This is a genomic window from Massilia sp. H6, assembly GCF_024802625.1.
Lineage (GTDB): Bacteria > Pseudomonadota > Gammaproteobacteria > Burkholderiales > Burkholderiaceae_D > Telluria.
Map to the genome: position 1 here is coordinate 1198225 of NZ_CP103371.1, position 230686 is coordinate 1428910.

Sequence of the window (230686 nt, forward strand, 5' to 3'; positions counted from 1 at the left end):
GGCGGCAAGGTCCAATCAGGTAAACAGAAAAAAGATTCTTTACATCAACCTATTGTAGAGGTTTCGCCGCGATTTGGCGAAGCCTGCAGGGGTGGTTGGGCGCAGAACAATGCGGCGAGGGCAGGCGGCGCCGGGGTGACGACGTCGCCTGCTGCACCGCTGCGCACGTCGAAGCTGCGCCGGTACTGCGCCGGCGACTGCCCGGCGAGCCGCTTGAACAGGGTACTGAAGCTTGCCACGTCGCCGTAGCCGACGCGTTCGGTGATCTGTGCCACGCTCAGCGCCCTCGATTCGAGCAGCCGTTTCGCGGTGTTGATGCGTTCGCCCTGCAGATACGCCAGCGGCGTCTGCCCCGTTTGCGCCTTGAAGCGGCGCAGCAGGGTGCGGGCGCTGACGTGAAAGGCGGCGGCCAGGGCAGCGAGATCGTACGGTTCGGCCAGGCGCTCGCCGAGCCAGCGCTGCACATTTTCAGAGAAGCAGCCAGACGGCTTTGCGATCAGGCCGGTGTCGACGTAGGGCGCCTGGCTCACGCGCCGATGCAGCATCGCCATGCGCTCCACGGCCCGCGCTTGCCTGGGCGTAGCCGCCTCGTGGATCAGCTGCATGGCCAGGTCGAAGGTGGCGGTAAACGCCCCGGTGGTGGTCACGCCCCCGTCTTCGACCACCATCGCAGCGGCATCGACCCGCGCCAGCGGAAAGCGGCGCGCGAGGTCGGCGGCGAACATCCACGAAGTAGTGGCGCGGCGCCCGTCCAACAGGCCCGCTTCGGCCACCAGAAAGGCGCCCACGCACATCGATGCAACTGGCGCGCCATGCGCAAAGGCGCGCCTGATCGCCCTGACTTCTCCCGCCAGGTGTTCTTGCGGATGGGTACAGCCATGGCGATCGCCGATGTCCATTCCCGGTATGACGAGCAGGTTGTGCGAGACCCGAAACTTGCGAGTGCCGATCGCCAGGCCGCCGGCGGCGCGCACGGTACCTCCTGCAAGGCTGGTGACGCGGACCTCGAACAAGGGCTCGGCCGCCGCGCCGGCCATGGCTGCGGCGACGCGGTTGGCCAGCAGCAGCGTGTCGCACAGGCCGAACACTTCCATGCCCATACAGCCAGCGTAGGCCAGCACATCGATTTTTCTGGTTGTCATTTGGCCATATTGCCATGATTTTTAGCGATATGGCCAATGTCATCGACGTTGAAAGCAGGGGAAAATCGCTGTTATCGACGCCACCAGCCCCATTTTGAAAGGAAGTCATCCATGCGCATCACCCAGTTGCGAAACGCCACCATCATTGTGCACGTCGGTCGGTACAACATTCTGGTCGACCCAATGTTGGCACGCAAGGATGCGCTGCCACCGCTGCGCCTGTTCGTGCGCCGGCGCCTGCGCAACCCGACCGTGGAACTGCCCGCCAATGCGGCTTCGGCCCTGGACACCGTGACCCACTGCCTGATCACGCATTGCCAGAAAGGGCATTTCGATCATCTCGATCGTGCTGCGAAGCATTGGCTGCGCGAGCGACAGATTCCCGTGATCTGCACGCCGCACGACCTTGCGCACCTGAGCGCGCGCGGTCTGCATGTGCTGCCGCTGGCGGCAGACCACGCACAGCCGCAAGCTTTCCTGGGCGGCCAGATCCGCACCGTGCGCTGCACCCATGGCCTTGGCCTGGTCGGTACCGTGATGGAACACGGGGTTGGCTATTTTATCGAGATGCCGGGCGAACCGAGCCTGTACCTGTCGGGCGACACGGTATTGACCGACGAGGTGCGCCAGTTCGTCCGGCGCCACCAGCCGCAGGTGTGCGTGGTGCCGGCCGGTGGCGCGCATTTCGACCTTGGCGGCGACATCATCATGGGAACGGACGAGGTCATTGAATTGACGCGCATCGCCAGCGGGCGCGTACTGGCCAACCACCTGGAAGCCCTGAGTCACTGCCCGGTGCAGCGCGCCCAGTTGCGCAGCGCCGCGCAGCGAGCCGGCGTGGCGGGGCGCTTGTCGATTCCGCAAGACGGCGAGACGATCGCTTTCGAGCCCTGGAAGGCGGTTGCCTAGATGCAGCATGAATGGCCCAGGCCTGCCCGACTTTAACGAACGAAGGTTTGCGCAAGCGCAAACGGCTGACAAACTCGGGTTGGACTGTTGGAGACCGCGGCGCTGTCGTAGTGATATACCGCGTTGCGGGGCCACACTACGAGGACCATCATGAAAGCCGAATACATCGTCTTGCGCACCAACCAGGGAAATACACGCGATGTCTTTACCGGTGCCGCCACGGGCCGGGACGGGGGCTATCCGCTGGCGCCCGACCCGGCGTCGGCCCAGGATTTCTTGCGTAACATCGGCAATCTGGCGGCATCGCCGAACGACCTGTTCGGTTCCGGAGGCCGCTCTGGCCGGCTGATCGGTGCGCCGGCAGGGTCGGCCATCGGCGCCGAATCGGCGTTTCTGCCCACGCCGGCGCTGACACCTTTCATGGCGGCCCCCGTCCCGGCGGTAAAGATCGAAGTCAAGACGCTTGAACGCAACGCCCTTCCTTATGTATCGAGCGCGGCCGATGTACTGGCAGTGGCCGAATCGGTGCCGATCTCCCTGCTCAAGGAAGTGCACGACATGAGCGGCGCCGTGGCCGTGCCGCTGGCCCTGGGGCATGCGTCGTGGGGCGTGCAAGCGGTGCGCGCCGATACTTCGCCGTATGACGGAAGAGGTATCGTGGTGGCGGTACTGGACACGGGAATCGACCGCACCCACCCGGCATTTGCCGGAATCGAGCTGATCGAAGAAGATTTCACCGACGAAGGCAATGGCGACGTACTCGGCCACGGCACCCACTGCGCCGGCACCATCTTTGGCCGTGCAGGCCCGTTCGGGCGCATCGGCATCGCGCCGGGCGTCCAGCGTGCGCTGATCGGCAAGATCATCGGCAGCAAGGGCGGTGGCACGAGCGCCAGACTGGCCAAGGCGATGGAGTGGGCAGCGGAAAACGGCGCGAACGTGATCTCGATGTCGGTTGGGATCGATTTCACGGCGCTGGCCAAGCGCATGGAGGATCGCCTTCCCGAACGGGTGGCGATGTCGCGCGCGCTCGAGGCCTACCGCGCCACGGTCAGGCTGTTCGAGACCGTCACCCTGTCGATCAAGGCCAAGAGCGTGTTCGGCTCGCCCTCGATCTTCATCGCCGCAGCGGGCAACGACACCGACCGCACGGCCGGACCGGAATACGAGTTGTCGGTCACGCCACCGGCCAATTCCGAAGGCTTCATGTCGGTTGGCGCGGTCGGCCATGCAGAGGGCAACACGAGCAGGATGGCGGTGGCGCGCTTTTCGAACACCGGGCCGAACATCTGCGCGCCGGGCGTGGACATCGTGTCGGCACGCCCGGGGGGCGACCTGGTAGCCATGAGCGGCACCAGCATGGCGGCGCCACATGTGGCCGGGGTCGCCGCCTTGTGGGCGGAAAAGCTGAAGCGGCAAGGGCAGTTGAACGCAATGCTGCTGAGCGCAAACCTGTTCGCGTCGGCCAGTACCGCAGTGTTCGTGCCGGGTTTCGACCTCTATGATACGGGCGCCGGCATGGTGCAGGCGCCGCAGGTGTGACCGCCCGCTTACACCACCGAGCCCAGCTTAAAGATCGGCAAATACATCGCAATCACCAGGCCGCCGATCAGCACGCCCAGGATCACCATGATCAGCGGCTCCATCAGCGATGACAGGCCGGCCACAGCTTCGTCGACTTCTTCTTCGAAGAAGTCGGCCACCTTGCCCAGCATGGCGTCGAGCGAGCCGGATTCTTCGCCGATCTGGACCATCTGGATGACCATGTTGGGGAACACGTTCACGTTCTGCATCGACAGCGTCAGGCTGGTGCCGGTGCTGACCTCGTTCTGGATCTTGCGGGTCGCTTCCAGGTAGACCGCGTTGCCCGAGGCGCCGCCGACCGAGTCGAGCGCTTCGACCAGGGGCACGCCGGCGGCGAACATGGTCGACAGGGTGCGGGTCCAGCGCGCGATGGTGGCCTTGCGAATCACGGCGCCGAAGATCGGCAGGCGCAGCAGGATGCGGTCCATCGCCTGCTGCATCTTGAGCGAGCGTTGCCAGGCCTGGAAGAAGAAATACAGGCCGCCGAAGATCGAGCCGAAGATCAGGTACCACCAGGTGACGAAGAATTCCGAGATCGCCATCACGATCAGGGTTGGCGCCGGCAGGTCGGCGCCGAAGCTCTTGAACACGTCCTTGAAGGCCGGCACCACCCAGATCATGATCACGGCCGTGACCAGGAAGGCGATCGCGAGGATCGAGATCGGGTACATCAGGGCCGACTTGATCTTGGCCTTGATCGCCAGCGTCTTCTCCTTGTAGATCGCCAGGCGGGTGAGCAGGTCTTCCAGGATGCCGGCCTGTTCGCCGGCGCCCACCAGGTTGCAAAACAGCGGGTCGAAGTACAGCGGGTACTTGCGGAACGCGTTGTTCAGGCTGGTGCCGGTCTCGACGTCGTTGCGCAGGTCCATGATCAGCTTGGACATCGACGGATTGCCATGGCCCTTGCCGACGATGTCGAAAGCCTGCAGCAGCGGTACGCCGGCCTTCATCATGGTGGCCAGCTGGCGCGTGAACAGGGTCAGGTCCTTGTCGGTGATCTTCTTGCCGCTGCGGTAGGCCTTTTTCTTGATCTTGGTGACCAGGATGCCCTGGCGACGCAGCGTGACGTTGACGATGGCCTCGCCCCCGGCGCGCAGTTCGCCGCGCACGGTCTTGCCGGTCTTGTCCTTGCCTTCCCAGGCGTAGACCGATTCCTTGACCTGCGCGCCGGCGCGGCTCCGGGATGGTAGGGAGGTTGCCATAAGAATCCTATTCGTTGGTACAGCCGAGCACTTCTTCGAGGCTGGTCAGCCCCTGTTTCACTTTCATCAGGCCCGAGCGGCGCAGCGAATTGACGCCTTCCTTCTCGGCCTGGGCGGCGATTTCCATCGCATTGCCGTGGGTCAGGATCAAGGATTCGATCGCGGGCGTGATCGGCATCAGCTGGTAGATGCCGACCCGGCCCTTGTAGCCCGAGCCGAGGCAGCGGTCGCAGCCCACCGGGCCATAGGGCTTCCAGCCACCGTCGAGGTCGCTGTCGCGGTAGCCGGCCGCCACCAGCGCCTCGCGGCTGGTGTCGAGTGGCTGCTTGCAGGTGCACAGGCGGCGCGCCAGGCGCTGCGCGGTAATCAGGATCACCGACGAGGCAATGTTGAACGGCGCCACGCCCATGTTCATCAGGCGGGTCAGGGTCGACGGCGCGTCGTTGGTGTGCAGCGTCGAAAACACCATGTGGCCGGTCTGGGCAGCCTTGATCGCGATGTCGGCGGTCTCGAGGTCGCGGATCTCGCCGACCATGATGATGTCCGGATCCTGGCGCAAAAACGATTTCAAGGCCACCGGGAAGGTCAGGCCGGCGCGGTCGTTGACGTTCACCTGGTTCACGCCAGGCAGGTTGATCTCGGCCGGGTCTTCCGCGGTCGAGATGTTGATGCCGGGCTTGTTGAGCACGTTCAGGCAGGTGTACAGCGACACGGTCTTGCCCGAGCCGGTCGGGCCGGTGACCAGCACCATGCCGTAGGGGCGCGAGATCGCTTCGAGCAGCATCGCCTTCTGGTCGGCGTCGTAGCCGAGCGCGTCGATGCCCATCTGCGCCTGGGTGGCGTCGAGGATACGCATCACGGTCTTTTCGCCGAACAGCGTCGGCAGGGTCGAGACGCGGAAATCGATGGTGCGGGTCGGGCCCATGATCAGGCGCATGCGGCCGTCCTGGGGCACGCGCTTTTCGGAGATGTCGAGCTTGGCCAGCACCTTGATGCGCGAGACCAGCTTTTCGCGGATCGACAGCGGCGGCGCAGCATGGTCGCGCAGCACGCCGTCCACGCGCAGCCGGATGCGATAGTATTTTTCGTAGGGTTCGAAGTGGATGTCCGAGGCGCCCATCTGCACCGCATCCATCAGAATCTTGTTCAGGAAGCGCACGATCGGCGCGTCCTCGACATCGCTCGGCGCGTCCAGCGGGGCGGCAGCCTGGGTGTCTTCCTCGGCAAATTCAATGGCCGCTTCTTCGCCGGCAAGGTCGTTCAGGCTTTGCTCGGCGCTCTTGGCCAGTCCGGCCAGGAGCTTGAGCAGGATGTCGTGGGCCACGATCACCGGCTCCACCGCCGCTTCGCTCTGGAATTTAATCTGGTCCAGGGCCTGGGTGTTGGTGGGGTCGGACAGCGCCACCGACATCTTGTTGCCGCGCTTGGCCAGGGCAATCACGCGCTGGGCCTGCATCAGCTTGGTGTCGATGGCGGCCAGCGGAAAGGCTTCCGGTGCGAAGCTCGACAGGTCCAGTAGCGGATAGCCGAAGGTCTCGGCGCAGAAGCTCGCCAGGCTGGCCGGGTCGATGATGCCGCTGTCGAGCAGGATGTCGATGAACGCGGTCTTGTCGCTTGCCGCTTTTTTCTGCAGCGCGTCGGCCTGACCCGCGCTCAACCGGCTGGCCTGGACCAGCGCGCGCGCCAGTGCCGGCAGCTGGGCCGACATCTGCGCCGACAATGGCGCGGACAATTGCGTGCCAGTGGTCGAGTTGGGAAAGACTGCTGCCATGGGAGCCGTGGAAAGGGGACGTGAAAAAGCGGAAACGATACCGAAAGGATTGCCTGATGATGCCTACGAGCATCAAATTTGTAAAGGATTTGCTCTGGTGTCGATGCGTGCGTACCACGACAATGGCTCGGCAGGCAAGTGCTTTGTGGTGAGGCCGACAAGGCTTGTGGTGGGGCCGACAAGCATTATGGTGCGAACGACAAGCACCGGCGTTGACGGGGGTGGTGTGTGCGCTGCGCCTGCCAAAATCAACAAGGCCGTGATGGCCGCTGGTAACGGCAATCACGGCCCTTGCCGGTCACCAGCATCGACTGGCAACCGCGACAGACTTTGCGGCTAGCGCAATGCCAGCCGGTTCGGCGCGCCGTTCGAGACTGGCGTTGCCGTCTCGATCTTGAACACCGACAGCGCCACCGTCAGCTGGGTGGTCTGTTCGGTGAGCGATTCGGCGGCCGCCGAGGCTTCTTCGACCAGGGCCGAATTTTGCTGGGTCATTTCGTCGATGCTGCCGATGGCCCGGCCGATCTCGTCGATGCCGGCGCTCTGGCGGGCGCCGGCGGCGCTGATCTCGGCCATGATGGTCTGCACCTTGCGCACCGAGTCCACGATCTGGCCCATGGTCACGCCGGCTTCGTCCACCAGCACGCTGCCGGCCGATACCTTGGCCACCGAGTCGCCAATCAAGCCCTTGATTTCCTTGGCTGCCGCTGCCGAACGCTGCGCCAGGTTGCGCACCTCGCCCGCGACCACCGCGAAGCCGCGGCCCTGTTCGCCGGCGCGCGCCGCTTCGACTGCCGCATTGAGCGCCAGGATATTGGTCTGGAAGGCGATACCGTCAATAACCGAGATGATCTCGACGATCTTGTTGGCCGAGCTGTTGATGTCGCCCATGGTCGTGACCACGCCGCCGACCACTTCGCCGCCGCGGGTGGCGATATTGGTCGCGGTTTCCACCAGCGCATTGGCCTGGCTGGCTGCGCTGGCGTTTTCACGCACGGCGCCGGTCAGTTCTTCCATCGAACGGGTGGTGCGGTCCAGGCTTGCCGCCTGCGATTCGGTACGCTGCGCCAGGTCGGCGTTGCCGCTGGCGATTTCGGCGCTGGCCAGCGCGATGGTGTCGGCCGATGCCTTGATCTCGGCGACCAGGGTCGCCAGGCGGCCGCGCATGTCCTTCAGCGCCACCAGCAGGCTGCTCTTGTCGCCGGCTTCGATACGGATCTCGGTCGACAGGTCGCCCGCGGCCACGGCGCGCGCGATCTCGCGCGCATAGGCCGGTTCGCCGCCGAGCTGGCGCCAGATAGTGCGCACCACAACCCACGACACCAGCGCCAGCGTGGCGATCACCACCAGCGCGGTGAGCAGCATCGCGAGCATGACCTGGTTGACGCTGTTCTTGCTGTCCTCGATGCCGGTGGCGAACTGGCGCTGGGCCGCTTCATTGACCTTGGTCAGGTCGCCGTTGAGGGTCGACAGCGCCGACTGCATCTTGCCGACCACGGCCTGCGGGTCGCCTTCTTCCATTTCGAGCATGATGCGCGCGGCCGACAGGGCCGGCGCATAGTAGGCGTCGAATTCCTTGCCCAGGCGGGTACCGGTGTCGAGCTGGCCCGGAATCGCCTTGAATTTGTCCAGCTTGGCGCGCAGCTTGGTAGCCTGCTCGCCGACCTGGGTGATCTTTTCCTTGTCGCCCTCGGCGACTGCGTCGCGCAAGCTGTCGGTAATGCCCGCGACGTCGAGGATGAGTGCCTTGGAAGCATCGAGCACCGGATAATCGACGCTGGCGGTCGTGGTAATCGACTGGCGCGCGTTGTTGGCGATCATCGTGCTCGCGCCTGCTCCCAGGCCAAAAATAATTGCGGAAATAACGGGCAATGCCCAGATCCTGCGCTTGATGCTCATGCTTGTCTCCAGAATGCGAAAACCGCCGCGGGCGTATTACCGGCGGCGGGTAATGCTAAACGCGCGTCCGCTTATTGTGCTGTGTACACGACTTTGACACTGGCATCGACCGCGCTCTTCTCGATGTAGCCGATGGCCTTCGGGTTGGCGGCGACGGCAGCCTTGACGGCGGCGTTGTCGGCGACTTCCTTCGGCATCGTGGCCTTGCCGGTGAACACCAGCTTCGACCACAGGGCCTTGGCCTGGGCCGCGTCCTTGTCCGCGACCTTCTTGTAGAACTCGGCGCGGATCGGGGCCGAGTCGGCCTGGTCGACCGGCGTCATCGACGACGATTTACCCAGGAAGAACTGGGCGACCTGCTCCTTGCTCAGCGAGGATTCGGCGGCCTTCGGGCTGACCACGACCACGACTTCGGCCAGCGCCGGAGCGGTGGCGAGCACGGTAGCGCAGGCGAACAGGCTTGCAATGATCTTGTTCATGTGTCGTCTCTCCTTAGAAAACGAAATCGAGGGCGACGGCGCCGACGGTGACGGTGTCGTTGAAACCAGGCTGGGCATTGATGAACAGGCCGGCACCATTCTTTGGCTTGATGCGGTCGATCTGTGCCTTCAGTGCCACCGAGCTGGCGAAGTCCCAGCGCACGCCAACCGTGTCGGTGGTACGCTCGCCCTGGCCCACGCCGGTGTTGGGCAGGCGGCGCACGCCGGCGCCAAGCGCCTGCATGGTCGGGGTGCAGGCGGCCGGGAAGCCGGCCGGGCAGGCTGCCGGTACGGTGTTGACGATGGCGCGGTCGATCTTCAGTTCGCTATGGGTGTAGTACGGCAGGAACTTGCCGATACGGTAGCCGGCCATCACATACCACGAGCTGGTGTCGTTGATATAGGTCTTGCTCTTGCGCTTGGCGAACTCGGTCTGGACCACGATGTTGTTCCAGTCCATCGACATGCCCAGCGAACTGAACTGTCCGCGCTTGTCCTTGGCTTCGATTTCGGCAGCCAGCGGGGCCAGCTGCGGGAAACGATAGCCGGCGCCGGCGGCGCGCAGGCCGCTTACCAGGCTGTTGAGCGAGGTCGAATCTTCGATGGTGATGTCGGTAATGGCATGACCGGCGCGCACGATGAACGGGCCATGCTCGGCGCTGACATTCAGGGCGTAGACGTTATCGCCTTCGGCATGGAGGTTGCCCGAGATTGGCGACTTCACGCTGCCATAGGCCAGCTGCGAAGTAACGGTGGTGTCGCCGAATCCGTGCTGCCAGGTGACGTCAAGACCGTCGACGCTGCTGAACGGCACCTGCGAATAGACTTCCGCCGGTGGGCGCAGCATGGTGTTGGCGTAGCCGACGTTGCGGTAATCCGAGATCATGAAGACCGGCAGGCCGACGCGGCCGACGCGAATGCTGACTTCGTCGGAAATACGGAACTTGGCAAACGCCCAGCTCAGTTCGGCGCCGTAGCCGGGTTCTGCATCCTTGCGCACCAGGCCCTGGGCGGTCAGCGAGATCCAGCTATTGACCGGCATGTCGGCTTGCAGGCCGAGGTTCGAGTCGATGCCGGTACGGAAATTCTGCGACGAACCGCTGGCCTGGTTCGGACGGGCGAATTCGGCACCCTTGACGTCAGCATACGTCAGCGCGGCAGTACCGAAGCCACTGACCTTGATGGCAGGAAAGCCGGCGCTTTCTTGCGCGAAGCTCATGGAAGTTGCCAGCGGAAGCGCCAGCAGGGTAGCAATCAAACGTTTTTTCATAATGACTCTTATCGCGCTCAGGGTGCGTTCGTTTCACGGGAAGGAAGGGTGCCGGCAACAGCGCAGGGCTGTCATCAGCGCCGGTACAGGAATCATTCTATCCACTGAGCAATCTTGCCGGGAGGAATTTGATGAAAATGAGGGAATTTGTAGGATAAATACTACATTGCTCTAAAAAATAGAACGTGTCAGGGTCGGCAAGGCTTGCCTGGCCAGCGCCGAAGCCGGCCAGCGTACTCGCCTAGCTGCCGCGGTAGGTAGAGTACGACCAGGGCGTCATGACCAGCGGAACATGGTAGTTCTGGGTGGCGTCGGCCAGGCCGAAGGCAATCACGATCCGGTCCAGGAAGCGCGGCGCGGGCAGGGCAATGCCGCAGGCGGCGAAATAGTCGCCTGCATGAAAGACCAGTTCGTATTGTCCGGCGCGCAAGGCTTCGCCCTCGAGCAGCGCGGCGCCGCAGCGCCCGTCGGTATTGGTCAGGTCGGACTTGACCAGGGTACGGCTGCCGCCATCGACGGCGAACAGCTCGACCTTGACGCCGGCGCCGGGCCGCCCATGGGCGGTGTCGAGGACGTGGGTGGACAGTTTGCCCATGCGGCTTCCCTTTCTGATGGATGAGTTGAACCAGGTAGGCAATCATATACTCTTGTGCGTGCTGCAATATATGATGGCCGATATACCCGCCTCTTGAGCGACCATGGACACCTATTCACACTATCCGCGCGATTTGGCCGGCTACGGCCGCAACCCGCCCCACCCGCAATGGCCGGGCCAGGCCCGGATTGCCCTGCAATTCGTGCTCAACTACGAAGAGGGCGGCGAAAACAGCGTGCTGCATGGCGACGCAGGGTCGGAAACCTTTTTGTCCGAGATCATCGGCGCGGCGAGCTACCCGATGCGCCACATGAGCATGGAGTCGCTCTACGAATACGGGTCGCGCGCCGGCTTGTGGCGGGTGCTGCGCCTGTTCGAGCAGCGCGGCCTGCCGCTGACGGTGTTCGCGGTCGCGATGGCGCTCAAGCGCAATCCCGAGGCGGTGGCGGCTTTTCGCGAACTGGGACACGAGATTGCCTGCCACGGGCTGCGCTGGATTTCTTACCAGCAGATCGATGCGGCCACCGAACGCGCCCACATGGCGCAGGCGGTGGAGATCTTTCGCGAGCTGCTGGGCGCAGCGCCGCTGGGCTGGTACACCGGGCGCGATTCGCCCAATACGCGCAGGCTGGTGGTCGAGCACGGCGGCTTTGCCTACGATGCCGACCACTACGGCGACGACCTGCCGTTCTGGCAACAGGTGGCGGTGGGCGGCCCCGGCGGCGAGCAGTCGTCCCAGCCGCACCTGGTGGTGCCGTACACGCTCGACACCAACGACATGCGCTTTGCCGCCATGCAGGGTTTTAATTCCGGCACCCAGTTTTTCGACTATCTGAAAGACGCTTTCGACGTGCTCTACGCCGAGGGCGACCCGAACGGCCTGGACCAGCCCAAGATGCTGTCGGTCGGCCTGCATTGCCGCCTGGTAGGGCGGCCGGGGCGGGCGGCGGCGCTGGCGCGCTTTCTTGATTACGTGCAGGGCCACCCGCATGTCTGGATCACGCGCCGCATCGATATCGCGCAACACTGGAAAACAGTGCATCCTTGCCCACTATAAGGCTGCCGGGCGATGCATAAGATATGCTTATATATTGATAAGCTTTATATGCAAAATCTTATAGATTGAGTGGCCGGGGGTGGTAGCCTTCCGCCCTCGGCGTATAGCCGCAGACAACCAGACGAGACCCACGATGCCAGACCCGATCCGATTCTATTACCGTGGCGCCGTACAGGAAGTGCGCGATGCGGCGCCGACCCGGACCATCTTGCAGCACCTGCGCGAAGACCTGCACTGCACCGGCACCAAAGAAGGCTGCGCGGAAGGCGACTGCGGTGCCTGCACCGTCGTGACCGGCTCGCTCGAAGACGGCGAGCTGGTACTCAAGGCAGTCAATTCCTGCATCCAGTTCTTGCCCACGCTCGACGGCCAGGCACTGTTCACGGTAGAAGACCTGCAACATCCCGACGGCAGCCTGCACCCGGTGCAGCAGGCGCTGGTGGAATGCCACGGATCGCAGTGCGGTTTTTGCACGCCCGGTTTCGCCATGTCGCTGTGGGGCATGTACCTCAAGCAGGAAAGCCACGGGCTTTCCGGCCGCCCGCCGTCGCGTTGCCAGATCGATGAGGCCCTGTCGGGCAACCTGTGTCGCTGCACCGGCTACTGCCCGATCATCGACGCGGCCCGCCGCATGGTCGAGCTGCCACCTCGCGCGTTCGACCGCGCCGCGCTGGCCGAACGCCTGCAAGGGCTGCAGCGCGCGCACGGATGGCACTACGAAGCGCAGGGAGCGCGCTTTCACACGCCGCGCACGCTCGATGAACTGGTCGGACTGCGCGCGGCGCATCCGGCGGCGCTGCTGCTGGCCGGCTCGACCGATGTCGGCCTGTGGGTCACCAAGCAGATGCGCGAGCTCGGCGACATCATCTACCTGGGCCAGGTCGACGCACTCAAGACGATCGCGCAAGCAGATGGCATGCTCAGCATCGGCGCGGGTGTGACCCTGAACGACGCCTATGCGGCCGTGTGCCGCCACTACCCGGCCGAGCTGGGCGAGATGTGGCAGCGCTTTGCCTCGCTGCCGATCCGCAATGCCGGCACCCTGGGCGGCAATGTCGCCAACGGCTCGCCGATCGGCGACTCGATGCCGTGGCTCATTGCGCTGGGCAGCACGCTGGTGCTGCGCGGCGCCGACGGCGAACGCGAGCTGGCGCTGGAAGAGTTTTATCTTGGCTACCAGCAGAAAGACTTGCGCGCCGGCGAATTCGTGCAGGCCGTGCGCATTCCGCTGCCACGCGCCGGGGTGCGCATGCGCACCTATAAACTGGCCAAGCGCTTCGACCAGGATATCTCGGCCGTGTGCGCCGCCTTTGCCATCACGCTCGATGGCGCGCAGGTAACCAGCGCGCGCATCGCCTTTGGCGGCATGGCCGCCACCCCCAAGCGCGCCGCTGGCGCCGAAGCGGCGCTGGTAGGGCAGCCATGGAACGAAACGGCGCTGCGCGCCGCCATGGCAGCCATGGCGCAAGACTACGCGCCGCTGAGCGACATGCGCGCATCGAGCAGCTACCGCATGCAGGCCGCGGCCAACTTGCTGCGCCGCTTCTGGCTGGAGACGCGGCTCGACGATCCGCTCCCGGCCACCGCCGTCAACGCATTTGCCGCCGGCACCGCAGGAGGTCGAGCATGAACGACGCAGGCACCCGCCCCACGCTGGCCGAGGCCGGCACGGCGCCATGGAGCGAAGTTGGCCGCGCGCGGCCACATGAGTCGAGTGTGCTGCACGTGCTCGGCCAGGCCACCTATACCGACGACATTCCCGAAATCGCCGGCACGCTGCACGCCGCGCTCGGCCTGTCCGAGCGCGCCCACGCGCGCATCACGGCGATCGACGTCGAACCCGTGCGCGCCAGCCGCGGCGTGGTGGCGGTGCTGCTGGCGCGCGACATTCCAGGCCTGAACGACTGCGGCCCGATCATCCACGACGACCCGATCCTGGCCGATGGCAAGGTAGAGTACGTCGGGCAGCCGGTATTCATCGTGGTGGCCGACACCCACGACAACGCCCGTCGGGCGGCCCGGCTCGCGACGCTCGCGTACGAAGATCTGCCCGCCATCCTGACCCCGCAGCAGGCGCGCGCGGCCCAGTCTTATGTGCTGCCGCCGATGCGCCTGGCGCGCGGCGACGCCCAGGGCGCCTTTGCGCGGGCGCCGCATGTCGCCAAGGGCGAGCTGTACGTGGGCGGGCAGGAACAGTTCTACCTGGAAGGCCAGATCGCCTATGCGATTGCAGGCGAGGACCGCGGCATGCACGTGTATTGCTCGACCCAGCACCCGAGCGAGATGCAGCACGTGGTCGCGCACGCGCTCGGCCTGCATTCGCACCACGTGGTGGTGGAATGCCGCCGCATGGGGGGCGGCTTCGGCGGCAAGGAATCGCAGTCGGCGCTGTGGGCGTGCGCCGCCGCGATCGCCGCGGCGCGCCTGCGCCGCCCGGTCAAGCTGCGCGCCGACCGCGACGACGACATGCTCGTTACCGGCAAGCGCCACTGCTTCCATTACCAATACGAGGCCGGCTACGACGATGACGGGCGCATAGTCGCGGCCAGGGTCGACATGGTCACCCGCGCCGGCTATTCGGCCGACCTGTCGGGACCAGTCGCCACGCGCGCCGTCTGCCACTTCGACAATACCTATTATTTGTCCGATGTCGAGATCCGCGCCGCCTGCGGCAAGACCAATACCCAGTCCAACACCGCCTTCCGCGGTTTTGGTGGGCCGCAGGGCGCGATCGCCATCGAATACGTGATCGACGAGATCGCGCGCAAGCTCGGACGCGACCCGCTCGACATCCGGCGCCTGAATTTCTACGGCGGCCCAGGGCGAAACGTCACGCCTTACGGCCAGACCATCGTCGACAACGTGATCCACGAGCTGGTGGCCGAGCTGGAACAAACCAGCGACTACCGTGCCCGCCGCGCCGCCATCGCCGAGTACAACCGCACCAGTCCGGTGCTCAAGAAAGGCCTGGCGCTCACGCCCGTGAAATTCGGTATTGCCTTCAATGTCACCCACCTGAACCAGGCCGGCGCGCTGGTGCACGTGTATGTCGACGGCTCGATTCTGGTCAACCATGGCGGCACCGAAATGGGGCAGGGCATCAATACCAAGGTGATGCAGGTGGTCGCGCACGAGCTGGGGGTGGATCTCGAGCGGGTACGCGCCACCGCCACCAACACCAGCAAGGTGGCCAATACCTCGGCCACCGCCGCTTCGACCGGCGCTGACCTGAACGGCAAGGCGGCGCAGGATGCCGCCCGCAAGATCCGCGAGCGCCTGGCGGCCTTCGTCGCCGCGCAGTTCGGCGGTGACGCCTGCGACGTGCGCTTTGCCGACGACACCGTGTTCGTGGCCGGGCAGGCACTGCGCTTCGGCGACGTCGTGGCCAAGGCCTACCTGGCGCGGGTGCAGCTGTGGTCAAGCGGCTTCTATGCCACGCCTGGCCTGCACTGGGACCCCAAGACCATGAACGGCCATCCGTTCTCTTACTACGCCTACGGCGCGGCGGTGTCGGAAGTGGTGCTCGACACCCTCACCGGCGAATGGAAGCTGCTGCGCGCCGATGCCCTCTACGACGCCGGCAATTCGCTCAATCCAGCGATCGACATCGGCCAGGTCGAAGGCGCCTTCATCCAGGGCATGGGCTGGCTCACCACCGAAGAGCTGTGGTGGAACCCGAGCGGCAAGTTGATGACCCACGCGCCATCGACCTACAAGATTCCCGGCATTTCGGACTGCCCGGAGGATTTCCGCGTGCGCCTGTTCAAGAACCGCAATGTCGAGGACAGCATCCACCGCTCCAAGGCCGTCGGCGAGCCGCCGCTGCTGTTGCCGTTCTCGGTGTTCTTCGCGATCCGTGACGCCATCTCGGCCGTGGGCGAGCATGCGCTCAATCCGCCCCTGAACGCGCCGGCAACCTGCGAGGAAATCCTCAGGGCGCTGGCGGCGCTCGACGCTGCGCGGGGCGCATGATGATCGAGGGATTGAACGCCGCGCTCCGGGAGCCGGCCGTGCTGGTGACGGTCGCCCGCGTCGAGGGCTCGGTGCCACGCGAGCCGGGCGCGCGCATGCTGGTGCAAGCCGGGCGCTTTGATGGCACAGTCGGCGGCGGCCACCTGGAACACCGCGCGCTGGAGATCGCGCGCGGCATGCTCGCAAGCAGGTCCGGCGCGCATATCGCGCGCTTTGCCCTGGGTCCGAGCCTGGGGCAGTGCTGCGGGGGCGTTGCCTACCTGGCGTTCGAAGTGGCCGATCCGGCGCAGCTGGCGCTGCTCGAGGCGCGCCGCGACCAGGACACCTGGCGCATCGTGGCGATCGACGATGCGGCCGCGCCACCGATGCCGGCAGGCCCGGCGGGTCTGTTCGACGCGCTCGGGCGCCAGCTTGCCGGCGGCGCCGTTCCCGCCTTCGACCGCACGCTCGGCACCCACGTGATGGAGCAGGGCGGGCGCCGCTGGCTGGTCGACGCGGTGCTCGCCCCGCGTGCCCACCTGATGCTGTTCGGCGCCGGCCATGTCGGCGCCGCCATCGTGCGCGCATTGGCCGAGCTGCCCTGCCGCGTCACCTGGGTCGACGAGCGCGACGACCTGTTTCCGGCGGCCTTGCCCGCCAACGTGTCGGTCGAAGCGACCGACACGCCTGAAGCGCTGGTCGAGAGCGCGCCGCAGGGCACCAGCTTTTTGGTCATGACGCACAGCCACGCGCTTGACCTGCGCCTGTCGCACGCGATATTGTCGCGCCCCGGCAGCCACTGGTTCGGCCTGATCGGATCGCTGACCAAGCGGCGCCAGTTCGAGCACCGCCTGCGCGAACGCGGCCTCGACGCCGCGCGCCTCGACGCCATGGTCTGCCCGATCGGCCTGCCCGGCATCGAGGGCAAGGCCCCGGCCGTGATCGCGGCCTCGGTGGCGGCCCAGCTGCTCAGCGTTTGGGAAGCAGCTGCCCGTCCCTCTGACGTTTCAACGGAATTGACCTGATGTCCATTGCCATCCCCGACGTGCAAGCCTACCGCGCGAGCCTGCTGCATTTCCACGCCGACCCGGCCTTTCATGCCGACGCCCACGCCTTTCACGAAGATGGCCTGCTGGTCATCGAGAACGGCCGCGTCCGGGCCGCGGGCGACTATGCGAAGCTTGCCTGCACCTTGCCCGACGGCGTCACCCCGGTCGACTACCGCGGCTGCCTGATCTCGCCCGGCTTCATCGACACCCACCTGCATTTTCCGCAGACCGACATGATCGCCTCTCCCAGCCCGGGCCTGCTGCCCTGGCTGGAGACCTATACCTTTCCGACCGAGCGCCGCTTCGACGATCCCGAGCATGCGCGCGCGACCGCCGAGTTTTTCCTGGACGAGCTGCTGCGCTGCGGCACCACCACGGCGGTGGTGTATTGCACCGTGCACCGCGAGTCGGTCGATACCTTCTTCGAGGCTAGCCAGGCGCGCAATCTGCGCATGGTCGCCGGCAAGGTGCTGATGGACCGCCACTGCCCGGACTTCTTGCGCGATATCGAGGGCAGCGTCGGCGACAGCGCCGACCTGATCGAAAAATGGCACCAGCGCGGCCGCGCGCTATATGCGATCACGCCGCGCTTTGCCCCGACCTCGACCGACGCCCAGCTGCGCGCCACTGGCGAACTGGCGGCGGCCTATCCCGACACCTTCATCCAGACCCATGTCTCGGAAAACCAGGACGAATGCGCCTGGGTGGGCGAGCTGCATCCGCAGGCGCGCAGCTATCTCGACGTGTATGAGCGCTTCGGCCTGATGCGCCCGCGGGCGCTGTTCGGCCACTGCATCTGGCTCGACGACGAAGACTTCGCGCGCATGACGGCAACCGGTGCCGCGGCGGCCGTCTGCCCGACCTCGAACCTGTTTCTGGGCAGCGGCCTGTTCGACTTCGACCGCGCCGACCGCGCCCGCACCCAGCTCGCGCTCGGCACCGACGTTGGCGCCGGCACCTCGTTCTCGATGCTGCAAACCATGAACGAAGCCTACAAGGTGGCGCGCATGAAGGGCAGTTACCTGAAGGCGGAGCGCATGTTCTACCTGGCCACCCTGGGCGCGGCGCGCGCCATGGACCTGGAAGGCACGATCGGCAGCTTCGCGCCGGGCACCGAGGCCGACTTCATCGTGCTCGACCCGCAATCGACGCCTTTGCTGGCGCGCAGGACCTGCCGGCTGCAGTCGCTCGAAGAACTGCTGTTCGCGCTGGCGCTGCTGGGAGACGACCGGGCGGTAAAGGCGACGTACTCGATGGGCGCGCTGGTGCACACCCGCCAGGGGTAGATCGAGCGCGTGGGCGCTGCTACTGCACCTGGCGCTGCCGGCTGGCTGTATTGCCAACCCCAACCCAACCGGTTAGAGTTGCGCGGGCAGCGCGTGCCCCGGGCCGCGCTTTACAGCGAAGTCACCGCACCAGAGAGCCAACAACATGCACATCAAACTGACCGCCAGCGCCTTGCTCGCCCTGGCTTTCGCCGCGCCGCAGGCACTGGCCAAGGGCCCGGCATCGACCGCCAACGAGGCGGCCACCGCGCGTCACTACGCCAGCCTGATCGCCGGCGAGCCCAAGACCGCCGAGCTGACCCTGTTCTTTACCCAGATGCCCAAGGGCGGCGACCTGCACCACCATTATTCGGGGTCGGTGTATGCCGAGCAGTATGTCGATTTCCTCGACAAGCAGGGCTATTGCCTCAACAAGCTCACTTACCGGATCGAGACCAACAAGGCGGTCATCGACGCCGAGCGCGCCAAGCCGGCAGCCGAGCGCAACTGCCTGTCCACGGCCGAAGTGTATGCCGACGACTATACCTACCGCGAGCTGCTGCAGCGCTGGTCGAACAAGGACTTCGCCAACCACGGCGCGCTGCAGCCACCACCGGATCGCCTGTTCTTCCAGACCTTCGGCTATTTCGGCCCGGTGTCGAACGCGAACTTCCGTGAAGGCCTGCAGGAGCTCAAGCAACGCGCGATCGGCGAGAACGTCGGCTATATCGAGACGATGTTCAAGATGTCGCCCTTCGTCGTCAATCCGGATTTCGACAAGCTGGCCTGGCACAACGCCAGCGACGACAAGGCGCTTGATGCGCAGATGGGCGCCTGGCTGGCGGTGCTCGAGCAGGACGCCGGCTTTCGCCAGTCCACCACCGATTTCGTCAACAAGATCCACGAAGCGGCCGCCGGCATCGACGACGAGCGCTTTACCATGCGCTTCCAGACCTACGTGCTGCGCCTGCTGAATCCCTCGCAGGTGTTCTCGTCGATGGTGTCGGGCTTCAAGGCCGCGAAGATGAGCGACAAGATCGTCGGCGTCAACATCGTGGGCCAGGAAAGCACGATGGTCTCGATGCGCGACTATGCGCTGCACATGAAGATGTTCCGCTTTCTCAAGGCGCGCTATCCGGACGTGAAGATCGCGATGCATGCGGGCGAACTGGCGCTGGGCGACGTGCCGCCCGAAGGCCTGTCGTTCCACATCGACCAGGCCCTGGTGATCGCCGGCGCCGACCGCATCGGCCACGGCATCGACCTGGCGCACGAGTCGAACGCGGCGGCGATCATGGCAAAGATGCGCAAGGACGACATTCCGGTCGAGGTCAACCTGACCTCGAACGCTTTCATCAGCGGCATCGAAGGGGCGAACCACCCGATCACGCTGTACCGCAAATACGGCGTGCCCTACGTGATCTCGACCGACGACGCCGGCGTGACCCGCCACACGCTGAGCAACGAATACGTCTTGTTCGCCAGCCGCTACAAGCCGGACTACGCGGAAATGAAAAAGACCTCGTACAACAGCATCCGTTACGCCTTCCTGCCAGTGGCAGAAAAACAACGCCTGACCCGGCAGCTGGACAGCCGTTTCGCCCGGTTCGAGGCAAACATCGCCAGCCTGGCCAAGCTCCAGGCGGGCGCGAAATAAGCGATGCAGCGGGCGCTCCGGATTCTTTCGGGTCGCCCGCCGGTTACCCTAAATAAGTAACTTTTTGACCACATGTTGTTTGTAAAGCATGTTTTGTGGCCGTCTTGCTACAAAAACCTTTTTCTCCTGCCCGCATTGGTGAAATTTAGAGCAAAAAAATTTCGCTAGAGAATGTCGCCCGTATAATTCCGGCTGGATTTTTGCCCGGGCCAGCTCCCAAGTCTTAGCGTATCAACAAGGGTTTACGTGTATTTATACGCTGAGCGTATAAATAGCAAAGCCAAAACGAATTGGTCGGAATGTCAACGGTAATGCATATTGGACATTGATTTCCATCATTTTGGACGTCCTTGTTGCCACCGCCGCCATGTCACCTTGTTGAAATACTGGCAGCGTAGAATTGCCGCCGCTGGCGGCAGCTTCGCCAGCGCACCGTGCAGAAAATAGAGATCGCAGCACTGTAAGAGAGGGGCAGCCGTCGGCTGCCCGTTATAACTATTACGTTCCTTTTGGGGTTATCAATGATCACTCAACAACAGATCCGGCTCACCAAACTCGCGCTGGCTTTGTCAGTTGCCTTGGCTGCCGCGCCAGTCTTCGCACAGAACACCACCTCGGCCATCGGTGGCCGTATTTCGGTCGCGGACGGCAAGCCTGCAGTCGGCGCCCAGGTGCAGATTGTTCACGCTGAGTCCGGTTCTGTCAGCAATGTCGTCACCGACGCCGAAGGCCGTTACGTTGCACGCGGCCTGCGCGTGGGCGGTCCGTACACGATCGTCATCACCAAGGATGGCGTCAGCGAGCGCCGCGAGAACGTGTTCGTCGAGCTGGCCGAAACTGCCGCCGTCGATGCGACCCTGGGCCAGAAGATGCAGACCGTGACCGTCACCGGTTCGGCAGCGCGCTCGGAGATCTTCTCGAACAACGCCATGGGTTCGGTCACCTCGATCTCGCGCGCCGACCTGGAAACCCAGGCATCGATCAACCGCAACCTGCAAGACTTCGCGCGGATCGATCCGCGCGTCTCGCAGACCGACAAGGAACGCGGCGAAATGTCGGTGGCCGGCCAGAACTCGCGCTACAACTCGATGACCATCGACGGCGTGGCCATCAACGACACCTTCGGCCTCGAAGCCAACGGCAGCCCGACTGCCCGCCAGCCGATCTCGATGGAAGCGATCGCCTCGGTGCAGGTCAACGTGGCCAACTACGACGTCACCCAGCGCGGCTACACCGGCGCCAACGTCAACGCCGTCACCAAGTCGGGTACCAACGTGTACCACGGCGGCGCTTACTACATCGCCCGCAACGACAAGCTGGTCGGCGACCGCTACAACACCGTCACCGACGTCTACAGCGACGCGCCGCGCTTCAAGGACAACACCAAGGGCCTGTGGGCCAGCGGCCCGCTGATCCAGGACAAGCTGTTCTTCTTCGCCCTGGCCGAGAACTCGGAAAGCAGCCGTAGCTCGCCAGACTTCGGCGCCATCGGCTCGAAAGCCGGCACCACCGTCGGCATCAGCCCGGTCCAGATCGCACGTCTGAAAGACATTGCCCAGAGCCGCTACAACTTCGACCTCGGCAGCTCGGAAGTGCCAAGCGGTACCGCCCTGAAGTCGGAAGAGCGCACCATCAAGCTCGACTGGAACATCAACGACGACCACCGCGCCAACTTCCGCTACTCGAAGACCACCCAGAACGAGCCGATCTTCCCAGGCTTCTCGGCCAGCGGCGTGTCGCTGAGCTCGCAGTTCTACAAGCAGGACAAGAGCATCGAGACGATGGTGGCCCAGGTCTTCTCGGACTGGACCCAGAACCTCTCGACCGAGTTCAAGGCTTCGACGCGCGACTATGATTCGGTGCCGATCAACAATGCCCGCCTGCCGGCCATGTCGTTCTCGTTCACCGGCCCGCTGCCGGCCGACGCGCCGGCCGGCACCCGTACCGGCAGCCGCTTCCTGAACACCGGTACCGAGAGCAGCCGCCACAACAACGTGCTGGGTACCAAGACCATCGACCTGTATGGCGGCGCCAACTATCTGTGGGGCGACCACGAATTCAAGGTTGGCGCCGACTACACGTCGAACAAGGTCTACAACGCCTTCCTGCAGAACGTGTTTGGCAACTACACCTTCCAGTGCGATAACAACTTCGCCTACACCTTCGGCTCGATCAACTGCGCCACTGCATCGGCATCGCAGATTGAGGCCGCCCTGTACGAGAACTTCTCGCGCGGCCGTCCATCGTCGTACACCGTGCAGATGCCGGTGGCCGGCGGTTCGCTGAGCAATGCGGTTGCCCAGTTCACGATGAAGAACACCGGCATCTTCTTGCAAGATAACTGGACCGTTAACGAGAACCTGACCATCAGCGCCGGCGTGCGCGTGGACCTGACCAGCGTCGACAACACCCCGCTGCGCAATGCCGCCGTGGCCCAGCCTACCATCGCTGGCAATGCCGCCACCTTCACCCGCCAGTCGGGCGGCTACGGTGTCGACAATACCCGCACCTTCGACGGCAACAAGCTGTGGCAGCCGCGTGCCGGCTTCAACTACAAGTTCGACTCGGCGCGACCGATGCAACTGCGTGGTGGCGCTGGCCTGTTCCAGGGCGCGGCGGCAACCGTGTGGATGTCGAACCCGTTCTCGAACCCAGGCGTGGCCACCCGTACCATTACCTGCTCGGGCTCGGGCGCGACCCGCTGCCCGAACACCGACGGCACCTTCACGCCTGACGTGAACGCACAGCGCACCGTCAGCGGCGCGACCCCATCCGCCAACGTCGACATCCTGTCGCCGGACCTGAAGCAGCCAGCGATCTGGAAGGCCAACCTGGCCTTCGAGCACGAACTGCCATGGTATGGCCTGGTGTTCGGCGCCGAGTTGCTGGCGACCCAGAACAAGGACGCGATCTTCTACCAGAACCTGAACCTTGGCGCGCCAACCCGCAAAGGGACCGATGGCCGCGACCTGTACTACAACGCCAACGGCCTGTCGTCGGCCTGCTACACCTTCACCAATAACTCGGCGGGTACGGCAACCGGCTGCCAGAACACTGCCAAGGCGCTGTCGAACCTGAGCTATAACAATGTGCTGCTGGCCAAGGCGACCGGTAAGGGCGACGCCCAGATCGTGACCATGTCGATCACCAGCCCGACCCGCAAGGGCTTCGGCTGGTCGGTCGCTTACTCGCACACCGAAGCGAGCGAAGTCTCGGCACTGACTTCGTCGACCTCGAACTCGAACTGGGCCGGCCGCTCGGTCTTCAACCCGAACGAAGAAGTTGCCTCGAACTCGTCGTATTTGGTGAAAGACCGCGTCAACGCCCGCCTGTCGTGGGAAAAGAAGTTCTTTGCTAACTACCGCACCCGTCTCGGCGTCTTCTACGAAGGCCGTTCGGGCAAGCCGTACAGCTGGACCATTAACAACGACCTGAACGGCGATGGCCTGGCTGGCAACGACCTGATGTACATCCCGTCGGGCGTCGGCTCGGGCGAAGTCGTGTTCTTTGGCGATACCGCGACGAACAATGCCAACGAGCGTAAGTTCTTCGACATCGTCGAGTCGAACAAGGCCCTGCGTAGCGCCAAAGGTGGCGTGGTCGACCGCAACAGCGCGTTCTCGCCATGGACCAACAGCTTCGACATGAAGATCACCCAGGAAATCCCTGGCTTCATGAGCAAGCACAAGGCCAGCTTCTCGCTCGACATTTTGAACTTCGGCAACCTGCTGAACAAGAAATGGGGCCGTATCGAAGAAGTGGGCTTCCAGTCCGCCGGTGGCCAGGCGCGCAGCTTTGTCGACTATGTCGGCCTGAATGCACAGGGCAAGTACGTGTACGCAGTGCGTAACACCGTGGAAGACCTGAACCTGCGCCAGGCCAAGGGCGAGTCGCAGTGGGCCGTCCAGGCAACCGTCAAGTACGAATTCTAAGTTTCTGAATTCCCTGCTTTGATGTGAACAACGGCCAGTGGCGACACTGGCCGTTTTTTCTTGCCGAAAGCGCCTGTGTGCCTGCCTGCCAGCTTGGCGACTAGCCACTTGCCCATGCAATAATGCCGAGGTCCCCAGCCGGCCTCCCATCCTTGATCGAGAATAGTCCATGACCGTTTCCCTTCGTGCTCCGGCACGCCTGTCGCGCGCCGTGCTGGCGCTTGCCGTGTCGCTGACCCTGGCTGGCTGCGCCACCAGCACCGGCCGCGAGCCGGTGACCATCAACCTGGTCGCCATCAATGATTTCCACGGCAACCTCGAGCCGAGCCGCTACACCCCGACCGGGCAGGACGGCGCCAAATCCGACCCGATCCGCGCTGGCGGCATCGAGGCGCTGGCGGCGGCGCTGCAAGCCTGGCGCCAGCAGGACCGTGACCTGCTGTTGGTTGCCGCCGGCGACCTGGTGGGCGCCAGCCCGGCCATGTCGTCGCTATGGGCTGACGAGCCCACCATTGAAGCGATGAACATGCTGGGCCTGCGCGCGAGCGCGGTCGGCAACCACGAATTCGACGCCGGCCGCCAGGAACTTCTGCGCCAGCAAAATGGCGGTTGCGTGTCGGTGCGCCCGGCCAAGGCTTGCCAGATGGGCCCGACTTTCGGCGGCGCCAAATTTACCTATCTGGCCGCGAACGTGATCGACAGCGCCACCGGCCAGCCTTTCATTCCGGCGTTTAGCATCGAGAGCGTCAAGGGCGTGAAGGTCGGCCTGGTGGGAGCGGTCTTGCAGGACACCCGCTCGGTCGTGATGGCCTCGGGCATTGCGGGATTGCGCTTTGGCGACGAAGCCGATGCGATCAACCGCGCGGTCCCGGCCATGCGCGCGCAGGGCGCCGACGTCATCGTGGCGCTGGTGCATGAAGGCGGCACCACCAAGGACAGTCCTTTGAGCCCGGGCTGCAGCAACCTGGCAGGCCCGCTGGTGGACATCGTGAAAAGGCTCGACCCGGCGATCCGGCTGGTGATCTCGGGCCACTCGCACCAGGGCTACCTGTGCCAGGTCGATGGCCGCACCGTGACCCAGGCCGGTTCGTACGGCCACCTGGCGACCCGCATCGCCATGAAGGTGGACGCGGCCACCGATACCGTCACCGACCTGCAGGTGCACAACGTGGTGCTTCAGCCGGGCGACTATCCGGCCGATCCGGCAATGGTGGCCTTCATGGCCTCGGTCAAGGAACGCAGCCGCGCCGCCTTGACCCGCCCGGTGGCGCGCCTGGCCACGGCGCCGCTGCTGCGCAAGAAGAATGCGTCGGGCGAATCGGTACTGGGCGGCGTGGTCGCCGACGCGGTGCTGGCGGCCACCCGCAACCAGGGCGCCCAGATCGGCTTCATGAACGATGGCGGCATCCGCAAGGACCTCGAAGCCGGCGCCGACAATGTGGCTGCCTTCGGCCAGGCCCAGGCCGTGCTGCCGTTTGGTAATACGCTGGTGCTGATGGACTTGAGCGGCGCCCAGCTGCGCCGCCTGCTCGAGCAGCAATGGATGCGCCCGGGCGCGGCCGATCCATCGATCCTGCAAGTGTCGGCCAATGTCCGCTACCAGTGGGACGAACAGCGACCACCCGGCAGCCGCGTGGTGCCGGACAGCATCCGCATCGACGGCGCGCCGCTGGTCGACAGCCGTACCTACCGCGTCGTGGCCAACAACTTCCTGGCCGAGGGCGGCGATAACTTCCCCGAGTTTGCCAAGGGCACGAACCGTCTCGAGACCGGCATGCTCGACCTCGACGCATTCGTTGACTTCTTGCGCGCCAGCGAAGGGCAGGGCGCATCGATGGCGCCGGCCGCGCCGCGCATCGTCAAGATCAAGTAAACCGCATTGTTCAACCAGGAATGATCATGAAAAAACTTGCAGTCGTACTCGCGCTGACGGGCGCATTCGCATCGTTCGACGCCATGGCCTGGGGCCGCGACGGCCACAAGGCGATTGGCGCCATTGCCGACAAGCTGCTCAAGGGCACCAATGCGCAGAAGGAAATCAACCTGCTGCTCAAGCCGGGCGAGTCGCTCGAGCTGGTCGCGAACTGGGCCGATTGCGTCAGGGGCACGTTCTGCGGCGAGCAGACCCAGGAAATGCTGGACTATGTCAGCGCCAACCCGCAGCACGACAAATACCACTACACCAATGTGCCCTTCCAGCACGACCACTACGATGACCATGGCGTGGGCCGCACCGGGGTTGACATCGTGCAAACGCTGCGCCAGTGCATCGCGGTCTTGCAGGGCAAACTCGACCCGGAACTGAACCCGCACAAGTTCACGCGGCGCCAGGCGCTGATCCTGATCGCCCACTTCGCCGGCGACATCCACCAGCCGCTGCACGTGGGCGCAGCCTATGTCGGCAAGGACAGCAAGTTCGTGGTGCCCCCGACCCAGGCCGATGTCAACGACACCACGATCTACGACTCGCGTGGCAGCAACAACCTGTTACTCGACGATGCGCGCCTGGGCGCGCTGGCCACTGCCGCCGCCATCCCGCCGGGCGAACCGGTGCCGATGCGCGAAGGGGGCGCCAAGTCGCTGACCAAGCCTTTCCACTCGTACTGGGACAGCACCACGGTCGACTACGCCTTCCGCCGGCTTCAGACCAGCACGCCGGACGCCTTCGCCACCAAGGTCATCGGCGGCAACATGACCATCCCGCAGATCGAAGGCGATCCGATCGCCGCGCCTTTCGCCTGGGCCAACCATTCGCTGTTCGTGGCCAAGCAGGCCTTCGCAGGTGTCGTGCCGGGCAAGATGGTTGCGCAAACGAACAGGAAGGGCGAAACGTATTACGCCTTCACGCTCGATGTACCGGCCAATTATCCGGTGCCAAGTTCCGAAATCGCCAAGCAGCAATTGATCAAGGGCGGGTACAACCTGGCCGCGCTGTTGCAGGCGATCTGGCCAGAGAAGGGGTGATTGGTTACGGTGCCGGTGCCGGCGGGCGGCCGCGGGCACCGTGCGGTGGCGTCGCCGGGCATTCGGGTGGTATAGCACCAGCGGCAAGAGCGTGATCGCAGCGCAGACCGGGCCGATGCAATGGGCATGGGGCCGGTCTAGTTCTTTGTACCCATGCCTGGCGGCGCTTCTTTATTATTGAGCTTTGTCGTTTTTCCGAAGAGGATGAACGACTGGTTATTGTTGAAGACGGCCTTGGAGCTGAGCATAGCAGCTCGCCAGCGCCGAAGAATTTCAGACTGTGACGACCGACCGGAACCGACCCAAAGCGGACGGTCGAAGTTAACTTGTTTCCCTTCTGCGAAGACACGTGCCCAAAAAACTAGCCGCGCTCACCAGAGCGAAAAGGAGCAATAAAACTGCTGCATACTTGCCGAGTGATTCAGTTGTTGCGTAGTAAAGCTGCAGAGGAAAACTGACTACCACCAAAGCAAAACATCCTGAAATGATTGCCGCAACGAGGCCCGCACGGCCGAATACGACGCCAAGCACAAAGGCAGTGCTGCTTACAAACGCGCATATCGCGCCTACCGCCACGAGATCATTTGAGGCATCAGGGCTAAACGCCTGACCAAACATGACTGCAAGAGCGATGAACAGAAATCCTGAGATCGATGCGACAAGTTTTAAAGCCACCTAACGGTCCTTTCGTCTCATTGTCCGCTTTTGGCCGAAGGCGGCCGTTGAGCTCAGCATAGCAGCTCGCCAGGGCCGAAAAATCGCAGACTGTCATGAAGGCAGCAACCGACCCCAAAGCAGACGTGGCGAAACGGCTGAGAACGACATTGCGCCTTCGCGTTATTTACAAATAGAATCGAAACTCGACTGCTCATTGACCATTACCGTCCGCCATGCGCCCTTATCTGCCCTTGCTTGCTTACGTTCTGACGACCTCTGCCTCGGCGGTGGTGATCCGCCATGACGTGCCCGACGCGAAGTACCGGAACGCGCCATCCGAGGCGCGTGCCCTGATCAACCTGGCCCACGAGGGCCACGGGGTCCTGATCGCACCGCAATGGGTGTTGACGGCCGCGCACGCGACCCAATGGCACCCGGTGACCGAAGTCATGGTGGGCGAGCGCTGCGTGAAAGTGGCGCAACTGATCGTCCATCCCGGCTACAGGAAACTGCCGGATGAACTCATCAAGGGCGACGCTGCGCCGGCGATGGCGCATCTCACGCAGTCGGACGACGTCGCGCTGATCAAGCTGGCTGAGCCGGTCAGGGACGTGCAGCCTCTCGCCCTCTACGACCGGCAGGACGAAGTCGGCAAATCCGTGAGAATCTTCGGCATGGGGGCGACCGGCAATGGCAAGGATGGCCAGCAAGGACCGAACCGCACACAGTTGCGCCAGGCCTACAACCGCATCGACGGTGCCGACCCACGCTACCTCGCCTACACCTTCGACAGCGATGCGAGCGCCCATGCGCTGGAAGGTATGGCCGGCAACGGCGACAGCGGTGGCCCAGTCCTGATCGAGGACGCCGGCCAGTGGAAGGTGGCGGGCCTGACCTCATATACCTACGGAACCGGTTCCTTCAGCGCCTACAAGCCCGGCATCTACGGCATCAGCAGCCGCGCCGTGCGCGTGTCGCACTATCTACCTTGGATCCGCCAGACAATAGCGGCCGAGATGCGCTGAGCCGCACCATGAGTCACTTTGCGGGCGCGGCGGGCTGGCCGCTACAGGGTAGGTATTGTTGACTGAACCCGCACTTCCCGAAGTGTTCGACTCCGATAACTTGTTCTTCAGTTTTATTGGTCGACGCGCTAACAGTATGATTCTGAAATCCAATAGTGCCGTTTATAGGCTTGCGCCCCTGCCATTCCATGAGTGGCTGCCTCTGGCCGAACTCGGCCTTTGAGCTCAGCATAGCAGATTGCCAGGGGCGAAAAATCACAGACTGTCACGAAGGACCGCAACCGACCCGAAGCGGACGAAACAGAGATGCTATGGAACCTTCTTCAAAGCGAAATAGCCGAGCTTTTCACCTGCGCCGATACTAACCGCGTCATAGGTTCCGTGGATAGCTGCCTTTTCCGACTTGCCAGACATAAACAAGTACCCGTCACATACTGTCGTTCGACCAGTGTGAGTACGCCATTGTCTATCTGATACGCTAATGGCTCAGCCATTGGGAAGAACTTCTCATCGTGAGCAGTTTTCGACTCAACAACTACGCGCTTCCACGTCCCGCCCATGCAAGACCCATTAGAAGCTTCTCCTAGGAATCGAATCGTCGCTTCAACCTTGACTGTATGCTTCAAATCCACCACGCGCAGTCGCCAGCGAGACCCTACCTCCTGTGCTTGACCTATAACCGTCAGGCTGGACATAAGAATAACAGCGACAAATTTGCAAGAAAAAGAACTTGGCATTAGTACCCACAGGAAAAGTTACCCAGAAAGGGAATGGCCGCTTTTGGCCGAAACCGGCCGGTCGCGACCAGGCCCGCTTCGACCCTGAACGTTCATTCGAGGCAGAATCTTTCAGGCGCCCCTGCCAAAGCGCAAAATATCGTCGCAATGCAAAAGCCGATTTTAAGACGACGATCTTTTGCACCAACCGACAATGCGGCAAGGAGCAAGAGTAGCAACTGAAATACAGGTAAATTTAGATTCAATTAATGCTTTCAACTGCGGAAGCGAAGATTGAGGGCGATGTCCGCTGCTGGCCCGGTAGCGTTCGTTAGGCGATCAGTCTGCCGAAGTTGTCGTTTGTCGGGAAAATTTAGACAGCGCGCTGAGGCCGGACTCGGCGTCCGCGCCCGATCCGAAGCGGACATGTGATCAGAGGGAGTTCTCGACTTCACAACCCTGTCTTCTTGGCGCGATAGGCCAGCGCAGTATACGTCAATGCTATCCCAGCCATTCCAGCAGCAAGACTAAACTGGCGGTCTAAGCAAAAGCTCAGTCCACTCACGCCAAATCCAAGCGCCGCGACTGCAAACCCCTTCCATTTCTTCATCACGTATTCCCTACTTGCTACGCCCGTTTCTGGGCGCTCTGTCGTTCAACGTATGGTGGCGGTCGGCCCCTAGCCGACGTCCCATCAGGAGAAGCGTCACTATCGGCGCGAGAACGCGTCAGGCACGAGACGCAGCCACCGTCCTTCTGGTCATGAGAAATGCGGCCACGAAACCAACCCCGGCTGCTCCCCATATGAGGGCGGCGACGACTTCAAACACATTGATCAACTGCGGATGGAGAGCCGCTACGGGAACGAGTACAAGTGCACGCAACAGACAGACAGCCGCGATTCCGGCTAGCATTGTCCGGAGCAAAGGCAGGCGCTTCACCATGCCAAGGGCTGAGCAGGCATACAGGGCACAGATACCCATTAACATTGCAATGCAAGCTGTGGAAACGGGGGCCAACCACGTACCGTCTTGCGCGGACGCCACGATCCGTGGCGGCGCGCCGAAGAACGCATACCAGGACGGCCCTCCGATCATGGTTGCGACATGGATTGCGACGCCGAGCAGGGAAATAGCGAGAGCAAGCAAGGTCAAGCGCGTATGGTTATTTTGCATCGCGTACAAGCTACCAAAAGATTGAGCCGAAAGATGCGCGGAATGTCACGACGACACCAGAATCTTGCTATCGGACTTTCTGAGGGGCCGCTTTTGGTCGCCGGGTAATAGCCGATGGTCGAATCGTTCAATGCTCGAGCCTGCCTTAATTGGCGCAGACGCGTTCAAGCGTTGACACTGTTCAAGCGCAACAGACCGTGCGCGGCGCGTCAACTCCCTGGTCTTGGATAGAATCGGCTCTCCACCGCTTCCACTGAGCCCGCCATGACTACCCGCCTCAAGGCCGCCTGTTGCGCCGCCTGCCTCGTCCTCGGTAGCGCCGCCCGCGCCCAGTCCGACCCGGAACAGAAGCTGCCGCTCTGGGAAATCGGTGTGGGCGGCGTTGCGCTTTCCACTCCCTCTTATCCGGGCGCCGGCCAGCACGAGACGCGGGTGCTGGTATTTCCCAACATTGTCTACCGCGGCCGGGTGCTGCGGGCCGACCGCTCCGGCATCGCGGCGCGGCTGTTTCGCAGCGACCGGGTCGAGCTCGACGTCGGCTTCGCCGGTGCGCTGCCATCCGATTCCGACGATGTCGACGAGCGCCAGGGCATGCCCGACCTGGGGCCGCTGGCGGAATTCGGACCACGCCTGAAGGTAAAGCTGGCCGATTTCGGCGACCACCGCAGCCTACGCGCCGAATTGCCGCTGCGGGCGGTGATCGAGGCGCGTGGCGGCCTGCATCACAGGGGCACGACCTTCGAGCCGCGCCTGACCTACGAAATCGCCGGACCGCAGGGCCTGTGGTCGCTGGAGGCAATGGGATCGGTGGTGCTGGGCGACCGCAAGATCAACCGCCATTTCTACGAGGTCGCGCCGCAGTTCGCCACCAGTGCACGGCCGGCGTATGCGGCCGATGCGGGCCTGGTCCTGAGCCGGCTCGGGCTGTTCGGCACGCGCCGCGTGAACCAGGACCTGCGGGTGTTCGGCTACCTGCGCTACGAGAGCTACCGGGGCACTGCGAACCGCGCCAGTCCACTGCACGTGAAAGATAGTGGCGTGTCGGGCGGGGTGGGGGTGCTGTGGACCTTCAAGCGCTCGGCGGCGCGGGCCAGGGGAGGGGAGTCGCTGTAAGCGTTGCGCAGTAAATAAGGCGCTGTAAACGATCAAGGGGACAATGCCAGTGGCACTGTCCCCTTTTTTACGCCGTGCGCGGCGCCTAGCGCGACTTCACGAACGGCCGCCCCAGCGCCTTTGGCGCCACCGACTTGGCCATCAGGCCGGCCAGCACGATCACCGTTACCACGTAAGGAATCATCTGGATCAGCGAGCCCGGGATGCGGCCGACCACTGGCAGGTCGACGCCTTCGATCTGGATCTGCAGCGCGCCGAAGAAGCCGAACATCAAACAGCCCAGTACCGTGTGCACCGGACGCCAGTTGCCGAACACCAGGGCGGTCAGGGCTAGGTAGCCGGCGCCGGCCGACATGTCGCGCAAGAAGAAGCCGCTCTGGACGATCGACAGGTAGGCGCCCGAGAACGAGCACAGCACGCCGGCGATCAGCATCGCCGCATAGCGGGTCTGCTGCACCGACACGCCGGCCGCATCGGCCGCATGCGGGTTCTCGCCGACCGCGCGCAGGCGCAGGCCGAAGCGGCTATGGAACAGCACCCAATGCACCACCGGCAGCAGCAAGAAGGCGAAGTAGACCAGCGCCGAGTGGCCGCCGATCACGCTGCCGTACAGCCAGCCGATCACCGGAATGTCGGCAAGCAAAGCGGTACCCGGCAGCACGATGTCGGTCAGGCGCGCTTCGCCCAGGTCCGGCGTGCGGCCGCCCTGCTGGAAGAAGTACTGCGCCACCACGAAGGTCAGGCCGCTCATGGCGATGTTGATCGCGATGCCGGCGACCAGCTGGTTGCCCTTCTGGGTGATCGACACGAAGCCCTGCACCAGCGCCAGCGCGACCGATACCAGGATGCCGGCGGCCATGCCGAGCCACGGGTCCTGGTAGGTATAGGCGACGGCGGCCGAGACGAAGGCCGAGGCCAGGATCTTGCCCTCCAGGCCGATGTCGACCACGCCGCTGCGCTCGGCGAACAGGCCGGCCATGGCCGCGAAGATCAGTACCGGCGCATTGCGGATCGTCGAGACGACGATACTGGCGAATTGGAAGTCTTCCATGGCTTATCCCTTGCGTGCGCCGCTGCGGGCCGCATTGCGTACATTGATCATCTTGAGCACCACCGGCGCGTACAGGTTTTCCATCGCCCCGCAGAACAGGATGATCAGGCCCTGGATGAAAATGAAGGTCTCTTGCGGGATGTTCGGCTTTTCCAGCGACAGGTCGAAACCGCCCTGGATCAGGGCGCCGAACAGCACCGCCGACAGGAAGATGCCGACCGGATGCTGGCGTCCCATCAGGGCGATCGCGATGCCCACGAAGCCGGCGCCGGCCGGAAAGTTCAGGCTCAGGTAGTGGGTCGAGCCCATGATCGAATTGACCGCGGCCAGGCCGGCCAGGGCGCCCGAGATCAGCATCGCGACGATGATGGTGCGGCTGATGCGTACGCCCGCATAGTGGGCCGCGTGGGCGTTCAGGCCGGTGGCCTGCAGCTTGTAGCCCCACGACGAGCGCGAGATCATCACGCCGTAGATGGCCAGCGCGATGATCGCCAGCACAAAGGAGATATTGAGCGGGGTGTCGCCCAGCGCCGGGAACCAGTCGAACAGGCGCGGCATCGCGGCCGCTTCTGAAAAGACGCGGCTGGCCGGGTTCTGGTCGCCCTCGGGAATGAGGTATTTCACGATGATGAAGTTCATCAGGCTGGCGGCGATGAAGTTGAACATGATCGTCGTGACCACCACGTGGCTGCCGCGTTTGGCCTGCAGGTAGCCGGGCAGGAAGGCCCAGCCGGCGCCGAACAGCGCCGCGCACAGCATGCCGACCGGGATCAAGAGCCAGGGCGACAGCGTGGCGTCGAAGGACAGCATGGCAATGGTCAGGCCCAGGCCGCCGAGGTACATCTGGCCTTCGGCGCCGATGTTGAACAGGCCGGCCTTCATCGCCACCGAGACCGCCAGTCCGGTAAAGATGAAGGTGGAGGCGTAGAACAGCGTATAGCTCAGGCCTTCCGGATTGATGACGGCGCTGTTGATCAGGATATGCAGCGATTCGACCGGGCTTTCGCCCAGCAGGTGGATGACGAGCGCCGCGACCAGCAGCGCCGACAGCAAGTTCAGGACCGGCAGGACGAAGCCCGAGGCCCAGCGTGGGAGTTCAGTGGTTTTCATGTGCTTGGTCACCCGCTCAGGATTTATGCATCCCGCCCATCAGCAGGCCGATGCGGGTGGTATCGAATTCGTCGATGTTCAGTTCACCGGTAATGCGCCCGCCCGAGACGACCACGATGCGGTCGGCCAGGGCGCGCACTTCTTCCAGCTCGGTCGAGACCAGCAAGATCGCCACGCCTTCGTCGCGCAGGCGCAGCAACTGGGTGTGGATGCTCTCGATGGTGCCGATGTCGACCCCGCGGGTCGGCTGGCCGACCAGCATCAGCTTCGGGTTAGCCGAGACTTCGCGCGCGATCACGACTTTCTGCTGGTTGCCGCCCGAGAGCAGGCCGATGCGCATCTCAGGGTCTTTGGGGCGCACGTCGAAGGCTTCCAGCAGACCGGCGCAGCGCTTGGCGATGGCGTCGAAGTCGAACAGGCCGATCTTGTTCCTGACCCGGTCCTGGTAGCCGAATACGGTGTTTTGCATCACCGAGAAGTCCTTGATGACGCCGTCGCGCAGGCGGTCTTCTGGCACATGGCCGATGCCCAGCTTGCGGAACTCGGCCGGCAGGCCATCGGCATTCGAGCGGCGCGCGTAGGGCAGTTCCTTGCCGAGAAAATGCACCTTGCCGCTGGTGGGCAGGCGCATGCCCGACAGGATTTCCATCAGTTCGCTCTGGCCGTTGCCCGACACGCCCGCAATGGCGACGATTTCGCCGGCACGCACCGTGAGGTCGATATCGGCCAGCAGCTTGACCTGTTGCTTGTCTTGCAGGCCGAGCTTGGCTACCTGCAGCACCGGCGCTCCGGGGTTGAACGGCTTGCGCGCCAGGTTGCCCTCGATCGGGCGTCCGACCATCATGTTGGCCAGCTGCTCTTTCGAGGTCTCGCCGGTAGCGACGGCGCCGACCACGCGGCCGGCCCGCATCACCGTCACCTGGTCGGTGATGTCCATGATCTCGCCCAGCTTGTGGGTGATCAGGATGATGGTCTTGCCCTGCTCCTTGAACAGCCTCAGGATCTCGAACAGCGAGGCAGTTTCCTGCGCGGTGAGCACGGCGGTCGGCTCGTCCAGAATCAGGATCTCGGCACTGCGGTAGATCTGCTTGAGGATCTCGACGCGCTGCTGCGCGCCCACCGACAGCTCGTCGATGGTGGCGAGCGGGTCGACGTCGAGGCGGTATCGGGCGCAGATCTCGCGCAGCGCGAGCTCGGTTTCCTGGCGCCTGGCGGCCAGCTTGAAGCCCCCCTCGGTGCCGAGCATGACGTTGTCGAGCACGGTCATGTTCTCGACCAGCATGAAGTGCTGGTGAACCATGCCGATGCCCAGCGCGATCGCTTCGTGCGAGGAGCGGATCTGGCGTTCCTGGCCGTCGATCAGGAGCTGGCCGCTGTCGGCGTGGTAATAGCCGTACAGGATGCTCATGAGGGTGGACTTGCCGGCGCCATTCTCGCCGATCACGCCATGGATCGAGCCCTTGGCAATCGGGAAGCTGACCTCAGCGTTCGCCTGCACGGCCCCGAAGGCCTTGCTGATGTTGCGAAATTCTACGGCTGGCTGCATTGCGGTCACTGGTAAATAGTCGGTTGTGGATGCGGGGGCTGCATTCAAAAGCGCGCCGGACCGGGTTGGCCGGCGCGGCGCGCTTTGCATGACGGTGGGTCGATCAGACCGGGCAGCTGCTCGCGGCGCGGTAGTCGATGACCTTGATCTTGCCGTTGATGATGTCGGTGCGCACGGCTTTCACGCGCTTTTCGATCTCAGGCGTGACGACCGCACGGTTATCCTTGTCCAGCACCCAGTCGACGCCGCCTTCTTTCAGGCCCTTGTGGGTGATGCCCGCTTTCCAGCTGCCGTTTTTCTGGGCCATGAACGAGTCGTAGACGGCGACGTCCACGCGCTTGACCATCGAGGTCAGCATGGTGCCCGGGTACATGTAGTTCTGGTTCGAATCGACCCCGATCGCCAGCTTGCCCTTGGCCTTGGCCATCTGCAGCGCGCCCATGCCACTGCCGCCGGCCACGGCGAACACCACGTCCACGCCGCGGTCGAACTGCGCGCGTGCCAGTTCACCACCCTTGGCCGGGTCGTTCCAGGCGGCAGCCGTGGTGCCGACCATGTTCTGGACGATCTCGGCTTTCGGGACCTGGGCCTTGGCGCCTTGCGCATAGCCGCAGGCGAAGGCGCGGATCAGCGGAATGTCCATGCCGCCGACAAAGCCAAGCTTCTTCGACTTGGAAGCCATGGCGGCGGCGACGCCGACCAGGTAAGAGCCTTCTTCTTCCTTGAACATGACCGAGTTGATGTTATTGCCTGGCGCGACGCTGTCGATCAGCACGAAGCGCACGTTCGGGAATTCCTTGGCGACCTTGGCAACCGCTTGGGTGTGCGAGAAGCCGATGGCGGCGATCAGGTCGAGCTTCTTGCGGGCAAGGCTGCGCATGACCTGTTCAGCCTGGGTATCGCTGCTGGCTTGTGCCTCGAACACCTTGATGCCGGTTTCTTTCGAAAAACGCTGCAGGCCTTCGAAGGCCGACTGGTTGAACGATTTGTCGAACTTGCCGCCTGCATCGTAGACCATGCCGAGCTTGGGGGCGGCAGGCGCTGCGCTTGCAATGCCTGCGCTGCCGGCGACGCAAAGCGCCGCGATGGTCATGGTGAGTTGCTTGAGTTTCATGAATGAGGCTCCTGGAATTTCGATATTGTACCCGGCACAGCCGTCAGCCTGGAACCGGCTATACGGCGGCATCGTCGACGGCCAACCTGGCCTCGCATGCCGAATGCACACGAGGTCGTTGCACAGCGCATTGTGTCAGCCATGGAAAGCTAGAGGGGTTACGATTTGTATCGCGGCATTGCTTCCCTCGGCATCGCCTGAAACATGTAGCTTGGTTGCAACATCTCTGTCACAACTTTGCGCGCATCAGCTGCGCCAGGCAGGCAGATGGAGGCGTTGCGGCGCTGCGCACGGGCAAACGCCGGTGCTGTGCAAGCGAACCTGTCAAATATGCATCAATCGGCATATTGATGACAAATACGATTTTACTTGGCAATTTATTCCAAGGAAATATAACTGCCTACAATTTTCAGCAATTATTTTGCAAAAGCGGCGATCTGGACGGTAGCCGGGACGCTGGCGTCAGGCTCGACCTTGGGGCCGACTTCGGGGCCGACCTCGGCCAGCACCGCTGGTGCGCTCGACTGCGGCGCCTGGGGCAGGCCGGCCACTTGCGCGAAGCGGCGTGTCAGGAAGCCGGCAATCAGCGCCTGGGTGGCGTCGAGATAGGGGATGTTCATGTGGTCCGAGGCCGGCACGGTGTCGTCGCCGGCCAGGCTGGCGAGCTTGCCCACCAGCTGGTCGGTGTGCGAGTGCGGTACCACGTCGTCGAGCGCCGCGCGCAGGACATAGGTCGGCGCCTTGAGCGAGGGGGCGTGCTTGATCGACTCGAAACGGTGACGCAGCATGTATTCGATCGGCATGACGCGAAAGCGCCGCTTGGCGATGGCCAGGATCGAGTCGTAGGGCGTGATCAGCACGACCGAATTGACCGGACGCTCCTTGGCCACCTGCACCGCGACCCCCGAGCCCAGGCTGCGGCCGACCACGGCGATGCGCGCGGCGTCGACCTGGCCGAGGGCGGCCAGCCAGTCAAACAGGGTGCAGCCGTCGTCGATCATGAGCAGCTCATCGGGGGTGCCGTGCGACTGCCCGTAGCCACGGTAATTCATGGCCAGCACGGTCATGCCGGGGAACAGCTTGCCGGCGTCGCGCGCCACCCACGAGACTTCTTCGGAGCGGCCGCCGAAATACATGACGGCCGGACGCGGACCCTGTACCAGTGGAGTGAGCAGCCAGCCGCACAGGCGCGTGCCATCCCGGGCGCGTAACACGACCGGGCGGGTGCGGTGCCCGCTGCTGCGCGGGCTGTCGACTTCGGGAATGATGCAGGGATTGAACACCAGGCGGCGCTGGTTGGCCGCGATCGCGGCCGTCATTGTCAGCCACAGGAAGCTGGCAACACCGGTAATCCCCGCCGCCATTTTCTTTGAAGTGTCCATGGTTCCAGTCTACTCCCACCGCCGGGTTTTGTTCTGTGCGGCATTTCGCTAAGTGAGCAGTAACCCATTTAGCGAGTGGGAAAGATGTGGAACAGTGGCCTTATTACAACAGCAAGTTCTTGAACAGGGATAGGGGACCAGGCCGCCCCGGATTATTTCGGTGCATGCAGGGCCGATGGGCCGGCGACCACGTATTGCTCGACGTCGCCCCGGGTATGGTCGATGCGCGTCTTGTCGTCGTCGGTGTGCACGCCCGCTTCGGCATGTTCGCCATTGGCCGCGTGGGCGCCGTTGCCGACCACGCTGTTGGCCAGCGCGCCGGCCGCGGCGATGGCCGACAGCACCAGCGCGCCGGTGGTGTGCTGGCGGTTGCTGCGCTTGAGGATCAGGTTGGCAACGCTGGCCAGCATGGCGGCGCCGGTCAGCACTGCATGGACCTGGCTTTCATGTTTGGCCTGGCCCTCGGGCTGGTCGGCCACGTATTGCGCGACCCCGACGGTGCTCGCGGCTAACCCGCCGACCACCCCACCTGCGATGCTGTAGAACGACGCCTTGGCATAGTCTTCGTCGCCAGTGGCATTGTGCAGCGCATCGAGGATGAAGCCGAACGGAATCAGGACGGCCGGTGCGGCCATGAGCATCGTGTGCAGTGGCTTGCCGGCGATGGTGGTGTTGTGCATGGCGTACTCCTGACGTTGGTTGAACTGTCTGAACAGTGTGACATAGGCGCCGGGTGCGAAACGCACGCTTGGGGTGGCGCGAGCACCTGCGCAAGCGGGCATTGCCACCATCTACGGCCGGCGGGGGATGGTTGATCTAGCATTACTACATAGTGAGCTTGAGAAAGTGTAAGGTGCGATGGCTGGCGGGCAAATTCAACTTGACCTCCAAATAACGAAGATGTAGGTTTACTACAGATGTCTGCGTGCTCATGTCGATGCCAAGCCCATTGGTTTGGGCCTGCAGGGCGGGCCAGCCATCGACGATCTGCCCCAGGCAGTACGACCACATAAAAACATATACGGAGATAAAACATGAACAACGAGCTGACAACGCGCATGCGGGTGCTGGTCGCAAGCATGGCCCTGTTCGGTGCCGGTACGGCCGCCGCCGCGCCTGACACGGCGGTGAGCAACAAGCAGAACTTCACCACGGACGTGGTCTACCAGATCGTGACCGACCGCTTTGTCGATGGCGCCATGGGGAACAACCCAACGGGCGCGATGTTCAGCTCGACCTGTGCGTCGGGTACCAAACTGTATTGCGGCGGCGACTGGGCCGGCATCACGCAAAAAATCAACGATAATTATTTCACCGACATGGGGATCACGGCCTTGTGGATCTCGCCGCCGGTCGAGAATATCGACGCCGTGATCACCTATTCGGGCGGCCCCAAGCCGATCACGTCGTCGCACGGCTACTGGGGGCGCGACTTCAAGCGCACCAACCCCTACTTTGGCCACTTTACCGACTTCACCACCATGATCAACGCCGCCCACGCCAAGGGCATCAAGGTGATCATCGATTTCGTTCCCAACCATTCTTCGCCGGCCGACGTCAACAACCCGGGCTTCGCCGAGAACGGTCGCCTGTACAACGACGGCGTGCTGCTGTCCGGCTATACCGGTGACGCCAGCAACAACCCCAGGTATTTCCACCATTACGGCTACATCGACGGCAGCCTGGGCGAGTGGGACATCCTGGAAACCACCCAGTACAAGATGATGTATGACCTGGCCGACCTCGATCAGACCAGCTCGGCGGTCGATACTTACCTGAAGGAATCGATCAAGAAGTGGCTCGACCTGGGCGTCGACGGCATCCGGGTCGACGCGATCAAGCACATGTCGCTCGGCTCCCAGAAGAACCTGTTTGCATATATCTATGGGTACAAGCCGGTCTACATTTTTGGCGAGTGGATGATGAGCAGCCCCGCTCCAGACCCCGCAAGCACCGAGTATGCCGACAAGAGCGGCGGCAATCTGCTGAACTTCCGCTACGCCCGTATCCTGCGCGAAGTGCTCAGGAGCGGCACCGCGAGCTGGACCGATTTCGACAGCGTCATCAACGCCACCGCCACCGACTACAAGCGCCTGATCGACCAGGCGGTCTTCATGGACAACCATGACGTCGACCGCTTCCAGACCGCCACCAACACCCAGCGCAACCTGGAGCAGGCACTGGCCCTGACCCTGACCGTGCCGGGCGTGCCCGTGCTCTACTACGGCACCGAGCAATACATGCAGGGCGACTACGATTCGAACAAGGCGCGCGACCTGATGACGTCGTTCAGCAAGACCACCAAGGCCTATCTGGTCACCAAGGATCTCTCGACCCTGCGCAAGAGCAACCCGGCGCTGGCCTACGGCAGCATGCAGCAGCGCTGGGTCAACAACGACGTGTACATCTTCGAGCGCAAGTTCGGCAGTAACGTGGTGCTGGTCGCGGTCAACCGCCACCAGAGCAACCCGGTCAGCATCTCGGGCCTGCTGACGTCGCTCCCGAACGGCAGCTACACCGATGTGCTGGGTGCCAAGCTCAGCGGCAATACGATCAGCGCCAGCGCCGGCGCCGTCCCGACCTTCAACCTGGCCGCTGGCGCGGTCGCGGTGTGGCAGTACAAGGCGCCCACCAATGCCGCGAGCATCGGCCACGTCGGTCCGATGATGGGCAAGCCGGGCAACACCATCACGATCAGCGGCCGCGGCTTCGGCGCCACCAAGGGCACGGTCTATTTTGGCACCACCGCGGTAACCGGCACCAATATCGTGTCCTGGGAAGACAGCAGCATCCAGGTCAAGGTGCCGTCGGTCGCGGCCGGCAAGCGCGCCATCAAGATCGCCACTTCGACCGCGGCCCAGAGCAACGCCTATCCGGATTACACGGTGCTGACCGGTAACCAGGTGCTGGTGCGCTTCGTCGTCAAGAATGCCACCACCACCTTTGGCCAGAATCTCTACCTGTCGGGCAACGTCGACGAACTCGGCAACTGGGACCCGAACAAGGCGATCGGACCGCTGAACAACAAGGTGGTGTACCAGTATCCGAACTGGTATGTCGATGTCAGCGTCCCGGCGGGGTACAACCTGCAGTACAAGTTCCTGAAGAAGAACGGCGCCAACGTGGAATGGAATCCGAAGGCGAACGAGCAGTTGCTGACCCCAGCCAGCAGCACGACCACCAGGGAAACCGACTGGTAAGCGGCCCGCGGGTCAATCAGTAGCCGGCGGGCGCCCCTGTGCGCCCGCTTTCCTGTTTCAAGCGTCTTCTTTTATCCTTCCATGATTCTTAGAACCCTGATTTTCCTCTCTTCCCTGATCGCCTTCTTGCCGGGCCTGGTGCCGGGCGCCCGCGCCGCCACCGGTATCGACCGGGTCGAACCGCCCAACTGGTGGGTCGGCATGAAGAGCGACAAGCTGCAACTGATGGTGCACGGCGAAGATATTGCCGGCTTCACCCCGCAGCTGGCGTCCGGCCGCCCTGGCGTGCGCCTGGCTGGCGTGCAGCGTGTCGCCAGCAAGAACTATGTTTTCCTGGACCTGCGCATCGCGCCGAGCACGCGCCCCGGTGCCATCGAGATCGTGTTCCGGCGCGGCGCCGAGGTCCGGCGCCTGCCTTACCAACTGCAGGCGCGCGCGCCCGGCTCGGCACAGCGCCCGAGCTTCGGCAACGCCGACGCGATCATGCTCCTGATGCCGGACCGCTTCGCCAACGGCGATCCGGGCAACGACAACGTGCCGGGATTCCCGGACCCGGCCAACCGCGCCGACATCGATGCCGGCCGCCACGGCGGCGACATCGCCGGCATCGTGGACAAGCTCGACTACATCGCCGCGATGGGCTATACCGCGATCTGGCCGACCCCGCTCACCGAAAGCCGCCAGGATCAATACTCGTACCACGGCTACGCCGCCACCGATACCTACCGCATCGATCCGCGCTACGGCAGCAACGAGGACTACCGGCGCATGGTGGCGCTGGCGCGCAGCAAGGGCGTCGGCGTGCTGATGGACGTGGTGCTGAACCATATCGGCTCGAACCACTGGTGGATGAAAGACCTGCCGACGCCCGACTGGCTCGGCTACGGCAACCGCTTCGTGCCGACCGCGCACGCGCGCACCACGGCCAGCGATCCCTATGCCGCGCAGGCCGACCGCAAGAACTACGTCCAGGGCTGGTTCGGCAGCGACATGCCGGACCTGAACCAGAAGAATCCCTTGCTGGCGAACTACCTGATCCAGCACACCCTGTGGTGGGTCGAGTATGCGGGGCTGTACGGCATCCGGGTCGACACCTTCGGCTACTCGGACCATGCCTTCCTGGCTGCGTGGAGCCGCCGCGTGCGCGAGGAATTCCCGACCCTGAACATCGTCGGCGAAGAATGGAGCATGAACCCGCTGGTGGTGTCGTACTGGCTCGACGGCAAGCGCAACCCGAACGGCTACCGCAGCGCGATGCCGTCGATGATGGACTACCCGCTCAACGACACACTGCGCCGGGCGCTGGTGGCCGAGGACTCGCTGCATTCGGGACTGAGCCACCTGTACGAGCGCCTCAACGACGACGTGGCCTACCCGGACGCCAGCAAGCTGGTGGTCTTCGAGGGCAACCACGATATTCCGCGCCTGTACAGCATACTGGGCGAGGATCTCGATCTCTACAAGATGGCGATCGCCTACCTTCTCACCACGCGCGGCGTGCCCCAGCTGTACTACGGCACCGAGCTGCTCATGACCAGTCCATTGGTGCGCGCCGATGGGCCCACGCGCCAGGATTTCCCGGGCGGCTGGCGCGGTGACCGCGTCGATGCGGTGAGCGGCGCCGGGCTCGATGCGAAGCAGAAGCAGGCGCAGGCCTATGTCAGGAAGCTGCTCAACTGGCGCAAGACGCAAGCCCTGGTCCACAGCGGCAAGCTGATGCACTTCGCGCCCGAAGACGGAACCTATGTCTACTTCCGCTATGACGGCACCGGGCAGGGCGCAAAACGCCTGATGGTGGCGATCAACAAGAACCGCAAGCCGGTGTCGCTCGATACCGCGCGCTTTGCCGAAATCCTGCCGCGCGGCGCCAGCGGAACCGATGTTGTCAGCGGCGAGACCTACGCCTTGGGGCGCACCCTCGCCATGCCGGCGCGTTCGGTACTGGTGCTGGAAGTGGATCGCTAGCCTGGCCGGCTGGAGTAAGATGCCTGTTGCGCTTTGGCCGCCACGATCTGGGAGACTCCATGCACTACCTGCTTACCTATGACCTTGCCCCCGACTACCTCGAGCGCCGCGGCCAATTCCGCGACGCGCACCTGGAGCTGGCCTGGGCGGCGCAGCAGCGCGGAGAACTCGTGATCGCCGGCGCCCTGGTCGAGCCAAGCGACCAGGCCGTGCTGGTGTTTAGCTGCGCCACGCCGGAACCGGTGCAACTGTTCGCGGCGCGCGATCCGTATGTCACCCATGGGCTGGTACGCGCCTTTCACGTGCGCCAATGGAATACGGTCGTTGGCGACGCCGCTTTCAATCCGGTGCGTCCCGGCCAGGTCTAATCCAGCGGCAGGCTGGCCCGGCACATGGGGTAAGATTCCCCCGCTTTTCAACTGAGCCGGAGTTTTCATGCAATCTGCAGTCAACCTGTGGCCGCTGCTCGGCGTGGCGGTCATCGTCGCCGGCTTCCTGCTGCGCGCCAATCCGGTGCTGGTAGTGGTCGCGGCCTGCGGCGTCACTGGCGCCGCCGCCTTCATGCCTGTCGACGCCATCCTGGCTTCGCTCGGCACGGCTTTCGTCAAGACCCGCAACCTGCCGCTGATCCTGCTGCTTCCATTGGCGGCGATCGGCCTGCTGGAACGCTTCGGCCTGCGCGAGCGCGCCCAAAGTGCCATCGCGCGGGTGGCCTCGGCTACCGCCGGACGCCTGCTGATCGTTTACCTGTTTGCCCGCGAGACCTCGGCCGCGGCCGGGCTGACCAGCCTGGGCGGCCACGCCTCGATGGTGCGCCCGCTGGTGGCACCCATGGCCGAAGCGGCCGCCGAAACCCAGTACGGTGCGCTGCCCGACCACGTGCGTCATCGTATCCGCGCGATGGCGGCGGCCACCGACAACGTCGGGCTGTTCTTTGGCGAAGACATTTTCGTGGCCTTTGGTGCCATCGTGCTGATGCAGACCATCCTGCAGGCCGAGGGCATTGCGGTCGACCCGCTGCACATGGCGCTGTGGGGAATCCCGACCGCGATCACCGCCTTCGTCATCCACGCATGGAACCTGCGCCGGCTCGACCTGAGTATCCGGCGCGAGATGACCATGTTGGCGGTGCCGGCATGATCACGATCGACTTCTTCTACGTGCTGGTCGGCCTGCTGTTCCTGGCCGTGGCGGCCATGAACCTGATCGACCGCAGCAACCCGCGGCGCGTTACCAGCGCGCTGTTCTGGGCGCTGTACGCGCTGCTCTACCTGGCGGGCGAGCGCCTGCCGCCGGCCGTGGTCGGCGCGCTGATGATCTTGATGGCGCTGATCGCCGGCTTCAGGGGCGTTGCCGGCGGCAAGCCGTCGACACTGCCAGAAGCGCAGCGCCGCGCGAGCAGCGCGCGCCTGGGTAACCGCTTGTTCATCCCGGCGCTGCTGCTGCCGCTGGTGACCATGGCGGGCGCCACCCTGTTCGATGGCCTGCGGGTGGGCGGCGTGCCGCTGCTGGGACCCGAACACCTGACCCTGGTGAGCCTGGGCTGCGCCGCGCTGGCGGCCCTGGCTGCTGCCTGCTGGCTGACGCGTTCCACGCCGCTGCAGGGCGTGCGCGAGGCGCGCCGCCTGGTCGACGCGATGGGCTGGGCCGTGGTGCTGCCGCACATGCTGGCGGTGCTCGGCCTGCTGTTTGCCGAAGCCGGGGTGGGCAAGGCGGTGGCGCAGGTGACTACCTCGTATATCAACATGGATTCGCGCTTTGTTGCGGTCGCGGTGTTCTGCATCGGCATGGCCTTGTTCACTATCGTGATGGGTAACGGCTTTGCGGCTTTTCCGGTGATGGCGGGCGGGGTCGGCATTCCGGTGCTGGTCGGGGTGTATGGCGCCAACCCGGCCGTGATGGCGGCGATCGGCATGTTCAGCGCCTATTGCGGCACCCTGATGACGCCGATGGCGGCGAACTTCAATATCGTGCCGGCGGCGCTGCTCGACCTGCCCGACAAGAACGCCGTGATCCGCGCCCAGCTGCCGACCGCGCTGCCGCTGCTGGTAGCGAATATCTTTTTGCTTTACTTCTTGATGAACCAATGAAAACCGTCTTGCTTACTGGATTCGAACCCTTCAACGGGGCCACCATCAACCCGGCCTGGGAGGCGGTACGGGCGCTCGAGGGCTGGAGCGGGGAGGGCTTCCGGGTCGAGGTGCGCCAGTTGCCCTGCGTATTCGTCGAGGCCAACCGCGCCCTGGCGGCGATGGTGAACGCGCTAGCGCCACAGATTGTCATTGCGCTCGGCCAGGCTGGCGGGCGCGGGGAGATCTCGGTCGAGCGCATCGCGATCAATGTGGACGATGCCTCGATTCTCGACAACGCCGGCCGGCAGCCGGTGGACCGGCCGATCCACGCGGGCGCGCCGGCGGCCTATTTTTCCACGCTGCCGATCAAGTCGATGGTCGCGGCGATGCGCGCGGCCGGCTTGAGGGCGGGGGTGTCGCAGACGGCGGGCACCTTCGTGTGCAACCACGTGTTCTACGGCTTGATGCACCATGTGGCGACACACCCGGTGAAGGCGGGCTTCATCCACGTGCCTTTCCTGCCCGAGCAGGCCGCCGGGCGGGCCGACAATCCGGCGTCGATGGCGCTCGCCGACATCGTTGCCGGCATTCGGATTGCGGTCGAGATCGCGGTGACGGTCGAGCGCGACGGCGTGCACGTTGGTGGCGCTACCCACTGAGGTTCGCCAAATTACGGACGAAAAAAATCCGGAGCCGCAGCCCCGGATTCTTGATGCGCTCGCAGACGTCGCGATTACTTCTTTTCTTGCAGACGCTCGCCGGCATCTTCCAGCACGGCGCCAGTCTTGTCGCCCAGTTTGTCCGACGCGGCGCGCACTTCAGCAGCGGCTTCGCGCGTTTCCTGGCGCACTTCGGCGCCAGCTGCCTGGAGGTTGTCGCCAGCGCGTTCAGCGGCAGCGTCGACGTTGGCAGCAGCGCGGTCGGCGGCAGCTTCGGTTTCGCGGGCGGCTTCGCGGGTTTCTGCAGCAACTTCTGCGCCAGCGTGGTCAATGGCGGCGCCGGCTTCCTGGGCAGGGCCCATGTTTGGATTGTCGTCGGCTTTCTTGCAGCCGGTCGCCATCACGGCAACGGCCAGCATCAGGGCGGAAATGGTAGCGGTCGTTTTTTTCATGGTGTGCTCCTTGGATGAGGGGTTGTTTAAGTATTCACGTTTTGACAAGATTCTGCACTAAAACGTCAGCGCCGACCGTGCGCAAAGTAACGCAGAACAAAGAAAGTTGAAATTTTTAACTTAATTTCAACGAAACTTTCCCCAAGGCCGACTTTTCCGGTCGAATAGTCTACCGTCCAGATATCTGTCGCACCTTGCGCCATGCACAAGGCGCTGTCCCCGTTGGCTATGGATGAGCACTGAACTGCTGAGCTGAACTGCTGAGCTATTTTGCGGTCCAACCCCGGTCGATCCCGATAGGGAGTGGTGGATGAAAGCGCCCAAGTTCGCCAAGCTGTTTGCCCAGCTTCCCATGCTCAACCAGGCCCAGCGGCTGCAGATGCTCGATTCCCTGCATCCCGCAGCCGGCCTCGACCGGGTGATCGCCCTGATCGGGCAGATCCGTTCGAAAGGGCGGCGCTGTCCGCAGTGCGGCTGCCAGCACTACCACCGGCACGGCCAGGCCAACGACCTGCAACGTTTTCGCTGCTGCCAATGCCGACGCACCTTTAACGACCTGAGTGGCACGCCGCTGGCGCGGCTCAGGCTGCGCGGCAAGTGGCTCGACTACCTCGGCGCCGTGCTCGATTCAAGGCCGGTGCGCGACGCCGCCAAGCGGGTTGGCGTCCATCGCAACACGGCGTTTCGTTGGCGCCATCGCTTCCTGGACCGGGTCAAGCATGACCGGCCAGCGCAGCTCGGCGGCATCGTCGAGGCCGACGAAATGTTTTTGCTCGAATCGCAAAAAGGCTCGCGCACACTCGGTCGCCCGCCGCGCAAGCGAGGCGGCCGGGCCAGCTTGCCCGGCATCTCGCGCCACCTCGACTGCATCCTGGTCGCGCGCGACCGCAGTGGACAGACCATCGACGCGGTTACCGGACGCGGCGCCCTGAAAGTGACCCAACTGGTGCAACACCTGTTGCCGAAGCTGGCCCCGCAAGCGCTTCTGGTCACCGACTCGCACGCCGCCTACCGTGCGTTCGCCCGCCAGCGCGGCATTGCCCACCAGGCGGTCAACCTGCGCTCCGGCGAGCGGGTTCGGTTCAGTAAGTGGGGCGCGATCCATGTCCAGAACGTCAACGCTTACCACCGGCGCTTGCGCCAATGGCTGGCGCGGTTCCACGGGGTTGCCTCGCGTTGGCTGCCCAATTACCTGGGCTGGCATTGGGCACTCGATGGCGGGCGGGTCACTTCCGTCGAGCACTTGCTGCGTATCGCATTCGGAGTCATCCATAGCCAACGGTGACAGCGCCATGCACAAAGAATGCTAGGATTGTTGCATGGACCGACGAAGCGACTATAAAACTGCACTGCTGATCGATGCCGCCATCCACGAGGCCGCCAGCGAAGGGCGCCCGCGCGCCGCCAGCGAACTGGCCGGCATCGGGGTTCCGCTGGAAATCACGATGCGGGTCCTGACTCGGCCCGCCGAGCGGCGCCACCAGCTCGCCTCGCTCGATACCGTCGCCGTCGAAATCAAGCGAAAATAAGCTTCGCGCCTGGAGCGTCAGGCTCCGGCCGGCTGCGCGCCCGCTTCCGGAAACAGGATGTTCAAGAACGCCCGTACCACTGGCGCGTCGTCCTGGGCCAGGTAAGTAATGTACAGGTTGGCCGAGGGCGCATCGGTCCGGATCGGCAGGAAGCGCACGCCCGGCCAACCGATGCGGCTGGTGGTTTGCGGCAGCAACGCCACTCCCAGGCCCGCGCCGACCATGGCCAGCAGCGTCTGCGGCTCGGTCGCCTCCTGGAAGATGGTCGGCTCGAAGCCGGCATTGACGCAGCACTGGATCAGGTAGCGCGGTTCGGCCGACTGGTCCAGGTGCAGGGTCAGCATGGGTTCATGGGCGATGTCGATCAGCTCGATCGCATCCTGCTGCGCCAGCCGGTGGCGATCGCTGATCGCCACGCAGACGTCTTCGCGCGAGCACAGGTCCTGGCGCAGGTTGGCCTGCTTGAGCACATCGGGCTCGATGCGCGGCTCGCGCCAGAAGCCGACGTCGATCTGGCGCGCGCGCAGCGCTTCCCACTGGTCGTTCGGCCCCAGCTCGTGGATGGTCCAGGTCACGCGCGGGTACTGGCTCTGGAACTGCTCGAGCAGGCCGGGTATCGGCCCCCACATTGCCGAGCCGACGATGCCCACCCGTAGACGCCCGACTTCGCCGCGGTCGATCTGGCGGATGGTGTCGATCGTCATGCGCATCTTGGCCAGCAGCTCGGCCGCTTCGCCCATCAGTGCCTTGCCCGCCACCGTCAGTTCGAAGCTGCGCGTGGTGCGGGTAAACAGGCGCACCCCCAGTTCGCTTTCGAGTTTCATGATCTGCTGGCTCAGGGGCGGCTGCGAGATGTGCAGGCGTTCGGCCGCGCGCGAGAAGCTTTTCTCTTCGGCCACGGCAAGGAAGTAGCGCAGCTGTTTCAGGTCGATCGACATGGGGCTGCGCCCTTTACGCCGGAACCGATACCGATGGCAGGGCGCCCAGCGCCACCGCCATGCGCGCGCCGACCAGCGCGTTATGCTTGACCAGGGCGATATTGGTTGCCAGGCTGCGCCCCTGCGTCAGCTCCTTGATGCGCGCCAGCAAAAAGGGCGTGACCGCCTTGCCCTTGACGCCTTGCACATCCGCTTCTGCCAGCGCCTGCCCGATGATCGTGTCGATTTCTTCCGCCGGCATGGCCGCATCGCGCGGTACCGGGTTGCTCACCACCACGCCGCCGGCCAGGCCGAGCTGCCACTTGGTGCGGATGAAGCTCGCCTGTTCTTCTGGCGTATCGAGCTGGAAGTCGGCCTGGAAGCCACTGTCGCGGGTAAAAAAGGCCGGAAAGCCCGGCTGGCCGACGCTCACCACCGGCACCCCATGGGTCTCGAGGCATTCGAGCGTCAGGCCGATGTCGAGGATCGATTTGACGCCGGCGCAGACCACGGCCACGCTGGTGTGGGCGAGCTCCTGAAGGTCGGCCGAGATGTCGAAGCTGGTCTCGGCGCCGCGGTGCACGCCGCCGATGCCGCCGGTGACGAACACTTCGATGCCGGCCAGCTGCGCGCAGATCATGGTCGCGGCCACGGTGGTGGCGCCGAGGCGCTGCTGCGCCAGCACATAGGCCAGGTCGCGGCGGCTGACTTTCATGGCATCGGGCGAAGAGCCGAGCAATTCCAGTTGCTCAGGCGAGAGGCCGACGCAGATCTTGCCGCCCATGATGGCAATCGTGGCCGGTACCGCGCCGGCGTCGCGAATGATCTGCTCGACCTCGCGCGCGGTGTGCACGTTCTGCGGGTAGGGCATGCCATGCGAAATGATGGTCGACTCCAACGCGACGACCGCTTTGCCGGCGGTGCGCGCGGCGGCCACTTCGGGCGAGAACAGGAGGAAAGAGTGCATGCTTAGTCCAATACGGGTTCGGTGGGTTCGTCGGTGACGCCGTCCAGGTGGCCCATTGCCAGCGCCGGACAGACAGTCTGCCTGCATTCGATGGTCATGGCCGACAGCCGCAGCCCGCGGCGGCAGGCCAGTGCCAGGTCGCCGCCTTCACTGGCGCCGCCTTCACTGCCGCCGCCATGGAGCGACCAGCACAGCGCGGCGGCAAAGGCGTCGCCGGCTCCGGTGACGTCGACCACGTCGACGCTCGGCGCTGCCAGGTGCATCACGCCGCTGGGCGAGGTGTAGCACGCACCGCGCATGCCGCGCGTGACGACCACGTCCTGCGCTCCCTGGCGCTGGAGTTCGGCGCAGGCGGCATCGAGGTCGGCATCGGTGCCCAGCGCACGGCCAACGCGCGCGGCCAGTTCGCCCTCGTTCAGGATCAGCAGCCGCAGCCCAAGCAAGCTGGCGGGCAGGCGCGCCATCTTCGGTTCGGATACCGCCACCAGTACCAGCGCCACGCTGCTGCGCGCCGCCTCGTCGAGCAGGGCGGCGATGCTCTCGGTCGGCAGGTTCAGGTCGGCCACTACCAGCGCGGCGCCGGCGCGCTGCTGCTGGCGCGTTGCCAAAAAGGCTGGCGTGAGCCGGTCGTTGAGCGCCATGTCGGCCAGGGCCACCATCAATTCGCCGTGCTGGTCGAGCACCGCGGTATAGGTGCCGCTGCTGGCGCCATCGAGGCGCAGCGCGCCGCGGGTGTCGATCCCGGCGTCCTCGGCATGGGCCAGCAGGGCGCGGCCCGAGGCATCGTTGCCGACCGCCGTGATCAAGGCGGTCGGGGCCCCCAGGCGCGCCAGGTTCTCGGCGATGTTGCGGGCGACGCCGCCGAAAGATTCATCCTGGGTGGCCGGATTCGAGCTGCCGGGCACCAGCGGCCCCACGCTGCGCAGCTTGCGGTCGAGATTCGCCGCGCCGATACACAGGATCGGACGCTGGTCTGGCAGCACGTAGGCGCGCCCGAGGATGCGGCGTTCGCGCACCAGCGTGGCGATATAGTTGGCAACTGCCGAGCGCGACAGCCCCAGTGCGCTGGCCAGATCCTGCTGCGAGATAAAGGGATTGGCGCGGATCAGCTCGTACAACTGTTCTTTTTTGGGCAAGTCGGTCACGGTCGCGCTTGGGTAGGGGTTAAACAACTGTTTGAGCATGCTAGACAAGTGTCATGGTGCTGTCAAATACCTTGAACTTACTGATAATATATTTTTAAAACGAATAAATCGACAAGAAAAATGGTATTTGCCATACATATTGGCCATCGTGCATAGTTATAATATTCCGGCTGATATGTGCCGCGTGCTGCTGCTCTGTAGCACCTTCCGGCGCCTGCCCCTTCATCCCGTCTCCCGCATTCCGCTTTACGACAAGGAACAACCATGTTCAGCAATACCCCATTCGAAGCAGCAGAAGTCATCCAGGCCCGCAAACCCGGCTTTCAACCGCGCGTGGCGATGATCCTGGGCTCCGGCCTGGGCGTGCTCGCCGAGCAGATGACCGATGCCGTCTCGATCAGCTATGCCGACCTGCCGGGCTTCCCGATCAGCACCGTGCATGGCCACGCGGGCGAGCTGGTACTCGGTGAGCTGGCTGGCGTGCCGGTGGTGTGCATGAAGGGCCGTGGTCACTTTTATGAAGGCTATGGCGCCAGCGTGATGACCTCCGCCGTGCGCACCTTTAAGCTGATCGGCTGCGAAATGCTGTTCGTGACCAATGCCGCCGGCTCGCTTCGTCCCGAAGTCGATGCCGGCAGCGTCGTGGTGCTCAACGACCATATCAACCTGCTGCCGGGCAGCCCGATGTCGGGTCCGAACGACGACCGCTTCGGCCCGCGCTTTTTCAGCATGGCCAATGCCTACGATGCCGAGCTGCGCTCGATGATCAAGGAAACCGCGGCAAGCAAGGGAATCACCCTCAACGAAGGCGTCTACCTGGCCTGTCCGGGCCCGAACTTCGAGACCGCCGCCGAAATCCGCGCCTTCAAGACCCTTGGCGCCGACGTGGTCGGCATGTCGGTGGTGCCGGAAGTGATCGCCGCGCGGCACTGTGGCCTGAAAGTGGCCGGCGTCTCGGCAGTGACCAACCTGGCCGAAGGCTTGACCCCATTCCCGCTGTCGCACGAGCAGACCCTGAAATATGCCGCCATCGCGGCCAAGGACCTGGTTACCCTGATCCACGCGTTCATCGAGCGCCTGGGCGCGACCCCGCGTAGTTCCGCCAACTAATTTACAGCGAGCGAACCCATGTCACGTGCTTTCATTCTCCTGCTCGACTCGTTCGGCCTCGGCGCCTTGCCCGATGCCGACCAATACGGCGACACCGGCGCCAATACCTTCGGCCACATCGCCGCATGGGCCGCGCAAGAGGGCAAGCCGATGTCGCTGCCCAATCTGGAACGCCTCGGCCTGGCTGCTGCCGCGCACAAGGCCAGCGGCGAATGGGCCGCGGGTTTTGACCAGCGCGACGGGTTCACCGGTGCCTGGGGCGCCGCGCGCGAGCAGTCGACCGGCAAGGATACCCAGAGCGGCCACTGGGAAATCGCCGGTGTGCCAGTGCTGTTCGACTGGGGGTATTTTCCGAAGACGGTGCCGAGCTTCCCGCAGGAGCTGACGGATCGGCTCCAGGAGCTCACCGGCGTTCCTGGCTGGCTGGGCAACTGCCACGCCTCGGGCACCACCATCATCGACGAACTGGGCGACGAGCACGTCGCCAGCGGCAAGCCGATCCTGTACACCTCGGCCGACTCGGTGCTGCAGATCGCCGCCCACGAGGAACACTTTGGTCTGGAGCGCCTGTATGCGGTGTGCGAAGCAGCCTATGAGCTGGTCAAGCCCTACAACATCGGCCGCGTGATCGCGCGTCCTTTCGAAGGGGCCAACGGCAAGTACAAGCGCACTTCGAATCGCCACGACTACGCCGTGCCGCCGACCGCGCCGACCCTGCTCGACCACGTCAAGGATGCCGGCGGCGAGGTCATCGCGCTGGGCAAGATCAGCGACATCTTCGCCGCGCAAGGCGTGACCAAACTGGTGAAAGGCGTCGACAACATGGCGCTGTTCGATCGCCTGCTCGAAGAGCTCGAGACCGCACCGGAACAATCGCTCACCTTTGTCAATTTCGTCGACTTCGACATGCACTTCGGCCACCGGCGCGACGTCGCCGGCTATGCCAACGCGCTGCACGAACTCGATGCGCGCATGCCCGAATTCATGGCCAAGCTCAAGGACGGCGACCTGTGCGTGATCACCGCCGACCATGGCTGCGACCCGACCGCGCCGGGTTCGGACCACACCCGCGAGCATATCCCGATGATCTTCTTCGGCCCGAACGTCCCCGCGCAGGAATTGCCGATCGCATCGACCTTCTCGGATATCGGCGCAACCCTCGCCAAGCACCTTGGCGTCAAACCCCTTTCGAACGGAACTGCACAGCTATGACCCAGCCATTGGACTTCAAACGTAATATCGCCGCCCCGCTCGACCTTGGTTGGGTCAATAGCATCAAGGTCAACCGCAATGCGGCCGACCGCCGCGCCGCCAGCATGGCCAACCGCCGCACGGTGAAGAAAGAATACCAGGCCGCGTGGCTGATCCGCGCGGTCGAGTGCATGGACTTGACGACCCTGGGCGGCGACGACACCCCGGGCCGCGTCGAGCGCCTGTGCATGAAGGCGATGCGCCCGCTGCGCACCGACCTGATGCAAGCGCTCGGCATCGAGAGCTTGACCACCGGCGCGGTCTGCGTGTACCACGAGATGATCACGCCTGCGGTAAAAGTGCTGCAAGGGCGCTTGCCGATCGCCGCGGTATCGACCGCCTTTCCGGCCGGCCTGTCGAGCCTCGAGACCAAGCTGCGCGAGATCGAGCTGTCGGTGGCCGCTGGCGCGACCGAGATCGACATCGTGATCACCCGCCAGCACGTGCTGATGGGTAACTGGCAGGCGCTGTACAACGAGATGCTGGCCTACCGCCAGGCCTGCGGCGATGCGCACGTCAAGGCGATCCTCGCCACCGGCGACATCGTCACGCTGGAAAACGTGGCCAAGGCTTCCTGGGTCTGCATGATGGCCGGCGCCGATTTCATCAAGACCTCGACCGGCAAGGAAGGCGTCAACGCGACCATCCCGGTGTCCCTGGTGATGACCCGTGCGATCCGCGACTACTACGAGCAGACCGGCTTCCAGGTGGGTTACAAGCCGGCGGGCGGCGTCTCCACCGCCAAGAGCGCGCTGCAATACCTGACCGTGATGAAAGAAGAACTCGGCAACGACTGGCTGCAGCCGCACCTGTTCCGGATCGGCGCATCGAGCCTGATGACCGACATCGAGCGCCAGCTCGAGCACTACGTCACCGGCAACTATTCGGCCGCCCATCGCCACGCGCAACCTTAAATACCAACGGATTCGTCATGCCAACTATTAAAGAGATTCTTCAGACCATGGATTACGGCCCCGCACCAGAAAGCACCAAGGAAGCAACGGCGTGGCTGGACCAGCATGGACGCCGTTTCGGGCTGTTCATCGACGGCGCCTGGACCGATGCCGCAGCTGCCGGCGCCACCACCTTCGCCACCAGCAATCCTGCCGACGGCAGCGAGCTGGCGCAAGTTACGCAAGCCAGCAGCGACGACGTCGAGCGCGCCGTGCAGGCCGCACGCCGCGCGCAGCCGGGCTGGGTGGCGTTGCAGGGCCATGGCCGCGCGCGCATCATGTATTCGCTGGCGCGCCTGCTGCAAAAGCACGCGCGCCTGTTCGCGGTGCTCGAAACCCTGGATAACGGCAAGACCATCCGCGAAACGCGCGATGCCGACTTGCCGCTGGCAAGCAGGCACTTCTACCATCACGCCGGCTGGGCTGCGCTGCAGTCGGAAGAATTCCCGGAGTACCGCGCCGTCGGCGTGGTCGGCCAGATCGTGCCGTGGAATTTCCCGCTCCTGATGCTGGCATGGAAAATCGCACCGGCGCTGGCCGCCGGCAACACCGTCGTGTTCAAGCCGGCCGAGTACACGCCGCTTACCGCGCTGCTGTTCGCCGAGATCTGCCAGCAGGCCGGCGTGCCTAGCGGCGTGGTCAATATCGTCACCGGCGACGGCGCCGTGGGCGAAGCGATCGTGAATCATCCTGGCATCGACAAGCTGGCCTTCACCGGTTCGACCGAAGTCGGCCGCATCATCAGGAAGGCCACCGCCGGCACCGGCAAGAAGCTGTCGCTGGAACTGGGCGGCAAGTCGCCGTTCATCGTCTTCGACGACGCCGACCTGGATGCCGCGGTCGAAGGCCTGGTCGATTCGATCTGGTTCAACCAGGGGCAAGTGTGCTGCGCCGGTTCGCGCCTGCTGGTGCAGGAATCGGTCTATGACCGCTTCATCGCCAAGGTCAAGCTGCGCATGCAGAACCTGCGCGTGGGTTCGCCGCTGGACAAATCGAACGACATCGGCGCCCTGGTCGACCCGGTGCAGCAGCAGCGTATCCACGAGCTGGTGGAATCAAGCCGTGCCGAAGGCTGCGAAGTGTGGCAGCCGGCCTGCGACCTGCCGGAAACCGGCTCGTGGTACTTGCCGACCCTGATCACGGGCGCGTCGACGTCGGCCGCCGTGGCCCAGGCCGAGATCTTCGGCCCGGTGCTGGTGGCGATGAGCTTCCGCACCCCGCATGAGGCGGTACAGCTGGCCAACAACACCGTGTACGGCCTAGCCGCCTGCGTATGGTCGGAATCGATCTCGCTGGCGCTCGACGTCGCGCCGCAGATCAAGGCCGGCGTGGTGTGGATCAACACCGCCAACCAGTTCGACGCTGCCTGCGGCTTCGGCGGCTACAAGGAATCGGGCTTTGGCCGCGAAGGCGGCAAGGAAGGCATGTACGAGTATCTGACGCCGGTGTCGGAAGATGCGCGTCCTGCCGCACCAAAAGCTACCGCGGCCGGCCTGGTCCAGGGCCGCGTCAGCTCGGAACAGGGCCACGGCTTCGCCGTCGACCGCACCGCCAAGCTCTACATCGGCGGCAAGCAGACCCGCCCCGACGGCGCCTACAGCCGCGCGATCGCCGGCGCCGACGGCGCCTTCCTGGCCGACATTGGCGAAGGCAACCGCAAGGACATCCGCAATGCCGTGGAAGCGGCGCACAAGGCAGCCGGCTGGTCGAAAGCGACCGCGCACAACCGCGCCCAGGTGCTGTACTACATGGCCGAGAACCTGGCGATCCGCGCCGACGAATTCGCCGCCCGCATCGCCGCGCAAACCGGCGCGCGCGACGCCGCCCGCGAAGTGCAGGCCTCGATCGAGCGCCTGTTCTATTGGGCCGCATGGTGCGACAAGTACGACGGCGCCGCCCACCAGCCGCCGATGCATGGCATTACCGTGGCGCTGAACGAGCCGGTTGGCGTGATCGGCATCATCTGCCCGAGCGAAAACCCGCTGCTGGGCTTCATCTCGCTGGTGGCGCCGGCGATCGCGCTGGGCAACCGTGTGGTGGCGGTGCCATCGGAAGCGCATCCGCTGTCGGCGCTCGACCTGTACCAGGTGCTCGATACCTCGGACCTGCCGGGCGGCGTGCTCAATATCGTGACCGGCTCGGCCAGCGAACTGGCGCGCACGCTGGCCTCGCACGGCGACGTCGACGCCGTATGGCGCCACGATGCCTCGCTCGAAGGCTGCGCCGAAGTCGAACGCCTGTCGGCCGATTCGCTCAAGCGCACCTGGGTGGGTGGCGCCAAGGGACGCGACTGGTTCGATGCCAAGCAGGCCTGCGGACGCGCGGTGCTGCAGCATGCCAGCCAGGTAAAAAATGTCTGGATCCCTTACGGCGTGTGATGGGATTGTTGGCGTCCACGCCAGGTTTTTTTAAAGGATTACATGTTTCTCCCCCAAGAAATCATCCGCAAAAAGCGCGATGGCGGCGCCCTGAGCGCCGAGGAAATCCAGTTCTTTGTGCGCGGCATTCCGGACAATACGGTTACCGAAGGCCAGATCGCGGCCCTGGCGATGGCGGTGTACTTCAATGACATGAGCATGGACGAACGGGTCGCCTTTACGCTGGCGATGCGCGACTCCGGCCAGGTGCTGGAATGGACATCGCTCGACCTGCCGGGCCCGGTGGTCGACAAGCACTCGACCGGCGGCGTCGGCGACGTGGTCTCGCTCATGCTCGGCCCGATGGTCGCCGCCTGCGGCGGCTTCGTGCCGATGATTTCGGGGCGCGGCCTGGGCCATACCGGCGGCACGCTCGACAAGTTCGATTCGATCCCGGGCTACAGCACCGTGCCCGATCCGGAACTGTTTCGCACCATCGTCAAGGAAGTCGGCGTGGCCATCATCGGCCAGACCGCGCAGCTGGCCCCGGCCGACAAGCGCTTTTACAGTATCCGCGACACCACCGCGACCGTGGAATCGGTGGCGATGATCACCGGCTCGATCCTGTCCAAGAAGCTCTCCGCCGGCCTGGACGCGCTGGTGATGGACGTGAAGGTCGGCAGCGGCGCCTTCATGCCCACTTATGAAAAATCGGTCGAACTGGCCGAGAGCATCGTCGCCGTGGGCAATGGCGCGGGCACCCGCACCTCGGCCATCCTGACCGGCATGGACGAGTCGCTCTGCCACGCCGCCGGCAATGCCGTCGAAGTGCGGGTGGCGATCGACTACCTGACCGGCAAATCGCGCCCTGCGCGCCTGCATGAAGTAACGATGGCGCTGTGCGCCGAAATGCTGGTCATCGCGCGCATCGCCACGAACGAACAGGATGCCCGCGCCAGGCTGCAAGCCGCGCTCGATTCGGGCGAAGCTGCCGAGCGCTTCGCGCGCATGGTCGCTGCCCTGGGCGGCCCGGCCGACCTGATGGAGCGGCCCGACGCCTACCTGGAAACCGCACCGGTGATCGTGCCGGCGCCAGCACTGCAGGCCGGTTACGCGGCATCGGTCGATACCCGGGGCCTGGGCCTGGCGGTGGTGGCCTTGGGCGGCGGCCGGGTGCGTCCGCAGGACACGATCGATTTCGCGGTCGGCCTGACCGGACTGGTGGAACTGGGCGAGCAGATCGTCATCGGCCAGCCGCTGGCAATGGTGCATGCACGCACCCAGGCAGCGGCCGAGCAGGCGGTGCGCCAGGTGCAGGCCGCCTATCAGATCGGTGCGGCCAAGCCGGCCGCGCAGCCGATGATCCACCGTAGCATTCGCCCATGAGCATCGTGATGAACTACGAAAAACTGATCGACGAAGCCAGGGCCGCGCGCGAGCTGGCCTACACGCCGTACTCGAAATTCCAGGTCGGCGCCGCACTGGAAACGAAAGACGGCCGCATCTTCCGCGGCTGTAACGTCGAAAACGCGTCTTATGGCCTGTGCAACTGCGCGGAGCGTACCGCCTTCTTCAGCGCGATTGCGCATGGCTACAAACCGGGCGACTTCACCGCGCTGGCCGTCATTGGCCAGACCGAGGGGCCGATCGCCCCCTGCGGCGCCTGCCGCCAGGTGATCCTGGAGCTGGGCGGCAACGCGCTGCCGGTGATCCTGACCAACCTGAAGGGCGATGTGTTCACGACCACGGCAGCAGAGCAACTGCCGAATGCCTTTGGCGACTGGGACCTGAACAAGTAATTGTGCAGGCCGCAATCCGGTCCGAAGCGCTGTACGCAGAAATGCGACAGCGCTTTTGTTTTGGGTTATCGCACGGCATGTGACCTGATCCTGCGCAAGAGCAAGACCCCGATCCCGACGTGTAATCAATTCATCGCGTCCATCTGCGCGAGGTCAAACCCGGGAGAAGGCGATGTCAGAACATGTTCATGGCGCCAATCTACTGCCATCTTCGCGCCGCTTGTCTCCGAGCCCCTGTAGCCAGGACACGCGCCCGCTCAGGCTGACCACGCTGCTGGGCGACGGCTTGCTGGCCGAATGCGTGCACCGCGAGGGCGCAATCGGCGAAGCCTATCGCCTGACGGTCGATGTCCTGGCCAGCGACGCGCTACCGGCCAAGGCCCTGGTCGGCCAGCCGGCCCTGCTGCAACTGCCCACTGCCGACAGCTTCAGCGCGCTGCGCTCCTTCCACGGCTACATCACGGCAGCCGAGCCTGGCGGCGCCAGGGGCGGCGTCGTGCGCTATGTCCTGACGATCGCGCCATGGAGCACATTCTTATCGCTGGGCAGGGACAGCCGCAGCTACCGCGATATGACGGTGTTCGACATCCTCGACGTCGTGTTCGGCAGCCATGCCGGCCGGGGCAAGCTGGCGTGCGCCTGGCGCTTCGAGGTTGCCGACCAGGGCGTCTATCCCAAGCGCAGCTTGTCCACGCAACACCAGGAAAGCGACCTGGCCTTTGCCGAGCGCCTGATGCTGGAAGAAGGCCTGTTTTATTTCTTCGAGCACAGCGGCGAGCCGGGCAGCGCCGCGTTCGGCAGCCATACGATGGTGATCGCCGAGGCGCTGTACCTGTTAGCTATGGATGAGTATTGAACTGTTGAGCTGAACTGCTGCACTTGCTGCGCATCGCATTCGGAGTCATCCACAGTCAACGGTGACAGCGCCATCGCCGACCACCACGGCGCTTGCGCCACGCATGATTTGTTCTCGGCGGCTACATCTGCTGGAACAAATGCCCGTGGTTGCGGCTCACTTCGAGCGCGCCGGCGAAGCCCCTCAGCTTGAGCATCTGCCGGCCGCGCAGGTCGCGCGTGACTTCGGCAATGGCGTCGACCCGCACCAGGGTAGAGCGGTGGATGCGCCAGAACTCGTCCGGATCGAGCTGGTCTGCCAGCTCCTTGAGTGTCTTGCGGATCAGGAGCTGGGCGGTGGCGGTCTGCACGCAGGTGTATTTGTCTTCGGCCTGGAAGAACAGGATCTCGCGGGTACTGACCATGCGCAGGCTGCCGCCGACCTGGGCCTGGATCCAGCGCAGGTAGTTCGGCTTTGCCGCAGCGCCCCCCTGCTTGAGCAGCGTGCCCAGTTCGAGCAGCTGGGCGCCGATGTCTTGCGGGGACCCGTCCAGGCGCTTGCGCACCCGCTCGCAGGTGGTCTGTAGCCGTGCCAGGGTCACCGGTTTTAACAGGTAATCGATGGCGCCCTGTTCAAAGGCGTCCAGCGCGTACTGGTCGTAGGCGGTCACGAACACGATGTGGCAGCGGTCGTAGAGCTGGCGCGCAGCGTCGATGCCGCCCATGCCGGGCATGCGGATATCCAGGAAAGCGATGTCGGGCTGGTGCTGCGCGGCCAGCGCCAGCGCCTCCATGCCGTTGGCGGCTTCGCCGATAATCTGCAGCTCGGGCCAGGCCTCGAGCAGGCGCGCGCGCAGTTGCGCGCGCATCGGCGCTTCGTCGTCGGCAATCAGGGCCGTGATCGTCATCAGTCGAACTCCGTCATCCGGTAGGGCAGGCGGATCGACGCGCAGGCGCCGCCGCCAGCGGGCATCTCGATCACCAGCTCGGCATCCTTTCCGTACAGCAGGGCCAGGCGTTCACGGATATTGGCCAGGCCAACGCCTTCGTCGGCATGCAGGTCGAAGCCGATGCCGTCGTCGCACACGTCGACGTGCAGCGTAGCACCCACCACATGCGCCCGGACCGTGATGGTGCCGCCCGCTACCTTTGGCTCCAGCCCATGCTTGATGGCGTTCTCGATGAGCGTTTGCAGCATCATCGGCGGGAACGGCGAACTGCCCAGAAAGTCTGGTACTTCAACGTGGACGCTCAAGCGCTCTTTCATGCGCGCCTGCATGATCGCCAGGTAGGCTTTCGACAGCTCCACCTGCTTGCCAAGCGTGCCGCCGCCACCGGCCCGCATCTGCGGCAGCGACGAGCGCAGGTATTCGATCAGGTGCGCATGCACGCGCGCCGCTGCGGCCGGATCGGTCTCGATCAGCTGGCCGATCAGCGCCAGGGTGTTGAACAGGAAGTGCGGCTCGACCTGGGCCTGCAAGGTCGCCATCTGCGCTTCCATCAGGCGCCGCTCGAGCGTGGCGATATTGGCCTTGTCGGAGGCATCCTTGGCCTCGAGCTCGGCGCGGCGCTTGCCACCGGCCAGCACCTTGACGCCGAACGAGATCAGGATGAACGAGATCGCCGGTTCGGTCAGCTGGAAGAACAGGCCGAACACAAAGACCACGAACCAGGTGACGTAGAGCTGGCGCCACTCGACCAGGGCCAGCCAGTCGAAGAAGGCCCACGCCAGGGCGCTGGTTTCGCTGACGGCTTCGCGCACGAAGTCGAGTGCGCGGTTGACCGGGGCGCCAGCCATGGCCTATTCCACGATCTGCGCAGGGCGGCGGCCGAACAGCGCCGTGGCCACGAGCTTGAGCAGCAGCAGGCCGACGAACAGCGTCAAGACCAGCGGGATCAGGCTCAACAAAATGGCCAGCAGGATCGCTACCGCCAGCAGCGCCGGCCACGACAGGGCGGCCAGGGTGCGGGCGCCGGAGCGCACGGCGCGGTGGCTCTTGCGGCCGAGGTGTTCCATGTCGGCGACGAAGGATTGAAAGCGCGATTGGTGAATAGTGGAGGTTTTCATGGGACACGTCCTTTGCCTGAGTTGATGGTGCTACTGTAGGGCGGGCAGATCGGACGCGCCACGGTCATCCGATGAAGTGCCGGAAATCCGGCATTGGCGGTCGAAAGCAAGGATAAGCGGAAACGGCCGTGGGCTCAATTGCCGGAACGGGCATCCCAGTAGCTTCTGAGCAGGCCGTAGTTGACCGTGTCGGCCATCTCGCCGTGCACGAACCAGCGCTCCGGCATATAGCCTTCTTTGCGAAAGCCCATGCGCTCGAGCACCGCGCTCGAGGCCGCGTTGCGCGGGTCGATGTCGGCTTCGATACGGTTCAGGCGCAGCTCGTGGAAGGCATAGTCGAGCGCCGCGCCCAGGGCTTCGCAGGCATAGCCCTTGCCCCAGCAGCGACTGGCAAGCGCGTAGCCGACCTCGCAGCGGCGGTTTTGCGGGAATACATGGTGCAGGTTCACGGTGCCGATCAGCTCGCCCGTCTCGGCCAGCTCGACACCGAAGCGCACTTCGTCTCCGTCGCGGTAGGCACCGAGCGCGTGCGCGATCGCCTCGTGCGCGTCCGCCAGCGAGATCCACGGCTCGGCGCTCCAGTAGCGCACCACGGCCGGATCGGAAAACACGGCAAACAGATCGGGCGCGTCGTCCATGGTCAGCGGACGCAGGGTGAGCCGGTCGGTGGTCAGGATGGGCGTGGGGTAGCTCTGCATGGTGCGAATGATAACATTGCGCAAGCGACAATGCTCAGGTGGCCGCAGTGGCCGCCGTCACCGCCCGTACCACCAGGTCGCCAATGAGCTGTTGTGCATCCTCGAAATCGGCGCCGGTCAGTTCCGGCCGGCCCAGTACCAGCGCCATCTGCGCGGAAAAATCGGCATACGATTGCGTCATCGCCCACAGCGCGAACAGCAGGTGGGTGGCATTCACGCGCGCGATGCGCCCGTCGGCCATCCAGCGTTCGAACACCTCGATGTCGCGGCGCAGCAGCGGCACCACCCGCGCGCGGATCTGGTCGCCGTAGAACTTGGCGCCGCCGATGACTTCCATCGCATACACGCGCGAAGCCCAGGGCTGCTCGCGCGAAAAGCGCAGCTTGGCAGCGACATAGGCGCGCAGCACGTCGGCCGGCGCCCCATCGGCATCGGCCAGGTGCGCCATGCGCTCGAGCCAGTCGTCGAGCACGTCGTCGAGCACGCGCTGGTACAGGCTTTGCTTGGTCGGAAAATAATACATCAGGGCTTGTTTCGACATCGCGGCGCGGTCGGCCACGGCGGCGATGGTGCTGCCTTCGAAGCCGCATTCGGCGAACAGGCGGGTCGCTTCGAGCAGGATCGCCGCTTCGATCCTGTCGCGCCGTTTGAGCTTGTCGCTTACGCTATCGATCGGTGGCAAGTCCATGGATTCCTCAGCCTTGCGTGCGCAGGAAGGCCAGCAGTTGCGGGTTGGCCGCATAGGCGGCATTAAAACGAAACCAGATCCGCTCTGGAACGCGCTGGGTGAAGAATTCGCCGGGCGCCAGCAGGATGCCCGACTTCAATGCGGCGTCGGCGACGGTGCGGCCAGTGCGGCCCTCGGCACCTGGCGCCGCAGGCCAGCCGGCGCTGACGAACATGCCGCCGCGCGGGCGCGCCAGCGGGTGCAAGCCGACGCTGCCCAGCGCTTCGAGTGAGCGTTCGCGCGCATCGCCCAGCTGCACGCTCAAGCGCTCGACCATGCGCCGGTAGCCGCGCGCGCTGATGGCGTCGAACACCGCACGCTCGTTGATCTCGGAGGTGGTCAGCCCGGTCAGCATCTTCACGCGCAGCAGTTCCGGCACCAGCGAGCGCGACGCGCACAGCGAACCGACCCGCAGCACCGGCGACAGGGTCTTGGAAAAGCTGCCGACCCGGATCACCCGGCGCAGCCCGTCCATGGCGGCCAGCGAGGCGTCGCCTGGAGCCGCCAGTTCGCGGTAGATGTCGTCTTCTACCAGCCAGAAGTCGAATTGCTCGGCCAGGGCCAGCAGGCGGTGTGCCTGTGCTTGCGAGAGCGACGTGCCGAGCGGATTGTGCAGCACCGTGTTGACCAGCATGAGCTTGGGGCCGAGCGCCGCTGCCTGGCGCGCCAGCTCTTCCATGTCGAGTCCCGCTTCGCCGCGCGCGATGCCGACCGGGATGCAGCCGTGATGGCGCACCAGCGACAGCAGGTTGCCATAGCCCGGGTCTTCCACCAGCACCACGTCGCCCGGGCGGGTCAGGGTGCGCAAAACCAGGTCGAAGGCGTGGGTGGCGCCGTGGGTAAGCAGCACCTGGTCGGGCTCGACGTCGAACAGTTCGCCCGACAGGTGCGAGGCCAGGTATTGGCGCAGCGAAGGAAAGCCGAGCGGATGGCCATAGCCGCGCAGGCGGCCGGCCGGGATCTTCAGCGCGTGGCGAACCGCGTCGAGCAGGGTGTTCTCGCCATACCATTCGGGCGGCAGCCAGCCGGCCCCGACCGGCAGGGCGTCGCCCAGGCCCGAGTACAAATCGGGGGCCAGCGCGTCGCTCTCCGATTGCAGGCCGGGCGGGGCGGCGGCGGGCGTACAGGGCGCCTGGGACGGATTGCGGTTGACGAAAAAGCCCGATCCGCGGCGCGAACAAAGCAGCCCGCGCTGGTGCAGCCGCTCATAGGCGTCGACCACGGTGTAAGTGCTGACGTGATTGATCTTTGCGAATTGTCTAACCGAAGGCATTTTCGTGCCGGCACCAAGCTGACGCTCGTTTACCATCGTCGAGATCGCCCCGACGATCTGGTCGACCAGGCTGGCGCGTCTGCTGCGGTCGATCGCCAGCAGCGGCCAGCTGCCGGACCCATCGCAAGGCATTTGCTCTGTCAAGACAGCTGCTTCCATCGTCGCCGCTCCGCTCCTCGGGTGTGTCAACTGTACAGGTTATGCTACCAATACGATTGGTCGGTTGTGCCCTTGGTGTATCTGTGCCGGTGTTGCCTTGCTGACTATTATTGATCAATATTTTGCCAACTGGTAAAAATTTTCGCCACCATGGCGGGGAGAGTCGCATGAACGAATCCATGCCCAAGTCGATGTCATCGTTTTGGATGCCCTTCACCAATAACCGCGACTTCAAGGCCAATCCGCGCCTCTTGGTGTCGAGCGAGGGGATGTATTACCAGGACGTCGATGGCAATCGCATCCTCGACGGTACCGCCGGCCTGTGGTGCGTGCCCTGCGGCCATGCCCAGCCGCGCATCACGCAGGCGGTCAGCCAGATGGTCGGCCAGCTAGACTTTGCGCCCACCTTCCAGATGGGGCACCCGGCCGCCTTCGACCTGGCCGAGCAGCTCATGGAGTACACCGGCCACAAGTTCGGCCACGTGTTCTATACCAACTCGGGCTCGGAAGCGGTGGACACCGCGCTCAAGATGGCGCTGGCCTACCACCGGGCGCGCGGCGAGGGCGGACGCACGCGCCTGATCGGCCGCGAGCGTGGCTACCATGGCGTCGGTTTCGGCGGCCTGTCGGTAGGCGGCATCGGCAACAACCGCAAGAGCTTCGGCCCGCTGCTGCCGGGCGTGGACCACCTGCCGCATACCCACAACCTGGCAAAAAACGCGTTCACGCGCGGCGAGCCCGAATTTGGCGCCGAGCTGGCCGACGAGCTGGAACGGCTGGTGACGCTGCACGACGCCTCCACCATCGCCGCCGTGATCATCGAGCCGGTGGCCGGTTCCACCGGCGTGCTGGTGCCGCCGAAAGGTTATCTCAAGCGCCTGCGCGAGATCTGCGACAAGCATGGCATCCTGTTGATCTTCGACGAAGTCATCACCGGCTTTGGCCGCCTGGCGACGCCGTTCGCCAGCGACTATTTTGGCGTCGAGCCGGACATGATGACCGCCGCCAAGGGCCTGACCAATGGCGTGGTGCCGATGGGCGCGGTGTTTACCAAGCGCTTCATCCACGATGCCTTCATGGACGCGCCGGCCGGCATCGAACTGTTTCACGGATATACCTATTCGGGCCACCCGCTGGCCTGCGCGGCAGCGATCGCCACGCTCGAAGTCTTGCGCGAACAGGGCATCGTCGAGAACGCCGCCAGCGTGCAGCCCTATTTCGAAGACGCGCTGCATGCGCTGCGCGGCCTGCCGCACGTGATCGATATCCGCTCGATCGGCCTGGTGGCCGGGATCGAACTCGAACCCATCGCCGGCAAGCCGGGCGCGCGTGCCTTCAGCGCCTTCAAGCAGGCCTTCGCTGACGGCATCCTGATCCGCGTAACGGGCGACATCATCGCACTGTCACCGCCGCTGGTCCTCACCAAGCAGCATATCGACGAACTGTTCGGCAAGCTGGCCAACGTACTCAAGAACCTGGACTGACCCCATGACGATCATTTCGCATTTCATCAACGGCCAGCAGGCCCATCGCGAAGGCACGCGCCAGCTCGATGTCTTCAATCCGGCACGGGGCGAGCCCTGCGCGCGGGTGGCGCTGGCCGAGCCGCGCGACGTCGACGCGGCGGTGGCGGCGGCGCGCGCCGCCTTTCCGGCCTGGGCCGCCACCCCGCCGCTGGCGCGCGCCCGCGTCCTGTTCAGGTACCTGGAGCTGTGCCAGCAGCACACCGATGAATTCGCGGCGCTGATCACGCGCGAGCATGGCAAGACCTTCGCCGACGCGCAAGGAGAAGTCGCGCGCGGCATCGAGATCGTCGAGTTCGCGGTCGGCATTCCGCACCTGCTCAAGGGCGAATTTTCCGACCAGATCGCGCGCGGCATCGATGCCTGGTCGATGCGCCAGCCCCTGGGCGTGGTGGCTGGCATCACCCCGTTTAATTTCCCGGTGATGGTGCCGATGTGGATGTTCCCGGTCGCGATTGCGTGCGGCAATACGTTTGTCCTGAAGCCGTCCGAGCGCGACCCGTCGCCGTCGCTGCTGCATGCGCGCCTGCTCCAGCAAGCCGGCCTGCCAGATGGCGTGTTCAACGTGATCCAGGGCGACAAGGTGGCAGTCGACGCGCTGCTGGAACACCGCGACATCCAGGCCATCAGCTTCGTGGGCTCGACGCCGATCGCCGAATACATCTATTCGCGCGGCAGTGCCAACGGCAAGCGGGTGCAGGCGCTGGGCGGCGCCAAGAACCACATGGTGGTGATGCCCGACGCCGACATGGACATGGCGGTCGACGCCCTGATCGGCGCGGCCTACGGTTCGGCCGGCGAGCGCTGCATGGCGATCTCGGTGGCGGTAGCCATCGGCGACGCGGCCGACCGCCTGGTCAGCGGCCTGGCCGAACGCACCGCCCGGCTCAAGATCGGCGACGGCATGAGCGAAGGCGCGGAAATGGGCCCGGTGGTCAGCGCCGCCGCCAAGGAACGCATCGAGCGCCTGATCGGGCAGGGCGTCGAGCAAGGCGCCACCCTGGTGGTCGATGGCCGTGGCTGCAGCGTCAGCGGCTGTGAACAAGGCTTCTTCGTGGGCGGCACCTTGTTCGACCATGTCACGCCCGACATGACGATCTACCAGGAAGAGATCTTCGGCCCGGTGCTGTGCGTGGTGCGCCTGCCCGACGTCGGCAGCGCGGTAAAACTCATCAACGCCAACGAATACGGCAATGGCGTGGCGATCTTCACGCGCGACGGCGGCGTGGCGCGCGAGTTCGTGCGCCAGATCGAAGTCGGCATGGTCGGCGTCAACGTGCCGCTGCCGGTGCCGATGGCCTTCAACAGCTTTGGCGGCTGGAAGCGCAGCCTGTTCGGCGACCACCATGCCTACGGCCCCGAAGGCGTGCGTTTCTATACGCGCCACAAGGCGGTGATGGAGCGCTGGCCAGTGCCCAGCACCAGCGCAGCGAGCAGTGGCCCCGAGTTCTCCTTTCCCCAGATGAAGTAAGCCGGCCGATTCTACACATCGCATAAGGATGCTCATGATCGAATCACTCCAGCACCTGCCCCCAGCCAGCGGGTCGAACGGCGAGCTCGCGGCGCAGTTCACCGACCTGGCGCCTCCCTTCAGCGCTCGCCAGGCGGCGCTCGAGGCGGCGCGTTGCCTGTACTGCTACGACGCTCCCTGCATGAATGCCTGTCCGACCGGCATCGACGTGGCCAGCTTCATCAAGAACATCCATGACCAGAACCTCACGGGTGCGGCGGTCGGCATCCTGAAGGCGAATATTTTCGGTGGCAGCTGTGCCCGTGTCTGTCCCACCGAGATCCTGTGCGAGGACGCCTGCGTGCGCAACAACCCCGCCGAGCGCGAGCCGGTGCGCATCGGCCTGCTGCAGCGCTATGCCATTGACCATGCCGGCTTCGCCGCTCACCCGTTCGAGCGTGCGGCGTCCACCGGCAAGCTCATTGCCGTGGTCGGCGCCGGCCCGGCCGGCCTGTCCTGCGCGCACCGGCTGGCCATGCTCGGTAACGACGTAGTGGTTTTTGAGGCGCGCGCCAAGGCGGGTGGCCTGAACGAATATGGCATCGCCAGGTACAAGTTGCCGGGCGAGTTTGCGCGCAACGAGGTCGAGTTTTTGCTGTCGATTGGCGGCATCCACATCGAATACGGCCGCAAGCTGGGCGAAAACCTGAGCCTGGCCGAGCTGCACACGCGCTTTGACGCGGTGTTCCTGGGCATCGGGCTGGCGGCCAGCCGCTCGCTTGGCCTGACGGGCGAGAACGCGCCGGGCCTGATGGCAGCGGTGGACTACATTGCCGCGCTGCGCCAGGCCAGCGACCTGTCGGTGCTGCCGGTGCCGCGCCGCGCGCTCGTGATTGGCGCGGGCAATACCGCCATCGACATGGCGGTGCAGATCAAGCGCCTTGGCGCCGAAGACGTGACCCTGGTCTACCGCCGCGGGCTCGAATCGATGAGCGCCACCGGCCACGAGATCGAAATCGCCAAGGCCAATTACGTGCGTATCCGTACCTGGGCGGCGCCGCTGGAGGTGCTGCTCGATGACGCCGGCCGCGTGACCGGCATGCGTTTCGAACAGACCCGCATGGAACAAGGGCGGCTGGTGGCGACCTCGGGCTCCCTCGAGATTGCCGCCGATGCCGTGTTCAAGGCCATCGGCCAAAGCATGGACGATGGCGGCCTGAACGAGCCGCTTGCGCGTGAACTGTCGAAAGAAGGCGAGCGTATCTGGATCGATGCGCGCTTTCGCACCGCGCTGCCCGGCATCTACGCCGGCGGCGACTGCGTCGCACCGGGCCAGGACCTGACGGTGCAGGCGGTCCAGCATGGCAAACTGGCCGCGCTGAGCATCCACCAGGACATCCAGTCGACAACGGAGGCAGCATGGCCGACCTGAGCATCGATTTCTGCGGCATCAAGAGCCCGAACCCGTTCTGGCTAGCCTCGGCGCCGCCGACCGACAAGGCGTATAACGTGGTGCGCGCCTTCGAGGCCGGGTGGGGCGGCGTGGTATGGAAGACGCTGGGCGAAGACCCGCCGGCGGTCAATGTTTCGTCGCGCTATTCGGCCCATTATGGCAAGAACCGCGAAGTGATCGGCTTCAATAACATCGAGCTGATCACCGACCGCAGCCTGGAGATCAACCTGCGCGAGATCACCCAGGTGAAAAAGGCCTGGCCGGATCGTGCCATGATCGTGTCCCTGATGCTGCCTTGCGAAGAAGCGCTGTGGGCGGCGATCCTGCCGCTGGTGGAAGCGACCGGCGCCGACGGCATCGAACTCAATTTCGGCTGCCCGCACGGCATGCCCGAGCGCGGCATGGGGGCGGCGGTGGGACAGGTGCCGGAATATGTGCAGATGGTGACGGGCTGGTGCAAGAAGCATTCGCGCCTGCCGGTCATCGTCAAGCTCACCCCGAACATCACCGACGTGCGCGCCCCGGCGCGGGCGGCGTTGGCCGGCGGGGCGGACGCCGTCTCGCTGATCAACACCATCAACTCGATCACCCACCTCGACCTGGAGCGCATGGTGGCCTTTCCGGTGGTGGGCAATGCCAGCACCCACGGCGGCTATTGCGGCTCGGCAGTCAAGCCGATCGCACTGAACATGGTGGCCGAGATCGCGCGCGATCCGCTGACCCGCGGCCTGCCGATTTCCGGCATCGGCGGCATCGGCAGCTGGCGCGACGCGGCCGAATTCATCGCGCTGGGCGCCGGCTCGGTACAGGTGTGTACCGCCGCGATGCTGCATGGTTTCCGGATCGTCGAAGAGATGAAGGACGGCCTGTCGCGCTGGATGGATACGCAGGGCTATGCCAGCATCGCCGCGTTCTCGGGCCGGGCGGTACCGAACACGACCGACTGGAAATACCTGGACATGAACTACCACGTGATCGCGCAGATCGACCAGGACAAGTGCATCAAGTGCGGCAAGTGCTATGTGGCCTGCGAGGACACCTCGCACCAGGCCGTGGGCCGTTCGCTGGACCAATTGGGTAACCGGCGCTACGAGGTGATCACGCACGAATGCGTAGGCTGCAACCTGTGCGAGATCACCTGCCCGGTAGAGGCCTGCATCACCATGGTGCCGCAGCCCAGCGCAAAGCCGTACATGAACTGGACGCAAGATCCGAGGAATCCGCGTGTGGAGCCGCCGGTTGTAGCTTGATTGGCCGCGCGCCCGGCGCTACGCGCCGGTTCGATGGCGCACCGCTTGTTTGCATCTTTCTTCAGCGATGAAAAGGGTTCGATATGCAGGGCAACGCAAGTTCAGATCTCTGGAACGCCGACCTGGCCCCGACCACGGCGGCCCAGCGCACCTGGCGCTGGTACCACTTCGCGGCGCTGTGGATCGGCATGGTGATGTGCATTCCGGCCTATACGCTATCGAGCAGCCTGATCGAATCGGGCATGTCCGGCTGGCAGGCGGTCTACACGGTTTTTCTGGCCAACACCATCGTGCTGGTGCCGATGCTGCTGATCGGTCACGCCGGTACCAAATACGGCATTCCCTACGCGGTGCTGGCCCGCACGTCGTTCGGCACCAGTGGCGCCAAGCTGCCTGCGCTGATGCGCGCCATCGTCGCCTGCGGCTGGTACGGCATCCAGACCTGGTTCGGCGGCAGCATGATCTATACCCTGCTGGGTGTGATGAACGGTGCGCCGATCGGCGGCGAGGCCATCGCCGGCCTTGGCATCAACCTGGCGCAGCTGCTGTGCTTTTTGGGCTTCTGGGCAATCCAGCTGTATTTCATCGTGCACGGCATCGATTCGATCCGCAAGCTCGAGACCTATACCGCGCCCTTGAAGATCGCGATCTGCTTCGTGCTGCTGTGGTGGGTCTACGAGCGTGCCGGCGGCTTTGGGCCCTTGCTCGAACGCCCATCAGCCTTCGTGCCGGGCGGCGCGAAAGAAGGGCAGTTCTGGCAGGTGTTCTGGCCTTCGCTCACGGCCATGATCGGCTTCTGGGCCACGCTGGCGCTGAATATTCCCGATTTCACCCGCTTTGCCAAGACCCAGCGCGACCAGATCATCGGCCAGAGCGTGGGATTGCCCTTGCCGATGGGATTGCTGGCCGCGCTGGCGGTCATCGTCACCTCGGCCACCGTGGTCTTGTACGGCAAGGCGCTATGGGACCCGGTCGACCTGGCCAGCCGCATGGAAGGCATCGCGGTGCTGGTGGCCCTGATCGTGCTGCTGATCGACACGATCAGCGTCAACCTGGCGGCCAACCTGGTGGGCCCGGCCTATGACTTTTCGGCGCTGGCGCCGCGCGCGGTCAGCTACCGGATGGGCGGCTATATCACCGCCGGCCTGGCCCTGGTGATGATGCCCTGGAAGATACTGGAGACGACCCAGAACTACATCTTCACCTGGCTGGTCGGATATTCGGCGCTGCTTGGGCCGATCGCCGGCATCCTGATCGTCGACTATTACCTGGTGCGCAAGACCGAGCTCGATGTGGCCCAGATGTATGTCGACGACGGCATCTATTCGTACGGGAATGGCTGGAACATGGCCGCCATCGTGGCCTTCGTGCTGGGCGTGCTGCCCAATATCCCCGGTTTCCTGAACGCGGCCTTCCCGGCATCGTTCCCGGATGTGGGCGTGGCATTCCAAACCATCTACACCTACGCATGGTTCGTCGGCGTGGCCATTGCGGCGCTCGTCTACGGCGCCATGATGCGGGGTCACCGACTGCCTGTCCTGGCCGCGCGGCCTTCCTGAACCAAGGAGCGATATTTCATGATGACCCTGATCCGAGGCGGTACCGTGGTGAACGCCGACCGCGCATTTCGCGCCGACGTGCTGTGCGAGGGCGCCAAGGTGGTGGCGGTCGGCGAGAACCTCGAGGCCCCAAGCGGCGCCTCGACCATCGACGCCGGCGGCCAGTACGTGATGCCGGGCGGGATCGACACCCATACCCACATGCAACTGCCCTTCATGGGCACTGTCAGCGCCGACGATTTCTTTACCGGCACCGCCGCCGGCCTGGCGGGCGGCACCACCACGATCATGGACTTCGTGATTCCGAATCCACAGCAATCCCTGCTCGACGCCTTCCATACCTGGCGCGGCTGGGCCGAGAAATCGGCTGCCGACTACACCTTTCATGTCGCCGTGACCTGGTGGGACGCGTCGGTGCACGAAGAAATGGGAGTGCTGGTGCGCGAGCACGGCGTCAACAGCTTCAAGCACTTCATGGCCTATAAAAACGCCATCATGGCCGACGACGAAACCCTGGTGAAGAGCTTCCGGCGCGCGCTCGAACTGGGTGCGATGCCAACCGTGCATGCCGAAAACGGCGAGCTGGTCTACCAGTTGCAGCAGGAGTTGCTGGCCAAGGGCATCCGCGGCGCCGAAGCCCATCCGCTCTCGCGCCCGCCCGAGGTCGAAGCCGAAGCGGCCAACCGGGCGATCGCGATTGCCAACGTGCTGGGCACGCCGGTGTATATCGTGCATGTGTCGTGCGCCGAATCGCTCGACGCCATCGCGCGCGCGCGCGCCAGGGGCCAGCGCGTGTACGGCGAAGCGCTGGCTGGCCACCTGGTCATCGACGACAGCGTCTACCGCCACCCCGATCCCGAATTCGCGCGTGCCCACGTCATGAGCCCACCATTCCGGAGCAAGCATCACCAGCAAGCATTGTGGCAGGGCCTGCGCGGCGGCAACCTGCATACTACCGCGACCGATCACTGCACCTTCTGCGCCGAGCAGAAGGCAGCTGGCAAGGACGACTTCACGCGCATCCCGAACGGCTGCGGCGGCGTGGAAGAGCGCATGGCCGTGATCTGGGATGCGGGCGTCAACCGCGGCCTGCTCACGCCATCGGAATTCGTGCGCGTCACCTCCACCAACGCCGCCCAGATCTTCAATATCTACCCGCGCAAGGGTGTCATCGCGCCGGGGGCGGACGCCGACATCGTGGTATGGGACCCGAACGGCACCCGCACCATCTCGGCCAAGACCCAGTTCTCGAAAGGCGGCTTCAATGTGTTCGAGGGCCGCACGGTGCGCGGCATCCCGACCCATACCTTGGCCGCCGGCAAACTGGTGTTCGAGCGTGGCGAACTGCGCGCCGAACCCGGCGCCGGCCGCTACCTCGAACGCCCGGCGTTTGCCGCCACCGTCGCCTGAACCAGGAGAAGAGCACCATGAACCAACTGAACAAGGGCATGCTCGCCATCGACGGCGCGCGCCTGTGGGCGTCGCTGATGGACCTGGCCGCGATCGGCGCCACCGCCAAGGGCGGCGTCAAGCGCCTGGCCTTGACCGATCTGGATCGCCAGGGACGCGACCTGGTCGTCCAGTGGGCGCGGGACGCCGGCCTGGCGATCACGGTCGACCAGATCGGCAACGTCTTCATGCGGCGCGCAGGGCGCAACCCGGCCTTGCCCCCGATCGTTACCGGCAGCCACGTCGACACCCAGCCGACTGGCGGCAAGTTCGACGGCAACTATGGCGTGCTGGCCGGGCTCGAAGTGGTGCGTACCCTGAACGACATGAACATCCAGACCGAAGCCCCGATCGAGGTCGCGTTCTGGACCAACGAGGAAGGGTCGCGCTTCGTGCCCGTGATGATGGGCTCGGGCGTGTTCTGCGGCGCCTTCAGCCTGGACAGCGCCTATGCCGCGCTGGACTCCGAAGGCAAGAGCGTGCGCGACGAACTCGAACGCATCGGCTACCTGGGCGACGAAGTGCCGGGCCGGCACCCGATCGGCGCCTATTTCGAGACCCATATCGAGCAGGGCCCGGTGCTCGAGGACGCCGACAAGGTGATCGGGGTGGTGCCGGCGGTAATGGGCCTGTCCTGGTATGACTGCGTGGTGTGTGGCATGGAAGCGCATGCCGGACCGACCCCGATGGCGCTGCGCCGCGATGCGCTGCAGGTGGCGACCGTGATCATGCAGGAAGTCGTGCAGATCGCGAACCGCTATCCGCCCTACGGCCGGGGGACGGTCGGCATGGTGGAGGTGTTCCCGAACAGCCGCAACGTGATCCCGGGGCGGGTCAAGTTCAGCATCGACCTGCGCAACGTGAGCGAGGCGCTGCTCACTACCATGCACGAAGAGATGCTCGCCTTTGTGGCGAAAACGCGCCAGGACAGCGCCCTGGCGATCGACCTCGAACGCGTGTCGTACTACCCGCCTTGCCCGTTCCACCCGGACTGCGTGGGCGCGGTGCGCGCCGCCACCGAAAAGCTGGGCTATTCGACGATGGACGTGGTCTCCGGCGCCGGCCACGACGCCATCTACGCGGCCCGGGTCGCGCCGTCGGGCATGATCTTCGTGCCCTGCAAGGATGGCATCAGCCACAACGAGATCGAAGACGCGCAACCGGCCCACCTGGAAGCCGGCTGCAACGTGCTGCTGCATGCCATGCTGGAGCGCGCCGGCATCGTGGCCTGAGGCGCCGGGTGGCGGCCACGGCCGAGCGTGGCGACACCGAACTTGTTTGGCTGGCATCATTTGGCGCAAACATGGGAGGATGGCAAGGTGTGGATGGAGCGCAGCTGGAATACGATACTGCAGGAATTTTCAGATCTGGGCAGCCCGGAAGAGATCACCCGCGTGTGCCTGCGCCTGCTGGTGGCGGTGGCGCTGGGCGGCATACTGGGCTATGAACGCGAGACCGTGGGCGCGTCGGCCGGCCTGCGTACCCACATGCTGGTCTCGCTCGGCGCGGCGCTGTTCGTGCTGATCCCGCTGCAGGCCGGCATGCAGCTGGGCGACATGTCGCGGGTCTTGCAGGGCGTGACCGCTGGCATCGGCTTCATTGGCGCCGGCGCAATCATGAAGCACTCCAGCAAGAACGACATCCGGGGCGTGACCACGGCCGCCAGCGTCTGGCTGACCGCGGCGGTTGGCATTGCCGCCGGCATGGGGCGCGAGGCGACCGCGGTGCTCAGTGCGCTGTTCGCGCTGGTCATCCTGTCGCTGCTGCGCCACGGGACCAAGCAAAGCTGATCCGCACGCGGCGACCGGCGCCGCCTGCACGGCCACACCACGACGCGAATGTCCTCGTTAAGGCCGCGTCCAGGCATGGTCGGGGCAGGGCGCGCCGAGCGCATGTGCCATTAGTCATGGTGACAGTTCGCGCAAGAAGGCGAGCAGCACTTGCCCCGCGATCTCGGCGTCGTCCGCGGTCATGGTCTCGAGCGGATTGTGGCTGATGCCGCCGTTGCCGCAGCGCGTGAACAGCATCGCCACGTCGGTGATCTGCGCCATCTGCATGGCGTCGTGGCCGGCGCCCGAACACAGGTCGTAGCGCGGCAGGCCGCTCGCTTCGATGGCCTGGCCCAGCCGCTCCATCAGGCGCGGCGCGCAGGGCGCGGCATCGGCTTGCACCAGCTTCCAGAGTTTTTCGTCGATGCCGCGGCGCGCGCAGATCGCGCTAATGCCGGCCAGGATCTCGTCTACCGCGGCCAGCCGGTCTTCGTCGCTGGCCGCGCGAATGTCGAGCGAGAGCCGGCACTGGCCGGGGATTACGTTGACCGAGCCGGATGGCACCTCGAGCTGGCCGACCGTGCCCACCAGCGAGCCGCGTCCGGCGCAGCGCGCCTCGACCAGCAGCACGATCTCGGCGGCGGCGGCGGCGGCATCGCGCCGCATGCCCATCGGGGTGGTGCCGGCGTGGCTGGCCACGCCCCCCAGTTCGACCAGGTAGCGCGAACTGCCAGCGATCGCGGTGACCACGCCGACCGGCAGTCCGCGCTCGAGCAGCACCGGTCCCTGTTCGATATGCACTTCGACAAAGCCGAGCAGTGCCGCCGGGTCGCGTGCAATGCCGGCGATCGCCGCCGGATCGTGGCCTGCCGCGACGAGGGCTTCGCGCATGCTCACGCCTTCGCTGTCGTGCTGCTCGAGCAGGATGGGACTAAAGCGCCCGGTAACGGCGCTGCTGCCCAGGAAGGTGCTGCGAAAGCGCACGCCTTCTTCTTCGGCAAAGCCGATCACCTCGAGGTGGAAGGGCAGGCGTTCGCCGCGCTGCGCCAGGTGGCGGGCCAGGGCAATCGGCAGCAGGATGCCGAGCCGGCCATCGTATTTGCCGCCGTTGCGCACGGTGTCGTAGTGCGAGCCGGTGAGCAGGGTTTTTGCCTCGGGCTGCGCCGCCGCGTAGCGTCCTACCACGTTGCCGACGGCGTCGATGTGGGCATCCATGCCCGCCTCGCGCATCCACTGGAGCAGCTGCGCAGCGGTGCGCTGGTGCGCCGGCGTCAGGTAGGCGCAGGTAAGGACGTCCGGACTGTCGCTGATGGCGCCAAGCTGCTCGGCCCAGGCCATGACCTGCGGTCCGAACAGGTGCTGCACGCCGAGCAGTTCGTTGAGGCGGATCTCGGCGATGCGATGCACCTGGCGCAGGCATTCGGCCAGTTCGTCGGCAGGCTGGTTTCTCAGGCGGCGCGCGAAGGTCTCGATGATGGCGGCGCGCGTCAGGCCCTTGCCGGTCGGACCCTTGACGGCGAGGATGAAGGGAAAGCCGAACTTGTCCTTGTAGGTGGCATTGAGTTGCTGCAGCAGGGCGTACTCGTCGATGCTGCAGCGGTCCAGGCCCGAGGCGGCCTGTTCGCCGGTGGATTCGGCGGTGAGTTCGCCGGCGACCGCCGCCTTGCCGGCCAGTTCCGGATGGGCACGCAGCAGGGCCAGCTGCTGCTCTCGCGGCGCCAGCGTCACCACTGCCTGCAGCGCCTGCTTGAGCGCGGCCAGGCTGGCGAACGGGCGCAGCACGCACGCGCACTCGGCGATCCAGGGCGAATGTTCGTAGATGCCGCGCAAGGACGCGACGAAGGCGCCGCGGTCGCAGCTATTGAGCTCGTGCAAGGTGGTCATGGTCGGCCTTATTCAATCCCGGGATGATAAATCCTGCAACCCCATCAGCTTATACGCTGGCTCGCATAGCCAGTATTGCGCTTACTTCGCTACCAGCGCGCGCGCGGCGGCGCTCACCTGGTCGCGCAGCCATTTGTGCTCGGTCGACTGGTGCACGCGCTGGTGCCAGAGCTGGTAGAAGCGCATCGGCGGAAACTTGATCGGCACCGTGAAACTCTTCAGCGGCAGGATACGCTCGTAGAAGCGGATGAACTGGCGACCGGTGGTCAGCACCAGGTCACTCTGGGTCAGCATGTAGGGAATCACGCCGAAATAGGGCGATTCGACGGCAACCTTGCGCTGCATGCCGTGGCGCTCCAGCCAGGCGTCGATCACGCCGTGGTAGCCCGGCAGCATCTGCGAGGGCGCCACGTGCGGCAGGCCGAGATAATCCTCGATGGTCATGGCGTCGGCGGCGGTGCGGCGCGCATACGGGCTGTCGGCGCGCATGGTGCAGATGATCGGGTCTTCGAACAGCTTCGAGATGTGCAGGTGCGCAGGCGGCTCGTCCCAGTTGGCGATCACCAGGTCCATCTCGCCATCGGAAAGCATGCGCAGGTAATCCACGCCGGGCCCCAGGCTATGGAACACCAGCTTGCTGCCGGGCGCACCCTGGCGCAGCGCTGCCACCACATTGGGCAGGAACTGGGTGTCGAGGTAGTCTGGCGCGGCGATGTGGAAGGTGCGCCTGGCCTGTTCCGGCACGAAGGGCGACTTGCGCATGAACAGGTTCTCGGTTTCGTCGAGGATGCGCTTGGCCGGCTCGAGCAGGCTCTCGCCATGCTGGGTCGGCACCATGCCGCGCGCGCCACGCACCAGCAGCGGATCGCCGGTCAGCTCGCGCAGCTTGCGCAGCGAGGCCGAGATCGAAGGCTGCGGCTGGTTCAGCTTGAGGGCCACGCGCGACACGTTCTTTTCGACCAGCAGCAGGTACAGGATGCGGATCAGGTGCAGGTCGAGGTGCTGGGGCAGGCTGGACATCGATGCGCTTTCAACGGATTATATCTACACGGCTATATCAAACTGGTTATGTCGAATATACGCCAGTTTTCATGTTGCAGAAATGGAAATCCCGTATTGTCGAGGGATACCGCCAACCAGGAAGCCCCATGGACGTTTTCGGATATCTCGGGCCGTATGTGCTCGAATGGTTCAACCTGCTGCTGCGCTGGCTGCACATCATCACCGGCATCGCCTGGATCGGTGCGTCGTTTTATTTCGTCTGGCTCGACAACACCATCCGCCCGCCCGCGCCCGGCTCCGAGCTGGCCCGGAAAGGGGTGGCCGGCGAGCTGTGGGCGGTGCATGGCGGCGGTTTCTACAATCCGCAGAAATACCTGGTGGCGCCAAGCGCACTGCCGCAGGAACTGCACTGGTTCAAGTGGGAAGCGTATTCCACCTGGATCTCCGGCTTCGCGCTGCTGGTCATCGTCTACTACCTCAATGCGCAGGCCATGATGGTCGACCGCAGCGTCGCGGACCTGGGTAGCGGGCAGGCGGTCGGCATCGGCCTGGCCAGCCTGGTGCTGGGCTGGCTCGTCTACGACCTGCTGTGCCGCTCACCGCTGGGCAAGCACGACCTGGCCTTCGGCCTGACCATCTTCGCCTTTTTGGTGGCCAGCAGCTACGTGCTGGGCACGCTCCTGAGCGGCCGCGCCGCCTACCTGCACGTGGGCGCGATGATCGGCACCATGATGGTGGCAAATGTGGCGATGCTGATCATCCCCGGCCAGCGCAAGATGGTCAAGGCCTTGACCTCGGGCCAACAGCCCGACCCGATCCACGGCATCAAGGCCAAGCAGCGCAGCGTGCATAACAACTACTTCACGCTGCCGGTGCTGTTCATCATGATCAGCAACCACTATGCGATGACCTACGGCCATGAGCATGCGTGGGCGGTGCTGGGCGTGATCATGGCGGCCGGTGTGCTGATCCGCCACTTCTTCAACCTGCGCCACCGGGGCCGCATCGAATGGAAGTATCCGGCGGCGGGCGTGGCGCTGTTGCTGGGACTGGCGGTGGCGATCGCGCCCAGGGCCCCGCTGCAGGCGGGCGCGCCGGCGCCAGCGGACGCGGCCGCGCGCTTCGCCGAAGTGCGCACCATCATCGACCAGCGCTGCGTGTCTTGTCACGCGCAGCAGCCGACCCAGCCGGGCTTTGCCACGGCACCGGCGGGCGTCATGCTGGACACGCCAGAACTGGTGAGCCGCAACGCGCTGCGCATTTACCAGCAGACGGTGCAGGTCAAGGCGATGCCGCTGGCGAACCTGACCAACATGACCGAGGCCGAGCGGGCGCAGATCGGCGCCTGGTTCGAGGCCGGCGCCACGACGGGACAACCATGAGCGGGGAACAAGCCATGAACACGCAACATCAGGAACGGCTGCTGGCCTGGATCGACCAGCACTTCGACGAAGAAGTGGCCTTTTTGCAGCAGGTTGTACGCATTCCGACCGATACCCCGCCGGGCAATAACGCACCGCATGCGCAGGCGGTGGCCGGCATGCTGCACGCCTATGGCTGGACCGCCGAGCAGCATGCCGTGCCCGAAGCGCAGGTGCGCGCCTACGGCATGGAGAGCATCACCAACCTGATCGTGCGCCGCCGCTACGCCGACGGCGGCCCGACGCTGGCGCTGAACGCGCATGGCGACGTGGTGCCGCCGGGCGAAGGCTGGAGTCATCCGCCGTATGGCGCCGAGATCGTCGACGGCGCCATCTACGGCCGCGCCACCGCCGTATCGAAGGGCGATTTCGCCACCTATGTATTTGCCGTGCGCGCGCTGGAAGCGCTTGGCGTCGCGCTCCAGGGCGCGCTCGAACTGCACTTCACCTACGACGAGGAATTCGGCGGCCTGCTCGGTCCCTGCTGGCTGCTCGAAAACGGCTTGAGCAGGCCCGATTACGTCATCGCCGCGGGCTTCAGCTATCACATCGTCACCGCCCATAACGCCTGCCTGCAGCTGGAGCTGACGGTGCACGGCAAGGCCGGCCACGGCGCCATGCCCGAGACCGCGGTCGATGCGCTGCAGGCGGCCACCCGCATCCTGAACGCGATCTATGGCCAGCTGCCGGAGCTCAAGAAGATCAAGTCGCAAGTTCCAGGCATCGATTCGCCCACGATGCTGGTTGGCCGCATCGATGGCGGCACCAATACCAACGTGGTGCCGGGCAGGGTGGTCATGAAGATGGACCGCCGCATGATTCCCGAAGAAGACCCGGTCGCGGTCGAGGCGCAGGTGCGGGCGCTGGTCGAGGACGCCGTGGCCGGCATGCCCGGCATCCGGCTCGAGATCCGGCGCCTGCTGCTGTCGCATGCGCTGCGCCCGCTGCCGGGGTCGGACCAGCTGGTGGCCAGCATCCAGCGTCACGGTCGCGCCATCATGGGCGAAGATATTCCGGCGCAGGGCACGCCCCTGTATGCGGATGCGCGCCTGTACGGCGAGCGCGGCATCCCGGCGGTGCTGTATGGGGCCGGTCCGCGCACGGTGCCAGAATCGAATGCGAAAAAGGCCGACGAGCACCTGCAGCTGGAAGACTTGCGGCGCGCCACCAAGGTGGTGGCGCTCACGCTGCTGGACTTCCTGGCGGGGCAATAGCCGTCAGCGAGGCACGATGGCGAACTGCGGCCCGCTGCCATAGTCGGGCTTGACGCTGCGCGCCATGAACTGGCGCCAGGCCTTTAACCCATCCTCGCCCAGCACGTCGGCCGCATAGGCCAGGGCCGGCTGCATATTCGACGGAAAGCCGCTGTCGCCCGACGAATAGCCGGTCATCTCGCCCGTGCGCAGCTTGAGCGCTTGCGCCATGTCGGACCCCGCACAGGGCAGTTCGCGCAGTTCGGGCGCAATGCTGGCACGATAGGCTTCGCCGATGGCCGGATAGAAAGGCGCCGCCGCGCTGGCGCGCACGTTCATGCTGTACATGGCCCCGCTGATCCAGCACATGCCCTTGCCGGTCATGCGCGAGACCGGAAACCTTGCCTTCCACACCAGCAGCTCGCGCGCCTTGGCGAAACCGAGTTCGGCCAGATGACCAACTGCCGCCGTGAAGAAGTCGTCCTGCCACGGTGCCATGCCGCGCCCCTCGGTGTAGACCAGCGCATAGCCGTTGACGATGATACCCAGCGCATTGGCCTGCGGGTTGTGCGTGTACGTTGCGTTGTACCAGTCCAGGTTGGCGTCGAGGAGTTGCAGGAAGTCGCGCTTGAGACGATGCTCGTCGGGCGTGATGTAGGCGGCCTGGCCGAGCGTGCGCAGGGCCCAGGCCTGGCCCCGCACCTGCTCCGGCCGCAGCAGCCCCTTGCGGTTGTCGCGGTAGCCGGGATTGGACGAGAACACATCGTACATCGCCCAGAACTGGAGCTCTTCAAGGTGGTAGTAGTCGCCAGTGACCAGGTAGGGCAGGTAGGAGAACGCGGGCTGGTGGGGGATATCGTGCTGGTAGGGAGTCTTGCAGGCGCCGGGCGCTGCGCAGCCGGGGAACAGTTCCTGCTTGCCGGTGGCGGGATTGCGGGTATCGCCCGGGTTGCCGACGATGGTCATGTACGGAAAGTCGAGCAGGCTGACGGGCAAGCCGGTGCGCACGTCGCGATAATGCATCGACCAGCTGCCTGCCAGCGTGGCGGTCCCGATGGTCATCTCGCCGGCACGGCGGTCCATGCCCAGCAGATAGATGGCGGCCCACGCGGGCAGCAGGCCGATATCGGGCCGGCCTCCGGTGGTCGGCATGGCCGCCATTGCCAGCCCGATGCCCATCGGTTCCACTTGCGCGCCGGTCCAGCGCGCGTGCATGCCCGCGAGGGTGCGCTCGTCGATCTGGATGGACTGGTCGTAGTTGGGCAGGGCCAGCGAGGCGATCAGCTGGCGGGTGTCATGCCGTACGTGGACATCGGGCGCATCGCCCGTCCAGAACAGCTTGCGCCAGCGCGCATGGTGGTAATGCGTCAGGTCTTTCCTGGCGTAGACCTGCTTGCCGTCCACGCTTACCCGGACGTCATACGTGAAGTTCTGCGGTGCGGGCGCAAACGCCCAGGTGTTCTCGATCGTCAGGTCGATACGCGCCTTGGCCAGTGCCGGATACCAGCGCACGGCGAAGCGTGCCGCCAGGTGGGGATGGGGCTGGCCGCCCGGGCCCGCGAGCGGCGCCGCCACCTGCCATTCGCGCGCCACCGGGCCGTCGAGCCACAGCGTAGGAGCAGAGGTGGCCAGCAGGCGGCCCAGGGCCGCGGTATAGGTCGTGCCGTCCAGGGTCAGCTCCACCCTGGCGTCGGTGCCGCCGCGCAGGAGCGCTTCGAGGCTGGCGTCGTGTCCCTGGCCCGTCTTTGCCAGGTCGGGACGCGTCGCCTTGACCAGCCCCAGCGCGAGCGGCTTGCCCGGTTCGGGCGCGGGAACGAGCGCCGACAGGACCGCGTGGCGTACCGAGCCGTCGAGATGGCGCGCCTTGATGTCGGTCTGCAGGGGCACAGTGCTGCCGTCGGCCAGCACCGCCTGCAGCAGCTCGCCGCGCTTGAGCGCCGCGGGGGCGAATACCTGCCCAACAGTCAAGGGCAGGCGCTGGCCCTTGCGAGCGCCGTCGCCGGCTTCGAGCGTGAGGCTTGCCAGCGCGCCCGGAATGCGCGTTGCCGGCACGGCCGGTGTCACGCCAGGCGTCGCGCTGCCCGTGGTTTTTCCGTAGCGAATTTCGGCCACCATGCCGCCATCGAGGCCGCCGCCCTGCGGCAGCCCGACATAGGCCGGATCGGTGGCGGTGGTGGCAGCGGTGGCTGGGGGCGACTGGGCCGCAGCGCTGGCAAGCGTCGCCGCCAGTAGCAGGCCCAGGGCGTAAGAGAGAAATGGCGTGGTCGGCATGGGATCCTGTAGTCGTTGAACGCAGGCGCATGCGCCCGCCCATCGAAAAAGGCGCCCGGAGGCGCCTTGCACGTGCATTTACTGCTTGAGCGAACGCTCGAACAGCTGATAGATACGGCGGTACTGGTCGTACCAAGCTTCCGGCTGCACGTAAGAGTGGGCCTCGAGCGGGTAGCTGGCCAGTTCCCAGTTGTCTTTTTTCAGTTCGATCAGGCGCTGGGCCATGCGCACCGAATCCTGGTAGAACACGTTGTCGTCGACCATGCCGTGCGCGATCAAGAGGTGGCCCTGCAGCTTGTCGGCATATTCGATCGGCGACGAGATCTTGTAGGCCTGCGGGTCGATGTCCGGCGTGTTCAGGATGTTGGCGGTGTACTCGTGGTTATAGGTCACCCAGTCGGTCACCGGACGCAATGCGGCGCCGGCCTTGAAGGTGTCGGGTGCGCGCATCATGCCCATGAAGGCCATAAAGCCGCCGTAGCTGCCGCCGTAGATGCCGACGTTCTTCGCGTCGCCCTGGTGCTTGGTCACCATGTAGTTGACGCCGTCGAGATAGTCGACCAGTTCCGGGTGGCCCATCTGGCGGTAGATCGCGGTGCGCCATTTGCTGCCGTAGCCCTTGGAGGCGCGGTAATCCATGTCGAGCACCAGATAGCCCTTCTGGACCAGCAGGTTGTGGAACATCTGCTCGCGGAAGTAGTTCGGGTAGCGCTTACTGACGTTCTGCAGGTAGCCGGCGCCATGCACGAACATCACGACCGGGTATTTCTTGTTCGGGTCCAGCTGCGCCGGGCGGTACAGCTTGGCCCAGACCGGGTCGCCGCCGTCGCTCGACGGCACCGTCACGTATTCGGGCTCGATCCACTGGCGCGCCTTGAATTCGGCACTGCGGGTGTCGGTCAGCCTGGTCGCCGCGCCACCGCCCACCGCCACCGTGGCGATCTGCACCGGCGTGTAGCTGCTTGAATAATGCACCAGCAGCTTGCGCTCGTCCGGCGACAGGCGGAAGCGTTCCACGCCGTCGAGGCTGGTCACTTCGCGGATCGCGCCATTGCTGGCCTCGACCGCGCATACTTCGTAGTCGCCCGGGGTGGCGCGGTTGCACATGACATAGGCCAGGCGGCCGTCGCGCGACCAGCGCACGTCCGAGGCTTCCCACTTGCCCGAGGTGAGGGCGCGCGCAGTTGTGCCATTCGCGCCATTCGCATCCTGGGTGTACAGGTGCGAATAGCCGCTCTGTTCCGACAGGTACCACAGCGTGCGGTTATCGGGCAGCCAGCCAAATTCGTTGTTGTCGTAATTGACCCAGGCCTGTTCGCTCAAGCGGTGCATGGGTTTGAGCTGCGCGCCTGCCAGGTCGACGGTGGCGATCCAGCGATCCTTGTTGTCGACCGAGCGCAGCATGACGGCGACCCGGGCGCCGTCGGCGCTCCAGGCGATGGCGCCGTTGCCGTCGATTAGCCGCACCGGGCGGTTGCCCTTGAGCGGATCTTTCTTGGCTGCGGCGCGCAGCGCGGCCAGCGGGTCGGTGCCAATTCCGGGCAGCACGTCGAACGAAAGCTCGCGCACGGTATTGGTGCGCAGGTCGACCAGCTTCAAGGCATGCGCCGCCGGCATGTTGCGGCCGACGCGGGTGCGCTGGTCGTCGAATTCTTCGTAGCCCGACTCGGTCACGTAGCGCGGCATCTTGCCGACACGGCCATTGTCGTTGTTCTTTGGCGCGGTGGCCACGATCAGCCAGCGGCCGTCGGGCGAGAGCATGCTGTTTTCGATCGTGACCTTGTCGCCTAGATACACCGGCGCCGGGGGCAGCGACGGATCGAGGCGGCGCTGCTCGTTCATGCGCTCGCGCAGCGCGTCGCGCTGGTCTTTCTGGCGCTGGAGGGTGGCGATCAGGCGCAGCTGCTGGTCGCGCAGGGCGTCTTCTTCGGGCACCGCCGGATCCCTGGCCGCGCGCGGCAGCGCCACCGGGCCCACCACCTTGCTGGCGCGCTCGAAGGCGTACCAGTCGGTGCCGATGCGGTAATAAACGCTGCGCTCGTCGTGCGAATACTGGGGCACTTCAAGCTTGCTGGCGCCGCGCGTGATCTGCACCAGTGCGCCGTTGGTCAGGTCGCGCTCGAACAGGTCGCCGTTACGCAGCATCAGCGCGCGGCTGCCGGCGCGGTTGTAGAGCACGTCGGCGCCGTCGAGCTTGGGCAGGTCGGCGTCGCGCACGCGTACCGGCTTGCCGCCCTGCGCCACCTGCCAGGTGTCGCGCACGGGCGAGCCGGCGCGCTTTTGCTTGTAAAGCACCGCCTTGCTATCCCAGCTCCACCAGGCCGATTCCACCGGGGTGCCGATCCAGTCGGGATGGGCCATGGCCTGGTCGAGGGTAATCGGCGTGGACGCAGCCGCCGGCAGCGACAGCAAGGCCGCAAAGAGTGTAAGTGCAGGTGTACGCATCGTGGATTCGGGACCGAGTGAAAAGAAAGAGCTTTCTTGCTAGAAAATGCGAGATGCATTTTAGCGTAGTCACCATCGATGCGGGGAGGACGGGGCAAGCGGAACAGGTGCGAGCGGCGGGCACGCCGCTCAAACCAGCTGCTCAGGCGCGCTGCCGGGCAGTCAGCCGCGGACCGACGGGGCCCAGCCGCCGTGGGCGGCATACAGGTCGATCGAGAAGCTGCGTACGGCCGAGAGGGCGCTGGCGAGGTAACGGCGGATGCTGCGTTTGGCTGCTGCCATGGTGTTCTCCGGTTGGACGACTTGGGGTGAATACTGCGATGTTGCATTGCAGTATAAGCAGCAATCGTCCATAAACAAACTTTTGGTTCGTGATTCCGGCGATACGAGTTGTGAATACCTTGGGCGGCGTCTTGCATCCAGATATAAAGGTGTCGAATATCAGACCATACTTTCGGTGAATGAGCGGGGCTGTCCTGCACCCCCGAACCGCAGGGTGCAAGTAGAAAAGGGGGGCAAGCAAACGGCCCCGCCAGCCCCCCCAGGTGTCAACGCGGGTCGTCGTGACAGGGCTTGCCCGCGCTGGCGCGGGAACGCGCCGCCACCTGGTCGGTGCCGTACAGCGGCAGCTCCTGGTAGGCGCGTTCGGTAGCCGCCACCGCGAACACATAGCCCTGCGTTTCGAGCTTGTGCCTTACTTCGACCTGGGCCACATACACGGGCGCCAGCACGCGCTGCGCCTTGCGCTTGCCGAGATCGAGGTAACCGAACTGCATAGCGCGCACTCGCACTGCATCGGCCGCCAGCCGTTCCCTGGCGTTGCCCAGCACGCTGGCGAGATTGCGCGCGATTTGCCGCGCGCCGGCGTCAGGCGGGACAATGATGGCGCTGTCGAGCTTTTCGGTGACGCCAGGGCGGATGCGTAGCGACAGCGCATCGAGCGAATTGTCGCCGGCCAGCGTGAGCGCCACCGAGGCCGCGCCCAGCACCGGGATGCCGCCGATGGCGTGGCGCCAGGCCCCGGTGGCGCGCAGCAGCACCGGTTCGGAGCTGCGCTCGAGGTCGGCCCCTTGCGCCTTCGACAGCCACAGGCGCTCGAAGGCGAGGGTGCCGGCGTCGCCGGTCCACTCGCCCAGCTTGAGCCGCTGCGCCGCCTCGACCACCAGGCGCTGGAGCAGCGCGCGCTCTTCGACGCGGGCAAACGGGATTTCGAGCGGCGCGTTGCCCGCGCTGAACTGCAGCGCCCCCGAAGCGTGGTAGACCACGGCGCGGGCGCCGCCCGTTAGCTGGACCAGCGTGCGGTCGGCGCGCGGGGCGAAGCTGGCGTGGTCGCGCGAGCAGCCGTCGGCTTCGCGCAGCAGCGAGATCAGGCGCGTAGCGCGTGCCCGTACCGCATCCTGGGTAAAGGATGGCAGGGCCAGCACGTCGGCGCGGGCGGGCAGTTGGCCGGGGCAGGCGGCTGCCAGGCTGTCGATCAGGACTTGTTCGTTCATGATTAACCCTCCGTCCAGTACCACAGGATGCAGGCCTGCTGGGCCGGCGCCAGGTCGGGGTCCACGTTGCCATGTCCCCACAGATGGTCGCGGTTCAGGTAGGAGCGCTCCCAGCGAATGTTGCCGTTGTTCCAGGTGGCGGCATCGCCGACGCAGACCGTGATCGGGTGGTTGTCGACCCACCAGTCGGACACGCCGTTATGCCAGGCCGCGTGCACGGTGTCGCCGTCGGTGAGATTGTCGGCCACGTCCTCGCCGCATTCGTCGGTGGTGATCCCGTCCCACATGGTTTCCCACGCGCCGCAGTAGATATGCATGCGCGCGAAGATGTTCCACAGGCCTGTCACGCGATTGCGGTTGACGGTCTCGCACGAATAGGCCATCACCCATTCGCTGTTCCAGTCTTCGCCCAGCTGCCAGCGATTGGAATAGGTGCGCCAGTCGCTGCGCGCGACGTCGTACAGCATGCGCGCGCGCCCGTCTTCTTCGTGGCCACCATGGGTTTCGAGCCAGAACAGGTCGACGTCGTCGACCCAGTTGCGGTCGTCGCCGCCCTGGTCGTTGTCGCGGATGTCGGTTTCCCAGCAGTCGGTGTTGGCCCAGTAGAAGGCGCGGGTGTGGCCGGACCCGCGCAATTTAGCGTCGAACCCGTTACTGCGGTTGAAGGTGTAGGTGAGGTCTCCAGCCGTGCTCACGCCTGCGGCGCGTGCATGACTGAAGTAGCGGATCGCTTCGACTCCGAACCTTGCCATGGCAGACTCCTTTCCATATCGGAAGCTACGGCGCCGGCCCGTTGCGGGCGCGGCGGTGGGTAGCAAGCCCTACGGTAGGTCGGACCGGCAGACGCCAGGCTGTCGTGGATCAGAGACGGTGAAGGTTCGGTATCCGGGCGGAGCGTTCAGCCGTGTTGGCTTGCGCCAGCCTCAGCGCAGCGTGCGCGCGAAGAACGCTTCGGTGCGGGCGGCGGCGAGGGTGGCGGCGGCGGCATCGTAGTGGGCGCCGCCCGGACGGGCAAAAGCGTGGTTGCAGCCGGGATAGCTGTGCAGCTCGGCCTTGCCCGCAAGTGCCGCGCGGATTCTAGCCTGCGCATCCTGGTCGATGAACTCGTCGTCTTGCGCCAAATGGTAGAGCAGCGGGGCGGTGATGTTGGCAAGCTCGTCGAGGTGCTGGTCGGTGCCGCCGCCGTAGTAGGCGGCGAAGGCGTCGCCATCGGTGCGCGCTGCGCTCAGGAAAGTCATCAAGCCGCCCAGGCAATAGCCGGTGACACCAACCTTGCCGCTGGCATCGGGCAGGCCGCGCGCCTGATGGATGACGAGGGCAATGTCCTTTACGCCTAGGTCGACGTCATAGGCCTGGTACAGCGCGAATGCCTTGTCCCAATCGCCGGCGCGCTCTTCCGACAGATTGATGCCCGGTTCGAGGCGCCAGAACAGGTCGGGGCAAAGCGCGATATAGCCCTTGGCGGCCCAGTCGGCGGCAATGCTGCGAATCCCGGCGTTTACACCGAAGATTTCCTGCAAGACGACGACCACGGGATGCGGGCCCGGCGTGGATGGACGGGCGACATGGCAGGCAAAGCTGCCATCGGGGGTGGAGATCTGGACTGGTTCGGTCATGGGAATCCTTTCGAAGGGGGAGGCCGTGCACGGACGCCAAGGCGTTGTGCGCAATCATATCGGAACCATCCCCGCTTCGATCACGCCTGGATCACCGGGCGATCAGTACCGGCTCGCCGAAGCCCAGTTCCTTCATGCGCGGCAGCTGGGTCTTGGCGTCGCCCACCACCAGCCACACCATCTTCGACGGGTCGAGATAGTTTTTCGACAGGGCCTGGATCTGCGGCAGGGTCATGGCCTTGACGATCTGTTCGCGGTCCTTGACGTAGTCCGGGCGCCAGCCGTATTTGCTGATGTTATCGAGCATGCCCAGCTTGGCCGCCGCGGTCTCGAATGCCCGCGCATTGCTCTTGATCAGAAAGTCTTTGGTGGTCTGCAGGTCGGCCGCCGAATAGCTTGCCGGGTAGTCTTGCAGGATCTGTTTGACCAGCTGGGTGGATTCGAGCGTGACATTGCTGCGCACGCCGCTGGCGATGGTGAAGGGCCCGGCGCTCTTGGTGCCGGAGAAATTCGAATTGATTCCGTAGGTATAGCCCTTGCCTTCACGTAATTGCTGGGTCAAGCGGGACGCGAAGCCACCGCCACCCAGGATGTAGTTGGTCACCGCCGCCGGGTAAAAGTCGCGGTCGGTTGCCGCCAGCGCGCGGTAGCCGACCTGCAGCACCGATTGCTTGGCATCGGGCACATCGACGAAATACACCTTGGCCGGCGCCAGGGCCGTGGCACCGGACGCGGCCGGCAGCACCACTGGCCGCGCCTTCCACTTGCTGCCCAGTTCCTGGAGCGAGCGCGTCATCACGGCTTTCGGCAGGGCGCCGACCACATGCATGCGGGCGACCGAAGGCGACAGGTTGGCCGCGTAGTAGGCCTTCAGGTCGTCGATGCCGATCGCGTTCACGGTTTCGGCGGTGCCGAGGATGTTACGCGAGCGCAGGTCGTCTTGCGGATAGACCAGTTTGTTGAAATTGCTGCTGGCCAGGGCATTCGGATCGGCTTCCTGCTGGCGAATCTGGCTCAGTACGCTTTGCTTGATCAGGGCGAATTCTTTCTCGTCCCAGCGCGGCTCGAGCAGGATTTCTTCGACCAAGGCCAGGGTTGCCTGGTAGTTACGCGCCAGGGTAATCACGCTCACGCGCACGTCTTCAGCGCGGGCCGACACATTGATGGCCGCTCCCAGTTGCTGGATCGCTTCTTCCAGCTCTTGCGGGGTCTTGCGGGCGGTACCCTGGGTCATCATGCGCGCCATCAGGTTGGCCACGCCCACCTTGTCGAGCTTATCGAGCAGCAAGCCGCCATCGATCGCGATATCGAACTTCACCAGCGGCACTTCATCGTTCTCGATGCCGACCACGCGCATGCCGTTGCCCAGTTTCGCGTCCCAGACCTGCGGCACCTTGAGGGCAGGCGTCGGCCCGTAAGCCGGCTCCTTGCTGCGATCGAAGCGCGAGGGCGTCCTGGCATAGTCGGCATCCGCGCTTGGGTCGACCGCCTGTTCGGCGCCTTGCACGACTTTTTCCTCGACCACCTCGGCCTTGGACGAGCCGTTCAGGGCCAGCGACAATTGTCCTTTCGGGACAAAACTGGTCGCCACATAAGGCTTGGCCTTGATATAGGTGTCGTACACGCGCCGCACATCGGCCTGGCTGACCGCCAGGGTTTTCTTGATGCCCTCGGCGACATAGCCGGGATTGCCGGTCAGGTAGTTGTATTCGGCCAGCAGCGCGGATTTTCCGAGCACGCTAGAGACCGAGTTGTAGAAACGGGTCTCGATGCCGGCCTTGATCCGGTTCAGGTCTTTCTCGGAAATGCCGTCCCGTTCGAACCTGGCAAAGGCCTGCCCGACCGCGCTGGCTACCTCGTCGAGCGGCTTGCCCTCGAAGGCGCGGATGCGCAGCATGAACTGGCCCGCCAGCTCCGAGGTCTGGTTGCCGATCTGGACGCTCGGCGCCAGCTTGCTGTCTTCCACCAGCACCTGGTAGAACGGCGCGCGCTTGGTCTGGGACAGGTATTCGGCCAGCACTTCAAGTGCGTAGGAATCGGCGTGCAGGTCCTCGACGGTTGGCCAGGTCATGGTCAATTCGGGCAGTTTCGCAAAATTGTCTTCGTGGGCCAGCTTCACGGTTTGCATTACTTTGCCAGGGCGCTTGGCCATGGCCTTGACCGGTGCGCCGCGCTGGATCTCGGAAAAATATTTCTCGACCCATTTGCGCGCCTGCACCGGATCGAAGTCTCCAGCCAGCACCAGGGTCACATTGTTCGGCACATACCACAGGCGGAAGAATTCCTTGACGTCGTCGAGCTGGGCATTCTGCAGGTCGTCGAGCGACCCGATTACCTGCCAGTTGTACGGATGGTCGGCGCCGTAGAGGGCCTTGTTGATGACGTAGCGGGTGTGACCATACGGCGCGTTGTCCACGCCCTGGCGCTTCTCGTTCTTGACGACCTGCTTTTCCTTGGCCAGCACCGGTTCGGTTACCGTGTTGATGAACCAGCCCAGCTTGTCCGCCTCGGCCCAGATCATTTTCTCGAGTGCGTCCTTGGGCACGGTCTGCAGGTAATTGGTGCGGTCCTGCGAGGTCGATCCGTTGGCGCCGGAGCCGCCGATGCGGGCACTCATCTTGTCGAGGCCGCCTTTGCCCAGGTTTTCCGATTCCAAAAACAGCAGGTGCTCGAACAGGTGGGCAAAGCCGGTGCGGCCGGCTTTCTCACGCGCCGAACCCACGTGCGCGGTCAGGTTCACGGCCACCACCGGATCGGAGCGGTCGATATGGAAGATTACGTCCATGCCGTTGGGCAGGGTGAATTTCTGGTAGTCGAGCTTGAGGACGGCCTTGGGCGCCGCGGTCACCGTGGGCGCAACCGGCGTGGCGGCCTGTGCAAGGGAGAGCGTGCTTGAAGTGAACAGGGCGGCGAGCAGAAGAGGGAGCGGACGAAGCTGCATGGGGTGGAAATCCTGGCAAAAGGAAGGAATGGAATCCCCTGGATACTATGGGAATTTCTTGAATGCTACAACGAAAGAACAAGCGGCCGAACGGGGACACCTCGCGCGATATGTTCCATGCGATCATGTGCGGATCGCCCCATGCGGGTAGCATAAATTTTTAAAGAGAGACCATGACAAACAAGAATGTTGTTGCTGCTGCCATTGCCGGTGCCGTTGCCGCGGCTATCTTCTTTGGACTGAGCAAGGTCTGGCCGGTCGATCCGCTGGAAGAACAAGTGCGCATGCTCCAAGCCGAAGTGAGCTCGCAGCGCGAGGATCTGCTCGGGTACACCAAATACACCGATTACCTGTCTGCCGGCAAAAAGCATTTGCAAGAGCAGATGAAGTTCATCGCCGCGACCGTCGTCCGTGAAGAAGGCTACACGCGCGTCGTCAACAAAAACGTTTTGGGTGTGAACTTCAATGCCATCGTCGCGATATCGTACACGTCCGAATATTCGTTCGGCTATGCGCTCACGCCGGGGGACTACGATATCGGCAAGACTGCCACCGGCATCGAGGTCACCATCAAGAAGCCGATTTTGGTGGCAGCGCCGGCCACCAGCAAGCTGCGTCATCGGATTTTGAGCGGTAGTGTCTTTAATAATAGCCAGGCGGCGATCATTGGACTCTATGAAGGCCTCGATGCGCGGACGCTGGCCAGTGGACGCGCGCTTGCCAGGGACGAAGCAGTCATTGCACTGTGCGAAAAGAAGTTGGTGGCCTTCCTGCAGGATTTCCTCGCCAAGCAGCCTGGCGTAAAACATATCCCGAGCATCAGCATTTCGTACAAGCCCTAGGGTGCCGGGCGCCGGCACCGGTGTGCGGGAAAATGGACGCGCAGATACTGGTCGCCGCGGCAAAATTTCCCTGACCGCCAAGTTGTGTGGGCCTAACAGGCATGTACAATAGTCAACTTAGTTTTTTCTCAGCGCAACATTGGGTACTGGATCACGTATCACATCTTATGAATCTCTACAGTAACCTCCCCAATTCTGAACTGACGAGCTCCCTATTTGAAGCGAGCGACGACTGCGTCAAGCTGCTCGACCTCGACGGCCGTTTGCTGAGCATGAATGTCAACGGTCGTTGTCTCATGGAGATCGACGATTTCGAGGCCTTGCGTGGCGCGCTCTGGCCGACCTTATGGCCGGAATCGACCCGTGCAACGCTGTGGGCCGCGATGGACGAAGCGCGGGGCGGACGCGTGGCGCGCTTTACTGCCGATTGCCCAACCGCCAAGGGAACAGTCAAAAGCTGGGGCGTGATCGTGGCCCCGGCCTTTGATGACAAAGGGCGCGTGGTCCAGATACTGTCGATCTCGCGCGACCTGACGGTGCAGAAGGAATCTGAACGTTACATCGAGCGCAATGCACGGGTCATGAAAGGCCTGGCCGACGTCGCGCTGGAATTGACCCGTGCCGAGAACCTGGACGCCGTGGTGGCCGTAATCACGCGCGCTGCGCGTCATCTGCTCGGCACGCACCGGGCGGTCGTGCGCCTGGCCCAGGCTTCCCAGATGAGGCAGGGGATCGAGGCGGTGTCGCTGAGCGAGCAGTACGAAGACCATCAAAACCTGCAGTCCGCGGCCCATGGCGCAGGTAGCTGTGCGCCGACCGGCGCGCCGAACGCAATAATCCGTACTTGCCTGGCCGTGCCCTTGACGAGCCGCGAAGTGCGCGCCTTGGGCTCGCTCGAGGTCTCGGACAAGCAAGACGGCCGCGATTTCGACAGCCAGGACGAGGCAGCCCTGGCGCAACTGGCGCACTTTGCCTCGGCGGCGATCGAGCAAAGCCTGTCCGACATGGCCCTGCGTGCCAGCGAAGCGCGCTTTCGCGCCGCCGTCGCTGCGGTCGAGGGCATCGTCTGGACCAATGATGCAGCCGGTGGCATGACCGGAGAGCAGCCCGGGTGGAGCCGCCTGACTGGTCAGAGCGAAGAACAATACAAGGGCTTTGGCTGGACGCGTTCGGTACACCCCGACGATGCAGGACCCAGTATCGACGCCTGGAAGGCGGCAGTGGCGGCGAAACAGGCCCTGTCGTTTGAACATCGTGTCAACACGGTGGACGATGGATGGCGTTTGTTCGCGGTGCGGGCCATCCCCGTAATGGATGCCGATAATACGATCAAGCAATGGGTCGGAGTGCACACGGACATCACGGAAAAGCGTCGCCAGGAACAAGAGCTGCACCTGCTCAACGAACGACTCGAGCAACGCGTTTCCGACGCGCTGGCCGAGCGCATGCGGATCGAATCGGCCCTGCGTCAGTCTCAGAAGATGGAATCCCTCGGCAAGCTGACCGGCGGTGTCGCGCACGATTTCAATAATCTTCTGCAGGTCATCAGCGGCAATCTGCAACTGTTGTCCAAAGAAGTGGCAGGCGCCGAGACTGCCGAGCGGCGTGTACGCAACGCGCTTGCGGGCGTGACGCGCGGGGCCAAGCTGGCTTCGCAACTGCTGGCCTTTGGGCGCCGTCAGCCGCTCGAATCCAAGGTCGTCAATGTGTCGACCTTCATCCGCGGCATGGACGATATGCTGCGGCGTACCCTGGGAGACGCGATCGAGATCGAAACCGTCATCTCCGGCGGGCTGTGGAACACCTTGATCGATCCTGGCCAGGTGGAAAATGCCATTCTTAACCTGGCCATCAATGCGCGCGACGCCATGGATGGCCAGGGCCAGCTGACTATCGAGGCAAGCAACGCCATGCTCGATAGCGAGTATTGCCGCCTCCATAGCGACGTGAGCCCGGGCCAGTACGTGATGATCGCCGTAACGGATACGGGAACGGGCATTGCCAAGGATGTGCTGGAGCAGGTGTTCGAACCCTTCTTCAGCACCAAGCCCGAGGGCAAGGGTACGGGACTGGGTCTGTCGATGGTGTACGGCTTCGTCAAGCAATCCAATGGTCACGTGAAGATCTATAGTGAAGTTGGCGAGGGTACGACCGTCAAACTGTATTTGCCGCGTTCGGTCCGGGTCGAAGACGTCCTGGTCGACACCCGCCAGGGGCAGGTAAAGGGTGGAAGCGAAACGATCCTGGTCGTCGAGGATGACAACGATGTGCGCGAGATCGCGCTCAGCCTGCTTGGCGAACTGGGCTATCGGGTCTTGACCGCACCCGACGCGGCCAGTGCGCTGACGGTGGTTGAAAGCGGGGTGCCGATCGACCTGCTGTTCACCGACGTCGTGATGCCTGGCCCGCTGCGCAGCCCCGAACTGGCGCGCAGGGCAAAAGAACGTTTGCCTGACCTGGCAGTACTGTTTACTTCGGGTTATACCGAAAACGCCATCGTGCACAACGGACGACTTGATCCCGGTGTAGAACTGCTGGGCAAGCCTTATACGCGTGAAGCCCTGGCACGCAGGATCAGGCATGTGCTGGCAAACCAGAAGCAGCAGGCAGCCGCCCGTATGCAACTGGAGGCTGGCCGCGCGCCGGCAAATGGCGGGGACCCTGCACGGTCGACCCGGCTAACGGTATTGCTGGTCGAGGACGATGTCCTGATTCGCTCATGCACACGCGAGATGCTGGGCGAATTGGGGCATCGCATCATCGAGGTGGGCAATGCCGAAGAGGCATTGCAGGTAATACAAGGTGCAGAAATACATATTCTGATCACCGATATCAACCTGCCCCGTATGTCGGGCGTGGAGCTTGCGCGCCAGGCCAAAGCGTACCGCCCTGATCTGAAGGTGGTGTTTGCGACAGGCGACACTGAGGCAGTACGCGACGCCGTAGAAATCGGCGGGGCGCTGCTGGCCAAGCCCTATTGCGCGGATCGCCTGGAAAATGTCATGTCAGGTCTTTGCGCATGAGACATGCAGTCCGCTCGCTGCGCGCTGGCTTGACAGACCACCTTGATCGCGGCAGCCAGTTCGGCGCACCTGATGATCAAGGGGGCAATTCAGCACGCAGGCTTTGCCAACACGCGCGATCCAGCTAACTGCACTCCTGTTTGCGGCTGTTGGTGTCAGGCTGCAGGTACTGCGACACCCGGAAGCTGTTGGATGCTTTGATAATCCTGTACTGCGCGTTCGACTTGCGCAGCACCTTCCACGGATAACTGCTCGGATTCGCGTTGGAGTTTTTTGCTTTCTTCAGTCAACTTCTTCGCTTCGTCTGCGTACGAAGCTGCGCGCTTTTCCGCTTTCTGGGCGTCTTCTGCAAGCTCCTTCGCTTTTTCGGCGCTCTTTTTCGCCTTGAGCTGCTTTGCTTCTCCTTCGTCCAGGTTCTTGGCGATATCGACGCGCATTTGACCGCGAGCGCGAATCTGATCTGCCAGGGAAGGTTCGCTCGGGATGCTCGAGCAAGCCGTCAATCCGAGCGTCATCGAAACGATAGCGATTGTCTGCAGTTTTTTAATCAAGGAGTGATTCATGATGTCATCTATTGTGGTTATTGAAACAGGGCGTGAGAGCAAAGGGTGAGAGCTAAGGGTGAGAGCTAAGGGTGAGAGCTAAGGGTGAGAACAAGGCGTGAAACAGGAAAGCTGCAGCTAGTCCGCTACTCAGGAACCTGTAGGAAATTCAGCAGGGGGGGGCGGAATTTCTTGAAGAACCGGCTACACAGGCCGCAATAAGTTGGAGAAACCTGTAGGTGAAGGCCAGGGTGGTCGGGGTGGGAGGATTCGAACCTCCGGCCTCTACGTCCCGAACGTAGCGCTCTACCGGGCTAAGCTACACCCCGACAATTCGAGGCGCCGGAAACACGCGGCCTCGGGAAGTGTAAATATAATTTTGCTTAGTGGTTTCTGTCAACAGCGAAGCTGCATAGCTGCAGCAGGCTTGATTTGTACACGCTGTCGGGCAGGCCGGAAATCGCTTGCGCGGCGCGTTTGCCGGCCTGCTCGGCCTGCTGGCGGGTGTAGTCCAGTGCGCCGCTCGAAGTGACCGCGGCCAGTACCGCGTCGAACTGGGCTTCATCGCCGTGTTCGATGCAGTTGCGCACCAGTTCGCGCTGCTCAAGGGTGCCGTGCTCCATTAGCCAGATCAAAGGCAGGGTCGGCTTGCCTTCACGCAGGTCGTCGCCCAGGTTCTTGCCGATCTCGGCGGCGTCGCCAGCGTAGTCGAGCACGTCGTCGATCAGCTGGAAGGCCGTGCCCAGCGAACGGCCGTATTCGCCGGCCGCGTCGATCTGGGCGTCGGTGGCGCCGGCGATCAGGGCGCCGAGTTCGGCCGCCGCTTCAAACAGCTTGGCGGTCTTGGAGCGGATCACCTTGAGGTAGCTCTCGTGCGTCACGTCCGGGTCGTGCATGTTCAGCAGCTGCAGGACTTCGCCTTCGGCGATCACATTGGTGGCGTCGGACAGGATGCGCATGATGCGCATGTCGTCGAGGCCGACCATCATCTGGAACGAGCGCGAATACAGGAAGTCGCCGACCAGCACCGAAGCGGCATTGCCAAACAGGGCGTTGGCGGTCTGGCGGCCGCGCCGCATCGACGATTCGTCGACCACGTCATCGTGCAGCAGGGTAGCGGTGTGGATGAATTCGACCACTGCCGCCAGCTCGTGGTGGGCGCTGCCGCGGTAGCCGTAGGCGTTTGCCAGCAGCAGTACCAGCACCGGCCGGATGCGCTTGCCGCCGGCACTGATGATGTACTCGGCGATCTGGTTGACCAGGCTCACTTCAGAATGCAGGCGCTGCCGGATCACCGCATTGACGGCATCCATGTCGGTGGCAATCGATTGGGCGATGGTGGTTTGAGCGTGTTGGGTAGCGGTTGACAAGGCGAACCTGCAATAAACAGTGAGTATTTGGTTAAGTGCTGATTATACGACATGCAAGGGAAGGGCGCCCCCACTGATGAGTACGTGGGCATGGGCCTGGTGGCAGGCGCGGGAGGCCGGTGTCGAGGGGCGCGTTGTCCCGGCGCTACGCTGGCACGCCGGCCGCGCCGAAATAGTCGGGGTGTTTTGACGCGCTGCAGCGAGTTATGTATAATCCTCTGTTCCCCGGCATCCGAACAAGGCAGCGTCTCTGGCGCCGGCGAGATTCTTTTAACATTTGATGAGGTTTCTAATCATGTACGCGGTCATAAAAACCGGTGGCAAGCAGTATAAAGTTGTCGCTGGCGAAAAACTTAAAATAGAACAGATACCGGCTGACATTGGTTCCGAACTCACGATCGATCAGGTCCTCGCCATTGGCGCGGGCGACAGCCTCAAGTTTGGGGCGCCGCTGGTCGAAGGTGCAACGGTTCTGGTGAAGGTAGTTTCCCATGGTCGCCACGACAAAGTGCGTATCTTCAAGATGCGTCGTCGTAAGCACTACCAGAAGCGTCAGGGCCACCGCCAGAACTTCACCGAAATCCAAGTGGTTTCGATCAACGGCTAATCGCCGACCGGTCCATCCAGTTCAGTCATCAAGGAGTAAGTAAATGGCACACAAAAAAGGCGGCGGTACTACCCGCAACGGCCGTGACTCAGAAAGCAAGCGCCTCGGCGTGAAAGTCTACGGCGGCCAGGCGATCAACGCCGGCGGCATCATCATCCGTCAGCGCGGCACCCCAGTGCGCGCTGGCACCAACGTCGGCACCGGCAAGGATCACACCCTGTTCGCGCTGGTCGATGGTCATGTCAAGTTCGTCAAGCAAGGCGTGGGCTCGAAGCAATTCGTGACCGTCGTTGCTAATGAAGAAGTCGCAGTCGCAGCGTAATTCACGCTCACCCGCCGCATGCGCGGCGGTCTTTGCAAGGCGCAAGCCTTCATCGAAAGGCTCTGCCCACGGTAGGGCCTTTTTAGTTTTTAAGCGGTCACCATCATGAAGTTTATCGACGAAGCAAAAATTGAAGTCATCGCCGGCGACGGCGGCAACGGGTGCGCCTCGTTCCTCCGCGAGAAATTCCGCCCGTTTGGCGGTCCCGACGGCGGGGACGGCGGCAAGGGCAGCTCGATCTACGTGGTGGCTGACCGTAACATCAACACCCTGGTCGACTTCCGCTACTCGAAAGTCCACACCGGCAAGAGCGGCGAACCTGGCCGCGGCTCGGATTGCTACGGCAAGGGCGCCGAAGACATCTACATGCGCATGCCGGTCGGCACGCTGATCGTGGACCACGTCAATGGCGAAATCGTCGCCGACCTGACCGAACACGGCCAGACCGAACTGCTGGCCAAGGGCGGCGAGGGCGGCTGGGGCAATATCCACTTCAAGACCTCGACCAACCGTGCCCCGCGCCAGAAGACCGAGGGCAAGGAAGGCGAGCGCCGCACCCTGCGCCTGGAACTGAAGGTGCTGGCCGACGTCGGCCTGCTGGGCATGCCGAACGCCGGCAAGTCGACCTTTATTACGGCCGTGTCGAACGCCAAGCCGAAGATCGCCGACTACCCGTTCACGACCCTGCACCCGAACCTGGGCGTGGTGCGCGTGTCGCACGAGAAGAGCTTCGTGATCGCCGACATCCCGGGCCTGATCGAAGGCGCCGCCGAAGGCCTGGGCCTGGGTCACCAGTTCCTGCGCCACCTGGCCCGCACCGGCCTGCTGCTGCACATCGTCGACCTGTCTTCGTTCGAAGACAATGTCGATCCGGTCAAGGAAGCCAAGGCGCTGGTCAAGGAGCTCGAAAAATACGACGAAGAGCTGCTCAACAAGCCGCGCTGGATCGTGCTCAACAAGCTTGACGTGCTCGACGATGCCGAGCGCAAGAAGCGCGTCAAGGACTTCGTCAAGCGCATGGCCTGGAAGGGCCCGGTGTTCGAGATTTCGGCACTCAACCGCGAAGGTTGCCAGGAACTGATCAACGCGATCTACCTGCACCTGGAAGAAAAACGTCACAGCGAGCAGCGCTCGGAAGAGACCTCGATGACCGAAGAAGCACGCGGCATCTCGTCGATCGATCCGGAAGACCCACGCTTCAAGATCCTTGAAGACTAAGCTGGCCGGCGCAGTGCCGGACAAGCGCGCCAGCCGCTTCGGCCATATCGGCCGCGGCTGGCTGCGCAGCCAGTTGCTGCAACTTGTCGCCACCGCCAGCTCGCTGGCGGCGCTGGTGGCAATGCTCGATCCCGACCGCATTGCGTCGGCGATGGGCGTGTTTCTCGTCGGCGTGAACGGCTACAGCCAGTTCTACGCCGTCTACGTTGGCGTGCGCCTCGCTACCGCGTGGCTGGCATTCCTGGCAGCCAGGCGGGGCGACCAGCCCATCCTGGGCGACCTCACCGCATTGTTCCTCCTGGCCCAGCCGGCCGGGCGCCTGGTCGCGGCATTCGCGATCGGGCTGCCGAAGGGGGTATTATTAGCAATCTGCGCGGTCGAGTTGTTGGCGGGACTTTCCCTGCTGGCCTTGCGGCCGCGAGGAAAAATCCTGTCGCCATGACCCAAGTCCATCGCTCAGCACTCCAGCAAGCCTCGCGCATCATCGTCAAGGTCGGTTCTTCGCTCGTCACCGACGAGGGCAGGGGCCTGGACCATGCCGCCATCGTCCGCTGGGCGTCCCAGATCGCTGCGCTGCGGGGCCTTGGCAAGGAAGTCGTGCTGGTGTCCTCGGGCGCCATCGCCGAAGGCATGCTGCGCCTGGGTTTCGCCAGGCGGCCAACCGATATCCACGAACTGCAGGCCTGCGCCGCCGTCGGCCAGATGGGCCTGGCGCAAATCTACGAGCACAGCTTTCGTGCCCATGGCGTCAAGACCGCCCAGGTGCTGCTCACGCATGCCGACCTGGCCGACCGCGAGCGCTACCTGAATGCACGCTCGACGCTGACCACCCTGCTGCGCCTGGGCGTGGTGCCGATCATCAACGAGAACGATACCGTCGTGACCGACGAAATCAAATTCGGCGACAACGACACCCTCGGGGCGCTGGTGGCGAACCTGGTCGAGGCCGACGTGCTGGTGATCCTGACCGACCAGCGCGGCCTGTATTCAAGCGATCCGCGCAAGGACCCGGCCGCGCACCTGATCGCCGAGGGGCAGGCAGGCGACCCGGTATTCGAGGCGATGGCGGGCGGCGCCGGCTCCAGCCTGGGGCGCGGCGGCATGCTGACCAAGGTGCAGGCGGCGCGCCGCGCGGCGCGCTCGGGCGCGCACACCATCATCGCCTGGGGTCGCGAAGAAGAGGTGCTCACCCGCCTGGCCGGCGGCGAATCGATCGGCACCCAGCTCACCGCGCCGACCGGCCGCCTGACTGCGCGCCGCCAATGGATGATCGACCATTTGCATACCACCGGCGAAGTCGTGATCGACGCCGGCGCCGCCCAGAAGCTCACGCGCGAAGGCAAGTCACTGCTGCCCATTGGCGTACTTGCCGTGCGCGGCGAGTTCGGGCGCGGGCAGGTGATCACCTGCATCGACGAGAGCGGCAAGCAGCTGGCGCGCGGCCTGACCAACTACGCCAGCAGCGAAGCGCGCCGCATCATGCGCCATTCGTCGGCCGAGATCGAACGGATCCTCGGTTATGTCGAAGGATGCGAGCTGGTACACCGGGATAACCTGGTCCTGTTATAAGTCGAGCACACGCCGGCACTGCGTGTTGCCGCATGGCCACAAAGATACCTCTTGGCATCGTTCTTGGGCCTCTGGCTCTTGTTGCTGTGAGGTAAATTCATCTAGACTGGTATGCCTCGTGCGTATCGCGGGCCTCCCCGCATGCATGCACGTTACCCTTCGTGGACCAGTCATGAAACTCAGCCATAAACTCCCCATCGGCTTTGCCGCCGTCACCCTGCTGGTCGCCGCTGCCGGCTTCTTTGGCATGAGCCAGATGAACCACGCCGTCGATACTTACAACGCCGCCGTGATCCAGTCCGGCCACGCCCAGCGCGTGGAGGGCTTGCTGTCGCAGTTCCGCCTGCAGACGCAGGAGTGGAAGAACACCCTGCTGCGCGGCAAGGATGACGAGCAGCGCTCCAAGTACTGGAAGGCATTCCAGAAAAACGAGGGCGTGCTTGCCCGCGACGTCAAGGAACTGACCGCGGCCTTGCCTGCCGGCGAAGTGCGCGAGCTGCTGGCGCGGTTTGGCCAGGCGCACCAGAAAATGGGCGAGGGCTACCGCCGTGGCTTTGCCGATTTTACGGCCGCGCAATTCGATCCGGTCGCCGGCGACAAGGCGGTCAAGGGCATGGACCGGGCGCCGGCCGAACTACTGGTGCAAGCCCAGGACACCATGGCGAAACAGACGGCAGCGACCGTGCTGGCGGCCGAAGCGGTCGGCAAGCGCGCCACGCTGCTCAGTTATAGCCTGATGCTGCTGGGCGCGATTGCAGCCGTGGTCGCCGGCGTGATGGTATCGCGCTCGATCACGCGTCCGCTGGGCGAGGCGGTCGAGGCAGCGCAAAGCGTCGCTTCCGGCGACCTGCGCACCAGCATCGAGGTGCGCTCGAAGGACGAAACCGGCCAGCTGCTGCAGGCACTCAAGGACATGACCGCCAGCTTGCAGCACATCGTGTCGCAGGTACGCGGGGGCGCCGAGACCATCGCGGTGGCATCGAGCGAAATCGCGCGCGGCAACCTCGACCTGTCGAACCGTACCGAGCAACAGGCCGGTGCGATCGAGGAAACCGCCTCGTCGATGGAGCAGATCACGTCGACCGTGCAGCAAAATGCCGACAACGCGCGCCAGGCCAACCAATTGGCCATTTCAGCCTGCGACGTTGCCACCAAGGGCGGTCGCATGGTCGAGCAAGTGGTGGATACCATGGCTTCGATCAGCGACTCTTCGCGCAAGATCGTCGACATCATCAGCGTCATCGACGGCATCGCGTTCCAGACCAATATCCTGGCACTCAATGCCGCGGTCGAAGCAGCGCGTGCCGGCGAGCAGGGCCGTGGATTTGCGGTGGTGGCAGGCGAAGTGCGCAACCTGGCGCAGCGTTCGGCAACGGCCGCCAAGGAAATCAAGGGCTTGATCAATGATTCCGTCACGCGTGTCAATGCCGGCAACCGCCTGGTCGGCGAAACCGGCGCCACCATGGGCGAGATCGTCACCAGCGTGCGCCGGGTGATGGATATCATCAGCGAGATCAGCACCGCCAGCGCCGAGCAGGGCGCGGGCATCGCCCAGGTCAATATGGCGGTGAGCGAGATGGATAGCGCCACCCAGCAGAACGCGGCGCTGGTAGAAGAAGCCGCCGCCGCCGCGCAGTCGCTGCGCGAACAGACCCAGGCGCTGACCGACGTCGTTTCGGTTTTCAAGCTCGAAGATGCGCGCGCGGCGCGCAAGATCGGGATGGGGTCGCCGGCACGCTTGAGCGCGTAGGGCGGGCAATCGGCCATCGAGGGCGTCGCCCTGGATGGCCTTGCCAGACAGTTTGTCTACAAGCGCGGCGGGTCCACGCGGGCGGGTTCGGCGGCCTGCGCGGCAGGGTCGTGCAGGCCGGCCGGCGGCGCAGTCTTGTCGCGGAATTCGCACAAGTCGGCGATCAGGCAGTTCCAGCACTTGGGCTTGCGCGCCACGCAGGTGTAGCGGCCATGCAGGATCAGCCAGTGGTGGGCGTCGTGCAGGAAGTCGCTGGGCACGAACCGGAGCAGCTTTTGCTCGACGATGTCGACGTTCTTGCCCGGTGCGATGCGGGTGCGGTTCGAGACCCGGAAGATATGCGTATCCACCGCCATGGTGGGCTGGCCGAATGCGGTATTAAGCACCACGTTGGCGGTCTTGCGGCCGACCCCGGGCAGTGCTTCGAGTGCCTCGCGCGACGCCGGCACTTCGCCGCCATGCTGGTCGACCAGGATCTGGCAGGTGGCGATGACGTTCTTCGCCTTGGTGTTGTACAGGCCGATGGTTGCGATATAAGACTTGAGTTCGTCCAGCCCGAGGTCGAGGATGGCCTGGGGGGTGTTGGCCACCGGGTACAGGCGGCGCGTGGCCTTGTTCACGCCGACATCGGTCGATTGCGCCGACAGTAGCACCGCGATCAGCAGCTCGAAGGGCGTGGTGAATTCGAGCTCGGTGGTCGGCCGCGGATTGGCGGCGCGAAAGCGCATAAAGATGTCCAGGCGTTTGGCGGCATTCATCGGCACCTCACGCCTGGTCGGGCGGGGTGCCCGCCGCTTTCTGGCGGGCGCGTTCGATTGCGGCGGCGATGATGGCGCGCTTGCGTTCTTTTTCGGCCAGCTGTTCTGGTGTATTGGTGGCTTCGAGCGTCACCTCGCGCATCTTCTCCAGCGCCTTGGCCGCCAGCCGGGCGTCGTTCTCTGCCTTCTCGCGCTGCAGCCGTTGGGTGCGCAAGTCGTGCCGTGCGCGCGCCGCGTCGGCGGCTTGCTGCGACCAGGCGTCCCAGCCGGTCTCGTTCGTTACCGGCAGCATCGAGATGCAGTCGACCGGGCAGGGCGCGACGCACAGGTCGCAGCCGGTGCACAGGCTGGGCAAGATGGTATGCATCTGCTTGGCCGCGCCCAGGATGGCATCTACCGGGCAAGCCTGGATGCACAATGTGCAACCGATGCACAGCGACTCATCGATAAAGGCCACCGGACGCGGCCGCTCGACGCCGTTGGCGGGATTGATCGGGATGACCGGACGCCCGGTGGCGCTGGCCAGGCGGCGCACGCCCTCGATGCCGCCGGGCGGGCACTGGTTGATCTCGGCTTCGCCGCGCGCGATCGCCTCGGCATACGGGCGGCATGCGGGGTAGCCGCACTTGGTGCATTGCGTCTGCGGCAGCAGGTCTTCGATCTGGTCGGCGAGGGTCTTGGTCACGGCGCGCGGGTGCGGGGAAAGCCGACATTATCCGCCAAAACCCGCAATGGTGCGAAGCGCCCCCGCGCGTGCGGTCAAGGTGCAGGAGCGAACAGACCGGGTGGCGTGCGTGTGGTGTACTGGGCCATCGACGCCAATCAGGAGCTCACATGAACAAATTCATCGTTCCGGCTCTGGTCGCCGCGGTACTGGCCGGCGGCGCCGTGGCCCAGGGACAGCAGCGCGGCGAGCAGGAAGCACGGGCACAGCAGCGGGTGAAGCAAGCGGTGCAGGGCCAGCAGGCGAACCGCTACCGCAGCGTGCAAGCCAGCGGAGAACTCAAGCGCGGCGAACAGCTGCCGGCACGCTATCGCACTCATCACGATGTCATCGAAAACTGGCAGGCCCACCATCTCACCGAACCGCCGCGCGGACACCAGTGGGTACAGGCGCAGGACGATTATGCGCTGGTGTCGATCGCAACCGGGGTAGTGGCGGAGGTGTTGGTAAGGCGATAGGTTTTTTACAGCCAACATGAACAAGGCCGAAGCAAGCTTCGGCCTTGTTCACATCTTACGCGGGCGCCTGGCGATCAGGCATGCGCCCGAATGAACTCGCCAATCTTCGGGCAAATGATCTCGCGCCAGCGGCGGCCCGAGAAAATGCCGTAGTGGCCGCATTTCGGCGCCTCGAAATCGCGGTGCATCTCGGGCGGGATGCCGCTGCAGAGGTCGTGCGCGGCGCGCGTCTGGCCGGCGCCCGAGATGTCGTCGAGCTCGCCCTCGACGGTAAACAGCGCCACCGTGGTGATGTCTTGCGGACGCACCAGCTGGCCGCCGACTTCCCAGGTGCCCCGTGGCAGCCGGTGTTCCTGGAACACGGTCTTGATTGTGTCGAGGTAGTACTCGGCCGGCATGTCGAGCACGGCATTGTATTCATCGTAGAACTGGCGGTGGCCTTCGGCCGACTCGTCGTCGCCCTGCACCAGGTGGGAGTAGAACTCGCGGTGGCTCTGGGCATGGCGGCCCGGGTTCATTGCGATGAAGCCGGCGTGCTGCAGGAAACCTGGATAGACCTTGCGGCCGAAACCGGGGTAGTTGCCCGGCACCGAATAGATCACGGTGTTCTCGAACCACGCGAACGGCTTCTCGAGGGCGAGATCGTTGACTGCGGTCGGCGACTTGCTCGGATCGATAGGGCCGCCCATCATGGTCATGCTCTTTGGCAGCTTGGGATCTTTATTGGTAGCCATCAGCGAGATCGCGGCCAGCACCGGCACGGTTGGCTGGCACACCGAAATCACGTGCACGTCCGGGCCGAGCGCGCGGATGAAGTCCTGCACGTAATAAATATAGTCGTCGAGGTGGAAGGCACCGCTCGACAGCGGCACCATGCGGGCATCGATCCAGTCGGTGATGTACACGTCGTGCTCGGACAGCAGCGCACGCACGGTATCGCGCAGCAGGGTGGAGTGGTGGCCCGAGAGCGGCGCCACGAGCAGCACGGTCGGCTGCTTGAGCGCGGCGGTAGCCTCGTCGCCCAGGTCTTTCTTGAAATGGAGCAGCTTGCAGAAGGGTTTTTCGAGCTTGGTGTACTCGATGATGCCTACCTCGGCGCCATTGACCGGCACGGTCTTGATGCCAAACGCCGGCTTTTCGTAATCCTTGCCGAGGCGGTACATCAGCTCGTAACCGGCGGCGATACGTTGCGAGAACGGCGTGTGCGCGAACGGCGACACCGGGTTCGAGAACATTTTCGAAGACGCATCCGCCCACTGCATCAGCGGGGTAAGGAAGGAGCGTTGCATCTCGTGCAATTGGTAAAGCATAGAGTTTTCCTTCGGGTAGACTGAGCGCGCCGCAATCAGATTTGCGTAATGCCTCAAATCAATTATAGGGGATAGTGATTTACTTGTGGAAACAGACGTTTTCACATCCCTGGATACACATCTCCCTTTTAGCATAAATGTGCACGATTGTTCGGTGGTGCTTCCCACATAGCCGGAAATGCGTGTGCGACGGGCGCTCATTCGTCGCTATACGGTTACGGAACGTTGTATGTCCTGACAAGACTGCTGCCTTGACTATGGCGCTGTCACCGTTGGCTATGGATGACTCCGAATACGATGCGAAGCAAGTGCTCGACGGAAGTGACCCGCCCGCCATCAATTGCCCAACGCCAGCCCAGGTAGTTGGGCAGCCAACGCGAGGCAACCCCGTGGAACCGCGCCAGCCATTGGCGCAAGCGCCGGTGGTAGGCATTAACATTTTGAACATGGATCGCGCCGCCCCTACTGGACCGGACCCGCTCGCCGGAGCGCAGGTTGACCGCCTGGTGCGCGATGCCCAGCTGGCGGGCGAACGCACGGTAGGCGGCGTGCGAATCGGTGACCAGGAGTGCTTGCGGTGCCAGTTTCGGCAACAGGTGCCGCACCAGTTGGGCTACCTTCAGCGCGCCGCGTCCGGTAACCGCATCGATGGTCTGCCCACTGCGGTCGCGCGCGACCAGGATGCAGTCGAGGTGGCGCGAGATGCCGCGCAAGCTGGCCCGGCCGCCTCGCTTGCGTGGCGGCCGCTCAAGTGTGCGCGAGCCTTTTTGCGATTCCAGCAAAAACATTTCGTCGGCTTCGACGATGCCGCCGAGCTGCGCAGGCCGGTCATGCTTGACCCGGTCCAGGAAGCGATGGCGCCAACGAAACGCCGTGTTGCGATGGACGCCAACCCGTTTGGCGGCGTCGCGCACCGGCCTGGAATCGAGCACGGCGCCGAGGTAGTCGAGCCACTTGCCGCGCAGCCTGAGCCGTGCCAGCGTCGTGCCACTCAGGTCGTTAAATGTGCGCCGGCACTGGCAGCAGCGAAAGCGTTGCAGGTCGTTGGCCTGGCCATGCCGGTGATAACGCTGGCATCCGCACTGCGGACAACGCCGCCCTGTCGAGCGGATCTGCCCGATCAGGGCGACTGCCCGGTCGAGGCCGGCTGCTGGATGCAGGACGTCGAGCACCTGCAGCCGCTGGGCCTGGTTGAGCATGGGAAGCTGGGCAAACAGCTTGGCAAACCGTGGCGCTTTCATCTACCACTCCCTATCGAGATCGACAGGGGTTGGACCGCAAAATAGCTCAGCAGTTCAGCTCAGCAGTTCAGTTCAGCAGTTCAATGCTCATCCATAGCTAACGAGTATAGCGCTTTGACTATCCCCGGCGGCAATGAAAAATGCCGCCGGGCTTGCGCCGGGCGGCATTTCTAGAGCGGAGCCAAGGGCTTAGTCGAATACCGGGCTCTCGACGCCGAGGATCTTGTGCAGCTTCGGCGAGGTGGTCGTGTACTGCATGTGAATCTTCTTGTCGGGGAAGATATAGGGCGCGGCGCCAAAGGCGGCCAGCGCGGCTTCGTGGAAGCCCGACAGGATCAGCTTTTTCTTGCCTGGATAGGTGTTGATGTCGCCTACGGCGAAGATGCCGGGCACATTGGTCTCGAACTTTTCGGTATCCACGACCTTGAGCTGCTTGCGCTCGATGTCCAGGCCCCATTCGGCGATCGGGCCGAGCTTCGGCGACAGGCCGAAGAAGACCATCAGCATGTCCAGCGGCACGCGGCGGGTAACTCCATCGGCGCCGGTGACCTTGACTTCGCTGAGCTTGCCGTCGGTTTCATCGAAGCCGACCACCTGGCCGGTAATGAGCTGCATCTCGTATTCGTCGCACAGGGCCTTCATCTTGGCCACCGAGGCAGGGGCCGCGCGGAAGTCCTCGCGGCGGTGCAGCAGCACCACCGATTCGGCCTTGCCGACAAAATTCAGCGCCCAGTCCAGCGCGGAATCGCCGCCGCCGCAGATGACCAAGTTCTTGCCGTTGAAGATCGAGGGATCCTTGACCCGGTAGTGCAGCTGGCTGTTTTCAAATTTCTCGATGCCATCGACCTTCATCGTGCGCGCCTGGAACGAGCCGACGCCGGCGGCGATGAAGATGGTCTTGGTAATAAACTGCGTGCCGGCCGAGGTCTCGACGTTGAAGCGGCCGTCTTCGCGGCGCTGCACGGTGGTCACTTCCTGGTTCAGGTGGAAGGTCGGCTCGAACGGCTCGATCTGCTTGAGCAGGTTGTCGGTCAGTTCCTGGCCGGTACACACCGGCACGGCCGGGATGTCGTAGATCGGCTTGTCCGGGTACAGCTCCACGCACTGGCCGCCGACGGCCGGCAGCGAATCGATGACGTGGGCCTTGATTTCGAGAAGGCCGAGTTCGAAGACCTGGAACAGGCCGACCGGGCCGGCGCCGATGATCACGGCGTCGGCATCGACCGCGCCGGCGAACGAGCTGTTGGGAGCGATGCTGCCCGCTTCGTGGGAGGCACTGATAGTCATGCGCTTGAATCCTGTGTATTTTTGGGTGTGAGTCTGACGGTGGCCGCTAGTGTGCCACGATTGACGAAGCCGCGCTCAGGGCGGGCTGGAGCGCAGGCCAGGGCGCGCCGCCGGCCTGCTGGCCGGCTCGATGCTTCAACGGGCCAGCTGGTCCAGCTTTTCCTTGACGTCTTTCCACTCTTCGGCGTCGGGCAGGGCCGGCTTGGTCTTGGTGATCGACGGCCAGAAGCGCGACAGGTCGGCATTGATCTTGATGAACTGCTGCTGGTCGGACGGCACGTCTTCTTCCGCGTAGATCGCATTCACCGGGCACTCGGCGACGCAGACGGCGCAGTCGATGCACTCGTCGGGGTCGATCGTGAGGAAATTCGGGCCTTCCCGGAAACAATCTACCGGGCATACATCGACGCAATCGGTATAACGACAGCGGATGCACGATTCGGTGACAACGTGGGTCATAACAGTCCTATCAGTTGGTGGCGCGTCGCGTCGCCGGGCGCTGAGTGGGCCGGCGGGACATGGCAAAGCACTGTATTTTAGGGCAATTCACGGTTTCCGACAAATTGGCCTTATACACAATATATATAAGCAAATCTTGGCCATGGCGGCGCACAGCAGGCTTGGTGCACGGCGCCGCCGCAGCGCAATTGGCCTCAAGCGCTGCTGCGCAGGCGCTCGAGCAGGGTTTGCCAGTTGCCGCCGCTGCCATCTTCGCGCAGGAACACGGTGTGGCAGCGCGGTCCGTCCTCGACCGTGATTTCCCAGCGCGGCAGGTCGGCGCCTACCGGGCAGCTTGGTGTTGCCGAGAAAAAATCCAGCTGGTGCAGCAGGTCTTCGAACTCGCCCCCGGCGGGGTGGGAGCCGGTATCGAGGTCGTAGGCTTCGGCCAGTCCGGCAAAGCCGCCACAGGCGCGGGCGCTGATCTTCATGATTGCTCCGGCCTGGGCGCTGGCGTGGCCGGCCCCGGTGCCAGCGTGCATTCGCCCAGGCGGCCGTTGGCCGCGCACCACTGCGCCAGCGCCTGCGCTTCGCGATCCAGAACCAGGCCCACCTTGCGGTATTCGGGCAGGTTCATGGTGCCGCAGCAGGCGCGCCGGTCCTGGCGTGCGCCGGGTGCGTCGCAGACCTTGGGCAGCAGCTGCTCGCCACCGATCGCCGCCGCCGAGCCGTGGGGCGGCGGCTCGACGACATCGCGGCGCGCGAACTGATTGCGGATGAAGGCGGCGTAGATGTCCGGCTTGCCGTCTTCGGCGACGATGCGCAGCATCTCATTGACCACGTCCACATAGCTGGCCGCGCGCTCGGGCGCGCCGATCAGGGCGCGCAGCAACAGGCCGCGCAGGTAGCCCGCCACCCGGTGCAGTACCGCGGCGCAGTCGTCCAGGGCAGGATTGCGCTCGTGGGCGAACATGTCGGCCAGCACGTCGTAGATGGCGCCGGTGAATACCTGCGAGATCGCGTGCACTTGGGTGCCGGCCTGGCCCAGGGTCAGGTCGTTGTCGGCGTTGCGCAGGCCGGTGGTGCCGCCCAGCGCCATCCCGAACTGTTCGGCGATGTCGGACAGGAAGGTCTGGTCGTGCAGGTGGGCCTTGGTCTGGGCGATCACGGCTTCGCACTGGTCGAGCTGCGACAGCGCCAAAAAGATCGCGGTCAGGTCGCCGAAGGCTTCGTGCAGGCCCCCGGTCTGGGGCGGGGCGTCGGCCTGCAGCCAGAGCGGCTTGAGACCATCGAGCACTGCGTGCGCGGTTTCGTGGGCCACGATGTCGAACGAACGGCAGGTGTACACGCGTGCCGACTCGGGAGCACTGGCGCCTGCCGTGACGCCATTCGGAATGAAGTCGCCAAATTTCAGGCAGGCCTGAGTGCGGCTGTAGAACGCGTTCATCACGTTCGGCAGGCCATGAGGAAAGACCGTCAGCGGACGCGTGTCCATGCTGGTATTCCACTGCCAGGGCAGGGGCATGTCGACGCCGGCGCCGAGCAAGGCGCGCTGGTACATGGTCAGGGTCTGGCGCACCACGGCGAAAGTGTGCACCGCGTCGAACTGCGGGGTGTCGGGCTGGGTCACGAAATCACCAAAGGCGTTCGGCTCGACCGGGTCGATTCCGGGGCTGCCTGGCGCGATGCGGGCGTCGCGCGGACCGGCCAGCACCGGTCCGGGCAGGTAGGCGCGGCGGGTGCCGATCTCGCCCACCGACGGGTCCTGCTTCCACATCAGCACGCGCGCGCCGAAGGCATGCGGCAGGGACGGTGCTTCGGCCGACATCTCGTCGACGTGCCCCGGGGCGCTCGCTTGTTCGAGCAGCCGGGCGGCGCGATGCTGCTGGAAATAGGGCGCGCTGGGCGTGGGGATGAAGCGGACCGGCGGCTGCTCACTGTCCAACGTGGCCAGCGCGTCCGGCAAGAGGGCTCCTGGTTCCATGACTGCTCCTTGCGAAATGTCGGGCGGCTCGAGCATGTTCGCGCGCTGGGCAATGCGGGCATTGACTCTAGTCAATTATTTAAAGCGGAGGGGACGGCCTTGCTGGACTGGCCGAGTTCGCTTCTAGCTGGCATCATGGCGGGCTGTCTCGAACCGGTACAAGAAGGGTAGCCAGCATGTCGGAAATTAGCATCGTCCAGGAACACAACCTGAGTGCGGAACAGGCGCGCGCAGCGGCCCAGCAGGTGGCGCAGCGCATCTCCACCGAATACGGACTGGAGTGCATATGGGATGGCGACGTGTTGCGCTTCGAGCGCAGTGGAGTCGAAGGAGCCCTGACCCTGGACCGCGGGCGCGCCGCGTTGCAGATCCGGCTGGGCTTTTTCATGAGCGCATTCGCCTCGGCCATCGAGGCCAAGGTGGCGGAAAAAATGCGCAAGGTGTTTGTGCCGGCCTGATGAATGCATTGCCCGCCCTGGCGGGCAACACCTGGGGACTCAGGCGAGCCTGCGCCGCCCACAGGGCGGCCCCGGCGTCATTGCCGGCTTCCTGAAGATCAGCCCTTGAGCTCTTCGACCAGGTCGATGTATTGCTGCATCGCGTCGTCTGGCGCCGTGCCCTGCAGGGCAGCCCAGGCGTCGAACTTGGCGCGGTTGACGAAATCGGTCATGCCCGGGCGCTCGCCGGTGGCATCGCCGCTCGAACCCTGCTTGTACAGTGCGTACATCTTCAGCAGGGTCATGTTATCCGGGCGTTCCGGCAGGTTCTTGGATTCGGCCTGGGCCTGGGCAAACTGTTCTTGCAAGCTCATGAAAACTCCTGTGGTGGTTGCGTTGGCAATATGAAAAGGCCGGGGCATGTTAGCGCAGGACGAGCGTGTTCACGCCCAAACGGGATGAACTTTAGAGGGGATGCTCGGGCGGCGCCTGCAGCGGCGCCGCCCGGAGGTCATGCTAGCTGCTGCTTATACCGCCAGCAGTTCGACGTCGAAGATCAGGGTGGCGTTCGGTGGAATGGCGCCGCCGGCGCCGCGCGCACCATACCCGAGGCTGGCCGGGATGGTCAGGCGGCGCTGGCCGCCGACCTGCATGCCCTGCACGCCTTCGTCCCAGCCGCGGATCACGTGGCCGGCGCCCAGCGCGAACTGGAACGGGTCGTTGCGGTCTTTGCTCGAATCGAATTTGGTGCCGGTGCTGCCATCATCGTTGCGCAGCCAGCCGGTGTAATGGACGGTGACGTGCTGGCCGGCTTTCGCCTCGGCGCCGGTGCCAACGACGGTGTCTTCGTATTGCAGGCCGGAATCAGTGGTATGGGTGGACATGGTCTTCCTTGTTGTTCAAGTTGAACGGCGATTGTAGTGCATCGTCCGCGCGCATGCCAATGGCTGCGCCGGCGGCGATGTGCGTAAAATGGCAATCATGCAAACCAAGCAAGGAGCCGCAATGCTGCCACCCAATTACCCTGCCGGTCCGCAAGCGTGTTCGGCGTCGCCGCCAATGTCGCGATGAGCGGCGTCGGCACCGCCTACCGGCGCGCCCTGCGCGCCCAGTTCTCGCGCCGCATGATCTTTCTGTCCGGCGCGCCGCTGGCCTTGTCGCTGTTGCTGTGGGGCGCGCTGCTCTGGACCGGCCTGCAGCCGCTGCTCGACTGGCTGCACGCCGCGTTTGTGCAATACGACATGTTCCAGTCGACTGGCAGCATGCTGGCGATGCTCGGCCTGGGCGTGCTCAAGGTGATGGTCGTGCCGCTGGTGGCGATCGCGCTGCTGCTGCCGCTGATGATCGGATCGGCGCTGCTGTTCATGGGCATGATCGCCATGCCGGTCATCGAGCGCCATGTCGGTCTCAACCACTATCCGGCGCTGGCGAAGAAGCAGGGCGGCTCTTTCCTGGGCAGCGTCGCCGTCAATCTCGGCAGCACGGCGGTGTTCGCGGTGCTCTGGCTGTTCACGCTGCCGTTGTACGCGCTGCCGCCGGTGGCCTGGCTGGTGCAGGCCTGCCTGTGGGCCTGGGTGACCTCGCGCGTGATGAGCTACGACGCCCTGGCCGCGCATGCCAGCTCCCAGGAGCGCCGCGAACTGATGCGGCGCCACCGCGGCGCACTGCTGGCGATCGGCTTCGCTTCGGGCCTGGCCGGGGCGCTGCCCGGCATCGTCTGGATGGGCGGGGCGCTGCTGTCGATCGTGCTGTTTCCTTTCCTGGCGATGCTGTCGTTGTGGCTCTATGTCATGATTTTCCTGTTCGCCGGGCTCTGGTTCCAGTATTACTGCCTGGGCGCCCTCGAAGACTTGCGCAGCACCGAACTGGCGCCGGCGGCGCCGCCCTGAACCCGGACGGGCAAGGATTGCATTGGCTACAATGCAGTCTGGATGGCGCGTTAAAGCGTGCATTTGACCCTTGTAGGACTGCATGCCGTTCGGCGGAGTCTGCCGTTGTTTTTTTGCGAAAATAGAGCGTGCGGGTCAGTTTTGTTAAACCGCGCCTCGCGCCTGGGGTATTGATGTGGTGGAATGATGCCTGTGGTGGTGCAATCCGGAGTGAGATTGCAACGCCCGTTTTTGCGAACTGACGACGACGCAATCACTCGAACAAACCAGCAGCAAACGATGGCGAGCAGGTTGGCGAGGATTGAGCGAATATTGATTCAAACCGGTTGAGCCATCATGGAAAGTATCCGCCGTCTAGGACGGCCTAGTAATGTGTTTCGCGCAGTAGGCAAGTGGCGCGGACGTTCCGCCCACGCGTTGCCTGGCGGCGCACCTGTACTCGCATCTGCGGGCGGCAGCGATGTGCCGCTGTACGAAGCATTTCCCCACCTGGCAGTGGCCGGCGGCGCGCCTGTGCCCCCGCCCGAGCCGCCGGATGGCCCGGATTCGTCCGGCGATACGCCCCCGCCCGCGCCGCGCAAGCGCCGCCTCAAGTTCTGGCTGATTGGCATCTTGCTGGTGCTGGTGGCAGTGTTGGCCGCCTGGGCCGTGCGCGAAGTGCGCACCTCCCGCCTCCAGGCCCAGATCTTCGCCGAAATCGCCGCCGACCTGAACTTCCGCATGGACAAGGGCGCCAGCCCGTCGATCCGCTTTCCTGCCGCCAGCCCCTACGACACGCGCCTGGGCTATGCCAATATCCCGGCCTACCTGCAAAGGCTCGAGTCGCGCGGCTACCTGATTGAAGCCCAGGCCCGTATCTCGCCCAAGATGGTCGAGATGGCCGACCGCGGCCTGTATGCCACCTACCACGAGAAAACCAAGGTTGGCCTGGAGATCCTCGATTGCCGCGCCCAGCCGCTGTTCGCGTCGCGTTTCCCGGAGCGGTTCTATCACAAGTTCGACGACGCGCCTTCGCTGCTGGTGCAAAGCCTGCTGTTCATCGAAAACCGCGAACTGCTCGACCCAGCCTACCCGCGCCGCAACCCGGCCATCGAATGGGACCGATTCTCGAAGGCGGTGTTCGACAAGACCCTGAGCAGTGTCGGCCTGGGTGGCGCCGGGCGCGTTGCCGGCGGCAGCACGCTGGCGACCCAGATCGAAAAATACCGGCATTCGCCGGAAGGGCGCACCGGCTCGCTCGAAGACAAGCTCATTCAAATGGCCTCGGCCACGCTGCGCGCCTACCAGGACGGCGAAGACACTACCCGGGCGCGGCGCCAGATCGTGCTCGACTACCTCAATACGGTGCCGCTCTCGGCCAAGCCGGGCTATGGCGAAGTCAATGGCATCGGCGATGGCATGTGGGTCTGGTACGGTCGTAATTTCGACCAGCTCAGCCGCATGCTCAAGGGTCCGATGGACACCACCGAGGCCGTCACCGCGTACAAGGAAGCGCTGTCGCTGATGATCGCGCAGCGCCGCCCGGCGTATTACCTGGGCGCGGGCGAGAAGGATCTTGAGACCCTGACCAACAGCCATCTGCGGGTGCTGGCCCAGGCCAATGTGATCTCGCCGCAACTGCGCGATGCCGCGCTGAAGGTCCAGCTGCATCCGGCCCAGGGCTCGGGCGTGGCGGCGCCTGGGGCCGACGCCTTCGTGTCGCGCAAGGCGGCCAACGCGGTGCGCAACCATCTCGGCTACCTGGTGGGCGACTCGCGCCTGTACAACCTCGACCGCCTCGATCTGTCGGTCGTGTCGACCCTGGACTCCCAGGCGCAGGGCGCAGTCACCGAGGCGCTGCGCAAGCTGTCCGACGCCGAGCACGCGAAGGCCGCCGGCCTGACCGGCAAGGGATTGCTCGGCAACGGCGACCCGGCCAAGGTGGTCTACAGCTTCACGCTGATGGAGCGCGGCGAACACGTCAACTACCTGCGCGTGCAGACCGACAACTACGACCAGCCGCTCGACATCAACGAGGGCGCAAAGCTCGACCTTGGCTCCACCGCCAAGCTGCGCACTCTTGTGACCTATCTCGACATCGTCGACCAGCTGCACAAGCGCTTCGCACCGATGGATAGAATCGGCCTGATGGCCGTGGAGCTCGACGCCAAGGACCGCATGTCGCAATGGGCGCTGGAGTATTTCCGCACCCTGCCCGAGGGCGCCGATCGTGGCCTGGCGCCGATGCTGGCAGCGGCCATGGAGCGCAAGTATTCGGCCAATCCGGGTGAATCCTTCTTCACCGGCGGCGGACTGCACACCTTCGGCAACTTCAGCCGGCTCGATAACAGCAAGATCATGACGGTGACCGAGGCCCTGCGCCAGTCGACCAACCTGGTGTTCGTGCGCATGATGCGCGACGTGGTGCGCTATTACATGTTCCAACTGCCGGGTTCCTCGGCCCAGTTGCTGGCCGATGCCGACGATCCGCGCCGGGCCGACTACCTGTCGCGCTTCGCCGACCGCGAGGGCAAGGACTTTTTGGCCAAGTTCTGGAACAAGTACAAGGGCAAGACCCCGGCCGAGATGGAAACGCTGCTGTTCTCGGGCGTGCGCCCGTTGGCCTCGAAGCTGGCCGCGGCGCACCGCACCATCGCGCCCAACGCCACCGAAGCCCAGTTCGCCGAATTCATCGAGAAATCGCTGCCGTCGGCGAACGACATGGATCCGGACCGTATCCCGAAAATGTACCGCATGTACGACCCGCGCAACATGTCGCTGGCCGACCGTGGCTACGTGTCGTCGGTGCACCCGCTCGAGTTGTGGCTGGTGAGCTACCTGCGTACCCACCCGAAGGCCGGCTGGACCGAGGTGACTGGTGCCAGCGTCCAGGAGCGCCAGGAAGTCTATTCATGGCTGTTCAAGACCCACCGCAAGCATGCGCAGGACAAGCGTATCGCCGGCCTGCTCGAAGTCGAAGCCTTCCTGAAGATCCATGCGCAATGGAAGAAAATGGGCTATCCGTTCGACTCGCTGGTGCCGTCCTATGCGACGACGCTGGGAGCCTCGGCCGACCGGCCCAATTCGCTGGCCGAACTGATGGGCATCATCGTCAATGGCGGCGTGCGCAAGCCGGTCGAGCGCATCGATTCACTGCACTTCGCCAAGGACACCCCGTACGAGACCCTGGTAAAACGCGCCAAGGGCGGCGGCAAGGAGCAGGTGCTCGCGCCAGAAGTGGCGCGGGCGGTGGCCGACGCGATCCAGGGCGTGGTGTCGGACGGTACCGCCAAGCGCGTCAAGACCGCGTTCGTGCAGTCCGACGGCAGCATCATTGCGCTGGGCGGCAAGACCGGGACCGGCGACCAGCGCTTCGAAGTCTATGCCCGCGGCGGGCGCGTGATCGAGTCGCGCTATGTCAACCGATCGGCGACCTTCGTCTTCAATATTGGCGAACGCTTCTTCGGCAGCATTACCGCCTATGTACAGGGCCCGGAGTCGGAAAACTACGACTTCACCAGCGCGCTGCCGGTGCAGCTGCTGGTCACCCTGGCGCCTAGCCTGATGCCGATGATCGAGCCGCCCGCGGGCAGCGTGGGCGCCCAGCGACAGTGCGTGCGCTGAAGCGCAGCCCACGCGGCCGAGGCCAGGCACGCCCCGAAACGGATTACACTGGCGGACTTTGTCCAGACTCCCCGAGGAAGCCATGATCCGTCGTCCCCTGTCCGCGCTTGCGCTGGGCGTGCTGCTCGCCTGTGGTGCAGGCGTGCATGCCGCGCATGCGTCGGCCGTTGCCGCTGGCGCCGATGCGCCAGCCCAGAAACGCAGCACGCGCGAGCACTACACCAAATACGAATACCGCATCCCGATGCGCGACGGTGTCAAGCTGTTCACTGCGGTGTACGTGCCGAAGGACGGCACAAAACGCTATCCGTTCCTGGTGCAGCGCACGCCGTATAGCGCCGGCGTGCGGGCCCAAGGCCAGCAGCGTTATGGCGTGGACTGGTTCCCCGAGGCGCTCAGCCCGACGCCAGAGCTGGAGAATTCAGGCTACATCTTCGTCACCCAGGACGTGCGCGGACGCTACATGTCGGAAGGCGCCTGGCAGGAGATGACCCCGCACATCAAGACCGGGCGCGCCGCAGGAGAAGGGCAGGAAAGCGCCGACATGTACGACACGGTCGAGTGGCTGCTCAAGCATGTGCCGAACAATAACGGACGGGTCGGGATCTGGGGCATCAGCTATCCGGGCTTTTATGCAGCCGCCAGCATCATCGACTCGCACCCGGCGATCAAGGCCGCCTCGCCGCAGGCGCCGATCGCCGACCTGTACATGGGCGACGATTCGTACCACGGCGGCGCCTTCATGCTGGCTGCGAATTTCGATTTCTATAGCAGCTTTCTGCCGATGAAGAACCCGACCCTGCCGCCCAGGAGCCGTTCCGGCTTCGACTACGGCGAAGCCGACGGTTACGATTTCTTCCTCAAGCGCCTGACCCTGCCGAACATCCTGGCCAGCATGAGCGCCGAGCAGCGCCAGTTGCTGGAGCCGACCATCGAGCACGACACCTACGACCAGTTCTGGCAGGCGCGCGACATCACGCGGCACATGAAGAACGTCAAGGCCGCGGTGCTGACGGTGGGTGGCTGGTTCGATGCCGAGGATCCGGCCGGCCCGTTCGCGATTCACAAGGCGGTCGCGAAATACAATCCGGGCACGCCCAATGCGCTGGTGATGGGCCCCTGGGTGCATGGCGGCTGGAATCAGAGCGATGGCGCGCGCCTGGGCAACGTCTCGTTCGATGCCAACACCGGCGACTACTACCGGCGCGAGATCCAGTTCCCGTTCTTCGAGCAGCACCTCAAGGGCGTCAAGCCGGCCCGCAGCCTGGCCGCCGTGACCGCATTCGAGACTGGCACCAATGTCTGGCGCTCCTATGCGGCCTGGCCGCCGGCGCCGGCGAAGCTGCGCACGCTCTATTTCGGCCCGAACGGCACGCTGGGCTGGCAGCAGCCGGGCGCCGGCAGCGCCGCTTACGACGAGTATGTGGCCGACCCGCGCAAGCCGGTACCCTACATCGGTTACGCGGCCACTGGCGTGCCGCGCGAATACATGGTGTCGGACCAGCGCTTCGCCGCGACCCGTCCGGACGTGCTGGTGTACCAGAGCGAGGTGCTGGAAGAAGACGTGACGATCGCCGGGCCGGTGGTGCCCAAGCTGCTCGTGTCGAGCACCGGCACCGATGCCGACTGGGTGGTCAAGCTGATCGATGTGTATCCGGCCCAGTATCCGACGCCGGCGGTAAAACCGGGCGGCAACGACGTCGGCCCACCCACGGTGAACATGGGCGGCTTCCAGCAGCTGGTGCGCGGCAATCCGCTGCGGGGCAAGTTCCGCAACAGTTATGAGAAACCGGAGCCATTCACGCCCGGCAAGCAGGAAACGCTCAGTTTCGAGCTGGGACAGGTAAACCATACCTTCCGGCGCGGCCACCGGATCATGGTGCAGGTGCAAAGCTCGTGGTTCCCGCTGGTGGACTTGAATCCGCAGACATTCACCTATATCCCGAAGGCCAAACCCGAGGATTTCGTCAAGGCGACGCAGCGGGTGTATCGCGGCTCGGGCTTGCAGGTGCCGGTGATGCCGCCGACCCTATGATGCGTAAAGCGCCGCGCGCACCGCGCGGCGCACCGTGGTCGCCGGAATCAGCTCCACCGCCAGCCGGCGCAGGCGCGCCGCCTCGGCGTGGCGCCCGCGCTGCACCAGCACCTCCAGTACCTGGCGCACATCGGCGGCGTAGATGCCGATCTGCGAGCCGATGAACATGGTGCGCGCATGCTGCCGGCGCCAGCGCGAAAACGTTTTCATCAGGGAGCGGCTGCGCTGGCCGATGGTGGCCCCGGGGTCGGGCAGCAGGCGTTCGGCCAGCGCGTAGTCGCCGGCGGCGATGATGGCGGGCAGGGCGATGTCGGCGCAGGCAGCGAGCAGGACCGGATCGGTTCTCTCCAGCGCGACGCACAAGACATGCGTGTCCGCGCCCTGGCCCAGCTCTTCGTCGATGGCGACCACATCATGGAACAGCCCGCGCTTGCCCTTGCCTGCCAGAAGAAGCGCTGCATCGCGCTCGCGGGTTGCCAGCAAGGCGTCCAATGCAGGTTGATAGTCGGCGCCCAGGTCGACCCAGGCGTGCAGCGCATACGACAGGCGCACGCCATACAGCGAAGGATCGTGCTCGAGTGCTTGCTCGTGAAACCATTGTAATTCGCGCAGGGCAGCGTCGAACTGGCCATCGCCGGCCAGTTCGCTGGCGGCGTCCAGGCGATCGAGAGCGTCTTGCATCATGCCCCGATCCATGGCAGCCCGGCCTGGCACCAGCCGCCTACGCTCTTGCGGTGCCCTTCGGCGTCGCGCTCGCCCTCGAAACCCTCGAGGATGTCGTAAGACTGTTCAAAGCCGTGCTCGGTTGCCACCCGCGCGGCGTGGCGCGACCGCACGCCCGAGCGGCACAGGAACAGCAGCACCTCGTCCTTGCGCGCGACCGCCTCGAGCTGTGCCACGAAGTCGGGATTGGGCACGCCGCCGGGGTAGGTGGCCCACTGCACCGCCACATGGCGGGAGTCGGGCACGGCGGCGCGACCCACCCAATCGCGTTCGGCATTGGTGCGCACGTCGACCAGCCTGGCGCGCGGATCGTGCTGGAGCAGGGTAAAGGCTTCTTGCGGCGTGACGGCGCCGGCATAGGGCTGGCCGCTGGCGCGTTCGCGGGCGGCGGCGAAGATGGCGTCGGATGTACTCATGGTAGTCAATTCTTTATAAACAAGAAAAAGCGGTGCACCAACTTGGTTCGGTGTATCCTGCCCTGCGATGGTGCAGGCTCTGGTGGTTGCACCAAAATGGTGCGAACTTTTCGGAGCACTGACCCGCTAGCGTGACAATTGTATGATCAAAGCTGCAGGCTTCCAACGAAGCATACGGCATGCGCGCATGTCGCCAGCTTGGCACAGTTCATGCTTTAGAGTACATCACGTGGTCGCGTCAACGAGCAATAGCGAGCCGGATGGCGCGACACCCCCATTTCAATCAGGAGATACGCATGGCAAAGACGGCTGCAGACGTAGTGCAAATGATCAAAGACAACGAAGTCAAGTTCGTTGATTTCCGTTTCGCCGACACCCGCGGCAAAGAGCATCACGTGACCGTTCCTGTCTCGCACTTTGACGAAGACAAGTTCGAATCGGGTCATGCCTTCGACGGTTCGTCGATCGCCGGCTGGAAGGGCATCGAAGCGTCGGACATGCTCTTGATTCCGGACCCGCTCACCGCCAACATCGATCCATTCATGGAAGAGACCACGCTGTTCATGCAGTGCGACGTGATCGAACCGTCCGACGGCAAGGGCTACGACCGCGACCCGCGCTCGATCGCCAAGCGCGCCGAAGCCTACCTGAAGTCTTCGGGCATCGGCGATACCGCCTACTTCGGCCCCGAGCCGGAATTCTTCATCTTCGACTCGATCCGCTGGAAGATCGACATGTCGGGCTGCTTCGTCAAGATCGATTCCGACGAAGCCTCGTGGTCGACCGACAAGGAAATCGAAGGCGGCAACAGCGGTCACCGTCCGACCGTCAAGGGTGGTTATTTCCCGGTCCCGCCGGTCGACAGTTTCCAGGACATGCGCTCGGAAATGTCGCTGATCCTCGAATCGATGGGCATTCCGGTCGAAGTGCACCACCACGAAGTGGCCGGCCCTGGCCAGAATGAAATCGGCACCAAGTTCTCGACCCTGGTCGAGCGCGCCGACTGGACCCAGAACATGAAATACGTGATCTGGAACGTGGCCCACAGCTACGGCAAGACCGCCACCTTCATGCCCAAGCCGATCAATGGCGACAACGGCTCGGGCATGCACGTGCACCAGTCGGTCTGGAAAGACGGCAAGAACCTGTTCGCCGGCGACGGCTATGCCGGCCTGTCGGAAACGGCACTGTTCTACATCGGCGGCATCATCAAGCATGCGCGCGCCCTGAACGCGATCACCAACCCGGGCACCAATTCGTACAAGCGCCTGGTGCCTGGCTATGAAGCACCGGTCAAGCTGGCGTATTCGGCCCGCAACCGTTCGGCGTCGATCCGCATCCCCCACGTGGCGAACCCGAAAGGCCGCCGTATCGAAACCCGCTTCCCGGACCCGCTGGCCAACGTCTACCTGTGCTTCGCGGCGCTGCTGATGGCCGGCCTGGACGGCATCCAGAACAAGATCCACCCGGGCGAAGCGGCGACCAAGGACCTGTACCACCTGCCGCCAGAAGAAGACAAGCTGATTCCGACCGTGTGCGCCTCGCTGGAAGAAGCGCTCGAAGCGCTGGACAAGGACCGCGAGTTCCTGACCCGCGGCGGCGTGTTCAGCGATGCCATGATCGATGCCTACATCGAGCTGAAGATGCAGGAAGTGCAGCGCTTGCGCATGACCCCGCACCCGGCCGAATTCGACATGTACTATTCGGCCTGATCGAGGCGGCAAGAGCTTGAAGGTTAGTGTTGCGCCACAGTATCAATTGGTGTAAGCGGCTGTAACAAACGCGGGGAAAGCGCAGGCTTTCCCCGCGTTTTTTCATGCTTCATGTATAGTCGGCCGGACTACAATAGCTGCACGTTTATTGTGCAAACTGATTTCTGATGAGAACGACCATTCCTGTTTCTCGGCGCCGCAAGCTGTGGCGTACCCGCGGCCTGCTGTGCGCGGTGCTGGCAGCGCTGGCGCCGCTGGCGGCCCAGGCCCAGATCTACCGTTGCACCGATGCCAACGGCAACCGCCTGTATACCGATGTCAAGAGCGGCAATTGCCAGCTGATCGATACCGGCCCTACCCAGCGCTTCACGCCAGCGGCGTCGGCGCCGATCCCGGCGGTGTCGACGCCGTCCGCACGCCCTGGTGCCGCGGCGCCGGCGCCAAGCACCACCCCGGCCAGCTTCCCGCGCGTCGACACGGCCCAGCAGCGAGTACGCGACGACGACCGCCGCGAGATCCTCAACGACGAGCTGCGCCTGGAAGAAAAGCGGCTGGGCGAGCTGCGCCGCGAATTTAACAATGGCGAGCCCGAACGCCAGGGCAACGAGCGCAACTATGCCAAATACCAGGAGCGCGTGGCCAGCATGCGCGCCGAAATCGGGCGTACCGAAAGCAATATTGCCGCGCTGCGGCGCGAGATCGCCAATATCCGATGAGATCGCGAGCCCAGGCGGCGTCGGCGCCGGCATCCGGGCTGGAGCCGCCAGCACGGCTGGCGGGCCTGGACCTGCTGGCATCCGCCGTGCTGCTGGTAGGGCCGGCGCTCGAGGTGCGCTATGCCAACCCGGCAGCCGAGAACCTGCTCGAACTGTCGCTCAAATCCATGCAGCGCAGCCCGCTGCCCGAGCTGTTCGTCAATGGCGCCGAACTGGCTGCCCTGTGCATCCAGGCGCTTGCCCACCAGTATGCCGACCTGCGCCAGGACCTGGCCCTGCACCGTAGCGGGCGCGAGCCGCTGCACGTCAACAGCATCGTCAGCGCCCTGAAAGAAGAAGAGGGCGGCGAACTGCTGATCGAGCTGCGCGAGAACGTCCAGCAGCTCAAGCTCGACCGCGAGGAACGCATCCTCGACCACAGCCAGGCCAACAAGGAATTGATCCGCAACCTGGCGCACGAGATCAAGAACCCGCTGGGCGGCATCCGCGGCGCGGCCCAGCTGCTCGAACTCGAGCTGCCGCCGCTCTACCAGCCCGACTTGTCCGAATATACCCAGGTGATCATCAAGGAGGCCGACCGCCTGCAGACCCTGGTGGACCGCCTGCTGGCGCCGCACCGGAAACCCCATATCGTGGGCGACGTCAACATCCACGAAGTGTGCGAACGGGTGCGCAGCCTGATCCTGGCCGAGTTTCCGCTGGGCCTGTCGATCCGGCGCGACTACGATGCCTCGATTCCCGAGTTCAGGGGCGACATGGAACAGCTGATCCAGGTGGTGCTGAACATCGCCCACAACGCCGCCCAGGCGCTGGCCGGGCGCATCGCGGCCGGCGACGCCGAGATCGTCCTGCGCACCCGCGTGGCGCGCCAGGTCACCCTGGCCAAGGTGCGCTACGGGCTGGCATTAGACTTGCATATCATCGACAATGGACCGGGTATCGCGCCCGAGATCCGCGACCGCATTTTCTATCCGCTGGTATCGGGACGGGAGGGCGGCAGCGGCCTCGGGCTGACACTGGCGCAGACCTTCGTGCAACAGCACCTGGGCGTGATCGAGTGCGAAAGCCGGCCTGGACTGACGGATTTCCGGATATTGCTGCCCCTGCCTTGAGCGGGCGCTGGCGGTCATCCGCCGTGAGTCCCCATTGCAGATCCATATTGCGGGAACCACGACTACATGAAACCAATCTGGATTGTCGACGACGATGCATCGATCCGCTGGGTGCTCGAAAAAGCCCTGGCGCGTGACAACCTCGCGACCCGCAGCTTCGCCAACGCGCGCGAGGCCATGGCCGCGTTCGAGCTTGAAACACCGCAGGTGCTGGTATCGGACATCCGCATGCCGGGCGAATCGGGCATCGACCTGCTGGCGGCGGTCAAGGCGCGCCATCCCGGGCTGCCAGTCATTATCATCACCGCTTTTTCCGACCTCGATTCGGCGGTCGCCTCGTTCCAGGGCGGCGCGTTCGACTACCTGGCCAAGCCCTTCGATATCGACAAGGCCGTCAGCCTGATCCGCCGGGCGCTCGAAGAAAGCCTGCGCGAAGCCAGCGTCGAGGCGGCGCCGGCCGAAACGCCCGAGATCCTCGGCCACGCGCCGGCGATGCAAGAGGTGTTCCGCGCCATCGGCCGCCTGTCGCAATCGAACGTGACGGTGTTGATTACCGGCGAATCCGGTACCGGCAAGGAGCTCGTGGCCCGCGCCCTGCACAAGCACAGCCCACGCGCGCAGCAACCCTTCATTGCGCTGAACACGGCGGCAATCCCGAAAGACCTGCTCGAATCGGAACTGTTCGGCCACGAACGTGGCGCGTTTACCGGCGCGCAGGCGATGCGGCGCGGTCGCTTCGAGCAGGCCGAGAACGGCACCCTGTTCCTGGACGAGATCGGCGACATGCCATTCGATCTCCAGACGCGGTTGTTGCGGGTGCTGTCCGACGCCCATTTCTACCGGGTCGGCGGGCACCAGCCGGTCAAGGCCAACGTGCGCGTGATCGCGGCTACGCACCAGAACCTGGAGCAGCGCGTGCGCGACGGCCTGTTCCGCGAAGACCTGTATCACCGCCTGAACGTGATCCGCCTGCGCTTGCCGTCGCTGCGCGAACGCAGTGACGACATTCCACTGCTGGTGCGCCACTTTCTGGTGCAGAGCGCGCACCAGTTGGGCGTCGAGCCCAAGCGCATGAGCGAGCCGGCCATGCGCTACCTGGCCGGGCTCGCATTACCGGGCAACGTGCGCCAGCTGGAAAACCTGTGCAACTGGATCACCGTGATGGCGCCCGGCCAGACGGTCGAGGTCAAGGACCTGCCGCGTGACCTGACCCAGGGCCATCCGGCCCCGGCGGCGCTGCCCGATGCGGCGCTGCCGGGTGCGGCCGGCACGCCGTCTGCCGTCGTCGCGCCAGAAGCTGCCGCAGTGGCGGCGCACGACTGGATCGGCCTGCTCGAACAGCAGGCCGCCGCCATGCTCGGCGCCGGCCAGATGGACGTGATGGATACCCTCGCGCGCGAGTTCGAATCGGCCCTGATCAAGACCGCGCTCAAGCACACGCACGGGCGCAAGAACGATGCCGCGGTAAGGCTCGGAATCGGCCGCAATACGATCACGCGCAAGATCGTGGAGCTGGGCATCGACGGCGCCCGCGAGGAATAAGAAAGCGCAAGGTGATGGTGTAAGCTGGCGCATCTGCGCGTTTGCGTCTACCCATCCAAGATCCATGCTGATTAATTGTGTCGCCTACCAGGAAGGCAAGAAGCTGTCCGACATACCGGTCGAAGACATCAGCGACTACCTGAAGCAACCCGAAACCTTCGTCTGGGTCGCCCTGCGCGATCCGGGCCCGCACGACATCGCCACCATGCAGGAAGAATTCGCCCTGCACGAGCTGGCCGTCGAGGACGCGACGCGCGGCCACCAGCGCCCCAAGATGGAAGAGTATGGCGACTGCGTGTTCGTGATCGCGCACATCGTCGAACTCGATGGCGACGAGCTCAATGCCGGCGAGCTGGCGATCTTCGCCGGCACCAACTATGTGCTGTCGGTGCGGCGCGACGCCAACCAGGGCTTTTTAGGGGTGCGGGCGCGCGCCGAACGCGAACCGCACCAGCTGAAAAAAGGCGCCGGCTTCGTGCTGTATGCCCTGGTCGATGCCGTCGTCGACCGCTATTTTCCAGTGGTCGATGCGCTCGAATCCGAACTCGAATCGATCGAAGACCATATTTTCGGCCATCTCGGCGAGCAGCGCGCCAACGTCGAGCGCCTGTACGCACTGAAACGCAAGTCGCAGGTGCTGCGCCACGCCGTGATCCCGCTGATGGACGCCATCGGCCGCCTGTACGGCGGGCGCGTGCCCGCGGTCGTGCTCGACACCCAGGATTATTTCCGCGACGTCCACGACCACCTGCTGCGCATCATGGGCCGGCTCGATGCGGTGCGCGACACCATCAATACCGCGATCCAGGTAACGCTGTCGATGGTCGCGATCGAAGAAAACGACATCAGCAAGAAGCTGGCGGCCTACGCGGCGATCTTTGCCGTGTTCACGGCCTTTGCCGGCATCTGGGGCATGAATTTCGAGGTCATGCCCGAGCTGAAATGGACCTACGGTTATCCGGTGGCGCTGGCCACCATGGGCGGGGTGTCGTATTACCTGTACCGGCGGTTCAAGAAGGCGGGCTGGATCTAGCCGGCCACGTACCCGCCGAATCCTATGCCGTGCTTGACCGCTTGCCGGCGGTGGCCGCGGCGCCGGCGCAGGCCAGCACCACCAGCGCGATCGCCAGCCACTGCTGGCCAGTAAGGCGCTCTCCGAGCACGACATACCCGGCCAGCGCCGCAAACGCCGGGCCGGCGCTGACCAGGATGCCGAACACGCGCTGCGGCAGGCGCCTGAGAGCTGCCATCTCGAGCGAGTAGGGCAGGGCGCTCGAGAGCACGGCCACGGCCAGGCCGCCGATCAGGACCGCGGGCGCCAGCAGCCCGGCGCCGGCATGTGCCACACCGAACGGCACCGTAAACAGCGCCGCCGCCAGCATGCCCCAGGCTACCGCCTGGCCGCCGTTCAGGTTTGAAACGCGCTTGCCGAACACGATATACATCGCCCAGCAAAAGGCCGCGCCGAGCGCATACAGCACCCCGAGCGGATCCAGGGGCGGAACGCCGTCGTGGAACGGCGCGAGCAGCCACAACCCGAATGCGGCGAGCAGGACCCAGGCGAAGTCGCGCGCGCGGCGCGAGGACAACACCACCACCGTCAGCGGGCCGATGACTTCGATCGCCACCGCCACCCCGATCGGGATGCGGGCAAACGCGCCGTAGATCAGCAGGTTCATGCAGCCCAGCATCAGGCCGTAGGCGAGCAGGTTGAGCGCGTCGCGACGCGAGGGAATCGTGCGCCATGGCCGCACGATGGCCAGCATCAGCAGCGCCGCCAGGCCGACGCGCACGGCGGTGACGCCTTCGCTGCCAACCAGCGGGAACAAGCCCTTGGCCCAGGCCGCGCCGGCATTGACCGACACCATCGAGGCCAGGATCGCCAGTGCGGGGCCGAGCGCCGAGGGCGCTTGCTCGGTTGCGGCCCCGGGTACCTTCATGCAGCCATCGCCAGCGCCACGGCTTCGGCCACGCGGATGCCGTCCACTGCCGCCGACATGATGCCGCCGGCGTAGCCCGCGCCTTCGCCGGCCGGGAACAGGCCGCGCGTGTTCAGGCTTTGCAGGTCGCCGTCGTTGCGCTTGATGCGGATCGGCGACGAAGTGCGGGTCTCGACGCCGGTCAGCACCGCGTCTTCCTTGTAGTAGCCCTTGATCTGCTTGTCGAAAGCGACAAAGGCTTCGCGCATTGCCACGATCGCATACTCCGGCAGCGAGGGCGCCAGGTCGGTCAGGTGCACCGCCGGCCGGAACGAGGGGATCACCGAGCCGAACTCCTTCGATGGCCTGCCTTTCACGAAGTCGCCCATCAACTGGCCCGGCGCGTCGTAGGTACTGCCGCCCAGCACAAAGGCGCGCGACTCGAGCTCGCGCTGGAAGGCGATGCCGGCCAGCGGGTGGCCCGGATAGTCGCTAGGAGTGATGCCGACCACGATGGCACTGTTGGCGTTGCGCTCGTTGCGCGAATACTGGCTCATGCCGTTGGTGACGACGCGCCCCTCTTCGCTGGAAGCGGCCACCACGGTGCCGCCCGGGCACATGCAGAAGCTGTACACCGAGCGACCGTTCGACGCGTGGTGCACGATCTTGTAGTCGGCCGCGCCCAGGATCTTGTTGCCGGCGTTGGGGCCGAAGCGGCAGACGTCGATGAGGGACTGCGGGTGCTCGACCCGGAACCCGATCGAGAACGGCTTGGCTTCGATGTAGACGCCGCGCTCGTACAGCATCTCGAAGGTGTCGCGCGCGCTGTGGCCGATGGCCATTACCAGGTGACGGGTGGGGATGTCTTCGCCGTTGGCCAGGCGTACGCCCTGGACCTGGCGCACGCCGTTTTCCTCGGCCACGTGGATGTCTTCGACCCGGGTGCCGAAGCGGAATTCGCCGCCCAGCGATTCAATCTCGGCGCGCATCTGCTCGACCATCTTGACCAGGCGGAAGGTGCCGATGTGCGGCTTGCTGACGTACATGATCTCGTCGGGCGCGCCGGACTTGACGAATTCGGTCAGCACCTTGCGGCCGTAATGCTTCGGATCCTTGATCTGGCTGTAGAGCTTGCCGTCCGAGAAGGTGCCGGCGCCGCCTTCGCCAAACTGCACGTTCGACTCGGTATCGAGTTTGCGCTTGCGCCAGAAGCCGAAGGTATCCACCGTGCGCTCACGCACCACCTTGCCGCGCTCGAGTATCAGCGGATTCAGGCCCATCTGCGCCAGGATCAGTGCCACGAACAGACCGCAGGGACCGGTGCCGACCACGATCGGCCGCGGCGTGCCGGCCGCTGGCCGGCCGGCATCGACGAACTGGTAGCCGGTGTCGGGCGACGGTCCGACATGCTGGTCCTTGGCGAAGCGCGCCAGCACGGCGGCTTCGTCGCGCAACTCGGCGTCGATCGAATAGATCAGCACGATCGCCGACTTCTTGCGCGCATCGTAGCTGCGCTTGAAGACCGCGAAGTCGACCAGTTCGCCGTCGTCGATGCCGAGGCGGGCCAGAATGGCGGCGCGCAGGGCGGGTTCAGGGTGGTTGAGGGGGAGTTTGAGGTCGCTGATTCGGAGCATGGTGGGTAGCTGAGGTGGTTGCTAGTGAGGCAACAATAGGGAAACGGGCGAAACCGCTATTTTACCGAACTGTCCGGCTCCAGGGACCCCAGCCAGCGCTGGAAAGCGGGAATGATGTTGCACTGCAAAATCGTTCTTGTACCAACGGCAAGCTATTAGATTGGGACAAATATAGTTGGAAGACCCATGATGGCCGGTGTTTTGCGTTGCGCCGCAACACTCGAAAACATAAAAATTCCAATGAAATCAAGGTGTTGTATTCGGGCGTAATGACAGTTGTTTAATATTTGACACGTGCATGTATGCATGTTTCCATCGTGAAAGTCCGGTGTCGTTGACAACAGGACAAGTGAGGTAGGCCGGATTTTAAGGAGCGAAAAGCCGGCGCCGTTACCACTGAAGTGATCTATATAACAACCAAAAGCAGGCCGGCACGACCGGTTTGCAATCACGAGGGAATCACACCATGTTCAGAAAGACAGTATTGGCGCGCGCGCTGACGATTGCATTTGCCGCCACAGTCGGCTCCACCGTTGTCGTTGGCGGCAGCGCCCACGCAGCTTCGAACTCGGCCGGCGACATCGTCGGACGCGCCGCGGCGGGCACCCTGATCACGATCGAGAACAAGTCGATCGGCCTGACCCGCACCCTGACCGTCAACAAGAATGGCGATTATCAGCTGACCATGCTGCCGCCGGGCACCTACACCGTGCGCGCCAAGCGTCCGGATGGCTCGCTCGAAGAGCGCCAGGTCGCGGTCAACGCCGGCGAAGCCGTGTCGTCGAATTTCGAAGCCGCCACCAATACTGTGGTCGTGACCGGCCGCCTGAACCGCATCGACGTCAAGTCGCCGGAATCGAGCATGGTGCTCAACGAAGCGGCGATCGACCGCATTCCGGTGGCGCGCGACGTCACCGCGGTGGCCCTGCTGGCGCCTGGCGCGACCCGCGGCGACGCGCGGATCGGCCAGACCACGCTGCGCGCCGGTAACGTGCCTTCGCTGGGCGGCGCTTCGCCCGCCGAAAACGTCTATTACATCAATGGCTTCAACGTCACCAACATGCTCAACGGCGTGGCGTTCAACCAGGTGCCGTTCGAAGCGATCGCTTCGCAGCAGGTCAAGACCGGCGGTTACGGCCCCGAATACGGCCGTTCGCTCGGCGGCGTGCTGTCCATCACGACCAAGCGCGGCACCAACGAGTGGAAGGGCGGCGCCAACGTTATCTGGGAGCCGGTCGACCTGAAGGGCAGTTCGATCTACACCGAAGCGGGAAAGAGTACGAACAAATGGCTGGTCGCCGATCGTCCGGGCGGCACCGACGACAAGAAGGCCAACCTGTGGGCGGGCGGTCCGGTCATCCAGGACAAGCTGTTTGTCTTCGGCCTGGTACAGGGCGCCGACATCGAGCAGAAGACCTACGGCGTCAGCACGCAAACCATCGTCAAGAGCAATACACCGCGCTACCTGGTGAAAGCCGACTGGAACATCAACGACAACAATACCCTGGAGCTGACGGCCTTCAACGACGAGAGCAAGGACAAGGTGCGCACCTTCGCGTCGCTGGCGCCTTATGCCACGCCACAGGGCGCGGAACGGCTGCCCGATGAGTACACCAGCGGCGGCCAGAACTACATCGCAAAATATACCTCGTGGCTGACCGACGATTTCACCGTCTCGGCCATGGCTGGCCTGGGCAAGTACAGCCGCGCATCGAGCATCGGCTCGGCGGCCTGCCCGTTCATTCGTGATGACCGGACCTCGGCGCGTCCGCGCCTGGGCTGCGCGACCACTTCCAACATCACCAATCCGGGCGCCAATGACGAACGCAGGGCGATTCGCATCGATGCCGAGTGGAACCTGGGCGACCACGGCCTGCGCTTCGGCCTCGACAACGAGGAATACAAGGTTGTCGACGGCACCCAGAGTTCCGGCGGCGAGACCATCCTGATCAAAACCCTGGCGCCAGGCTCGGACCTGCCGGGCGGCTATGTCAATAACACCGGTGCGCCGATCGATTTCCTGCAAGTGCGCCATTTCGAGAACGGCGGCGCGTTTACCACCAAGAACTCGGCCTTTTACCTCGAAGACAACTGGCAGGTCACCCAGAACCTGGTCGCCAATATCGGCGTGCGCAGCGAATCGTTCGAGAACCTGAACGCCGACGACAAGACGTTCATCAAGGTCGACAACACGATCGCGCCGCGCTTTGGCCTGTCGTGGGACGTCAGGGGTGACCAGAGCTTGAAGCTGTTCGCCAATGCGGGACGGTATTACATCCCGGTGATGTCGAACACCAACGTGCGCCTGTCGGGTGCAGAACTCGACTATACCGACCGCTTCGTCTACACCGGTTCCAACGGCGGCGACGCATTCCAGAATCCGGGCCGTGGCGCCCAGCTCGGCACCCGCACCATCAGTTCCAACGGCGAGGCGGGCGATCCGCGTTCGGTGGTCGATCCGAACATCAAGCCGATGTACCAGGACGAATTCATCCTCGGCGCCCAGCACGCGCTGGCCAATCGCTGGACCGTCGGCGCGAAAGTTACCTACCGCAAGCTCAAGAAGGTGATGGACGACATGTGCAACGGTCCGGGCGCCGAAGAATGGGCGCTGGCCAATGGCTATAACGGCGACCAGGCCGCACTCATCGGCGGCGCGATCGACCACTGCTTCCTGTACAACCCCGGTGGCGACCTGACCGCCAACATCGACCTCGAAGATGGCAAGGGATTGACCGAAGTGGTGATTCCAGCGGCGTCGCTGGGCTTCCCGCAGCCGCAGCGCAAGTACACTGCGTTGGAACTGACCTTCGAGCGTGCATGGGATGGCGTCTGGAACCTGCAAGGCTCTTATGTCTGGTCGAAGTCGCGCGGTAACACCGAAGGCTATGTCAAGTCGGACATCGGCCAGGACGACGCCGGCATCAGCCAGGACTGGGATTATCCCGGCCTGATGGAAGGCGCCTACGGCGACCTGCCAAACGATCGCCGCCATACCGTCAAGGTGTTCGGTGCCTACCAGGTCACGCCAGAGCTGCGCCTGGGGGCGAACGCGATCATCCAGAGCGGCCGTCCGCTCAATTGCCTGGGCTATTACTCGGGCAACCTGGACACCGTGTCAATCCTGTACGGCGCGTCTTCGTTCTATTGCAACCGCCAGCTGAACCCGCGCGGTACGGTAGGCCGCCTCGAGTGGACGCGCGAGCTGAGCCTGCAGGCAAGCTACGAGCCGGCATGGCTGCCGAAGACCACCTTCTCGATCGACGTCCTGAACGTGTTCAACGAACGCGGCATTACCCAGGTGAATGAAGCAGGCGAGTCGGCGCGCGGCACGCCTAGCCCGAACTACCTGCAACCTGGCGCCTTCCAGGCCGGCCGCAGCGTTCGCCTGATGGCGCAGTACGAGTTCTAAACAGCGCAACCGGCTGATCTGCACAGGCCGCCTTCGGGCGGCCTTTTCAATTCCGTCTCCGTTTTGCTAGCAAATCTGCATTTGTACCAAGACATTACGTTGTATGCCTACAACGCCCAAATTGCAAATGTCTGGTGGCGCCAAGTCATGCAGACCGAATAATTGTCGCTATATTGCTCAGTTCGCCAGATATACAGACGATTAGCATATAAATCTGCTAACGGTGCGCAAGTTCCTCTCATCGTGCTGCGTGCGGCTTGTATCTGCGCGAAGCGCTTGAGACCGATTTCTCACTGTTTCAATACATGAGTTCGTCGATAGCGGATTACGCCAGAAGCGAAGCTGTTGCTTTCGTTCCTGATACCCCCCGCGGCTGAATTGACACTTTTGCCAACGGTATGGTTTTATGTATTTATTCAAATAACGTTTTCTTTCTAGCCCGTTATTTGAGACTGCGCGTACTAGTGAGCCGAGTACGAAAGAATGACACCGTCGAAAAGCGGTGGATATACAGATGTTGTGATTTGACTGGTCCCACAGACATCCTTCAATCCGGCGCGCGAGCAATCGTGGGCAGGGCGCCGGCAACGGCGCCCGGGTTCGATGGAGACAGCCGGGTCCGCGCCGGTACGCCGGCAGGGCCCGGTAAGAAGAAAAACCACCCTCAGAAAAGCCCAGAAGGAGAAGTACACATGACGTTCAAATTGAAGTCGCTGCCGCTCGCAGTTGCCGCCGTGGTCGCCAGCGGCGCCCTGGTCGGCGCCCCAGCCTTTGCGCAGACCACCGATACCGCGGCAACCGCACAGCGCGTGGTCGTTACCGGCTCGCTGATCAGCCGCGCCAATACCGAAACCCCGGCCCCGGTCCAGGTGCTGACCGCCGCCGACATCCAGAAGAGCGGCAAGACCTCGGTCGCCGAACTGCTGACCGACCTGGCAGCCAATGGCGCCGGTACCCTGGGCACCGGCTTCGCCGGCGCATTCGCCAATGGCGCATCGGGCATCTCGCTGCGCGGCCTGACGGTCGGCGCGACCCTGGTCCTGATCGACGGTCACCGCATGGCACCGTACCCGTTGTCGGACGATGCCCAGCGCTCGTTCGTCGACGTCTCGTCGATTCCGTTCGACGCCATCGAAAGCATCGAAGTGCTCAAGTCCGGCGCGTCGTCGCTGTATGGCTCGGACGCGATCGCCGGCGTGATCAACATCAAGCTCAAGAAAAACCTGACCGGCACCCGCCTGTCGACCGAAGTGGGCGACACCCAGCATGGCGGCGGCAAGACCAAGCGCGCCTCGATCAGCACCGGCATCGGTAACCTGGACCAGGATGGCTACAACGCCTTCATCACCGCCGAATGGCGCAAGCAGGGTTCGATCAAGGTCGCCCAGCGCGAGCAGTTCGGCTATGCCAACCGCGACTGGCGTGAGCGCGGCGGCAACAACATCAACCTGGGTGTGCCGACCAACCTGAACAACTTCCTGACCGCCACCAACACCCCGTTCCTGTACAACCCGACGAACCCGAACAACCCGGCTGGCGTGACCAACGTCAACAATCCGGCCAACTACGTGTTCCTCGACCCGAGCAAGTGTAATTTTGCCCTGTACCGCGCGGGCGGTTGCCAGGTCAACGACACCGCGTCGAACATCCAGCCGGAAACCGAAAACATCAACCTGATGATCGGTATGACCAAGAAGCTGAGCGATAACTGGGAACTGAACCTGAAAGGTTCGATGTTCCAGCGCGACAGCAGCAACAACCGCAACGCCAACCCGGCCGCCTATAACCCGACCGTCTTCAACGGCTTCACCACGCTCAACAACGGCGTGCTGGTCTCGCGTGTGGGCGCCATCCCGAGCACCACCTTCGCACCGGGCGCGCCGGTCGGCGCCAACGTCACCAATCCGTTCGCCCAGAATGCGCGCCTGTACGGCTACATCGCCGACATCGGTCCTAACCTGACCACCAACAACCGCGCCACCAGCACCCGTTTCAGCGCCGACATCGTCGGTGACGCGATGGGCTGGGATATCCGCGCCGGCGTCGGCGCCACCCGCGTCAAGAGCGACCTCGACTACAGTGGTTACGTCAACCGCAGCAACCTGTACAGCTTGCTGCGCAGCGGCAGCTGGAACGTGTTGGGCAACAACTCGCCAGCCCTGGTCGCGGCCGTGTCGCCAAAGTTCGGCAACAAGATCGAGTCGACCCTGAACTACGCCGACCTGGTCGGTTCGCGCGAACTGATGCAGCTCGGCGCAGGTCCACTGGCACTGGCAGTAGGCGCTCACTGGCATGAGCGCAAGCAGAATGCACCGGCCTCGTCGCTGACCCGGATCGGCGCGGTGGGCAACACCTCGGCCTTCACCGTCGGCGACGATACCAACACGGCGGTGTTCGCTGAACTGCAGGCTACCCCGGTCAAGAACCTGGAAGTGGGCATCTCGGGTCGTTACGACCACTACGACACCTACGGCAACTCGTTCACCCCGGCGGCCAACTTCAAGTGGGCGCCAGTCAAGCAGTTCGCCATGCGCGGTACCTTCGCACGCGGCTTCCGCGCGCCTAACCCGGCCGAAGTGGGCAACGCCGGTTCGTTCTTCACCTTCAACGCGATCAACGACCCGCTGCTGTGCGCCAACGGCAGCCGTACCACCGCCGGCAACGTGCCGTCGGCCTGCGGCTTCGCACCGCCCTACGTCCAGACCACCAATCCCGACCTGCAGCCAGAGAAGTCGAAGTCCTACACCCTGGGTATCATCGTCGAGCCGATGCGTGGCCTGAACATGTCGCTGGACTACTACAAGATCCGCATCAACAACCTGGTCGTCACCCAGGCTGGTAACGATCCTAGCTTCGTCCCGACCTGGGTGCGCGGCCCGGTAGCGACGATCGACATCGCCACCGGCAGCGGCAGCAACACCGCCCCTGGCACCCCGGCGGCGGGGCCGATCCTGTACGGCCTGTCGCCATACATCAACGCCGGCAGCACCGAAACCCACGGCGTGGAAGCGGACGTACGTTACCGCTGGCGCCTGGCCAACGACATGGGCACCGTGTCGGCCAACCTGAGCGCGGCGCACACCTTCGGCTATGTCACCTCGATCGGCGACTTGTCCTACCAGCTGGCAGGCACGCAAGGCCCGTCGTCGGTTGGCGGCGCCACCGGTAACCCGAAACAGCGTGCACAGTTCACCCTCGGCTACAACCGCGGCCCGCTGGACGTGACCACCACCGTGAACTACACGAGTGGCTTCTCGACCATCGACCCGGCACTGGGCGAGACCGACTGCGCAACCACCGCGGAACACGTTGGCGGCCGCGCCTATTTCGCTGGCCTGATCCAGCCAGCGAACTACTGCGAAGTGTCGTCGTTCACCTCGACCAACCTGAACGTGTCGTACAAGATCACCCCGAACCTCACCGTTCGTGGCGCGATCCTGAACGTGTTCGACAAGCAGGCACCGTACGACGTCGCTACCTATGGCAATGCCGGCGCCGGTACGTCGTACAACGCTTCGCTGCACCAGCCTGGCGCCATCGGCCGCTTCTTCAGCCTGGGCCTGGCTTACCAGTTCTAAGCACGCCCGAGCAGGCAGCGGCAGTGCCGCTGCCTGCCAGGTACACACCCCCGCAACGGGCTTTCCTGTTGTGGGGGTTTTTTATTGGGATGGTTCCCTCACCCTACATGCCGCCCCACACCCCGCCCAGCATCGCCAGCGCCGCCAGCGCCGCCGTTTCCGTGCGCAGAACGCGCGGTCCGATCGACAGCGCCAGCGCGCCGCTGGCCAGCGCCGCGTCTTCTTCCTCGCGCGTGAAGCCGCCTTCGGGGCCCACCATCAGGGTCAGTGCCTGCGCCGCATTGGCCTGCGCCCAGCCTGCCAGCGACTGCGTCGCGCGCGGGCTGAGCAAGATGCGCGGCTGCGCGGGCAGGGCAGAAGCGCCTAGCCAGCGGCCGAAGTCGGCCACCGGCGCCAGGCTTGCCAGGCGGTTGCGCCCGCACTGCTCGGACGCCGCTTCGATCACGCCCAGCCAGTGGGCGTGGCGTTTTTCGGCGCGCTCGGCGGAAAGCCGCACCACGCTGCGCTGGGCCGCCAGCGGCTGCACGCCGGCAACGCCAAGCTCCACCGCCTTTTCGATGATCCAGTCCATCTTGGCGCCCTCGGGCAGGCCCTGGGCCAGGGTCACGGCATACGGCAGCTCGACCTCGACTGAGCTGAATTCGCCAACGGTGGCGCTGGCGCGCTTCTTGCCGATATCGGCCAGCAGCGCCGCATATTGGCCGCCACGGCCGTCGAACAGGGTCAGGGCCGCGCCCGGTTGCATTCTTACAACGTGCAAATGATGGGCAACCGATTCGGGCAGGTCGATGGTGGCGCCGCTGGCAAGCGGCTGTGGGGAATAAAAACGGGGCATGCGGTTCCTGGGGAGAGCGAGGCAAAGCTGCATTTTAATTCGGCAGCTAGGTGCTCTGGTAAAATACGGGGTTACGGCCAGCCGTTCCGCCACCGCTTCCCAATCCAGACGATACGTACTTTCATGAAATCTACGCAAACCACCACCTTGATGGCCAACGCGATCCGCGCGCTGGCGATGGACGCTGTCCAGAAAGCAAACTCCGGCCATCCGGGCATGCCGATGGGCATGGCCGAGATCGGCGTCGCGTTGTGGGACAAGCATTACCGCCACAACCCGGCCAATCCGGGCTGGATGAACCGCGACCGCTTCCTGCTGTCGAATGGCCACGGCTCGATGCTGCATTACGCGATGCTGCACCTGTCGGGCTACGACCTGAGCATGGACGACTTGCGCGATTTCCGCCAGTTGCACTCGAAGACCGCCGGCCACCCGGAAGTGTTCGTCACCCCGGGCGTGGAAACCACCACCGGCCCGCTGGGCCAGGGCATCGCCAATTCGGTCGGCATGGCGCTGGCCGAGTGGCTGATGGGCTACGAGTTCAATCGTCCAGGCTACGACGTGGTGGATCACCACACCTATGCCTTCCTGGGCGACGGCTGCCTGATGGAAGGCATCTCGCACGAAGTGGCCTCGTTGGCCGGTACCCTGCGCCTGAACAAGCTGATCTGGCTGTACGACGACAACGGCATCTCGATCGATGGCCGTGTCGAGGGCTGGTTCACCGACGACACGCAAAAGCGCTTCGAGGCCTATGGCTGGAACGTGATCCCGGCCGTTGACGGCCATGACGTGGCAGCCGTTTCCAGCGCGATCGAAGCGGCCAAGGCATCGAGCCGTCCGACCCTGATCTGCTGCAAGACCATTATCGGCAAGGGCGCTCCAAACCTGGAAGGCGGCGACAAGGTCCATGGCGCCCCGCTGGGCGACAAGGAAATTGCCGCCGTGCGCCAGCACCTGGTCTGGGATCCGGTACCGTTCGACATCCCGGCCGAGCTGTACGAAGCCTGGGATGCAAAAGCGCGCGGCGCGCAGCTCGAGACCGAATGGAACACCATGTTCGCCGAGTACCGCGGCAAGCACCCGGAACTGGCCGCCGAGTTCGAGCGCCGCATGCTGGGCCAGCTGCCAGGCAATTTCAGCGACGTGCTCGATGCCGCCATCGCCGCCTGCGTCGAGAAAAAAGAAACCATCGCCACCCGCAAGGCCTCGCAGAACGCGATCCAGGCCCTGGCGCCCAGCCTGCCCGAATTCCTGGGCGGCTCGGCCGACCTGACTGGCTCGAACCTGACCAACTGGAAAGAGTCGGTGGCGGTGCGCTCGGGCATTCCGGGTAACCACATCAACTATGGCGTGCGCGAATTCGGCATGGCCGCGATCCAGAACGGTGTCGCCCTGCACGGTGGCTTCATTCCGTTCGGTGCCACCTTCCTGACCTTCTCGGACTACAGCCGCAACGCGCTGCGCATGGCCGCGCTGATGAAGATCCGCTCGATCTTCGTGTTCACCCACGACTCGATCGGCCTGGGCGAAGACGGCCCGACCCACCAGTCGGTGGAACATGTGTCGTCGCTGCGCCTGATCCCGAACCTGGACAACTGGCGTCCATGCGACACGGTCGAATCGGCAGTGGCATGGGGCGCGGCGGTGCAGCGCAAGGATGGCCCGTCGACCCTGATCTTCTCGCGCCAGAACCTGCCGTTCATGGAGCGCGATGCCGCGGCGCTGGCCAATGTCGCCAGGGGCGGCTACGTGCTGCGCGACGCCGCGAATGCCAAAGTCATCCTGATCGCCACCGGTTCGGAAGTCGAACTGGCAATGAAGGCGGCCGATGCGCTGGCAGGCGAGGGCATCGCTGCGCGCGTGGTGTCGATGCCGTCGACCGACGTGTTCGATCGCCAGGATGCGGCCTACAAGGCGTCGGTCCTGACCCGCGGCATTCCACGCGTGGCCATCGAAGCCGGCGTGACCGACTTCTGGTACAAGTATGTGGGCCTGGAAGGGGCCGTGGTCGGTATCGACACCTTCGGCGAATCGGCGCCGGCGCCAGTGCTGTTCAAGCACTTCGGCTTCACCGTCGAGAACGTGGTGGCCAAGGTCAAGGTCGTCATCGCGAACTAATTGTTTTGATGCATGGCGCCCGGGACGGCGCCATGTTTTTATCCGGATCCTCGGTACGAGAAAAGCTTTTTTTTAATCAGGAGCAGAGTATGACGATCAAAGTTGCAATCAACGGGTACGGCCGCATTGGCCGCAACATCCTGCGCGCTTTCTACGAAGGCGGCAAACAGCAAGACATTCAGATCGTGGCGATCAACGACCTCGGCAACGCCGAGTCGAATGCCCACCTGACCCGCTACGACACCGCCCACGGCAAGTTCCCGGGCACCGTCACGGTCGAAGGCGACAACATGATCGTCAACGGCGATTCGATCCGCGTGTTCGCGCAGCGCAACCCGGCTGAAATCCCATGGGGCGAGCTGGGCGTGGATGTCGTGCTCGAGTGCACCGGTTTCTTTACCACCAAAGAAAAGGCTGCGGCCCACCTCAAGGGCGGCGCCAAGAAAGTCATCATCTCGGCCCCGGGCGGCAAGGATGTCGACGCGACCATCGTGTTTGGCGTCAACCAGGACGTCCTCAAGAGCACCGACACTGTCATTTCGAACGCCTCGTGCACCACCAATTGCCTGGCACCGCTGGTCAAGCCACTGAACGATGCGATCGGCCTGGAATCGGGCCTGATGACCACCGTGCACGCCTACACCAACGACCAGGTGCTGTCGGACGTGATGCACGAAGACCTGCGCCGCGCCCGTTCGGCCACCCAGTCGATGATCCCGACCAAGACCGGCGCCGCCGCCGCGGTCGGCCTGGTGCTGCCGGAACTGAACGGCAAGCTCGACGGCTTCGCCATCCGCGTGCCGACCATCAACGTGTCGCTGGTCGATTTGTCGTTCATCGCCAAGCGCGACACCACGGTAGAGGAAGTCAACGCCATTCTCAAGACCGCCTCGGAAGGCGCCCTGAAAGGCATCTTGACTTACCAGACCGAGCCGCTGGTCTCGATCGACTTCAACCATAACCCGGCCTCGTCGAACTTCGATTCGACGCTCACCAAGGTATCGGGTCGCCTGGTGAAGGTCTCGTCGTGGTATGACAACGAATGGGGCTTCTCGAACCGGATGCTCGACACCACGGTCGCGCTGATGAACGCCAAATAATCGGTTTTCAACGCTGTTACAGAACGCCCCGCAAGGGGCGTTTTTTATATGTAGAAACTCTTTTGGGGAGAATAAGGGTTTGCGTTAAATATAAACAACAAACAACAACTATCCTCGTGTTCGACGCGAATTAAGTTTTCTTTATCATAAGCCTCTGCGAGACTCTAATCCGCGCGCATGAATTACAGGCAACGAATACGAATACGAATACGAAGCCGATGCGTGCATCAACGATAACTATAAATCGCAGGATGGGGAAACGTGAAAACACCACAACTAAAATACAGCGTAGTCGCGGTCGCCATGGCCATCGCAGCCGCACCATGGGCCCACGGGCAGACCAGCAGCGTGGAAGCGCCGGCCACCGTGTACGTCACCGGTTCGAACCTCAAGCGCACTGACAAGGAAGGCACGCAGCCGATCCAGACCATCACCGCCAAGGAAATCCGCGAGTCCGGCGCGGCCACTGTTACTGAACTGATGCGCCTGGTGCCGTCGATGGGCACGGACCAGAACCTCGATACGAATGACGGCGGCTTCTCGCGCGGCGTCTCGACCGCCTCCCTGCGCGGGTTATCGTCGACCTCGACCCTGGTGCTGCTCAATGGCCGCCGCATGACGCCGTCTGCCTACGCTGACCCAAACAACGGCAACTCGACTCTGTATGACCTCAATTCGATTCCGCTGGCCGCCCTCGAGCGTGTCGAGATCTTGAAAGATGGCGCGTCGGCCGTGTACGGCTCCGACGCCATCGGCGGCGTGATCAACTTCATTACCAAGTCGAATTACCAGGGCCGCGAAGTGTCGGCGCGCATCAGCGGCAACGACAGCGGCAACTTCAAGCGCAAGGGCGTGAACTTTTTCGCCGGCACCGGCGACCTGGAGTCAAACGGCTATAACGTGTTTGTTACTGGCGATGTGTCCGAGCGCGACCGCGTGCGCCGCGAAGACGTCAAGGACATCAAGTTTGACGAATACAAGCGCTTGCAGAACCGCTACGCGACGCCTTACGGCAGCACCATCTCGGGATCGCCGATCTTCTATCGTGAATCGGCGCCGGGCTCGAGGTCGTTCACAGCGACCCAGGCCAACGCCGCCGACCGCCTGCGAGTGACTCTGAACTGCGATCCATCGCGCATACTGACCGGTTCGACCGCCATGGGACTGGCCGCCACCAGCGTGTTCATCAACCGTCAGTTCTGCAACTACGACCTGCCCCAGCATCTGGAAGGCATCAGTGACGGCCGCGATGGCAGCTTGATGAGCCGAGGCGTGCTCAAGCTGGGCGCCAACGCGCGCGCCTTCGCCGAATTGGCCTATGCCCGTACCGAGCGCACCTACGATTCGACCCCAATCGCGATCAGCACCGGCCAGACGACCAACTTTACCGCGACCGGCATTGCCCCGAGCTATCAGACGATCCTGCCGATCGGCCACCCGGATAATCCTTTCCCGAACGCGCGTGCTTCGGTCGCCTACCGTTTCGAAAATGCTCCGCGCGGCACCGAGACCATCAACGAAAATGGTCGCCTGCTCGCTGGCTTGCAAGGCACCAACTTCAACTGGGACTGGGAAGGCGCCTTCCTGTATAACGAAGCGCGTCGCAACGACAGCTACAAGGGCCGTCTCTCGCTGCCGGTCTTGCGCACCTTGAATGACGGCTCGACACTGGCGCAAGTAACTGCCAACCCGGCCCTGTTCCGCAGCACCGAGTCGAACGACAAGGCATCGATCATGCAATTCGATGTCAAGGCCAACACCACCTTCGGCAGCCTGCCGGGAGGTGCGGTCGGCGTGGCGGTCGGTGCAGAAGCGCGTCGTGAAAAGCTGGTCATGCGTCCTGACCCGGAATTGGCCGCAGGAAATATCTTTGGGTTGGCCAACACCGTCATCGATGGCGAGCGTGACGTCAAGTCGGGCTTCATCGAGATCCGTACACCGTTCCTGAAAAACTTCGAGATGGACTTCGCGGGCCGCTGGGACAAGTATGAAGGCATGGACGCCAACTTCGTGCCAAAGGTCGGCGCCAAGTGGACTGCCACCAATACCTTGGCTTTCCGTGGCACGTATGCCGAAGGCTTCCGTGCACCGGCGCTGTCGCAAGTTACGCCAGGCGGCGCCCAGTTCTTCCTGTCGAACCTGTTCGACCCGAAGCGGTGCGAGGCCGACGAGCGCACGCCCAAGCCTGGTGCGACCGAAGTAGACTGCCGGAAATCGGCATCGGGCACTGGCGGCGCCAACCCGGACCTGAAGCCGGAGACCTCGAAGAGTTATTCGTTCGGCATCCTGTTTTCGCCAAACACCAGCTGGGACTTCGGCATCGATGCCTACAAGATTCGCAAGGAAGGCGAGGTAGCACTGGGCAGTGCCTTCGATGCCCTGCGTAACGAAGATACCAACCCCGGCCTGATCGTGCGCGACCAGAATCCGGCCAACTTCATCACCGACGCTGCCGGCAAGCCGATCCCGGGTACCGGACCGCTGCTGATGGTGCGCGAGCCCTGGATCAATCAGGGCGCGGTCGAAGTGCGCGGTATCGACCTGGACGTGGCCTATCGCAAGAACCTGGGCTCGATGGGTAATTTCAGCGCCAAGCTGACCTCGGCGTACCTTCATTCGTACACGCTGCAGCAGGAGCCGGGCGACGCGCGGCATAACCTGGCGGGCTTCAACGCTGGCCTGATCGACTGGAATTTGTCGAGTGGCATCGACTTGCCACGCTGGAAGACGAGCATATCAGCGTCGCTGAGCCGGGGCGAGCACGCGTTTAGCGGTAGCATCAACTACACCGGTCCGGTGTCGCTGGCGCGCAAGTTCGACAACAACACCACCTACCCGATGTCGTTCTGCCACTACGCGCCTGCCGTGAATGCCGGTACCGCGGTCAACTTCCCGAGCGCGAGCGGTGCGGTGCCTGGCTACCTGGCCGCTTTCCCGGATTGCTCGGTCAGGGAGTGGATCCGTGTCGGCGTGGGTTACACCTATACCGGCATCAAGAACCTGGCGCTGACCTTCAACGTTCAGAACCTGTTCGACGAAGCTGCACCCTACGATCCGCGCTACGGCGCAAGCTCCGGCCAGCCGCTGGCCGGCTATAACGAAGGCCTGCACAACCCGTACGGCCGCTACTTCACGATCAGCGCGAAGTACAAGTTCTAACGGTCGTACGCGCAATAAAAAACCGGCCTCGGCCGGTTTTTTATTGTCCCTGCACCATCAAGCCTTCGGCCAGGGCGTCAGGATCTCGGCGCCATTCCTGGTCACCGCAATCATGTGCTCCCACTGCGCCGACAGCGAGCCGTCCACGGTCACGACCGTCCAGCCGTCGTCGAGCTGGTCGACGTCGGCGCCGCCCAGGTTGATCATCGGCTCGACCGTGAAGGTCATGCCTTCCTTGAGCAGCAGGCCGGTGTTGGGGCGCCCGTAATGCAGCACTTGCGGCTCTTCGTGATAGACGCGGCCAATACCGTGGCCGCAGTATTCGCGCACCACTGAGTAACCGGCACCCTCGGCCAGTTTCTGGATTGCGTGGCCGACGTCGCCCAGGCGGGCGCCGGGGCGCACCGCGCGGATGCCCGCCATCATCGCCTCATAGGTCGTGTCCACCAGTTTCTGCGCCTCGGGGCGCGGGGTGCCGGCAAAAAACATGCGGCTGGTGTCGCCGTGCCAGCCGTCCTTGATCACGGTGACATCGATGTTGACGATGTCACCGTCTTTCAGGATCTCTTTCTCGCTCGGGATGCCGTGGCAGACCACGCCGTTGACCGAGGTGCACAGGGTCTTGGGAAAGCCGTGGTAGCCGACATTGGCCGGCGTGGCTTTCTGCACCTTGCGGATGTACTCGTGGCAGCGGCGGTCGAGTTCTTCGGTGGACACGCCGGGCACGACGAATTCCCGGATCATTTCCAGCACCTCGGCGGCGAGGCGGCCGGCGACACGCATCTTGGCGATGTCTTTTTCGTTCTTGAGTTTGATGGTCATAGTGGCGGGCAAGAGACGGCTGGCCGGACACAAGATGCCGGCAGCAAAACCGCCATCATACCGCGCCAGCCGCGGCCGGACAGGGGACGGACGTAAAAATGCCCGCCGGGCAGGGCCGGGCGGGCATTCGGTCAGCTCTTCAGGACAGGGTCTTGCGACCCCGAACCATTAGAACGACTGGTTGTAGCGGACGTAGAAGAAGCGGTCCAGCAGCATGTCGGCATCGACCGACGAGGCCGAAGCCTGGGTGCTGTAGGCAACGCGTGGCTTCTTGTCGAAGGCATTGTTGATGCCGAACAGGATGCGGCCGTTCCACGAGGTCTTGTAGCCGACGCTCAGGTCATGGATGGTGACCGAACCGAGCTTGTTGGCGCCGGTACCGAAGGTCGCGTCGAACTCAGGCATGTTGCACTCGACATCGATATCCCAGCACTGGTCCTTGACCGGGCTGAAGTAACGGAAGCCCCAGGTCGCCGACCAGTTACCCTGCGACCAGTCGATCGAGTTGTTCGACTTGACGCGGTGATAGAAGTACTCACCGGCGTACTCGTTCCAGTCCACGTCCGGACCGCTGCGGGTACGGAACGAGTCGGTGTACGAGGTTTCGCTACGCAGGCTGAACAGACCGTAGGCGGTACGTGGCAGGCGATAGTTGATCGCCAGGTCCAGGCCTTCGGTTTCCATCTGGCCCAGGTTGGCGTTGCCGCGCGAGAGCTGGTTGATCTGGCCGGTGATCGGGTCACGCTTGATCACGCTGCAGAAGTTCGCGCTGCCTTCCAGGAAGCACTGGTTTGCAACATAGGTCGCGCCAATTGCGGTAATGCGGTTGGCGATGGCGATGTTGTACCAGTCCAGGCCGATGCTCAGGCCGGTCACGTACGATGGGTTGTACACGAAGCCGACAGTCTTGGTGACCGCGGTTTCCGGGGTCAGGAACTGGTTGCCGGCGCCGGCGTTAAAGGCCACCAGCGACTGGGTGCCGGTGGTGCTGGTGATTGGCGTACCGGCCTGGTTGACCTGACGGTAGTTGGCCGGGGTGGCGCCGGTGCCTGCGAAGCCGCTGGCGCAACGTGCCTGCACCGCTGGATCGCGCGAAGCTTCGCCGAAGCGGGTGTCGCATGGGTCCAGGAAGGTGTCGAACGACTGCGAAGCGCCGCCGGAGACGTCGTCCACGGTCGGTGCACGGAAACCTTCAGCCCAGGTACCGCGGAACAGCACGTCCTTGACCGGCTTGTACATGAAGCTGGCCTTGCTGTTGTTGGTCACGCCGAAGTTGCTGTAGTCGGAGTGGCGGGTCGCCAGGTTGAAGCTCAGCAGTTCAGCGAACGGCTTGGCTTTCAGCACAGGAATGTTCAGCTCGGCATAGGCTTCGCGCACGCTGTACTGGCCGATCGTTGGCTGGCCCGACAGGTTGGTCGAATAGCCCGACTGCGAGAACTGGTCAGGGATGTCATAGCCCTTGACTTCGCGGTGCTCGACGCCCACTGCCAGGCCCAGCGCGCCGGCTGGCAGCTGGAACAGTTCGCCGGCGATGTCGGCGTTGGCGTTGTTGATGGTCGAACCGTAGGTCTTGGTGCCCATGGTGTTGACATAGCGCAGCGCTTCCGGGGTCGAAGCCGATGGGCCGCCCAGGATGTCGAACGGCAGGCATTCGCCCAGGCCGATCGGCTTTGCAGCGGTGCCGCACTGGACCACGCCAGCGGCATTGCGGAACGAAGGGCCCAGGGCACGCTTCAGGTTCAGCAGGTTGATGTTGCCGGTGTCGGACTGGGTGCCCGAAACCTTGTTGTGGTTGTAGCTCACGCTCCAGTTCCACGCCAGGTCGCGGACCATGAAGTCGCCTTCAAGTGCCGCGTCCAGGTGCAGGGTGCGGTTTTCATTCTCGGTGACGCGCGGGATCTCGATCGTGCGGCGGTAGAAGTACAGGTCCTGGCCCAGGCCAGCACCGGCGACTTGATTGCCGTACGGGTTGAAGTAGCTGTCCTTGTCGACATACACCTTGTAGTTGGCCTGCGAAGCCGACTGCAGCGGGTAGCCTGCGATGGTGCGGGTCGACTTGCGCTGCGAGTACATCGCGGTGGTCTTCAGGCGCATCTCTTTCGGCAGCGCGATCTCGCCCTTGACGAACAGGGTGTCGAGGCGGTTCGGCGACAGCAGGTCCATGTCCTGGGTCGAGTTGTACTTGTCTTCTTTCGCGCCGACGTACGGGTGGTAGCTGTTCGGATTGCGCGAATCGGCGCCGGTGCCCACGCCGTCAAAGGTACCGGTGTGGTTCAGGATGCGGTTGAAGCCGCCGTTGGCCGCGCTGGTGTTGGCGCCGCCGCTGGCGCTGACCGGGGTGATACGGCCCCATGGCGAAGTGCCGAGGCCGTCGAACGGGTGGTCCGGACCGAAGCTGAACTTGGTGATGTCGCGGGTATCGGTGCGCACGATGCCTTGCTCGGTGTGCGACAGGCCGAACATCAGCGAAGCCTTGTCGTCGCCAGCGCCGTAGCTCAGCGAGAAGTCCTTGTTCTTGCCGTCGTTCTTGTCGAACTGGCCGGTGTAGAGCGACAGCTGGCCGCCCTGCATGTTCTTTTTCAGGATGATGTTGATCACGCCGGCGATCGCGTCCGAGCCGTAGATCGACGAGGCGCCATCCTTGAGGATTTCCATGCGCTCGATCATGGCCGACGGGATCGTCGACAGGTCGGTATAGCCAGCTGCGGTCTGGGTCCAGCGCTTGCCATCGACCAGCACCAGCAGGCGGTTCGCGCCCAGGTTGCGCAGGCTGACGTATTGGCCGCCGGCTTCGGCGTTCGAGGTCAGCGAGCCGCTGCGGCTGAAGTCAGGCGCACCGGCCGACGACAGGTTGTTCAGGATGTCACCGACGGTCACGAGACCGGTCTTCTGGATCTGTTCCTGGCTCATGATCTGGATCGGCTGGGCAGTTTCCAGGTCAACCTGGCGAATACGCGAACCGGTCACTTCGACGCGCTGCATTGGAGCCGAAGCTTCCTGGGCGATCGCGGCGGTCATGCCGAGGGTCATGCCGCCCAGACAGATCGCACGGATCGAACGGGACAAGAGTGTTTCCATCATGTTGCCAAACTCCTTGGGGTGAAAACGCGGCTGCACATTATGCAGTCCAGCCACTGGGTAGGGTCGCGGAGCGACTACGCAAGAAAAAGCCTGATGTTTCCGTCAAACTTATTTTCAAGTAGGCAATAGAATCATCTGGAGCATTTCCCTGTCAACTGTGCAGGCCTAAATGAGTTGCTTCTGTTGCTAAATTGTGTAATTACGAACAATTAACGCGTAACCCATTGACGAATGCATATACGTTTGTTCAAACGTAAAAACCCCGTCAGGCTTGCGCCAGACGGGGCTTTTGCGCAATTAAATTGCGTTAGAACGATTGATTGTAGCGAGCGTAGAAGAAACGATCGATCGGCAGGTCAGCATCGATGGTCGTGGCCGACGATGCGCCCAGCAGGGTGAAACGTGGTGCCTTGTCGAACACATTGTTCACGCCGACACGCAGGTTGCCGTTCCATGGGAACTTATAACCGACGCTGATATCGTGGTAAGTGAGCGACGGCAGGCGGTTCGCGCCGGCCGAAGTTGCACCGGCACGGACCACCGTCGGCGAATTGCATTCCCAGCCTTTAGGAATGTTCAGGCACTGGTCAAGCACCGGGCTCAGGTAACGCAGGCCCCAGGTGGCGCTCCAGTTGCCGAGCGACCAGTCGGTGGTGAAGTTCGACTTCCAGCGATGGAAATCGTATTCACCCGAGAAGTCGATCCACTTGGCCGTGGCCGAGCTCTTGGTCGAGTACTCGTCGAGGTAGGTGGTTTCGCTGCGGAAGCCGATCTGGCCGAACGAATAGCGCGGCAGGCGGTAGCGCATTTCCAGGTCGACGCCTTCGGTCTTGATCTGGCCCAGGTTGGCGTTGCCGCGCGAGAGCTGATTGATCGAGCCGGTGGCGGCGTCGCGGCGCACGCTCGAGCAGAAGTCGGCCAGGCCCTGGGTATAGCACTCGCCCAGGATGTAGTTGGCCGACACGCCGACGATGCGGTTGTTGATCTGGATGCTGTACCAGTCCAGCGCAGCCGAGAAGCTTGGCAGGAACGATGGGCTATACACCAGGCCCAGGGTACGGGTGACTGCGGTTTCCGGCTGCAGGAAGGCATTGCCTGCCGCTGCATTGAACGGGAACGCGGTTTGCGCGCCGCCGCTCGAGGTGATCGCAGCGCCGCTCGAGACGCGCTGGCGGAAGCCTGCCGGGGTGCCGCCGATGCCGCCAAAGCCACTGGAGCAGCGCGCCGCCACGGCCGGGGTGCGCGCCGCTTCGCCATAGACCGGGTCGCATGGATCCAGATAGGAGTCGAAGGATTGCTGGCCGCCGCCGAAGGTGTCGCCCACGGTCGGGGCGCGGAAGCCCTCGGCCCAGGTGCCGCGTGCCAGCAGGTCCTTGATCGGACGGTAAGTGAAGCTGAACTTGCTGTTGTTGGTCGAGCCGAAGTTGCTGTAGTCCGAGTAGCGGGTAGCCAGGTTGAAGCTGAGCGACTCGACGAACGGCAGGCCTTTCAGCACTGGAATGTTGAGCTCGGCATAAGCCTCGCGCACCGTGTAGCGGCCGGTGGTCGGATTGCCGGCCAGGTCGGTCGAGAAGCCGGAGCGCTCGAACTGGCCTGGCAAGTCTTCGCCTTCGACGGTGCGGTGTTCGACGCCGGCTGCAAAGCCAAGCGCGCCGGCTGGCAGGGTGAACAGCTCGCCGCCGATGTCGGCGGTGGCGCTGTCGACCTTGCTACCGAAGGTGTAGCCGCTGACCGAAGTGATGTACTTCAGCGTTTCCGGGGTCGATGCCGACGGTCCGCCCAGGATGTTGAACGGCAAGCAATCGGCCAGCGCGATCGGTGCTGTAGGGGTGCCGCACTGGACGACGCCCGATGCATTCCTGAACGATGGGCCCAGGGCTTTTTTCAGGTTCAGCAAGTTGGTATTGCCGGAGCCGGCAGTGTTGCCGGAAATCTTGCTGTGGTTGTAACCGGTGCTCCAGTTCCATGGCAAGCCACGCAGCTCAAAGTCGCCTTCGAGGGTCGCGTCGATGTGCAGGGTGCGGTTCTTGTTCTCGGTCACGCGCGGCACTTCGATGGTGCGGCGGAAGAAGAACAGGTCCTGGCCCTTGCCGGCGCCGGCCACGGAGTTGCCGTATGGATTGAAGAAACTGTCTTTATCGATGTACACCGGGAACTTGGACTGCGAGGTCGACGACAGGGGATAGCCGGCAACGGTCGAGACGCTCTTGCGCTCCGAGTACATGGCGGTGGTCACCAGGCGCATGTCGTACGGCAGTGCCACTTCGCCCTTCGTGAACAGCGTGTTGAGCTTGCTCGGCATCGAGAACACGACCTGGTTCGAGGCATTGAACAGGTCGGCAGGGATCGGGCTCAGGCCGATCACGTCGTGGTAGTTGGCAGGGTTGCGCGAATCCTGGCCGACGCCTGGCGCGTTCTGGTCGCCGGTGTGGTTCAGGAGCTTGTCGAAGCCGGTCGGGCCGCCGCTGGCGCTGACCTGGCGGATACGACCCCATGGGCCGCCGACGAGGTTTTCAAGCGGGAAATTCGGGCCGCGCGAGAACCGGGTGATTTCGCGGTCACGGGCCCAGACGGCGCCGGACTCGGTGTGCGACAGGCCGAACATCAGGTTGGCCTTGTCGTCACCGGCGCCGTAGCTCAGCGAGTAGTCGCGGTTCTTGCCGTCGGCGACGGATTCGTTGCGGCCGGCATACACGCTAACCTGGCCGCCCTGCATCGATTTTTTGAGGATGATGTTGACCACGCCGGCGATCGCGTCGGAACCGTAGATCGACGAGGCGCCATCTTTCAGGATGTCGATGCGCTCGATCATCGACGATGGAATGGTCGACATGTCGGTGAAGCCGGCGGTGGACTGGGTCCAGCGCTTGCCATTGACCAGCACCAGCAGGCGCTGGCTGCCGAGGTTGCGCAGGTTGACATACTGGCCGCCGTTTTCACGGTTCGAGGTCAGCGCGCCGCCCTTGCTGAACGACGGCGAGCCAGCCGAAGACAGGTTGTTGATAATGTCGCCCACCGTCACCAGACCGGTTTTCTGGATCTGTTCCTGGGTCATCACCTGGACCGGCTGCGCCGTTTCCAGGTCAACCTGGCGAATACGTGAGCCCGTCACTTCCACGCGCTGCAGCGGCGCCGTGGCTTCCTGTGCGACGGCGGCCATTGAGTGAACGGCAAAGGCGACTGCCAATGCGATCTTGGTACGTTGTTGCATGTGTTCTCCATCTCGCGCTTCCCGGGGTGGGGCGCGCTTGTTTTAGAAAGGGCCGAGCTGTGCGACCAGCACCTCGCGGGTAGCGTTGTTGATCTGGTACATACAGATATGTATCAGATCATTTGGAGTTGATATGTGTCAATGCGACGGCAGCGGTAATCTGTTCGAAAAACAACAATTAATAGAAGGAAATCTCTGACCTGCAAGTCAGCAAGGCTGGCAGGCCACGGCAAGGGCAAACAACTAGCATTGGTCAGTCGGGGGCAGGTGTCGTGAAGGGCGCGCCAGACGCGGCATCGGGCTGGTCGCCGAGGCAGGCATTCCAGAGGCGCAGCACGTTGTCCGGATGGCTGCCCAGCAGGCTGCGCTCGACCCGGGCCCGCTCCTTGCCCTGCAGGCGCACCTGGTGCTGCAGCCGGCGCATGGCGCGGTAGGCGTCGGCCACGGCGCGCCCCAGGTCTGGATCGATCAGGCCCAGTTCGCCGCACAGTCGCAGCAGGGCGATGTTGCCGGTGTTGATGGTCAATTGCGCGTAGGTGGCCGCATGGCGCAGTACCAGGTACTGGACGATGAATTCGATGTCGATCATGCCGCCCGGGTCGCCTTTCAGGTCGAACAGCGCGTCGCGGTTGACGCTGGCGTCGTGCATGCGCTTGCGCATGGCGCGCACTTCGTCCTTGAGCCTGGCTTCGTCGCCACTGCGGTCCTTGCGCAGCACGGCTTCGCGGATGGCCTCGAAACGTGCGCCGATGGCGGTGTCGCCAGCGCAAAAGCGCGCCCGCGTCAGGGCCTGGTGTTCCCAGATCCAGGCCGAGCCGGTCTGGTAGCGCTCGAAGGCGGCCAGCGAGGACACCAGCATGCCGCTGGCGCCGTCCGGTCGCAGCGCGGTGTCGATATCGAACAGGATGCCGGCCGCCGTGTGCGCCGTGTTCCAGGTAATGAAGCGCTGCGCCAGCCGGGCGTAGTTGGACGGCGCCATGTCGTCGTCGTCGTCGAACAGGAAGATCACGTCGAGGTCGGAGACATAGCCGAGTTCCTTGCCGCCGAGCTTGCCGTAGGCGATGACGGCAAAGCGCGGTTCTTCGCGGTGGCGGCTGGCCACGGTGCGCCAGGCGTGGCGCACCGTGGCGCCGACGATGGCATCGGCCAGCGCCGACAAATGGTCGGCCAGGCGCTCGACCGACAGCTCGCCGGCCAGGTCCAGCGCCAGCAGCCGGAACAGCTGCGCATGGTGGGCTTCGCGCAGGATGTCGAGCTGGCGTTCGGTATCGCCGGCCGCTTCGAGCAGCTGGGCGTCGAGGCCAGTGGCCAGCTGGGCGAGCTGGCCAGGATCACCCGCGCCCTCGTTGCGGTCGTCGAGCAGTTCGTCGAGCAGGATCGGGTGCCCGGTCAGGAAAGTCGCGGCCCAGCCGCTGGCATTGATCATCCGGATCACCCGTTCGAGGGTGTGCGGATATTCGGTCAGCAGCGACAGGTAGGCCGAGCGGCGCGCGATGGCCTCGAAGAAGTCGAGCAGGCGTCCGAGCGTCGCGGCATGGCTGCCAATGCCGGCATCGTGCACCACGGTGGCAATCTGGCCAAGCGCGGCGTCGGCCAGCGCCAGCAGGCGGGCGCGGCTGGCGTCGGGCAGGGCCGCCAGGCGCGGCCCCCGCAGCGTGGCGACCAGCCGGGCGGCGGCCGCGCCGGGGTCGTCGTAGCCGAGCTCGAGCAGGCGGGCAGCGATGGCGTCGCGGTTCTCTGGATCGTCGGCCAGCGAGGGCAGCACTGGGTCTGCGTTCTCGAGCTTGTCGGCGAAGATCGCGTCGAACTGGGCGGCGACATAGCTGCGCTGCGCGTCGAGACGATCGAGCAGGCTTGGGACGTCGGGCAGGCCCATCATGCGGGCGACGATGGCGCGGTCGTCGTCGCTGGCGGGCAGGGTATGGGTCTGGGCGTCGTCCAGGTATTGCAGGCGGTGTTCCAGGTTGCGCAAGAAATCATAGGCCTGGAGCAGGCGCTCGACGGCCTCGATCGGCAGCAGTTCGCGCTCGGCCAGCAGGCGCAGCGTGGCGCGGGTAGAGCGCTCGCGCAGCGCCGGGTCGCGCCCGCCGCGGATCAGCTGGAAGACCTGGGCCAGGAATTCGATCTCGCGGATGCCGCCGCGCCCGAGCTTGACGTTGTGGCTGCGTTCGGGATGCAGGCGTTCCTGGCGCTTGACCTCGGCGCGGATCTGGGCGTGCATGTTGCGGATCGCGTCGATCACCCCGAAATCGAGATAGCGCCGGAACACGAAAGGGCGGGCGATCGCGTCGAGCGCGGCGATGTCGTCACGCTCGCCGGTGACCGCGCGCGCCTTGACCCAGGCGTAGCGCTCCCATTCGCGGCCCTGAACAATCAGGTATTCCTCGACCATGTTGAGGCTGGCCGCGAGCGGCCCCGAATTTCCATTGGGGCGCAGCGCCATGTCGACGCGGAAAGTAAACCCATCTTCGATGACTTCCGACAGCGCGGCGATCAGTTTGCGCCCGAGGCGCACGAAGAATTCGTGATTGGACAGCTGGCGCTGGCCCGGGCCGGCCGCGGTATCGCCGTCTTCCGGGTAGACGAAAATCAGGTCGATGTCGGACGAAACATTCAGTTCGCCACCCCCGCCCTTGCCCATGGAAAGCACGATCAGGTGCTGGGGGCGGCCGGATTCTTCTCCGATTGGCATGCCATGGATGGCGGCGAGTTCGTCGGCCAGGGCCGCCACGTGGGTGCGAATGGCGAAGTCGGCAAAGCGGGTCATGGCCGTCACCACCTCGTCCAGGTCGGCCTGGCCTTGGAGGTCGCGTCGGATGATCGCGCAGATCAAGAGATTGCGCAGGCGCCGCATCGCGCGCGGCAGCGGCAGCCCGGTGCCGAGCTCGCGTGCCAGGGCCGCTTGAAGGTCTGCCTCGGCCAGCGATGATCCGGCGAAGCTGGCGAGCTGGGCAGGGCGGGCCGGATCGGCGCCGAGCCAGCGCTGCAAGAAGCGGGAGCGGGATGACGCCGGTTCGGGCGAATCGTCCGGCGACTGGGGCGCCGGCGTACCGGCTGCTGGCGAAGTTGGGAGCATGGTGTCCGATGCAATGAGGGTTGTGCCGTCCGGTTTTGCGGTCAGGCAGGCATCGTGCGGTAGAATTGCCCGCCGTGCTGCCCCGCTCAGCATGATGGTAAGGTAGTCGCCGCAACCCTTGCAAGCGATCTGTTATCAAAGAATTAATATACGGCGGTCTTTGTTGAGTACCTTGATGGACAATCCGGAACCGCAGGCGGTGCAAGGCCAGGACGGGCAGGCCCTGCCGCTCGGCGCGCGCTGGCGGCGCCTGGGCGCGGCCTATCGCTATGCGAACCGGGCGTCGCACCATGTCCTGGGTTTCACGGTCAAGCTGGTGCTGTTCATCTATTTTGCGTTGGCCGTGCTGTTCTTGGTGTTGCGCTACGCCGTCCTCCCCAACATCGATCTATATAAAGGCGACATCGAGGCCGCCGCCGGGCGCGCGCTCGGCAGCCGGGTCACGATCGCGCAATTGTCTGCATCCTGGCAGGGCATCCATCCGGCGCTGCACCTGGCGGACGTGCGCCTGATCGATCCGCACGGGCGCCAGGTGCTGGCGCTGCCCGACGTAGCCGCCACCCTGTCGTGGTGGAGCCTGGCCGCCTTCGAGCCACGCCTGCACACGCTCGAGGTAAGCCGTCCGCAGCTGGACGTGCGGCGCGGAGCGGACGGCGTGCTGACGGTGGCCGGCGTGCGGCTCGACCCGTCCCGGCGCGACGATGGCAGCGGCGCCGACTGGCTGCTGCGCCAGCGCGAAATCGTGATCCGGGAAGGCCGGGTCGACTGGACCGACGAATTGCGCGGCCGGCCGACCCTGGCGCTGGACGGGGTCACGATGGCGCTGCTGAACCGGTTTGGCGGTGGCCACCGGTTCGCGCTGCGCGCCACCCCGCCGCGCGCGCTGGGCGGCCAGCTTGACGTGCGCGCACGTTTTCGGCACCGGTTCGGCGAGCGCCCGTCGGATGTCGCGCGCTGGAAAGGCGAACTGTATGCCGACCTGCGCGACGCCGACCTGGCGGCCTGGAAACACCATGTAGAGATGCCTTTCGAGCTGGCCAGCGGCCGCGGCTCGGTGCGCGCCTGGCTCAATTTCGACCACGCCCGGGTGGCAGGGTTCACGGCCGACCTGGCGCTGGCCGACGTCAATGCCAGGCTCGGGACAGCGCTGGCGCCGCTCGAGCTGGCGCAGGTGCGCGGACGCCTCGCCGCGCGCGAAGACATGCTGCCTGGTACCGACCTGGGCAAACCCACATTTGGCGCACACGGCCATACCGTAAGCCTGACCGATTTTTCGGTGACGACCCGCGATGGGCGCCTGCTGCCGCCAGCGACGCTCGAACAGAGCTGGCGCCCGGCGCGGCCGGGCCGGGCCGAGCAGGGCGAACTGAAAGCCCGCCGTCTCGACATCGGCGCGCTGTCGGCGCTGGCGGGCTACCTGCCGCTGCCGCCGCAGCAGCGCCAGATGCTGGCCGATTACGCGCCGCGCGGGCGCGTGCTCGACCTGGCGGCCGAATGGGAAGGGCGCTATCCGGCGCTGCGTTCGTTCCGGGTGCGCGGCGAGGTGGCGGGGCTGGCGCTCGATGCGCGCCCGGCGCGGGCCGCCCAGCCAGCGCGCGCGGGCCAGCCGGCGCTGCCCGCCCGTCCGGCCACCCCCGGCTTCCAGAACCTGAGCGGCAGCATCGACGCCACCGAACGTGGCGGCAGCGTGAAGGTCGATGCGCAGGCAGCGGTGCTGCTGCTGCCGGCCTGGTTCGCCGAGCCGATGCTGCCGCTCGACCGGCTGGCGCTCAAGGCGCGCTGGACCCACGACGCGGGACGCCAGTTGCTGGTCGAGGTGGACAACCTGCAGTTTGCTCAGGGCGCCCTGAGCGGCCAGCTGGCGGGACGCCACGTGCTGCCGCTGGCCTCAGGGATCGGGGCCGGTTCCGGTCCCGGCGTGGCCGATTTTACCGGCAGGATCGACGGCCTTGCCCTTGGCGAGATTTGGCGCTTCCTGCCGCTGGCCACGCCCGGGGGCCTGCGCGACTGGCTGAGCGGGGCGCTGCAGGGCGGCATGCTGCGCGATGCTACGCTGCGCCTGCGCGGCGACCTGGCGCATTTCCCGTTCCGGGCCAGCATTGCATCGGAACGCGCGCGCGGCGAATTCCGCGTCGCCGGGCGCCTCGACGACGCGCGGCTCGACTATGTGCCGGGACAGCGCCGGTTCGACGGCAGCCCGTTGTGGCCACTTGCCGAAAACATCGATGGCCGCATCGAGTTCGACCGCGCGCGCATGGAGATTCGCGGCGACCGACTGCGCAGCATGGGTGTGACGCTGTCGAAGGTAAAGGCCGTCATCCCCGACCTTGGCGCGGGCGAACGCAAGATGCTGGAGATCGATGGCATGGCCGCCGGGACGCTGCAGGAATTCCTGAACTACGTGGCGGCCAGTCCGGTACCGGAATGGATCGGCCACTTCACCGATGACACCCGCGCCAGCGGCAACGCGCGCCTGAGCCTGAAGCTGCGCATGCCGCTCGCCCACCTTGCCGATACCAAGGTGACCGGCAGCCTGCAATTGCTGGGCAATGAGATCAGCCTGTTCCCGGAACTGCCGCCGCTGCAGGCGGCACTGGGGCGCATCGATTTCTGGGAGCATGGCGTCAACCTCAATGGCGTGAGCGCCAGTTTCCTGGGCGGGCCGCTGGCGCTGTCCGGCGGCACGCAAAAAGACGGCAGCATTGCGATCCGCCTCGGAGGCACCCTGTCGGCCGACGGCATGCGCCGCGCGGCGCCGGCACCGGCGCTGCAGCGCCTGGGGGCGCGCCTGTCGGGCAGCACGCCGTATGCCGGTGCGGTGACGGTGCGCGATGGCCGGCGCAGCGTCACGCTCGAATCGAGCCTGGCGGGCCTTGGCCTGGAATTGCCGGCCCCCCTTAACAAACCACAGGCCACTACCCTGCCGCTGCGCTTCACCCTGGTGGGTGAACCGACCGTGGACGGACTGGCACGCGACGAGATCCGGATCGCGCTGGGCCAGGAGGTGGCGGCGCGCTACCTGCGCGAGAAGCAGGGGCGCGGTCCGTGGCTGGTACGGCGCGGCGGCATCGGCGTCAAGGTGCCGGCCCCGCTGCCCGACAGCGGCACCGCGATCCATGTGGACATGCGCGCCCTGAACGTGGACGCATGGATCGCGGCCGGCAAGGAGATCGCCGGAGCCGGGGGCGCGCCTGGTAGCGCCGCGGCCCCGACGGGTGCCGGCGCCGAGGCTGCGCAATACGTACTGCCCGACCTGATCGCCGGCCGCGTTGCCGAACTGACGGTTGGCGAGCGGCGCCTGGCCGACGTGGTGCTGGGCGCGACGCGTCTGAAAGACACCTGGCAGGCCAGCCTGAACTCGCGCCAGGTCAGTGGCTACGTGACCTGGGCCGCATCCGGCAGCGGCCAGGGCCTGGGCAAGGTGACCGCGCGGCTGGCTTCGCTGGTGATTCCCGAGTCCAGCGAAGACGACGTGAAACACCTGCTCGAATCGAGCCAGGGCGCGACCGCCACCATCCCTTCGCTCGACATCGTGGCCGAGCATTTCCAGGTGTTCGACAAGCGCCTCGGCCGCCTTGAACTACAGGCCAGCAACGTGCAGGCGCTGGCCGGGCGCGAGTGGCGCATCAGCCGCCTTAATTTGCACAATCCCGAGGGCCAGCTCACGGCCAACGGGCGCTGGCTGACCAAGGACGGCAAGAGCAACACCAGCCTGAACTTCAAGCTCGACATCGACGACGCCGGCAAGCTGCTCGACCGCCTCGGCTTTCCCGAGACGCTACGCCGCGGCACGGGCAAGATGTCCGGTGATATCTCGTGGAGCGGGCTGCCGTATGCGCTGGACATCCCGAGTCTGTCGGGGCAGATCGAGATGAATGTCGAATCGGGCCAATTCCTGAAACAGGACCCGGGCGCGGCCAAGCTGCTGGGCGTACTGAGCCTGCAGGCGCTGCCACGCCTGCTCAAGCTCGACTTCCATGACGTGTTCTCGCAAGGCCTGGCCTTCGACGGCATCAGCGCCAATGCGCTGATCCAGCGCGGCGTGCTGCGTACCGATAATCTGAAGATGCACGGTGTGGCGGCGACCATCCTGATGGACGGTAGCGCCGACATCGCGAACGAAACCACCAATTTGCGCGTGGTCGTGATCCCCGAGTTCAACCTCGGCACCGGGCCGCTGGTGTACGGACTGGCGGTTAACCCGGTCATTGGCCTGGGCAGCTTCCTGGCGCAGCTGTTCCTGCGCGCGCCGGTAATGAAGGCGCTGACCTACCAGATGAATATTTCGGGACCATGGAAATCCCCGACCGTGGTCAAGCTCGATCACCCGCAGCCGGCGCCCGCCGCCGCGCGCGTCAACGCACGAAAGGAATGAATATGGTCACCGTTGCCGCGGTACAGATGGTATCGACCCCCAATGTGAACGAGAACCTGGCCACCGCGCGCCGGCTGGTGGCGCAGGCCGTGGACCAGGGCGCGTCATTCGTGGTGCTGCCGGAATACTGGCCGATCATGGGCATGAGCGACAGCGACAAGGTGGCCCACGCCGAGCAGCATGGCAGGGGGCCGATCCAGGACTGCATGGCCGGCCTGGCGCGCGACCATGGTATCTGGCTGGTCGGCGGCACGCTGCCGTTGGTGTCGCCCGATGCCGGTAAAGTGCTCAACACCACGCTTGTTTACAACCCGCAGGGCGAGACCGCCAGCCGCTACGACAAGATCCACCTGTTCGGCTTCAACAAGGGCAGCGAATCCTACGACGAGGCGCGCACCATCGTGCCGGGCGAGTCAGTGGGCAGCTTCGACGCCCCATTCGGCCGTGTCGGCCTGTCGGTCTGCTACGACCTGCGCTTTCCCGAGCTGTACCGCGCCATGGGCGAATGCGCCCTGATCGTGGTGCCGGCCGCATTCACCCACACCACCGGCCTGGCGCACTGGGAAGTGCTACTGCGCGCCCGCGCGATCGAAAACCAGTGCTACGTGCTGGCCTCGGCGCAGGGCGGCACGCACACCAACGGCCGCCGCACCTTCGGCCACAGCATGCTGGTTGACCCTTGGGGCGAGGTCAAGGCGGTGCTGCGCGAAGGCGAGGGCGTCGTCAAGGGCGAGCTCGATGCGACCTTCCTGGCAAGCGTACGTGAAAGCCTGCCAGCCCTCAAACACCGCAAGCTCTAACCGCAGCTCCGCCAGCCAGCCGCAAAAAGCCCCGCAATTAGGGCGCAATTAGGGTCAGAGTTGAATTATTCACCAAGAGCCTGCTATCAACTACCCTCGGTCAATGTTTCTTCGCTACCTGCAATTGATTCTCAGATCTTGGTAAACAATTCGACTCTGACCCTCATTAAACCCTTATTAAAAGGCATGGGCTGCCCGCGCCGGCAATGAGGGTCAGAGTCGAATTATTTTTCAACTGATTTGAGTTAGTTGGCGACGAGACAGATTTCAAGCTTCTGGTATAGAGAGCAGAAGATCTTGGCAAATAATTTAACTCTGACCCTCATTGGTTTTGCATGGCAGGTCGGGAACGGGCTGCGTCGGGTACGTCGCGGCGGGATATGGCACAATGGCTTCTCCCTACGAACACCGAACACAAAATGAAACCATTCGAACCGAACCTTTCCTCCCTGGCGGTTGCGCGCGATGTGCTGCTGACGCCATTCGGCCTCGACGAGGGCAAGCTGCTCAGTGCGTTGGGGTCGATGTTTACGCACAAGGTCGACTATGCCGACCTGTATTTCCAGTTCACCAAGAGCGAGGGCTGGAGCCTGGAAGAAGGCATCGTCAAGACCGGCAGCTTCTCGATCGACCAGGGCGTCGGCGTGCGCGCCGTGTCGGGTGATCGCACTGCCTTTTCGTATTCCGACGATATTTCGGAAGCGGCGCTGCTCGATGCTGCAGCGGCAACCCGTACGATTGCGCGCGCCGGGTCCGGCAAGATCAAGATCGCCACGGCGGCGCGCCCGACCGGCGGCCGCTCGCTTTACCTGCCGCACGATCCGCTCGCTTCGCTCGACGCCACCGAAAAAGTACGCTTGCTCGAGCGCGTCGAGAAAATGGCGCGTGCCAAGGATCCGCGCGTGGTGCAGGTGATGGCCGGCCTGGCCGGCGAGTACGACGTGGTGCTGGTGGTGCGTAGCGACGGTGTGCTGGCGGCCGATATCCGTCCGCTGGTGCGCGTCTCGGTCACCGTGATCGCCGAACACAACGGCCGGCGCGAAGTCGGTTCGGCCGGCGGCGGCGGGCGTTACGACTACGGCTATTTCAGCGACGAACTGCTCGACCAGTATGCGACCGAAGCGGTCAAATCGGCCTGCGTCAACCTGGACGCGCGTCCGGCACCGGCCGGTCCGATGACCATCGTGCTCGGACCGGGCTGGCCCGGGGTGCTGCTGCACGAGGCGGTGGGCCACGGCCTCGAGGGCGACTTCAACCGCAAGGGTTCGTCGGCCTACGCCGGCCGCATCGGCGAACGTGTCGCCGCCAAGGGCGTCACCGTGGTCGACGACGGCACCTTGCAGGATCGCCGCGGTTCGCTCAACATGGACGACGAAGGCAACCCGACCCAGTGCACCACGCTGATCGAGGACGGCATCCTGAAAGGCTATATCCAGGACACGATGAACGCGCGCCTGATGAAGATGCCGGTCACCGGCAATGCGCGCCGCGAATCGTTCGCCCACCTGCCGATGCCGCGCATGACCAATACCTATATGCTTGCTGGCGACAAGGATCCGGAAGAAATCCTGGCTTCGGTGAAAAACGGCCTGTATGCGGTCAATTTCGGCGGCGGGCAGGTTGACATCACCAATGGCAAATTCGTGTTCTCGGCCAGCGAAGCCTACATGATCGAAAATGGCAAGATCACCTACCCGGTCAAGGGTGCGACCCTGATCGGCAATGGTCCTGAGGTGATGAACAATATTTCGATGATCGGCAACGACATGCGCCTGGATTCGGGTGTGGGCGTGTGTGGCAAGGAAGGCCAGAGCGTGCCGGTCGGCGTCGGGCAGCCGACACTGCGCATCGATGGCGTGACGGTGGGTGGCACGGGCTGAGATGCGCTTGCCCGCAAGGGCAAGACGCTCGGGCAGCGGCGGAGAAGTCGCTTGCCAAGCTCGATGCTATATTGTTATAGTCAAACAAGACACGGCCGACCGGCCAAGATGGAATTGCATGCGCCAGCACGTTTTCTTTACCTGCTATTTTTATGTTGGCCATTCCAGCCCCTTGGCGGTGGAGTAGCGGCAGGTTCACGCGACAGCAGAACAGTCCGATGCAATCCAGACAAACCGCCAGCGATGGCGGTTTTTTGTTTTCAGTTTCCAGTTTTCAGACATATCACACGGAGTACAGCATGCCCCGCACCGACGACCTACGCATCCGCGAAATGAAGGAACTGACGCCGCCCTCGCACCTGATCCGCGAGTTTCCGGTCACGCCGGCGGCCGAGCAGACCGCGGCCAGCGCGCGCGTGGCGCTGCACCGCATCCTGCACGGCCAGGACGACCGCGTGATGGTGGTGGTCGGTCCCTGTTCGATCCACGACCACCAGGCCGCGCTCGAGTATGCGCGGCTGCTGGCGCCGCTGCGCCAGCGCCTGGCTGGCGAGCTCGAGATCGTGATGCGGGTGTATTTCGAGAAGCCGCGCACCACGGTGGGCTGGAAGGGCATGATCAACGACCCGTACATGGACAACAGCTTCCGCATCAACGACGGTTTGCGCATGGCGCGCGAGCTGCTGCGCGGCATCAACGAGCTGGGCCTGCCCGCCGGCACCGAATTTCTCGACGTGATCAGCCCGCAGTACATCGCCGACCTGATCAGCTGGGGCGCGATCGGCGCCCGCACCACCGAATCCCAGGTGCACCGCGAGCTGGCCTCGGGGCTGTCCTGTCCGGTCGGCTTCAAGAACGGCACGGACGGCAACATCAAGATCGCGGCCGACGCCATCAAGGCGGCCTCGCAGCCACACCATTTCTTGTCTGTTACCAAAGGAGGGCATTCGGCAATCGTCTCAACCGCCGGCAACGAAGACTGCCATATTATTTTGCGCGGCGGCAAGGCGCCCAACTATGACGCGGCCAGTGTCGAGCAAGCCTGCGTGCAGTTGGCCGCCAACGGCCTGGCCAGTCGCCTGATGATCGACGCTTCGCACGCCAACAGCAGCAAGGACCCGCAAAACCAGGTACCGGTGTGCGCCGACATCGCGGCCCAGATCGCGCAAGGCGACGACCGCATCGTTGGGGTGATGATCGAATCGCACCTGGTGGCGGGGCGCCAGGACCTGGTGCCGGGCAGGGAGCTGGTGTACGGCCAGTCGGTGACCGATGGCTGCATCGACTGGCAGACCACGATCGGCGTGCTCGACGGCCTGGCGGCGGCGGTCGTGCAGCGGCGCCTGCGGCGCGAATAAAGAGGCGGCTGATACACGGTTTTTTCCGGCCCATGAAAAAACGGCGCATCCGGTAGTCCCGGATGCGCCGTTGTCATGTGACTGGCCGGTTTAGAACTTGGCGGTCAGGTTCAGGAAGATATGACGGCCCAGGGCGTCATACACCTGCGGGTAGGTATTGCCGTTGCCGAAGGTGGCGGCAGTCACGCCCGACAGCGGCGGATCGCGGTCCAGCGCATTGTTGATACCAGCGCGCAGGGTCAGGTTCTTGGTAGCCGTCCACTGGCCGACGAAGTCGATGTAGTCACGAGCGCTGAGCTTGGCATCGACGGTCTTGAAGCTGCCCTTGAGCAGATCGTTGTCGCTGGTCGCATCGAGCTTGACTTCGTTGACATGGCGCCAGGTCACGCCCAGCTCCAGGCCCTGCCATGGGGTGCCCCACACGGCGCGTACCTTGTGACGCCACTTTGGCAGTGGAATGCCGCAGTTGGCGCCATGCAGGCCGGCGCAGTCGTACTGGCCCGAACCGGGGAAGTCTTCCTGCTTGAACTCATCCAGGTAGGTGCCGATCAGCGACAGGTCCAGGCTGCCCCAGCCGCCCATCTTGTAGCCGTAGTTCGCGCCCAGGTCGATGCCGCGGGTCGAACGCATGCCCAGGTTCTGGTTGGTGGCGATGATGTTCGCTTCGTTCAGGGCCCACAGGGTGCCCAGGCGGTCACGGGTGACCAGCGAGCAGAAGTCCGCAGCGCCAGTCTGGAGGCACTGGGTCAGGGTGGTGGCCGCAGGCGAGCCATCGATCACACCGGTGACCTTCATGTCGAAGGCGTCGATCGTCAGGCTCAGGTTGCGCATCGGGGTCAGGACCAGGCCCAGCGTGTACGAATCCGATTCTTCCGGTGCCAGGTTGGTGTTGCCGCCGGTGATCTGGTTGTACTGCTGCGCCGGGCTATCCTCGATCCGGCCATACTGGGCCGCGGTCACGCCGGTGCGGGCGCACTGGGCCAGGCTTGCCGTCGGCGTAGCGCCGGCACATGGATCGCCCGACATGCTGTACAGGCTCAGGCCCTGAGGGGTGAACAGTTCGACCACGTTGGCCGCGCGCGCCGCGCGCTGGTAGCTGAAGCGCACCTTGGCTGCCTGCACCGGGGCCCACTCTGCGCCCAGACCATACGAGCTGGTGTTCTGGCCGGTCGAGTAGTCCGACTTGCGGTACGACGCGGTCAGGGTCAAGGCGTCGGCAAACGGCATTTTTTCCAGCACCGGCACGCGTGCTTCGGCGTAGTAGTCGCGCACGCTGAACTGGCCGGCTACGCCCAGGGTCGGGCCGCCCTGGCCTGCCAGGTCGCCGGTTTCGAAGGCGGTGTCGGTCTGGAGGTCGAGCTTTTCAGTGCGATGTTCCCAGCCGAAGGCGATGCCGATCCCGTCCTTGCTGGTCGGCAGCTTGATGCCGTATTCGCCGAGATCGGTCGACAGGTTGATGCCCTGCACCGACTGCGAGGTGCTGCCCTTCTGGAAGCCAGGGGTCTGCAGGTACTTCAGGGCTTCTGGCGATACTTTGCCCAGCGACCAGATGTTGTACGGGACGCAGTTCGGATCGCTGCCGGTGACGACGCTGCGGCATACCGGTTGGCCATTGGCGCCGGTGACCACATCGAGTGCACGGCCGGTGCGCTGGATCGAGAAATCGTTCTGGTAGGTTTCCGAGTACAGCACCTTGCCCATCTGGGCGAAGACGTCGTAGTTCCAGTTGCCGACATCGCCCTTGACGCCAACGACGCCGCGGTACGAGGTGTGGCGCTGGTCGTCGCGGCGGCCGCCGCCTTCGACGTTGCGACGGAAGATCAGCGTGTCGGCCGTGTCGCCCGGCGCGTTCAGGCCGAGGTCGCGGCGCCAGGCCGGCGACAGGAGCGGGTTTTCAAAGCGAATGGCATTGGCGCCCGAGGCGTCAAAGCCGAACAGGCCCGATGGTGCGATCTGCGCCACGGTGCTGTCGTCGTGGAAGCTCGCTTCGGTGTACAGGCGCATCTGGTCGCTGATGTCGAAGCGGCTGAAGTTACTGAAGGTATAGCGCTCCGACGGGCGGCGGAAATAGTTCAGAGGACCGAAGTTGTACTGGTCGGTGGCGGCCACATACGGGCGGGTGTTGCCACTGGCATCAGCCACGGTGCGCTGGCCGGCAGCGGTGAAGAAGCGGCCCGGGAAGCTGGTGCCGGAACCGCCGCAATTGAAGCGTTCGTTCGAGCTGAAGCCGCCCAACGAGCAGGCCGAGAAATCGCGCTCCGACTGCAGCAGCGCGTCTTCTTTCTTGTAGCCGAAGAAGGCGACCGAATTGCCGCGGCCTTCAGCGAAGTTGCCGCCCAACAGCAGGGTCGCGTCCTTGACCTTGCCGTCGGCGCCCTTGTCGTCCGGCAGCGGGAAATTGCGGCGCTTCGACGCCTCGGCAGCCATGCCGCCGTTTTGCTGGTGGTTGTAGAACCCGTAGTTGGCTTCCAGTTGCACGCCCTGGAAACTGTCGTTCATGATGAAGTTGACGACACCTGCGACCGCGTCCGAGCCGTAAATGGCCGAGGCGCCGCCGGTGAGCACTTCGACGCGCTTGATCAGCGAAGCCGGGATCTGGTTCAGGTCGGCTGCGGTATTGCGCGGCGAACCGGCTGGCAGGCGGCGGCCATTGACCAGCACCAGGGTGCGGTCGGAGCCGAAGTTGCGCAGGTTGACGGTGGCGGTGCCCGACGAGCCGTTCGAGATCGAACCGCCCTGATCGGCAAACACCTGTGGCAGGTTGTTAAGCAGGTTCTCGACCGAGCGCGTGCCTTCGAGCTTGATGTCCTTGGCGCCGACCACGGTGACCGGGCTGATGCTTTCCAGGTTGGCGGTGGCGATGCGCGAACCGGTCACCTCCACCCGTTGCAGGGTCTGGCCCGCTGCTGCGGGGGCTTGCTGCGCGTCTTGCGCATACGCAGTCGCGGCAAATGCCATGCCGCCTGCAAACATCAATCGAACCGAGCGAGATATAACTGTTTCCACCATCATGTCGAAAATTCCCAGGTAAGCTCCGCGGCTCTTGTTTTGACGACGTCCGCAGAGATGCATCGATCACTTTGCCGTGCGAAATACAAAAACGGCATCTTTTACTACTCAGCAATAAAAACATTCCGTACATACGATGTCAACCAGAATGTTTTTTCAGGATAAAAAAACAACTGCTGTTGAAAATCATGTACAAGTCGGCGGTTTGGAGTTATGGCATGGACACGAAAAGGAATGGAGGGCAGTTGGCCGATCCCCTTCCGCTGCCTGTCAAGCCGGCGCCATATGCGCTATCGTTACGCCTTTGCGCCCGAGACCGCTGCGCCGCTCTCCACGACCTGTTTCCGGACATCCTATGCTGAGTTTTATCCTGCGGCGCTTGTGGCAGATGCTGCCCACGATGGCGGGCGTCGTGCTGCTGGTGTTCTTGCTGTTCAACTGGGTCGGCGGCGACCCGGCCTACCTGCTGGCCGGGAAAATGGCCGACAGCGCTGCCATCGAGAACATCCGGCGCCAGCTCGGCACCGACCAGCCTTATGCGGTCCAGCTGTGGATCTTCATCCAGCAGATCCTGACCTTCGACTTCGGCAATGCCTGGAGTACCGGCGAACCGGTCTCGGACATCATCGCCAGCCGCCTGGGACCGTCGCTCACGGTGCTGGTACCGCTGACCATCCTGGAAACCGTGCTCGGCATCGCGCTGGCGCTGGCGATCGCCTTCGTGCGCGGTTCGCTCACGGACCGCGCCATCATGGTGGCCTGCACGGTCGGGATGTCGGTCTCGATCCTGGTCTACATCATCGTGTTCCAGTATGTGCTGGCCTATCAGCTGGGGATGTTCCCGGTGCAGGGCTGGGGCGATAGCCTGGGCGAAAACCTGCTGCGCTACGCGATGCTGCCGATCATCATCGGCCTGGTGGTGTCAATCGCCCCGACCCTGCGCCTGTACCGCAGCTTCGTGCTCGACGAAGCAGGGCAAGACTACGTGCGCACCGCGCGCGCCAAGGGATTGAGCGAGCGGCGCATCGTCTGGGTCCATGTGCTGCGCAATGCGGCGATCCCGATCATTACCCATGTCATGGCCAACCTGCCGGCGCTGCTGATCGGCGCCTTCCTGCTCGAGCGTTTCTTTGGCATTCCCGGCATCGGGCGCGAAGTGATCCTGGCCGTCGAACGCAGCGACTTTCCGGTGATCAAGGCAATCACGGTGTACGTGGCAGCGGCCACGATGGTGTTCAACCTGCTGGCCGACCTGTTGTACCAGGTGGTCGACCCCCGGGTTCGACTCACATGACGACGCACCCGATCTCTCCGGGACTGTGGGCGCTGGCCTGGCGGCGCCTGCGCGCCGACCGCGTCGCGATGGCCGCGCTGGCGGTGGTGGCTGCCTTTCTGCTGATGCTGGTGCTCTCCAGCCTGGGCCTGGTCGCGGGCGACTGGGAAGACGAAGTGGCCGTCAACTACGCGCCGCCCACGTTCCTGGGCGTCGATGCCGACACCCGCGCGCTGGCCGCCGCCCAGCTGCCGCGCGCTACCCCGCCCAATGCCTTCGATCCGCTGGCGGCGGAGCTGGCCGAACTCAAGGCCCAGGTCGGTGCCAGCGATGCGCCGCGCATCAAGGCACTGACGCTGCCCTTCGGAGCCGATAAATGGGGCCATGACGTGCTCAAGAAAACCATCAAGGGCGGCGAGACATCGATCGTGGTCGGGCTGGTGGCGGCGCTGGTGGCGGTGGCGCTGGGCACGCTGTTCGGCGCGCTGTCGGGCTTTTACGGTGGGGTCGTGGACGACCTGTTCAACTGGTTCTACAGCATCTTCACATCGATTCCGTCGATCCTGATGATCCTGACCGTGGCCGCGGTGTTGCAGCAAAAAGGCGTCATGACGATCGTGCTGATCCTCGGCCTGACCGGCTGGACCGGGCCCTACCGCCTGATGCGCGCCGAATACATCAAGCACAAGGCGCGCGAATACGTGATGGCGGCCGACGCCATCGGGGCCTCGGCCTGGCGCCGCATGTTCAGCCACATTCTGCCGAATGTCTCGCACGTGGCGCTGGTGCAGATGTCGATCCTGGTGGTCGGCTTCATTAAGGCCGAAGTGATCTTGTCCTTCCTTGGGTTTGGGGTGCCGGTTGGCACCGTATCGTGGGGGAGCATGCTCAACGAGGCGCAGAACGAACTCATACTCGGCAAGTGGTGGCAACTGGCGGCGGCGGCGGGCGCGATGGCGCTGCTGATGACGGCCTTTTCGCTGCTGACCGACGCCCTGCGCGATGCACTGGACCCCAAACTGAAATGACTGCCACCGATTCCAGCATGTTGCTGCAGGTGCGCAACCTGCGCATCTCGTTTCGCCTTGATCAGCAGCGCAGCGTCGAAGCGGTCAAGGGCATCTCGTTCGACCTGCCGAGCAACAGCACGGTGGCGCTGGTGGGCGAATCCGGTAGCGGCAAGTCGGTCAGTTCGCTCGCCTTGATGGGCTTGCTGCCGGCGGAGACCACCATCATCGATCCGGCGTCGAGCGCGCGCTTCGACGGCCGCGAGCTGTTGGGGATGCCGCTCGCGCAGCGGCGCGCGCTGTGCGGCAAGGAGATCGCCATGATCTTCCAGGAGCCAATGTCTTCGCTCAATCCGGTGTTCACGGTCGGCTTCCAGATTGGCGAGGTGCTGCGCCAGCACATGGGCATGAGCGCCAGGCAGGCGCGCGCGCGCACCCTGGCATTGCTGGCCGAAGTCGGGATTCCCGACCCGGCGGCCAAGATCGACGCCTACCCCGGCCAGATGTCGGGCGGCCAGCAGCAGCGCGTAATGATCGCAATGGCGATCGCCTGCGAGCCGAAACTGCTGATCGCCGACGAGCCGACCACCGCGCTCGACGTCACCATCCAGAAAACCATATTGGCGTTGATCGCCGGCCTCCAGAAAAAGCACCGGATGTCGGTCCTGTTCATTACCCACGACCTCGCCCTGGTGGCAGAGATCGCCGACCGCGTGATCGTGATGCGCCATGGCGAAGTGCGGGAAGAGGGGCTTGCCGCCCAGGTGTTCGGCGCACCGCGCGATGCCTACACGCGCGCGCTGCTGCACTGCCGCCCGAAGCTTGACGAGCGGCCCGAGCGCTTGCCGGTCATCGACGATGATTCTGGCCAGGGCGAGCAGGCCGGACTGGTCCTGCCGCAGCGCACCCGCGGCAGCGCGCCGGGCGACCAGCCGCTGCTGGTGGTGCGCAAGCTGGCCAAGAGTTTTTACTCGCGCGACGGGTTCTTTAGACAGCGCGAGTTCCAGGCGGTCAAGGATGTGTCGTTCACGCTGGCGCGCGGCAAGACCCTGGGCGTGGTGGGCGAATCCGGCTCGGGCAAGACCACCGTCGGCCTGACCCTGCTGCGCCTGCACCGCGCCACCGGCGGCAGCGCGCTGTTCGAGGGTAAAGACCTGCTGGCCATGTCCGACCGCGAGTTCCAGAGCTACAAGCGGCGTATCCAGATCATTTTTCAGAATCCGTATGCGTCGCTCAATCCGCGCTTTACGGTGGGACAGATCTTGCTCGAGCCGATGCGCATCCACCGGATTGGCGCCTGCGACAGCGAGCGCAGCGCCATGGCCCAGCAATTACTGGAGCGGGTCGGCCTGCCGGCGGGAGCCTTGCAGCGCTACCCGCACGAGTTTTCCGGCGGCCAGCGCCAGCGCATCGCGATCGCGCGCTGCCTGACCATGAAGCCGGACATCCTGGTCTGCGACGAATCGGTGTCGGCGCTGGATGTCTCGGTGCAGGCCCAGGTGCTCAATCTGCTGCAAGACCTGCAGGACGAATACGGCATGAGTTACCTGTTCATTTCGCATGACCTGTCGGTGGTGAAGTACATCGCCGACCAGGTCATGGTGATGCACCAGGGCAGCGTGGTCGAAACGGCCGATTCGGACGAACTGTACCGCAATCCCCAGCACCCCTATACACGGGCATTACTGGCGGCGATACCGCGCGGCCTGTAGCGAAGATGGGGTGCGTAGGTAGTTCGACTACTTGAGCGCTTGGCTAGCCGCCCGTGTCAATTCCCGAGGCATCGCCGACTATGTACCTAAACTACAGAAATAACTTGTAATAGCATTACAAAGTTTAGTAAGCTTGGTCATCGCCTTTTGATTTATTGCAATGACCGATTTCTCTTCCCACCTTGCCTCAACAACGCCTGCCCATGCGGGCGGCGTGCGCCTGCTCGCCGATATCGGCGGCACCAACGCCCGTTTCGCGCTGGAGCCTGCGCCGGGCCGCTTCGCGGCGATCGAGGTGCTGTCCTGCAATGACCATGCTACGCTCGGTGATGCGCTACGCGCCTACCTGGCGCTGCCGCAGGTGGCGGCCCTGCATGGGGGCATCGGCCACGCGGCCATTGCCATTGCCAACCCGGTGGTGGGTGACCAGGTGCGCATGACCAACCACCATTGGGCGTTTTCGATCGAGGCGCTGCGCCAGGAGTGCGGTCTCGACACGCTGCTGGTGGTGAACGATTTTTCCGCGCTGGCGCGCTCGCTGCCACATCTGGACGGGCAAAAGCTGCAGGTCGGCGGCGGCGCCCCGGTCGCCGATGCGCCGCTCGGCCTGCTCGGCGCCGGTACCGGCCTGGGTGTCTCGGGACTGATTCCGCTCGCGGCCCACTGGACGGCGCTGCGCAGCGAAGGAGGGCATGTGAGCTTCTCGCCAGTGAACGAGCGCGAAGTCGCCATCTTGCAATTTGCCTGGCGCGAGTTCGAGCATGTCTCGAGCGAGCGGCTGCTATCGGGCGCGGGCGTGGAATTGATCTACCGCGCGCTGTGCGACCAGGCCGGCCGCGCGGTCGAGAGCCTGGCTGCGCCGGAGATCTCGCGCCGCGCCCTGGCCGGAGAGTGCACGCTCTGCGACGAAGTGCTGGAAACCTTCTGCGGCATGCTCGGTACCGCCGCCGGCAACCTGGCCATTACCCTTGGCGCCCAGGGCGGCGTGTATATCGGCGGCGGCATCGTGCCGCGCCTGGGCGAGCGCTTCCTGGCCTCGTCGTTCCGCCGCCGCTTCGAGCAGCGCGGCCGCTTCAGCAGCTATATGGCGGCCATTCCAACCTATGTGATCACCGCCGACTATCCGGCGTTTCTTGGTGTGTCGTCGATTTTGTCGGAAAAACTGTCGGCTTCGAGCAAATAAGACCTGCCTGCCACGGCGCCTTGCCGGGGGCTTGTCCACGCGCTGGATTTATCGGGTACAATGACCGCCAATTGTCGGATACGTTGTAGTTCACTCGCCCAGTTTGCTCGTATCGCGGGCCCGGAAGCCTTGCCTTCCCGCTCTGCTCCAGTAATGTGCGAGTGCGGTTCCGTCCGAAAGACCAACAGCGATCGGTCCGCCTGGCACGCGGGCAGCCGTGGTGGGCAGCGAGCCTGCCACTTTGATCAGCCCGGCGCATCCGAGCCCGGGCCCCGGATTCCAGTTTTTTTTGCGCAGTAGCTTAGCACCGCGGCCGGTCGGCATTGCGGCTGGCATCCGGATTTGCACCCCGGATTGGCGCCCATTTTTTGAATTCTTGCATCCCGAAGCGTGACGATACCGCGACATGAACACTGACGAGGCCAAGCGGGTCCTCGAGACCGCCCTGCTGTGTGCGCGCGAGCCCATGACACTGCACGGCATGAAAAAACTGTTCGCAGAAGTCGATGCGGGCGGTCGCCAGCTCAATGCCGGCGTCGGAACCGACACGATCAAGATTTTGCTGGAAGAACTGCGCCAGGACTGGCAGGGGCGCGGCATCGAAATCGTCAGCCTGGCATCCGGCTGGCGTTTCCAGAGCCGGCCCGAAATGAAGCCTTATCTCGAGCGCCTCGCGCCCGAGAAGCCGCCGAAGTATTCGCGCGCCACGCTGGAAACACTGGCGATCATTGCCTACCGCCAGCCGGTCACGCGCGGCGACATCGAGGAAATCCGCGGTGTCGCGGTCAATTCGCAGACGGTCAAGATGCTGGAAGACCGTGGCTGGATCGATGTGCTCGGCTACCGCGAGGTGGTGGGGCGCCCCGCGTTGCTGGGCACCACCAAGCAGTTCCTGGATGACCTGGGCCTGGCTTCGCTGTCGCAATTGCCGCCGCTGCAGGCGGTTGCGGATGGACCGGATAGCCGTAGCCTGGAAGCGCTGGAAGCGGCGCTGAACGACAATTTTGACAAGGCGCCAGCGCGAGCGGACGCCGACCAAGCACTTACCGAGACAGACACGGAGACCGGCGCGCCGATAGAGGCGGCGCCTGTCGAAGTCCCGAATTTTGACCGCGAGACGGCGGCAGCCGCTGGGCCAGGTCAGCACAATAAAGAGTCGAATGATGAATCCAACTGAACCGAACCAAGTCATCCCTGCCGACGGCGCTGACGCCGCCGCCAAGCCGAAACGCGCCCGCAAGCCGGCTGCCGCAACACTCGATGCTGCGGCAGGCGCGCCGGAAGCGGCCGTCAAGCCCAAGCGCACCCGCAAGGCCGCCGTTGCCGACGGCGCCGCCGCCGCGGGCGATGCAGCCGATGCGGCCGCGCCCAAGCCGGCAACCAAGCCGCCCAGGGCGCGTGCCGCCCGGGCCGCCAAGGCCGAGGCCCAGCCTGTAGTCGATGCGCCTGCGGCGCCTTCGGCCTCCAGCCCGGAGGGCGATGCGGTCCAGGGCGCCGAGCAGCGCAAGCCACGCGGTCCGCGCCAGATGCGCGCCAAGCGCCAGGAGCGCGAAGCGCGCCAGATGGACCAGGCGCCGGTAACTGAAGCAGGCGCGGTGGCGGACGCTGATGCCAGCGCCGGCGCGCCGGCCGAGGGCGAGGGGGCGCCAGTTGGCGGGCAGCGCGAAGGGCGCGGCCGCAACGGCCAGAAACCGGGCCAGCGCGAGGGCCAGCGCGGCCAGCAGGGCCAGCAGGCGGCCGGTCGCCAGGGCAAGCCACAAGGCAAGGCTCAAGGTCGCCCGCAGGGCAGGGGCGGCAAGCCGGCCAACGAAGCCGATGCCGTGTTCTCGTTCGTCACGTCGGACGATTTCGATTCGAGCGAAGGGGGCCGCGGTAACGCGCCTGCCAAGGCGGTGCGGCGCGACCTGACTTCGGATGACGATGCGCCGAAGCTGCACAAGGTCCTGGCCGAGGCCGGCCTGGGCTCGCGCCGCGACATGGAAGACCTGATCGTTGCCGGCCGCGTGTCGGTGAACGGCGAGCCGGCCCACATCGGCCAGCGCATCTTGCCGACCGATGCCGTGCGCATCAACGGCAAGCAGATCCATCGCCGCGTCAATACCAGCAAGCCGCCGCGCGTGCTGGTGTATCACAAGCCGGCCGGCGAGATTGTCAGCCATGACGATCCGGAAGGCCGTCCATCGGTGTTCGATCGCCTGCCGACCATGAAGGCCGGCAAGTGGCTGGCCGTGGGCCGCCTCGACTTCAATACCGAAGGCCTGCTGTTGTTTACGACCTCGGGCGACCTTGCCAACCGGCTGATGCACCCGCGCTATAACATCGACCGCGAATACGCGGTGCGCACCTTGGGCGAACTCGAAGAAGGCATGCGCCAGAAGCTCCTGAGCGGCGTCGAGCTCGACGACGGTATGGCCTCGTTCTCGAAGGTCCAGGACGGCGGCGGCGAAGGCATCAACAAGTGGTACCGGGTGGTGATCGGCGAAGGCCGCAACCGCGAAGTGCGGCGCATGTTCGAGGCGGTCGGCCTGACCGTGTCGCGCCTGATCCGTACCCGCTACGGCGCCATGACCCTGCCGACTGCCCTCAAGCGCGGCCGCTGGGAAGAACTGGAAGAAAACGATGTGCGCTCGCTGATGACCGCGTTCGGCGTCGAGAAGAAGGGTGCTGCTGCCGAGCAGGGCAAGGGCCGTGGCGGCAAGCCGCAGGCCGGCGCCCGTGGTGACGATGCGCGCCGCAGCGACGGTAACCGGATCGACCGGGTCGACGCCAACCGCAACGTCGATCCGTATGGCCCACAGGCCGCGCGCGTGGGCAGCGCTCGTGCGCAGGGTCCGCAAGGCGGCATGCCGGGCGGCCGTACGCAAGGCGGCAAGGGTGGTCCCAAGGCGGGCGGACAGGGTAGCGCCAAGCCGGGCAGCTTTGGTGCTGCCCAGCAGCGTCCAAGCGGCCGTCCGAAGCAGCCCGATCCGCTGCAGACCACGTTCGGCTTCGCCGGCACGGGCGGCGGCCGGCGCGGCGGCCAGGGTCCGCGCGGTTCCGAGCACGGCTTGCCGCGCCGCGGCCGTCGCGGCTGACGCGGCTGACGCGGCAAAGGCGCCCGTTCGCCATGAAAATGGCAGTGCTGCGCGGGCGCGCCGAATCGCAATGCCGTAGAATGCCACGCAAGCCCAGTTATGGTCACCCTGCCAACTGTTGTTTGTAAGTCATTTTGCGGTGGGGCGATTGCGAGACAAGCAGTAAGACTGTATAATCTGCAGCCTAATCGAAGTTCTTCCCATTATTTGAGTGGTGCAAGTGCTTTCATCTGGTTGGGTTGCAGTACAAAAAGATGGGCAGATGCCCATTTTTTTTTTGGTAAATCGTTTGGACTATCGTTTTCATACCCTGGAGAAGTGCCGTGCAGCAGTTTGACTTAATCGCCAAAACAGTCAGTGGCCTCGGCTACGAACTCGTCGACGTCGAACGCGGCGATCGCGGCATCTTGCGGGTGTATATCGATTTCCCGGCAGATGCCGTGGAAGAGAAGGGGCCGATCACGGTCGAGGACTGTGCCACGGTCAGCCACCAGTTGTCGCACGTGTTCACGGTAGAGAATGTGGATTACGAGCGCCTGGAAATCTCGTCGCCGGGCCTGGACCGGCCGGTGCGCACGCTCGCCGACTTTGCGCGCTTTGCCGGGCTCGAATGCACGGTCAAGCTGCGCGTTGCGATGCCGGGCACCGCGAACCGGAAAACCTTTACCGGAATCCTGCGCGGCGTCGAGAACGAAAAAGTCGGTTTGGAAATTGAAAATAAAGATGGCGCAGCGTTGTTGGAATTTACGCTGGCCGAATTGGACAAGGCACGTTTGGTGCCGCAGGTGGATTTTAGGAGTCGCAAAGCATGAGTCGCGAAATTTTGTTGCTGGTGGATGCGCTTGCGCGCGAAAAGAACGTCGATCAAGAAGTGGTTTTCGGAGCGCTCGAGTTCGCGCTCGCGCAGGCCACCAAGAAACGCTATGAAGGCGAGGTCGACATTCGCGTGGCGATCGATCGCGACACCGGCGAATTCGAGACCTTCCGCCGCTGGCACGTGGTTCCCAACGAAGCCGGCCTGCAGCTGCCCGACCAGGAAATCCTGCACTTCGAAGCCCTGGAGCAGATTCCGGACATCGAAGTCGACGAATATATCGAAGACCCGATCGAGTCGGTCGAGTTCGGCCGTCGCTTTGCCCAGGACACCAAGCAGGTCGTGCTGCAGCGCGTGCGCGATGCCGAGCGCGAACAGATCCTGCAAGACTTCCTGGAGCGCGGCGATTCGCTGGTCACCGGCACTATCAAGCGCATGGAACGGGGCGACGCCATCGTCGAGTCGGGCAAGATCGAGGCGCGCCTGCCGCGCGACCAGATGATCCCGAAAGAAAACCTGCGTATCGGCGACCGTGTGCGTGCCTTCATCCTGCGCGTCGACCGCAACATGCGCGGCCCGCAGGTGATTCTGTCGCGTACCGCGCCGGACTTCATCATGAAGCTGTTCGAACTGGAAGTGCCGGAAATCGAACAAGGCCTCCTGCAGATCAAGTCGGCTGCCCGTGACGCCGGCGTGCGCGCCAAGATCGCGGTCTTTACCAGCGACAAGCGCATCGATCCGATCGGTACCTGTGTCGGCATGCGCGGCTCGCGCGTGCAGGCCGTGACCGGCGAACTCGGCGGCGAGCGCGTCGACATCGTGCTGTGGTCGGACGACCCGGCGCAATTCGTGATCGGCGCCCTGGCTCCGGCCAATGTCTCGTCGATCATGGTCGATGAAGAAAAGCACGCGATGGACGTCGTGGTCGACGAAGAAAACCTGGCCATCGCGATTGGCCGTTCGGGCCAGAACGTGCGCCTGGCGGCTGAATTGACCGGCTGGAAAATCAACATCATGACGGCCGAAGAGTCGGCCAACAAGGTGGCCCAGGAAACAGCATCGATCCGTACGCTGTTCATGGACAAGCTCGATGTCGACCAGGAAGTGGCCGACATCCTGGTGGAAGAGGGCTTTGCCAGCCTGGAAGAAATCGCCTACGTGCCAATTTCCGAGATGCTGGAAATCGACTCGTTCGACGAAGATACCGTCAATGAACTGCGCACCCGTGCCCGCGACGCCCTCGTGACCGAAGCGATTGCTTCCGAAGAAGGGCTGGAAGGCATGGAAGAAGCGCTGGTCACGCTGGAAGGCATGGACCGTAGCACCGCCGGCAAGCTTGGCCTGGCCGGCATCAAGACGGTAGAGGCATTTGCGGCATTGGCCTATGACGAATTCGGCGCCATCCTGGCCCTGTCGTCGGACCGTGCCGGTGAACTGATCAAGAATGAATTTAATGATGTGACCGACGATGAGATGAAGCTGGTCGACAGTAAATACGATGACCGCGCCAAGGCGCTGCAGGCGAAAGCCTGGAGCCTGGCAGAAACGGCCAAGGCGTAATTTGCAAATCTTTATCATCTCCGCGACACATAGAAAAGAGGACTGAATGGCGAGTAACAACGTAGCCCAATTTGCCACCGAACTGAAGATGCCTGCAGACCTGCTGCTGACGCAGCTGCGCTCGGCCGGCGTCGAAAAAAGTTCGACGTCAGACCCCTTGTCAAAGGATGATAAGGACAAGCTGCTGAACCACCTGCGCCGTACACACGGCGCGACGGAGCCGATCGAGAAGAAAAAGATCACGGTGACCCGCAAGGAAACGACCGAGATCAAGCAGGCCGACTCGAGCGGCAAGTCGCGCACCATCCAGGTCGAAGTACGCAAGAAGCGCACCTTCGTGCAGCGCGACGACCCGGCGCCGGCCCCTATTGTCGAAGCCGAACCGGTCATCGATGCAGCCGAGCTGGCACGCCGCGAAGAAGACGCGCGCCGCCAGACCGAGCTGATCGCCCGCCAGGAAGCGGACCTGCGTGAAAAGCAGGAACGCCTGGCCAAGCTCGAAGCCGAAGAAGCCGCCCAGGCCAAGGTTGCCGAAGAACAGTCCAAGCGCGAAGCGGCCGAACAGGCCAAGCGCAATGCTGCCGCCCAGGCTGCAGCAACGGCTGCCGCGGCCACCGCCGCAAGCGGCGCTGCCGACGACAAGGCCCAGGCCGCAGCTGCCGAAGCCAAGAAGCGTTCCGAGGAAGCTGCGCGCGAAGCGGCCGAACGTGCCGCCGCGACCGAAAAGGCGCGCAAGGCCGTGGCCGACGAAGTCGCCCAGATCAAGCTCATGATGAGCCAGCCGCGCCGCGTCATCAAGGCGCCGGAGCCGGTCGCCAAGCCGGTGGTCGCGCCTGCGACCGGTACGCTGCACAAGCCTGCCGCTGGCGAGAAGAAGCCGGGCGACGTCAAGAAAGCCGACGACAAGAAGCCGTCCGACAAGAAGTCGATCAAGTCGGCCAATGTGTCGTCGACCTGGTCGGATGACGCCAAGAAGCGTGGCGCGCCAGGTGGCGGCAAGGGCCGTGGCGCCCCTGCGTCGACTGGCCGTGACGGCTGGCGCAGCGGTGGCCGCAGCGGCGGACGCCGTTCGCATGGCGATGACCGTGAAACCAATTTCCAGGCGCCGACCGAGGCGATCGTCAAGGACGTCCACGTGCCGGAGACCATCACGGTCGCCGAACTGGCGCACAAGATGGCCGTGAAGGCATCGGAAGTCATCAAGCAACTGATGAAGCTGGGCCAGATGTGCACCATCAACCAGGTGCTGGACCAGGAAACCGCGATGATTCTCGTGGAAGAAATGGGCCACAAGGCATTTGCCGCCGCCGAGGACGATCCGGAAGCGCTGCTGGCCGACCAGGGCGAGCACGCCGAGTTCGAATCGACGGGGCGCGCCCCGGTGGTCACCGTCATGGGTCACGTCGACCATGGTAAGACTTCGCTGCTCGATTACATCCGCCGCGCCAAGGTAGCATCGGGCGAAGCCGGCGGTATTACCCAGCACATCGGTGCCTACCACGTGGATACCCCGCGCGGCATGATCACCTTCCTGGATACCCCGGGCCACGAGGCGTTCACCGCCATGCGTGCCCGTGGCGCCAAGGCTACCGACATCGTCATCCTGGTGGTGGCGGCGGACGACGGCGTGATGCCGCAGACCAAAGAAGCAATTGCTCACGCAAAAGCTGCTGGTGTACCACTGGTGGTGGCGATCAACAAGATCGACAAGCCGGGTGCGAACGCCGACCGCGTGACGCAGGAACTGGTCGCCGAAGGCGTGGTGCCGGAAGAATACGGTGGCGAATCGCCATTCGTGCCGGTCTCGGCCAAGATGGGTACCGGTATCGACGACCTGCTGGAACAAGTGCTGCTGCAGGCCGAAGTGCTGGAACTGAAGGCGCCGACCGAAGCGCCGGCCCGTGGCCTGGTGGTCGAAGCTCGTTTGGACAAGGGCAAGGGCCCGGTCGCGACGATCCTGGTGCAGTCCGGTACCCTCAAGCGCGGCGACGTCGTGCTGGCTGGTTCTTCGTTCGGCCGCGTCCGTGCGATGCTCGACGAAAACGGCAAGACGATCACTTCCGCTGGTCCATCGATCCCGGTCGAGATCCAGGGCCTGACCGAAGTGCCGAGCGCCGGTGAAGAAGTGATGGTCATGGCCGACGAGCGCAAGGCGCGTGAAATCGCCCTGTTCCGTCAAGGTAAGTTCCGCGACGTCAAGCTGGCCAAGCAACAGGCCGCCAAGCTGGAGAACATGTTCGACCAGATGGCCGAAGGCGAAGTCAAGAACCTGCCGCTGATCGTCAAGACCGACGTGCAGGGTTCGCAAGAAGCGCTGGTCGGCTCGCTGCAGAAGCTGTCGACCTCGGAAGTGCGGGTGCAGATTGTCCATGCGGCGGTCGGCGGCATCACCGAGTCCGACGTCAACCTGGCGGTTGCCTCGAAAGCGGTCATCATCGGCTTCAACGCCAGGGCCGATGCCCAGGCGCGCAAGCTGGCCGAAGCCAACGGCGTCGACATCCGTTACTACAGCATCATTTACGATGCGATCGACGAAATCCGCACCGCACTGTCGGGCATGCTGGCTCCGGAAAAGCGCGAGACCATCACCGGTCAGGTCGAGATTCGCCAGGTCATCCTGGTGTCGAAGGTCGGCGCGATCGCGGGTTGCCTGGTGACCGATGGCGTGGTCAAGCGTTCGTCTTCGGTACGCCTGTTGCGCAACAACATCGTGCTGTGGACTGGCGAGATCGATTCGCTCAAGCGTTTCAAGGACGATGCCAAGGAAGTGCGCGCCGGGCTGGAGTGCGGCCTGTCGCTGAAGAACATGAACGACATCGAAGTCGGTGACGTCCTCGAAGTGTTCGAAGTGACCGAAGTGGCGCGTACGCTGTAATTGCGCACTTGGTAGTACGATGGGGCCAGGACGCTGCGCGGCAATGCCGCGCAGGGGACTGGCCCTTGTTTTTATGGGGGCGGACGATGGGCTTGTTGCGGTCCCGCTCCTGTTGCTCCGGGGCAGGGTGTGGTGGCATGCACATGCGCCGCTACCGTCGAGCCAACCAGACCAAAACAACTTAAAGCAAGATCATGGCAAAACATAGCAAAAGCATCCCCCAGCGCGGCCTGCGCGTCGCCGACCAGATCCAGAAAGACCTGTCGGAACTGATTGCCTACGAACTCAAGGATCCGCGCGTGGGCATGGTCACGATCAGCGAAGTGCAACTGACGCCCGACTACGCCCACGCCAAGGTGTTCTTCACCCTGCTCAAAGACAGCAAGGAAGACATCAAGATGACCCTCGAGGGCTTGACGCGTTCGAGCGGTTACCTGCGCAACCTGCTCGGCAAGCGCCTGCACATCCATACGCTTCCGGCCTTGCATTTCGTGCACGACACCTCGACCACCCGTGGCCTGGCGATGTCGGCCTTGATCGACCAGGCCAATGCGGTACGCGCCGCCGATGCCGAGCCCGATCCGGTGCCGGCCAGCGCGCCTGCCGATCCCGACAGCAAGCCAGAATCCGAGTGAGCGCGCGTCCTGCCAAGAAGCCGCGCGACCTTGTCGACGGCGTGCTGCTGCTCGACAAGCCGGTCGGCCTGTCCTCGAACGACGCCCTGATCAAGGCCAAGCGTGTCCTGAACGCCAAGAAGGCTGGCCACACCGGCACGCTCGACCCGTTCGCCACCGGCTTGCTGCCGCTGTGCTTTGGCGAAGCCACCAAGTTCTCGCAGGATTTGCTCGAATCGGACAAGCGCTACGAGGCGAGCGTCCACCTCGGCATCATGACCACCACCGGCGACACCGAAGGCGAGGTGATCGAACAGCGCGAGGTCGATGTCACGCCCGAGCAGATCGAAGCGGCGCTGGCGCGCTTTCGCGGCCCCATCCTTCAGGTTCCGCCAATGTATTCCGCGCTCAAGCGCGACGGCAAGGCCTTGTACGAATACGCGCGCGAAGGCATCACGCTCGAGCGCGACGCGCGCCCGGTAACCATCCACAGCCTGACGCTCATCGAGTACAGCGCGCCCTTCCTGAAGATAGCGGTTACTTGCAGCAAGGGCACCTATGTTCGGGTGCTGGGCGAGGACATCGGCGCCGCGCTCGGCTGCGGCGCCCACCTCAATGCGTTGCGCCGCACGCAGGTCGGTGCGCTCACGATGGCCGGCATGGTCACGCTCGACGAGCTGCTGGCGCATCCCGATCCGCTGTCGCTGCTGCAACCGCCTGACGCGCTGCTGTCGAGCTTTCCGGCGCTGGCGTTGACGGCCGAGCTGGCCAAGCGCTTCCTGCAGGGCCAGCGCCTGGCGCTGGGCAAGGAAGACATTGCCGTGCCGGCGGAACTGGGCAGGGTGCGGGTGTATCACGACAGCCGCCTGCTGGGTACCGGGCAGCTGGGCGAGTATGCGATCCTGGCGCCGGAGCGGCTCATCTCTACTGTCGCCTAGGGTCGATGGATTGGCCTGCCTCGTGGCCGTGGGCAGGCGCTGCACCGGCGCTGCACCGGCGCTGAACTGGCGCCGCAGCAGGCTATCGAACCGGGCAAGCCATTGAAATTGCTGCACTTGTCCGCCGCGCCCGTTCGGCAGGCGATTAACCATGCTATACTAGTCGGTTCCAGTAATCTGCAACACCGCATTCGCAGCACCCAAGCAACAGTCGTCAGCAGCACTCGTACACTTTCGTACAACACGCAACTTCTCGAAAATTCATGTCAAACACCAAACGCGCGATTCGTAATATCGCAATCATCGCCCACGTCGACCACGGCAAGACCACCCTCGTGGATATGCTGCTGCGCCAGTCGGGTACCTTCCGCGAGAACCAGGCCGTAGAGACCCGCGTGATGGACTCGAACGACCTCGAAAAAGAACGCGGCATTACGATTCTGTCGAAGAACTGCGCCGTCGAGTACGAAGGTACGCACATCAACATCGTCGACACCCCAGGCCACGCCGACTTCGGCGGCGAAGTCGAGCGCGTGCTGTCGATGGTCGACTCGGTGCTGCTGCTGGTCGATGCCCAGGAAGGCCCGATGCCGCAGACCCGCTTCGTGACCCGCAAGGCACTGGCGCTGGGCCTCAAGCCTATCGTCGTCGTCAACAAGGTCGACCGTCCAGGCGCGCGCGCCGAATGGGCAATCAACCAGACCTTTGAACTGTTCGACAAGCTCGGCGCTACCGATGAGCAGCTCGACTTCCCGATCGTCTACGCCTCGGGCCTGAACGGCTATGCCGGTTTGAGCGAAGACGTGCGCTCGGGCGACATGAAGCCGCTGTTCGACGCGATTCTGCAGCACGTGCCAGTGCGCGACGACAATCCGGAAGGTCCGCTGCAGATGCAGATCACCTCGCTCGACTATTCGTCGTACGTGGGCAAGATCGGCATCGGCCGCGTCAACCGCGGCACCATCAAGACCGGCCAGGACGTGATCGTCATGAACGGTCCTGACGGCACCCCGATCAAGGGCCGCATCAACCAGGTGCTGAACTTCAAGGGCCTCGAGCGCGTGCTGGTCGACGAAGCCGTCGCCGGTGACATCTGCCTGATCAACGGTATCGACGAAATCGGCATCGGCTCGACCATCTGCTCGCCGGACACCCCGGAAGCGCTGCCGATGCTGACCGTCGACGAGCCGACCCTGACCATGAACTTCATGGTCAACAATTCGCCACTGGCCGGCCGCGAAGGCAAGTTTGTCACCAGCCGCCAGCTGCGCGAGCGCCTGGACCGCGAACTCAAGGCCAACGTCGCCCTGCGCGTTGCCCCAACCGACGACGACACCGTGTTCGAAGTCTCGGGCCGCGGCGAGCTGCACCTGACGATTCTGCTGGAAAACATGCGTCGCGAAGGCTTCGAGCTGGCCGTCTCGCGTCCACGCGTGGTGTTCAAGATGGTCGATGGCGTGCGCCACGAGCCGTTCGAAAGCCTTTCGGTCGACGTCGAAGAAGTCAACCAGGGCGGCGTGATGGAAGAACTGGGCCGCCGCCGTGGCGACCTGCAGAACATGGAATCGGATGGCAAGGGCCGCGTGCGTCTCGAGTACCTGATCCCGGCGCGTGGCCTGATCGGCTTCCAGGGCGAATTCATGACCCTGACCCGCGGCACCGGCCTGATGAGCCACGTGTTCCACGAGTACGCACCAGTGGACAACACCAAGGGTGAAATGGCCGGCCGCCGTAACGGCGTGCTGATCTCGCAGGACGACGGCGCTGCCGTTGCCTACGCCATCTGGAAGCTGCAGGACCGCGGCCGCATGTTCGTCTCGCATAACGACCCGGTGTACGAAGGCATGGTCATTGGCATCCACTCGCGCGACAACGACCTGGTGGTCAACCCGATCAAGGGCAAGCAGCTGACCAACGTGCGTTCGTCGGGTACCGACGAAGCCGTGCGCCTGGTGCCGCCGATCCAGATGTCGCTCGAGTACGCTGTCGAGTTCATCGAGGACGACGAACTGGTCGAGATCACCCCGAAATCGATTCGCCTGCGCAAGCGCTTCCTGAAAGAGCACGAGCGCAAGAAGGCAAACCGCGAAGGTTGATTCCTTCCACGGTTGATGAAAAAACCCGCTGCCTGCAGCGGGTTTTTTTTCGACTAGAAAATTTTAGCTTTTTTCTTGCATTTGGTTAATATTCGATGCCGCTTGGTCGCCTTGTTCCGGTAATGGCACGTAGCACATGCCTTAACGATCATTCTTACGACACATCGCCATGCTCAGTCTGCACACCAACCACGCCGCGCTGTCGGCACAAGGGTCGATCACCCGCACCCAGGGCGCCTTGTCGACCTCGATGACGCGCCTGTCGACCGGCTACCGCATCAATTCCGCCATGGACGACGCAGCCGGCCTGCAGATCGCCTCGCGCCTGAAATCGCAAACCAGCGGGATGGCTGTCGCCATGCGCAATACCCAGGCCAGCACCGCCTTGCTGCAAGTGGCGGAAGGGGCAATGAACGAATTGAGTGGGGTCCTGGTCCGGATGAAAGACCTGGCAACCCAGGCCGCGGATGCGTCTTCGACCAGCGACGACAAGACTGCCATGCAGTCGGAATACGATGCGCTTGCCAGGGAAATGGGCAATATCGTCAGCAATACCAGCTTCGGCGGCAAGAACGTGTTCAACATTTCCGTGCCAGGCCCGATGCGCGGCCTGTTCATCGACGTCGCCACGTTCCAGATTGGCGCGAGTTCTTCGGAGACCATGAGCATGGATCTGTATCCCCAGATCGATGCGATGAACACGGCCTTCATTCCGGTGACCGCCAAATACACAGGCAATGGCGGGACCATCGCCGGCACCGGCACCGAACTGACCGCTGCTGGCTCGGCTAACCTGCGCATCGGCGACATCGAACGCGCCATCGACAGCGTCAGTGCGATCCGCTCGACGCTGGGCGCTACCGCCAACCGTCTCGAGCATGTCTACAACAACCTGTCGAATATCAGCACCAACAGCAAGGCTGCCACCGGCTTGATCATGGACGTGGACTTTGCCACCGAAAGCGCCAGCATGACCTCGAACCAGATGCTGATGCAGGCCGGTACCGCCATGCTCAAGCAGTCGAACAGCATGTCCTCGCTTGTAATGTCGTTGCTGCAGTAAGTACGGCGACCAATGCGGTAGGCGGTTTAGGCACGGCCGCCGCCAAAGACAAAAGCTCCCGACAGGGAGCTTTTTTCATGCCTGAGAAGAAGCCTAGCGCAAGCCTAGCAGTGCTTGTACCCGATCGCGGCTGACCCCCGCCAGCGCCGAGGTAATCGCCAGCAGCGCCTGGTAATCGTGCCCACCCGCGGACGCGGTGAAGTCTTGCGAGATGACTGCCAGTGCGGCTTCCGGAATGGCCGGCTGCGGCGTACTGGCCATCGCTTCGCTCAGGGCGGCGCTGGCGGCATCCTGGGAGCGCCGCACGCGGCCGAGGGCAGCCATGACTTCGCGCAGGCTCTGGCGCAATGCGTCGGGGTTGCCGATAACCCATTGCTCCGGCGCGATGACAGGCGGATCTTCGGCAGTGTCGACGCGGCCGCGACCGGAAATGGCGAACGCCTCTTTGATACCGGCCCACTCGGACTCTGGCGCGCCGAATACCAGCTGTTGCTGGTTGTCGAGGGCGACGCGCACGCCAACCGGGGACAGGGTCCGGTCGAGGCGGCCGGCAATTTCTTGCGGCGTCATGCCGTCGTCGATGGTGGCGGTCAGCTGCGGGCCGCCGGCGCTGCCGACAGAAAACGCATAGGTCTGCGGGCCGGCCGATTGCAAGGCGGCCAGGTCGAAGCCGCGGATGCGAAAGCGCGTCATGGCTGCTTGGCCATCCCTGAACTCGAGCTGGGCATCGACGCCGCCGCCACTGTTTTTCGAGCGTGCCTGCAACGCGCTGGCAAGCTGCTGGGCGCGCTGCTCGATCTGGCGCGCCGGGTCGCCGCGGCCCGAGATCTTGGCGCTCAGGTCGGCTTTCAGGGCTTCTAGCTGGGCGGCAACCCGTTCCAGGTAGTCAATCGCTTGTTGGGCGCGCGCGACATCGCCTTGCAGCCGGGTATTCCAGCTGATGCCGCGCTTGAGCGGGGCGGCGCTGGCCCCAACCGGCGTGACCGCGCGGCTATCCGGATCGGCCGGACGAATCGCGCTGGCGCGCGCGCTTGCGCCGGTGGCCGCGGTGGCCGCAGTAGCAGTAGTGACGGCCGTGTTGGCCGGGCGAAGGGCAGCTTCCATAAGTGCTTACAGGACCGAGAACAGTGACAGGGTGCCGATGCGGCTATACGCTTTGTAGGTGGCTTGCAGCGCGGTCGAATAACCGTTGAGCGCGGTGGCAGCCTCGCCGATGTCGAGTGCGCCGATATCGGTAATCGCCATTTTATTCGACAAGCTGACATTGGCGTGATTGGCGTCGAGCGTCGCCATGATGTTTTGCGCGCCGCCGAGGGCGGCGATCTTGCCGCCAACCAGGTCGAGCGCGGCGTCGAAGGCGCCGAGACTGCTGGCCAGCGTCGTGCGCAGGGCCGGGTCGTTGGCCGTAATGCCCGGCGTCTTGAGGGCGTCGATGCTCAGGTCGAGCTGGTTCAGGAGCTTTTCCAGGCCTTTCAGGTCCTGGTTGCCGGCCTGGGTGATGCCATTGCCGACCACCACGTTCTGGGCATTGGTATTGCCTGCATACGTGTAGCGCGAACCTGAGGCCGCAGCAGGGTCGAACGCGATCGGCGCGGTCGTGGTCAAGGTGCCCGAGAACACGTAGCGGCCCTCGTGGTCGATCGTATTGGCGTTGTAGAGCAGGCTTTCGCGCAGCGCTTCCAGCGGGCTGACCATGGCTTTCAGGTCTTGCGCCGCATTGCCGCCGTCCGCGGCCCAGACCAGCAGGTCGCGGCCGTTGATCATTTCCGTGGTCATATTGCTCAGATAACCTTCGGTCTTGGTCAGGCGAATCTTGATCGAGCCGATGTTGTCGCGGTATTGCTGCACGGTGGCTTCTTCGCGCGCCAGCCGCGCCAGGCGCACGCTGTCGACCGGGTCGTCCGATGGCACCAGGATGCGTTTGTTGCTCGCCATCTGCTGGGTCAGGTGCGTGATGCGCTCCTGGTTGGCCTGGAGCGACTGGTTCATCGTCGATTGATATTGCGAGGTTGCGATACGCATGAAAGTTCCTTTAGCCCATCATCGCCAGGGTGGCGTCGAACAGCTGGTTGGCGATGGCGATGACTTTCAGGTTCGCCTGGTACATGTTCTGGTATTCGACGAGGTTGACGGCTTCTTCGTCCTGGTTCACGCCGCTGGTCGATTGCCAGTCGTCGATCGACTGGGTGCGCACGGTCTGGGTGGTTTTCAGCGCGGCCTTGTTGAGCTGGCTGTCGACACCAAGACGGCCGACGATCTGGGTGTCGGCGTCGGACAGCAGCACGTCGCCGATCGAGCCGGCCGTGATCTTCTGGCCCTTGATCGCCACCAGCGCCTGCAGGTTGCCCGTGTCGCCCGGGGTGCCGTCGCTCGAGAAGGCGAGATCGTCGGCGACGAAGCCGCTCGTGAGCTTGAGCATGTCGGCATTGCCGCCAGGCGAGTAGACAAACAGCGCAGTACCGGCGGCGGCGGGGGTGGTCGGCTTGAAGCCCTGCGCCAGCTGGCTGTTGATCTTGGTCGCGAGCTGTTCGGCGATGGCGGCGATATCGCCCTGCAGCGTGATCAGCTTCTCGGTTTCATATTTGGCCAGGCCGCCGAGCTGTCCGCCGAGCTTGGCGGCTTCGAGCCCATATTTGGTGCCGGCGAAGTTCAGCGAGAATTCCTGGGGCGAGTTGACCGTCGCCTCGGCCTTGAGCGTGCCGTGCAGGTTGCCCAACACCAGCGCCTGGCCGGTCTTGAGCGAGATATTGCGCGTGCCGTCGCCATTGTCCGACACTTCCAGCGCCATCTTGCTGGCCAGGTTGTCGATGGCCTGGTCGCGCGCATCGATCATGGCCGATGCGCTCACGTTGCCTGCCTGGGCTTCGCTGATTTTCTGATTCAGGCTGGCAATTGTCGCGATCTGGGCATTGGCCGAGTCGACAATCGCGCTGCGCTGGTTGCGCACCGACTCGCGCTGGGCATTGAATACGTTATTGAGGCCGTTGAAGCGTTCGGCCATCAGGTTGGCCGAGGTCAGTACCTGCTGGCGCAGCGGGGTCGAGCCCGGGTCGCCGGCCACCGCGTTCAGGGCGCCAAAGAACAGGTCGATGCCGGCCGACAGGCTGGCGGTCTCGTCGCCCATGACGTTCTCGAGCTGGCTCAGGTAAGGCTGGGTTTGCGAATGCGCGCCGAGGTCGGCCGCTGCACGCCACATGGCCTGGCTCTTGTAGTTGTCCGAAAAGCGCAGCAGCGAGCTGACCTGCACGCCGTTGCCGGCCGAGCGAGGGCTGGCGTCCGGGCCGAGCGTGGTCAGCAGTGCCGACTGGCGGGTATAGCCCTTGGTTTGCAGGTTGGCGATGTTCTGACCGCTGGCGGATAGGGCGACCTGGGCGGCGAGGGCGCCGGACAAAGCGTTGTTGATGATGGCCATGGTGCGGATTCTTTCCAGGAGCAGGGTTCACCTGAACAAGGCGACCATTTATTGCCCGGCGTTAAATTTTCCTGCGATTAAGTTTTGCCGTCAGTCCGGGCAACTGGGGTGCTGGCCGGCACCAGCTGGCGCAGGATCGCGTCGGCGATGCCGAAGGCGCGCTTGCCGGCCATGCTGGCGGCGAGCTGGTCGTCGGCCATGTCTTGCATGTCTTGATTGACTTTGTTGTTGAACACGCTGTCTTCGGTGGCCATGGCCTTGGTCGAGGCGCGCATTTCCTTGAGCATGTGCGAGATGAAGAAGCGCTCGAATTCGATCGCGGCCTGGGTAGCCTTGGCCACATAAACCGGGTCGGCCGCTGGCTGGGCGGCCGCGGCCACCGGGGCTTCGGCAGCCAGGGCTGCCTGCTGGAGCTGGGTCGGATCGATGCGCATCAGATCACCACCAGTTCGCCTTCGATTGCGCCGGCCTGGTCCAGCGCCTGCAGGATCGCCATGATGTCGTCGGGCGAGGCGCCCAGGCTGTTGACCACGTCGATGATGGTTTGCAGCTTGGCGCCACCGGGCCAGCGGAACATCTGGCCCGAGCCCTGGTCTACTGACAGCTTCGATTCCGGGGTGACCGCGGTCTGGCCGCGCGACAGCGGGCCCGGCTGACTCACATTCAGGCGCTCGGAAATGATGACCTTGAGCGAGCCGTGGGTGACGGCTGCGGCTTTCACGCGCAGGCCGTCGGCGATCACCACGGTGCCGGTGCGCGAATTGAACACGACCTTCGGCACGTCGATGCCCGATTCTATGACCAGGTTGTTGAGCTTGGCCATGAAGGCCACGCGCTCGGTCGGGTTGCTCGGAGCGATGACTTCGACACTGGTGCCATCGGCAGTGGTGGCGATGGCGCCGTAGCGCTTGTTGATCGCATTGACGACATTGGTCGCGGTCTCGAAATGCGGCTGGCGCAGGCGCAGCATCAGGTGCGAACGGGTCGAGAAATCCGAGGGGATTTCGCGCTCGATCATGGCGCCGTTGGGAATGCGGCCGGTCGTCGGCGTGTTGACCGTCACCGAGGAACCGCTCGCGCCGGTCGCGTTCAGGCCGCCGACCACCAGGTTGCCCTGGGCCAGCGCATACGTTTCATTGTCGGCCGCGCGCAATTGCGTCAGCAGCAGGGTGCCGCCGCGCAGGCTCTTGGCGTCGCCCAGCGACGAGACGGTAATGTCGATCGCCTGCCCGCGGCGATAACCTGGCGGAAACACAGCCGATACCATGACCGCGGCAACGTTCTTGTTCCTGGCATCTACGCCATCGGGCAGGCGCACCCCGAACTGCTTGAGCATGTTGACGACCGACTGGCCGGCATACTTGACCTGGGATGAATCGCCGCTGCCATTGAGGCCGACCACCAGGCCATAGCCAACCAGCGGATTGTCGCGCACGCCTTCGACGCTGACCAGGTTACGCAATGCCTGGGCGGCAGTGGCCGGCATGGCGGCGCCGGCGAGCAGGGCGGCGCACAACATGATACGAAAACTGCGGACAACCTGAGAATTTTGAATCATATCTTCTTTAGAACGGCATCAACGGGCTGTTGAAGAAGCGGGTCAGCCAGCCTGGCGTGTTGGCATCGGCCAGGGCGCCCCGGGCCGAATAGGCAATGCGGGCATTGGCCACGCGCAGCGACGAGATCTGGTTGTCGTTGTTGATGTCTTCAGCGCGCACGAAGCCTTTCAGGCGCACGAATTCTTCGCCCTGGTTCAGCATCAGGTTTTTCTCGCCCGCCACCCGCAGCAGGCCATTGGGCAACACTTCCTGGACGATCACGGTCAGCGCGCCCGCCAGGGCGTTTTGCTGGGTGCTGGTGGCGTCGCCGTCGAAACTGCGGTCGGCCGACATGTCGATCGCGGTCTTGCCAAAGGTTTTGCCCAGCGCGCCGATCGGCGCCACCGATACCGATGATCCCTTCGAGAAGCTGGTGCCGGCGCGCTTGCTGGCCTGGGTGGTTTCCTGCAGGATCACGGTGACCGCGTCACCTACGCGGTAGGCCCGGCTGTCCGAGGTCAGCGACACGGTGTCGCCCGTGAATACGCCGCCGGAGACGCCGCGCGAGGCTGTCCGCGTCATCGGCACCTCGTCGATGTCGTGCGCGACCTGGCGTGGCGCCGTGGAGGCGCAGCCAGCCAGAAGAAGGGTGCACAGCGCCGCGCTCAGGGTTTTCATCAGCGGGCAGCCTGGGCCAGGTATTGCAGCATGTTGTCGGCGGCCGACAGCACCTTGGTGTTCATCTCGTAGGTGCGCTGGGCCGCGATCATGTCGACCATTTCTTCGACCACCTGCACGTTCGAGCCTTCCAGCGCGCCCTGTTTGAGCTTGCCGAGGGCGCCATCGCCAGGACGGCCTTCGTTGGCGGCACCCGAGGCGGCGGTTTCGCCGAACAGGTTCTCGCCCAGCGCCAGCAGGCCGGCCGGATTCACGAAGCCGGTCAGGGTCAGCTGGCCCAGTTCGGTCGGGGTCGTGCTGCCGGCCACGGTGGCCGAGACCATGCCGTTTTCGCCGATGGTGATGGCGGTGGCATTCTGTGGCACGGTGATCTGCGGCACCAGGGCCAGGCCCTGGGCATTGGTGAGGGTGCCATTGGCATCAACTTGCAGCTGGCCGGCGCGGGTAAAGGCTGGCTCGCCGTTGGGACGGCGCACCTGCAGGAAACCGGCGCCCGAGATCGCCACGTCCAGCGGCTGGCTGGTGGTCTGCAGGTTACCGTTGGTGAAGATCTTCTGGGTGCCGACCAGGCGCGTACCGTTGCCGAGCTGGACGCCGTTCGACACGGTGTTGTCGGCGCTCTGCGCGCCCGGCTGGGCATCGACCTGGTAGAACAGGTCTTCGAACACGACGCGGTCGCGCTTGAAGCCGACGGTATTGACGTTGGCCAAGTTGTTGGCGATCGCCTGCAGCTTGGCATCTTGCGCCTGGACGCCGGTCTTGCTGATCCACATTGCTGGATTCATGGGTACTCCCTTATCTGGTGCTGCTGAAACGCCAATCAGGCGCCAATGAGTTTATTGCCCACTTCATTCATGCTGTCGCTGGCCTTGAACAGCTTCATCTGGATCTCGAAGCTGCGGTTCAGGCTCATCACGGCGACCATTTCTTCCACCGCCGAGACATTGCTGCCCTCGAGGGCGCCACCGCGCACGGTGACGTTGGCGTCGGCCTCGAGCGGATCGCCCCGGCGCGACACGATCAGGCCGGCTTCGTTCTTGGTCAGTTCCGCGCCTTCGGCATTGACCAGGCGCAGTTTGTCGATTGCCTGCATCGCGGTCGCGCCTTCGGTCAGCACCGAGATGGTGCCATCAAGGCCGATTTCGACCGCCTGGTGCGGCGGCAGCGTGATCGGGCCGCCTTCGCCGATCAGCGGGTGGCCGTGCACCGACAGCGCGCCGTTGGCGTCGATGTCGATCGCGCCGGCACGGGTATAGGCTTCACCTTCGCCATACTGCACCGCCAGGTAGCCGTTGCCATTGACGGCGACGTCGAGCGCACGGCCGGTCTCGCGCACGGCGCCGGAGCGGGTCGAGATCGTATCGGCTTCCATCTTTGCCATGTGGCGGCTGTCGTACCCGGAGCCGCGCAGCGCCTGGGTGGCGGCCACTTCGAGATTGGCGCGAAAACCCGCGGTCTCGATGTTGGCCAGGTTGTTGGCGTGCACCTGCTGCCCGCGCAGGGTGCGCTCGGCGCCGCTGACGGCGGTGAAGATCAGTTTGTCCATGGCGGAGTGTCTCTAGTGTTACAGCGCTTGCATCAGGGCTTGCATCATCTGGTTCTCGGTCGTGATGACCTTCGAATTGGCCTGGTAGTTCCGCTGCGAGGTCATCAGGCCCACGAGTTCCGAGGTGATGTCCACGTTCGAGCCTTCCAGGGTGCCGGTCGAGAGCTGGCCAGCCAGGCCGATGCCCGGGGTGCTGTACAGCGGGGCGCCCGAGGCATTGTTGGCGACCCAGCTGGTGTTGCTGGTCGAGATCAGGTTGCCTTCGTCCGGGAAGGTGGCGATCGCCAGGGTACCGACCACCTGTTGCTGTTCGTTGCTGTACTTGGCCACGACCGAGCCGTCTTCGGCCAGTTGCACGCCCACGAAGCTGCCCGAGGCATAGCCGTCGCTGCGGTTGGTGGTGGTGGTGGCTTCGCCGGCGAACTGGGTGGTGCCGGCGTAGTCGATCGTAAACGTTACCGGAGCCGCGCCGCCGGCCGGGGTCAGGGTCAGGGTGCCGCTCTTGCTGCCGGCTGGCGGCAGCTGGCCGGCGGCGTCGAAGCTCAGGGTGGTGGCGCTGCCGGCCGGGGCCGCGACGCCGTCGAAGGTGTACTGCACGCTCACGGTGTTGTTCGGCGTGGCCTGCTTGACGAAGTATTGCGACACGGTGTGCGCCGCGCCCAGCGAATCGTAGACCACCGATTGCTTGACCATGTTGTAGCTGCTCGGATCGTTCGGGGAGAACGTGGCCTGCGACGGCACGGTCCACTTCGAATCGAGGTTGCCCACGAAGGCGACGCCGGTGCTGGCCTTGGCCGCGATCTGGCCGGTCGGGATCTTGATGTCGCCCATTACGCCGAGCACGCCACCGACGGTCGGGCCGTAACCCTGAACGTTGCGGCCGGCGGCGTCGACCAGGTTGCCATCCTTGTTGGCCGAGAAGATGCCGACCCGGGTGTATTGCATCACGCCCTGGGCGTCGCGGCTGCTGAAGAAGCCGCGGCCCTGGATGGCGGCGTCGAGGCCGCGGCCGGTGTTCTGCAGGCTGCCGTTCTGGCCGATGTTCTGGGTCAGCGACGCAACCTCCACGCCATTCGCCTGGTCGCCGGCATACACCGAGGCGAAGTTGGCGCGGCTGCTCTTGAAGCCGAAGGTGCCGGCGTTGGCGATGTTGTTCGAGACCGCTTCGAGCTGCTCGTTGATGGCCTGGATTCCCGACAGTGCGATATTGAAGCTCATGTGAATTCCTTTTAGATATCCGTGGCGGCCAGGCTCTTGCCCTTGCCGTTAAAGCCGGTGATGCCCGATGGATCGACTTCGCCGATGCCGGCGACTTGCAGCAGGATGCCGCCGGTGGCCGACATGCGGACGCTGTCGAGGCGGCCGTTGACTTCCACCGCTGGTCTGGTGCCGTCGGATGCCTCGGCACTGATGCTGTAATTGCCCGGGGCCAGGCCCAGTTGAGCCGGGTCCAGCGTGAAGGCCAGGGCGCCGGCGCCATGCGACGGCAGGTTGACGCGGTGCGCGCGGCCGTCGATGCCGGTGAGCACCAGCGCGGTCGCGCTGCTGGCGCCGCCCAGCTGGATGTTGCCGCTGATCCGGTCGTCGCCGAGACGCACGCGTGCGGTCTGGACCGACACTTCGCTGCCGACCTGGGCACCCATCGCCATCACCTGCAGGCTTTGCAGCACGTTGGCACTGGCGCTGGTGCTCTTGGCCAGCTGCTGCAGGGCCTCGGTCTGCGACAGCTGCGAGAGCTGGTTCACGAATTGGGTCGGGTCCGACGGCGCCAGCGGGTCCTGGTTGCGGATCTGGGCCACCAGCAGCTTGGTGAACATGTCCTTGTTCTCGCTGCTGGCAGTGCTGGTGGCGATCTTGTCGCTGGCGGCGCTGGTGTTCGGGGTGGAGAAACCGAAGGCGTTGTTGGCGGAAGCGACCATGATCAGCTCTCGCCCATGCGCAGCAGCGACTGCTGCATGTTCTTGATGCGGCCCATTACCTCGACATTGGTCTCGAAAGCGCGCGACGCGGACATCATGTCTGCCATCTCGGCCACTTCGTTGACGTTGGCGTAGTAGACCATGCCGTCGGCATCGGCCACCGGGTTGTCCGGCTCGTACATCTTGCGCAGCGGCTCGCTCGACTGGACCACGTCCAGCACCTGCACGCTGGCGCCGCCCGCGTCGCCCATGACGGCAGCGAACACCGGCTTGCGCGCACGGTAGCCTTCGGCCTCGGAACCCGACACGGCGTTGGCATTGGCCAGGTTGCTGGCAATCGTGTTCAGCCGCACGGTCTGGGCCGCCATGGCCGATCCGGCGATCTGAGAAATATCCTTGAAACCCATGTCTTAGTCCCCGTTTATTGGCCGGTGATGGCTTTGTTCAGGCCGCGCAACTTCATGTTGATGAAGGTCAAGCTGGTCTGGAAGTCGGAAGCGTTCTGCGAGAACGCGGCCTGCTCGACGCCGATTTCGACCGTGTTGCCGTCGGCGCTAGCGGAGTAAGGCACGCGGTACAGCGTAGTGTCGCTGTCGAGGGTTGGCTCGCCGGCCTCAAGCGAGATCTGCTGCTGCAGGCTCGCGGCAAAGTCGATGTCGCGCGCGGTGTAGCCGGGCGTGCTTTCGTTGGCGATATTGGCGGCGAGCACGCGGGTACGTTGTGCGCGCAGCTGCAGCGCGTCGGCATGCACCCCGAGAGCTTCCTTGAAATTAATCGTCATATCGATCCTTTGTCGGTGTCCTGCAGGTTGTTTCGGTAGAATGGGCTTTTCTCCACCCTCTATTTAACAATGATTGCTTTCCGTAGGGCAACCACGTTCATTGTATCTTGTCTTTTATGCGCCACAACCGCGGCTGCTCAATCTATTTCCTTGCAGATAGAACAAGCTGCCCGTGACCAAATTGACAAACAATTGCTCGCCAGCGGGTTAAGTGCGCCACAAGTCGAGCTCAAGGTGCTCAGCGCGCGGCCCGCGCCGGCATGTGCCGCACCGGTCCGGATCGAGGCGCTCGACACTCGCCAGTACGCGCGCATGCGCTTCGTGGCGCGCTGTCCAGACCCGCGCGGCTGGCGCCACGACTTCGTGGTGCGGGCCCGTGTGACGGCGGTGGTGGCGGTGATTGCCATGCCACTGCGTAACAACGAGCTGCTGTCCGACGAGCACATCACGCTCGAGCGGCGCGACGTCACCGCGGTGTCCGACCCCGTCGGCGACCCGCAGGCGGCCATTGGCCAGACCAGCCGGCGCAGCCTGCGTGCCGGCGAGGTGCTGCGCGCCGGGGCGCTCACCGCGCCGCTCCTGGTCAGGCGTGGCGACCAGGTGGTCATGATGGCGCGCCACGACGGCATCGAAATCAGCATGGGAGGAGAAGCACTGGACGCCGGTGCCCGCGGCGCCATGGTGCGGGTGCGCAACGCCACGAGCGGGCAGGTGGTAAGAATGCGGGTGACCGGTTCGGGCACGGTCGAGCCGGTCGACCTGCCGGGCACGGGCCGATGATGCCGGATCAGCCGTCGCTGCCCTGCAGCCTGGTGGCCAGGCGGGTCAGTTTGGCGGCATAGGCCGGGTCGGTGGCATAGCCGCCCTTGGCCAGGCCCTGGGCGAACGCGCGCGCGTCGCTGCCCACGCCGAGTGCGTCACGATAGCGCGGGTTATCGGCCAGCATCCGCGCATAATCGCGAAAGGCGCTGCCGGCATCCGGATACGAGCGGAAGCGCTCGCGCGTCTTGATCGCGGCGCCCCCGATGTATTCGGTAGTGCTCGACTCGTTCACGGCGCCATTCCACGTCGATCCGGCCTTGATGCCGAACAGGTTATGGCTCGACTCGCCGCTGCTGGTACGCAGCGGGCGCTGGCCCCAGCCCGATTCCAGCGCAGCATGGGCCGAAACCAGTTCGGGTGCCACGCCAAGCTGCTGGCCGGCCTGGCGCGCCCACGGGGCGATGCTGTCCAGGAAAGCCCGCTGTTCCGGCGTGGTGCTGGCTGCACCAATGCCGGCCATCGCGCCGGCCTCCTCGACCTCGCTCTCGGCGCTGATCAATCCGGCCGCACGGGCATGCCAGATACTGCCTTCGGCGCTCAAGGCCACTGCACCGCCGGCGCCGCCGTCGCCGTTCTGGATAAAGGCGGCCACTTCGCCCGCCACGTCACCGAACATGGCGCCGAAACCGCTGCCCCCGCCCATTGCGGCGGTGGGGCGGGTGGCCGCGGTGGGTGCCAGCGGTGCCATGGGTGCGGTCGCAAAATCAGCGTGGCGCATAGATTTCCTCTTCGCCATGCAGCACGCGCTGCATCACGGTGTGCTGTTCGGCCAGCAGGTTGCCGTTGCGGGTGGAGGCCGCCTTGCAGGCCAGTACGGTATGTTCCAGGTCGGACCAGGCGGCGGCCAGCGCGCCCTGGGCAGGCTCGCCCAGGGTCAGGATGAATTGCGCCATGCTCGCCCCCTCGCCCAGCAGGGCGCGCACCAGCGCGACGCGTTGCTGGCGGCGCGCTTCCATTGCATCGAGCAGTGGGGCCAGCAGGCCGGCAAGCGTCGACAGCTCGGCGCTCTGGTGGCGCAGCGCCGCCTCGAACTGGCGCTCGAGCAGGGCCAGCACTTCGGCGCTGTCGCGTACGTCGGCCTGGACACCGTCGACCAGCGCGGCATTGGCTTGCGGCCGGGTCATGCGGCTCATTGGCGGCCCCCGCCATGGAAGCGCTCGATCAGGCCGGCCAGGCGGCCGGCATTGAACGGCAGTTCGCCCCTGGCCAGTTGGTCGCGCAGCTCGGCGACCCTGGCGGCATCGAAGTCCGGCATCGCGCGCAGCGCCTGCGCGGCCGGCTGCAGCACGTCCGACTGCAGGGCCGGCGTGGCGGCCGACAGCGGGGCCGCCTCCGCCGGCGCCTGGACGCTCACGCGCTGGGTGCCGATACTGACGGTGGAAGTGGTGGCGCCGGTGATTTTCATGCGGGTACCTCGGGTTTTCGATTGAATGCTCATGGCCTTACTTCGGCAGTTGGCTGCGCAGCTGTTCCAGGGCGGCTGCGTCGGGCATGCTGGTCGAGGCGTCCTTCCCCAGCGGGGTCGTGGCGCCAGGCTTGCCGAACATGCTGGTCACCACGCGCGACTGGGCGCTGGTCAGGATCAGCAGTTCGATGCGGCGGTTGACACCCGCCAGCGGTTCATTCACTTCCAGCGGCGCGCGGTCGGCCATGCCCACCACCTGCAGCACGCTGGCGCTGCGCATGCCGCCGTCGATCAGCTCGCGCCGCGCCGACAGCGCGCGGTCGGTCGAGAGCGCCCAGTTCGAGTAGCCGCCCTTGTCGGAACCGGCAAAGCGCGACGAATCGGTGTGGCCGACAATGAGCATCTGGTTCTTCATCTGCGCGAACAGCGGGCCCATCTTGCGCAGCAGGCGCACGAAGCGTCCGGTGGGCAGAGCGCTGCCGCGCATGAACATGCCCTGGCGGTCGGTATCGTGCAGCATCACGCGCAAGCCATATGGCGTGATCACGGTATCGAGGTTGGCCGCCAGGCCGGCGTCCAGGCTCATTTCGCCCAGTGCTCGCGACAACGCTGCCAGCTCGGCCGGCGATTCGTAGGCCACGCGCGGCGCGCTCGGGCTGCCCGGCGCCTGGTTGCCGGCGCTGCCTGCCAGCGGCAGGTCGAAGCGCTCGATCATGCTGCCGCTCGGTTCCGATGCGATCTCCGGCTTGCGGCCATTCTGGTCGAGCATACCGCTCTCGGTCGCATCGCGCACGATTTTCTTGAGATTCTGTTGTTCCCGCGAGGCAATGAGCCACAACACCAGAAACAAGGCCATCAGCGCCAGGCAGAAGTCGGCGAACGCGACTTTCCAGGCGCCGCCGTGTTCGTCGTGCGCGTGCTTGCCACCGCCGCGCTTGACGATCGTTGATTCGTGCTTTTCGTTCAGTTTCGACACGATTATCCCGTCATGCGGTCGGCCGTACGGCGCCGCTTGTTCTGCGATTCATCCTCGCCGCCCATCGCATTGATCCACTGTTCGAGCTGGGCGAAGCTAGGCTTGGTGTTGAGCTGGATCAGGCGGCGGCCGGCGTCGATCGCCAGCAGCGCCGGCTTGCCGGCCACGTGGGTGCACAGCACCACCTTGACGGTTTCCATGGTCGAGGCTTCCGAATTGACCAGCTGCTTCATCATGTTTGCCAGTGGCTCGAGCAGGCCATAGCAAGAGAAGATGCCGATGAAGGTGCCGACCATCGCGGCGCCGATTTTTTCAGCAATTTCGCCCGAATCGGCGCCGCTCGAGACCGAGAACATCGCCATCACGATGCCCAGCACTGCGGCCAGGATGCCGAAGCCCGGCATCGCTTCGGCGATCTTCTGCAGCGACTTGGCCGGCTGGGTGAGTTCTTCGTGGATGGCTTCGAGTTCTTGTTCCAGCACGCCTTCGAGCTCGTGCGCGTTGATCTTGCCCATCGCCATCAGGCGGAAGTTGTCGACGATAAAGGCCAGCAGCTTGGGCTCGTCCAGGATGCGCGGATAGCGTTGGAACAGCGGGCTTTCCGAGGGCGCCTCGACGTGGGCGTCGAGCGCCTTCAGGCCGCCGGCGGCGGTCTGCAGCAGTTCATACATCAGCAGCAGCAGCTGGCGCTGGAATTCCGAATCGTGCTTGGTACGCGCCATCACCTTCCTGAGCTGGTGCCCCATTTCGGCCAGCACGTGCCGCTGGTTGCCCAGTACCAGCGCGCCAAAGGCGGCGCCGCCGATGATCAGGAGCTCGATCGGATGGAAGATGGAAGCGAAGGTGCCGCCCATCAGGGAAAAGCCCCCGAACACGGCGCCAAGCACGATGGCGAGACCTAATAATTGTTGCATGACGTACTGCCTTTCTTGTTGCCTGCTTGATTTCGGTATGGGGTCGCTCAGGCGCGCCCGAGCGCGGCCTTCATCTTGGCCAACGCGCTCTTGTTGAGCTGGCAGACGCGGGCGTCCGACAGGTCGAGCACCGCGGCGATTTCCTTGTAGCTCAGCTCGAACTCGTAGATCATCTGGATCACGCGCTGTTCTTTTTCGTTCAGGCTGCCCAGCACCTGTTCCAGGCTGCGCCGCACCATATAGCTTTCTTCCGGGCCGGGCGAACTGTGGGCATGGTCGGTCGCCTCCTGCAGCACTTCGTCGAAGCTGAGCATTTCTTCGGCGACGTCGTCGAGCACCTGCTGGCGAAACTCGTCCGCCGTCATGCCGAGGGCTTCGGCGGCTTCCTTTTCGCCCGGCTCGCGGCCGAGGCGGCGGGTAAGCGCGCGCAGCGCGTCGCGCATGCGGTGGCTGTCCTGGCGTACCGCGCGCGGGCGCCAGTCCTGGCGGCGCAGCTCGTCGAGGATGGCGCCGCGCACGCGCAAGGACGCATAGCTGCCGAAACCATGGTCGGGTGTGCCGTAGCGGCGCAGCGCCTCGAGCAGGCCGATCAGCCCGATCTGCTCCATATCCTCGCGCGAGACCGCGCCCGACACCTGCGAATTGAGCTGCCGCACGATGCGCTTGACCAGCGGCGCATACGCCAGCAGGTGGCGCTGCTCCTCGGCCGGCAGCATGCCCGCGTTGGCAGGCGCGTCCCCGTACATGGCAGCGCCGCTGGAGTCGGCGTGATCGGCGGTATAGGCCACGATGTCCCCGGTCTCTACTGGACGATCATTCGACGATCAGCTTGCCGATCATGACTTCGGAAAACGGCTTTTCATGGTTTTCCTTGGCATAACTGGCGTCGAAGGTCTTGTTCAGCTGCGCGGCGTACTGCTCCACCGTCATCGACGATGCCTCGGCCAGCGTGTATGCGGACAGGCTCGAGACGGCGATGCTGCGCAGCAGCGGCAGGTGTTCCTTGGTCTGCTTTTCCTGTTCCGGCGTGGTGGCCAGCACCAGGTCGACCGACAGGTAATGCGCAGCCGGCTGGCTCGGCGCGCGGCGCAGCATGACGATCACCTTGTCGAGGGTGACGTACTTGGTCAGCTTCTTTTCCGGCGCCGGCTTGGCCGCGGCGGCGTCGGCGGCGCTGGTGGCAGGCGCCATGTACCACATGGCGCCGCCGGCGGCGGCAGCGGCAAGGAGGGCGACACCGACGAAGGCGGCGGTCAGTTTGGCTTTACTGGTCATGGTCGTGGGCTCAAGCGCGTCCGTTCAGGGAGAACGCGGTGTTGGTGTGATGGGCTTCGGCCAGGGCCGCGCCGGGTGCGCGCTGGTCCTGGTCCTTCTCCTGGTCGTGCTCGCGGCCGCGGCCCTGCGCATCGGCGCCGAAGCTGGCCCCTGCCTGCGCGCTGGCCTGTGCGCGCGGTGCCTGGCTGATGTTCACCGACACATCGGTGTACTGGCGGCCGGCCAGGTCGCCGCGCAGGTTGTCGCTGACGGTATTGAGCTGGCGCAGCACTTCGCTGTGGGTCGCCGTGATGTTCACTTCCAGCGCGCCCGCGATGTGGCGGATCGAGATCTCGACCCGGCCCAGCATCGGCGGCTCGAGGCGGATGGTGGCCTGCTCGGCATTCTTGGTGAGCTGCAGGCTCAGCCGCTCGCCCAGGGCTTCCTGCAGCGATTGGCGCCACGCAGTGGGCGGACCCGACAGGGTCAAGGTGGCGCCGTCGCGGGCCGCGACGCTTGCTGCGGCCGGGGCGGCGACCCCGAAACCGGCATGGGTGCCCGCCGCCGGCGGGGTGCCGGCCTCGGGCGCGGCGCTCTCGCGCCCCTGAGGCCCGGCCGGCAACGCGGCGGCGGGCGGCGGGTGCAGCGCCGTCGCCTGCGCCGGGGCCGCCTGGGCAGGGACCTGGCCGGCGCCTGCCGGCGAGGCAGCGACAGTAGCGGCGACTGGCACCGGCGCTGGGGCGTCCGGCGCCTGGCGCATGCCGGCTGCCAGTGGCAGTTCGATGCCGGCGGCGGTGCCCGGCAGGGCGGCGCCCGACGCAACGGCGCCAGCGCTGGCGGCACCGGCGCCAGGCGTGGCGCCGGCTTCGGCCGCAAGTGCCCCCTGCGGCATGGCGGCGGGCACGCGCAGGGGGGCCGGCATCGTCATCATCATCGACTGCATCAGCGGCATGGCCATGGCGGCCAGCAGGGGCTCGTGGCCGGCGTCCGGATGGGACTCGGTGGCCGCGGCTGCAGCATTGTCTTGCTGCGCTGTGGCAGTGGCGTCCTGCTGCATCGCGCCAGCGTCAAGCTCGGCTGGCGGCAGTTGGCCGGCGGGCACGGCAGCCGTATCCGGCGACGGCTCCACGTCCTGCGCCACCTCCAGGCCCATGAACTGCAGGAAGGGCAGGGCGGAAGGCTGGCCGCGCTGCGCCGGGGCCAGTGCCGGATCGAGCGGCAGGGCGTCGGCGGGCGCGCCGCCGGCGATGGCACCGGCGGCGTCATGGGCGGCTGGCAGGGGAGCGCTGTTCATCGTGATGTTCATGTCGTGGTGTGATCAGAATCGAGTTCGCCCGCGAGGGCATAGGCCATCCAGCCTTCTTTGTTGACGCGCATGTCGTCCAGGCGCGCCTGCAGTTCGTTGGCGGCGCTGGCAACCTGGCCCGCCGCGCCGTCGTGCGCCTGGCGCAGGCGTTCCAGCGCGGCGCGCTCGGCGGCGCTCCATGGCTCGCCGGCGGCAAGCGCCTGCATCTGTGGACCGAGCTCGCGCGTCGCGCGTGCCAGCAGGGTCCAGTCGGCGGCAGCGCCGGCCTCGGCCAGCTGCCTGGCCAGGCGGTCGATGGCGCGCGTCCTATCCATTACGCTCCTGCACGCCTTTCCAGCCCTGGCGAATCGTGCTCAAGACCCGGATCACTTCGTCGACCATCGTCGGGTCGAGCTTGATGCCGGCGCCGTGCAGGTGCTGGGCGCAGAAGTCATAGATGCCGGCCAGGTTGGTGACGGTGTCGCCGCCCTGGTCGAAGTCGAGCGAGCTCGACAGGCCGTTGATGATCTCGACGCATTTGTCGATGCTGGCGGCCTTTTGCTCATAGCGGCGCGCGACGATGTGGGCGCGGGCGCGCGCCAGCTCGTCGAGCAGGCCGTCGGTAAGCAGCAGCACCAGTTCTACCGGTGACGCGCGCGAAGTCTGCGCCTCGAGATTGACGGCGTGGTAGCCGCCATAGGCTTCTTGATAGGACATGTGGATCCCGTTGCGTATCGGTTAGTCTTTGTTGTTGCCAAACATGGCATCGAACATCGACAGGTTATTGTTCATGGCGCCTTGCAGCGACTGCAGGGCCGTGAATTGGCGCAGGTAGCGGTTGTAGGCCGCTTCTTGCTGCTGTTCGAGGAAGGCCTGGCGGTCGGCCAGCGTCGATTGCAGCTCGCTGGTCTGTTCCTTGCGCTGCTTGATCCGGCCGTCGGTGGTGTTGCTCCAAGTCTTGATGAACGCGTCGAGCGTGCCGGCGATACCGCTCGGCGCCGACGTGGAACTCGAACCGATCAAGGCGTCCAGGCCGGTGGGCTTGAGGGCCAGCTGGCGTTGCAGGCGGTCGTTGTTCAATTCGAGCGTGCCATCCCTGGTCGAGATGATGCCGAACGCTGCCAGGGTGTCGCCGCCCGTCGACGGACGCAGCATGCTGACCAGGCGGTCGTTCAGGGCGCGGATGGCGCCGTCGCGCGCGAACGAGCCGCCGGCCGTGCCCTTGGACGGGTCGCCCGAATCGGTCAGCTTGTTGAGCACGCCCTTGAGCTTGTTGTAGGCGTCGATGAAGCCCTGCACGTTGGCGGTCGTGTTCTTGCTGTCGGCGCCAACTTCGATCGTCACCGGCGCGCTGCCCGGAGCCTGGGCCTTGGTGAAGGTCATCTTCACGCCGTCGATGTTGGTGAAGGTGTTGGTGGCCTGCGTGATCACGGTCCCGCTCTCGGCGCCGATGCGGATCTCCGCGTCCTGCGCCATGACCAGGGTGCGCTTGCGCGCCACGTCGCCGTTGGCCGCCGCCAGGCTCGAGCCGCCGGCGACATTGGTGGTGTCGATCGTGATCGCGCTGGCCGCGCCGGTGTTCTTGGCGCTCAGTACCAGCTCCGAGCCGCTCCCGGTGGTGATGATCGACGCGGTGACCAGCGAGGTGTTGCCGCTGTTGCCGTTGATCGCCGCCGCCAGTTCGCGCGTGCTCAGGATGCCGTCGGCGTCGGTGTCGGCATCGGCCAGGTTCACCTGGAAGGCCAGCGCGCCGCCCATATTGATGTCCAGGGTGCCCGAGACGCCGGCGTCGTCGCTCAAGCCGGCGAAAGAGACCTGGCTGGCGGTGGCCAGCCTGGCCACGAAGAACGCATAGCTGCCCGGGGCCGCGGTTGGGCCGGCGCTGGCGCTGCCAAGTGTCGTATCGCTGAAGATGGCGGACTGCGCGTACAGGCTCTTGTTCAGGCCCGTGAGCGCCGCCATGCTGGTCTGGAACGCGCTCATCGCCGACCCCAGTTCGGTCAAGCCTTTTTCGGTGGCACGCGCGGCGGCGCCTTGCGCATCGAGGATTTGCCGGCGGGCCATGACGTATTTTTCCGCCAGCGAATTGGCGGTGGTGATCGGGTCGTAGGTCGGTGCGGTGATGGAAGATGCCATGTCGTTCTCCTAGCTTTTCTTGACTCTCGGACTGCGTGGTTGCTGCGTGGTTGCTGCGTATTTGCCGGGGTGTCGGGTTGGCGCCTAGCTGCTGCGTCCAGCCATCCAGGCCTGGGTGGCGATGTCGTCCTCGCGCTTGCGTACGCTGCGGTCCTGCTCGCGCGAGAGCAGGATTTGCTGCTGTTCGAGCACCTTGCCGAGCAGCTCGCGCCTGGTCCAGGCGGCGCTCAGGTTGCGCTGCGATACCGCCATGTTCGCCTCGTGCAGCGCCAGGTCGGTGCGGTGCAGGTCGGCCATCGCCATCACGTTCTGCTTGTACGCACCGCAGTTCAGCGCCAATACCAGGGGCAGGGCCCCGGTGGCGCCGCTGCTCACGGTCAGCGAGTCCATGCGCGCCAGGTTGTTCTGGTAGCGCGTGCGGGTCGCTTCCTGCGTGCTCATGTCTGCCTGCAGGCGCTCCACGTCGAGGCTGCGCAGGCGCACCAGCGTGCCCAGGCTGTCGATCGTATTCTTCTTGCTCATACCATCATCGCTTTCAACTGTTCCACGCTGCCTGTCATGGGGGCATCTTCACGCGTGCCCTGGCACAGGAAAGCTTCGATATGCGGGTGCAGGCGAACCGCCTTGTCGGTTTCCGGATCGGCCCCAGCCACATATGCGCCGAGCGGAATCAGGTCGCGCACGCGCGCATGGCGGGCCAGCGAGGCCTTGAGCTTGCGCGCGGCCAGCGCATGGTCGGGGTCCACCACCTGCGCCATGCAGCGCGAGATCGACTGGGCCACGTCGATTGCCGGATAGTGCCCGCGCTCGGCCAGTTCACGGGTGAGCACGATATGGCCATCGAGAATGGCGCGCGCCGCGTCGACCACGGGGTCTTGCTGGTCGTCGCCTTCGGCCAGCACGGTATAGATCGCGCTCATGCTGCCTTTCGGGTTCTCGCCATTGCCGGCCGACTCCACCAGCTGCGGCATGTTCGAGAAAACCGACGGCGGATAACCGCGCGTCGCCGGCGGCTCGCCCAGCGACAGCGCCACTTCGCGCAGCGCCATCGCGTAACGTGTGAGCGAGTCGCACAGCAGCAGCACGTTCTGGCCGCGGTCGCGAAAATGGGCGGCGATCGAATGGCACATTTCGGTGGCCATCACGCGCATCAGCGGCGACTCGTCGGCCGGCGCTACCACCAGCACAGATCGTTTCAGACCTTCGGCGCCGAGCGACTTCTCGACGAACTCGCGTACCTCGCGGTTACGCTCGCCGATCAGGCCGACCACGATCACGTCGGCCACGGTCTGGCGCGTGATCAGGCCCAGTAGCACCGATTTGCCGACGCCGGAGCCGGCCATCAGGCCAACCCGCTGGCCCTTGCCGATGGTGAGCATCGCATTGATGGCGCGTACGCCGACGTCGAGCGGTTCTTCGACCGGCGCCTTCTTCAGCGGATTGACCTTTGGCGGGGTGCTCGACAGCGGCTGGTCGCCACCGAGTTTGCCCAGGCCGTCGATCGGCTCGCCCATGCCGTTGACCATGCGGCCCATCCAGGACGGTCCGATCATCAGGTCCGACTGCACCGGGGTCGGGAGCACCCGCGCGCCGGTGGCCAGGCCGGTGGCCTTCTTGAACGGCATCAGGTAAGACACTTTTTCCTTGAAGCCGACCACCTGCGCGTCGAGCCAGCCGCCGTCGATGGTCTCGATGCGGCAGCGCTGGCCGGTGTGCAGGGCGCAGCCGATCGATTCGAGCAGCAGGCCCTGGGCGCCGACCAGGCGTCCGAGCGGAGTGGCAACCGGCACGCCACCGAGTTCGACCGCGCGCAGGCGGGAGGCCAGGGCTGTCATTCGCCGTCCTCGTCGTCGCCGAGCTGCTCGCGCACCTGGTCCATCACGGCGCTGAGGCGGCCCTGGCAGCCGGCGTCGACCTCATGGTCGCCCGAGCGTACGCGGCATTCGCCCGGTTCGAGCGCCGGGTCGGGCAGCAGGGTCCATTTCTTGGCGCGTTTCGGGTCCAGCTCGAGCACGCGGCGCAGTTCTTCCGGGTTCAGGAATACTTCGACCTGGTCGCGCGACGGCGGCATCACGGCCAGCGCTTCTTCGACCAGCGCCAGCAGCTGCACCGGCTGCAGCGCCAGTTCGGCGCGGATTACCTGGCGCGCGATCTTGCCGACCAGGTCGACCACTTCCTTGCGCTGGGCGGCGCGCATCTCGAGCTTGAGCTTTTTCAGCGCCTTGAGCATGGAGTCGACCGGCTTGGACAATTCCTCGAAGCCGGCGAGCGCCATCTCGCGGCCTTCTTCGATGCCACGTTGCAGGCCGTCGCTTTGTCCGGCGGGATAGCCATCGGCGCGGCCCTGGTCCAGGCCTGCCTCATAGCCTTCGCGCTGGCCCTGGCGGTAGCCGTCGGACAGCGCAGCCTGCCATTCCTCGGCCGAGGCGGCGCTGGCGCCGGCCGGGCCGGGCGCACCGGGGCGCTGGGCGCCAGGAAACTGGTGCAGTGGCGGAAAGTGGTAGGGCCGGAATTGCTTCATTCGGCGGTCGCCTCGGCAAACAGCTGGACGTCGATTTCGCCGGCGTCGGCCAGGGCCTTGACGGTGGCCATGATTTCGCGGCGGGTCTGCTCGATGCGCGACATCGGGACCGGGCCCGAACGGCGCATCAGGTCTTCGAAGCTCTGTGCCTGGCGCTTGGGCATCGCCGAGAGCACCGCGTCGCGCAGGGTCGGCTCGGCACCCTTGAGCGCGACTGCCCATTGCTCCAGCGGCACTTCGTCGAGCAGGCGGGAAATGACTTGCTCGGTCTGGCGCGACAGGATGAAGAAGTCGTACATCGACATCTCGATCTGCGAGACCACGTCCGGATCATGGGCGCGCAGCAGCTCGACCATGCCGGCGCGGTTGTCCTGCAGGCGGTTCAGGATCTCGGCGACCTGGCGCACGCCTTCCACGCTGGCACTCTGGGTATCGAGGGCGGCCAGGCACCGGTTCACCAGTTCTTCGAGCTCGTGCAGCACGTCGCGGTCGATCTCGTCCAGGCGCGCCATGTTCAGCAAGACCAGTTCACGCCCGTCCAGCGGCAGCGCTTCCAGGATCTGGGATGCCATCGCCGGCGGCAGGAAAGCCAGGAACACGGCCTGCATCTGTACGTGTTCGTGCGAGATGAACTCGGCCAGCCATTTTGGCGAAGCGTACTGCAGGCGCGCCATCATCGGGCGGATCGCGTCGCCGTAGATCGTGTTCAGGACGCTGTTGGCGATGTCGTTGCCCAGCGCCAGGTCGAGCGAGCGCTTGAGGTAGCTGCGCGAGGCGCCGTGCAACCCGCTTTGCTGGCGGTAGTCGTCGAAGAAGTTCTGGACCGCCGTCTTGACGGTATCGACCTTGATGCCGCTCATGCGCGACATCACCTGGGTCAGTTCCAGCAATTCGTCGCGCTCGAGGCAGCGCAGCACGGCGGCGGCGCCTTCTTCACCGATCGACAGCAGCACGATGGCGGCCTGCTCGACCGGGGACAGTGCGCCTTCGGCGCCTTCAGGGTTACTCAGCTCGGCCATGTTTTTTCTGTACCCATTGTTTGACGACTTCGGCAACCCGCTCAGGCTCCTTGCCGGCGAGGACCTTCAGGTGATCGACCATCACGTCCACCGCCGAACCGGCCGGTGGAAGGTCGTAGTTTTCAAGCAGCGGGACCACCGGCATCGTGCCGGAAGCGCCGGCAACCGGTGCGCCCAGGGCGGCCGGCGCGCCGGCCGGCAGCACCGCGGCGCCACCGGGCAGGCCCGGCAGGGCAGGCGCGGCCGGTACCAGCGGCAGCTGCGGCGCCAGGCGCGTGGTCAATGCGCGCAGCAGCGGACGGGCCAGCAGGAAGTAGGCCAGCAATGCAGCCAGGCCATACATGAGGTAAGCGCCCATGTCGACCACGTTATCGCGTTCCTGCCACCATTCCTGGGCCACCGGCGCGGCCGGGAAGCTCAGCGCCGACACGGTCAGCACGTCGCCGCGCGCCGCGTCGATGCCGAGGCCGCCGCGCAGGATCTTTTCGATATTCGCCAGTTCGGCCGGGGTGTACCCGAGCTTGGCATTGGCGGCGCTGGCGTTGTTCAGCACCACCGCCACCGACAGCTTTTTCAGGCGCCCGCGCGAGCGCTTGATCTGGGTGATCGCGCGGTCGTAGGCGTACTGGCGGGTAGTGGCGTTCTTGCGCGCGCTGCCGTCGTCCTTGGCGGCTGCGGCGCCGTCCGGGTTCTGCCCATCGGCCTGGGCCGGGTCGGCTGCCTGCGGCGGACGGTTCGACAGCGTGCCCGGCACGCCCATCGCCATGCGGCTGCGTTCCATCTCTTCACGCATCGCTTCGCTGGTGACTTTTGGCGCTTCGCCGTATTTTTCCTGGGTTTCCTCGATCTTGTCGTTGTCGACATCGGCCGTGACGCTGACCTTGTAGTTGTTCGCGCCCAGCACCGGCGCCAGCAGTTCGTTGACATTGGTGCGCACGGTATCGGTGTAGCGCTTGGCTGCTGCGTCGCCCTGCGACTGGCCGTCGAAACCGTCGGCCAGGTCGATCCGCGAGGACAGGTAGTTGCCGGCCTGGTCAATCAGCGACACGCGGGCAGGCTGCAGGTTGGCGACACTGCTCGAGACCATGTTGACGATCGCGGCAATCTGTTCGTTCGACAGCGAGCGGCCGGGCTTGACCGACACCACCACCGAGGCCGAGGACTGGTCGCCGGCGCCGGCCACGAAGGAGCTCGACTTGGCGATGGCCAGGTGCACCCGGGCTGCGGCGATCGCGTCCATCGTGAGCATGCTCTGCGCGAGTTCGCCTTCGAGGCCGCGCCGGAAGCGCACGTCCTGCACGAACGAGGATACGCCGAGCGGGTCGTTGCGGTCCATCAGCTCCAGGCCGGCCGGCAGCTGGGCAGTCACGCCCTTGGCGGCCAGCAGCATGCGCACCTTGCCCAGTTCGCCCGACGGCACCATCACCTGGCCGCTCTCGGGATGGATGCGGTAAGGGATGGCTTCGGCTTCCAGCACGGTCATCATGTCGCTGGCGGCGACCTTTTCGCGCGCACCGAAGACCGGCTTGTAGTTGGATTGGTCCTGCCACAGGAACAGCATGACGGCCGCCGTGATGACCACGGCCAATCCCAGCATCAGGGTGAAGTTGTTGCGCAGGAGGGGCGGCAGCGAGGGCAGCGGCAACTTGCCGCCGATTGCGGCCTTGAGCGATGAAATCACAGGATAGTCTTCAAAATGTGTCGGGGATCGTCAGACCGGGAGCTTGATCAGCTCGTCCATCGCGCCCATGACCTTGTTCCGGACCTGCATCAGCATCGAGAACGACAGGCTCGCTTGCTGGCTGGCCAGCATGGCACCGACCAGGTCGTCGCTTTTGCCGGCGTCGACCGCTTCCATGCGTTCGCCCGCGACGCGGTTTTCGCTGTCGACACTGGCAAGCGCGTCTTTCATGGTCTGGGTAAAGGAAAATCCGCTTGGCAGCGTATTGAATGCGCCTGGCGCTGCCATGTCGGCGGCCGGGGCAATCGCCATGCGGTTGGCGTCGTTGGTCAGCGCGGCAAGGTCAGCTTTGATCAGTCCGGCAAGTTCAGTTCCCATGAGTCATTCCATTTGGCGAGTACGTGTTGTTCGGGAGCGACAAAATGTGTCTTATTTTGCCGACGGGAGGTAAAGATCAAGGCCTTGAATGTTAAATAATGATCTACGAACGCCCGTTTTATTCTTGATCTGCCGGCCCGGTCTTCCTCTGCCGACATAGGGGAGGGACTGAACCAGGCAATGCACTAGGTATGATCTTACCGTAGGGCAAGTAGAAATTCAAAGCCGAATGTCAAAGTGTTTGCGGCCAATCTCCATGTATAATTGTTGCCTAGGAGAATGAAAAAAAGTCATTCACCGTTACCCAGTAACCAATCAACATGCCGATGACTCCTCCAGACCGGTCGCGCAGCAGCCAGGGCGACTACCAGGTACTCGATCCCAGCCTGCTCGGACGTCCCGTGCACCTGCTGCCCAAATTCGCGCGCCGCTTCGCCGATGTCCTGGGCACGACCATGGGCGGGCCAGGCGGGCGCCGCTATTGGGGCGCCTACCGGCTGGCGAGCCTGGCCTTCGAGCAAGCGCCGGACCAGGCCGACCTGCGCTGGCTGGCAGTGGGCGGTCCGCTCGGCACGGCCGCGGTGGCCTTCGAGCGCAACCTGCTGCTGGCCCTGCTTGAAGGGCGCTATGGCCGCAAGAACGCGCCGGCTGGCACGGCGCCGAGCGCGCCGCGCGATACCGCGGCCGAGCGCATCACCGCCACCGAGGAGCGGCTGGCCGCGACGCTCACCGCCCAGCTGGCGGAGCAACTGCACGCCTGCGTCGCCGACGACCTGGTCACTACCGGCGTGGCGGGACAGGAAGGCGTCTCTTCGGTGGACCCGTTGACCTTGAGCGCGCCGGCCGCCTCCAGCGCCCCGGGCAAGGCCGGCTGGGTGATCCGCATCAGCCTGCGTGCCGCGCACGGCCCGGCCCAGGGCCAGCCCGACAGCCTGTGCTGGATCGGCCTGGACCAGGAATTGATGGCGCACGTGTTGCAGGGCCTGATGGACGAGCGCAGCAGCACGCGCACGGCGCGCACCTCCGAGCCGCTCGCCACCGGCCTGTTCGTCAAGCTTGACGGACGCCTGGCCAGCAAGGAAATCACGCTCGCCGCGCTGTTCGAGCTCAAGGTCGGCGATGTCATCCCGGTCTCGGTCGGACGCGCCGACGTGCTGCTGGACGAATCACGCCTGTTTACGGCTTCAGTTGCCGAACACAAGGGCAAGCTCTGTTTAACCTCTTTTGAAGATGCCGAGTAATGGATATGAATTTGAATGAGCAACTGACGGGCAACGACCTGATCATCGACGACCTCGACGGCGTTGAAGCCGGCACCGCCGTCGCCGGCAAGAACGCCGCGCGCCAGCTGCCGCAGATGATGCGCCGCATCCCGGTGACGCTGACGCTCGAAGTCGGCTCGGCCCGCATCTCGCTGCAGGAACTGATGTCGATCGGCCCGTCTTCGGTGGTGCCGCTCGACGCGCTGGCCGGAGAGCCCTTGATCATCAAGGTCAATGGCGCGCCGATCGGGCGCGCCGAAGTCGTCGTGGCAGGCGAGCAGTACGGCCTGAAGGTGATCGACCTCGATGGCCTGAACCTGGATGCGCTGACCAAATGATGTCGCTTGTTCGTGGCGCGCAGGCGATGCTGCTGCCGCGCCGCACTTCGCCGCAGCTGTCCGGCGCGCTACTGCTTGTGCTGTCGCTGGCGCTGTTTCTCGCGCTGATGGCCTGCGCGCTGCCTGCCGCGGCCCAGCAGCAGCCGAGCATCTTGCCTGGCGTGATCCCCGGCTCGACCCAGGGAATGACGGTCAAGTCGCAGATCCTGGTCTTGATGACGCTGCTCGGGCTGCTGCCCGTGATGGTCATGATGATGACCAGCTTCACCCGTTTCGTGATCGTGCTGTCGCTGCTGCGCCAGGCCCTCGGCCTGCAGCAGGGCCTGCCGAGCCGCATCATCACCGGCATCGCGCTGATCCTGACGCTGCTGGTCATGCGTCCGGTGGGCGAGGCGGTATGGCGCGACGCCTTCCTGCCCTACGACCGCGACAAGATCGGGCTGGAAGAAGCCCTGAAGATCGCCGAAGTACCGCTGTCGCGCTTCATGCTGGCCCAGACCAGCAAGACCTCGCTGGCCCAGGTCGCGCACCTGGCCGGCGAGCCGGCCAACCTCCAGCCCGAGCAGCGCGGCTTCACCACCAAGCTGGCGGCCTTTGTGCTGTCCGAGCTCAAGACGGCGTTCCAGATCGGCGCGATGTTGTTCATCCCCTTCTTGATCATCGACCTGGTGGTATCGTCGGTGCTGATGGCGATGGGCATGATGATGCTCTCGCCCTTGGTGATTTCACTGCCCTTCAAGCTGCTCCTGTTCGTGCTGGTGGACGGCTGGACCCTGACCGTCAATACGCTGGTCGGCAGTATCCACGGCTACTAAACCCGGAGACCGAGTCAAGATGAGTCCCGATATCGCTGTCGACCTGGTGGCCGAGGCCCTGCAGGTGGTGATGCTGCTGGTGCTGGTACTGGTGGTGCCGGGCCTGGTCATGGGCCTGATCGTGGCGCTGTTCCAGGCCGCCACCCAGATCAACGAACAGACCCTGAGCTTCCTGCCACGCCTTCTGGTGACGCTGCTGGCCGTGATCCTGGCCGGGCACTGGATGACCACCACGCTGATGGATTACTGCGTGTCGGTATTCCAGCGCGCCGCAGCGCTGGCCAGCTAGGCCAGGGCCGAGCCACGATGGAGCTGGTCAGTTACCTGATGCCCCTGATCGGCGCCCTGTGGTGGCCGTTCTGCCGCATCATGGCGATGCTTTCGACCGCTCCGGTGCTGGGCGAGGGCACCGTGTCGGTGCCGGTGCGCGCGCTGCTGTCGGTGGCCCTGGCCTTCATGATGCTGCCCATGACCCGTGGCGGCGCGATGCCCGATCCGTTCTCGCTGGCCGGCGTGCTGGCCATGATCGAGCAGGCCATCATCGGCGGCGTGATCGGGCTGGCGCTGCAGTTCGCGATGGCTGTCATCACGATGCTGGGCTTCCTGGCCTCGAGCCAGGTGGGCTTCTCGATGGCGCAGATGAACGATCCGGTCAACGGCCAGGCTTCCGACGTCGTCTCGAGCCTGCTCTCGCTGCTGGCAATCCTGGTGTTCTTCGGGATCGACGGCCACCTGGTGCTGATGGGCGTGCTCGGACAGAGCTTCAAGGCCTGGCCAGTCGGTGGCGGCTATGCGCCGATGCTGCTCGAGGCGGTGGCGCTCAACCTGGCATGGGTATTTTCCGCGGCGATGCTGCTGGCGCTGCCCATCGTGTTCTCGACCATGGTGGTGCAGATCGGCTTCGGTTTCCTGAACCGGGTCGCGCCGAGCCTGAACCTGTTCTCGCTGGGCTTTTCGCTGGTGACGATCTTCGGGCTCCTGATGCTGGTGCAGATAGTGCGTTTCATCCCCGAGCATTACATCGCGATGACCAACCAGATCCTGGAAATGCTGCAGCAACAGATGAGGATTGCGCATGGCCGATAGCGGCACCGGTGGCGACAAGACCGAAAAGCCCTCAGCGCAAAAGCTCAAGAAAGCGCGCTCCGAGGGCCAGGTCGTGCGCTCGCGCGACCTCGCCACCGCGGTTGGCATCTTGTGCAGCCTGAAGGTGTTTTCCTTGATGCTGCCCGGTTACATGGAGTCGTTCCGCACGCTGTTTCGCATGGCATTCGTGCCGCTGGGAGAAGCCGGGGCGATCGAGAATGCGATGTCGGTCGTGTTCTCGGGCGCGCTGCTGCTGCTGGCCAAGATGGTGCTGCCGCTGGCGGTGGTGCCGTTCGCGATCGTGGTGGCCGGCATGATCCCGGGCGGCTTCGTTGCCTCCCGCAAGAACTTGGCGCCCAAGTTCAGCCGCCTGAACCCAATGGCCAACCTGGGCAACCTGTTCAAGCAGAAGCACTGGGTCGGTTTCATCACCTCGGCTGCCAAGGCAGTGGTGCTGGGCTTCGTGCTGGTGCATGTGTCCCGCGCCAGCATGAAGGCCTACGTGGAATTGCAGCGCATGCCGCTGGCGGACGCGCTGGCCGCCGGTAGTGCGCTGATGCTCGACGGCCTGATGGCGATGGTGACCGTGTTCATCGTGTTCGCGCTGCTGGACGTTCCGGTGCAGGCGTTCCTGTTCACGAAAAACCAGCGCATGAGCAAGCAGGAGCTGAAAGAAGAACACAAGGGCAACGAGGGCCGGCCGGAAGTGAAGCAGCGCATTCGCCAGCTGCAGAACCAGCTGGCCCAGCGCGGCGTGCGCAAGACCGTGCCGACGGCCGATGTGATCATCGTCAACCCGGAACATTACGCGGTTGCGCTCAAGTACGATACCAACCGCGCCGAAGCGCCGTTCGTGGTGGCCAAGGGCGTGGACGAAATGGCGCTCTATATCCGCCGCGTCGCGCTCGAGCACCAGATCGAAACCATTTCGCTGCCGCCGCTGGCGCGTGCGATCTACAACACCAGCCAGGTGCAGCAGCAGATCCCGGCCCAGCTGTACCAGGCGGTATCGCAGGTATTGAACTACGTGTTACAACTAAATGCGTTCCGTGCAGGCCGGCGCCCCGCGCCCCCACGGTTCCCCAACGAGGTGGTCGTTCCATCTCACCTGAGCGAGGTCCCTGCATGATTGCCCTGAAATCCTTCCTGTCCGAACTGCGGCGCCACAAGTTCGCCGGCCCGATCTTCCTGATCGCGCTGCTGGCGATGATCATGCTGCCGCTGCCGCCGTTCGTGCTGGACGTGCTGTTCACCTTTAACATCGTGCTGGCGCTGATCGTGATCCTGGTGTCGGTGACGGCCAGGCGCCCGCTCGACTTCTCGGTGTTCCCGACCGTGATCCTGGGCACCACGCTGCTGCGCCTGGCGCTGAACGTGGCGTCGACCCGCGTCGTTCTGCTCAACGGCCACGAAGGCACGGCCGCCGCCGGCCACGTGATCGAGGCCTTTGGTAACGTCGTCATCGGCGGCAATTTCGTGGTCGGCCTGGTGGTGTTCGTGATCCTGATGATCATTAACTTCGTGGTCGTGACCAAGGGCGCCGAGCGCATCTCGGAAGTGTCGGCGCGCTTCACCCTCGATGCGCTGCCGGGCAAGCAGATGGCGATCGACGCCGACCTGAACGCGGGCCTGATCAACCAGGAGCAGGCCGTGGTGCGGCGCCGCGACGTGGCGGCCGAAGCCGATTTCTACGGCGCCATGGACGGCGCCTCGAAGTTCGTGCGCGGCGACGCGGTCGCCTCGATCCTGATCCTGATCATCAACCTGGTCGGCGGTATCGCGATCGGGGCGCTGATGCACGACCTGGCACTGGGCGAATCGTTCAAGGTCTACGCGCTGCTGACGATTGGCGATGGCCTGGTCGGCCAGATCCCGGCGCTGCTGCTGTCGGCCGCGGCCGCGATCCTGGTGACCCGTATCGGCGAATCGGGCGACTTCGAGCAGCAGGTCAGCGGCCAGCTGCTGGCCCAGCCGGCGGTGCTGTATTCGGCTGCGGGCGTGATGATCGTGCTGGCGCTGGTGCCGGGCATGCCGAAGACGCCGTTCTTCGCCTTCGCCGGCGCCCTGATCTATGTCGGCTGGCGCCTGAACAAGCGCGTAGCGCCGCCCGACACCTCGGGCGTGGCCGCGATCGAGGCGGCGCTGCGCGACGAGCGCGCGCCGGAACTCGATTGGCAGGCGCTGCCGGTGGTGCAGCCGATTTCGGTCTCGGTCGGCTACAAGCTGGTCGGCATGATCGACCGCGCCCAGGGCGAGCCATTATCGAAGCGCATCAAGGGCGTGCGCCAGAGCCTGTCGGAGCAGATGGGCATGCTGCTGCCCGCGATCGGCGTGCGCGACGACCTGGCGCTGCGTCCCTCGCAATACGCGATCAGCCTGTCGGGCATCGTGGTGGCCGAAGCCGAAGTCATGCCCGACCACCTGATGGCGATCCCGTCGCCGAGCGTGTACGGCGACATCGACGGCATCCCGGGCATCGAACCGGCCTACGGCATGGCCATTACCTGGATCGACCCGGCCCAGAAAGGCCATGCGCTGGGACTGGGTTACCAGGTGGTGGAGGTGCCAAGCGCGATCGCCACCCATGCCTCGAAGGTGGTGCGCGAATACCTGCACGAGCTGTTCCGCCACGAAGACGTGCCGGCGATCATGGAACGCCTGAGCGCCCTGTCGCCCAAGCTGGCAGGCGCGCTGGAGAAAGCGCTGACCCACACCCAGCTGCTGCGAGTGTTCCGCGTGCTGCTGGCAGAAGGGGTGTCGCTCAAGGACATCGTGGTGATTGCCACCACGCTGCTGGACAGTTCGGAAACCACCAAGGACCCGATCCTGCTGGCGGCCGAAGTGCGCTGCGCGCTGCGGCGCCAGATCGTGTCTAGCGTGTTCGGCAAGAAGAAGGACATGCCGGCGTTTAACCTGTCGGCCGAGCTGGAAAACATGCTGCTCGGTTCACTGAACCAGGCACGCCAGAACGGCGGCGGCAAGGTAGCGCTCGACAATTACCCGATCGACCCGCAGCTGCTGTCGCAACTGCAGATCAACATGCCGGTCGCGCGCGAGCAGATGAAGGGACAGCGCACGCCGCCGCTGCTGCTGGTGCTGCCGCAGGTGCGTCCGCTGCTGGCGCGCTATGCGCGCCTGTTCGCGCCCGGCCTGCACGTGCTGTCGTATAACGAAATTCCGGAAAACCACGATGTGTCGATCGTCGGTACAGTGGGCTGACCATTCTGTCACCGGTGAATTGAACAGGGCGCCACTAAAATGCGAGCAAATCGACCGGACCCGACATGAGCACCAATAAACCGATTTATGTAACCCAACCTTATCTGCCGCCGCTGGAAGAATTTCACGATTACCTGCGGCAGATCTGGGATAACAAGATACTCACCAACGGTGGCCCCTTCCACCAGCAGCTCGAAGCGGCCCTGTGCGACTACCTCGGCGTCGAACACCTGGCGCTGTTTTCGAACGGAACGATCGCGCTCGTGACTGCGCTCCAGGCCCAGCGGATCACAGGCGAAGTCATCACGACACCATATTCCTTCGTCGCAACAGCCCACTCGCTGCAGTGGAACGGCATCAAGCCAGTGTTCGTCGACATCGATCCAATCACGCTCAATCTTGATCCGGCAAAGATCGAAGCTGCGATTACACCGCAGACCACCGCGATCATGCCGGTGCATTGCTACGGCCGCCCCTGCGATGTCGCCGCCATCCAGCGCATCGCCGACAATTACAACCTGAAGATTATCTACGATGCAGCCCACGCGTTCGGCGTACGCGACGAGGGCGGCAGCGTACTGCGGCACGGGGACCTTTCAGTGCTCAGCTTTCATGCGACCAAGGTCTTCAATACATTCGAAGGCGGTGCGATCATTTGTCCCGATGCCAAGACCAAGCAGCGCATTGACCATCTGAAGAATTTTGGATTCGTCGACGAGGTGACCGTCGTCGCTGCGGGGATCAACGGCAAGATGAGCGAGATCAATGCTGCATTCGGATTGCTGCAGCTGCAATACCTCGGGCAAGCCATTGCACGGCGCAAGGAAATCGACGCGGCCTATCGCTCGCGCCTCGCGCAGGTGAGGGGAATCCGGTGCCTTGGCGATGGCGCCGAAACCGCCGCCAATTATTCCTATTTTCCGATCCTGGTGGGCCCGGACTATCAGCTCGTCCGTGACGAGCTGTACCAGTTACTGAGAGACCAGGAAATTTACGCACGACGGTATTTCTTTCCCCTTATTACGGAATTCCCGATGTACCGTGGTTTGCCGTCGGCGCGCAGCGACAACCTGCCTGTGGCCTGGAACGCCGCGCGCAGCGTATTGTGCCTTCCCATATACCCGGGGCTAGACGACGCGGACATCGAGCGGGTGACGCAGCTGATTATCCAGGCCGGCGCATCACGCTGCGAAGCGTGATATTTGCCTGCCAGTGTTAAAAGACATTGCCTGGCTGGCAGGGCACCTCGAGCTCCACCTTGCATTGACGTCGGGACCCCGAGAGCACGCGGGGAGCTGGTGTTCTGCATCGGAAACCAGTGTGCAAATCCATGCGAATTCATTGACGTCGCAGGCACATCCGCGGTGTGGGCCGGCGCCAATGTACAGCTCGGAGAAGCTGGGTTCGCCTGTGCAGTCATACCGCGTCGCAAAGTGGCCGCTTAGGCAATCGTTGGCAACAGCGCCGCTTCGACCGGCGCTGTCGGCGCGAATATACGCTGACAGGTAAACCGGTGCGCCTTGTCAGGCAGCGTTCGGCGGGCTGGCACGCAACTACGTGCTGGTTTCGTCCACGGCGGGAAGCACCAGAGCAAGCTCCGCAAGCGCGCGGAACACCGGCAGGCTCAGAGCACTCGAGGCGTCGCCGGCCACCATCGTTGCGTGTACATTTCCCGGCGGGAGCGAATCGCGGAAGCGCCAGCGCACCACCTGCAGCCCGGTCCGGGCGACGGCCTGTTCCAGCGCCGGCTGCAGGGCGCGCAGGCGCTCCAGCGGCGCGGCGCCTTGCGCACATAATTCCAACGCAATCCCTCCCGGCACCGGTTCAACCTGTACCACCACGCGTGTGCCATCAGGCAGGCTCAGTTCCAGGCGCAGCCCGTAACGCGCGCGCTTGCGACGGCCCGGTGCCGCGTCTTCTTTTTCGGCCACGACTTCGAGATGATGGGCCAGCGCGCTGCCTGCGTGCACGGTGAAGCGCCAGGCGTCGGCCGCGAGCAGGTGGTGGGCTTGCGGCAGGTTGACGACCTGGCCCTGCTGGCCGGCCGCCAGCTGAAGCGGTGGCATGGCGCCGGCGCTCGCCTGCAGGTCGCGGCGCGCTTGCTGCTCACCATAGGTGCGCACCATCGCCCGCCAACTGGACGCCAGCGCACGGCCATCTAGGGCAGGGTAACCCATCCGGCTCGCCATGAAAAGCTGGTCTGGACGCAGCGCGGCCGCGTCGTCCGCGCCGGCGCCTGGCGCGGCCACACTGGCCTGCGCCTTTGACACCGGCAGGGCCAGTTCGGCTTCGGTAACGACGGCAATGGCCGCAGGAAGGATCCCCGGTTCGCTATTGCGCAAGCGTTGCGTCAGCGGAGCGAGGGCCGGAATGAGCGAAGGAGCGAGGGACACAGAGATGACCATGATCGGACCCAAATAAAGGGGGAGTATACGGTGAAATAAAAAAGGGCCAACCGGCACTGCGGTTGGCCCTTGGCTATTCCTGTCCGGACGAGTCCGGACGAAGACCTATTACTGCAGCAGCGACATGACCATCGACGACATGCTGTTCGATTGCTTGAGCATGGCGGTGCCGGCTTGCAGCAGCATCTGGTTCGAGGTCATGTTGGCGCTTTCGGTGGCGAAGTCGACGTCCATGATCAGGCCAGCGGCGGCCTTGCTGTTGGTGCTGATGTTCGACAGGTTGTTGTACACGTGTTCGAGACGGTTGGCGGCAGCGCCCAGGCCCGAGCGGACCTTGTTGACCGAGGCCAGCGCAGTTTCCAGCTTGCCAATGGTGGCGTTGGCGGTGCCGGTCAATTCTGTACCGGTAGCGGTGGTGGTGTAGTTCGAGGTTGCGTTACTGACGTCGGTCGCCATCGAAGTCATGTCGGCAGTCAGGTTGACCGTCATGGTTTCGCTCGACGATGCTCCGATCTGGAAGGTCATCGCCGCGCTGCCGACGGTGCCGCCCACCAGCAACTTGGTGCCGCCGAAGGTGGTGTTCTGCAGGACGTTCTTCAGTTCCAGACCCAGTGCGTCGAATTCAGACTGCATGGCGGTCTTGTCGTTGGCGGTCGATGAGGCATCGGCAGCCTGGGTGGCCAGGTCTTTCATGCGGACCAGCATGTTGCTCACTTCGTCCAGCGCGCCTTCGGCAGTCTGCAGCATCGAGGTCGAGTTCTGGGTGTTGCGCATGGCAACGGTCATGCCCGAGGTCTGGGCTTTCAGACGCGAAGCGATTTGCAGGCCGGCGGCGTCGTCCATGGCCGAGTTGATGCGGTAGCCGGTCGACAGGCGGGTCATCGAGGTCGACAGGGAGCTCTGGGTGCGGCTGATCGAGTTTTGCGCGGACAGTGCAGCGTTGTTGGTGTGAAGGCTCAGCATGGTAGCTCCTGATTTGTGAATTCGGTTTCGAGTGCGTCACTCGCTCTCACAAATACAAGGCGACAAGTTTCCTTGAAGAATTAAGTGCGGCATGGAAATTATTTGAATTATTTTTCCATCGCAACGAAATGATGTCGGTTTGTCCGTGCCGTCGGTACCAGGATGGTACGCCGCCCATGGGGCGGCGTTATCCTGGTCGAGGCAGAGGCTTAGCTTGACGCCCGTGCCAGGTCGGAAAGGCGCACGCGCAATGGAGCAGGATGCTCGCCATTGCACCAGCGTTCCCATATCTTGCGCAAAGCGCATTCCAGCCCCATCGCCGTCACGCCTGGATGGCCAAGCAGCGAATTGTTGAAGCGTTCGCGCATGGTCGCCCGCAGGCTCGCCAATGCGCTGGGGTTCTGCGACAGGTACACGCCGAGGGCGACGTAGGCCGCTTCATCGTCGGCAATGAAATTGCTCAGCCCGAGGTGGGCAAGGAAGGATGCCGCGCCATAGCTGGGGTTGGTCGAGCCGACGGTGGCCAGCGTCGGCACGCCCATCCACGCCGCATGGCCGATGGTGGTCGATCCGCTGTATGGGAAGGGGCTGAGGCAAACGTCGACCTCGTGATGCTGTTCCAGGAATCCGTAAACATGGGTTCGCTGGCGCAGGATCAGGCGGTCGCCGACGATACCGTGCTCGGCAAACCAATCGATCAAGGTATCGGCGGACCCCATCTGCATTCCGCCTAGCAGCATTTTCGCGTTCGGTATCGCATGAAGCAGCTTCGACCACTGGCGGATTACCTCTCGGTTGAGCTTGCTCACGCGGTGAAAGCTGCCGAAAGTGATATAGCCGTTGCGCAGGGCAGGCAGCGGGTTGACCGGGGGCGAATAGCTGGCGGACATGAACGGCGCGCCCAAAGGCAGGCGCACGATCTGTTCCGAGAACTGGTTGTCGTGTCGTTCTTCAGGAACCTGGAATTGATCGCACAAGATGTAATCCATCGCTTCCAGACCGGTCGTGCCGGCATACCCGATCCAGGTGGCCTGCAGCGGCGCCGGTTTGCGTGCGAACAATGACAGGCGGTTGAGTGCCGAATGGCCGGACAGGTCGATCAGGATGTCGATCCCGTCTTCCCGGATCAGCCGTTCGGCCGCTTCGTCATCGAGGTTCTGAATATTGCACCATGCTGCCGCCAAGCCGCGCAACTGCTCTGTCATCGCATCTTCGATGCTGTTGTTATAGTAGGCGTACAGCTCGACCCCGTCGCTTTCCTTGAAGGCTGCGAAGACAGGGGCGACAAAGTTCGTCACTGCATGATCGTACAGGTCGCCCGACACCATGCCGATGCGCAGCCGCCGCCGTGGGTCGCGGTCGTTGGTGTGCGGTTGGCGTAGTGGTCGCAGGCCAGTCTCCCAGCGCTTCGCGAAAGCGAAATGTTCGCGGGTCAGTTCGTCGGCATCGGTGCAGCAGTGGCTCAGGATGAATAACACGACACTGTGCGCTGCTGCTGAAGGGCGGGCGTCCAGTGCCTGCCGTGCCAGTTGCATGGCCAATTCCCACTCGCCCATGCCGAAACAGGCGGACAACAAGCCATAGATGAGATCGGTATTGTCGGGTGCCTGCTGCAGCGCACGCCGCAGCAGGGCGGAGGCGCCGGCCAAGTCGCCTTTCTGACGCAGCGCGTGCGCCAGATCCGACAGCACGTCGACCCGCTCCGGTAGCAGCTCGCTCACGCGGGCGAAGTAGCGCACGGCTTCTTCATGCTGCCTTCGCCTCATGTGGCTGTGGCCGAGCTGCAGCAGTGCCGCGACGTTGTCCGGCTGGCTCTCAAGCACGGCACGGAAACAGTTGGCAGCGTCAGCATGGCGCCCGAGGGTGGCGAGCATCAACCCGAGGTCCTGGCGGGCCGCCACCTGGCCGGGGTCGAGCGCCAATACGTGCTCGAATACTGCGGCGGCTTCGGCATGCTGCTTTACGGCGTGAAGAACATTTCCAAGGCTGAGCAGACACGGTATGCTGTCCGGCGACAGTGCGACCGCGCGCCGCGCTGGGGCTTCAGCCTCGCTACCGCGCTCAAGGGACAACAGGGTATCGGCCAGTCCCTGGTGCAGGTCGGCATCGTCCTGGAAGCGCAGCGCATTACGGTAGGCCTCGGCGGCGGCGTCGAAACACCCGAGCTCGAACAACGCGGCGGCCAGCACGGCGTGCAGGCCGCGCACTTTCGGGTTGAGTTCGAGCGCGCGGCGCAGGCTAGCGACACCGTCGTCGAGCCGGCGCGATTTGAGTTGCGCCAGGCCGAGCAGAGCATGGGCGTTAGCATCGCGCGGGTTGCGGCGCACGGCAAGGCGATGCTGCTCGAGCTGCTCGGCGGTCGCCTTGGATTGTGGGTTTCTCGGCTTGTTCGTCATGGCATTCATGGTGCGGAAACGGGGCCTTGTTCGCACAGCAGGAAAATGCTGGCGCACAGGTCGGGGTACTGCTGGCCCAGCGCATAGCAGCCATCCAGGTAGGCGGGCGAGACGATGTCGGTCTGCAGCAGGCGGTCCCACTGAAAATTGGCCAACGCCTTGAAGAAGATGCCGGAACGCTGGCGCACCGCCAGGCCCGCGGCCACGGCGTCACGTTCGAGCGTGTCGAGGCTGTAGGTGCGGCGGTGGCCATGGTCGCGCTCGGCCAGGGTGACGGCGGCATTGTGTTCGATCAGTCCCATCTTGACTGCGATCTGGCGCGACGGCGCGTTCGCATTCGGGCAAACCAGGAACAAGCGCCCGCCGGGGGCCAGCCACTCGTCATTAATCCGACGTAGCAGACCGACCGGGTCGTCGAGGTGCTCGAGCACGTGAGTCAGTACGATATTGTCGTAACGGCGCGGCAGTTCCACCGCCTCGAAGCGTGCATGTATCAGCGTCGCGCGTCCGTCCAGCAGCACACGCGCTTCTTGCAGTGCCTCGCCGGAGGCTTCGACGCAAGTGACGTCGTCGGAATGTTCGAGCAGGCGGCGCGTCAACGCCCCCTTGAAGCAGCCCAGTTCAAGCAGGCTGCCCTGACGGAACCAGGGCGCGAAGCTCTTGATCATGTAGGGGTGCATGACGTCGAAGTCAAAGCCGTAGGCGTATTGGTGACCGAAGCTGTCTTTCGACTCTGCATTGTAGTCGCGTGTATTGTCCATGATGCTACCTTGGCTGAGGGTAAGGTCCAGGCACAACATGTCGCCAGCTGCCTTGACAATGTTGAATCCGTGTTTGCAGTACAGCGCCAGCGCCGCCACATTGGCGGCGCTGGTTTCCAGCGCTAGCACTTGCATACCGGCCGCGCGCGCCTCTTCGATGGCCTGGCGCAGCAGGGCACCGGCAATGCCGCGCCGCGCATGTGGCGTGCTCACGCTGACGCTGGTGATGAAGGCCCTGCGGGTGGTGAGATCATCGCAGTACATGGCGAGCAGGCCGACCAGCCGTCCGCCCTCGCAGGCTTCGATGCGGCGCGCATGATCAACGATTTTGCGCGCATACGCACCGATCTCGACGCGGCTTGAGAGTGGCGGGACGAATGCGGCGTCGCATGAGCGCAGCAGCGCTTCGATGTCAGCCGCACCTGCGCTGTCAGTGCGTATGTCGAAGTCGTGCGTCATCGTTCCAGCACCGCCAGGCCGAAACCTTCGCGGCCGAACGCGTTGCCGTTATAGAGCAGGTAGACCTGGTCGTCGACCTTGAAAACATGTGGGTAGCATTGCATGTCGCCATCCCAGCTCCCCGGCTCGATGGCGAGCTGGATCGCCTGGTCGTCGCGCTCCCAGTTCACGAGGTCGCTTGAACTGGCGTGGCCTATCCGATAGCCGCGGTCCGGATTGGTTCGAAAGTCGGAGGATTCGCGGTAGCAGAAAAACATGTGATGGCGGCCGTCGATTTCGACAACGGTCGGCAGCGCCTGGCTTTCGTCGCGCCCGAGCCGGTCTTCGATGATTTGACGCGCTTCATCCTTTTTCCAGTTCACGCCGTCGTGGGAAACCGCATGGCCAATCTTGTAGGTGCGGTCGGGCGCGGCCGCAGGGCTGTAGCGCCTCCAGCCGGTGCCGAAGATGTACCACATATGGAACACGCCATCGATCACCTGCACGAAGCCGTCGCCGACCAGGCAGGGCTCGTGCAGAGAGGCTGCCAGCACCGGGCCGCTGCCCTGTCGCTGAAAAGTGCGACCGCCGTCAAGGCTTTCCAGCAGGCCGATCGCAGTGTCGACCGACACCGATACGCGACGGTTCCAGCCAGTGCTGTAGCCGAGCACCCGGCCTTCATGGCGAAGCACGTTGAGCGGGAAGATGCCGTGTTCATCGAAGGATCCCAGTTCGCCAGGCGCTAGCACTGTGTGCCTGGCGACATCCAGGATGTGGCGCATGTTGCGGTCCATGTCGACGTAACACACGTGGCTGACGTATTTAGCCCCGCCGTTACCGTCGCTGTTGCCGTCACGCGCGCGGGTCGAAAAGTAAATGCGCACACGGTCGTCGCACACCAGCGCCTGCGGCGATTGCGCGAATGTTTCGCAGCCGTCCGGCAGGCGGTGCTGCAGCGGATTGAAGATTTTTCCGAGCTTGTTCCATCTCATGGCTTACTCCAGGATGCCGTCCAGGACCGCCAGTCCGAAGCCGTGTCGGCCGACTCCGTTACCGAGGTAAGCCATGTAGGTGCGCCCATCGAGTTCAAATACATGCGGGTAGCTCACCATTTCGTCGTCCCAGCCGCTTTCGGATACGTCCAGCCCGGCGCGCGCGTCCACACGCGTCCAGCGCTGCAAATCCGTGCTCGAGGCATACCCGATACGGTAGCCGAACTCGCGGCCGCGATAGTTGCTGCTGTGGCGGTAGCAGAAGAACATGTGGTATCTGCCGTTTGCATAAATAACGTCCGGGCTGGCCTGGGCCTCGTCTGGCTCGACGCGGCTCTCGATCAGGTCGCGGTTGAGCGGGGTCCAGGCGACACCATCGCTGGAGCTCGCCATGCGAATCTTGTACACCGGCTCAGCGCGGCCGTCGACCAGCTTCCACTTGCGCCCAGCGATGTAAAACAGGGTCCAGTCATCACCGAAGCGGCGGATCTTCGGGCCACTCAGCACGAACGGCTCGTGCTGGCTGTACGACAGCACTGGGCCGGGCCCGGCTCGGGTGAAGGTGGTGCCGCCGTCCATGCTGGTGGCCATGCCGATCGCCACGTTAAAGGGTACCGACTCGCAGCGTGTCCAGCCGGCGTAGTAGGCGCGCACAAGCTCGGACTCGCCGGGCTCCCGGATGACCGACACTGGGTAGATGCCGAACTCGTCGAACTCGCCCAATCCGCCCAACGGCAGGATCGGCTGTTCGGCCACGCGCAGCACGCGGGACAGGTCTCGGCGGTCGAGGTCGACCCAGCTCGAATAGCTCACGTACTGGCCCTTGGCGTCCGGGGCTGGGCGGCACGAAAAATAGACGCGTACGTAACTGTCGAATACGAGGGTGCTGGGGGCCTGGGCGAATTCGCGCAGCCACGGCCGGCCTCCGACTTCCTGCGGAGTAAACACCTTTCCCAGTTTGGTCCATTTGAACATTGCGGTTCGGCTCAGGTCAGCTGGGGTTGAACAAGGTCGTAGTGCGTGCGCACCCAGCCGCGCACCGTCTCGAGCGGGTTGAACATCAAGACGTCGGCGATCGACAGCGACGGCACGGCGTTCGCGCCGCCCTGCGGATAATCGAGCGGCCGCGCACGCAGGAAGCGCAGGTCGATGCCGTGTTGGGCAAAATCTGTGTGCGAATACAATTCGGTGCCCCCGATCGGATTGACGTAGCGGCGCGCGCCGAGTGCAGCGCAGATGGCCAGTACCCGGTCCTGGCCCTTCAGGCCATGGTCCGCTGGGACTGCCGAGGCAGCCCGTATGGGCGTGTCAATGCCTAGATGGGCGCAGGTCTCCAGTAACGCATTGTGCAGAAAGCGGAACAGGTTGACCTCATCGCAGGCGGCGATACGCTCGAGCAGGGGCAGGGTGACGCCGAATTGAGGCGCATGCCGATAGGCGCCCTTGAGTTGCGCCAGCCAGCGGTGGCGGCCCGGCGAGTCCTCCAGCACGCGCTGGTCAATGTCGAGATGGTCCGGCGCTCCCTGCAGGGGCAGTGAAAACATCGCTTCGGCGCCGTTGCGCAACATGCGGTTGCGGTTGATCCAGCCCTTCTTCGTGTATTTGATGTTGTCGTACACGACAAATAGCTCGCAGGCGGTGATCAGCTGGAAGTAGCCGATGTAGGGTAGAAAGTAGGGCTGCATGATTGCTACAGCGCGCTCTGCCGGCACAGTCGTCGCTCTCGCCTCGCCGGCCCTTGGGCTAGAGAGAAGACTGTCGGGTTGCGAGATAGGGCCGGCGTTCATCGTTAATTGTCGGTTTCAGGGAAGAGTCGTCACATAGGTAGCCGCAATTATAAACGCCCGAAATTTCCTTGCGGCAAATGTCGCATGGTTGGCGCCGCCTGCCGTGGCGATTGTTGCGTGAATGCTGTTTTGCACCCGCTGTGCGCCTGCTGCACGAGGCAGAATTGGGCTTGATCGTTCCATTTTAAGCGCACCGGCGAATAGACAGCGGACGCACGTGGCCATAGCTCGTTGATTAGTTTGAAAAAATTCTGCCCCCCCTTGCAGCCATGCGGCCCAAAGTGTGGGCGCTAACGGAGAGGGCAGGAGTGTGGCATGGCCGTCACGGTATAGCCTTCGAGGCCCTCGCGTATAATCACGCTCCGGTCTACGGCAACCAAACCGTGCTGTGCATCGGTCTTGCCGCCTGCTGCAGCGCCGACACATGACCGCCCATCGACATGAACATACGTAAGCTGAAATGAGCGATTCGAAGCAAGCAATCCAGGATGCCACCCAGGTAGCGCCGTTAGTGCAAGGGAAAGTGCCCGGCCGGCGCCTGTCGGTCGCCCCCATGATGGACTGGACCGACCGTCACTGCCGCGTCTTCCATCGCCAGATCACCCGCCACACCTGGCTGTACACCGAGATGGTCACCACCGGCGCGCTGGTATATGGCGACGTCGAGCGCCACCTGCGCTTCGACGGGGTCGAGCATCCGGTGGCCCTGCAGCTCGGCGGCAGCGATCCGGCCGACCTGGCCAAGAGCGCGAAGCTTGGCGAGCAGTGGGGCTATGACGAGATCAACCTCAATTGCGGCTGCCCGTCCGAGCGGGTGCAGAAGGGCGCGTTCGGCGCCTGCCTGATGGGCGAGCCGGCGCTGGTGGCCGACTGCGTCAAGGCGATGCGCGACGCGGTGTCGGTCGATGTCACCGTCAAGCACCGCATCGGTATCGACGACAACGAAGCGTATGGCTTCGTGCGCGACTTCGTCGGCACGATCGCCGACGCCGGCTGCCGCACCTTTATTGTGCATGCCCGGAATGCCGTGCTCAAGGGTTTGTCACCGAAGGAGAATCGCGAGATTCCGCCGCTGCGCTACGCGGTGGCCTACCAGCTCAAGCGCGAGTTCCCGGATCTGGAAATCATCATCAATGGCGGCATCAAGACCGACGACGAGATCGCCCTGCACTTAGAGCAGGTCGATGGCGTCATGCTTGGGCGCGAGGCTTACCACAACCCCTGGGTGATGGCTGGGTGGGACCAGCGCTTCTATGGCGACGCCGCCGCGCCCAGGTCGCGGCAACAGGTGCTGGAGGCGATGATTCCGTATATTGCCGAGCAGCTGCGCCAGTACGGCCCCCATGGTCTCAAGCTCAACAGCATTACCCGGCACATGCTCGGCATCATGACCGGCCTGCCGGGCGCGCGCGCCTTCCGCCAGATGCTGTCGGATTCGAAGCGGCTGGCCGGTGGCGATCCGGCTTTGCTGCTGGAAGCGGCTGCGCGAATGCCTGACACGCACTGAACAGTGTCGGGTGAGCTCTGAAAAGCGTACTTCGGTACGCTTTTTTGTTTCCTGTCGGCAAATTGCCACAGTTTCCATGCAAGATGCATAGCGACTCTTGGTAAAGCTTGCCGGCGGGCAAGACTGGGTTCATACTTTGTCTTGCTTTGAAGCATATTGAACTGTGTCAATATGTTGTTGAGCTGAAACAAAAGGGGTGGGCGGTCGATTTCCGACTTTCCGGCCGGAACTTTTGATTTATCCTGTCGGAAACATGCGAAGTCTTTGGGTGAGGCATGACGCGTCGCACGGCGCATCGATCCGGGCGAACTCCATCAATAGATACAGGGAAGAATACGAATGGCATTTTTGAATAACTTGAAGGTCGGTACCCGCCTTGCGCTCGGTTTTGCGCTGGTACTGGTACTGCTGATCGCGGTGACCAGCGTGGGCATCTTGCGCATGTCGCAGATCCAGGACCGCCTCGACCAGGTGGTGAGCGTCAACAACGTATCGACGGGCCTGGTGACCGAGATGCGCAACAATCTCGGCGAGCGCGTTGCTGCGCTGCGCGTGCTGACCTTGATGACCGACCCGGCCGACATGGAGCCGGAGATGAACAAGTTCAAGGAACAGACCCGCAAGTACGACGAAGCCCAGAAGAAGCTTTCGGCGATCTTCGCGGCCCATGCCAGCGACAAGGAAAAGGCGCTGCTGGCCCAGATCAAGGAATTCGAAGGCGTGGCCATGCCGGCCATTGCCAAGGCGTCGGAACTGTACCTGGCCAACAACGCGATGGACGCCACCCGCGTCATGATTCGCGAAGTGCGCCCGGTGCAAAAGAAGTGGAACGACGCGCTGGACCAGCTGTCCGTCATGGAAGAGAAGCAGAACGCCCAGGCCGCATCCGATGCCCGTGACGCCTTTGCCAACGCCCGCAACTTCATGATCGTCATGCTGCTGGCCGCCGTCGGCCTGGGCATTGCGGCAGCCTGGGTGATCAGCCGCAGCCTGCGCCAGCAACTCGGCGGCGAACCGGCCTATACCGCCAGCATCGCCAGCAGCATCGCCCATGGCGACCTGTCGATTGCCATCGAGACCGACGTGTCGGACCGCGGCAGCCTGCTGGTGGAAATGAAAGAAATGCGCAACAGCCTGGTCGGTATCGTCGAGCAAGTGCGCCGCGGCACCGAGACCATCGGCACCGCATCGCGTGAAATCGCTGCCGGCAACATCGACCTGTCCTCGCGTACCGAACTGCAGGCCAGCTCGCTGGAAAAGACTGCGTCGGCGATGGAAGAGCTGACGTCGACCGTCAAGCAGAACGCCGACAATGCCCGTGAAGCCAACGCCCTGGCGGCAACCGCCTCGAACGTGGCGCTCAAGGGTGGCGAAGTGGTGTCGCAAGTGGTCGGCACTATGGGTGAGATCAATAGCTCGGCCAGCAAGATTGCCGACATCATCGGCGTGATCGACGGCATCGCCTTCCAGACCAACATCCTGGCGCTGAACGCTGCGGTAGAAGCAGCCCGTGCCGGCGAGCAGGGCCGTGGCTTTGCGGTGGTGGCATCGGAAGTGCGCAACCTGGCCCAGCGTTCGGCTGCGGCGGCAAAAGAAATCAAGACCCTGATCGGCGATTCGGTCGAAAAGGTCGAGCGCGGCAGCAAGCTGGTCGGCCAGGCCGGCGTGACGATGGATGAAGTGGTGGCCAGCGTCAAGCGCGTGACCGACATCATGAGCGAAATCGCCAACGCCAGCGCCGAGCAGAGCGCCGGCATCGAGCAAGTCAATCTGTCGATCATCGAGATGGACAGCATGACCCAGCAAAATGCCGCCCTGGTCGAAGAAGCCGCGGCCGCAGCGCAGAGCATGCAAGACCAGGCAAGCGAACTGACCCGCGTGGTGAGCATCTTCAAGCTCTCCGAAGGCGAGCAACAGATGGCAGCAGCAGCCGCACCGGTTGCCACCAGCACCGCCGTTGCAGTGCGTCCGGCGGCAGTCAAGCGCCCGGCGCAGCCACCGAAGAAAGTGGCCGCCAAGAATCCTGCCGCGGCGTCGCCAGCACCGGCAGCACCGGCAAGCACCTCGGCCGCCAAGCCAAAGAAAGCAGCAACCACCGCCGGCAACGACGAGTGGGAAGAATTCTAAGCGAGACGAAGCGCCGGTTCCCGGACCGGCAAGCAGCAGAAGTAAAGACTGCCAACCTTAAACAAAACCTTATTGGAAAAATGATGAAAAACATGAGCCTGAAACTGATCGCCGCAATGACCCTCGCCACCGCCGCTGGCGCCACCTTCGCTGCCGAAGTGCCGGCATCGTTCGATCCGAAGAAATGCTCGGTCGAATACCCGAAGGCCTCGCTGATGAACGAAGAGCAGGGCACCACCTCGGCTTCGTTCCTGGTCGGCGCCGACGGCACCGTCAACGAGTCGAAGCTGGAAAAGTCGAGCGGCTTCAAGAACCTGGACAAGGCAGCCATCAAGGGCCTGTCGTCGTGCAAGTTCAAGCCGGGCACCAAGGACGGCGCTCCTGCGGCAACCTGGACCAAGGTCGACTACGCCTGGAAGCTGGACTAATCCACGCCTGGAAGCCGGCCTGCCGGTATTCTTTCAGTAAAAAAACAGCCGGCAAATTGCCGGCTGTTTTTTTACTGCCAGGCTGGGCGTGACTACTGCTCACTCGCTGTTACATTTATATATCGACATGTATCGGTTGTAAGAACTTCTCTCGTTTCGCCGTTGCGCGGCTGGGTCTGGCTATAGTGGTTGCTACACAAACCAGAAGGAGAAGCACCATGAAGGCCATTCTTGCCGCTACCGCAGTTGTGCTCATCAGTACTGTCAGCCTTGCGCCGGCCGAGGCGCAGGCGCAAGGCCGCGCTGAAGTGATCGTCATCAAGCGTGCGCCGCCTGCGCCGATGCGCGAAGCAATTCCCGCGGCGCGCCGCGGCTATGACTGGGTGCCGGGATACTGGGCCTGGAACGGCCGTCGCCACACCTGGGAGCGCGGCCACTGGGAACGCTCGCGCCCGGGCTATGTCTACGCCCAGCCAGTGTGGCGCCAGGACCGTCATGGCTGGTACCTCGAGCGTGGCGGCTGGCAGCGCGGCGATCGCGTCGCCCGCCGTGGCCGCGACAGTGACGGCGACGGTGTGCGCGACCGTGCCGACCGCGACCGCGACGGCGATGGCGTTCGCAACAAGCGCGATGCCCGCCCGGACAATCCGAACCGGCATTGAGCACCGACTGTCGTAAAGCGTCAAAAAGCGCCTGTGGGGATCATTACCCCGGCAGGCGCTTTTTCTATATGGAGAACGACGATGCCTCGGCCGATTCGGTATTGTCGAGGTCGCTGCAAACGCGGTTGCGTCCATCGGCCTTGGCGCGGTAGAGCAGGGCGTCGGCCCTGGTGACGAACAGATCCGGATCGCCCGCTTCGCCGGGACCCGCATGGAAGCTCGCGGCGCCAGCGCTGATGGTCACGATGCCGGCAGGGTTGTCGGGATGCTCGATGCCGAGCTCTAACACGGCCAGCCGCAGGCGCTCGGCCACATAGCGGGCGCCGACCGCGCCGGTTCCCGGCAAGACCACCGCGAACTCTTCGCCACCATAGCGCGCCACCTGGTCGCTTGGCCGCCCGAGGCCGTCGCGCAGGGCGCTTGCCACCTGGCGCAGGCTAGCGTCGCCGGCGACATGGCCATAGCGGTCGTTATATTTCTTGAAGAAATCAATGTCGATCAGCAGCAGCGAGACTGGCGCCCCAGTGCGCGCGGCGCGGCGCAACTCGAGCCGCAGGGTTTCCTCGAAATGCCGGCGGTTGGCGATGCCCGTCAATCCATCCCGGGTCGCCAGTACCGTCAACTCCTGGTTGCGCTCCTGTAGGTGCTCCTTGGCTAACACCAACTCGTCTTCCATTTGGTTGCGGATGATCATCTGGCGCACCAGGCGCGCGCCGACCCCGGCCAGCAGCAGGACCACCAGCACGGTGACAGCCGACAGTAGCAGGGTGGATTTTTGCCATTCGGCAAGAATTTCCTGCTTTGACTCGGCGGTAGCGACCAGCAGCGGAAAATTGTCCAGGTGCCGGTAGCTGTACAGCCGCACCACGCCATCGACCTTCGACTGCATCATGGCGGTGCCGACCGGCCCGTTTTTCCAGTACAACTTGAACACTGCGCCATTGGCGATATTCTGGCCAATCAGTTTTTCATTGAAGGGGCGGCGGTAGACCACCGTGCCGTTGTCGAGCGCGAGCAGGATCACGCCCGCTTTGCCGACGTCGAAACTGTCGTACAGGTCGGCAAAGAAATCGATACGCACGGAGCCGAGGGCGACGCCACCGAAGCTGCCGTCGGGATTGTCGATGCGGCGCGACACCGGCAAGATCCAGACCCCGCTCGAGCGACTGCGCACCGGGGCGCCGATGTGGGTGCCGCGGTCCTTGTTCTTCAGGTGGTACTGGAAATAGTCGCGGTCTTGATTGTTGCCGGCAAGTGGACGGTCGAGCGAGCTCACCAGCCAGCTGCCGTCGGCGCCGTAGACGAACAATCCGTGCAGCTCCTTGACCTGGCCCACCATATTGCGCATGTGGGAGCGCAACCGATTGGACGCGCGCTGGTCGAGGCCATCTTGTTCGACGCGCTCGACCACGCTCATCAGCACTGTATCGACGATCCTGAGCGAACCGGCGGCCTGCGCGCTTAGCGCGCCCGCCATGTTCGAGGTAGCGGCCGCGTGCTCGGCCAGGCGGCTGCGCTGCGCACTCCAGGCACTCCAGGCCTGCGCCGCCACCAGCAGGGCGCAGAACAGGGACAGCACCAGGATCGCATGCTGGACGGCCGGTCGCTTGCTGGGGAGCGGGCCGCTGAGGGTAGGGACAGGCTGGCTGGGAGGCATCAGGAAGGCCGCAGGCGGCGCCAAGGTTGCCGGAGCTTCGAGAATAGCTACGGCGCGTGGAAAAGTCGAGCGCGCCACGCGGCGGCGCCCTGGCTAAGTTTAAATTGTCGGAGCGCCATGCTGCTGCAGGCCGAGATCGTGTAACGCAGTCCGTTATGATAACAGCATTGCTTTGTATGCATGAGTGAGACAAGAGTCTGCGCGCGCTTGAAAATAAATCCGAAATCATTAGGTGAAAGCCGAAAAGGCCTGTATCTTCGGTTCTGCACTACATCAAGTCGTTGTTATTGTTGGTCTTTCTTTCCTGTTCGCCGTTCGGCGGTCCCGTTTGATTTCCTCCTGTTACACCCTCTCTTGGTCGACTGTGCGCCTCGGGCGTTTTTGCCCTATGCAAACAAAAAAGGACTTCAAATGACTACTCAAACCGGCACCGTAAAATGGTTCAACGATTCCAAGGGCTTCGGCTTCATCACGCCTGACGCAGGCGGCGGCGACTTGTTCGCCCACTTCGGCGACATTCAGTCGGAAGGCTTCAAGAGCCTGGCCGAAAACCAGCGTGTTTCGTTCGAGCGTTCGACCGGACCTAAAGGCGAAAAAGCCGGCAATATCCGCGCAATTTAATCAGCCAGCTGATTATTCATTCCCTTCGGCGCGCACTACGCAGATAGCGTAGGCGAGGCTGGAGTGGAAGAAGCGGCGCGCACCACGCAGATAGCATGGGCGAGGCCGTAGCGATAGAAAACCCGCCAATTGGCGGGTTTTTGCATTTGGTGGTGCTTGCTCGGCCGTAAAACGTCGTCTGGAAGCTGCTCCAAAAACAAAAGGCTTACTCGCATATCGCTGAGTAAGCCTTTTGTTTTGCTGCTAAATTCTTGGGGTGGCTGATGGGGGACCACTGGCCAGAGGAAAACTGTGGTGGTCAAGTAATTTCGGACACAACGATAGGTTCTTTCACTGCCATTTTCCGTTCATAAACGGCGGGCGGCAGGTTGCCCAGTGCTGAATTTATACGCTTGCAGTTGTAGAGTCCGACGATGTAGTCGGTGATGTCGGCCTTGGCCTCGGCGTGATTGGCGTATTGCCACTGCCATACGCGCTCCATCTTGAGATTCAGGAAGAAGCGCTCTGCAACGGCGTTGTCCCAACAATTTCCCTTTCGGCTCATGCTGCAAACGAAGCCGTGCTCGGCCAGCAGATCTTGGTAAAGCTCACTCGCGTACTGGCTGCCCCGGTCCGAATGGACGATCAATCCGGGCGCCGGGCGCCGCTGTTGAATCGCCATGTTCAGGGCGTCGCAGACCAGCTTGGCGGGCATGCTCGGCGCCATGGCCCAGCCGACCACCTTACGCGCGTACAGGTCCAGCACGGTGGCAAGGTACAACCAGCCAGCGCCGGTGCGAATGTAGGTGATGTCGCTGACGTAAGCCAGGTTCGGCGCCGTCGGATTGAACTGCCGGTCGAGCACATTGGCGGCCACCGGCAGGCCATGCCTGCTGTCTGTCGTGTGAACGAATTTGCGCTTCCAGACGGGCTTCAAGGCTGCCTTGCGCATCAAACTGCGCACCTTGTAACGCCCGATGTTGAAGCCTTGGCTGGCCATGGCAGCGACCAGCCGACGGCTGCCGTAGCTCTGATGGCTAGCCATGAACGCGGCCTTCAGGTGCACGGTCGCCTTGCAGACAACCGGCTTGGCGGTACGACGCTGCGCCTCGTAAAAACCGGACCGGCTGACGTCCAGGACGCGGCAACTGTGCTGGACGGGGATGGCCTCCTTTTGCAGCTGACGAACGACTTGATACGTCATTTCATTTCGCGGGCAAAGAAGGCCGAGGCCTTTCTTAAGATGGTCACATCTTGTCTGAGTTGCAGATTTTCCGCCTCCAGTTGCCGGATCCTTTGCTG

At 64.3% G+C, this 230686-nt stretch carries 185 protein-coding genes and 1 tRNA gene (1 of these 186 cut by a window edge); 92 read left to right on the forward strand and 94 right to left on the reverse strand.

All coding sequences use genetic code 11. The features are described from left to right. Positions 1 to 44: 44 nt before the first annotated feature. Positions 45 to 1142 carry a GlxA family transcriptional regulator gene (locus NRS07_RS05420; protein ID WP_259211654.1) on the reverse strand — a complete coding sequence of 366 codons (1098 nt, stop codon included), beginning with the start codon at positions 1140 to 1142 and terminating at the stop codon, positions 45 to 47. 111 nt (positions 1143 to 1253) lie between these two features. Between NRS07_RS05420 and NRS07_RS05425 the strand changes: the two genes are divergently transcribed. Both NRS07_RS05425 and NRS07_RS05430 read left to right on the forward strand, forming a co-directional pair. Next, positions 1254 to 2051, forward strand: coding sequence for an MBL fold metallo-hydrolase (locus NRS07_RS05425; protein ID WP_259211655.1), 798 nt, complete (start codon positions 1254 to 1256; stop codon positions 2049 to 2051). A gap of 150 nt (positions 2052 to 2201) precedes the next feature. Further along, positions 2202 to 3593 (forward strand): S8 family serine peptidase, encoded by a 1392-nt coding sequence (locus NRS07_RS05430; protein ID WP_259211656.1) that lies wholly within the window; start codon positions 2202 to 2204, stop codon positions 3591 to 3593. Between the two features lie 8 nt (positions 3594 to 3601). Here NRS07_RS05430 and NRS07_RS05435 read toward each other — a convergent pair whose 3' ends face one another. From NRS07_RS05435 to uraH, 6 genes are all read right to left on the reverse strand, one after another. Next, on the reverse strand, positions 3602 to 4837 hold the full coding sequence (locus NRS07_RS05435; protein ID WP_259211658.1) for a type II secretion system F family protein: 1236 nt from the start codon (positions 4835 to 4837) through the stop codon (positions 3602 to 3604). 7 nt (positions 4838 to 4844) lie between these two features. Further along, entirely contained in the window at positions 4845 to 6608 is a 1764-nt protein-coding gene (gene pilB, locus NRS07_RS05440) for a type IV-A pilus assembly ATPase PilB (RefSeq protein WP_259211659.1), read from the reverse strand. A 336-nt stretch (positions 6609 to 6944) separates the two neighbouring features. After that, the gene (locus NRS07_RS05445) at positions 6945 to 8507 is read right to left on the reverse strand and encodes a methyl-accepting chemotaxis protein (RefSeq protein ID WP_259211660.1); all 1563 of its coding nucleotides are present in this window, start codon (positions 8505 to 8507) and stop codon (positions 6945 to 6947) included. Positions 8508 to 8578: 71 nt separating this feature from the next. Further along, complete coding sequence (locus tag NRS07_RS05450; protein WP_259211661.1) at positions 8579 to 8986, reverse strand: hypothetical protein; 408 nt, start codon at positions 8984 to 8986, stop codon at positions 8579 to 8581. A gap of 13 nt (positions 8987 to 8999) precedes the next feature. Further along, a complete protein-coding gene (locus NRS07_RS05455; RefSeq protein ID WP_259211662.1) occupies positions 9000 to 10256 on the reverse strand; it encodes a porin in 1257 nt (418 codons plus the stop codon). Between the two features lie 241 nt (positions 10257 to 10497). Continuing rightward, on the reverse strand, positions 10498 to 10851 hold the full coding sequence (gene uraH, locus NRS07_RS05460) for a hydroxyisourate hydrolase (protein ID WP_259211663.1): 354 nt from the start codon (positions 10849 to 10851) through the stop codon (positions 10498 to 10500). A gap of 103 nt (positions 10852 to 10954) precedes the next feature. Here uraH and puuE point away from each other — a divergent pair, with 103 nt between their 5' ends. The 9 genes from puuE (at position 10955) to NRS07_RS05505 (ending at position 26726) form a co-directional block, all read left to right on the forward strand. After that, on the forward strand, positions 10955 to 11908 hold the full coding sequence (gene puuE, locus NRS07_RS05465) for an allantoinase PuuE (protein ID WP_259211665.1): 954 nt from the start codon (positions 10955 to 10957) through the stop codon (positions 11906 to 11908). Positions 11909 to 12041: 133 nt separating this feature from the next. After that, positions 12042 to 13538 carry a xanthine dehydrogenase small subunit gene (xdhA, locus tag NRS07_RS05470; RefSeq protein WP_259211666.1) on the forward strand — a complete coding sequence of 499 codons (1497 nt, stop codon included), beginning with the start codon at positions 12042 to 12044 and terminating at the stop codon, positions 13536 to 13538. Beyond that, positions 13535 to 15880 carry a xanthine dehydrogenase molybdopterin binding subunit gene (gene xdhB / locus NRS07_RS05475; protein WP_259211667.1) on the forward strand — a complete coding sequence of 782 codons (2346 nt, stop codon included), beginning with the start codon at positions 13535 to 13537 and terminating at the stop codon, positions 15878 to 15880. Before xdhA ends, xdhB begins: the two co-directional genes overlap by 4 nt. After that, the gene (xdhC, locus tag NRS07_RS05480; protein ID WP_259213023.1) at positions 15880 to 16884 is read left to right on the forward strand and encodes a xanthine dehydrogenase accessory protein XdhC; all 1005 of its coding nucleotides are present in this window, start codon (positions 15880 to 15882) and stop codon (positions 16882 to 16884) included. Before xdhB ends, xdhC begins: the two co-directional genes overlap by 1 nt. Further along, a complete protein-coding gene (gene guaD, locus NRS07_RS05485; RefSeq protein WP_259211668.1) occupies positions 16884 to 18194 on the forward strand; it encodes a guanine deaminase in 1311 nt (436 codons plus the stop codon). Before xdhC ends, guaD begins: the two co-directional genes overlap by 1 nt. Positions 18195 to 18339: 145 nt before the next feature. Beyond that, positions 18340 to 19830, forward strand: coding sequence for an adenosine deaminase (locus NRS07_RS05490; RefSeq protein ID WP_259211671.1), 1491 nt, complete (start codon positions 18340 to 18342; stop codon positions 19828 to 19830). A 521-nt stretch (positions 19831 to 20351) separates the two neighbouring features. After that, positions 20352 to 23762 (forward strand): TonB-dependent receptor, encoded by a 3411-nt coding sequence (locus NRS07_RS05495; protein WP_259211674.1) that lies wholly within the window; start codon positions 20352 to 20354, stop codon positions 23760 to 23762. A gap of 169 nt (positions 23763 to 23931) precedes the next feature. Continuing rightward, on the forward strand, positions 23932 to 25635 hold the full coding sequence (locus tag NRS07_RS05500; RefSeq protein WP_259211676.1) for a bifunctional UDP-sugar hydrolase/5'-nucleotidase: 1704 nt from the start codon (positions 23932 to 23934) through the stop codon (positions 25633 to 25635). 26 nt (positions 25636 to 25661) lie between these two features. Further along, the gene (locus tag NRS07_RS05505; RefSeq protein ID WP_259211677.1) at positions 25662 to 26726 is read left to right on the forward strand and encodes a S1/P1 nuclease; all 1065 of its coding nucleotides are present in this window, start codon (positions 25662 to 25664) and stop codon (positions 26724 to 26726) included. A gap of 321 nt (positions 26727 to 27047) precedes the next feature. On the opposite strand, the gene NRS07_RS05510 is transcribed toward NRS07_RS05505, so the two are convergent. Beyond that, positions 27048 to 27401, reverse strand: a complete 354-nt coding sequence (locus NRS07_RS05510; RefSeq protein WP_259211678.1) for a hypothetical protein — start codon at positions 27399 to 27401, stop codon at positions 27048 to 27050. Positions 27402 to 27616: 215 nt separating this feature from the next. On the opposite strand from NRS07_RS05510, the gene NRS07_RS05515 reads away from it, so the two are divergent. Next, positions 27617 to 28408 carry a trypsin-like serine protease gene (locus NRS07_RS05515; protein WP_259211679.1) on the forward strand — a complete coding sequence of 264 codons (792 nt, stop codon included), beginning with the start codon at positions 27617 to 27619 and terminating at the stop codon, positions 28406 to 28408. Positions 28409 to 29575: 1167 nt separating this feature from the next. Here the strand turns inward: NRS07_RS05515 and NRS07_RS05520 are convergent. Continuing rightward, complete coding sequence (locus tag NRS07_RS05520; protein ID WP_259211680.1) at positions 29576 to 29734, reverse strand: hypothetical protein; 159 nt, start codon at positions 29732 to 29734, stop codon at positions 29576 to 29578. Positions 29735 to 30563: 829 nt separating this feature from the next. Here NRS07_RS05520 and NRS07_RS05525 point away from each other — a divergent pair. Further along, on the forward strand, positions 30564 to 31412 hold the full coding sequence (locus tag NRS07_RS05525; RefSeq protein WP_259211681.1) for a MipA/OmpV family protein: 849 nt from the start codon (positions 30564 to 30566) through the stop codon (positions 31410 to 31412). Positions 31413 to 31497: 85 nt separating this feature from the next. Here NRS07_RS05525 and NRS07_RS05530 read toward each other — a convergent pair whose 3' ends face one another. The 6 genes from NRS07_RS05530 to NRS07_RS05555 all read right to left on the reverse strand — a co-directional run bounded on the left by NRS07_RS05530 (position 31498) and on the right by NRS07_RS05555 (position 38295). Beyond that, positions 31498 to 32463, reverse strand: coding sequence for an ABC transporter permease (locus tag NRS07_RS05530; RefSeq protein WP_259211682.1), 966 nt, complete (start codon positions 32461 to 32463; stop codon positions 31498 to 31500). A 3-nt stretch (positions 32464 to 32466) separates the two neighbouring features. Then, positions 32467 to 33573, reverse strand: coding sequence for an ABC transporter permease (locus NRS07_RS05535; protein ID WP_259211683.1), 1107 nt, complete (start codon positions 33571 to 33573; stop codon positions 32467 to 32469). 16 nt (positions 33574 to 33589) lie between these two features. Further along, positions 33590 to 35119: an ABC transporter ATP-binding protein gene (locus NRS07_RS05540; RefSeq protein WP_259211685.1), complete on the reverse strand. Its 1530-nt coding sequence runs from the start codon at positions 35117 to 35119 to the stop codon at positions 33590 to 33592. A 103-nt stretch (positions 35120 to 35222) separates the two neighbouring features. Beyond that, positions 35223 to 36233 (reverse strand): BMP family protein, encoded by a 1011-nt coding sequence (locus tag NRS07_RS05545; protein ID WP_259211686.1) that lies wholly within the window; start codon positions 36231 to 36233, stop codon positions 35223 to 35225. Between the two features lie 416 nt (positions 36234 to 36649). After that, positions 36650 to 37615, reverse strand: a complete 966-nt coding sequence (locus tag NRS07_RS05550) for an alpha/beta hydrolase (RefSeq protein ID WP_259211687.1) — start codon at positions 37613 to 37615, stop codon at positions 36650 to 36652. Positions 37616 to 37767: 152 nt separating this feature from the next. Beyond that, positions 37768 to 38295 (reverse strand): DUF2231 domain-containing protein, encoded by a 528-nt coding sequence (locus NRS07_RS05555; protein ID WP_259211688.1) that lies wholly within the window; start codon positions 38293 to 38295, stop codon positions 37768 to 37770. Positions 38296 to 38649: 354 nt separating this feature from the next. Between NRS07_RS05555 and NRS07_RS05560 the strand changes: the two genes are divergently transcribed. The 6 genes from NRS07_RS05560 to pcp all read left to right on the forward strand — a co-directional run bounded on the left by NRS07_RS05560 (position 38650) and on the right by pcp (position 45511). Then, positions 38650 to 40815 (forward strand): alpha-amylase family glycosyl hydrolase, encoded by a 2166-nt coding sequence (locus tag NRS07_RS05560; protein ID WP_259211689.1) that lies wholly within the window; start codon positions 38650 to 38652, stop codon positions 40813 to 40815. A gap of 81 nt (positions 40816 to 40896) precedes the next feature. Continuing rightward, positions 40897 to 42780, forward strand: a complete 1884-nt coding sequence (locus NRS07_RS05565) for a glycoside hydrolase family 13 protein (RefSeq protein ID WP_259211690.1) — start codon at positions 40897 to 40899, stop codon at positions 42778 to 42780. A 59-nt stretch (positions 42781 to 42839) separates the two neighbouring features. Continuing rightward, positions 42840 to 43148, forward strand: a complete 309-nt coding sequence (locus NRS07_RS05570) for a YciI-like protein (protein ID WP_259211691.1) — start codon at positions 42840 to 42842, stop codon at positions 43146 to 43148. Positions 43149 to 43215: 67 nt separating this feature from the next. Then, complete coding sequence (locus NRS07_RS05575) at positions 43216 to 43920, forward strand: DUF969 domain-containing protein (RefSeq protein WP_259211693.1); 705 nt, start codon at positions 43216 to 43218, stop codon at positions 43918 to 43920. Beyond that, a complete protein-coding gene (locus NRS07_RS05580) occupies positions 43917 to 44870 on the forward strand; it encodes a DUF979 domain-containing protein (protein ID WP_259211694.1) in 954 nt (317 codons plus the stop codon). The genes NRS07_RS05575 and NRS07_RS05580 overlap by 4 nt, the downstream gene beginning before the upstream one ends. Beyond that, positions 44867 to 45511, forward strand: a complete 645-nt coding sequence (gene pcp, locus NRS07_RS05585) for a pyroglutamyl-peptidase I (protein WP_259211695.1) — start codon at positions 44867 to 44869, stop codon at positions 45509 to 45511. The genes NRS07_RS05580 and pcp overlap by 4 nt, the downstream gene beginning before the upstream one ends. Before the next feature lie 74 nt (positions 45512 to 45585). On the opposite strand, the gene NRS07_RS05590 is transcribed toward pcp, so the two are convergent. Continuing rightward, entirely contained in the window at positions 45586 to 45963 is a 378-nt protein-coding gene (locus tag NRS07_RS05590) for a hypothetical protein (RefSeq protein WP_259211696.1), read from the reverse strand. Positions 45964 to 46273: 310 nt separating this feature from the next. Between NRS07_RS05590 and NRS07_RS05595 the strand changes: the two genes are divergently transcribed. Continuing rightward, positions 46274 to 47248: an IS1595 family transposase gene (locus NRS07_RS05595; RefSeq protein WP_259211697.1), complete on the forward strand. Its 975-nt coding sequence runs from the start codon at positions 46274 to 46276 to the stop codon at positions 47246 to 47248. 34 nt (positions 47249 to 47282) lie between these two features. Beyond that, a complete protein-coding gene (locus tag NRS07_RS05600; protein WP_259211698.1) occupies positions 47283 to 47492 on the forward strand; it encodes a hypothetical protein in 210 nt (69 codons plus the stop codon). A gap of 17 nt (positions 47493 to 47509) precedes the next feature. Here NRS07_RS05600 and NRS07_RS05605 read toward each other — a convergent pair whose 3' ends face one another. Genes NRS07_RS05605 through NRS07_RS05615 form a run of 3 tightly spaced genes read right to left on the reverse strand, consistent with a single transcriptional unit; the run spans position 47510 to position 50560 of the window. Continuing rightward, entirely contained in the window at positions 47510 to 48430 is a 921-nt protein-coding gene (locus NRS07_RS05605; RefSeq protein ID WP_259211699.1) for a LysR family transcriptional regulator, read from the reverse strand. Between the two features lie 13 nt (positions 48431 to 48443). Further along, positions 48444 to 49376, reverse strand: a complete 933-nt coding sequence (locus NRS07_RS05610) for a pseudouridine-5'-phosphate glycosidase (protein WP_259211700.1) — start codon at positions 49374 to 49376, stop codon at positions 48444 to 48446. Positions 49377 to 49378: 2 nt separating this feature from the next. Continuing rightward, on the reverse strand, positions 49379 to 50560 hold the full coding sequence (locus NRS07_RS05615) for a carbohydrate kinase (RefSeq protein ID WP_259211702.1): 1182 nt from the start codon (positions 50558 to 50560) through the stop codon (positions 49379 to 49381). Between the two features lie 225 nt (positions 50561 to 50785). Between NRS07_RS05615 and xapA the strand changes: the two genes are divergently transcribed. The 7 genes from xapA (at position 50786) to NRS07_RS05650 (ending at position 58847) form a co-directional block, all read left to right on the forward strand. After that, positions 50786 to 51631 (forward strand): xanthosine phosphorylase, encoded by an 846-nt coding sequence (xapA, locus tag NRS07_RS05620; RefSeq protein WP_259211705.1) that lies wholly within the window; start codon positions 50786 to 50788, stop codon positions 51629 to 51631. Between the two features lie 18 nt (positions 51632 to 51649). Beyond that, positions 51650 to 52843 (forward strand): phosphopentomutase, encoded by a 1194-nt coding sequence (locus tag NRS07_RS05625; protein WP_259211706.1) that lies wholly within the window; start codon positions 51650 to 51652, stop codon positions 52841 to 52843. Beyond that, positions 52840 to 53796, forward strand: coding sequence for a deoxyribose-phosphate aldolase (deoC, locus tag NRS07_RS05630; protein ID WP_259211708.1), 957 nt, complete (start codon positions 52840 to 52842; stop codon positions 53794 to 53796). The genes NRS07_RS05625 and deoC overlap by 4 nt, the downstream gene beginning before the upstream one ends. 17 nt (positions 53797 to 53813) lie before the next feature. Continuing rightward, a complete protein-coding gene (locus NRS07_RS05635; protein ID WP_373889858.1) occupies positions 53814 to 56213 on the forward strand; it encodes an aldehyde dehydrogenase family protein in 2400 nt (799 codons plus the stop codon). A gap of 42 nt (positions 56214 to 56255) precedes the next feature. Then, positions 56256 to 57578 carry a thymidine phosphorylase gene (gene deoA, locus NRS07_RS05640; protein ID WP_259211710.1) on the forward strand — a complete coding sequence of 441 codons (1323 nt, stop codon included), beginning with the start codon at positions 56256 to 56258 and terminating at the stop codon, positions 57576 to 57578. An 8-nt stretch (positions 57579 to 57586) separates the two neighbouring features. Then, on the forward strand, positions 57587 to 57991 hold the full coding sequence (locus tag NRS07_RS05645; RefSeq protein WP_259213027.1) for a cytidine deaminase: 405 nt from the start codon (positions 57587 to 57589) through the stop codon (positions 57989 to 57991). A 172-nt stretch (positions 57992 to 58163) separates the two neighbouring features. Continuing rightward, complete coding sequence (locus NRS07_RS05650) at positions 58164 to 58847, forward strand: phage late control D family protein (RefSeq protein ID WP_259211712.1); 684 nt, start codon at positions 58164 to 58166, stop codon at positions 58845 to 58847. Positions 58848 to 58968: 121 nt separating this feature from the next. Here the strand turns inward: NRS07_RS05650 and NRS07_RS05655 are convergent, their stop codons facing one another. The 6 genes from NRS07_RS05655 to NRS07_RS05680 all read right to left on the reverse strand — a co-directional run bounded on the left by NRS07_RS05655 (position 58969) and on the right by NRS07_RS05680 (position 63735). After that, a complete protein-coding gene (locus NRS07_RS05655; protein WP_259211714.1) occupies positions 58969 to 59733 on the reverse strand; it encodes a LytTR family DNA-binding domain-containing protein in 765 nt (254 codons plus the stop codon). Continuing rightward, positions 59733 to 60623, reverse strand: a complete 891-nt coding sequence (locus tag NRS07_RS05660) for a sensor histidine kinase (RefSeq protein WP_259211715.1) — start codon at positions 60621 to 60623, stop codon at positions 59733 to 59735. The genes NRS07_RS05655 and NRS07_RS05660 overlap by 1 nt, the downstream gene beginning before the upstream one ends. Before the next feature lie 3 nt (positions 60624 to 60626). Continuing rightward, complete coding sequence (locus NRS07_RS05665; protein WP_259211717.1) at positions 60627 to 60893, reverse strand: hypothetical protein; 267 nt, start codon at positions 60891 to 60893, stop codon at positions 60627 to 60629. Between the two features lie 134 nt (positions 60894 to 61027). Next, positions 61028 to 61591, reverse strand: a complete 564-nt coding sequence (locus NRS07_RS05670; protein WP_259211718.1) for a GNAT family N-acetyltransferase — start codon at positions 61589 to 61591, stop codon at positions 61028 to 61030. 34 nt (positions 61592 to 61625) lie between these two features. Beyond that, positions 61626 to 62279 carry a TetR/AcrR family transcriptional regulator gene (locus NRS07_RS05675; protein ID WP_259211719.1) on the reverse strand — a complete coding sequence of 218 codons (654 nt, stop codon included), beginning with the start codon at positions 62277 to 62279 and terminating at the stop codon, positions 61626 to 61628. A 7-nt stretch (positions 62280 to 62286) separates the two neighbouring features. Next, complete coding sequence (locus NRS07_RS05680; RefSeq protein WP_307729921.1) at positions 62287 to 63735, reverse strand: PLP-dependent aminotransferase family protein; 1449 nt, start codon at positions 63733 to 63735, stop codon at positions 62287 to 62289. A 182-nt stretch (positions 63736 to 63917) separates the two neighbouring features. On the opposite strand from NRS07_RS05680, the gene NRS07_RS05685 reads away from it, so the two are divergent. The 8 genes from NRS07_RS05685 to NRS07_RS05720 all read left to right on the forward strand — a co-directional run bounded on the left by NRS07_RS05685 (position 63918) and on the right by NRS07_RS05720 (position 74224). Further along, the gene (locus NRS07_RS05685; protein WP_259211725.1) at positions 63918 to 65234 is read left to right on the forward strand and encodes an aspartate aminotransferase family protein; all 1317 of its coding nucleotides are present in this window, start codon (positions 63918 to 63920) and stop codon (positions 65232 to 65234) included. Positions 65235 to 65238: 4 nt separating this feature from the next. Then, positions 65239 to 66744: a CoA-acylating methylmalonate-semialdehyde dehydrogenase gene (locus NRS07_RS05690; protein WP_259211727.1), complete on the forward strand. Its 1506-nt coding sequence runs from the start codon at positions 65239 to 65241 to the stop codon at positions 66742 to 66744. A gap of 34 nt (positions 66745 to 66778) precedes the next feature. Beyond that, entirely contained in the window at positions 66779 to 68155 is a 1377-nt protein-coding gene (locus tag NRS07_RS05695; protein ID WP_259211729.1) for an NAD(P)-dependent oxidoreductase, read from the forward strand. Then, positions 68143 to 69426, forward strand: a complete 1284-nt coding sequence (gene preA, locus NRS07_RS05700; protein WP_259211731.1) for an NAD-dependent dihydropyrimidine dehydrogenase subunit PreA — start codon at positions 68143 to 68145, stop codon at positions 69424 to 69426. The genes NRS07_RS05695 and preA overlap by 13 nt, the downstream gene beginning before the upstream one ends. Before the next feature lie 83 nt (positions 69427 to 69509). Next, positions 69510 to 70985, forward strand: a complete 1476-nt coding sequence (locus NRS07_RS05705) for an NCS1 family nucleobase:cation symporter-1 (protein WP_259211732.1) — start codon at positions 69510 to 69512, stop codon at positions 70983 to 70985. Between the two features lie 18 nt (positions 70986 to 71003). Continuing rightward, on the forward strand, positions 71004 to 72395 hold the full coding sequence (gene hydA, locus NRS07_RS05710) for a dihydropyrimidinase (protein WP_259211733.1): 1392 nt from the start codon (positions 71004 to 71006) through the stop codon (positions 72393 to 72395). 17 nt (positions 72396 to 72412) lie between these two features. Continuing rightward, positions 72413 to 73666: a Zn-dependent hydrolase gene (locus tag NRS07_RS05715; protein WP_259211734.1), complete on the forward strand. Its 1254-nt coding sequence runs from the start codon at positions 72413 to 72415 to the stop codon at positions 73664 to 73666. Positions 73667 to 73759: 93 nt separating this feature from the next. After that, entirely contained in the window at positions 73760 to 74224 is a 465-nt protein-coding gene (locus tag NRS07_RS05720; RefSeq protein ID WP_259213028.1) for an MgtC/SapB family protein, read from the forward strand. 114 nt (positions 74225 to 74338) lie between these two features. Here the strand turns inward: NRS07_RS05720 and NRS07_RS05725 are convergent, their stop codons facing one another. Further along, a complete protein-coding gene (locus NRS07_RS05725; RefSeq protein ID WP_259211735.1) occupies positions 74339 to 76087 on the reverse strand; it encodes an allantoate amidohydrolase in 1749 nt (582 codons plus the stop codon). Positions 76088 to 76168: 81 nt separating this feature from the next. Next, positions 76169 to 77107: a LysR substrate-binding domain-containing protein gene (locus NRS07_RS05730; RefSeq protein ID WP_259211736.1), complete on the reverse strand. Its 939-nt coding sequence runs from the start codon at positions 77105 to 77107 to the stop codon at positions 76169 to 76171. 128 nt (positions 77108 to 77235) lie between these two features. Here NRS07_RS05730 and NRS07_RS05735 point away from each other — a divergent pair, with 128 nt between their 5' ends. Continuing rightward, on the forward strand, positions 77236 to 78471 hold the full coding sequence (locus tag NRS07_RS05735; protein ID WP_259211738.1) for a urate hydroxylase PuuD: 1236 nt from the start codon (positions 77236 to 77238) through the stop codon (positions 78469 to 78471). Positions 78472 to 78485: 14 nt separating this feature from the next. Further along, positions 78486 to 79724: a M20/M25/M40 family metallo-hydrolase gene (locus NRS07_RS05740; protein WP_259211739.1), complete on the forward strand. Its 1239-nt coding sequence runs from the start codon at positions 78486 to 78488 to the stop codon at positions 79722 to 79724. Positions 79725 to 79727: 3 nt separating this feature from the next. On the opposite strand, the gene NRS07_RS05745 is transcribed toward NRS07_RS05740, so the two are convergent. From NRS07_RS05745 to NRS07_RS05770, 6 genes are all read right to left on the reverse strand, one after another. Further along, on the reverse strand, positions 79728 to 81974 hold the full coding sequence (locus NRS07_RS05745) for a hypothetical protein (RefSeq protein ID WP_259211741.1): 2247 nt from the start codon (positions 81972 to 81974) through the stop codon (positions 79728 to 79730). Between the two features lie 78 nt (positions 81975 to 82052). Then, positions 82053 to 84419, reverse strand: a complete 2367-nt coding sequence (locus NRS07_RS05750; RefSeq protein WP_259211744.1) for a S9 family peptidase — start codon at positions 84417 to 84419, stop codon at positions 82053 to 82055. A gap of 548 nt (positions 84420 to 84967) precedes the next feature. Then, positions 84968 to 85912: a hypothetical protein gene (locus NRS07_RS05755; RefSeq protein ID WP_259211746.1), complete on the reverse strand. Its 945-nt coding sequence runs from the start codon at positions 85910 to 85912 to the stop codon at positions 84968 to 84970. Between the two features lie 2 nt (positions 85913 to 85914). After that, entirely contained in the window at positions 85915 to 86664 is a 750-nt protein-coding gene (locus NRS07_RS05760; protein WP_259211748.1) for a DUF6345 domain-containing protein, read from the reverse strand. A 171-nt stretch (positions 86665 to 86835) separates the two neighbouring features. Beyond that, a complete protein-coding gene (locus NRS07_RS05765) occupies positions 86836 to 87528 on the reverse strand; it encodes a dienelactone hydrolase family protein (RefSeq protein WP_259211749.1) in 693 nt (230 codons plus the stop codon). 91 nt (positions 87529 to 87619) lie between these two features. Then, on the reverse strand, positions 87620 to 90469 hold the full coding sequence (locus tag NRS07_RS05770) for a pitrilysin family protein (RefSeq protein WP_259211751.1): 2850 nt from the start codon (positions 90467 to 90469) through the stop codon (positions 87620 to 87622). Positions 90470 to 90642: 173 nt separating this feature from the next. Between NRS07_RS05770 and NRS07_RS05775 the strand changes: the two genes are divergently transcribed. Both NRS07_RS05775 and NRS07_RS05785 read left to right on the forward strand, forming a co-directional pair. Next, a complete protein-coding gene (locus NRS07_RS05775) occupies positions 90643 to 91311 on the forward strand; it encodes a hypothetical protein (protein WP_259211753.1) in 669 nt (222 codons plus the stop codon). An 86-nt stretch (positions 91312 to 91397) separates the two neighbouring features. Then, positions 91398 to 94334 carry a response regulator gene (locus NRS07_RS05785; RefSeq protein WP_307729922.1) on the forward strand — a complete coding sequence of 979 codons (2937 nt, stop codon included), beginning with the start codon at positions 91398 to 91400 and terminating at the stop codon, positions 94332 to 94334. Positions 94335 to 94489: 155 nt separating this feature from the next. Here NRS07_RS05785 and NRS07_RS05790 read toward each other — a convergent pair whose 3' ends face one another. The 3 genes from NRS07_RS05790 to ispB form a co-directional block, all read right to left on the reverse strand. After that, positions 94490 to 94897 (reverse strand): hypothetical protein, encoded by a 408-nt coding sequence (locus tag NRS07_RS05790; protein ID WP_259211754.1) that lies wholly within the window; start codon positions 94895 to 94897, stop codon positions 94490 to 94492. A gap of 231 nt (positions 94898 to 95128) precedes the next feature. Then, a tRNA-Pro gene (locus NRS07_RS05795) sits at positions 95129 to 95205 on the reverse strand. 54 nt (positions 95206 to 95259) lie between these two features. Then, positions 95260 to 96246: an octaprenyl diphosphate synthase gene (gene ispB / locus NRS07_RS05800; RefSeq protein WP_259211756.1), complete on the reverse strand. Its 987-nt coding sequence runs from the start codon at positions 96244 to 96246 to the stop codon at positions 95260 to 95262. 295 nt (positions 96247 to 96541) lie between these two features. On the opposite strand from ispB, the gene rplU reads away from it, so the two are divergent. From rplU to NRS07_RS05830, 6 genes are all read left to right on the forward strand, one after another. After that, positions 96542 to 96853 carry a 50S ribosomal protein L21 gene (gene rplU / locus NRS07_RS05805; RefSeq protein WP_259211757.1) on the forward strand — a complete coding sequence of 104 codons (312 nt, stop codon included), beginning with the start codon at positions 96542 to 96544 and terminating at the stop codon, positions 96851 to 96853. Positions 96854 to 96896: 43 nt separating this feature from the next. Then, positions 96897 to 97175, forward strand: a complete 279-nt coding sequence (gene rpmA, locus NRS07_RS05810; protein WP_259211759.1) for a 50S ribosomal protein L27 — start codon at positions 96897 to 96899, stop codon at positions 97173 to 97175. Between the two features lie 105 nt (positions 97176 to 97280). Further along, positions 97281 to 98393: an Obg family GTPase CgtA gene (cgtA, locus tag NRS07_RS05815; RefSeq protein ID WP_259211760.1), complete on the forward strand. Its 1113-nt coding sequence runs from the start codon at positions 97281 to 97283 to the stop codon at positions 98391 to 98393. Then, positions 98383 to 98835, forward strand: coding sequence for a hypothetical protein (locus NRS07_RS05820; RefSeq protein ID WP_259211761.1), 453 nt, complete (start codon positions 98383 to 98385; stop codon positions 98833 to 98835). The genes cgtA and NRS07_RS05820 overlap by 11 nt, the downstream gene beginning before the upstream one ends. Beyond that, positions 98832 to 99962 carry a glutamate 5-kinase gene (proB, locus tag NRS07_RS05825; RefSeq protein ID WP_259211762.1) on the forward strand — a complete coding sequence of 377 codons (1131 nt, stop codon included), beginning with the start codon at positions 98832 to 98834 and terminating at the stop codon, positions 99960 to 99962. The genes NRS07_RS05820 and proB overlap by 4 nt, the downstream gene beginning before the upstream one ends. 172 nt (positions 99963 to 100134) lie before the next feature. After that, positions 100135 to 101712, forward strand: coding sequence for a methyl-accepting chemotaxis protein (locus tag NRS07_RS05830; RefSeq protein WP_259211763.1), 1578 nt, complete (start codon positions 100135 to 100137; stop codon positions 101710 to 101712). 56 nt (positions 101713 to 101768) lie between these two features. Here NRS07_RS05830 and nth read toward each other — a convergent pair whose 3' ends face one another. Together nth and rsxB are read right to left on the reverse strand one after the other, a co-directional pair. Further along, positions 101769 to 102470 (reverse strand): endonuclease III, encoded by a 702-nt coding sequence (gene nth, locus NRS07_RS05835; RefSeq protein ID WP_259211764.1) that lies wholly within the window; start codon positions 102468 to 102470, stop codon positions 101769 to 101771. Between the two features lie 7 nt (positions 102471 to 102477). Further along, complete coding sequence (gene rsxB / locus NRS07_RS05840; protein WP_259211765.1) at positions 102478 to 103155, reverse strand: electron transport complex subunit RsxB; 678 nt, start codon at positions 103153 to 103155, stop codon at positions 102478 to 102480. A gap of 149 nt (positions 103156 to 103304) precedes the next feature. On the opposite strand from rsxB, the gene NRS07_RS05845 reads away from it, so the two are divergent. After that, on the forward strand, positions 103305 to 103652 hold the full coding sequence (locus tag NRS07_RS05845) for an RcnB family protein (RefSeq protein WP_259211766.1): 348 nt from the start codon (positions 103305 to 103307) through the stop codon (positions 103650 to 103652). 74 nt (positions 103653 to 103726) lie between these two features. Here the strand turns inward: NRS07_RS05845 and NRS07_RS05850 are convergent, their stop codons facing one another. The 6 genes from NRS07_RS05850 to NRS07_RS05875 form a co-directional block, all read right to left on the reverse strand. Continuing rightward, entirely contained in the window at positions 103727 to 104962 is a 1236-nt protein-coding gene (locus NRS07_RS05850) for a polyhydroxyalkanoate depolymerase (RefSeq protein ID WP_259211767.1), read from the reverse strand. 266 nt (positions 104963 to 105228) lie between these two features. Then, the gene (locus NRS07_RS05855; RefSeq protein ID WP_259211768.1) at positions 105229 to 106203 is read right to left on the reverse strand and encodes an IS1595 family transposase; all 975 of its coding nucleotides are present in this window, start codon (positions 106201 to 106203) and stop codon (positions 105229 to 105231) included. 189 nt (positions 106204 to 106392) lie between these two features. Beyond that, positions 106393 to 107490 (reverse strand): NAD(P)/FAD-dependent oxidoreductase, encoded by a 1098-nt coding sequence (locus NRS07_RS05860; protein WP_259211769.1) that lies wholly within the window; start codon positions 107488 to 107490, stop codon positions 106393 to 106395. 135 nt (positions 107491 to 107625) lie between these two features. Beyond that, entirely contained in the window at positions 107626 to 107949 is a 324-nt protein-coding gene (gene fdxA, locus NRS07_RS05865) for a ferredoxin FdxA (protein ID WP_171087777.1), read from the reverse strand. A 194-nt stretch (positions 107950 to 108143) separates the two neighbouring features. Continuing rightward, entirely contained in the window at positions 108144 to 108419 is a 276-nt protein-coding gene (locus tag NRS07_RS05870; RefSeq protein ID WP_259211770.1) for a protealysin inhibitor emfourin, read from the reverse strand. Then, positions 108416 to 109912, reverse strand: a complete 1497-nt coding sequence (locus NRS07_RS05875) for a hypothetical protein (protein WP_259211772.1) — start codon at positions 109910 to 109912, stop codon at positions 108416 to 108418. The genes NRS07_RS05870 and NRS07_RS05875 overlap by 4 nt, the downstream gene beginning before the upstream one ends. 176 nt (positions 109913 to 110088) lie before the next feature. Here NRS07_RS05875 and NRS07_RS05880 point away from each other — a divergent pair, with 176 nt between their 5' ends. Continuing rightward, on the forward strand, positions 110089 to 110370 hold the full coding sequence (locus NRS07_RS05880) for a polyhydroxyalkanoic acid system family protein (RefSeq protein WP_259211774.1): 282 nt from the start codon (positions 110089 to 110091) through the stop codon (positions 110368 to 110370). A gap of 98 nt (positions 110371 to 110468) precedes the next feature. Here NRS07_RS05880 and NRS07_RS05885 read toward each other — a convergent pair whose 3' ends face one another. Both NRS07_RS05885 and NRS07_RS05890 read right to left on the reverse strand, forming a co-directional pair. Continuing rightward, the gene (locus NRS07_RS05885) at positions 110469 to 110723 is read right to left on the reverse strand and encodes an acyl-CoA-binding protein (RefSeq protein WP_259211775.1); all 255 of its coding nucleotides are present in this window, start codon (positions 110721 to 110723) and stop codon (positions 110469 to 110471) included. A 153-nt stretch (positions 110724 to 110876) separates the two neighbouring features. Next, entirely contained in the window at positions 110877 to 111233 is a 357-nt protein-coding gene (locus NRS07_RS05890; RefSeq protein ID WP_259211777.1) for an FKBP-type peptidyl-prolyl cis-trans isomerase, read from the reverse strand. A 156-nt stretch (positions 111234 to 111389) separates the two neighbouring features. Here NRS07_RS05890 and NRS07_RS05895 point away from each other — a divergent pair, with 156 nt between their 5' ends. The 3 genes from NRS07_RS05895 to NRS07_RS05905 all read left to right on the forward strand — a co-directional run bounded on the left by NRS07_RS05895 (position 111390) and on the right by NRS07_RS05905 (position 117876). Then, a complete protein-coding gene (locus NRS07_RS05895) occupies positions 111390 to 112238 on the forward strand; it encodes an EI24 domain-containing protein (protein WP_307729923.1) in 849 nt (282 codons plus the stop codon). 513 nt (positions 112239 to 112751) lie between these two features. Next, positions 112752 to 115841: a transglycosylase domain-containing protein gene (locus NRS07_RS05900; protein ID WP_373889868.1), complete on the forward strand. Its 3090-nt coding sequence runs from the start codon at positions 112752 to 112754 to the stop codon at positions 115839 to 115841. Positions 115842 to 115923: 82 nt separating this feature from the next. Beyond that, positions 115924 to 117876, forward strand: coding sequence for a CocE/NonD family hydrolase (locus NRS07_RS05905; RefSeq protein WP_259211781.1), 1953 nt, complete (start codon positions 115924 to 115926; stop codon positions 117874 to 117876). Here the strand turns inward: NRS07_RS05905 and NRS07_RS05910 are convergent. Further along, positions 117871 to 118560, reverse strand: a complete 690-nt coding sequence (locus tag NRS07_RS05910) for a hypothetical protein (RefSeq protein ID WP_259211782.1) — start codon at positions 118558 to 118560, stop codon at positions 117871 to 117873. The two genes, NRS07_RS05905 and NRS07_RS05910, sit on opposite strands and share 6 nt — an antisense overlap. Next, on the reverse strand, positions 118557 to 119015 hold the full coding sequence (locus tag NRS07_RS05915) for a rhodanese-like domain-containing protein (protein WP_259211783.1): 459 nt from the start codon (positions 119013 to 119015) through the stop codon (positions 118557 to 118559). The genes NRS07_RS05910 and NRS07_RS05915 overlap by 4 nt, the downstream gene beginning before the upstream one ends. A 296-nt stretch (positions 119016 to 119311) precedes the next feature. On the opposite strand from NRS07_RS05915, the gene glnA reads away from it, so the two are divergent. The 5 genes from glnA (at position 119312) to corA (ending at position 125130) form a co-directional block, all read left to right on the forward strand. Beyond that, positions 119312 to 120727 (forward strand): type I glutamate--ammonia ligase, encoded by a 1416-nt coding sequence (gene glnA / locus NRS07_RS05920; protein ID WP_259211784.1) that lies wholly within the window; start codon positions 119312 to 119314, stop codon positions 120725 to 120727. Positions 120728 to 120894: 167 nt separating this feature from the next. Beyond that, entirely contained in the window at positions 120895 to 121443 is a 549-nt protein-coding gene (locus NRS07_RS05925) for a DUF4124 domain-containing protein (protein ID WP_259211785.1), read from the forward strand. Then, a complete protein-coding gene (gene glnL / locus NRS07_RS05930) occupies positions 121440 to 122555 on the forward strand; it encodes a nitrogen regulation protein NR(II) (protein WP_259211786.1) in 1116 nt (371 codons plus the stop codon). Before NRS07_RS05925 ends, glnL begins: the two co-directional genes overlap by 4 nt. A gap of 66 nt (positions 122556 to 122621) precedes the next feature. Then, entirely contained in the window at positions 122622 to 124097 is a 1476-nt protein-coding gene (gene ntrC / locus NRS07_RS05935; protein ID WP_259211787.1) for a nitrogen regulation protein NR(I), read from the forward strand. A 64-nt stretch (positions 124098 to 124161) separates the two neighbouring features. Beyond that, on the forward strand, positions 124162 to 125130 hold the full coding sequence (gene corA / locus NRS07_RS05940) for a magnesium/cobalt transporter CorA (protein ID WP_259211788.1): 969 nt from the start codon (positions 124162 to 124164) through the stop codon (positions 125128 to 125130). Between the two features lie 22 nt (positions 125131 to 125152). On the opposite strand, the gene NRS07_RS05945 is transcribed toward corA, so the two are convergent. Then, entirely contained in the window at positions 125153 to 126037 is an 885-nt protein-coding gene (locus NRS07_RS05945) for a DMT family transporter (RefSeq protein WP_259211790.1), read from the reverse strand. Then, positions 126034 to 127650 (reverse strand): NAD(P)/FAD-dependent oxidoreductase, encoded by a 1617-nt coding sequence (locus NRS07_RS05950; RefSeq protein WP_259211792.1) that lies wholly within the window; start codon positions 127648 to 127650, stop codon positions 126034 to 126036. Before NRS07_RS05950 ends, NRS07_RS05945 begins: the two co-directional genes overlap by 4 nt. Before the next feature lie 466 nt (positions 127651 to 128116). On the opposite strand from NRS07_RS05950, the gene NRS07_RS05955 reads away from it, so the two are divergent. Both NRS07_RS05955 and NRS07_RS05960 read left to right on the forward strand, forming a co-directional pair. Beyond that, entirely contained in the window at positions 128117 to 131062 is a 2946-nt protein-coding gene (locus tag NRS07_RS05955; RefSeq protein WP_259211793.1) for a carboxypeptidase regulatory-like domain-containing protein, read from the forward strand. Positions 131063 to 131754: 692 nt separating this feature from the next. Continuing rightward, positions 131755 to 134640 (forward strand): TonB-dependent receptor, encoded by a 2886-nt coding sequence (locus tag NRS07_RS05960; RefSeq protein ID WP_259211794.1) that lies wholly within the window; start codon positions 131755 to 131757, stop codon positions 134638 to 134640. A 103-nt stretch (positions 134641 to 134743) separates the two neighbouring features. Here NRS07_RS05960 and NRS07_RS05965 read toward each other — a convergent pair whose 3' ends face one another. Then, positions 134744 to 135475 carry a 16S rRNA (uracil(1498)-N(3))-methyltransferase gene (locus tag NRS07_RS05965; RefSeq protein WP_259211795.1) on the reverse strand — a complete coding sequence of 244 codons (732 nt, stop codon included), beginning with the start codon at positions 135473 to 135475 and terminating at the stop codon, positions 134744 to 134746. Between the two features lie 123 nt (positions 135476 to 135598). Here NRS07_RS05965 and tkt point away from each other — a divergent pair, with 123 nt between their 5' ends. From tkt to NRS07_RS05980, 3 genes are all read left to right on the forward strand, one after another. Continuing rightward, positions 135599 to 137596, forward strand: coding sequence for a transketolase (gene tkt / locus NRS07_RS05970; protein ID WP_259211796.1), 1998 nt, complete (start codon positions 135599 to 135601; stop codon positions 137594 to 137596). An 89-nt stretch (positions 137597 to 137685) separates the two neighbouring features. Continuing rightward, positions 137686 to 138696, forward strand: coding sequence for a type I glyceraldehyde-3-phosphate dehydrogenase (gap, locus tag NRS07_RS05975; protein WP_259211797.1), 1011 nt, complete (start codon positions 137686 to 137688; stop codon positions 138694 to 138696). Between the two features lie 261 nt (positions 138697 to 138957). Further along, on the forward strand, positions 138958 to 141855 hold the full coding sequence (locus tag NRS07_RS05980; protein WP_259211798.1) for a TonB-dependent siderophore receptor: 2898 nt from the start codon (positions 138958 to 138960) through the stop codon (positions 141853 to 141855). 57 nt (positions 141856 to 141912) lie between these two features. Here NRS07_RS05980 and map read toward each other — a convergent pair whose 3' ends face one another. The 4 genes from map to glnE all read right to left on the reverse strand — a co-directional run bounded on the left by map (position 141913) and on the right by glnE (position 152045). Then, complete coding sequence (map, locus tag NRS07_RS05985; RefSeq protein WP_259211799.1) at positions 141913 to 142677, reverse strand: type I methionyl aminopeptidase; 765 nt, start codon at positions 142675 to 142677, stop codon at positions 141913 to 141915. Between the two features lie 168 nt (positions 142678 to 142845). Next, positions 142846 to 145758 carry a TonB-dependent receptor domain-containing protein gene (locus NRS07_RS05990; protein ID WP_259211800.1) on the reverse strand — a complete coding sequence of 971 codons (2913 nt, stop codon included), beginning with the start codon at positions 145756 to 145758 and terminating at the stop codon, positions 142846 to 142848. Between the two features lie 307 nt (positions 145759 to 146065). Then, complete coding sequence (locus NRS07_RS05995; RefSeq protein WP_259211801.1) at positions 146066 to 148969, reverse strand: TonB-dependent receptor domain-containing protein; 2904 nt, start codon at positions 148967 to 148969, stop codon at positions 146066 to 146068. Positions 148970 to 149222: 253 nt separating this feature from the next. After that, entirely contained in the window at positions 149223 to 152045 is a 2823-nt protein-coding gene (glnE, locus tag NRS07_RS06000) for a bifunctional [glutamate--ammonia ligase]-adenylyl-L-tyrosine phosphorylase/[glutamate--ammonia-ligase] adenylyltransferase (RefSeq protein ID WP_259211803.1), read from the reverse strand. A 175-nt stretch (positions 152046 to 152220) separates the two neighbouring features. On the opposite strand from glnE, the gene NRS07_RS06005 reads away from it, so the two are divergent. The 4 genes from NRS07_RS06005 (at position 152221) to aroG (ending at position 160458) form a co-directional block, all read left to right on the forward strand. After that, complete coding sequence (locus NRS07_RS06005) at positions 152221 to 156420, forward strand: YhdP family protein (RefSeq protein ID WP_259211806.1); 4200 nt, start codon at positions 152221 to 152223, stop codon at positions 156418 to 156420. Between the two features lie 2 nt (positions 156421 to 156422). Next, positions 156423 to 157220 carry a carbon-nitrogen hydrolase family protein gene (locus NRS07_RS06010; RefSeq protein ID WP_259211808.1) on the forward strand — a complete coding sequence of 266 codons (798 nt, stop codon included), beginning with the start codon at positions 156423 to 156425 and terminating at the stop codon, positions 157218 to 157220. 419 nt (positions 157221 to 157639) lie between these two features. Continuing rightward, positions 157640 to 159100 (forward strand): metalloprotease TldD, encoded by a 1461-nt coding sequence (gene tldD / locus NRS07_RS06015; RefSeq protein ID WP_259211810.1) that lies wholly within the window; start codon positions 157640 to 157642, stop codon positions 159098 to 159100. 299 nt (positions 159101 to 159399) lie between these two features. Further along, positions 159400 to 160458: a 3-deoxy-7-phosphoheptulonate synthase AroG gene (gene aroG, locus NRS07_RS06020; protein ID WP_259211812.1), complete on the forward strand. Its 1059-nt coding sequence runs from the start codon at positions 159400 to 159402 to the stop codon at positions 160456 to 160458. Between the two features lie 90 nt (positions 160459 to 160548). On the opposite strand, the gene NRS07_RS06025 is transcribed toward aroG, so the two are convergent. Further along, on the reverse strand, positions 160549 to 163416 hold the full coding sequence (locus NRS07_RS06025; protein WP_259211813.1) for a TonB-dependent receptor domain-containing protein: 2868 nt from the start codon (positions 163414 to 163416) through the stop codon (positions 160549 to 160551). Positions 163417 to 163822: 406 nt separating this feature from the next. Here NRS07_RS06025 and NRS07_RS06030 point away from each other — a divergent pair, with 406 nt between their 5' ends. The 13 genes from NRS07_RS06030 to NRS07_RS06090 all read left to right on the forward strand — a co-directional run bounded on the left by NRS07_RS06030 (position 163823) and on the right by NRS07_RS06090 (position 181676). After that, positions 163823 to 164761, forward strand: coding sequence for an ABC transporter permease (locus NRS07_RS06030; protein WP_259211814.1), 939 nt, complete (start codon positions 163823 to 163825; stop codon positions 164759 to 164761). After that, the gene (locus NRS07_RS06035; RefSeq protein WP_259211815.1) at positions 164758 to 165768 is read left to right on the forward strand and encodes an ABC transporter permease; all 1011 of its coding nucleotides are present in this window, start codon (positions 164758 to 164760) and stop codon (positions 165766 to 165768) included. Before NRS07_RS06030 ends, NRS07_RS06035 begins: the two co-directional genes overlap by 4 nt. Further along, a complete protein-coding gene (locus NRS07_RS06040; RefSeq protein WP_259211817.1) occupies positions 165765 to 167459 on the forward strand; it encodes an ABC transporter ATP-binding protein in 1695 nt (564 codons plus the stop codon). The genes NRS07_RS06035 and NRS07_RS06040 overlap by 4 nt, the downstream gene beginning before the upstream one ends. Before the next feature lie 160 nt (positions 167460 to 167619). After that, positions 167620 to 168642 carry a glucokinase gene (locus tag NRS07_RS06045; protein WP_259211819.1) on the forward strand — a complete coding sequence of 341 codons (1023 nt, stop codon included), beginning with the start codon at positions 167620 to 167622 and terminating at the stop codon, positions 168640 to 168642. 406 nt (positions 168643 to 169048) lie between these two features. Further along, positions 169049 to 169819 (forward strand): SMC-Scp complex subunit ScpB, encoded by a 771-nt coding sequence (scpB, locus tag NRS07_RS06050; protein ID WP_259211820.1) that lies wholly within the window; start codon positions 169049 to 169051, stop codon positions 169817 to 169819. Beyond that, complete coding sequence (gene rluB, locus NRS07_RS06055) at positions 169806 to 171716, forward strand: 23S rRNA pseudouridine(2605) synthase RluB (protein WP_259213036.1); 1911 nt, start codon at positions 169806 to 169808, stop codon at positions 171714 to 171716. The genes scpB and rluB overlap by 14 nt, the downstream gene beginning before the upstream one ends. A gap of 323 nt (positions 171717 to 172039) precedes the next feature. After that, a complete protein-coding gene (gene rimP, locus NRS07_RS06060) occupies positions 172040 to 172528 on the forward strand; it encodes a ribosome maturation factor RimP (protein ID WP_259211822.1) in 489 nt (162 codons plus the stop codon). Then, positions 172525 to 174090, forward strand: a complete 1566-nt coding sequence (gene nusA, locus NRS07_RS06065; RefSeq protein WP_259211823.1) for a transcription termination factor NusA — start codon at positions 172525 to 172527, stop codon at positions 174088 to 174090. Before rimP ends, nusA begins: the two co-directional genes overlap by 4 nt. Positions 174091 to 174136: 46 nt before the next feature. Then, a complete protein-coding gene (gene infB / locus NRS07_RS06070; RefSeq protein WP_259211824.1) occupies positions 174137 to 176965 on the forward strand; it encodes a translation initiation factor IF-2 in 2829 nt (942 codons plus the stop codon). 194 nt (positions 176966 to 177159) lie between these two features. Next, entirely contained in the window at positions 177160 to 177600 is a 441-nt protein-coding gene (rbfA, locus tag NRS07_RS06075; protein ID WP_259211825.1) for a 30S ribosome-binding factor RbfA, read from the forward strand. After that, positions 177597 to 178517: a tRNA pseudouridine(55) synthase TruB gene (gene truB, locus NRS07_RS06080; protein ID WP_259211826.1), complete on the forward strand. Its 921-nt coding sequence runs from the start codon at positions 177597 to 177599 to the stop codon at positions 178515 to 178517. Before rbfA ends, truB begins: the two co-directional genes overlap by 4 nt. Positions 178518 to 178780: 263 nt before the next feature. Continuing rightward, on the forward strand, positions 178781 to 180613 hold the full coding sequence (gene typA / locus NRS07_RS06085) for a translational GTPase TypA (protein WP_259211827.1): 1833 nt from the start codon (positions 178781 to 178783) through the stop codon (positions 180611 to 180613). A gap of 169 nt (positions 180614 to 180782) precedes the next feature. Then, entirely contained in the window at positions 180783 to 181676 is an 894-nt protein-coding gene (locus tag NRS07_RS06090) for a flagellin (protein ID WP_259211828.1), read from the forward strand. A gap of 93 nt (positions 181677 to 181769) precedes the next feature. Here NRS07_RS06090 and NRS07_RS06095 read toward each other — a convergent pair whose 3' ends face one another. From NRS07_RS06095 to flgB, 12 genes are all read right to left on the reverse strand, one after another. Further along, positions 181770 to 182780: a hypothetical protein gene (locus NRS07_RS06095; RefSeq protein ID WP_259211829.1), complete on the reverse strand. Its 1011-nt coding sequence runs from the start codon at positions 182778 to 182780 to the stop codon at positions 181770 to 181772. A gap of 6 nt (positions 182781 to 182786) precedes the next feature. Beyond that, complete coding sequence (gene flgL, locus NRS07_RS06100; RefSeq protein WP_259211830.1) at positions 182787 to 183698, reverse strand: flagellar hook-associated protein FlgL; 912 nt, start codon at positions 183696 to 183698, stop codon at positions 182787 to 182789. 10 nt (positions 183699 to 183708) lie between these two features. Next, a complete protein-coding gene (gene flgK, locus NRS07_RS06105; RefSeq protein ID WP_259211831.1) occupies positions 183709 to 185088 on the reverse strand; it encodes a flagellar hook-associated protein FlgK in 1380 nt (459 codons plus the stop codon). Between the two features lie 77 nt (positions 185089 to 185165). Further along, positions 185166 to 185522 carry a rod-binding protein gene (locus NRS07_RS06110; RefSeq protein WP_259211832.1) on the reverse strand — a complete coding sequence of 119 codons (357 nt, stop codon included), beginning with the start codon at positions 185520 to 185522 and terminating at the stop codon, positions 185166 to 185168. Further along, on the reverse strand, positions 185522 to 186646 hold the full coding sequence (locus NRS07_RS06115) for a flagellar basal body P-ring protein FlgI (RefSeq protein ID WP_259211833.1): 1125 nt from the start codon (positions 186644 to 186646) through the stop codon (positions 185522 to 185524). Before NRS07_RS06115 ends, NRS07_RS06110 begins: the two co-directional genes overlap by 1 nt. 7 nt (positions 186647 to 186653) lie before the next feature. Further along, complete coding sequence (gene flgH, locus NRS07_RS06120; protein ID WP_259211834.1) at positions 186654 to 187304, reverse strand: flagellar basal body L-ring protein FlgH; 651 nt, start codon at positions 187302 to 187304, stop codon at positions 186654 to 186656. Then, the gene (flgG, locus tag NRS07_RS06125) at positions 187304 to 188089 is read right to left on the reverse strand and encodes a flagellar basal-body rod protein FlgG (RefSeq protein WP_259211836.1); all 786 of its coding nucleotides are present in this window, start codon (positions 188087 to 188089) and stop codon (positions 187304 to 187306) included. The genes flgH and flgG overlap by 1 nt, the downstream gene beginning before the upstream one ends. Positions 188090 to 188124: 35 nt before the next feature. After that, on the reverse strand, positions 188125 to 188850 hold the full coding sequence (locus NRS07_RS06130) for a flagellar basal body rod protein FlgF (RefSeq protein WP_259211837.1): 726 nt from the start codon (positions 188848 to 188850) through the stop codon (positions 188125 to 188127). Positions 188851 to 188868: 18 nt separating this feature from the next. Continuing rightward, positions 188869 to 190068, reverse strand: a complete 1200-nt coding sequence (locus NRS07_RS06135) for a flagellar hook protein FlgE (RefSeq protein WP_259211838.1) — start codon at positions 190066 to 190068, stop codon at positions 188869 to 188871. Between the two features lie 11 nt (positions 190069 to 190079). After that, positions 190080 to 190769 (reverse strand): flagellar hook capping FlgD N-terminal domain-containing protein, encoded by a 690-nt coding sequence (locus tag NRS07_RS06140; protein ID WP_259211839.1) that lies wholly within the window; start codon positions 190767 to 190769, stop codon positions 190080 to 190082. Positions 190770 to 190771: 2 nt separating this feature from the next. Beyond that, positions 190772 to 191176 carry a flagellar basal body rod protein FlgC gene (gene flgC, locus NRS07_RS06145; RefSeq protein WP_259211840.1) on the reverse strand — a complete coding sequence of 135 codons (405 nt, stop codon included), beginning with the start codon at positions 191174 to 191176 and terminating at the stop codon, positions 190772 to 190774. A gap of 14 nt (positions 191177 to 191190) precedes the next feature. Then, complete coding sequence (flgB, locus tag NRS07_RS06150) at positions 191191 to 191550, reverse strand: flagellar basal body rod protein FlgB (RefSeq protein ID WP_259211841.1); 360 nt, start codon at positions 191548 to 191550, stop codon at positions 191191 to 191193. A 192-nt stretch (positions 191551 to 191742) separates the two neighbouring features. Between flgB and flgA the strand changes: the two genes are divergently transcribed. Continuing rightward, positions 191743 to 192330, forward strand: coding sequence for a flagellar basal body P-ring formation chaperone FlgA (gene flgA / locus NRS07_RS06155; protein ID WP_259211842.1), 588 nt, complete (start codon positions 191743 to 191745; stop codon positions 192328 to 192330). A 7-nt stretch (positions 192331 to 192337) separates the two neighbouring features. Here flgA and NRS07_RS06160 read toward each other — a convergent pair whose 3' ends face one another. The 17 genes from NRS07_RS06160 to NRS07_RS06240 all read right to left on the reverse strand — a co-directional run bounded on the left by NRS07_RS06160 (position 192338) and on the right by NRS07_RS06240 (position 205941). After that, positions 192338 to 193090 (reverse strand): glycoside hydrolase family 73 protein, encoded by a 753-nt coding sequence (locus tag NRS07_RS06160; RefSeq protein ID WP_259211843.1) that lies wholly within the window; start codon positions 193088 to 193090, stop codon positions 192338 to 192340. Further along, complete coding sequence (locus NRS07_RS06165) at positions 193077 to 193505, reverse strand: flagellar protein FlgN (RefSeq protein ID WP_259211844.1); 429 nt, start codon at positions 193503 to 193505, stop codon at positions 193077 to 193079. Before NRS07_RS06165 ends, NRS07_RS06160 begins: the two co-directional genes overlap by 14 nt. Continuing rightward, on the reverse strand, positions 193502 to 193810 hold the full coding sequence (gene flgM, locus NRS07_RS06170; protein WP_259211845.1) for a flagellar biosynthesis anti-sigma factor FlgM: 309 nt from the start codon (positions 193808 to 193810) through the stop codon (positions 193502 to 193504). The genes NRS07_RS06165 and flgM overlap by 4 nt, the downstream gene beginning before the upstream one ends. A gap of 4 nt (positions 193811 to 193814) precedes the next feature. Continuing rightward, the gene (locus NRS07_RS06175) at positions 193815 to 194753 is read right to left on the reverse strand and encodes a flagellar motor protein MotB (protein ID WP_259211847.1); all 939 of its coding nucleotides are present in this window, start codon (positions 194751 to 194753) and stop codon (positions 193815 to 193817) included. Positions 194754 to 194755: 2 nt separating this feature from the next. After that, complete coding sequence (motA, locus tag NRS07_RS06180) at positions 194756 to 195667, reverse strand: flagellar motor stator protein MotA (RefSeq protein ID WP_259211848.1); 912 nt, start codon at positions 195665 to 195667, stop codon at positions 194756 to 194758. Between the two features lie 47 nt (positions 195668 to 195714). Continuing rightward, positions 195715 to 196455 carry a FliA/WhiG family RNA polymerase sigma factor gene (locus tag NRS07_RS06185; RefSeq protein WP_373889859.1) on the reverse strand — a complete coding sequence of 247 codons (741 nt, stop codon included), beginning with the start codon at positions 196453 to 196455 and terminating at the stop codon, positions 195715 to 195717. A gap of 25 nt (positions 196456 to 196480) precedes the next feature. Continuing rightward, entirely contained in the window at positions 196481 to 196942 is a 462-nt protein-coding gene (locus NRS07_RS06190) for a flagellar basal body-associated FliL family protein (RefSeq protein WP_259211849.1), read from the reverse strand. Positions 196943 to 196952: 10 nt separating this feature from the next. Continuing rightward, positions 196953 to 198227 carry a flagellar hook-length control protein FliK gene (locus NRS07_RS06195; protein ID WP_259211851.1) on the reverse strand — a complete coding sequence of 425 codons (1275 nt, stop codon included), beginning with the start codon at positions 198225 to 198227 and terminating at the stop codon, positions 196953 to 196955. Then, positions 198224 to 198541 carry a hypothetical protein gene (locus NRS07_RS06200; protein ID WP_259211852.1) on the reverse strand — a complete coding sequence of 106 codons (318 nt, stop codon included), beginning with the start codon at positions 198539 to 198541 and terminating at the stop codon, positions 198224 to 198226. The genes NRS07_RS06195 and NRS07_RS06200 overlap by 4 nt, the downstream gene beginning before the upstream one ends. Next, a complete protein-coding gene (gene fliS / locus NRS07_RS06205; protein ID WP_259211853.1) occupies positions 198534 to 198923 on the reverse strand; it encodes a flagellar export chaperone FliS in 390 nt (129 codons plus the stop codon). Before fliS ends, NRS07_RS06200 begins: the two co-directional genes overlap by 8 nt. 21 nt (positions 198924 to 198944) lie before the next feature. Next, positions 198945 to 200342 (reverse strand): flagellar filament capping protein FliD, encoded by a 1398-nt coding sequence (fliD, locus tag NRS07_RS06210; RefSeq protein WP_259211862.1) that lies wholly within the window; start codon positions 200340 to 200342, stop codon positions 198945 to 198947. Between the two features lie 84 nt (positions 200343 to 200426). Then, the gene (locus NRS07_RS06215; RefSeq protein ID WP_259211866.1) at positions 200427 to 200864 is read right to left on the reverse strand and encodes a flagellar export protein FliJ; all 438 of its coding nucleotides are present in this window, start codon (positions 200862 to 200864) and stop codon (positions 200427 to 200429) included. Continuing rightward, positions 200861 to 202177, reverse strand: a complete 1317-nt coding sequence (fliI, locus tag NRS07_RS06220; RefSeq protein ID WP_259211868.1) for a flagellar protein export ATPase FliI — start codon at positions 202175 to 202177, stop codon at positions 200861 to 200863. Before fliI ends, NRS07_RS06215 begins: the two co-directional genes overlap by 4 nt. Next, on the reverse strand, positions 202174 to 202863 hold the full coding sequence (fliH, locus tag NRS07_RS06225) for a flagellar assembly protein FliH (protein WP_259211870.1): 690 nt from the start codon (positions 202861 to 202863) through the stop codon (positions 202174 to 202176). Before fliH ends, fliI begins: the two co-directional genes overlap by 4 nt. Beyond that, positions 202860 to 203882 carry a flagellar motor switch protein FliG gene (locus NRS07_RS06230; protein ID WP_259211872.1) on the reverse strand — a complete coding sequence of 341 codons (1023 nt, stop codon included), beginning with the start codon at positions 203880 to 203882 and terminating at the stop codon, positions 202860 to 202862. Before NRS07_RS06230 ends, fliH begins: the two co-directional genes overlap by 4 nt. Next, positions 203866 to 205563, reverse strand: a complete 1698-nt coding sequence (gene fliF, locus NRS07_RS06235) for a flagellar basal-body MS-ring/collar protein FliF (protein ID WP_259211873.1) — start codon at positions 205561 to 205563, stop codon at positions 203866 to 203868. Before fliF ends, NRS07_RS06230 begins: the two co-directional genes overlap by 17 nt. A 30-nt stretch (positions 205564 to 205593) precedes the next feature. Then, the gene (locus NRS07_RS06240; protein WP_259211874.1) at positions 205594 to 205941 is read right to left on the reverse strand and encodes a flagellar hook-basal body complex protein FliE; all 348 of its coding nucleotides are present in this window, start codon (positions 205939 to 205941) and stop codon (positions 205594 to 205596) included. Positions 205942 to 206261: 320 nt separating this feature from the next. Between NRS07_RS06240 and NRS07_RS06245 the strand changes: the two genes are divergently transcribed. The 8 genes from NRS07_RS06245 to NRS07_RS06280 all read left to right on the forward strand — a co-directional run bounded on the left by NRS07_RS06245 (position 206262) and on the right by NRS07_RS06280 (position 213860). Next, positions 206262 to 207182 carry a flagellar motor switch protein FliM gene (locus NRS07_RS06245; protein ID WP_259211875.1) on the forward strand — a complete coding sequence of 307 codons (921 nt, stop codon included), beginning with the start codon at positions 206262 to 206264 and terminating at the stop codon, positions 207180 to 207182. Continuing rightward, positions 207182 to 207541 carry a FliM/FliN family flagellar motor switch protein gene (locus NRS07_RS06250; RefSeq protein WP_259211876.1) on the forward strand — a complete coding sequence of 120 codons (360 nt, stop codon included), beginning with the start codon at positions 207182 to 207184 and terminating at the stop codon, positions 207539 to 207541. Before NRS07_RS06245 ends, NRS07_RS06250 begins: the two co-directional genes overlap by 1 nt. A gap of 26 nt (positions 207542 to 207567) precedes the next feature. Continuing rightward, positions 207568 to 208356 (forward strand): flagellar type III secretion system pore protein FliP, encoded by a 789-nt coding sequence (gene fliP, locus NRS07_RS06255; protein WP_259213048.1) that lies wholly within the window; start codon positions 207568 to 207570, stop codon positions 208354 to 208356. 19 nt (positions 208357 to 208375) lie between these two features. After that, positions 208376 to 208645: a flagellar biosynthesis protein FliQ gene (gene fliQ / locus NRS07_RS06260; protein WP_259211877.1), complete on the forward strand. Its 270-nt coding sequence runs from the start codon at positions 208376 to 208378 to the stop codon at positions 208643 to 208645. 17 nt (positions 208646 to 208662) lie between these two features. Beyond that, positions 208663 to 209442: a flagellar biosynthetic protein FliR gene (gene fliR / locus NRS07_RS06265; RefSeq protein WP_259211878.1), complete on the forward strand. Its 780-nt coding sequence runs from the start codon at positions 208663 to 208665 to the stop codon at positions 209440 to 209442. Next, positions 209432 to 210571 carry a flagellar biosynthesis protein FlhB gene (locus tag NRS07_RS06270; protein WP_259211879.1) on the forward strand — a complete coding sequence of 380 codons (1140 nt, stop codon included), beginning with the start codon at positions 209432 to 209434 and terminating at the stop codon, positions 210569 to 210571. The genes fliR and NRS07_RS06270 overlap by 11 nt, the downstream gene beginning before the upstream one ends. Continuing rightward, complete coding sequence (locus tag NRS07_RS06275) at positions 210568 to 212661, forward strand: flagellar biosynthesis protein FlhA (protein ID WP_259211880.1); 2094 nt, start codon at positions 210568 to 210570, stop codon at positions 212659 to 212661. The genes NRS07_RS06270 and NRS07_RS06275 overlap by 4 nt, the downstream gene beginning before the upstream one ends. 65 nt (positions 212662 to 212726) lie before the next feature. Then, a complete protein-coding gene (locus tag NRS07_RS06280) occupies positions 212727 to 213860 on the forward strand; it encodes a DegT/DnrJ/EryC1/StrS aminotransferase family protein (RefSeq protein WP_259211881.1) in 1134 nt (377 codons plus the stop codon). A gap of 354 nt (positions 213861 to 214214) precedes the next feature. Here the strand turns inward: NRS07_RS06280 and NRS07_RS06285 are convergent, their stop codons facing one another. The 7 genes from NRS07_RS06285 to NRS07_RS06315 form a co-directional block, all read right to left on the reverse strand. Then, positions 214215 to 215054 carry a hypothetical protein gene (locus tag NRS07_RS06285; protein WP_259211882.1) on the reverse strand — a complete coding sequence of 280 codons (840 nt, stop codon included), beginning with the start codon at positions 215052 to 215054 and terminating at the stop codon, positions 214215 to 214217. 120 nt (positions 215055 to 215174) lie between these two features. After that, positions 215175 to 216029: a flagellin gene (locus NRS07_RS06290; protein ID WP_259211883.1), complete on the reverse strand. Its 855-nt coding sequence runs from the start codon at positions 216027 to 216029 to the stop codon at positions 215175 to 215177. 209 nt (positions 216030 to 216238) lie between these two features. Continuing rightward, complete coding sequence (locus NRS07_RS06295; RefSeq protein ID WP_259211885.1) at positions 216239 to 218425, reverse strand: tetratricopeptide repeat protein; 2187 nt, start codon at positions 218423 to 218425, stop codon at positions 216239 to 216241. 5 nt (positions 218426 to 218430) lie between these two features. Continuing rightward, positions 218431 to 219645 carry a GNAT family N-acetyltransferase gene (locus NRS07_RS06300; protein WP_259211888.1) on the reverse strand — a complete coding sequence of 405 codons (1215 nt, stop codon included), beginning with the start codon at positions 219643 to 219645 and terminating at the stop codon, positions 218431 to 218433. Continuing rightward, positions 219642 to 220616: a hypothetical protein gene (locus tag NRS07_RS06305; protein WP_259211890.1), complete on the reverse strand. Its 975-nt coding sequence runs from the start codon at positions 220614 to 220616 to the stop codon at positions 219642 to 219644. Before NRS07_RS06305 ends, NRS07_RS06300 begins: the two co-directional genes overlap by 4 nt. A gap of 3 nt (positions 220617 to 220619) precedes the next feature. Continuing rightward, complete coding sequence (locus NRS07_RS06310) at positions 220620 to 221591, reverse strand: hypothetical protein (protein ID WP_259211893.1); 972 nt, start codon at positions 221589 to 221591, stop codon at positions 220620 to 220622. Positions 221592 to 221602: 11 nt separating this feature from the next. Then, positions 221603 to 222301: a WbqC family protein gene (locus NRS07_RS06315; RefSeq protein WP_259211894.1), complete on the reverse strand. Its 699-nt coding sequence runs from the start codon at positions 222299 to 222301 to the stop codon at positions 221603 to 221605. A gap of 562 nt (positions 222302 to 222863) precedes the next feature. On the opposite strand from NRS07_RS06315, the gene dusA reads away from it, so the two are divergent. The 4 genes from dusA (at position 222864) to NRS07_RS06335 (ending at position 227127) form a co-directional block, all read left to right on the forward strand. Continuing rightward, positions 222864 to 223910, forward strand: a complete 1047-nt coding sequence (dusA, locus tag NRS07_RS06320) for a tRNA dihydrouridine(20/20a) synthase DusA (protein WP_259211895.1) — start codon at positions 222864 to 222866, stop codon at positions 223908 to 223910. A gap of 339 nt (positions 223911 to 224249) precedes the next feature. Next, complete coding sequence (locus NRS07_RS06325; RefSeq protein ID WP_259211896.1) at positions 224250 to 226037, forward strand: methyl-accepting chemotaxis protein; 1788 nt, start codon at positions 224250 to 224252, stop codon at positions 226035 to 226037. 92 nt (positions 226038 to 226129) lie between these two features. Next, on the forward strand, positions 226130 to 226465 hold the full coding sequence (locus NRS07_RS06330; RefSeq protein ID WP_373889860.1) for an energy transducer TonB: 336 nt from the start codon (positions 226130 to 226132) through the stop codon (positions 226463 to 226465). 218 nt (positions 226466 to 226683) lie between these two features. Beyond that, the gene (locus tag NRS07_RS06335) at positions 226684 to 227127 is read left to right on the forward strand and encodes a YXWGXW repeat-containing protein (protein ID WP_259211898.1); all 444 of its coding nucleotides are present in this window, start codon (positions 226684 to 226686) and stop codon (positions 227125 to 227127) included. 64 nt (positions 227128 to 227191) lie between these two features. Here NRS07_RS06335 and NRS07_RS06340 read toward each other — a convergent pair whose 3' ends face one another. Further along, positions 227192 to 228784: a sensor domain-containing diguanylate cyclase gene (locus tag NRS07_RS06340; RefSeq protein WP_259211899.1), complete on the reverse strand. Its 1593-nt coding sequence runs from the start codon at positions 228782 to 228784 to the stop codon at positions 227192 to 227194. A 411-nt stretch (positions 228785 to 229195) separates the two neighbouring features. On the opposite strand from NRS07_RS06340, the gene NRS07_RS06345 reads away from it, so the two are divergent. Next, positions 229196 to 229405, forward strand: coding sequence for a cold-shock protein (locus NRS07_RS06345; protein WP_171085897.1), 210 nt, complete (start codon positions 229196 to 229198; stop codon positions 229403 to 229405). A 298-nt stretch (positions 229406 to 229703) separates the two neighbouring features. On the opposite strand, the gene NRS07_RS06350 is transcribed toward NRS07_RS06345, so the two are convergent. Then, positions 229704 to 230686 (reverse strand): IS3 family transposase gene (locus tag NRS07_RS06350; RefSeq protein ID WP_259211902.1). Its coding sequence is split into 2 segments (ribosomal slippage): positions 229704 to 230635 and positions 230635 to 230686, totalling 1182 coding nucleotides (it continues 198 nt past the right edge of the window); the frame shifts between segments, so codons are not numbered across the junction.

What these genes read in the sequence shown, in the direction of transcription:
- NRS07_RS05860 (WP_259211769.1), bottom strand. Translation starts at nt 107,490, where the DNA reads ATGACTATCAGTGCCTCCCACGAAGCGGGCAGCATCGCTCCCAACAGC.
- NRS07_RS06295 (WP_259211885.1), bottom strand. Translation starts at nt 218,425, where the DNA reads ATGACGAACAAGCCGAGAAACCCACAATCCAAGGCGACCGCCGAGCAG.
- NRS07_RS05565 (WP_259211690.1), top strand. Translation starts at nt 40,897, where the DNA reads ATGATTCTTAGAACCCTGATTTTCCTCTCTTCCCTGATCGCCTTCTTG.
- corA (WP_259211788.1), top strand. Translation starts at nt 124,162, where the DNA reads ATGCTGATTAATTGTGTCGCCTACCAGGAAGGCAAGAAGCTGTCCGAC.
- NRS07_RS05660 (WP_259211715.1), bottom strand. Translation starts at nt 60,623, where the DNA reads ATGGCTGGCGCCCCGGTCAACCGCGCACTCGACTTCGTGCGCGAAGCC.
- NRS07_RS05845 (WP_259211766.1), top strand. Translation starts at nt 103,305, where the DNA reads ATGAACAAATTCATCGTTCCGGCTCTGGTCGCCGCGGTACTGGCCGGC.
- fdxA (WP_171087777.1), bottom strand. Translation starts at nt 107,949, where the DNA reads ATGACCCACGTTGTCACCGAATCGTGCATCCGCTGTCGTTATACCGAT.
- NRS07_RS05790 (WP_259211754.1), bottom strand. Translation starts at nt 94,897, where the DNA reads ATGAATCACTCCTTGATTAAAAAACTGCAGACAATCGCTATCGTTTCG.
- NRS07_RS06095 (WP_259211829.1), bottom strand. Translation starts at nt 182,780, where the DNA reads ATGGAAGCTGCCCTTCGCCCGGCCAACACGGCCGTCACTACTGCTACT.
- NRS07_RS06090 (WP_259211828.1), top strand. Translation starts at nt 180,783, where the DNA reads ATGCTCAGTCTGCACACCAACCACGCCGCGCTGTCGGCACAAGGGTCG.
- NRS07_RS05950 (WP_259211792.1), bottom strand. Translation starts at nt 127,650, where the DNA reads ATGCTCCGAATCAGCGACCTCAAACTCCCCCTCAACCACCCTGAACCC.
- NRS07_RS06005 (WP_259211806.1), top strand. Translation starts at nt 152,221, where the DNA reads ATGGACAATCCGGAACCGCAGGCGGTGCAAGGCCAGGACGGGCAGGCC.
- flgM (WP_259211845.1), bottom strand. Translation starts at nt 193,810, where the DNA reads ATGAGCATTCAATCGAAAACCCGAGGTACCCGCATGAAAATCACCGGC.
- NRS07_RS06325 (WP_259211896.1), top strand. Translation starts at nt 224,250, where the DNA reads ATGGCATTTTTGAATAACTTGAAGGTCGGTACCCGCCTTGCGCTCGGT.
- proB (WP_259211762.1), top strand. Translation starts at nt 98,832, where the DNA reads ATGACCCAAGTCCATCGCTCAGCACTCCAGCAAGCCTCGCGCATCATC.
- xdhA (WP_259211666.1), top strand. Translation starts at nt 12,042, where the DNA reads ATGCCAGACCCGATCCGATTCTATTACCGTGGCGCCGTACAGGAAGTG.
- NRS07_RS05885 (WP_259211775.1), bottom strand. Translation starts at nt 110,723, where the DNA reads ATGAGCTTGCAAGAACAGTTTGCCCAGGCCCAGGCCGAATCCAAGAAC.
- glnA (WP_259211784.1), top strand. Translation starts at nt 119,312, where the DNA reads ATGGCAAAGACGGCTGCAGACGTAGTGCAAATGATCAAAGACAACGAA.
- fliP (WP_259213048.1), top strand. Translation starts at nt 207,568, where the DNA reads ATGCTGCTGCCGCGCCGCACTTCGCCGCAGCTGTCCGGCGCGCTACTG.
- NRS07_RS06030 (WP_259211814.1), top strand. Translation starts at nt 163,823, where the DNA reads ATGCTGAGTTTTATCCTGCGGCGCTTGTGGCAGATGCTGCCCACGATG.
- NRS07_RS05775 (WP_259211753.1), top strand. Translation starts at nt 90,643, where the DNA reads ATGACAAACAAGAATGTTGTTGCTGCTGCCATTGCCGGTGCCGTTGCC.
- fliI (WP_259211868.1), bottom strand. Translation starts at nt 202,177, where the DNA reads ATGACAGCCCTGGCCTCCCGCCTGCGCGCGGTCGAACTCGGTGGCGTG.
- NRS07_RS06240 (WP_259211874.1), bottom strand. Translation starts at nt 205,941, where the DNA reads ATGGGAACTGAACTTGCCGGACTGATCAAAGCTGACCTTGCCGCGCTG.
- NRS07_RS05490 (WP_259211671.1), top strand. Translation starts at nt 18,340, where the DNA reads ATGCACATCAAACTGACCGCCAGCGCCTTGCTCGCCCTGGCTTTCGCC.
- cgtA (WP_259211760.1), top strand. Translation starts at nt 97,281, where the DNA reads ATGAAGTTTATCGACGAAGCAAAAATTGAAGTCATCGCCGGCGACGGC.
- preA (WP_259211731.1), top strand. Translation starts at nt 68,143, where the DNA reads ATGGCCGACCTGAGCATCGATTTCTGCGGCATCAAGAGCCCGAACCCG.
- NRS07_RS06035 (WP_259211815.1), top strand. Translation starts at nt 164,758, where the DNA reads ATGACGACGCACCCGATCTCTCCGGGACTGTGGGCGCTGGCCTGGCGG.
- NRS07_RS05855 (WP_259211768.1), bottom strand. Translation starts at nt 106,203, where the DNA reads ATGAAAGCGCCACGGTTTGCCAAGCTGTTTGCCCAGCTTCCCATGCTC.
- NRS07_RS05425 (WP_259211655.1), top strand. Translation starts at nt 1,254, where the DNA reads ATGCGCATCACCCAGTTGCGAAACGCCACCATCATTGTGCACGTCGGT.
- NRS07_RS05580 (WP_259211694.1), top strand. Translation starts at nt 43,917, where the DNA reads ATGATCACGATCGACTTCTTCTACGTGCTGGTCGGCCTGCTGTTCCTG.
- rplU (WP_259211757.1), top strand. Translation starts at nt 96,542, where the DNA reads ATGTACGCGGTCATAAAAACCGGTGGCAAGCAGTATAAAGTTGTCGCT.
- tldD (WP_259211810.1), top strand. Translation starts at nt 157,640, where the DNA reads ATGAAACCATTCGAACCGAACCTTTCCTCCCTGGCGGTTGCGCGCGAT.
- NRS07_RS05550 (WP_259211687.1), bottom strand. Translation starts at nt 37,615, where the DNA reads ATGGACACTTCAAAGAAAATGGCGGCGGGGATTACCGGTGTTGCCAGC.
- NRS07_RS06300 (WP_259211888.1), bottom strand. Translation starts at nt 219,645, where the DNA reads ATGACGCACGACTTCGACATACGCACTGACAGCGCAGGTGCGGCTGAC.
- NRS07_RS06275 (WP_259211880.1), top strand. Translation starts at nt 210,568, where the DNA reads ATGATTGCCCTGAAATCCTTCCTGTCCGAACTGCGGCGCCACAAGTTC.
- NRS07_RS05505 (WP_259211677.1), top strand. Translation starts at nt 25,662, where the DNA reads ATGAAAAAACTTGCAGTCGTACTCGCGCTGACGGGCGCATTCGCATCG.
- deoA (WP_259211710.1), top strand. Translation starts at nt 56,256, where the DNA reads ATGTTTCTCCCCCAAGAAATCATCCGCAAAAAGCGCGATGGCGGCGCC.
- NRS07_RS05955 (WP_259211793.1), top strand. Translation starts at nt 128,117, where the DNA reads ATGTTCAGAAAGACAGTATTGGCGCGCGCGCTGACGATTGCATTTGCC.
- NRS07_RS05530 (WP_259211682.1), bottom strand. Translation starts at nt 32,463, where the DNA reads ATGGAAGACTTCCAATTCGCCAGTATCGTCGTCTCGACGATCCGCAAT.
- NRS07_RS05995 (WP_259211801.1), bottom strand. Translation starts at nt 148,969, where the DNA reads ATGCAACAACGTACCAAGATCGCATTGGCAGTCGCCTTTGCCGTTCAC.
- NRS07_RS06040 (WP_259211817.1), top strand. Translation starts at nt 165,765, where the DNA reads ATGACTGCCACCGATTCCAGCATGTTGCTGCAGGTGCGCAACCTGCGC.
- NRS07_RS06305 (WP_259211890.1), bottom strand. Translation starts at nt 220,616, where the DNA reads ATGAGATGGAACAAGCTCGGAAAAATCTTCAATCCGCTGCAGCACCGC.
- NRS07_RS06130 (WP_259211837.1), bottom strand. Translation starts at nt 188,850, where the DNA reads ATGGACAAACTGATCTTCACCGCCGTCAGCGGCGCCGAGCGCACCCTG.
- NRS07_RS05655 (WP_259211714.1), bottom strand. Translation starts at nt 59,733, where the DNA reads ATGACGATCACGGCCCTGATTGCCGACGACGAAGCGCCGATGCGCGCG.
- NRS07_RS05720 (WP_259213028.1), top strand. Translation starts at nt 73,760, where the DNA reads ATGGAGCGCAGCTGGAATACGATACTGCAGGAATTTTCAGATCTGGGC.
- NRS07_RS05615 (WP_259211702.1), bottom strand. Translation starts at nt 50,560, where the DNA reads ATGCTCAAACAGTTGTTTAACCCCTACCCAAGCGCGACCGTGACCGAC.
- NRS07_RS05910 (WP_259211782.1), bottom strand. Translation starts at nt 118,560, where the DNA reads ATGATGCAAGACGCTCTCGATCGCCTGGACGCCGCCAGCGAACTGGCC.
- NRS07_RS06345 (WP_171085897.1), top strand. Translation starts at nt 229,196, where the DNA reads ATGACTACTCAAACCGGCACCGTAAAATGGTTCAACGATTCCAAGGGC.
- gap (WP_259211797.1), top strand. Translation starts at nt 137,686, where the DNA reads ATGACGATCAAAGTTGCAATCAACGGGTACGGCCGCATTGGCCGCAAC.
- NRS07_RS05515 (WP_259211679.1), top strand. Translation starts at nt 27,617, where the DNA reads ATGCGCCCTTATCTGCCCTTGCTTGCTTACGTTCTGACGACCTCTGCC.
- fliR (WP_259211878.1), top strand. Translation starts at nt 208,663, where the DNA reads ATGGAGCTGGTCAGTTACCTGATGCCCCTGATCGGCGCCCTGTGGTGG.
- NRS07_RS05675 (WP_259211719.1), bottom strand. Translation starts at nt 62,279, where the DNA reads ATGGACTTGCCACCGATCGATAGCGTAAGCGACAAGCTCAAACGGCGC.
- flgH (WP_259211834.1), bottom strand. Translation starts at nt 187,304, where the DNA reads ATGAAAACCCTGAGCGCGGCGCTGTGCACCCTTCTTCTGGCTGGCTGC.
- glnE (WP_259211803.1), bottom strand. Translation starts at nt 152,045, where the DNA reads ATGCTCCCAACTTCGCCAGCAGCCGGTACGCCGGCGCCCCAGTCGCCG.
- NRS07_RS05765 (WP_259211749.1), bottom strand. Translation starts at nt 87,528, where the DNA reads ATGACCGAACCAGTCCAGATCTCCACCCCCGATGGCAGCTTTGCCTGC.
- NRS07_RS05665 (WP_259211717.1), bottom strand. Translation starts at nt 60,893, where the DNA reads ATGAAAACCTCCACTATTCACCAATCGCGCTTTCAATCCTTCGTCGCC.
- NRS07_RS05445 (WP_259211660.1), bottom strand. Translation starts at nt 8,507, where the DNA reads ATGAGCATCAAGCGCAGGATCTGGGCATTGCCCGTTATTTCCGCAATT.
- NRS07_RS05625 (WP_259211706.1), top strand. Translation starts at nt 51,650, where the DNA reads ATGTCACGTGCTTTCATTCTCCTGCTCGACTCGTTCGGCCTCGGCGCC.
- NRS07_RS05740 (WP_259211739.1), top strand. Translation starts at nt 78,486, where the DNA reads ATGAACACGCAACATCAGGAACGGCTGCTGGCCTGGATCGACCAGCAC.
- NRS07_RS05500 (WP_259211676.1), top strand. Translation starts at nt 23,932, where the DNA reads ATGACCGTTTCCCTTCGTGCTCCGGCACGCCTGTCGCGCGCCGTGCTG.
- fliS (WP_259211853.1), bottom strand. Translation starts at nt 198,923, where the DNA reads ATGTCCTATCAAGAAGCCTATGGCGGCTACCACGCCGTCAATCTCGAG.
- NRS07_RS06315 (WP_259211894.1), bottom strand. Translation starts at nt 222,301, where the DNA reads ATGCAGCCCTACTTTCTACCCTACATCGGCTACTTCCAGCTGATCACC.
- xdhC (WP_259213023.1), top strand. Translation starts at nt 15,880, where the DNA reads ATGATCGAGGGATTGAACGCCGCGCTCCGGGAGCCGGCCGTGCTGGTG.
- NRS07_RS06110 (WP_259211832.1), bottom strand. Translation starts at nt 185,522, where the DNA reads ATGCGCATCGATCCGACCCAGCTCCAGCAGGCAGCCCTGGCTGCCGAA.
- NRS07_RS05725 (WP_259211735.1), bottom strand. Translation starts at nt 76,087, where the DNA reads ATGACCACCTTGCACGAGCTCAATAGCTGCGACCGCGGCGCCTTCGTC.
- infB (WP_259211824.1), top strand. Translation starts at nt 174,137, where the DNA reads ATGGCGAGTAACAACGTAGCCCAATTTGCCACCGAACTGAAGATGCCT.
- NRS07_RS05610 (WP_259211700.1), bottom strand. Translation starts at nt 49,376, where the DNA reads ATGCACTCTTTCCTCCTGTTCTCGCCCGAAGTGGCCGCCGCGCGCACC.
- NRS07_RS05560 (WP_259211689.1), top strand. Translation starts at nt 38,650, where the DNA reads ATGAACAACGAGCTGACAACGCGCATGCGGGTGCTGGTCGCAAGCATG.
- NRS07_RS05495 (WP_259211674.1), top strand. Translation starts at nt 20,352, where the DNA reads ATGATCACTCAACAACAGATCCGGCTCACCAAACTCGCGCTGGCTTTG.
- pcp (WP_259211695.1), top strand. Translation starts at nt 44,867, where the DNA reads ATGAAAACCGTCTTGCTTACTGGATTCGAACCCTTCAACGGGGCCACC.
- NRS07_RS05600 (WP_259211698.1), top strand. Translation starts at nt 47,283, where the DNA reads ATGGACCGACGAAGCGACTATAAAACTGCACTGCTGATCGATGCCGCC.
- NRS07_RS05535 (WP_259211683.1), bottom strand. Translation starts at nt 33,573, where the DNA reads ATGAAAACCACTGAACTCCCACGCTGGGCCTCGGGCTTCGTCCTGCCG.
- flgL (WP_259211830.1), bottom strand. Translation starts at nt 183,698, where the DNA reads ATGCGTATCGCAACCTCGCAATATCAATCGACGATGAACCAGTCGCTC.
- NRS07_RS05685 (WP_259211725.1), top strand. Translation starts at nt 63,918, where the DNA reads ATGAACGAATCCATGCCCAAGTCGATGTCATCGTTTTGGATGCCCTTC.
- NRS07_RS06140 (WP_259211839.1), bottom strand. Translation starts at nt 190,769, where the DNA reads ATGGTCGCTTCCGCCAACAACGCCTTCGGTTTCTCCACCCCGAACACC.
- xapA (WP_259211705.1), top strand. Translation starts at nt 50,786, where the DNA reads ATGTTCAGCAATACCCCATTCGAAGCAGCAGAAGTCATCCAGGCCCGC.
- tkt (WP_259211796.1), top strand. Translation starts at nt 135,599, where the DNA reads ATGAAATCTACGCAAACCACCACCTTGATGGCCAACGCGATCCGCGCG.
- NRS07_RS05915 (WP_259211783.1), bottom strand. Translation starts at nt 119,015, where the DNA reads ATGAGTACATCCGACGCCATCTTCGCCGCCGCCCGCGAACGCGCCAGC.
- NRS07_RS05570 (WP_259211691.1), top strand. Translation starts at nt 42,840, where the DNA reads ATGCACTACCTGCTTACCTATGACCTTGCCCCCGACTACCTCGAGCGC.
- NRS07_RS05830 (WP_259211763.1), top strand. Translation starts at nt 100,135, where the DNA reads ATGAAACTCAGCCATAAACTCCCCATCGGCTTTGCCGCCGTCACCCTG.
- NRS07_RS05705 (WP_259211732.1), top strand. Translation starts at nt 69,510, where the DNA reads ATGCAGGGCAACGCAAGTTCAGATCTCTGGAACGCCGACCTGGCCCCG.
- ntrC (WP_259211787.1), top strand. Translation starts at nt 122,622, where the DNA reads ATGAAACCAATCTGGATTGTCGACGACGATGCATCGATCCGCTGGGTG.
- NRS07_RS05875 (WP_259211772.1), bottom strand. Translation starts at nt 109,912, where the DNA reads ATGGAACCAGGAGCCCTCTTGCCGGACGCGCTGGCCACGTTGGACAGT.
- NRS07_RS05750 (WP_259211744.1), bottom strand. Translation starts at nt 84,419, where the DNA reads ATGCGTACACCTGCACTTACACTCTTTGCGGCCTTGCTGTCGCTGCCG.
- NRS07_RS06250 (WP_259211876.1), top strand. Translation starts at nt 207,182, where the DNA reads ATGGATATGAATTTGAATGAGCAACTGACGGGCAACGACCTGATCATC.
- fliH (WP_259211870.1), bottom strand. Translation starts at nt 202,863, where the DNA reads ATGAAGCAATTCCGGCCCTACCACTTTCCGCCACTGCACCAGTTTCCT.
- rpmA (WP_259211759.1), top strand. Translation starts at nt 96,897, where the DNA reads ATGGCACACAAAAAAGGCGGCGGTACTACCCGCAACGGCCGTGACTCA.
- nusA (WP_259211823.1), top strand. Translation starts at nt 172,525, where the DNA reads ATGAGTCGCGAAATTTTGTTGCTGGTGGATGCGCTTGCGCGCGAAAAG.
- NRS07_RS05755 (WP_259211746.1), bottom strand. Translation starts at nt 85,912, where the DNA reads ATGAACGAACAAGTCCTGATCGACAGCCTGGCAGCCGCCTGCCCCGGC.
- hydA (WP_259211733.1), top strand. Translation starts at nt 71,004, where the DNA reads ATGATGACCCTGATCCGAGGCGGTACCGTGGTGAACGCCGACCGCGCA.
- NRS07_RS05650 (WP_259211712.1), top strand. Translation starts at nt 58,164, where the DNA reads ATGTCAGAACATGTTCATGGCGCCAATCTACTGCCATCTTCGCGCCGC.
- map (WP_259211799.1), bottom strand. Translation starts at nt 142,677, where the DNA reads ATGACCATCAAACTCAAGAACGAAAAAGACATCGCCAAGATGCGTGTC.
- NRS07_RS05905 (WP_259211781.1), top strand. Translation starts at nt 115,924, where the DNA reads ATGATCCGTCGTCCCCTGTCCGCGCTTGCGCTGGGCGTGCTGCTCGCC.
- NRS07_RS05770 (WP_259211751.1), bottom strand. Translation starts at nt 90,469, where the DNA reads ATGCAGCTTCGTCCGCTCCCTCTTCTGCTCGCCGCCCTGTTCACTTCA.
- NRS07_RS05890 (WP_259211777.1), bottom strand. Translation starts at nt 111,233, where the DNA reads ATGTCCACCCATACCACTGATTCCGGCCTGCAATACGAAGACACCGTC.
- NRS07_RS05520 (WP_259211680.1), bottom strand. Translation starts at nt 29,734, where the DNA reads ATGAAGAAATGGAAGGGGTTTGCAGTCGCGGCGCTTGGATTTGGCGTG.
- aroG (WP_259211812.1), top strand. Translation starts at nt 159,400, where the DNA reads ATGCCCCGCACCGACGACCTACGCATCCGCGAAATGAAGGAACTGACG.
- motA (WP_259211848.1), bottom strand. Translation starts at nt 195,667, where the DNA reads ATGCAACAATTATTAGGTCTCGCCATCGTGCTTGGCGCCGTGTTCGGG.
- NRS07_RS05990 (WP_259211800.1), bottom strand. Translation starts at nt 145,758, where the DNA reads ATGATGGAAACACTCTTGTCCCGTTCGATCCGTGCGATCTGTCTGGGC.
- glnL (WP_259211786.1), top strand. Translation starts at nt 121,440, where the DNA reads ATGAGATCGCGAGCCCAGGCGGCGTCGGCGCCGGCATCCGGGCTGGAG.
- NRS07_RS05450 (WP_259211661.1), bottom strand. Translation starts at nt 8,986, where the DNA reads ATGAACAAGATCATTGCAAGCCTGTTCGCCTGCGCTACCGTGCTCGCC.
- xdhB (WP_259211667.1), top strand. Translation starts at nt 13,535, where the DNA reads ATGAACGACGCAGGCACCCGCCCCACGCTGGCCGAGGCCGGCACGGCG.
- NRS07_RS05945 (WP_259211790.1), bottom strand. Translation starts at nt 126,037, where the DNA reads ATGAAGGTACCCGGGGCCGCAACCGAGCAAGCGCCCTCGGCGCTCGGC.
- NRS07_RS05730 (WP_259211736.1), bottom strand. Translation starts at nt 77,107, where the DNA reads ATGTCCAGCCTGCCCCAGCACCTCGACCTGCACCTGATCCGCATCCTG.
- NRS07_RS06025 (WP_259211813.1), bottom strand. Translation starts at nt 163,416, where the DNA reads ATGGCATTTGCCGCGACTGCGTATGCGCAAGACGCGCAGCAAGCCCCC.
- fliD (WP_259211862.1), bottom strand. Translation starts at nt 200,342, where the DNA reads ATGGCATCTTCCATCACCGCACCGACCTACGACCCGATCACCACCGCC.
- NRS07_RS05420 (WP_259211654.1), bottom strand. Translation starts at nt 1,142, where the DNA reads ATGACAACCAGAAAAATCGATGTGCTGGCCTACGCTGGCTGTATGGGC.
- scpB (WP_259211820.1), top strand. Translation starts at nt 169,049, where the DNA reads ATGAACACTGACGAGGCCAAGCGGGTCCTCGAGACCGCCCTGCTGTGT.
- flgB (WP_259211841.1), bottom strand. Translation starts at nt 191,550, where the DNA reads ATGACGATTAATTTCAAGGAAGCTCTCGGGGTGCATGCCGACGCGCTG.
- NRS07_RS06115 (WP_259211833.1), bottom strand. Translation starts at nt 186,646, where the DNA reads ATGATTCAAAATTCTCAGGTTGTCCGCAGTTTTCGTATCATGTTGTGC.
- NRS07_RS05555 (WP_259211688.1), bottom strand. Translation starts at nt 38,295, where the DNA reads ATGCACAACACCACCATCGCCGGCAAGCCACTGCACACGATGCTCATG.
- NRS07_RS06270 (WP_259211879.1), top strand. Translation starts at nt 209,432, where the DNA reads ATGGCCGATAGCGGCACCGGTGGCGACAAGACCGAAAAGCCCTCAGCG.
- NRS07_RS05695 (WP_259211729.1), top strand. Translation starts at nt 66,779, where the DNA reads ATGATCGAATCACTCCAGCACCTGCCCCCAGCCAGCGGGTCGAACGGC.
- NRS07_RS05965 (WP_259211795.1), bottom strand. Translation starts at nt 135,475, where the DNA reads ATGCCCCGTTTTTATTCCCCACAGCCGCTTGCCAGCGGCGCCACCATC.
- NRS07_RS06280 (WP_259211881.1), top strand. Translation starts at nt 212,727, where the DNA reads ATGAGCACCAATAAACCGATTTATGTAACCCAACCTTATCTGCCGCCG.
- NRS07_RS05635 (WP_373889858.1), top strand. Translation starts at nt 53,814, where the DNA reads ATGCCAACTATTAAAGAGATTCTTCAGACCATGGATTACGGCCCCGCA.
- NRS07_RS06335 (WP_259211898.1), top strand. Translation starts at nt 226,684, where the DNA reads ATGAAGGCCATTCTTGCCGCTACCGCAGTTGTGCTCATCAGTACTGTC.
- flgC (WP_259211840.1), bottom strand. Translation starts at nt 191,176, where the DNA reads ATGGGTTTCAAGGATATTTCTCAGATCGCCGGATCGGCCATGGCGGCC.
- NRS07_RS05735 (WP_259211738.1), top strand. Translation starts at nt 77,236, where the DNA reads ATGGACGTTTTCGGATATCTCGGGCCGTATGTGCTCGAATGGTTCAAC.
- NRS07_RS05540 (WP_259211685.1), bottom strand. Translation starts at nt 35,119, where the DNA reads ATGCAGCCAGCCGTAGAATTTCGCAACATCAGCAAGGCCTTCGGGGCC.
- guaD (WP_259211668.1), top strand. Translation starts at nt 16,884, where the DNA reads ATGTCCATTGCCATCCCCGACGTGCAAGCCTACCGCGCGAGCCTGCTG.
- nth (WP_259211764.1), bottom strand. Translation starts at nt 102,470, where the DNA reads ATGAATGCCGCCAAACGCCTGGACATCTTTATGCGCTTTCGCGCCGCC.
- NRS07_RS06230 (WP_259211872.1), bottom strand. Translation starts at nt 203,882, where the DNA reads ATGGCCGAGCTGAGTAACCCTGAAGGCGCCGAAGGCGCACTGTCCCCG.
- flgK (WP_259211831.1), bottom strand. Translation starts at nt 185,088, where the DNA reads ATGGCCATCATCAACAACGCTTTGTCCGGCGCCCTCGCCGCCCAGGTC.
- NRS07_RS05670 (WP_259211718.1), bottom strand. Translation starts at nt 61,591, where the DNA reads ATGCAGAGCTACCCCACGCCCATCCTGACCACCGACCGGCTCACCCTG.
- NRS07_RS06310 (WP_259211893.1), bottom strand. Translation starts at nt 221,591, where the DNA reads ATGTTCAAATGGACCAAACTGGGAAAGGTGTTTACTCCGCAGGAAGTC.
- puuE (WP_259211665.1), top strand. Translation starts at nt 10,955, where the DNA reads ATGGACACCTATTCACACTATCCGCGCGATTTGGCCGGCTACGGCCGC.
- flgG (WP_259211836.1), bottom strand. Translation starts at nt 188,089, where the DNA reads ATGAATCCAGCAATGTGGATCAGCAAGACCGGCGTCCAGGCGCAAGAT.
- NRS07_RS05525 (WP_259211681.1), top strand. Translation starts at nt 30,564, where the DNA reads ATGACTACCCGCCTCAAGGCCGCCTGTTGCGCCGCCTGCCTCGTCCTC.
- dusA (WP_259211895.1), top strand. Translation starts at nt 222,864, where the DNA reads ATGAGCGATTCGAAGCAAGCAATCCAGGATGCCACCCAGGTAGCGCCG.
- NRS07_RS05455 (WP_259211662.1), bottom strand. Translation starts at nt 10,256, where the DNA reads ATGAAAAAACGTTTGATTGCTACCCTGCTGGCGCTTCCGCTGGCAACT.
- NRS07_RS05430 (WP_259211656.1), top strand. Translation starts at nt 2,202, where the DNA reads ATGAAAGCCGAATACATCGTCTTGCGCACCAACCAGGGAAATACACGC.
- NRS07_RS05595 (WP_259211697.1), top strand. Translation starts at nt 46,274, where the DNA reads ATGAAAGCGCCCAAGTTCGCCAAGCTGTTTGCCCAGCTTCCCATGCTC.
- NRS07_RS05850 (WP_259211767.1), bottom strand. Translation starts at nt 104,962, where the DNA reads ATGCTTTACCAATTGCACGAGATGCAACGCTCCTTCCTTACCCCGCTG.
- NRS07_RS05880 (WP_259211774.1), top strand. Translation starts at nt 110,089, where the DNA reads ATGTCGGAAATTAGCATCGTCCAGGAACACAACCTGAGTGCGGAACAG.
- NRS07_RS05745 (WP_259211741.1), bottom strand. Translation starts at nt 81,974, where the DNA reads ATGCCGACCACGCCATTTCTCTCTTACGCCCTGGGCCTGCTACTGGCG.
- NRS07_RS06330 (WP_373889860.1), top strand. Translation starts at nt 226,130, where the DNA reads ATGAGCCTGAAACTGATCGCCGCAATGACCCTCGCCACCGCCGCTGGC.
- NRS07_RS05925 (WP_259211785.1), top strand. Translation starts at nt 120,895, where the DNA reads ATGAGAACGACCATTCCTGTTTCTCGGCGCCGCAAGCTGTGGCGTACC.
- NRS07_RS06245 (WP_259211875.1), top strand. Translation starts at nt 206,262, where the DNA reads ATGCCGATGACTCCTCCAGACCGGTCGCGCAGCAGCCAGGGCGACTAC.
- NRS07_RS05690 (WP_259211727.1), top strand. Translation starts at nt 65,239, where the DNA reads ATGACGATCATTTCGCATTTCATCAACGGCCAGCAGGCCCATCGCGAA.
- NRS07_RS05870 (WP_259211770.1), bottom strand. Translation starts at nt 108,419, where the DNA reads ATGAAGATCAGCGCCCGCGCCTGTGGCGGCTTTGCCGGACTGGCCGAA.
- typA (WP_259211827.1), top strand. Translation starts at nt 178,781, where the DNA reads ATGTCAAACACCAAACGCGCGATTCGTAATATCGCAATCATCGCCCAC.
- fliQ (WP_259211877.1), top strand. Translation starts at nt 208,376, where the DNA reads ATGAGTCCCGATATCGCTGTCGACCTGGTGGCCGAGGCCCTGCAGGTG.
- NRS07_RS06340 (WP_259211899.1), bottom strand. Translation starts at nt 228,784, where the DNA reads ATGCCTCCCAGCCAGCCTGTCCCTACCCTCAGCGGCCCGCTCCCCAGC.
- NRS07_RS06010 (WP_259211808.1), top strand. Translation starts at nt 156,423, where the DNA reads ATGGTCACCGTTGCCGCGGTACAGATGGTATCGACCCCCAATGTGAAC.
- NRS07_RS06200 (WP_259211852.1), bottom strand. Translation starts at nt 198,541, where the DNA reads ATGGATAGGACGCGCGCCATCGACCGCCTGGCCAGGCAGCTGGCCGAG.
- rluB (WP_259213036.1), top strand. Translation starts at nt 169,806, where the DNA reads ATGAATCCAACTGAACCGAACCAAGTCATCCCTGCCGACGGCGCTGAC.
- NRS07_RS06195 (WP_259211851.1), bottom strand. Translation starts at nt 198,227, where the DNA reads ATGAACATCACGATGAACAGCGCTCCCCTGCCAGCCGCCCATGACGCC.
- NRS07_RS05590 (WP_259211696.1), bottom strand. Translation starts at nt 45,963, where the DNA reads ATGAAAAAAACGACCGCTACCATTTCCGCCCTGATGCTGGCCGTTGCC.
- NRS07_RS06290 (WP_259211883.1), bottom strand. Translation starts at nt 216,029, where the DNA reads ATGCTGAGCCTTCACACCAACAACGCTGCACTGTCCGCGCAAAACTCG.
- NRS07_RS06215 (WP_259211866.1), bottom strand. Translation starts at nt 200,864, where the DNA reads ATGAGCAAGAAGAATACGATCGACAGCCTGGGCACGCTGGTGCGCCTG.
- NRS07_RS05760 (WP_259211748.1), bottom strand. Translation starts at nt 86,664, where the DNA reads ATGGCAAGGTTCGGAGTCGAAGCGATCCGCTACTTCAGTCATGCACGC.
- deoC (WP_259211708.1), top strand. Translation starts at nt 52,840, where the DNA reads ATGACCCAGCCATTGGACTTCAAACGTAATATCGCCGCCCCGCTCGAC.
- NRS07_RS06135 (WP_259211838.1), bottom strand. Translation starts at nt 190,068, where the DNA reads ATGAGCTTCAATATCGCACTGTCGGGAATCCAGGCCATCAACGAGCAG.
- NRS07_RS06165 (WP_259211844.1), bottom strand. Translation starts at nt 193,505, where the DNA reads ATGAGCCGCATGACCCGGCCGCAAGCCAATGCCGCGCTGGTCGACGGT.
- NRS07_RS06190 (WP_259211849.1), bottom strand. Translation starts at nt 196,942, where the DNA reads ATGACCAGTAAAGCCAAACTGACCGCCGCCTTCGTCGGTGTCGCCCTC.
- NRS07_RS05960 (WP_259211794.1), top strand. Translation starts at nt 131,755, where the DNA reads ATGACGTTCAAATTGAAGTCGCTGCCGCTCGCAGTTGCCGCCGTGGTC.
- uraH (WP_259211663.1), bottom strand. Translation starts at nt 10,851, where the DNA reads ATGGGCAAACTGTCCACCCACGTCCTCGACACCGCCCATGGGCGGCCC.
- NRS07_RS06045 (WP_259211819.1), top strand. Translation starts at nt 167,620, where the DNA reads ATGACCGATTTCTCTTCCCACCTTGCCTCAACAACGCCTGCCCATGCG.
- NRS07_RS05605 (WP_259211699.1), bottom strand. Translation starts at nt 48,430, where the DNA reads ATGTCGATCGACCTGAAACAGCTGCGCTACTTCCTTGCCGTGGCCGAA.
- NRS07_RS05715 (WP_259211734.1), top strand. Translation starts at nt 72,413, where the DNA reads ATGAACCAACTGAACAAGGGCATGCTCGCCATCGACGGCGCGCGCCTG.
- NRS07_RS05435 (WP_259211658.1), bottom strand. Translation starts at nt 4,837, where the DNA reads ATGGCAACCTCCCTACCATCCCGGAGCCGCGCCGGCGCGCAGGTCAAG.
- rbfA (WP_259211825.1), top strand. Translation starts at nt 177,160, where the DNA reads ATGGCAAAACATAGCAAAAGCATCCCCCAGCGCGGCCTGCGCGTCGCC.
- pilB (WP_259211659.1), bottom strand. Translation starts at nt 6,608, where the DNA reads ATGGCAGCAGTCTTTCCCAACTCGACCACTGGCACGCAATTGTCCGCG.
- NRS07_RS06160 (WP_259211843.1), bottom strand. Translation starts at nt 193,090, where the DNA reads ATGCGCCACGCTGATTTTGCGACCGCACCCATGGCACCGCTGGCACCC.
- NRS07_RS05575 (WP_259211693.1), top strand. Translation starts at nt 43,216, where the DNA reads ATGCAATCTGCAGTCAACCTGTGGCCGCTGCTCGGCGTGGCGGTCATC.
- NRS07_RS05645 (WP_259213027.1), top strand. Translation starts at nt 57,587, where the DNA reads ATGAACTACGAAAAACTGATCGACGAAGCCAGGGCCGCGCGCGAGCTG.
- NRS07_RS05545 (WP_259211686.1), bottom strand. Translation starts at nt 36,233, where the DNA reads ATGAAACTCAAGCAACTCACCATGACCATCGCGGCGCTTTGCGTCGCC.